Origin of the sequence: Tsukamurella sp. DT100, from assembly GCF_049844855.1 — a bacterium.
Lineage (GTDB): Bacteria > Actinomycetota > Actinomycetes > Mycobacteriales > Mycobacteriaceae > Tsukamurella.
Map to the genome: position 1 here is coordinate 230,937 of NZ_JBNCLV010000002.1, position 175,889 is coordinate 406,825.

At 72.4% G+C, this 175,889-nt stretch carries 141 protein-coding genes (1 of these 141 only partly in view); 83 read left to right on the forward strand and 58 right to left on the reverse strand.

Annotated features, from left to right (window positions below; all coding sequences use genetic code 11):
- Together ACLQ3K_RS04810 and ACLQ3K_RS04815 are read right to left on the reverse strand one after the other, a co-directional pair.
- A protein-coding gene (locus ACLQ3K_RS04810) for an NAD(P)H-binding protein (protein ID WP_425997441.1) crosses the window boundary here: on the reverse strand, positions 1-154 show its beginning. The gene continues 497 nt to the left of window position 1, outside the view; the window shows 154 of its 651 coding nt (coding positions 1-154); its start codon is at positions 152-154; its stop codon lies beyond the left edge, outside the window.
- 228 nt (positions 155-382) lie between these two features.
- Positions 383-994: a LysE/ArgO family amino acid transporter gene (locus ACLQ3K_RS04815; RefSeq protein ID WP_224648043.1), complete on the reverse strand. Its 612-nt coding sequence runs from the start codon at positions 992-994 to the stop codon at positions 383-385.
- A gap of 71 nt (positions 995-1,065) precedes the next feature.
- Between ACLQ3K_RS04815 and ACLQ3K_RS04820 the strand changes: the two genes are divergently transcribed.
- Positions 1,066-1,938 (forward strand): LysR family transcriptional regulator ArgP, encoded by an 873-nt coding sequence (locus tag ACLQ3K_RS04820; RefSeq protein ID WP_425997443.1) that lies wholly within the window; start codon positions 1,066-1,068, stop codon positions 1,936-1,938.
- 40 nt (positions 1,939-1,978) lie between these two features.
- Positions 1,979-3,466: a bifunctional phosphatase PAP2/diacylglycerol kinase family protein gene (locus ACLQ3K_RS04825; RefSeq protein ID WP_425997445.1), complete on the forward strand. Its 1,488-nt coding sequence runs from the start codon at positions 1,979-1,981 to the stop codon at positions 3,464-3,466.
- A gap of 7 nt (positions 3,467-3,473) precedes the next feature.
- Here ACLQ3K_RS04825 and ACLQ3K_RS04830 read toward each other — a convergent pair whose 3' ends face one another.
- Genes ACLQ3K_RS04830 through ACLQ3K_RS04850 form a run of 5 tightly spaced genes read right to left on the reverse strand, consistent with a single transcriptional unit; the run spans position 3,474 to position 8,529 of the window.
- Positions 3,474-4,298 carry a hypothetical protein gene (locus ACLQ3K_RS04830; RefSeq protein ID WP_425997447.1) on the reverse strand — a complete coding sequence of 275 codons (825 nt, stop codon included), beginning with the start codon at positions 4,296-4,298 and terminating at the stop codon, positions 3,474-3,476.
- Between the two features lie 17 nt (positions 4,299-4,315).
- Positions 4,316-5,173, reverse strand: coding sequence for a P1 family peptidase (locus ACLQ3K_RS04835; RefSeq protein ID WP_425997449.1), 858 nt, complete (start codon positions 5,171-5,173; stop codon positions 4,316-4,318).
- A gap of 58 nt (positions 5,174-5,231) precedes the next feature.
- On the reverse strand, positions 5,232-5,618 hold the full coding sequence (locus ACLQ3K_RS04840; protein WP_224651714.1) for a DUF5313 family protein: 387 nt from the start codon (positions 5,616-5,618) through the stop codon (positions 5,232-5,234).
- A complete protein-coding gene (locus ACLQ3K_RS04845) occupies positions 5,615-6,073 on the reverse strand; it encodes a MarR family winged helix-turn-helix transcriptional regulator (protein WP_224651716.1) in 459 nt (152 codons plus the stop codon). The genes ACLQ3K_RS04840 and ACLQ3K_RS04845 overlap by 4 nt, the downstream gene beginning before the upstream one ends.
- Positions 6,074-6,120: 47 nt before the next feature.
- Entirely contained in the window at positions 6,121-8,529 is a 2,409-nt protein-coding gene (locus tag ACLQ3K_RS04850; RefSeq protein ID WP_425997452.1) for an ATP-dependent DNA ligase, read from the reverse strand.
- A gap of 358 nt (positions 8,530-8,887) precedes the next feature.
- Between ACLQ3K_RS04850 and ACLQ3K_RS04855 the strand changes: the two genes are divergently transcribed.
- Entirely contained in the window at positions 8,888-9,700 is an 813-nt protein-coding gene (locus tag ACLQ3K_RS04855; RefSeq protein WP_425997454.1) for a Ku protein, read from the forward strand.
- Between the two features lie 10 nt (positions 9,701-9,710).
- On the opposite strand, the gene ACLQ3K_RS04860 is transcribed toward ACLQ3K_RS04855, so the two are convergent.
- Positions 9,711-11,468, reverse strand: coding sequence for a GNAT family N-acetyltransferase (locus ACLQ3K_RS04860; protein ID WP_425997456.1), 1,758 nt, complete (start codon positions 11,466-11,468; stop codon positions 9,711-9,713).
- Positions 11,469-11,520: 52 nt separating this feature from the next.
- Between ACLQ3K_RS04860 and ACLQ3K_RS04865 the strand changes: the two genes are divergently transcribed.
- The gene (locus tag ACLQ3K_RS04865; protein WP_425997458.1) at positions 11,521-12,294 is read left to right on the forward strand and encodes an alpha/beta fold hydrolase; all 774 of its coding nucleotides are present in this window, start codon (positions 11,521-11,523) and stop codon (positions 12,292-12,294) included.
- Here ACLQ3K_RS04865 and ACLQ3K_RS04870 read toward each other — a convergent pair.
- Positions 12,197-13,153 (reverse strand): DMT family transporter, encoded by a 957-nt coding sequence (locus tag ACLQ3K_RS04870; protein ID WP_425997460.1) that lies wholly within the window; start codon positions 13,151-13,153, stop codon positions 12,197-12,199. The genes ACLQ3K_RS04865 and ACLQ3K_RS04870 overlap by 98 nt on opposite strands.
- 82 nt (positions 13,154-13,235) lie before the next feature.
- Between ACLQ3K_RS04870 and ACLQ3K_RS04875 the strand changes: the two genes are divergently transcribed.
- Positions 13,236-14,141: a LysR substrate-binding domain-containing protein gene (locus ACLQ3K_RS04875; RefSeq protein ID WP_425997462.1), complete on the forward strand. Its 906-nt coding sequence runs from the start codon at positions 13,236-13,238 to the stop codon at positions 14,139-14,141.
- Here ACLQ3K_RS04875 and ACLQ3K_RS04880 read toward each other — a convergent pair.
- Both ACLQ3K_RS04880 and ACLQ3K_RS04885 read right to left on the reverse strand, forming a co-directional pair.
- Positions 14,128-15,486, reverse strand: coding sequence for an MFS transporter (locus tag ACLQ3K_RS04880; protein WP_425997464.1), 1,359 nt, complete (start codon positions 15,484-15,486; stop codon positions 14,128-14,130). The genes ACLQ3K_RS04875 and ACLQ3K_RS04880 overlap by 14 nt on opposite strands.
- 65 nt (positions 15,487-15,551) lie before the next feature.
- A complete protein-coding gene (locus ACLQ3K_RS04885; RefSeq protein WP_425997466.1) occupies positions 15,552-15,923 on the reverse strand; it encodes an EthD domain-containing protein in 372 nt (123 codons plus the stop codon).
- A gap of 116 nt (positions 15,924-16,039) precedes the next feature.
- Here ACLQ3K_RS04885 and ACLQ3K_RS04890 point away from each other — a divergent pair, with 116 nt between their 5' ends.
- Both ACLQ3K_RS04890 and ACLQ3K_RS04895 read left to right on the forward strand, forming a co-directional pair.
- Entirely contained in the window at positions 16,040-17,440 is a 1,401-nt protein-coding gene (locus ACLQ3K_RS04890; RefSeq protein ID WP_425997468.1) for an MFS transporter, read from the forward strand.
- Positions 17,441-17,450: 10 nt separating this feature from the next.
- The gene (locus ACLQ3K_RS04895) at positions 17,451-17,768 is read left to right on the forward strand and encodes a helix-turn-helix domain-containing protein (protein WP_224651735.1); all 318 of its coding nucleotides are present in this window, start codon (positions 17,451-17,453) and stop codon (positions 17,766-17,768) included.
- A gap of 1 nt (position 17,769) precedes the next feature.
- Here the strand turns inward: ACLQ3K_RS04895 and ACLQ3K_RS04900 are convergent, their stop codons facing one another.
- Positions 17,770-18,846, reverse strand: coding sequence for an adenylate/guanylate cyclase domain-containing protein (locus ACLQ3K_RS04900; protein WP_425997470.1), 1,077 nt, complete (start codon positions 18,844-18,846; stop codon positions 17,770-17,772).
- Between the two features lie 31 nt (positions 18,847-18,877).
- Between ACLQ3K_RS04900 and ACLQ3K_RS04905 the strand changes: the two genes are divergently transcribed.
- From ACLQ3K_RS04905 to ACLQ3K_RS04915, 3 genes are read left to right on the forward strand one after another with little or no spacing between them, the layout of a single operon-like run.
- The gene (locus ACLQ3K_RS04905; protein WP_224651737.1) at positions 18,878-20,254 is read left to right on the forward strand and encodes an L-serine ammonia-lyase; all 1,377 of its coding nucleotides are present in this window, start codon (positions 18,878-18,880) and stop codon (positions 20,252-20,254) included.
- A 38-nt stretch (positions 20,255-20,292) separates the two neighbouring features.
- Positions 20,293-20,697 carry an NUDIX hydrolase gene (locus ACLQ3K_RS04910; protein WP_425997473.1) on the forward strand — a complete coding sequence of 135 codons (405 nt, stop codon included), beginning with the start codon at positions 20,293-20,295 and terminating at the stop codon, positions 20,695-20,697.
- Positions 20,694-21,851, forward strand: coding sequence for a winged helix-turn-helix domain-containing protein (locus ACLQ3K_RS04915; RefSeq protein ID WP_425997475.1), 1,158 nt, complete (start codon positions 20,694-20,696; stop codon positions 21,849-21,851). The genes ACLQ3K_RS04910 and ACLQ3K_RS04915 overlap by 4 nt, the downstream gene beginning before the upstream one ends.
- Here the strand turns inward: ACLQ3K_RS04915 and ACLQ3K_RS04920 are convergent.
- On the reverse strand, positions 21,839-22,663 hold the full coding sequence (locus ACLQ3K_RS04920) for a Fic family protein (RefSeq protein ID WP_425997477.1): 825 nt from the start codon (positions 22,661-22,663) through the stop codon (positions 21,839-21,841). The genes ACLQ3K_RS04915 and ACLQ3K_RS04920 overlap by 13 nt on opposite strands.
- 102 nt (positions 22,664-22,765) lie before the next feature.
- Entirely contained in the window at positions 22,766-24,301 is a 1,536-nt protein-coding gene (locus ACLQ3K_RS04925) for an ATP-binding cassette domain-containing protein (RefSeq protein ID WP_425997479.1), read from the reverse strand.
- Between the two features lie 531 nt (positions 24,302-24,832).
- On the opposite strand from ACLQ3K_RS04925, the gene ACLQ3K_RS04930 reads away from it, so the two are divergent.
- Positions 24,833-26,143, forward strand: a complete 1,311-nt coding sequence (locus ACLQ3K_RS04930; RefSeq protein ID WP_425997481.1) for an ROK family transcriptional regulator — start codon at positions 24,833-24,835, stop codon at positions 26,141-26,143.
- Positions 26,144-26,147: 4 nt separating this feature from the next.
- On the opposite strand, the gene ACLQ3K_RS04935 is transcribed toward ACLQ3K_RS04930, so the two are convergent.
- Positions 26,148-27,365 carry a DUF7373 family lipoprotein gene (locus ACLQ3K_RS04935; protein ID WP_425997483.1) on the reverse strand — a complete coding sequence of 406 codons (1,218 nt, stop codon included), beginning with the start codon at positions 27,363-27,365 and terminating at the stop codon, positions 26,148-26,150.
- 491 nt (positions 27,366-27,856) lie between these two features.
- Between ACLQ3K_RS04935 and ACLQ3K_RS04940 the strand changes: the two genes are divergently transcribed.
- The 17 genes from ACLQ3K_RS04940 to ACLQ3K_RS05020 all read left to right on the forward strand — a co-directional run bounded on the left by ACLQ3K_RS04940 (position 27,857) and on the right by ACLQ3K_RS05020 (position 53,457).
- Positions 27,857-28,180, forward strand: a complete 324-nt coding sequence (locus tag ACLQ3K_RS04940) for a hypothetical protein (protein ID WP_425997485.1) — start codon at positions 27,857-27,859, stop codon at positions 28,178-28,180.
- A gap of 55 nt (positions 28,181-28,235) precedes the next feature.
- On the forward strand, positions 28,236-31,820 hold the full coding sequence (locus ACLQ3K_RS04945; protein WP_425997487.1) for a hypothetical protein: 3,585 nt from the start codon (positions 28,236-28,238) through the stop codon (positions 31,818-31,820).
- Positions 31,817-33,751: an AAA family ATPase gene (locus ACLQ3K_RS04950; protein WP_425997489.1), complete on the forward strand. Its 1,935-nt coding sequence runs from the start codon at positions 31,817-31,819 to the stop codon at positions 33,749-33,751. The genes ACLQ3K_RS04945 and ACLQ3K_RS04950 overlap by 4 nt, the downstream gene beginning before the upstream one ends.
- The gene (eccB, locus tag ACLQ3K_RS04955; RefSeq protein WP_425997491.1) at positions 33,744-35,342 is read left to right on the forward strand and encodes a type VII secretion protein EccB; all 1,599 of its coding nucleotides are present in this window, start codon (positions 33,744-33,746) and stop codon (positions 35,340-35,342) included. The genes ACLQ3K_RS04950 and eccB overlap by 8 nt, the downstream gene beginning before the upstream one ends.
- The gene (eccCa, locus tag ACLQ3K_RS04960) at positions 35,342-39,562 is read left to right on the forward strand and encodes a type VII secretion protein EccCa (RefSeq protein WP_425997493.1); all 4,221 of its coding nucleotides are present in this window, start codon (positions 35,342-35,344) and stop codon (positions 39,560-39,562) included. The genes eccB and eccCa overlap by 1 nt, the downstream gene beginning before the upstream one ends.
- Positions 39,563-39,656: 94 nt before the next feature.
- On the forward strand, positions 39,657-39,932 hold the full coding sequence (locus ACLQ3K_RS04965; protein WP_336670128.1) for a PE domain-containing protein: 276 nt from the start codon (positions 39,657-39,659) through the stop codon (positions 39,930-39,932).
- A 13-nt stretch (positions 39,933-39,945) separates the two neighbouring features.
- Complete coding sequence (locus tag ACLQ3K_RS04970) at positions 39,946-41,322, forward strand: PPE family protein (protein WP_425997495.1); 1,377 nt, start codon at positions 39,946-39,948, stop codon at positions 41,320-41,322.
- Between the two features lie 53 nt (positions 41,323-41,375).
- A complete protein-coding gene (locus ACLQ3K_RS04975) occupies positions 41,376-41,681 on the forward strand; it encodes a hypothetical protein (RefSeq protein ID WP_415852079.1) in 306 nt (101 codons plus the stop codon).
- A gap of 29 nt (positions 41,682-41,710) precedes the next feature.
- Complete coding sequence (locus tag ACLQ3K_RS04980; RefSeq protein WP_425997497.1) at positions 41,711-42,013, forward strand: hypothetical protein; 303 nt, start codon at positions 41,711-41,713, stop codon at positions 42,011-42,013.
- 68 nt (positions 42,014-42,081) lie between these two features.
- Positions 42,082-42,951 carry an ESX secretion-associated protein EspG gene (locus tag ACLQ3K_RS04985; protein WP_425997499.1) on the forward strand — a complete coding sequence of 290 codons (870 nt, stop codon included), beginning with the start codon at positions 42,082-42,084 and terminating at the stop codon, positions 42,949-42,951.
- A gap of 183 nt (positions 42,952-43,134) precedes the next feature.
- Positions 43,135-44,832 carry a hypothetical protein gene (locus tag ACLQ3K_RS04990; protein WP_425997501.1) on the forward strand — a complete coding sequence of 566 codons (1,698 nt, stop codon included), beginning with the start codon at positions 43,135-43,137 and terminating at the stop codon, positions 44,830-44,832.
- 6 nt (positions 44,833-44,838) lie between these two features.
- Entirely contained in the window at positions 44,839-46,407 is a 1,569-nt protein-coding gene (eccD, locus tag ACLQ3K_RS04995) for a type VII secretion integral membrane protein EccD (protein WP_224651476.1), read from the forward strand.
- Positions 46,408-46,414: 7 nt separating this feature from the next.
- Positions 46,415-47,836: a type VII secretion-associated serine protease mycosin gene (mycP, locus tag ACLQ3K_RS05000; RefSeq protein ID WP_425997503.1), complete on the forward strand. Its 1,422-nt coding sequence runs from the start codon at positions 46,415-46,417 to the stop codon at positions 47,834-47,836.
- Positions 47,836-50,001: a type VII secretion protein EccE gene (eccE, locus tag ACLQ3K_RS05005; protein WP_425997505.1), complete on the forward strand. Its 2,166-nt coding sequence runs from the start codon at positions 47,836-47,838 to the stop codon at positions 49,999-50,001. Before mycP ends, eccE begins: the two co-directional genes overlap by 1 nt.
- 66 nt (positions 50,002-50,067) lie before the next feature.
- Complete coding sequence (locus ACLQ3K_RS05010; protein ID WP_425997507.1) at positions 50,068-52,149, forward strand: serine/threonine-protein kinase; 2,082 nt, start codon at positions 50,068-50,070, stop codon at positions 52,147-52,149.
- Positions 52,149-52,778: a DUF6319 family protein gene (locus tag ACLQ3K_RS05015; protein ID WP_425997509.1), complete on the forward strand. Its 630-nt coding sequence runs from the start codon at positions 52,149-52,151 to the stop codon at positions 52,776-52,778. The genes ACLQ3K_RS05010 and ACLQ3K_RS05015 overlap by 1 nt, the downstream gene beginning before the upstream one ends.
- 22 nt (positions 52,779-52,800) lie before the next feature.
- Positions 52,801-53,457 (forward strand): nitroreductase family protein, encoded by a 657-nt coding sequence (locus ACLQ3K_RS05020; protein ID WP_425997511.1) that lies wholly within the window; start codon positions 52,801-52,803, stop codon positions 53,455-53,457.
- 371 nt (positions 53,458-53,828) lie between these two features.
- Here the strand turns inward: ACLQ3K_RS05020 and ACLQ3K_RS05025 are convergent, their stop codons facing one another.
- On the reverse strand, positions 53,829-55,034 hold the full coding sequence (locus ACLQ3K_RS05025; RefSeq protein ID WP_425997513.1) for a TetR/AcrR family transcriptional regulator: 1,206 nt from the start codon (positions 55,032-55,034) through the stop codon (positions 53,829-53,831).
- Between the two features lie 156 nt (positions 55,035-55,190).
- On the opposite strand from ACLQ3K_RS05025, the gene ACLQ3K_RS05030 reads away from it, so the two are divergent.
- Together ACLQ3K_RS05030 and ACLQ3K_RS05035 are read left to right on the forward strand one after the other, a co-directional pair.
- Entirely contained in the window at positions 55,191-56,402 is a 1,212-nt protein-coding gene (locus ACLQ3K_RS05030) for an acetyl-CoA C-acetyltransferase (protein WP_336669643.1), read from the forward strand.
- A 32-nt stretch (positions 56,403-56,434) separates the two neighbouring features.
- A complete protein-coding gene (locus tag ACLQ3K_RS05035; protein ID WP_425997516.1) occupies positions 56,435-58,627 on the forward strand; it encodes a 3-hydroxyacyl-CoA dehydrogenase NAD-binding domain-containing protein in 2,193 nt (730 codons plus the stop codon).
- 110 nt (positions 58,628-58,737) lie between these two features.
- On the opposite strand, the gene ACLQ3K_RS05040 is transcribed toward ACLQ3K_RS05035, so the two are convergent.
- The 3 genes from ACLQ3K_RS05040 to ACLQ3K_RS05050 all read right to left on the reverse strand — a co-directional run bounded on the left by ACLQ3K_RS05040 (position 58,738) and on the right by ACLQ3K_RS05050 (position 60,414).
- Positions 58,738-59,385 (reverse strand): HdeD family acid-resistance protein, encoded by a 648-nt coding sequence (locus ACLQ3K_RS05040; RefSeq protein WP_224651403.1) that lies wholly within the window; start codon positions 59,383-59,385, stop codon positions 58,738-58,740.
- Positions 59,386-59,527: 142 nt separating this feature from the next.
- Positions 59,528-60,178, reverse strand: a complete 651-nt coding sequence (locus ACLQ3K_RS05045; protein ID WP_425997518.1) for a hypothetical protein — start codon at positions 60,176-60,178, stop codon at positions 59,528-59,530.
- A complete protein-coding gene (locus tag ACLQ3K_RS05050) occupies positions 60,178-60,414 on the reverse strand; it encodes a carboxylesterase family protein (RefSeq protein WP_425997520.1) in 237 nt (78 codons plus the stop codon). Before ACLQ3K_RS05050 ends, ACLQ3K_RS05045 begins: the two co-directional genes overlap by 1 nt.
- Here ACLQ3K_RS05050 and ACLQ3K_RS05055 point away from each other — a divergent pair.
- Positions 60,357-60,863 carry an FGGY-family carbohydrate kinase gene (locus ACLQ3K_RS05055; RefSeq protein ID WP_425997522.1) on the forward strand — a complete coding sequence of 169 codons (507 nt, stop codon included), beginning with the start codon at positions 60,357-60,359 and terminating at the stop codon, positions 60,861-60,863. The two genes, ACLQ3K_RS05050 and ACLQ3K_RS05055, sit on opposite strands and share 58 nt — an antisense overlap.
- Positions 60,853-61,950 (forward strand): aminopeptidase, encoded by a 1,098-nt coding sequence (locus ACLQ3K_RS05060; protein ID WP_425997524.1) that lies wholly within the window; start codon positions 60,853-60,855, stop codon positions 61,948-61,950. Before ACLQ3K_RS05055 ends, ACLQ3K_RS05060 begins: the two co-directional genes overlap by 11 nt.
- 133 nt (positions 61,951-62,083) lie before the next feature.
- On the opposite strand, the gene ACLQ3K_RS05065 is transcribed toward ACLQ3K_RS05060, so the two are convergent.
- Together ACLQ3K_RS05065 and ACLQ3K_RS05070 are read right to left on the reverse strand one after the other, a co-directional pair.
- Complete coding sequence (locus ACLQ3K_RS05065) at positions 62,084-62,848, reverse strand: GAF and ANTAR domain-containing protein (RefSeq protein WP_425997526.1); 765 nt, start codon at positions 62,846-62,848, stop codon at positions 62,084-62,086.
- A gap of 91 nt (positions 62,849-62,939) precedes the next feature.
- Positions 62,940-64,964 carry a M13 family metallopeptidase gene (locus tag ACLQ3K_RS05070; protein WP_425997528.1) on the reverse strand — a complete coding sequence of 675 codons (2,025 nt, stop codon included), beginning with the start codon at positions 64,962-64,964 and terminating at the stop codon, positions 62,940-62,942.
- A 158-nt stretch (positions 64,965-65,122) separates the two neighbouring features.
- On the opposite strand from ACLQ3K_RS05070, the gene ACLQ3K_RS05075 reads away from it, so the two are divergent.
- Complete coding sequence (locus tag ACLQ3K_RS05075; RefSeq protein ID WP_425997530.1) at positions 65,123-67,192, forward strand: CocE/NonD family hydrolase; 2,070 nt, start codon at positions 65,123-65,125, stop codon at positions 67,190-67,192.
- 19 nt (positions 67,193-67,211) lie between these two features.
- On the opposite strand, the gene ACLQ3K_RS05080 is transcribed toward ACLQ3K_RS05075, so the two are convergent.
- The gene (locus ACLQ3K_RS05080) at positions 67,212-67,946 is read right to left on the reverse strand and encodes a pirin family protein (RefSeq protein WP_425997532.1); all 735 of its coding nucleotides are present in this window, start codon (positions 67,944-67,946) and stop codon (positions 67,212-67,214) included.
- Positions 67,947-68,025: 79 nt separating this feature from the next.
- On the opposite strand from ACLQ3K_RS05080, the gene ACLQ3K_RS05085 reads away from it, so the two are divergent.
- On the forward strand, positions 68,026-69,657 hold the full coding sequence (locus ACLQ3K_RS05085) for an NTF2-like N-terminal transpeptidase domain-containing protein (protein ID WP_425997534.1): 1,632 nt from the start codon (positions 68,026-68,028) through the stop codon (positions 69,655-69,657).
- A gap of 8 nt (positions 69,658-69,665) precedes the next feature.
- On the opposite strand, the gene ACLQ3K_RS05090 is transcribed toward ACLQ3K_RS05085, so the two are convergent.
- Positions 69,666-70,088, reverse strand: coding sequence for a DUF3054 domain-containing protein (locus ACLQ3K_RS05090; RefSeq protein ID WP_425997536.1), 423 nt, complete (start codon positions 70,086-70,088; stop codon positions 69,666-69,668).
- Between the two features lie 209 nt (positions 70,089-70,297).
- Positions 70,298-71,536: a lysylphosphatidylglycerol synthase transmembrane domain-containing protein gene (locus ACLQ3K_RS05095; protein ID WP_425997538.1), complete on the reverse strand. Its 1,239-nt coding sequence runs from the start codon at positions 71,534-71,536 to the stop codon at positions 70,298-70,300.
- Positions 71,537-71,570: 34 nt separating this feature from the next.
- Between ACLQ3K_RS05095 and macS the strand changes: the two genes are divergently transcribed.
- Both macS and ACLQ3K_RS05105 read left to right on the forward strand, forming a co-directional pair.
- Positions 71,571-72,788, forward strand: coding sequence for a MacS family sensor histidine kinase (gene macS / locus ACLQ3K_RS05100; protein ID WP_425997540.1), 1,218 nt, complete (start codon positions 71,571-71,573; stop codon positions 72,786-72,788).
- A 28-nt stretch (positions 72,789-72,816) separates the two neighbouring features.
- Positions 72,817-73,467, forward strand: a complete 651-nt coding sequence (locus ACLQ3K_RS05105; RefSeq protein WP_224651931.1) for a response regulator — start codon at positions 72,817-72,819, stop codon at positions 73,465-73,467.
- Between the two features lie 114 nt (positions 73,468-73,581).
- On the opposite strand, the gene ACLQ3K_RS05110 is transcribed toward ACLQ3K_RS05105, so the two are convergent.
- The 7 genes from ACLQ3K_RS05110 to ACLQ3K_RS05140 all read right to left on the reverse strand — a co-directional run bounded on the left by ACLQ3K_RS05110 (position 73,582) and on the right by ACLQ3K_RS05140 (position 78,214).
- On the reverse strand, positions 73,582-73,836 hold the full coding sequence (locus ACLQ3K_RS05110; RefSeq protein ID WP_336669658.1) for a hypothetical protein: 255 nt from the start codon (positions 73,834-73,836) through the stop codon (positions 73,582-73,584).
- A gap of 37 nt (positions 73,837-73,873) precedes the next feature.
- Positions 73,874-74,179 carry a GlsB/YeaQ/YmgE family stress response membrane protein gene (locus ACLQ3K_RS05115; protein ID WP_224651935.1) on the reverse strand — a complete coding sequence of 102 codons (306 nt, stop codon included), beginning with the start codon at positions 74,177-74,179 and terminating at the stop codon, positions 73,874-73,876.
- Between the two features lie 266 nt (positions 74,180-74,445).
- Positions 74,446-75,147 carry a GAF and ANTAR domain-containing protein gene (locus tag ACLQ3K_RS05120; protein ID WP_425997543.1) on the reverse strand — a complete coding sequence of 234 codons (702 nt, stop codon included), beginning with the start codon at positions 75,145-75,147 and terminating at the stop codon, positions 74,446-74,448.
- A gap of 138 nt (positions 75,148-75,285) precedes the next feature.
- A complete protein-coding gene (locus ACLQ3K_RS05125) occupies positions 75,286-76,743 on the reverse strand; it encodes an aspartate ammonia-lyase (RefSeq protein ID WP_425997545.1) in 1,458 nt (485 codons plus the stop codon).
- Positions 76,744-76,790: 47 nt separating this feature from the next.
- Positions 76,791-77,096, reverse strand: a complete 306-nt coding sequence (locus tag ACLQ3K_RS05130) for a barstar family protein (protein ID WP_425997547.1) — start codon at positions 77,094-77,096, stop codon at positions 76,791-76,793.
- 2 nt (positions 77,097-77,098) lie between these two features.
- Complete coding sequence (locus ACLQ3K_RS05135) at positions 77,099-77,479, reverse strand: ribonuclease domain-containing protein (protein ID WP_425997549.1); 381 nt, start codon at positions 77,477-77,479, stop codon at positions 77,099-77,101.
- Between the two features lie 75 nt (positions 77,480-77,554).
- On the reverse strand, positions 77,555-78,214 hold the full coding sequence (locus tag ACLQ3K_RS05140; RefSeq protein ID WP_336669663.1) for a TetR family transcriptional regulator: 660 nt from the start codon (positions 78,212-78,214) through the stop codon (positions 77,555-77,557).
- 177 nt (positions 78,215-78,391) lie between these two features.
- Here ACLQ3K_RS05140 and ACLQ3K_RS05145 point away from each other — a divergent pair, with 177 nt between their 5' ends.
- The 4 genes from ACLQ3K_RS05145 (at position 78,392) to ACLQ3K_RS05160 (ending at position 81,614) form a co-directional block, all read left to right on the forward strand.
- Positions 78,392-79,444: a flavin reductase family protein gene (locus ACLQ3K_RS05145; RefSeq protein ID WP_425997551.1), complete on the forward strand. Its 1,053-nt coding sequence runs from the start codon at positions 78,392-78,394 to the stop codon at positions 79,442-79,444.
- A 26-nt stretch (positions 79,445-79,470) separates the two neighbouring features.
- The gene (locus tag ACLQ3K_RS05150; protein ID WP_255604303.1) at positions 79,471-80,643 is read left to right on the forward strand and encodes a fatty acid desaturase family protein; all 1,173 of its coding nucleotides are present in this window, start codon (positions 79,471-79,473) and stop codon (positions 80,641-80,643) included.
- Positions 80,644-80,667: 24 nt separating this feature from the next.
- Complete coding sequence (locus ACLQ3K_RS05155; RefSeq protein WP_425997554.1) at positions 80,668-81,036, forward strand: hypothetical protein; 369 nt, start codon at positions 80,668-80,670, stop codon at positions 81,034-81,036.
- A 95-nt stretch (positions 81,037-81,131) separates the two neighbouring features.
- Positions 81,132-81,614 (forward strand): hypothetical protein, encoded by a 483-nt coding sequence (locus ACLQ3K_RS05160; protein WP_425997556.1) that lies wholly within the window; start codon positions 81,132-81,134, stop codon positions 81,612-81,614.
- A gap of 77 nt (positions 81,615-81,691) precedes the next feature.
- Here ACLQ3K_RS05160 and ACLQ3K_RS05165 read toward each other — a convergent pair whose 3' ends face one another.
- From ACLQ3K_RS05165 to trmB, 4 genes are all read right to left on the reverse strand, one after another.
- On the reverse strand, positions 81,692-83,227 hold the full coding sequence (locus tag ACLQ3K_RS05165; protein WP_425997558.1) for a protein kinase domain-containing protein: 1,536 nt from the start codon (positions 83,225-83,227) through the stop codon (positions 81,692-81,694).
- An 87-nt stretch (positions 83,228-83,314) separates the two neighbouring features.
- Positions 83,315-86,353: an MMPL family transporter gene (locus ACLQ3K_RS05170; RefSeq protein ID WP_425997560.1), complete on the reverse strand. Its 3,039-nt coding sequence runs from the start codon at positions 86,351-86,353 to the stop codon at positions 83,315-83,317.
- 34 nt (positions 86,354-86,387) lie between these two features.
- The gene (locus ACLQ3K_RS05175) at positions 86,388-87,050 is read right to left on the reverse strand and encodes an NYN domain-containing protein (protein WP_224650456.1); all 663 of its coding nucleotides are present in this window, start codon (positions 87,048-87,050) and stop codon (positions 86,388-86,390) included.
- Positions 87,047-87,928, reverse strand: coding sequence for a tRNA (guanosine(46)-N7)-methyltransferase TrmB (gene trmB / locus ACLQ3K_RS05180; RefSeq protein WP_224650458.1), 882 nt, complete (start codon positions 87,926-87,928; stop codon positions 87,047-87,049). Before trmB ends, ACLQ3K_RS05175 begins: the two co-directional genes overlap by 4 nt.
- 37 nt (positions 87,929-87,965) lie before the next feature.
- Between trmB and ACLQ3K_RS05185 the strand changes: the two genes are divergently transcribed.
- The 7 genes from ACLQ3K_RS05185 (at position 87,966) to ACLQ3K_RS05215 (ending at position 104,874) form a co-directional block, all read left to right on the forward strand.
- Complete coding sequence (locus ACLQ3K_RS05185; protein WP_425997563.1) at positions 87,966-88,694, forward strand: LppX_LprAFG lipoprotein; 729 nt, start codon at positions 87,966-87,968, stop codon at positions 88,692-88,694.
- Positions 88,695-88,747: 53 nt separating this feature from the next.
- Positions 88,748-90,325: an MFS transporter gene (locus ACLQ3K_RS05190; RefSeq protein WP_425998127.1), complete on the forward strand. Its 1,578-nt coding sequence runs from the start codon at positions 88,748-88,750 to the stop codon at positions 90,323-90,325.
- 40 nt (positions 90,326-90,365) lie between these two features.
- Positions 90,366-91,085, forward strand: a complete 720-nt coding sequence (locus tag ACLQ3K_RS05195; protein ID WP_425997565.1) for a hypothetical protein — start codon at positions 90,366-90,368, stop codon at positions 91,083-91,085.
- Positions 91,082-92,179, forward strand: coding sequence for a hypothetical protein (locus ACLQ3K_RS05200; RefSeq protein ID WP_425997567.1), 1,098 nt, complete (start codon positions 91,082-91,084; stop codon positions 92,177-92,179). The genes ACLQ3K_RS05195 and ACLQ3K_RS05200 overlap by 4 nt, the downstream gene beginning before the upstream one ends.
- Complete coding sequence (locus tag ACLQ3K_RS05205) at positions 92,169-92,504, forward strand: DUF6802 family protein (protein WP_224650490.1); 336 nt, start codon at positions 92,169-92,171, stop codon at positions 92,502-92,504. Before ACLQ3K_RS05200 ends, ACLQ3K_RS05205 begins: the two co-directional genes overlap by 11 nt.
- Before the next feature lie 46 nt (positions 92,505-92,550).
- Complete coding sequence (locus ACLQ3K_RS05210; protein WP_425997569.1) at positions 92,551-102,936, forward strand: amino acid adenylation domain-containing protein; 10,386 nt, start codon at positions 92,551-92,553, stop codon at positions 102,934-102,936.
- 93 nt (positions 102,937-103,029) lie between these two features.
- Positions 103,030-104,874 carry a phosphoenolpyruvate carboxykinase (GTP) gene (locus ACLQ3K_RS05215; RefSeq protein WP_425997571.1) on the forward strand — a complete coding sequence of 615 codons (1,845 nt, stop codon included), beginning with the start codon at positions 103,030-103,032 and terminating at the stop codon, positions 104,872-104,874.
- A 76-nt stretch (positions 104,875-104,950) separates the two neighbouring features.
- On the opposite strand, the gene ACLQ3K_RS05220 is transcribed toward ACLQ3K_RS05215, so the two are convergent.
- On the reverse strand, positions 104,951-106,483 hold the full coding sequence (locus ACLQ3K_RS05220) for a long-chain-fatty-acid--CoA ligase (protein WP_425997573.1): 1,533 nt from the start codon (positions 106,481-106,483) through the stop codon (positions 104,951-104,953).
- Between the two features lie 119 nt (positions 106,484-106,602).
- Here ACLQ3K_RS05220 and ACLQ3K_RS05225 point away from each other — a divergent pair, with 119 nt between their 5' ends.
- Genes ACLQ3K_RS05225 through ACLQ3K_RS05245 form a run of 5 tightly spaced genes read left to right on the forward strand, consistent with a single transcriptional unit; the run spans position 106,603 to position 110,671 of the window.
- Positions 106,603-107,784, forward strand: coding sequence for a lipid-transfer protein (locus ACLQ3K_RS05225; RefSeq protein ID WP_425997575.1), 1,182 nt, complete (start codon positions 106,603-106,605; stop codon positions 107,782-107,784).
- Positions 107,781-108,239: a MaoC family dehydratase N-terminal domain-containing protein gene (locus tag ACLQ3K_RS05230; protein WP_425997577.1), complete on the forward strand. Its 459-nt coding sequence runs from the start codon at positions 107,781-107,783 to the stop codon at positions 108,237-108,239. Before ACLQ3K_RS05225 ends, ACLQ3K_RS05230 begins: the two co-directional genes overlap by 4 nt.
- Complete coding sequence (locus ACLQ3K_RS05235) at positions 108,236-108,634, forward strand: MaoC/PaaZ C-terminal domain-containing protein (RefSeq protein ID WP_425997579.1); 399 nt, start codon at positions 108,236-108,238, stop codon at positions 108,632-108,634. The genes ACLQ3K_RS05230 and ACLQ3K_RS05235 overlap by 4 nt, the downstream gene beginning before the upstream one ends.
- Positions 108,635-108,659: 25 nt before the next feature.
- Positions 108,660-109,490: an SDR family NAD(P)-dependent oxidoreductase gene (locus ACLQ3K_RS05240; RefSeq protein ID WP_425997581.1), complete on the forward strand. Its 831-nt coding sequence runs from the start codon at positions 108,660-108,662 to the stop codon at positions 109,488-109,490.
- Between the two features lie 20 nt (positions 109,491-109,510).
- Positions 109,511-110,671 (forward strand): TetR/AcrR family transcriptional regulator, encoded by a 1,161-nt coding sequence (locus ACLQ3K_RS05245; RefSeq protein WP_425997583.1) that lies wholly within the window; start codon positions 109,511-109,513, stop codon positions 110,669-110,671.
- A gap of 15 nt (positions 110,672-110,686) precedes the next feature.
- Here ACLQ3K_RS05245 and ACLQ3K_RS05250 read toward each other — a convergent pair whose 3' ends face one another.
- Positions 110,687-111,685 (reverse strand): phosphatidylglycerol lysyltransferase domain-containing protein, encoded by a 999-nt coding sequence (locus tag ACLQ3K_RS05250; RefSeq protein WP_425997585.1) that lies wholly within the window; start codon positions 111,683-111,685, stop codon positions 110,687-110,689.
- A 43-nt stretch (positions 111,686-111,728) separates the two neighbouring features.
- Positions 111,729-112,754: a LacI family DNA-binding transcriptional regulator gene (locus ACLQ3K_RS05255; RefSeq protein ID WP_425997587.1), complete on the reverse strand. Its 1,026-nt coding sequence runs from the start codon at positions 112,752-112,754 to the stop codon at positions 111,729-111,731.
- Positions 112,755-112,876: 122 nt separating this feature from the next.
- Here ACLQ3K_RS05255 and ACLQ3K_RS05260 point away from each other — a divergent pair, with 122 nt between their 5' ends.
- From ACLQ3K_RS05260 to ACLQ3K_RS05270, 3 genes are all read left to right on the forward strand, one after another.
- Entirely contained in the window at positions 112,877-113,938 is a 1,062-nt protein-coding gene (locus ACLQ3K_RS05260; protein ID WP_425997589.1) for a C45 family autoproteolytic acyltransferase/hydolase, read from the forward strand.
- A 13-nt stretch (positions 113,939-113,951) separates the two neighbouring features.
- The gene (locus ACLQ3K_RS05265) at positions 113,952-115,307 is read left to right on the forward strand and encodes an MFS transporter (protein ID WP_425997591.1); all 1,356 of its coding nucleotides are present in this window, start codon (positions 113,952-113,954) and stop codon (positions 115,305-115,307) included.
- A gap of 381 nt (positions 115,308-115,688) precedes the next feature.
- Positions 115,689-116,867 carry a hypothetical protein gene (locus tag ACLQ3K_RS05270; RefSeq protein WP_425997593.1) on the forward strand — a complete coding sequence of 393 codons (1,179 nt, stop codon included), beginning with the start codon at positions 115,689-115,691 and terminating at the stop codon, positions 116,865-116,867.
- A 54-nt stretch (positions 116,868-116,921) separates the two neighbouring features.
- Here ACLQ3K_RS05270 and ACLQ3K_RS05275 read toward each other — a convergent pair whose 3' ends face one another.
- A complete protein-coding gene (locus ACLQ3K_RS05275) occupies positions 116,922-118,073 on the reverse strand; it encodes an FAD-dependent monooxygenase (RefSeq protein WP_425997595.1) in 1,152 nt (383 codons plus the stop codon).
- 165 nt (positions 118,074-118,238) lie between these two features.
- Between ACLQ3K_RS05275 and ACLQ3K_RS05280 the strand changes: the two genes are divergently transcribed.
- The gene (locus ACLQ3K_RS05280; protein WP_224650532.1) at positions 118,239-118,769 is read left to right on the forward strand and encodes an FAS1-like dehydratase domain-containing protein; all 531 of its coding nucleotides are present in this window, start codon (positions 118,239-118,241) and stop codon (positions 118,767-118,769) included.
- 10 nt (positions 118,770-118,779) lie between these two features.
- Here the strand turns inward: ACLQ3K_RS05280 and eccA are convergent, their stop codons facing one another.
- Positions 118,780-120,450, reverse strand: coding sequence for a type VII secretion AAA-ATPase EccA (gene eccA / locus ACLQ3K_RS05285; RefSeq protein WP_425997597.1), 1,671 nt, complete (start codon positions 120,448-120,450; stop codon positions 118,780-118,782).
- Positions 120,451-120,557: 107 nt separating this feature from the next.
- Positions 120,558-121,040 (reverse strand): hypothetical protein, encoded by a 483-nt coding sequence (locus ACLQ3K_RS05290; RefSeq protein ID WP_336669689.1) that lies wholly within the window; start codon positions 121,038-121,040, stop codon positions 120,558-120,560.
- Positions 121,041-121,145: 105 nt separating this feature from the next.
- Between ACLQ3K_RS05290 and ACLQ3K_RS05295 the strand changes: the two genes are divergently transcribed.
- From ACLQ3K_RS05295 to ACLQ3K_RS05315, 5 genes are all read left to right on the forward strand, one after another.
- Positions 121,146-121,925 carry an ABC transporter ATP-binding protein gene (locus ACLQ3K_RS05295; RefSeq protein ID WP_224652021.1) on the forward strand — a complete coding sequence of 260 codons (780 nt, stop codon included), beginning with the start codon at positions 121,146-121,148 and terminating at the stop codon, positions 121,923-121,925.
- Complete coding sequence (locus ACLQ3K_RS05300; RefSeq protein WP_425997600.1) at positions 121,925-124,498, forward strand: ABC transporter permease; 2,574 nt, start codon at positions 121,925-121,927, stop codon at positions 124,496-124,498. Before ACLQ3K_RS05295 ends, ACLQ3K_RS05300 begins: the two co-directional genes overlap by 1 nt.
- 75 nt (positions 124,499-124,573) lie before the next feature.
- Positions 124,574-125,614, forward strand: a complete 1,041-nt coding sequence (locus tag ACLQ3K_RS05305; protein WP_425997602.1) for an NAD(P)/FAD-dependent oxidoreductase — start codon at positions 124,574-124,576, stop codon at positions 125,612-125,614.
- Positions 125,611-126,492 (forward strand): RNA polymerase sigma-70 factor, encoded by an 882-nt coding sequence (locus ACLQ3K_RS05310; protein ID WP_425997604.1) that lies wholly within the window; start codon positions 125,611-125,613, stop codon positions 126,490-126,492. Before ACLQ3K_RS05305 ends, ACLQ3K_RS05310 begins: the two co-directional genes overlap by 4 nt.
- Before the next feature lie 387 nt (positions 126,493-126,879).
- Positions 126,880-129,015, forward strand: coding sequence for a magnesium transporter MgtE N-terminal domain-containing protein (locus ACLQ3K_RS05315; protein ID WP_425997606.1), 2,136 nt, complete (start codon positions 126,880-126,882; stop codon positions 129,013-129,015).
- Positions 129,016-129,085: 70 nt separating this feature from the next.
- Here the strand turns inward: ACLQ3K_RS05315 and ACLQ3K_RS05320 are convergent, their stop codons facing one another.
- A complete protein-coding gene (locus ACLQ3K_RS05320; RefSeq protein WP_425997608.1) occupies positions 129,086-129,850 on the reverse strand; it encodes a class I SAM-dependent methyltransferase in 765 nt (254 codons plus the stop codon).
- A gap of 25 nt (positions 129,851-129,875) precedes the next feature.
- On the opposite strand from ACLQ3K_RS05320, the gene ACLQ3K_RS05325 reads away from it, so the two are divergent.
- The 10 genes from ACLQ3K_RS05325 to ACLQ3K_RS05370 all read left to right on the forward strand — a co-directional run bounded on the left by ACLQ3K_RS05325 (position 129,876) and on the right by ACLQ3K_RS05370 (position 139,282).
- Positions 129,876-131,018 (forward strand): glycosyltransferase family 4 protein, encoded by a 1,143-nt coding sequence (locus tag ACLQ3K_RS05325; RefSeq protein ID WP_425997610.1) that lies wholly within the window; start codon positions 129,876-129,878, stop codon positions 131,016-131,018.
- Between the two features lie 553 nt (positions 131,019-131,571).
- Entirely contained in the window at positions 131,572-131,772 is a 201-nt protein-coding gene (locus tag ACLQ3K_RS05330) for a hypothetical protein (RefSeq protein ID WP_425997612.1), read from the forward strand.
- Positions 131,769-132,404, forward strand: a complete 636-nt coding sequence (locus tag ACLQ3K_RS05335; RefSeq protein WP_425997613.1) for a DUF6968 family protein — start codon at positions 131,769-131,771, stop codon at positions 132,402-132,404. Before ACLQ3K_RS05330 ends, ACLQ3K_RS05335 begins: the two co-directional genes overlap by 4 nt.
- Positions 132,405-132,408: 4 nt before the next feature.
- Entirely contained in the window at positions 132,409-134,088 is a 1,680-nt protein-coding gene (locus tag ACLQ3K_RS05340; protein ID WP_425997615.1) for an FAD-dependent oxidoreductase, read from the forward strand.
- Positions 134,085-135,566 carry an ATP-binding protein gene (locus ACLQ3K_RS05345; RefSeq protein WP_425997617.1) on the forward strand — a complete coding sequence of 494 codons (1,482 nt, stop codon included), beginning with the start codon at positions 134,085-134,087 and terminating at the stop codon, positions 135,564-135,566. Before ACLQ3K_RS05340 ends, ACLQ3K_RS05345 begins: the two co-directional genes overlap by 4 nt.
- Positions 135,563-135,913: a UBP-type zinc finger domain-containing protein gene (locus ACLQ3K_RS05350; RefSeq protein WP_425997619.1), complete on the forward strand. Its 351-nt coding sequence runs from the start codon at positions 135,563-135,565 to the stop codon at positions 135,911-135,913. Before ACLQ3K_RS05345 ends, ACLQ3K_RS05350 begins: the two co-directional genes overlap by 4 nt.
- An 8-nt stretch (positions 135,914-135,921) precedes the next feature.
- Entirely contained in the window at positions 135,922-136,818 is an 897-nt protein-coding gene (locus ACLQ3K_RS05355; RefSeq protein ID WP_425997621.1) for a hypothetical protein, read from the forward strand.
- 25 nt (positions 136,819-136,843) lie between these two features.
- Positions 136,844-137,929 carry an S-(hydroxymethyl)mycothiol dehydrogenase gene (locus ACLQ3K_RS05360; RefSeq protein WP_425997623.1) on the forward strand — a complete coding sequence of 362 codons (1,086 nt, stop codon included), beginning with the start codon at positions 136,844-136,846 and terminating at the stop codon, positions 137,927-137,929.
- The gene (locus ACLQ3K_RS05365) at positions 137,926-138,552 is read left to right on the forward strand and encodes an MBL fold metallo-hydrolase (protein ID WP_425997626.1); all 627 of its coding nucleotides are present in this window, start codon (positions 137,926-137,928) and stop codon (positions 138,550-138,552) included. The genes ACLQ3K_RS05360 and ACLQ3K_RS05365 overlap by 4 nt, the downstream gene beginning before the upstream one ends.
- A 40-nt stretch (positions 138,553-138,592) precedes the next feature.
- Positions 138,593-139,282 (forward strand): hypothetical protein, encoded by a 690-nt coding sequence (locus tag ACLQ3K_RS05370; RefSeq protein WP_425997628.1) that lies wholly within the window; start codon positions 138,593-138,595, stop codon positions 139,280-139,282.
- Here the strand turns inward: ACLQ3K_RS05370 and ACLQ3K_RS05375 are convergent.
- Together ACLQ3K_RS05375 and ACLQ3K_RS05380 are read right to left on the reverse strand one after the other, a co-directional pair.
- The gene (locus ACLQ3K_RS05375) at positions 139,269-140,684 is read right to left on the reverse strand and encodes a condensation domain-containing protein (RefSeq protein WP_224647718.1); all 1,416 of its coding nucleotides are present in this window, start codon (positions 140,682-140,684) and stop codon (positions 139,269-139,271) included. The two genes, ACLQ3K_RS05370 and ACLQ3K_RS05375, sit on opposite strands and share 14 nt — an antisense overlap.
- Before the next feature lie 200 nt (positions 140,685-140,884).
- Positions 140,885-142,597 (reverse strand): hypothetical protein, encoded by a 1,713-nt coding sequence (locus ACLQ3K_RS05380; RefSeq protein ID WP_425997631.1) that lies wholly within the window; start codon positions 142,595-142,597, stop codon positions 140,885-140,887.
- Positions 142,598-142,626: 29 nt separating this feature from the next.
- On the opposite strand from ACLQ3K_RS05380, the gene ACLQ3K_RS05385 reads away from it, so the two are divergent.
- On the forward strand, positions 142,627-143,826 hold the full coding sequence (locus ACLQ3K_RS05385; RefSeq protein ID WP_224647716.1) for a polysaccharide biosynthesis protein: 1,200 nt from the start codon (positions 142,627-142,629) through the stop codon (positions 143,824-143,826).
- On the opposite strand, the gene ACLQ3K_RS05390 is transcribed toward ACLQ3K_RS05385, so the two are convergent.
- Positions 143,756-145,099, reverse strand: a complete 1,344-nt coding sequence (locus ACLQ3K_RS05390; RefSeq protein WP_224647715.1) for a DUF3068 domain-containing protein — start codon at positions 145,097-145,099, stop codon at positions 143,756-143,758. The genes ACLQ3K_RS05385 and ACLQ3K_RS05390 overlap by 71 nt on opposite strands.
- Before the next feature lie 165 nt (positions 145,100-145,264).
- On the opposite strand from ACLQ3K_RS05390, the gene ACLQ3K_RS05395 reads away from it, so the two are divergent.
- A complete protein-coding gene (locus ACLQ3K_RS05395) occupies positions 145,265-146,500 on the forward strand; it encodes an acyltransferase family protein (protein ID WP_224647714.1) in 1,236 nt (411 codons plus the stop codon).
- A gap of 592 nt (positions 146,501-147,092) precedes the next feature.
- On the opposite strand, the gene ACLQ3K_RS05400 is transcribed toward ACLQ3K_RS05395, so the two are convergent.
- From ACLQ3K_RS05400 to ACLQ3K_RS05410, 3 genes are read right to left on the reverse strand one after another with little or no spacing between them, the layout of a single operon-like run.
- Positions 147,093-151,373: an alpha-(1->3)-arabinofuranosyltransferase domain-containing protein gene (locus tag ACLQ3K_RS05400; RefSeq protein ID WP_425997634.1), complete on the reverse strand. Its 4,281-nt coding sequence runs from the start codon at positions 151,371-151,373 to the stop codon at positions 147,093-147,095.
- Complete coding sequence (locus tag ACLQ3K_RS05405) at positions 151,360-151,560, reverse strand: DUF2613 family protein (RefSeq protein WP_068523508.1); 201 nt, start codon at positions 151,558-151,560, stop codon at positions 151,360-151,362. The genes ACLQ3K_RS05400 and ACLQ3K_RS05405 overlap by 14 nt, the downstream gene beginning before the upstream one ends.
- A 10-nt stretch (positions 151,561-151,570) precedes the next feature.
- Complete coding sequence (locus tag ACLQ3K_RS05410; RefSeq protein WP_068524678.1) at positions 151,571-152,071, reverse strand: universal stress protein; 501 nt, start codon at positions 152,069-152,071, stop codon at positions 151,571-151,573.
- A gap of 143 nt (positions 152,072-152,214) precedes the next feature.
- Here ACLQ3K_RS05410 and ACLQ3K_RS05415 point away from each other — a divergent pair, with 143 nt between their 5' ends.
- From ACLQ3K_RS05415 to ACLQ3K_RS05425, 3 genes are all read left to right on the forward strand, one after another.
- A complete protein-coding gene (locus ACLQ3K_RS05415) occupies positions 152,215-153,138 on the forward strand; it encodes an SMP-30/gluconolactonase/LRE family protein (protein WP_425997637.1) in 924 nt (307 codons plus the stop codon).
- A 27-nt stretch (positions 153,139-153,165) separates the two neighbouring features.
- Positions 153,166-154,329 carry a glycoside hydrolase family 3 N-terminal domain-containing protein gene (locus tag ACLQ3K_RS05420; RefSeq protein WP_425997639.1) on the forward strand — a complete coding sequence of 388 codons (1,164 nt, stop codon included), beginning with the start codon at positions 153,166-153,168 and terminating at the stop codon, positions 154,327-154,329.
- 79 nt (positions 154,330-154,408) lie between these two features.
- On the forward strand, positions 154,409-155,005 hold the full coding sequence (locus ACLQ3K_RS05425) for a TetR/AcrR family transcriptional regulator (protein WP_224647710.1): 597 nt from the start codon (positions 154,409-154,411) through the stop codon (positions 155,003-155,005).
- A gap of 329 nt (positions 155,006-155,334) precedes the next feature.
- Here the strand turns inward: ACLQ3K_RS05425 and ACLQ3K_RS05430 are convergent, their stop codons facing one another.
- Positions 155,335-156,225, reverse strand: coding sequence for a MaoC family dehydratase (locus ACLQ3K_RS05430; RefSeq protein ID WP_425997641.1), 891 nt, complete (start codon positions 156,223-156,225; stop codon positions 155,335-155,337).
- Between the two features lie 2 nt (positions 156,226-156,227).
- The gene (locus ACLQ3K_RS05435; RefSeq protein ID WP_425997643.1) at positions 156,228-157,586 is read right to left on the reverse strand and encodes a 3-oxoacyl-ACP reductase; all 1,359 of its coding nucleotides are present in this window, start codon (positions 157,584-157,586) and stop codon (positions 156,228-156,230) included.
- A 105-nt stretch (positions 157,587-157,691) separates the two neighbouring features.
- On the opposite strand from ACLQ3K_RS05435, the gene ACLQ3K_RS05440 reads away from it, so the two are divergent.
- The 3 genes from ACLQ3K_RS05440 to ACLQ3K_RS05450 are packed head-to-tail and all read left to right on the forward strand — an operon-like array spanning position 157,692 to position 159,927.
- Positions 157,692-158,975 (forward strand): acetyl-CoA C-acetyltransferase, encoded by a 1,284-nt coding sequence (locus ACLQ3K_RS05440; RefSeq protein ID WP_224647706.1) that lies wholly within the window; start codon positions 157,692-157,694, stop codon positions 158,973-158,975.
- A gap of 32 nt (positions 158,976-159,007) precedes the next feature.
- Complete coding sequence (locus ACLQ3K_RS05445) at positions 159,008-159,430, forward strand: CoA-binding protein (RefSeq protein WP_425997645.1); 423 nt, start codon at positions 159,008-159,010, stop codon at positions 159,428-159,430.
- Positions 159,427-159,927, forward strand: coding sequence for a hypothetical protein (locus tag ACLQ3K_RS05450; protein ID WP_425997647.1), 501 nt, complete (start codon positions 159,427-159,429; stop codon positions 159,925-159,927). Before ACLQ3K_RS05445 ends, ACLQ3K_RS05450 begins: the two co-directional genes overlap by 4 nt.
- Before the next feature lie 331 nt (positions 159,928-160,258).
- On the opposite strand, the gene ACLQ3K_RS05455 is transcribed toward ACLQ3K_RS05450, so the two are convergent.
- From ACLQ3K_RS05455 to ACLQ3K_RS05480, 6 genes are all read right to left on the reverse strand, one after another.
- Positions 160,259-161,353, reverse strand: a complete 1,095-nt coding sequence (locus ACLQ3K_RS05455; RefSeq protein WP_425998129.1) for an acyltransferase family protein — start codon at positions 161,351-161,353, stop codon at positions 160,259-160,261.
- Positions 161,354-161,359: 6 nt separating this feature from the next.
- Positions 161,360-163,318 (reverse strand): YhgE/Pip domain-containing protein, encoded by a 1,959-nt coding sequence (locus ACLQ3K_RS05460; protein ID WP_336670131.1) that lies wholly within the window; start codon positions 163,316-163,318, stop codon positions 161,360-161,362.
- Between the two features lie 71 nt (positions 163,319-163,389).
- Positions 163,390-164,058 carry a hypothetical protein gene (locus ACLQ3K_RS05465; RefSeq protein WP_425997649.1) on the reverse strand — a complete coding sequence of 223 codons (669 nt, stop codon included), beginning with the start codon at positions 164,056-164,058 and terminating at the stop codon, positions 163,390-163,392.
- A 188-nt stretch (positions 164,059-164,246) separates the two neighbouring features.
- On the reverse strand, positions 164,247-166,079 hold the full coding sequence (locus ACLQ3K_RS05470) for an acyl-CoA dehydrogenase (RefSeq protein ID WP_336669711.1): 1,833 nt from the start codon (positions 166,077-166,079) through the stop codon (positions 164,247-164,249).
- 115 nt (positions 166,080-166,194) lie between these two features.
- A complete protein-coding gene (locus ACLQ3K_RS05475) occupies positions 166,195-166,908 on the reverse strand; it encodes a class I SAM-dependent methyltransferase (RefSeq protein ID WP_425997652.1) in 714 nt (237 codons plus the stop codon).
- On the reverse strand, positions 166,905-167,675 hold the full coding sequence (locus tag ACLQ3K_RS05480) for a deoxyribonuclease IV (RefSeq protein ID WP_425997654.1): 771 nt from the start codon (positions 167,673-167,675) through the stop codon (positions 166,905-166,907). The genes ACLQ3K_RS05475 and ACLQ3K_RS05480 overlap by 4 nt, the downstream gene beginning before the upstream one ends.
- A 450-nt stretch (positions 167,676-168,125) precedes the next feature.
- On the opposite strand from ACLQ3K_RS05480, the gene ACLQ3K_RS05485 reads away from it, so the two are divergent.
- Complete coding sequence (locus ACLQ3K_RS05485; protein ID WP_425997656.1) at positions 168,126-169,265, forward strand: alpha/beta hydrolase; 1,140 nt, start codon at positions 168,126-168,128, stop codon at positions 169,263-169,265.
- A 195-nt stretch (positions 169,266-169,460) separates the two neighbouring features.
- Here the strand turns inward: ACLQ3K_RS05485 and ACLQ3K_RS05490 are convergent, their stop codons facing one another.
- The gene (locus ACLQ3K_RS05490; RefSeq protein ID WP_425997658.1) at positions 169,461-171,005 is read right to left on the reverse strand and encodes an MFS transporter; all 1,545 of its coding nucleotides are present in this window, start codon (positions 171,003-171,005) and stop codon (positions 169,461-169,463) included.
- A gap of 93 nt (positions 171,006-171,098) precedes the next feature.
- Here ACLQ3K_RS05490 and ACLQ3K_RS05495 point away from each other — a divergent pair, with 93 nt between their 5' ends.
- Positions 171,099-171,650, forward strand: coding sequence for a TetR/AcrR family transcriptional regulator (locus ACLQ3K_RS05495; protein ID WP_425997660.1), 552 nt, complete (start codon positions 171,099-171,101; stop codon positions 171,648-171,650).
- 39 nt (positions 171,651-171,689) lie between these two features.
- On the opposite strand, the gene ACLQ3K_RS05500 is transcribed toward ACLQ3K_RS05495, so the two are convergent.
- Positions 171,690-173,150 (reverse strand): alanine/glycine:cation symporter family protein, encoded by a 1,461-nt coding sequence (locus tag ACLQ3K_RS05500; RefSeq protein WP_425997662.1) that lies wholly within the window; start codon positions 173,148-173,150, stop codon positions 171,690-171,692.
- A gap of 162 nt (positions 173,151-173,312) precedes the next feature.
- On the opposite strand from ACLQ3K_RS05500, the gene ACLQ3K_RS05505 reads away from it, so the two are divergent.
- Together ACLQ3K_RS05505 and ACLQ3K_RS05510 are read left to right on the forward strand one after the other, a co-directional pair.
- Complete coding sequence (locus ACLQ3K_RS05505; RefSeq protein ID WP_425997664.1) at positions 173,313-174,083, forward strand: SDR family oxidoreductase; 771 nt, start codon at positions 173,313-173,315, stop codon at positions 174,081-174,083.
- Positions 174,084-174,128: 45 nt separating this feature from the next.
- Entirely contained in the window at positions 174,129-175,772 is a 1,644-nt protein-coding gene (locus ACLQ3K_RS05510) for a long-chain fatty acid--CoA ligase (protein ID WP_336669713.1), read from the forward strand.
- Positions 175,773-175,889 lie beyond the last annotated feature (117 nt).

Genomic DNA, 175,889 nt, shown 5'->3' on the forward strand with positions numbered 1-175,889 from the left:
CGAGGACCAGGGGTTTCGCCCCGGTCGCGGCGACGTCCGCCGCGTGTTCCGGGTTGCGGATCCACGAGGTGACCGCGTCGCCCCGGGAACTCAGGACGCGCGCCAGGATGAGCGCGATCTTGCCGTGTCCACCGATGATCGTGACAGCTGCCATGCATCCCAACGTACGCGCTCCGGCGGCGTGCCCGATTCCGCCCGCCGCCACCACAGGATCGCTGCAATGAGGGCATGCGTGCGACGCATGCCCTCATCACGAGGACACGCCGCTGACCAGTGAAGGCAACAGCCATGCGTGCCACGCATGACTGTTCTGCGAGGACAGACCTCCGTTTCGGCCTGCGCGGCTCGCGACCACGCCCACCCTGTGCAGACTCGAGCGCTGTCAGCCGCCGAGGGGCATCGTCGCGAGCCGCAGGGCCAGGAGCAGCAGCAGGAGGCCGATCGCGGCGTTGATGGCCCGCCACACCCCGGGCCGGCCGAGCACGCCCGACATTCGGCGGGCGCCGAAGCCGAGCAGGCAGAACCACGCGACGCTGGCGACGACGGCGCCGAGCGCGAACCACCAGCGGTCGGCGCCGTAGCGGGTGGACGCGGAGCCGAGCAGCAGCACGGTGTCCAGGTAGACGTGCGGGTTCAGCCAGGTCAGCACCAGCACGCCGGTCACGACGGCCGCGACCGAGGCGGCGCCGTCGCCGCCCGCGACCAGTCCTTCCGACCGCCGCGCCGACCACAGCGACCGCAGGCCGTAGCCCACCAGCACCACGGCGCCCGCCCACTTGACCACCTCCATGAGCAGCGGCCGGCCGGAGACCGCGGCGCCGAGGCCGGCCACCCCGGCGAGGATCAGGGCAACGTCCGAGGCGATGCACACCGCCACCACCGCGCCGAGACCGCGCCCGCGCACGCCCACCTGCAGCACGTAGGCGTTCTGGGCGCCGATCGCGACGATCAGCGAGAGCCCGAGGCCGAGGCCGGCGAGGAGTGCGGAGGTCATGGCGTCGACGCTAGGGCCGTGGCGACCATTAGCGCCAATACGAAAAGGCGATCACCCATTAGAATCACTTCATGCTGAGCGGGCACCACCTGGAGACCCTCGTCGCGGTGGTCGAGGAGGAGAGCTTCGGCGCGGCCGCCTCCCGCCTGCGGATCACGCAGTCGGCGGTCAGCCAGCGGATCCGCGCCCTGGAGCAGCAGGTGGGCCACGTGGTCGTCACCCGCGAGGGCCCGTGCCGCCCCACCGCGCAGGGCGAGGTGCTGCTCGGCCTGGCCCGCGGCGTCGCCTCGCTCGAGGCCGACGCGCTGGGCCGGCTCGCGGGAGGAGCACCGTCGGCCGTGCTCGACGTGGGCGTCAACGCCGACTCGCTCGCCACGTGGTTCCGCGACGTGATCGCCGCGGTCGCCGCCCTGCCTGACGGTCCGTTGCTGCGCCTCGTCGTCGACGACGAGCACCACACGGCCGCTCTGCTCCGCGCGGGCACCGTGCTCGGCGCCGTCACCACCGACCCGGAACCGGTGCAGGGCTGCGCCGTCGAGTACCTCGGCACTATGCGCTACCTCCCGGTGTGCACCCCCGGCTACGCGGAGCGCTGGCGGTCCGGCGGGCGCTGGCGCTGGCGCGAGATGCCCGTCGTGCAGTTCGACCTGCGCAAGGACGAGCTGCAGAACAAGGTGCTGCAGCGCCGCGGCGTGAAGGAGTCGCCGCCGATGCACCGCATCCCGTCGTCGGAGGGCTTCACCTACGCGGTGCGTGCCGGTCTCGGCTGGGGCAGCCTGCCCGAGGCCGACATCGGCGACGCCATCGACCGTGGCGCGCTCATCCGGCTCACGGACGACACGGTCGACGTGAAGCTGTACTGGCAGTCCTGGCGGCTGCACACCCGCGCGACCGAGCACCTCGCCGACGCGATCCACGCCGCGGCCGCCGTCCACCTGCGCTGATCCCTCGCGGACTCCCCGGGGCGGGAGTACCTTGGCGCTCATGCCGGATCATCCAGCGCCGCACCCGCTCCGCACGCTCCACGAGGGGCTCAGCGACCTCGACCGCCGGCTGTTCGACGCGGTCGCCGTCTCGCCGAGTCCTTTGCTGGACCTGACGATGCGCCCGCTGTCGGCGGCGGCCGACCACTCGAAGCTGTGGATGGTGATCGCCGCGGGTCTCGGCGGCCTGGGCGGGCTGTCGTCGCGCCGCGGCGCCGTCCGCGGCGTCGCCACGCTGGCCGTCACCAGCCTCATCGTGAACCAGGGGCTCAAGCGGATCTATCCGCGCCGCCGCCCCGTGCACGACGGGGTGCCGGCCAAGCGGGCCCGCCGCCAGCCCACGTCGACCTCCTTCCCGTCCGGGCACTCCGCCGCCGCGGCCGCTTTCGCGATTGGGGTGGGGCTGGAGAACCGTACCGCGGGATACGCGCTCGCCTGCCTGGCCGGGGCGGTGGGCTTCTCCCGGGTCGCCACCGGCGCCCATTACCCGGGCGACGTGCTGGCCGGGTTCGCCGTCGGCGCGGGCGTCGCCGTCGCGGGCGCCCGCCTGGTGCCGCCCGTCGACGACAGCCGCACCATGACGCCGGAGCCCACCGTCGAGCGGATCGCGACGGACCAGGACGGCGCCGGCCTCGTGGTCGTGCTCAACCCCGCGTCCGGCGACGGCACCGGCACCCGGGTCGCGGAGGAGATCCGCAGCACGCTGCCGAAGGCCGAGATCATCGAGCTCGACGAGGATTCCGACATCGAGGCCGTCGCCACCGAGGCGGCGGAGCGCGCGGAGTTCCTCGGCGTCGCGGGCGGCGACGGCACCGTCGCGACGCTCGCCGCGCACGCCGTCGCGGCGGACAAGCCCCTGGCCGTCTTCCCCGCGGGCACCTTCAACCACTTCGCGAAGGACATCGGCGCCGAGACCGTCGCCGCCGTCGTGGAATCGATCCGGGCCGGGCGCCTCGCCCACGTCGACGTGGTGTGGCTCAACGACGAGAAGCTGCTGCTCAACACCGCGAGCATCGGCGCCTACCCGGAGTTCGTGCGCGCCCGCACGCGGTACCAGCGGCGGCGCATCGGCCGCGTCACCGCGACGGTGCGCGCGCTGCGCCGGGTGCTGCGGCACACCGCACCGGTGGAGGTGCGGATCGAGGGCCGCCCGGTCACCGTCTCCTTCTTCTTCCTCGGCAATTCCATGTACGGCGCACCGGGTTTTGTGCCGGGGCGGCGGACCCGGATCGACGACGGCGTGCTCGACGTCCGGTACCTCGAGGACGGCCACGGTAACGCGACGGCGCGCCTGTTCGGCTCCTGGATCAGCGGGCGGATCCGCAACTCCAAGGTCTACCGGGAGGTGCAGGCGCCCGTCGTCACCATCGAGGCCGACGAGCCCTTCCGCGTGGCCCACGACGGCGAGGCGGGCGAACTGCACACCCGCGCCCGGTTCCGGGTCGACTACCGGGCGCTGCGCGTCTTCGGCACCAGCCTCACGCGCTGACCCGTACTCACGAGACGCCCAGCAGCGTCATCTCGTTGGCGTTGATGTCCGCGGCGATGAGGGTGCCCGTGCCGCCGCCGGTCCCGGTCCCGTCGGGCCGGGTGTGCACGGTGTTGACCACGCCGACGGCGGTGAACGTCCCGTCGGGCCACCGGGCGTAGACGGGGCCGCCCGAATCCCCCTCGACGGCGGGGATTCCGGCCCAGGTGACGCGGGTTCCGGTCACGTCGTCGAGCACACCGCATTGCTTGCCGGTGCGCGCGCCGACGACGCAGATCTCCGGCCGCCCCGCGCGCAGGTCCTCGGTGCGGCTGACGCCCCGGACGGGGCCGATCGCCCGCGCGACCGGGGCGACGTCGCTCCCCGCGAGCTGGATGATCGCGATGTCCTGCCCGCGCGTGCTGCGGGTGGCCTTGATGTACTCGCCGAACGGGGTGCTGCCGCCGTCCGGGGTCAGGTAGCGGGCGACGGGATTGCGGCCCGGCCGGGCCTTCCCGGCCAGCTCGGCGCAGTGCCCGGCGGTGAAGGCCACGACCTGGCCGCCGGGGTAGCGGGCGAGGAAGCCCAGGGTGCAGACGCTCGCGTACACGCCGAACGGGTCGGCGTACGTGGTGATCCCGGACCCGGTGGTGGGTTTCGGCGCCGTCGCGGGCTTGAGGCCGGGCGCCACCACGTCGTAGGGCTGCACGACGGGCGTCGTGATCACGACGGTGGGGCTCGACGGTGCCTCGGGTGCGGCGACCTCGTCGCGCTGGACCACCGCGCACCCGCCGAGCAGGAGGAGCGACACCGCGCACGACACGGCCCGCAGCGGGCGGCGGGCGACGGTCATCGACTCAGCGTAGGTCGTCAGGCGCGCGAGCGGATGGCCTCGGAGACGGCGGAGATCGCCAGCGCCCGCACCACGTCGACCTTGGCGTCCACCTCGCCGGTCGCGGCGGAGATGAAGGCGTCGCCGTCGTACCGGGTGTGCGGCGGGTCGATCGCGCGGGCCAGCCCGTCGTGCGCGCCCTGCGCCAGGATGAGGCACTCGATCTTGGTGAGCTTCGCGTTGGTGATCACCACGCCGATGGTTGTGTTCTGCCGGTTGCCGCCGAAGGGCTCGTAGCCGCCGAAGTCGGGGGTCCCGGCCTTGCCGGTGAGGATGTCGCCGAAGGCGTTCACGGCGCACAGCGCGCCCACGACCACGTCGCCCGCGCGGACCTCGGCGTACGCGAGGCCGGCGTCGTGCAGGTTCTCCAGGCCGCGGGCCTTGCCGGTAGTGGCGCCGGTGCCGGCGCCGATCAGGCCGTGGAGCTCGGTGTCGGTGCTCGCGGAAGCCGCTGCCGCGTAGCCGTTCTCGGCGGTCGGGCGGACCGTCGGATCGCCGACCATGAGGTCGAACAGGCCCAGGGTGGGCACGATCGGCACGCGGCCCGCCACGGTCTCGACGCCCCGGCCCTCCTCCTCGAGGCGGCGCATCACCCCGTCGGCGGAGGCCAGGCCGAAGGCGGAGCCCCCGGTGAGGACTGCGGCGTGGATCTCCTCGACGGAGCGCTCGGGGGAGAGCAGGTCGAACTCGCGGGAGGCGGGGGCGCCGCCGCGGACCTCCCCGGAGCCGACGGTGCCGTCGGGGAAGGTCACGACGGTGCAGCCGGTGCGGGCCGCCGCGTCGGTGAAGTGGCCGACGCGGACGCCGGGGACGGTGACGCTCGGGACGACGGGCATGCTCCCAGGCTACGACGGTGCCGTCGCGCGCGGGTGGCGGCGGGTCCGGCGCGTGGTGTCAGGCGCGGGCGGGGGCGTACGCGGCCTCGTAGGCGGCGCGGGTCGCATCGCGGCGCTCGGCCACGGCGGGGTTCTCGAGCTCGGGATCGAGGCCGTTCTTCTCCAGCCGGCGCGCGCGGTTGGGGCGCATGTAGGCGGCGTTGTAGAAGACCGCGAGCAGCGCGCCGAGCAGCACCGTGGCGCCGCGCAGCGCCAGCGGGCCGGGCAGCAGCATGAGCAGCGCGTACACCGGGAGCACGGCGAGCTGGCCGCGGATCAGATGGCGGAACGCCCAGCTGCGGCGGGTGAGGTTGCGGCGCACCCACTCCCGGTTCCGCTCCGGCAGCGAGCCGGTGTAGACCCAGGCGAGGTAGTGCAGGGGATCGGGGCGGTGGACGGCGTTCATCGGGACTCCTTCAGTGCGCCCGCGGCGAGCGCTTTGGCGTTGACGGTGGTGAGCACGCGGTGCAGGTCCTCGAGCTCGGCGAGGCTGGCGCCCAGGGCGTCGATCACGGCGGGCGGCACCGCGAGGGCCTGCTCGCGCAGCGCGTGGCCGGCCTCGGTGAGCTCGACGTCGATCCGGCGCTCGTCGTCCGCGGAGCGGCCGCGGGTGAGCAGGCCCTGCGCCTCGAGCCGCTTGAGCAGCGGGCTCAGGGTGGGCGAATCCAGCTGCAGCGCCTCGGCGATCTCCTTCACCGACCGCGGCGACGCCTCCCACAGCGCGAGCATCACGAGGTACTGGGGGTGGGTGAGCCCCATCGGCGCCAGGATCGGCCGATACACCGAGAGCACCGCGCGGTTGGCGACGGCCAGCGCGAAGCACACCTGGCGTTCCAGGGCGAGAGGGTCGGGATCTGTCATGTCCCGACGGTAGCAGAAGAGTAGTGCACGAATCAATAGTGCACTAACTATTCCTCGGGGCCCTCCCACGGCGCCTCGTCGGCGGAGGGCAGGTCGCCGGGGAGCAGGTCACGACGGAAGCCCCGCCAGCTGGGTTGCCGCAGGTGACCGCCCCGGCGCAGCGACGAGTACCGCACGTCGCCGATCACCTTCGGCAGCACCCAGACCGCGTCGCGGGCCTCCGGATCGTCGATCGGGGCCGTGAACGGGGAGCGGCGCATGCGCAGCGGCTCCAGCTCCTCGGCGAGCGCCGCCAGGTCGCGGTCGCTGAACCCCGACCCCACCGACCCCAGGTAGACGAGCCCCGTCTCCGCGGGCAGGCCCACCAGCACCGAGCCGATCCCGTTCGCCCGCGAGCCCTTCCCCGGCTTCCAGCCGCCGATCGCGACCTGCAGATCGCGCCAGTTCTTGTGCTTGAGCCACGCGCGCACCCGCTGCCCGGGCAGGTACGGCGAGTCCCGCCGCTTCGCGATGATCCCCTCCCAGCCGAGCTCCGCGCTGAGCGCCGCGGCCTCCGCGCCGGTCGCCGCGTCGACGAGCGGCGGCACGCTCACCGCCGTGTCGTGCTCGAGCAGCGGCGCAAGGCCTTCCAGTACCTGGCGGCGCACCGTCCACGGGCGCTTCGTCAGGTCGACGCCGTTCAGGGACAGGACGTCGAAGAGGTACAGCTGCACCGCGCCGGCCCGGGTGTCGCCGCCCGCCATCAGGTGGAACGACGGGACGCCGTCCGGGTCGAGCACGACCGCCTCGCCGTCGAGCACCACGTCCATCCCGTCGAGATCGGCCGCCAGCGACTCGAACTCGGGGAACTCGCCGGTCACGGTGCGGCCCGACCGGGTGCGCAGGGAGACGGTGCCGCCGCGCACCGTCGCGATCATGCGGTAGCCGTCCCACTTGCCCTCGAAGGCCCAGTCCGCGGCGGCGAGCCCGTCGATCGCGGAGTCCGTGGGCAGCATCGGATCCGGTGCGAGCGCGGCCGTCGGCTTGGCGGGCGCGGACTTGTCCTTGGTGAGGTGCGCGAGCCAGTTCTTCTCGCCAGTGCGGATCAGCGCGTACCGCTTGCCCTGCAGGCGATTCCCGTGCAGTGTCACGATCACCTCGCTCGAGCGCCACTTCTCCAGCTCGTAGGTGCCGTGGTCCCAGATGCTCACGTCGCCACCGCCGTACTCGCCCTTGGGGATGCTGCCCTCGAAGGCCGCGTAGTCCATCGGGTGGTCCTCGGTGCGGACGGCGAGGTGGTTGATCTCCGGGTCGTCGGGCAGGTTCTTCGGCACGGCCCAGGAAGCGAGCACGCCGTCGTGCTCCAGTCGGAAGTCGTAGTGCAGGCGCCGCGCGTGGTGCTCCTGGATGACGAAGATCGGATCGCCGGTCGACGGTGCGCCGCCGAAGGGCTCGGGCGTATTGCGTGCGTCGCGCTTGGCGCGGTACTCGCCGAGGTCGACGGGTTCCGGCGGCGGCGCCGACGGTCCCGACGGCGCGGCCCCGGCACCGTCGGAACCGGAGACGTCGGCACCGTCGAGGCCGGCGAGGAGGTCGCCCTCGGCCAGTGCCCGCGCGAGTACCTCCCCGAACTCCAGCTGGCGCAGGCCGGGCCGGGCGAGCTCGTCCCAGGTGCGCGGCGCGGCGACCCACGGATGGTCCCGCCCCCGCAGGGAGTAGGGCGCGACGGTGGTCTTGGACGCGCTGTTCTGCGACCAGTCGACGAAGACGCGGCCGCCGCGCTGGTCCTTCGCCATCGACGCGGTGACCAGCCCGGGCGACTCGGCCTCCAGCTGCGACGCGATCGCGTGCGCGACCTTGCGGGCGCCCTGCGCGGAGATGCCGCCGGGCAGGGGCGCGTAGATGTGCAGCCCCTTGGACCCGCTCGTCACCGGGTAGCCTTCCATGCCCATCGCGGCGAGCAGCTCGCGGATGCGCAGCGCGAGGGCGGCGCACTCGTCGAGGGTGACGTCGGGGCCGGGGTCCAGGTCCAGCACGAGGCGGTTCGGCGGCCCGGGCACCTCCGGGCGGTCGGGGTCGGCACCGTCGGAAGCGGCACCGTCGGGCACGAAAGCCCACTGCGGGACGTGCAGTTCCAGCGCCGCCTGCTGGCCGAGCCAGACCATGCCGGCGGCGTTCTCGATGATCGGGTACTGGGACTCGCCGTCGGAGTGGAACTGGCTGCCGCGGCGGATCCAGGCGGGCGCGTGGCTCGGCAGCCGCTTCTCGAAGAAGGCGGTCTTGTCCACCCCGTTGGGCCAGCGCTTGCGGGTGAGCGGGCGATCGCGGAGGTGCGGCAGCGCGAACGGCGCGATGGCCTGGAAGTAGTCGATGACCTCGGCCTTCGTGGTGCCCGTGGCGGGATAGAGCACCTTGTCGAGGTTGGTCAGCTGCACGCCGACGCCGTCGACCTCGCGGTTCTCCCGGATCTGCGCCACGGCCCCATTATCGAACCCGCCGCGCCGAAACGGGGGAGCTGTGTCGCTGAAACGGTGATGCGCCGGACGCATCGCCTCTGACCTGGGGCGATAACGTCCGGTGATGCGGCCGGTGCATCGCCCCCTCGCCGCGGGAAGCGGGCGGCCGAAGTCCGATCGGTAGGGCGCCGGAGAGGCAAACGCGACCGGCGATGCGCCACCCGCATCGCCCCGCCCGCCGAAGGGCGCTCGACCTGCAGGGTCTCGGTGATGCGCAGCGCGCATCACCTTCTCGGGCGAGAAGCGACCCGTTCGGAGCCCGGAGACGGCTGCGGGATCTCCCCTCGCCATATGACTCCTCACCAGTCACAATGGTCACATGCGCGCGATATGGACGGGTGAGCTGTCGTTCGGGCTCGTGAACGTGCCCGTGAAGGTGTACTCCGCGATCGAGAGCCACGATGCGAAGTCGCACCAGGTGGACTCGAAGGACGGGGTCCGCATCCGGTACAAGCGTGTGCGCGAGGGCACCGACGAGGAGATCGAGTTCGCGAACATCGCGAACGCCTACGAGTCCGACGGCGGCGACACGGTGGTGCTGTCCAAGGAGGACATCAAGTCGATGCCGGTGGAGAAGCACCGGGAGATCGCGGTGACGGAGTTCGTGCCGCGCGAGGACGTCGACCCGATCATGTTCGACAAGCCCTACTTCCTCGAGCCCTCGTCGAAGTCGCCCAAGGCGTACGTGCTGCTGCGGCAGGCGCTGCAGGAGACGGACCGGCTCGCGATCTGCACCTTCACGCTCCGCAACCGCACGCGGCTGTGCGCGCTGCGCGTGGTCGGCAACGTGATGGTGCTGCAGACGCTGCTCTGGCCCGACGAGGTGCGCACGCCCGAGTTCCCGGCCCTCACCGAGGACGTGAAGATCCGCCCGCAGGAGCTGGCGATGGCCGCCTCGCTCATCGACTCGATGGCGACGGAGTTCGACCCGGAGCAGTACGAGGACGACTACCAGGTGCAGCTGCGCCAGCTGATCGAGGCCAAGGCCACCGGCGGCACCGCGTTCCCCGAGGCGCCCGAGGAGGAGGCCGAGGACGACGAGGTCGCCGACCTGCTCGCCGCCCTCAAGGCGTCGGTGAAGAACCGGGAGGCGCAGCCGGAGCGGCCGGCCCGCAAGCGCGCCGCGGGCTGAGGCGCTCGGGTCAGAGCGTGCGCTTGAGTCCCACGTGCTCGGAGCGATACCCGAGCCGGGTGTAGAAGGCGCGGGCCCGGTCGCGGGAGACGTCGGTGGTGAGCTGCGAGAGCACGGCGCCGTGGGTCCGGCCGTGGTGGTGCGCCCACTCGATCATCGCGGTGCCCAGCCCCTGCGATCGGTGTTCGCGGGCCACCCGGACGCCCTCGATCTGCAGCCGCGTCGCGCCGCTGCGGGACAGGCCCGGGATCACCGTGAGGTGCATCGTCCCCACGACGTCGCCGGCGGCGTCGCGGATCACGGCGAGGTACTGCGAGCGGTCGCGCGTCACCAGCTCGAAGGCGCTGTCGTACTCGGCGGCGTCGCCCACCTCGCGGGTCGCGCCGAGCTCGTCGTCGGCGAGCAGCGCGACGATCGCGGGGACGTCGTCGCGGCGCGCGCGCTCGATCCGGTAGGTGCCGCCGACGCCGCGGAGCACCCCGCCGACGGAGGCGCGGGCCTGCAGCTCGCGGACCACCCCGTCGAGCCAGGCCCCGACGTTCGCGCGCGCCTCGAGGGTGTCGGGGTAGCGGCAGCGCAGGTGCAGCCCCGCCTCGTCGAGGATGAACCAGAGCATCACCCCGTCGGTGCGGATGGTGGCGCCGACGTACTGTGCGTCGAGCCGGGTCGCGTCCACCCGGACCGGCAGCCGTCGCAGGTCCAGCCACGAGATCGCGAACATGCCCGGCGTCTCGGGCATCCCGCCCCACTGCTCGAGCACGTCGGCGAGCGGCCACGACCCGAGCCGCACCGCCTCCTTCACCGCCTCGGCCGCCGCGGCCGGCTCCGCGGAGGGGGAGTCGAGCACCGAGTTCGTGATGAACCAGCCCACCGAGTCGTGCCACGTCTCGTCGTACCGGCTGTGCACGGGGAACACGGCGCGCAACGGAGCCCCGGCGAGGTCCAGTGTCACGCGGGTCAGCGCCGCCACCGTGGCCGAGAGGGTGGAGACGCCCGCCTCCCGCGCCGCCGCGGCGAACGCGGCGACCTCGTCGGTGCCGAAGACGTCGCGGACCTCGACGCGCTCGCGGTGCGCCTCGGGGGTGCCCAGCGGCAGGGGGAACAGGGGCATGACTCCGCCGCTGGCGGTGATGATCTCGGCCCAGCGACGCCGCACGTCGTCGGGCGCGGACGGGCGGTCCGCCAGGGCCCGGGTGTGGTCGACGAAGGGCGGCACGGCCTCCGTCGACGGTGCCCGCCCCGCCCGGACGTCCTCGAGCGCGGCGAGCAGATCGCGCGCGATCACGAGCATCGACCACATGTCGGTGTGCGAGTGGTCGGCGGCCACGATCACCGTCGGACCGGCGGCGGTCTCGAGGACGCAGAGCCGGTGTGCCGGACGACGATACGGGGAACAGGCGTCGTCGAGCACGTCGCGCAGGGCGTCGTTGACGGCCTGACCCGGGCCGATCGCGTGCTCCACCCAGTTCCCCGGCCGGACCGAGATCTCGTGCAGGGTGGGCCCGTCGGGTCCGGGGAGGAAGGCGGTCCGCAGCGTGCCGTGCCGGGCGATCACCGCCAGCCAGGCGGCGGCCAGCTGCTCGCGCGGCACCGGGTCGGGGAGCCGGAAGGACAGCGCCATCCACGACCCGGGCCGGTCCCCGCCGCCCACGTGCCGTGCCTGGTCGAAGGACACCGGCAGCGTCGCGCCCGGCTCCGACACCGCGACGTCGTAGCCGTACAGCCGGCCGAAGGGCAGGCGCAGGTGGGCGACGTTGGTCAGGCGCATGGGCGGTACCCTAGCCCTCCGACGACCCCTTTGCGCGGCGAGAGAAGGCCGGATGACCAGCTTCGACGTCCCCGGGGCGCGGCTCGCCGCCGAGTACAGCGACGAGCACGGCCGCCCCGTCGTGCAGCTGCACGGCCTCACCTCCAGCCGCGCCCGCGACCGGGTGCTGGACCTCGACCTCGGCCGCGGCCTCAGCGGCACGCGCCTGCTGCGTTACGACGCGCGCGGCCACGGCTTCTCCACGGGCCGCGCCGTTCCCGACGACTACCGCTGGCCGAACCTCGCCGACGACCTGCTGCGGCTCCTGGACCACTGGTTCCCCGGGGAACAGGTGCACGGCGTCGGCCCGTCGATGGGGACCGGCACGCTGCTGCACGCCGCGGTCCGCGAACCGGAGAGGTTCAGCGGGCTCACGCTCATGGTGCCGCCCACCGCCTGGGCGACGCGTGTCGCGAAGGCCGCCGAGTACCGCGCCGCCGCAACGCTGATCGAGGAGCGCGGGCTGGAGGAGTTCCTCGCCGCGGGCGAGGGTGCGGTCGCGCCGCCGGCCACCGTCGAACATCCGCCGACGCGACCCGACGTCCCCGAGGCGCTCCTGCCGTCGCTCTTCCGGGGCGCCGCGGCGAGCGATCTCCCCGCGGTCGGGGAGATCGCCCGCATCGACGTGCCGGTCACCGTCCTGGCCTGGATCGACGATCCGTCGCACCCGGTCTCGACCGCCGAGGAGCTCAGCAGGACGCTCCCGCGGGCGACGCTGTCGGTCGCTCGGACTCCGCGGGACGTGCAGGAGTGGCCGTCGGTCCTGCTCCGGGACGTCGCGGGCTGAGCCGGGACACCGCGACGCCGACCAGGCAAAGGACCCCGCCCAGCAGGCCCCACGCGGTGGGCGTCTCCGCCAGGAACGCCCAGCTCAGCAGGATCGACAGGCCCGGCACCGCGTAGGACGACGAGGCCGTGACCCCGGCGGGGGTGTGCGCCAGCGCGTAGGCCCACAACAGGAAGGCGAGCGCCGTGGGCACGAGGCCCAGGTAGATCACGCCGACGGTGCTCGACATCGGGGCGGCCGCGAGCTCGTCGAAGAGTCGGGGCGCCCAGGGCAGCAGCACGATCGCGCCGACGCCCGCGCCCAGCGCGGTCGCGGTGAGCGGGTCGACGGTGCGCAGCACCAGCTTCTGCGCCACCACGCTGATGCCGTAGAGCAGGGCGGCCGCGACCGCGAGGGCGACGCCGGCACCGTCGCGCCGGCCGTCGCCGGTGAACGCGATGACCGCGGCCCCGGCGAAGCTGATCGCGATGCCCACCACGAGCAGCGGCGGGAAGCCCTCCTGCAGGAAGGCGCCGGCCAGCACCGCGACGATGATCGGCGCGATGTTCACCAGCAGCGCCGTGGTGCCGGCGTCGAGGTGCTGCTCCGCCGCGTTGACCAGCACGGTGTACAGCGCGAACCACAGCGCGCCGTATCCGATCGTGAGCGCGAGCGTCCGGCCGCGCGGCAGCCGGACACCGCCGTTGTACAGGGCGTTCATCCCCCAGATCACGCCGAGCACGGCGGCGCCCACCAGCAGGCGGCCCTCCGCCATGGCGATGGGGGAGACGTGCGGGCCGATCCCGCGGATCACCACGAAGGCCGAGGCCCACGCGAACATCACGGCCACCAGGGCCAGGGCGGGGAGTCGTTTCGTCATGACTTCACTCTGCGACCGCACCCGAGTAAGCACAAGCGCATATTTCTGCATTATCATTCAGTAGGACTGAATGGAGGGCGCCATGCTCGACGCACACCGGCTCATGATCTTCCGCTCCGTGGCGGCCACGGGCTCCGTGGCCGCCGCCGCGGCCAGCCTCGGCTACACACCGTCGGCCGTCTCGCAGCACGTCGCCGCCCTGCAGCGCGAGACGGGGCTCAAGCTGCTGGAACGGGTCGGACGGGGCGTCGAGCTCACCCCCGCCGGACGGGTGCTGGCCACCGAGGCCGACGGGGTGCTCAGCAGCCTCAACGACCTCGGCGCCACCGTCGACGACCTGCGGGCCGGCAAGGCCAACCGGATCACCATGAACGTCTTCGCCACCGCGGGCACGCACTGGATGCCCTCGGTGGTGCAGACGCTCAGCGCCGAGTTCCCCGACACCCGGCTGCGCCTGCGCATCGAGGACGAGGTCACCGAGATCGCAGCCCGTCGACCGGATCTCGCCGTCGCGGTCCGGCAGGAGCACGGGCAGACCACCGCGGTGCAGGGCTTCTCGCACGAGGACCTCGTGGTGGAGTCCTACGTCGCCGTCGTGCCCGAGCAGCACGAGTTCGCGGGCCGCGAGCTGGTGGACATGGCCGAGCTCGAGCACGAGCGCTGGATCGACAACGACGTGCGGCGCGGCGCCTGCCGTCAGGCCGTGCTCGACGCCTGCGCCGCAGCGGGATTCACGCCGCGGTTCGTGGTCGAGACCACCGACTACCCGTCCGCGCTGCGGTTCGTCGCGCGGGGCGTCGGCGTCACCGTCCTGCCGCGGCTGGGCGCCACCGAGCTGCCGCCCGGCACCGTCGCCGTCGACGTCTGCAACCCCGCGCCGCGACGCACCATCGTCGCCTACGTCAAGGACTCCGAGTGCCGGAACCCCGTGGTGCGCAGGGCCATGCACCTGCTCCGCGAGGCCGCGGCCACCGCTAGTCGGCCGTGAGCCGCGAGGCGACCGCCACCATCGCGAGGCCGGAGGCGAGCGGCACCAGCAGGGTGACTGCGAACCCGGTGTGGCCCCACGCCAGCACCTGCGCGAAGACCGCACCGGCGCAGGCGATCGCGAGCGCGGTGCCCACGGCGTCGGAGAGCTTGAGCGCACTGGAGTTGGTGCCCTGCTCGTCGTCGGCGCTGCGCGCGAGCATGAGGATCGACAGCGTCGGGTAGGTCAGGCCCATGCCGAACCCGCCGATCGCCCAGGTCGCGAAGATCACCGGCCACGGGGCGTCGAGCGCGAAGGACGCGGCGACCGCCGTGAGCGCGACGACCAGCAGGCTCGACCCGATGAGCGGCAGCCGGTCGCGCACCGGGCCCGTCGCGGGGATGCGCGCCTGGACCTGCGAGGCGAGTGCCCACAGCAGGGCGGCGCCCGTCATCACCGAGCCCGCGGCGAAGGGGGAGAGCCGGTCGATGTGCACGAGGTACAGCGGCACGTAGATCTCCGCGGCGAAGAAGGCACCGGCCATGAGCAGGTTCGCGAGCATGAGGCGCGGGATGCCCGGCCGCGCCGTCAGCGCGCCCGCGGGCAGCATCCGCCGGGTGGCGAGGAGCCCGATCGCGAGCCCGGCCGCCGCGATCGCGAGGAAGACCGCTCCGCCCTTCGGCGCCGCGAACTGCGCGACCGCCGTGCCCGCGCCCGCCGCCAGCGCGGCCAGCAGCAGCCCGCGGTCCGGCGGATCGTCGTTCCGGTAGGGAGATTCGTCGAGGCCGACGGTGGCCCGCAGCGTCGCCACCAGGGCCAGCAGGGACGGACCGGCCAGCCCGAGGAACACCCAGCGCCAGCCGACCGTGTCGGCCGCGAGGCCCGCAATGGCCGGGCCGATGAGCGACGGGACCACCCACGCCGTCGAGTACGCGGCGAAGACCCGTGGCCGCCCCTCCGGCGGCACCAGTCGGCCGACCATCGCGTAGAGCACCACGCTGATCAGGCCGGACCCCAGGCCCTGCACGCCGCGGCCCAGCGCGAGCACGCTCATGCCCGGCGCGGCGCCCACGATCACCAGGCCCGCCGCGAAGAGCAGGGCGCCCGCGATCAGCGGCGGCTTCACGCCGCTGCGGTCCACCCACGGCCCCACCCAGGCGATCGCGACGATCATCGCGGCGAAGGCGGCGCCGAACGCCACGGAGTACTCGGCGGTGGCGCCGAACTCCTCCGCGGCGCGCGGCAGCACGGTGCCCACGGCCAGGGACTCGAAGGCGGAGAAGGAGATCAGCGCGACGGACCCGATCAGGAACCAGCGGAGCCGGCCCCGATCGGAGACGGTCCGCACGCTCTCGTCGATGGTCATTGCTGGGACGCTAATACGTCGACCATGGTTGAGGTCAACCGAGAATCCGCGCACGGCCCGCGATGTCAGGGAAGGACGATCCGCTCCTCGGTGTAGAAGATCGGGGACTCGGCGAGGTCGATGAACCGTCGCTCGTCCTCCAGTAGCGCGCGCCCCGCGTCGCGCCCCTCGTTCGAAGCGCCTACCGCGACCAGGTCGTCGATGCTGTCCCAGTACAGTTCGGCGACGCCGTCGTACGGCGCGACGGTGCTCCCGCGCGCCTGGAGGGTGGCGGCGATCCGCGGATCCGAGAACGGCGCGCTCTGCGTGTACCTCCGAATCCGGAGGGCCGCGCTGTGCCGCCGCACGAGGGCCGCATGGTCCTCACGCCAGTAGCGGTCGAACTCCTCGGGCGACAACGACGAGACCCGTCGCAGGCAGAACACCAGCTTGATCATCGGCCGCGGCTCCTTTCGCTCGTGGTTCCCCCGACGTTTAGCACCCGCGGGCGCCGAGCGCGGCCGGCCGGGCAAAACCGGTTGATCGCCAAGGCTCGGAGCGGCATCGTAGAAAGGTGCATACCGACCCCGGCCCCCGCAGCCGCATGCCCCGCATGCTGCGGCCGCTGCTGCGCCGGGACTACCGCCTCCTCTTCGTCACCCTGCTCTGCGCGCTGACCACCGACGGCATGTGGCTGGTCTCCGTGGTGTGGCAGGTGATCGACATGGGCGGCTCCGCCACCAGCGTCTCGCTGGTCTCCGGCGCCGCCTCCATCGGCCTGCTCGTTTCCACCCTCGCAGGCGGCGTGCTCGCGGACCGGGTGTCGCAGCAGCGGATCCTGTTCGTGCTGGAGCTGCTCAAGGTCGCGGTGATCGGCGGCGTCGGCGCGCTGATCGTCGCCGACGCGATCACCGTGCCGATCCTCATGGCCGGCTCCCTCGCCCTGGGCCTGGTGTCCGGCTTCTACTTCCCCGCCTACTCCGCGCTGGTGCCCCGGCTCGTGCCGGCCGCCGAGCTGCTGGCCGTCAACGGCTACGAGTCCGCGGTCCGTCCCGCCGCGGCGATGGCGGTCGGCCCGGCGGTCGCGGCGTGGATCATCGCCGTCGCCGACCCCGGCGCGGCGCTGCTGGTCGCCGGCGCGATCTGCCTGTTCGCCGCGCTCTGGGTGGTCCGCATCCGGGTGCCGGAGCCCGACGGTGCCGACGAGGCCGAGGAGCCCGGCTCGCCGCTGCGCGATCTGTGGGAGGGCATCCAGTATGTGCGGCGGACCCCCTGGCTGCTCGCGACCCTGCTCTTCGCGAGCCTGATGGTGCTGGTCACCGTCGGCCCGATCGACGTGCTGCTGCCCTTCGCGATCAAGGACCAGGCGCACGGCGCCGCGAGCGAGCACTCGATGATCCTGGCCGCCTACGGCTTCGGCGGCGTGGCCGGCGCGTTGCTCATGGCGGCGCGGAGGATGCCCCGCCGCTATCTGACGGTGATGATGGGTTTCTGGGGCGTCGCCTCACTGCCGATGCTGGTCTTCGGCATCGCCGAGAGCGTGTGGCCCATGGTGATCGCCGGCTTCGTGCTGGGCGTGCTGTTCGAGGCGCCGGTGGTGATCTGGGGGACCCTGCTGCAGCGGCGGGTGCCGCGGCGGCTACTGGGGCGCGTCTCCAGCCTGGACTTCTTCGTCTCGCTGGTGTTCATGCCGCTGTCCTTCGCGCTGGCGGGCCCGGTGAGCCAGGCGATCGGCCTGACCGCCACCTTCACGCTGGCGGCGCTGATCCCGGTGCCGCTCGCCGTGATCGCGATCCTCGCCGCCCGGATGCCGAGCGACGAGCTGGAGCACCCGCTGCGCGACGACGACGCCGACGACCTCGACGAGGATGCCGACGGGGCGGAGCCTGCGCTCGCCGCCGACGCGGGGGCACACGGCGACGCGCCGGTTTCGCCGACCGTGAACGCTCCGCCCGGCGGGCGCACCATCGGATAGGGTCGGACGTATGACGAGTGGGGTGACGAGCATCGAGACGCACGACTCGGCGGAGGCCGAGCGCCCCCCGCTGCTGCGCGAGGTGTTCGGTCGCGTGCTGCGGCAGGAGCGCACCCGCCAGGGGCGCACGCTCGCCGAGGTCGCGCGCGACGCCGGCGTCTCCACGCAGTACCTCTCCGAGGTCGAGCGCGGGCGCAAGGAGGCCTCGTCGGAGGTCCTCGCCAGCGTCTGCGATGCGCTCGGCGGCTCCATGATCGAGTTCGTCGGGGGCGTGCACCGCGAGCTGCTCGGCGCCCGCTCGCGCCCCGTGGCGCTCGCCGCCGCCTGAGCTACTTCTTCTCGGCCGGCTGGTCCGCCGCGTCGGTCTCGGTGGGCTCGGCCTGGGCCGCGGCTTCGGCCGCCTCGGCCTCCATCGTGGCGACGGCGTCCTTGCTGTAGCGCAGCAGGTGCGGGTGCACGGCCCGGAAGCCGCGGGCGCGGTAGGCGCGCAGGCTGCGGGTGTCGAGGTCCGGATCGTCGGCGATGGCCTGGGTGAAGTTGTCGTCGATGAGCACGGTGCCGGGCCGGGCGGCGCTGGTGAGCCGGGCGGCCAGGTTGACCACGCTGCCGAAGAGGTCGCCGTAGCGCTGCAGCACCTCGCCGTACGCCAGGCCCACCCGCAGCTGGGGGAACTCGATCTCGATCACGTCGAGCTCGGGGTACTCGTGCGGGGCCTGCAGCTCCAGCGCGATGCGTGCGGCGGCCGACGGGTCGTCGGCCGCGAACATGACCTCGTCGCCGACGCCTTTGATGATGTGCCCGCCGCCGCCGTAGATCACCGCCTGCATCCGCGCCTCGAACGTCGAGACCAGCGTGTTCAGCTCCTCGACGGCGAGGCCGCGGCTCAGCCGGGTGTAGCCGACCATGTCGGCGAAGCCGACCGCCATCCGCGCGGTCAGCGCGTCCGCGTCCTCCAGGGTCACGAGCCGCTGCGTCGCGGTGGACAGGTGCCGCCGCCACACGTGCGACTGCAGGTTCTCCATCTTGTCGATGACCTGCGCGACCCCCGCCGACGGATCCTTCACGCCCGCGTCGTGGGCGCTGTCGAGGTACATCTTCACGATGCCCGCCTGCCACTCGGCGAGGCGGTACATCGCCTGGCCGAGCGACTGCGCGCCGGGCAGCACGGCCTCGCGGTCGATAACGTCGAGGGTGAACAGGTCGGACAGGTCTTGGACGATGGCCACGTCGTCCTGCGTGAAGGCCTTCTGGTCGTCGTCGCGCAGGTCCGCGAAGCCCGCGGAGGTCCACCAGACCCGCAGGTCCTCCACGTCGATGCCGCCCTGCTCGGCGAGCTCACGGAAGGTGTACTTGCGTTCGCCCGGGAGGAGCAGACCGTCGATGTCCAGATCTTCGGCGTCGCCCATGAGTCCACTGTATGGGGCATAGGGTGGAAGGGTGACGATCAGTGTGTTCGAGCTGTTCTCGGTGGGCATCGGCCCGTCGAGTTCCCACACCGTGGGCCCCATGCGGGCGGGCGCGGACTTCGCGGACGAGCTGCGGTCCGCCCCGTCGACGGTGCGCGCCGTCCACGTCGATCTGTACGGCTCACTGGCCGCGACCGGGCGCGGGCACGGGACCTTCGCCGCGGTGCTGCTGGGGCTCGAGGGCAACCGCCCCGAGACCGTGGACCCCGACTACGTGGAGAAGCGCGGCGCCGAGATCGAGGCCACCCGCCGGATCGCCTTCGGCGGGCGCGACGAGGTGTCGCTGTGCGCCGAGGAGATCGTGCTGCACCCGCTCACCGTGCTGCCGCGGCACACCAACGGCATCCGGTTCCGGGCCGAGCTCGCCGACGGGATGGAGCACGAGGCCGTCTACTACTCCGTGGGCGGCGGCTTCGTCGAGCGCGAGTCCGGCGCCGACACTGTGAACCCGCTCGCCGGGACCCCCGGCGTGCCCCACGACTTCGACACCGCCGCCGCTCTGCTCGAGACCTGCCCGCGCACCGGCCGCACTGTGCCGCAGCTGATGCTGGAGAACGAGATCGCGCTGCACGGCGGACCGTCGGACGTGGCGGAACGCGAGGTGCGCGCCGGGCTGCTGCACATCTGGGAGGTCATGGAGGCCTGCATCGAGCGGGGCTTCCGCGCCGAGGGCATGCTGCCCGGCGGGCTCGGGGTCAAGCGGCGCGCGCCGGGGCTGTACCGCCGGCTCGTCGATTCCGACGGTGCCGACGCCATGGACTGGCTCAACGTCGCGGCCATGGCCGTCAACGAGGAGAACGCCTGCGGCGGCCGCATCGTCACGGCGCCGACGAACGGCGCGGCGGGAATCGTGCCGTCGGTGCTGTACTACGCGCTGAAGTTCCGCTCGTCGCTGGCCGCCCGACGGGAGCAGGTGGTGTGCGACTACCTGCTGACCGCTGCCGCGATCGCGGTGCTCTACAAGCGGCGCGCCTCGATCTCCGGCGCCGAGGTGGGCTGCCAGGGCGAGGTCGGCTCCGCCTGCTCCATGGCCGCCGGCGCGCTCGCGCAGGTCATGGGCGCGACGCCCGCGCAGGTGGAGAACGCCGCCGAGATCGGCATCGAGCACAACCTGGGCCTGACCTGCGACCCCATCGGCGGACTCGTGCAGATCCCGTGCATCGAGCGCAACGCCATCGCCTCCGTGAAGGCCGTGAACGCCGCCCGCATCGCCCTGCACGGCGACGGGACGCACCGCGTCTCGCTCGATCAGGCCATCGAGACCATGCGCCAGACCGGCGCCGACATGCTGTCGAAGTACAAGGAGACCTCCCTCGGCGGCCTCGCCGTCAACGTGCCGGAGTGCTGAACGAAGAACCTGTCGGTGGCCGTCGCTAGGGTGGCGGCATGGACGTGCTGACGGTGGCGGCGGTGTGTTTCCGGGACGAGGCCGGGCGGGTGCTCACGGTGCGCAAACGGGGCACCGACGCCTTCATGCTGCCCGGCGGCAAGCTGGAGCCGGGGGAGGCCGCGATCGATTGTGCGGTCCGCGAGATCGACGAGGAGCTGGGCGTCGCGCTGACGACGGAGGACCTCACCCACCTGGTCTCGTGGCGCGGCCCCGCCGCGAACGAGGCGAACACCGACATCGAGTCCACCGTCTTCGCCACGGAGCTGAGGGTGGAGCCGCGGGCCGCGGCGGAGATCGCCGAGGCGCGCTGGCTGGACCCGGCCGACCACGGCGACGTGACCATCGCGCCCATGCTGGAGCAGTACCTCTTCCCGCGGCTGGCGGGCACGCCGGGCGCATGAGGGTCACCCAGCCGCAGGCCCGCCGGATCGCCCTCGCCGCCCAGGGCTTCGAACCCGGCTTCGCCGGCACGTCCGCGCCCACGATGCGGCAGGTCCAGAAGACCATCGACCGCCTCAAGCTGATCCAGATCGACAGCGTCAACGTGGTCGCGCGCAGCCAGTACCTGCCGGTCTTCGCTCGCCTCGGCGACTACGACACCACCCTGCTCGACCGCGCCCGCGACAAGAACCCGCGGCGGCTCGTCGAGGCGTGGGCGCACGAGGCCTCGCTCGTCCCGCCCGCGACCTGGCCGCTGCTGCGGCACCGTCGGACCGCGGACCGGGTATCGCAGCGGTTCGCGAGCTACGACGCGCGGCACCCCGGCCAGCTGGACCGCCTTCGCGGCGCGCTCGCCGAGCTGCCGCCGCTGACCGCCCGTGCGCTCGAGGCGCACCTGGAGCACGAGCAGGTGGTCGAGAAGACGCACTGGGGCTGGAACTGGTCGTCGGTGAAGGAGGGGCTGGAGGTGCTCTTCCACGCCGGCGAGGTCACCAGCGCGGGCCGCACCAGCCAGTTCGAGCGGCTGTACGCCCCCACGTCGACGGTGCTCGGCCCGCTCGCGGAGCACGACGTCTCCGACGAGGAGGCCTTCGTGGAGCTCCTGCGGCAGTCGGCGAAGGCCCACGGCATCGGGACGCTGCGCTGCCTGCGCGACTACTTCCGGCTGTCCACGGCGCAGGCCGCGCCCGCCGTCGAGAAGCTCGTGGAGACGGGCGAACTCCTGCCGGTGGAGGCCGACTGGTGGCCCGGCACCGTCTACCTGCACGCGGAGGCCAAGCGGCCCCGTGCGATGGCGGCGCGGGCGCTGCTCTCGCCCTTCGACCCCGTCGTGTGGCAGCGCGAGCGGGCCGAGGCGCTGTTCGACTTCTTCTACCGGATCGAGATCTACACGCCCAAGGAGAAGCGGGTGCACGGCTATTACGTGCTGCCCTTCCTGTTCGGCGACCGGATCGTCGCACGGTGTGACGTCAAGGCCGACCGTGCGGCGGGGGAGCTGCTGATCCACGCGACCACCTGGGAGCCCGGCGGCCGCGACGCCGCGTCCGAGGCCGCGCTGGAACAGACCGTCGCCGAGATGGCCGGCTGGCTGGGGCTGGAGTCCTACCGCCTCTGATCCGCGCGCACCGTGATCGTGGTGAAGACGCGGTAGAGGGCGTGTGCGTCGGGCCGGTAGTGGCCCGGGTCGGGCGCCGACCGGCGGGAGGCGCCGTCCCACATCTTCTTCGTGACGGCGGCGTAGTCGAACCGGTACCCGGCCCGCGCGGCGACGAGCTGCAGCAGAGTCTTCGCGGCGCGGCCGTTGCCCTCGCGGAAGGGGTGCGCGCAGTTGAGGTAGGCGTACGCGGTGGCGGCGCGATGCGCGTAGGCCCGTCGGTCGCGCTCGCGCGGCGTCGCCGCCGCGGCGAACGCCTCGGAGGGGAGCTGCAGGATCACGGTCGCGTCCGCGAGGTAGCGGTCGATCAGCGCCGCCCCGAAGGTCTGGTCCCGCAGCCCCATGTCGTAGCGGCGGAACTCGCCCGCCCACGGGTAGATCGCGCCGAACAGGGCGCGGTGGATCGCGACCAGATGCGCACCGTCGAAGGTGGCGGGCACCGCGACGAGCCCGGTCTCGATGCCGTACTGCCGGGCGGTCCCGACCTCGAACTCCAGCTGCCGCAGCACGTGCGGATCGCGGATCCCGAAGCGGTTGCGCAGGATCCGCGTGTCCGGGTAGAAGGTGTCCGGGAAATCGAGCGGCACGTCGATGCAGTCCGGCGGGCCGATCTCGGCGCCGGCGAGTGCGCGGTCGATCGCGGCGGCGACGTACCCGTCGAGGGTGACGGCGCCGTCCGCCAGCGCGAGCAGCCGTTCGGTGTCCAGGGGCGTCGGCGCCCAGCCCTCGAGCACGCTGTTGGCGATCGCCCCCATCATCGTCGCCCGATCCATCCCCGCAGCTTATCGAGCCTCGGTCGTCGAGGATTCCGCCGATTTCGGCGCGGCGCCGCTATATGTGAGTGCCACGCCGAAATCGACCGATTCTCCGAGCGATCAGCGGGTGATCTCGACCTCGCGGGTCAACCCCAGCAGGTCGAGGAAGGCGCGGTCGTGCGAGACGACGACCAGCGCCCCCTCCCACGACTTCAGGGCCTCCACCAGCAGCTCCACCGACGGGACGTCGAGGTTGTTGGTCGGCTCGTCGAGCGCCAGTAGCGACGGTGCCGGGTCCCCGAGCAGGGCGATCGCCAGGGCGAGCCGCAGGCGTTCGCCGCCGCTGAGCGTGCCGACGATCCGCTCCGACTGCCGCCCCCGGAACAGCATCCGCGCGAGCGCGGCGTGGGCGTGCTGCGCGTCGAGGTCGGGATGGGCGTCCCGCACCGCGTCGAGCAGCGAGCCCTCCTCGGCGGGCCCGAAGCGCACGTCCTGCGGGACGTAGCCGATCACCGTCGGCGGCTCCGCGGCCCGGGCGGCCGCGATGGCGCGGCGCAGCACCGTCGTCTTGCCCGCCCCGTTGGGGCCGACGAGCGCGATCCGCTCCGGGCCCACGACCTGCAGCGGGCCGTCATCGAGCTGGAGTCGGTGCAGGCCAGGGCCGGGCTCGGGCATGGCGATGCGGACGGAGCGGTCGTCGCGGACGCCCTCCCGCGCCTGGTCGAGCGCGTCCCTCGCGGAGTCGACGCGGTCCTCGTGCAGCCCTCGGTGCTTGCCGGCGGAGACCTCGGCGGCGTTCTTCCGCAGGCCCGCGATGATCTTCGGCACCCGCTTCTCGGCCTCGGCCTTCGCGGCGAACCGCGCGCGACGATCCAGCTTGATCTGCGCCTCCACCAGGTCGCGACGCTGGGCCTTGAGGTCGACCTTCGCCGACGTCACGGCCTGCTCCGCCGCCGCCTGCTCGGCGTCGAGCACCTCGCGGTAGTGCGAGTACGGCCCGCCGAAGACGCGGGCGGACCCGCGGTAGAGCTCCACCGTCGAATCCATGTGCTCGAGCAGCGTCAGGTCGTGGCTGACCACCACGGCGGTGCCGCCGAACCGCTCCAGCGCGTCGGTGAGCAGGCCGCGGGCACGCTCGTCGAGGTTGTTGGTCGGCTCGTCGAGCAGCAGGGTGTCGGGCCGCAGCAGTAGCTGGCCGGCGATGGCGAGCAGGGTGGCCTCGCCGCCGGACAGCGTCCCGACCGCGCGGTCCAGGGCACCGAGCCGCAGGCCCAGGCCGTCGAGAACCGCCGTCGCGCGCTCCTCGACGTCCCAGTCGTCGCCGACGGCCTCGAAGTCCTCGGGTTCGGCCGAGCCGCCCTCGATGCGCCGCAGCGCGGCGACGGCGCCGCCGATGCCGAGCGCGTCGGCGAGGGTGTCCTCGGGCCGCGCCTGCGGGTGCTGCGGCACGTAGCCGACGACGCCCGCGCCGCTCACAGAGCCCGCCGTGGGGGCGATCCGACCTGCGAGGATGCGAAGCAGGGTGCTCTTGCCGGCGCCGTTGGCGCCGACCAGGGCGGCACGCCCGGCGGGGATGGTGAAGCTCAGGTCGTCGAAGACGACGGTGCCGTCGGGCCAGCGGAGGGAGAGTGCGGAGACAGCGAGAGAGGTAGCCATGAATGCTCCTTGAGGTCGTCAGGGGCCGCGACGGGTGGAGTGGTCACACCAGGGCGTGCGGCAGGGCCGAGGACGTCTCAGGACAGCATGGCGCCGAGTATAGGAGCCGCCGAGTCGGCGCGCCACCGGTTTTCCGCGGGACGTGTTCTGAACCGGCGTCGTGGCTGGTCTCGACGCGAATACATCGCCGAGACCCCGGAATGGGACGGTTTCGGACGAAGACGGGCGCCCGGGGTGTGACGTGCGTCGCAGTTCGGCTCGTTGCGCTTGTGCGGTCGGCGGTGCGTGGTGCTACTTTCAACACATGTCCGGGAGTCTTGAGGCCCATCTGCGCGTCGGTTATGAGACCGTCGCGCTGGGTTGCCGTCTCCCCATGGTTCGCGTGCACTGTCGAATGTGTTGCTGCTGAGCGTTCCCGCTCGCATTCCGTAGGCCCCGTCATCGGGCCGATGCCATTCGACAACTCCATCTCCACGTCTGCGCCCGGGATCACCCCGGAGGTCGCGGCGTACGCACACTCTTCGAGGAACCATGACCGTCGTTGATCTCCCCGCCGTTTCCGCCAACCGCGCCCCGCAGGCCCGCCCCGCACAGGCCCGCGTCGCCCGACCGCGCAACCCCCTCGCCAGGCCCGCCGCCGGCGAGCGCCAGGTCCGCTCCGCCGCTCCCGCCCGCGTCTTCGCCCCGCAGCTGCGGGTCTCGGAGAAGCCCGCGGCAGCCGTGCTGCGCGTCATCCGCCGCGGCGGCCTCGTGCTCCGCGACGAGATCGTCCGCGAGACGCAGCTGTCGGCCGCCACCGTGAACCGCCAGGTCACGGCCCTGATCGAAGCCGGTCTGGTGCGCGAACGCGCCGACCGCGCGGCCAGCGGCGTCGTCGGCCGGCCGCGGCTGCCGCTCGAAGTGGATCCGAACGGCCCCGTCGCCCTGGGCATCCACATCGGCTTCCGGGTGAGCACGGTGACCATGCACGACGTCGCCGGCAAGGTCATCGGTGCCATCCAGATCCCCACCCCCGAGAGCGGCGAGCCCGGCGAGGTGCTGTCGGTGATCGCCACCAGCGCGCGGCGGTTCCTCGCTCGCTGGGACGGCCGTACCGTTCTGGGCGCCGGCGTCGCCATCGGCGGCCGCGTGGACGACCGCGGTGTGGTCGCCGACCATCCGCGCCTCGGCTGGAAGGACGTCGCTCTGGGCGAACGCCTTTCGGGCGCTATCGGCCTGCCCGTGACGGTGGCCCCGCACGTCGAGGCGATGGCCGCCGCTGAGCTGCACCTCTCGGAGGAGTACGAGTCGCAGGGCTCCACGCTGTACTTCTACGGTCGCGAGACCGTGGGCGTCGCGCTGGCGCTGCACGGCGCCGTGCACTCGCCGAAGTCGGGCCCGCACACCATCGGCCACCTGCCCACCCGCAACGTCGAGCTGCTCGATCCGAAGCGCACGGGCCGCCTCGAGGACGCCGTCACCGACACCGCCGTCGTGGATGCCGCACGCGCGCAGAAGCTGCAGGTCCGGACCATCGCCGATCTGCACAAGCTGGCCGACGGCGGCAACGAGACCGCACGGGCCATCGTCGCCGAGCGCGGCCGGGTGCTGGGCGAGGCCGCCGCGCTGGTCGCCGACATCTTCAACCCGGACCGGCTGATCCTGGGCGGCCAGGCCTTCACCGACCACACCGCGATCCTCCCGCACGTCTCCGCCGCGCTGAAGGCCACTTCGGCCGAGCCCGGCCGGGCCGTCCGGGTGAGCGGTGCGGGTGGGCGCGTGCAGCAGCAGGCCGCCGGCGCCGCCGCGCTCGACGGTGTCTACACCGATCCGCTCGGCGCCGTCTCCCGCGCGATCGCCTGATCGCTCACTTCGCGTCCTTGACCAGCAGGTAGCTCGCGGCCGCCTGTTGCTGGGCCTGGGTGAGTGTGCTCACCAGGTCTGTCTGGATGTAGTAGCGGCCCACGATCAACGCGCACGAGTAGGCCTTCCTGGGATCGCCCGTCACGCGGGTCGTGCTCGACGAGCACCGCGCGTCCGGTACGCCCGACGGTGCCGCGGCCACCACTTGGTCGTCGGTCTCGTTGCTCAGTTCGATGCCGGGTTGCGGGGTGTTCAAGGCATCGCTCAGGTAGCGCGCGCCTGCGGCGTCCCGGGTGCGGTAGACGATCGATGCCGCGCTGCCGATGAGGTCGACCCCGGCGCGCTCGAACAGCGCAGCCTTCGTGCTCCAGCGACCGTTGGCGGAATTGCCCCAGGCACGAGGCGTCAGGTATCCGAGCGTGAGTTGTGTGCCGTCCTGGAATCGCGTGGTCCCGGGCACGGTCAGGCTCATGACCCCGTCCCGGTCGGGAGGGAGCTCCAGCAGCTGCTGGGCGGACTCGGTGATCTTCGCCAGTTCCGGCACCTGACGGTCCATCCAGCGGGTCGCGAGGCCGCGGGCGTCGGCGTCGGGCACCGAGGCGAAACCGACCCCCAGGAGGTAGTCGCCCACGGCCGCCCACCACACCGTCGTCAGTCCGACGGTGTCGATCGCCGGCCCGATGAACGACTCCGGGGGCCCGACCAGAGGGCTGCCGGTCCCTGCGGGCAGCGACTTCAGCCCGCGGACGGCGCCGGCAGCGTTCTCCGCGGAGCGATAGCGGAACAGCATCGTCGACATCCGGGGGGTGTCGGCCTTCGCCGTGCCGTGCGCCTCCGTCTGGCGGGCGGAGATCGCGCCCCCGACGAAGGTGTCCCCGGCGGAGAGCGCCGTAGCGGGGAAGTCCCCGAACTGGAGGGTCAACCCGATCAGGGACGGGAAGACCGGGGTGCGCGCGTCGGAGGCCAGCCAGTCGTAGGCCGCGTCGATCTCCGTCGGTGCGATGAGGTGTCCGGACAGCTCGTAGCTCGCCTGCACGCGCCGGTCGTTGGGATCAGTCCGCTCCGGGACCTGGCGCGGGGCCGTCGGGTAGCCGCCGGTGTCGAGGCGGACGGCCGCACTCGGGTCCGGCTGTGCGGTGCCGTCGACGACGGTCGCGCAGCCGGTCACGGTCAGGGCGGTGGTCAGTAGCACCGCGAGGCGGCTCCCCCGGAATCTCCTCATGTGGACAGCTTCGCACAGCCCCGGGGTAGCGGAGCCCGTGGTGGAGTCGCCGCCTTCCCGCCCGGCGCTGCACCCGACGAAAATTGCCGAAACTGAATTCTCGGGGTCGGTGTAAATGCTCACGAAGCATTCGCGCGACGGGGCCGGGTGGCGTCACGCTCGACGGCGGCCGAGGGGCTGACTCCCCCTCGGACCAGGTCGCTCCTCGCAAACCCGATTCCGGTGCAACGCGTTCTAGTCGATTCGTGCGGCGGCGCCCCGACGAAACGCGAAGGCGCGGGATCGCGCCGCACGGCGGCGACTCGTGACCATGCACAACGTGATCGACAACCGGAATTGTCGATCACGATCCTGTGGGGCCTGACCTGGTCGTCTTGTGACAGAACAAGGGCGACTTCAAAGAAGTGCAGTTGCAATACGGGTGGTACATTCTTTTGCGACAACGAAATCAGTCGGTACGTGTGTGCCGTCTGGCTGGGCAGGACGGGAGGGTGGCATTGAGTTCCGACAAGGACGCCGGTGCGAACCTCGGCCAGAGCGCCGGTTCGCGGGCCATCGAGGCACGCGCAGCTATCGCGACGGCGCAGTTGCGATCGACCGTGACATCGATCAGTTCCTCGGTGGGCTGCACCAGCTCGCACGGCGAACGGATCGTCGAGACGATCGAAGACCTCGTCGACGACGTCATGCCCGAGCTCGAGGCCGCCGAGGCCCTCACCGCGGCCGGGAGGTCCGGCCGGGGGGCCGCGAGCGGCTCCGCGCCTCGCTCGTCGCTGTGGGTCGAGAACCCGTCGACAGTGAGTGCTTCGTCGTGAGCACGTCGTTCGCCGCGGCCGCTGCGCCGCGCCCGGCATGAAGTGAGGTGTCGAAGTGATCGATCGCCCTGATACCCCCCACGCCGACGTCCTCCTGGAAGGAATCTGGGAGGACGAGGTGACGCCCGACGACCTCGCGTCGCGGGCGCTGTCCGCCGCTCAGGCGTCGTCCTACGCCTTCCGCGTCGCCAGCGAGGGCACCACCGCCACCGCGCAGCTGGAAGAGGTCGACGTCTCCGAGTTCCTCGAGTCCGAGACCGGTAAATGGGCGCAGAGCTTCATCGGCATCGTCCGCGTGGGCGAGTCGCTGGTCCACGTCTCGCACGCGCTCGGCGAGCTCGCCCGGAGCCTGCAACAGGTGAACCTCGAGCAGTCGGAGATCGTGTACCAGGTCGAGGCCGAGATCGAGGCCGCGCAGCTCCAGTCCGCGCAGGCGGGCGTCGACCCCGCCGACCGGATCGCCGAGCTGATCGCCAGTGCCCGGGCTCGCGCCGCCGAGGTGGCGGAGAAGATGGTCACGCCGGAGACCGCGAGTTCGGCGAAGAAGCCCGCGGCCGGGTTGGTCAGCGGGTTCATGGCCTTCGGTCGAGTGCCCGGCGCCAGCGCCGAGGCCACGGAGCGCAACGGCCGGGTGGCCCGGAACGGGCACGCGCGCAACGGATACTCGATCCGCAACACCCGAGCCGACCAGAACGGTCATGCCGTCGCGAACGGCCACGACGCCGCCCACGGTCACGAGGTCGCGAACGGCCACGATGCGGTCAACGGCCGTGACGCCGTCGAGGGTCCTTCGGGAACGAACGGCCACGACTCCGCCAATGCGTCCGCCGGCCGTGCTGTCCCGGGCTGGAAGGAGGCCGCCGCCGCGGCACAGGACGCGTTCGCCGACTCGGGCGATGAGACCACGATGGACCTCGGTTTCATGGCCTTCGGCCGCACCCCCGCGAGCGCGGTTCCCCACGCCGGGGAGACCGCGCCCGCCGCAGACGAGGCCGTCGCAGACGAGGCCGTCACGGACGAGCCCGTCGAGGACGCCACCCCCGTGGCGGAGCCGGTCGCCGAGGTGACCGAGGAGCACGCCGACGTCGATGCGCCGGTGATCGCGAACGGCTTCCTCGGCCTGGGGCGCGCACCGTCGATGAGCATGCCCGCCGAAGACGCCGCGGTCCCCGTGGTGCCGCAGCCCCTCGTCAACGGTTTCCTCGCGCTCGGGCGGACGCCCGGCGCGGGCGAGGCCGCCGCGGTGCAGGGGCCCAGTAGCGGTCCGATTCCCGTCGCCGCGCCGACCCAGTTCCTACCCCTCCCCACGACGCCCGCCGAGATCGTGGCCGGCGAATCGGGCGAGGCCCCGGGCGCCGAGTTCGGCGCCCCGATGACGCTGTCCGGGGCGGTCGACGGCCCGGTGCCCGATCGTGAGGACACCCGTGCGGATGCGATGGACGACGGCTTCCTCTCCTTCGGGCGCGTACCCGGTAGTGGGTGGGGCGGCTCAGGCGTCCTGCCGACGGTGCCCACCGCGTCCGAGGTCGCTCCGGTGACGGCGAGCAGCCACGAGCCCGTCGATGACGAGCCCGTCGCCGAGCTGGAGGACTCCGCGGAGGTCGAGACCGCGGAGGCCTTCGATCCCGCCGACGTCGGTGACGACGCGACCGGCGAGGCCGAGGACGCGGCGGACGAGCGCGGCGATGCCGACGTGCCCTCGGCGACAGACGATGTCGACGGCGTCGAGGATGCAGCGACGGACGATCTAGATGATTCCGTCGAGCTCGTCGCGGACGAGCTCGACGAGCTCGCCGTCGATGAACTCGACGAGCTCGCGGTCGACGAACTCGGCGATGCCGACGACGGGGACCTGGCGGGCGACGACGAGACGGCCGACGCCGAGGTCGACTTCGCCGACGAGCTGGACGCCGAGGCGGACGAGCTCCTGGCCCCGGACGAGCAGGACGAGGACGTGATCGCCGACGCCGAGACCGACGACCTCTCCGACGAGACGCCTGCGGGCGAGGGGCCCGTCGACGAGACCCCTGCCGGCGAGCCCTCCTCCGACGAGAGCCCGACCGCCGTGGACGCGGAGGACGCGACCGAGGAGCCCGCCGCCGCGGACCCCACCGCGGACGAGTCCGCGGCGCAGGAGCCCGCGGGCGTCGACGAGCCGGACGCGGACGCCGCGGCAGGCGTGACCGCCGGCCGGCAACCCGCCGCCGACGACCTCGCAGTCGAGGTACCCGAGGACGTCGACGAGGCCGACGACGAGGACACCGACGAGGCCGTCGACGAGGCCGTCGACGACGCGCCGGAGGCGGAATCCGTCGCGACGGACGACGCGGTCGGCGAGAACCCCGTCGCCGCATCGGCCGAGGCTGCGCAGGACGAGTCCGCACCGGCGGAGGCCGCGGACGCGGCGGAGCCCGCAGCGGAGCCCGCCGAGCCGGTCAGGACACTCGCTGCTGCGGCGGCGCGGCCGGTGCGGAAGTCCGGCCCCGTCAAGTTCTCTGACCTGCTCAAGGCCGCGAACGCCGCCAAGGTGGAACCCGCCCACATGGCGCCCGCCGCGGTCGTCGCGGCGGCGGAGATCCCCGCCGTGGCATCGGAGGGCGGGTCCGTCGCGGACGCGCCGGCCGCGCTCGCGGACGAGTCCCCGACGTCCGCGGAGCCCGCGGAGGCCGCCGCGCCGCAGGGCGCGGAGCAGGCGGACGAGCCCGCGGCCCCCGCCAGGCCCGCGCCGGTGCTCGCCACCGGACCGGCCATTCTCGGCCGCACGGAGCCGCTGGTGCTGCGGAAGAAGGTGTCGCCCGTCGTGCAGCAGGTGCACGACGCGGTGGCGTCCATCCTCGGGTCGCTGCGCGGCGGCCCGCACGGTCCCGAGTCGGGACTGCACTGGGCAGCCGGCCTTCTGGTCAACGACGCGGAGACGATCATGGCCGTCACCACGTCGGACGCCGGCTGGCTGCCGCCCGGAGTCGTGATCCCCGCCGGGGTCCGCGTGCTCTGGAACGTGCCCACGGGCTACCGCTGGGCGTCGATCGACGACCCGGTGCGCCAGCTCATCGAGTACGCCGAGCAGGACGGGTACACGCTCACCGCGGTCGCGACCACGCACCCGAGCCGCGCGTACGCCTCCGTCGTGGGCGAGGAGAACGTCGTCGGCGTGCTCCGGCCCGGCGCGGTCCTCCCCGGAGGCCGCAGCCGGTTCGAGGCCACGGTCTCGCCCGCACGCCTGCAGCACATCAGGTCGCTCGATCGCGAGCAGGCCGAGCGGCAGGCACGGGCGCTGATCCGCGACCTGGAGACGCAGCCGATCGCGCCCGAGCACGCGATCGGGATCGAGGCCGCGCGCATCGACGCCCGCTGCTTCCTCGACGAGCGCGACGACGTGCCGCCCGCGGTCCTCGAGCAGCTGCACGCCGACGAGCGTGCGCTCGGCGATGCGCTCACCCTGGACCGCACTCCCGCCTCCGCCGAGGACCTCGCGGCGCCCGCACCGGACGCGGCCCGCCTGCGCGATCGGATGCTGGAGCGGGCGATCCTCGTCGCCACCCTCGCCGCGGCGTACCACGACATCGAGTCGGCCGTGTACGCCTGGACCTACGCACGGTTCCTCTCGAGCCAGGATCAGGACACCGAGCAAGCACGATGACGACCTCGAATCCCACTGCCCAGCGGTACTTCTCGCTCGGGCTGCGATCGCTCGCGGCCCGAACCGACACCCGCGAACCGGCCCAGGCCTTCCGCCTGGCCGTCGAAGCCGATCCCACGATGTGCGATGCGTGGATCGGCCTGATGGCCGTCGACCGATCGCAGCTCAGCGACCCCGCCGCGGCCCGCGGCCTCCTCAACTCGGCCCGCAACTTCGGCGCCGAACTCCGCCGCAACGGCATGGTCGTCGACCCCGCCGAAGGCGCTCTCGGACTGAAGATCCCCGTGCAGATGGGGGTCGTCGAGCTCGGCATGCCCGTCACCGACGTGACCTATGCGCGCGCGGGCGCCGCCGTGATCCTCGCGCAGGCCGGCCTGCTCAGCGAGGCCGCCGACGAGCTGACCAGGCTGCAGCGCGAGGTGAGCGCGGACTCGCCCGCGCAGCGGAACTACCTGCGGTACCTGTGGATCTGCCTGCTCGGGCTGGCGCATCGCTGGCCCGAGGTGCTCTCGACGGTGGCCGACAGCCGCGAGCCTCTCTGGGTGTCCGCCGAATCCGACGGTGCCGTCCGCTTCTGGCAGCTGGGCGTCACGGCGCTGACCGCGCGCGCCCTCGTCGGCACCGGCGACGCCCACCAGGCGCTCTCCGCGACCAAGACCGCGCTCGCGTCGGAGGACTTCAAGCTGGTGCAGGCCAGCCTCCTGGTGACCCAGGCCTACGCGCTGCGGGCGACGGGCGACGAGGACGGCGCGGCCAAGCTGCTGCGCGACGCCCGCGCCTGGATCTCCTCGCGCCCGGACCTCGACCACGCCGCCGCGGGCGGCTCGCTCGAGGTGGTCACCGCGCAGTCGATGAACACCCGCACCGACCCGTGGGACCCGACGTCGGGCACCACCGCGCAGGAGATCGAGCAGGAGAGCCTCGACCGGCAGCGCGACGTTGTGCTCGCCGACGCGTGGCGCGAGCTCGACGCCCTCGTCGGCAGCCCGGACGTGAAGTCGCAGATCCGCCGCCTCGCCTCGAAGGTGGAGATGGACCGCGAGCGCCAGGAACTCAGCGAGGAGCTCGGTGAGGAGTACAGCGAGGAGGAGATGCGCCTCTCCGCGATCATCACCGGCCCGCCCGGCACCGGTAAGACGACCGGCGTGCGGATCCTCGCGAAGCTGTACTACGGCCTGGGCGTGATCGCCAAGCCCGAGGTCTACGAGCACCAGCCCAGCGACATGATGACCGGCTACGTGGGCCAGGCGGGCATCCGCACCAACAAGCTCGTCGACGAGTCCCGCGGCGGCCTGTTCTTCCTCGACGAGGCGTACGGCCTCGTCGCCGGCGACGGCGAGGACCAGGCCTCCCGGTTCGGCCGCGAGGCGCTCGAGGCGCTGCTGGCCCGGATCGAGAACGAGGGCGACAAGCCCCTGCGCGACAAGGTGGTCGTGGTGCTCGCGGGCTACGACGACGACATGAACCGCCTGCTGCAGGTGAACGCCGGCCTCCCGCTGCGCTTCCCGACGCGGATCTCGTTCAGCTCGTTCACGGCGGAGGAGTTGGTGGAGATCGCCGAGTCCGTCGCCGCCAAGAGCCGGGAGAACCTCGGCGTGGGGGTGCGCGGATATCTGGAGGAGCACAACAAGCGGCTCGCCGAGGTCAGCGCCCTCGACCTCAAGGGCCGCCTGTGTTCCGGCATCGACCTGATGTCGAACGCCCGCTTCATGCGCACCGTGATCTCCTCCGCGCGGGGCTTCCGCGACTTCCGGGTCAGCGCCATCGACCGGTCGTCGCTCTCGTCGGAGGAGAAGCGGACGCTGCTGCGCACCCTCGAGTTCGAGGACGTGCGCCTGGCCTACGAGGAGACCCTGCGGGTGTCGCCGAACTTCCCGTGGTCGCAATGGCATCTCCTGGAGACGAGTTGGCACGAGGAATCGAATGGCTGAGATGACTCCGGATCCGTCGAACCCGAAATCGGGCCTGCAGGAGCGGGTCCGAGGGTTCCGGCTGACCTCGAAGTACCAGAAGTCGGGTGAGGCCTACCTGCAGCGGCGCAACGAGGAGGCGCTGGTGCGCCGCGATACGCGCTGGATCGACGACGTCAAGAAGTTCCAGGGCTCGCCCCTGTACATGGCGCTCGCCGTCGGCCTGGTCGTCGTCCTCGGCTGCGTGATCGGCGCCGTCATCTTCCCCGCGGGCAAGGTCGGCGACGGCGACATCATCCAGGACAGCCAGACCGGCGCCCTTTACGTCAAGGTCGGCGACGCGCTGAGCCCGATCCCCAACGTGGTCTCCGGCCAGCTCATCATCGGCTCGCCCGCCAAGCCGGTGCTGGCGAAGTCCGGGGAGATCGAGAAGCTGCCGCGCGGCCCGATGGTGGGTATCCCATACGCCCCCACAGTGATCCGCAACTCCACCAGCCGGATGTCGCAGTGGGCCGTGTGCGACAGCACGGCCACCGGCTCGGCCGTTCCGCTCGACCCGTCGACGGGGCTGCCGACCACTGCCACCGCCGCGGTGAAGGTCACGGTCATCGGCGGCGCCGTGACGCCCGCCGACGGCACGGACGAGCTGACCGGTGACCGCGCCCGCGTCGTCGCCTTCGACAACCAGACCTGGCTCGTCTACTCCGACGACGGGGTCGTGGCCCGCTCGCGGTTGGACCTGGGCAATTCCGCGATCCGCGAGGCCCTGGGCATCGGCATCGACCAGCGGGTCATCCCGATGTCGTCGGGCCTGTTCAACGCGCTCGCCGCCCGGGAACCGATCGACGTCCCGCAGATCACGGATCTCGGTAAGCCCGTGCGCTTCCCGAACACCGAGAAGCTGCTCGTCGGCACCACGCTGCGCGTCGCCACCGTCGACGGCGGCTGGACCTACTACGTGGTCGCGGCCGACGGCATCCAGCAGGTGAGCCAGACCGCCGCGGCGGTCCTGCAGACCGTCTCGCCCGTCAAGAGCGGCGTGGTCGAGACCGAGGCGTCGAAGGCGAACCAGTGGCCCAAGGTGGGTGGGCGAATCGCCGTCGACCACTTCCCGACGGGCAAGATGCGGATCGAGGACGCGACGAGCGACCCCGTGACCTGCATGACCTGGTCGCACGACGGGGACGCGCCGACCGCCGAGCAGAAGGTCCTGGTCGCCGGCACCCTGCCGTTGACCGCTCAGCAGAGCGCGGCCCGGATCCCGTTGATCGGCGCGACCGGTTCGGCCGGCACCATCGCCGACGACGTGTACCTCCCGGCGAACAGCGGGCGGTACGTCTACGCCACCGGCTCCGCGAAGGACTCGCGCGAGCACAGCGGCGAGTTCTGGATCGCCGACACCGGCATCAGGTACGGCATCGACGACCAGGGCTCGAACGAGCCGGGCTCGTCCGCGAAGGCCCTGGGCCTGAGCAACCCGGTGCCCGCGCCGTGGACGATCATCAGCCTGTTCGCGCAGGGCCCCACGCTCTCGCAGGCGAGCGCGTCCATCAAGCACGACGGTGGCGCGCAGGACCCCGTCGTCGCGAAGTTCGACCCGAAGGGGAAGTAGTGAGTAGGCAGGTCTTCGAGCCCCCGCTCCACCCGAAGAAGGAGCCCCGGGTCGTCAAGAAGGAGGTGGAGGTCCGCACCCCGGACACCATCGACGAGGTCGACCCGCCCGGCAAGTGGCGCACCGTGATGATGCCGGTCATCATGGTGGTCGCCGTGCTCGGCATGCTGTTCATGATGATCCGCATGAACCGCGGCTTCAACCCGGTCATGCTGCTCATGCCGATGATGCTGCTGTTCGGCATGTTCGCGTACATGGGCGGGGGCCCCGGCGGCAGCGGCAACAAGTCGAAGGCGCAGCTGCTGCACGACCGCAAGCAGGCCAGCCGCTCGATCGGGACCTCGCGCGAGAAGGCGCTCTCCCGCGGCCGCAACTACTTCGACGCCCTCGCCCACGCCTACCCCGATCCGTCGGTCGTGGCGTCGCTCATCGGTACCGAGCGGATGTGGGAGGTGAACGGCGGCGACGCCGAGCGCAAGAGCCGGTTCACCGCGGCCCGCTACGGCCGCGGCCGCATCGTGCCGAAGGCCAAGCTGCTCACGCCCGAGGCGCCCGACGGGGAGTTCCTCGACCCCGTGCAGTGGACCGAGACCGTGAAGTTCCTGCACACCCACTCCACCATCGCCGACATGCCGCTGGCCTTCACCCTGCGCACCGTGCCCGTGCTGGGCGTGGGCGGCGATCCGGAGCGCTCCGCGGGCATGGTGCGCGCGATGCTGAACCACCTCGCCATCACGCACGGTCCGGACCGGCTGCGCTTCGCCGTGGTGGCCGACACCCCCGACGGCGGACGGTGGGAGTACCTGAAATGGCTTCCGCAGGTGCAGCATCCGTCGCTGATCGACGCGCTGGGATCGCGCCGGATGATCTACGGCAACTGGACCGACTTCCTCGAGGAGCTCGCCGGCGGCGACGAGCAGCCGGCCGCCGAGGCCGACCGCATCGTCGACTACTCCCGGCCCTTCACCACCGAGTCCGAGGCGACCGGACGCAGCCGGCACACCGTCGTGATCGTGGATTCCGCCGAGCGCGCGCGGATGACCGACCAGGCGATCGCCTCGCTGGCCGACGTCACGTGGATCCTGATGTCGCCGCCCGACGGCGTGATCGACTCGTTCCCGCACGCGGTGCTGCTCGACGTGGACTCGGCGGGCATCGTGACCAGGTGGGACTCGGACCTCCCGCTGGAGGCGCCCAAGGAGATCGCGCGCGCCGACCACCTCGACGTCATCGACGCGCACACCAATGCGCGCAAGCTGGCCCGGTGGGAGCTCGAGACCACGGCCTCGCTGCTGTCGAAGGAACGCCAGGACACCGGCCGGGACTGGGCCAACCTGGTGCAGGTCGACGATCCCGGCGCGATCGAGGTGGTCGACTTCTGGCAGCGGATCAAGCGGTTCGACGATCCGCGGCGCCTCAACTTCCCGATCGGCTTCGGGCCGGACGGCACGCGCATCTTCCTCAACATGCGCGAGGCCAGCCAGGGCGGCACCGGCCCGCACGGCGAGATGATCGGGACCTCGGGCTCCGGCAAGTCGGAGTTCCTGCGCTGCCTGGTCCTCGACGCCTGCCTCTTCCATCCGCCGTCGATGCTCAACCTGCTGCTCGTCGACTTCAAGGGCGGCGCGACCTATCAGGGCATGGAGGACATCCCGCACGTCGCCGCGGTGGTCACCAACCTCGAGAAGTCCGAGAGCATGGTCGACCGCATGATGGAGGTCATCACCGGCGAGCTCAAGCGGCGCCAGCAGCTCTTCGACAGCGCCGCGGCCCGCTACCCCTCCTTCAACATCATCGGCCTGACCGAGTACGAGAAGGCCCGCGAGTCCGGACACTGCCCGGACCTCGAGCCCATGCCGGCGCTGCTCGTGCTCATCGACGAGTACACCGAGCTCCTCGAGGCCAAGCCCGAGTTCGTGAACATCTTCAGCCAGATCGGCCGCGTCGGCCGGTCCGTGGGCGTGCACCTGCTGCTCGCCTCGCAGAACGCGGAGATGGCGCGTTCGCGCGGCCTCGAGTCGAACATCCACTACCACATCGCTCTTCGCACCGGCACCGCCGGCGACTCGCGCGCGGTGATCGGCGTCCCGGACGCCAAGAACCTGCCCGGCAAGCCCGGCAACGGCCTCATCAAGACGCTCCACGAGGACGACCTGATCCGGTTCTACGCCGGATTCACGGGCAAGCCCTACTTCGCGCCCGAGGCGGCGCCGGAGCCCGTCGTGCGGGAGATCGTGCAGCCCACCGCCGACGACCTCTCCTCCCGCGGCTTCACCGCGCGCCGGGTGGACATCCCGGACCTCGAGGCCGAGATCGTCGAGGACGACGAGATCGTCCGCAGCGAGGAGGAACTGCTCGCCGCGCCGACCGTCTTCACCGTCGTCAAGGAACTGCTCACCAAGGCTCCGGCGCGCCCCGCGTACAAGCCGTGGCTCCCCGAGCTCACCTCCACCACCCTGGACATCCTGGCACCGTCGCTGGGGGCCGAGGAGTGGGTGGCGCCCGCGGTGACCACCCCCGCGACCCTGAAGACGCCCTTCGGCGTCTTCGACGACCCGGCCAAGCACCAGCAGCCGGTGTGGGAGCTGGACCTCTCGGGCGGCCAGGGCAACGTGCTCATCTACGGCGCGCCGCAGAAGGGCAAGACGACCGCGGCGATGACCCTGGTGACCTCCCTCGCGCTCACCCACTCGCCCGAGCAGGTGCAGTTCTTCGTCGTGGACTACACGGGCGGCGGCTGGATGCGTCTCGAGGACCTGCCGCACGTTTCCCGGATCGCGACGCGGTCCGAGGAGGACGCGATCAACCGGATCGTCTCCCAGATGTCAGACCTGATCGACCAGCGCGTCAAGCTGTTCCGCAAGTACCGCGTCAACTCGATGGCGGAGTACCGGCGGCTGCGCAGCGACCCCGGGGCCGAGGTGATCACCGAGGACGCCTTCGGCGACGTCTTCATCGTGATCGACGGCTTCGACGCCGCCGTCACCGAGGGCGGGGTCTTCGAGGACAAGGTGGCCGTGCTCGAGGCGCTCGCGTCGGGCGCCCTGAACTACGGCATCCACTTCGTGATCACCACCGCCCGCAACACCGTGCTCCGCGGTCTCGCGAGCCACATGCACACGATCATCGAGGGCCGCGTCTCCACCGCCAGCTACGACATGTCCGTGGTGAACTCGCAGCGGAACAAGGCGGTCCCCGACAAGGCCGGCCACGTCATCACCACCGACCGGGAGCTGCTGGCCCTCGTCGCGCTGCCCCGCGCCGACGGGGACGCCTCGCCGGCGACCCTCAGCGACGGCATCGAGGAGGTCGTGGACCGGATCCGTCGGGCCAACACCTCCGGCGCGGAGGCGCCGAAGCTGCTGGCACTGCCCGAGGTGGTGCTCCAGAGCGACCTGTTCTCGGTGCTGCCCGCGGAGGCGAGCGCGCGCGAGCGCGTCCGGCTGCCCTTCGGCGTCCGCGAGACCGACGCGGGCCCCGCGGTCGCGGACTTCGGCCGCGAGGCGCACATGTACGTGGTCGGCGAGAGCGGATCCGGACGGTCCGCCTTCGTGCACACCCTCATCGAGGCGATCAGCCGCCGGTACCCGACGATCGACGACGGTGCCATCGCCCTGCTCGACCCCAAGCGCGTGCACCGCGGCGCCTTCGCGCCCAACCCGAAGAACCTCGGGCTGCACGGCTCGGACCTCTACGACTTCCTGCGCCGCTGGCAGGACAAGCTCGTGGACTGGATGGGCGAGGGCGAGACGGACCCCGAGAAGGTGACCTACCGCAAGGTGCCGGACGCCGCCGACAGCTCGGCGCTCGCGCGCCGCGACTGGTGGACCGGCCCCGAGGTCTTCCTCATCATCGACGACTACGACGCGGTCGTCGCGCGCGGGGACCGCACCAACCCGATCACCCAGACCGCGAAGCTGATGAACGACGGTGTCATTCGCGGCTTCCACGTCATCGTGATCCTCAACGACGCCGAGTACCTCTACAAGGCCAGCTCGGACCCGCTGATCCAGTACCTCGACACCCACAGCTCCATGGCACTGGCCCTGTCCGCGGACAAGTTCAACGTGAACATCGCAGGTGAGCGCGGACAGCGCTTCGGCATCCCCGGCCGCGGCCGATTCCATCCCGGACGCGGGGCACCGTCGGACATCGTCCAGGTGGCCTGGAACGGCGTGCGCAGGGACGAAGCGGAGGCCGACGACGAGGTTTGGGGCTGAGAATTTCGGACAACCAGGGATTGACGAAATTTGACAATTCTGTTTTAGTTGCAACTTGAAAATCAAGTAAAGGGGATAGCAGGTGGGCCTTAACGTGGCGCCTATACAACTCTTGGCGGGAACCAACGAGGTCATGGCGAATGTCGCCACCACCTCGGGCTTGATCGGGGGCGCAGCCGGCGCCATCGGAGCGATCGTGCCGGCAGGCGCCGATGACGTATCGCTGCTGGTCTCGGCCAGTTCTGCGGCGCACGCGGCGAACTTCCTGGCGACGTCCATCGTCGATCACGCCGAGGTCGCGCAGTACGCGGTGAGCCTCTCGGCGGTCGCCTCCACGTACATCATGGCCGACAACGCCGTGCAGTTCTGACGAGCGTGACGTCGTGACTTTCCCAGCGCTTCCCCCCGAGGTCAACGTGGGGCGCCTCATGTCGGGAGCGGGCCCCGCGCCGGCGACCGCTGCGGCCGCGGCCTGGGCCTCGGTCGCGGCCTCCGTCAGCGCACGGTCGTTCTTCCTGCAGTCGCTGCTCCCGCGGCTCGCGGCGTCGTGGCAGGCGCCGGAGACGGCGCTGATGACGCGCAACGTCGCGATCTACCTCGCCCACAACGAGGCGCTGCGCACGCAGGCGCTCCTCGCCTCGACCCGGCACACGAAGCAGGCGGCCGACTACTCGGCGGCCCTGGCGGGCATGGCCCAGTTGCCCGAGATCGCGCTGAACCACATCACCAACGCGGTGCTCAATGCCACCAACTTCCTCGGGGTGAACACCGGCGCGATCGCGGCCAACGAGGCGCAGTACGCGGCGATGTGGGCGCAGAACGCCGGAATGATGTTGACCTACCTCGCGAACTCCACGGCCAACATGACCTTCGAGCCCTTCGTCCCGCCGAAGCCCATGGCCACCTCCATCGGCGTGCCGATCCCCGCGGCCGCCGCGGGCGCCGCCTCGGTCGGCGACGCCGTGGTCACCAAGATGACCCTCGCCGCGCAGGGTGCGCAGGCCGTCGCCAGCATGCTGTGGATGCGCACCGCCGGCGGCGTGCTCTCCACCACGAAGCTCGGCCAGACCCTGCTCGTCAACGCCCAGCGGTTCGAGCAGGCCGCCTCGAACGCGGCGACCGCCGGATCCCAGTCGCGCGAGAACAGCCTCATCCGCCCCACCACCGGGCAGCAGCTCGGCGCGAGCCTGGTGCAGCAGCTCGGCGGGGCGGGCGGCGCGGCGGCCGGTGTCGCCGGTGGCGCGGTCGGCGTCGCCCTGTCCGGCGGCGGGCAAGCGCTGCAGACCGGCGTCAGCGCGGGAACCGTCGCCACCGGCGGCGGCGTGGTCTACCAGCCGATGAGCGCACTGCTCTCCGGCGTCGACCCCGAGAACCGGACCGGCTCCGTCGGCTACTTCGGCGCGCGCCCCGGTTCGCCCAACCTGGAGCGGATGTCGCGCGGCGAGCAGGCGGTGCGGTCGGCTTCGGCGCTCCGGGTCGAGCCCGGCACGGCTGCGCTGCCGCAGGTGGTCGCGCCCGCGAACTGGTCGACCGACGGCCTCGCGGTGGCGCCCCCGCCCCCGCCGGTTCCGCGCGTCGCGGCCGAGCCGCTGCGGCCGATCCTCCCGACCGGGACCAGCGCGCCCGTCGCGCGGTCGAAGGGCAAGCAGCGCGAGCGCATCGTCGTGCCCGACACCGCAGCGATGCCCATCTACCAGGACTCGGTGCCCGAGTACGAGTCCGTTCCCGTCGACGTCCCGTCGAGTGGGGAGGGGCGCTGATCCCCACCACCCGCTCGGCCCACCACGACCACCACTGAACTGGAGGAACACTCATGCCCCCGCAGATCTACGAACTCAACACCGGTGCGCACGCCGCCGGTACCGCGAAGACCCACGACGTGGCCGCGACGACCCTCGCCAACATCAAGTTCGTCCGCACCACGGCCGAGGCCTACCGCGCCGCGAACGCCGGTGACACGACGAACAAGGCGAGCGCCCACATGGAGGAGCTCATCGCCGTGTGCAACGCCGAGCAGCAGAAGCTCGAGGCCGTCGCCGAGGCACTGGGCCGCAACGGCGGACTCATCACCAGCACCGACGGCGACGCCGGCGGCCTGTTCACCGGCTACGTCGTCTAGACCGCCGCCATCTACGAAGGGTCACGAACATGACTTCCCCGCTGATCAAGGTCGACTACGCGAGCTACGACATCACGTCGGCGAGCCTGGGCAAGGCCTCCGCCGTCGCGGACGCGAACATCGCCGAGCTGACGGCCAACAACACCGCGAACCTCAACGCCGGCAACTGGGTGGGCGTCGATCAGGAGAGCTACCAGCACGTCCACGAGATCTGTCTCAAGGCCAACGAGAACCTGTCCATGGCGATCCGCAAGACCGGCGTGAACCTGCAGACGGCCGCCACGATCCACCAGGCCGGCCAGGCGCAGGCCGCGGGTCTCTACGGAGTCTGACAACGACGAGGACGAGGCCCGGCCACCGCACGCGCGGGGGCCGGGCCGCGTCGGAAGAGGAGGGGCGCATGGCGGTGCTGCGCGAGGAATCGGTGGCGAAGCTGTCCGCCTTCGCCGCGGACGTCGACGAGCTGCTGCTGCTGATGCGGCTCTCGGACGTCAGCGAGCTGGCGCCCGTGGTGCTGGCCGTGCACCCCAACGTGTACCGGCCCGACGATCAGCTGGTGGTGGACCTGGCGGTCCTGCCCGGGCTGGTCGACGCCGGGCTGGTCGACGCGAACGGATCGGTCGATCCGCAGGTCAAACAGTGGCTGCGCGCACTCCAGGATCCGGCCGCGGAGGTCGCGATCCGCGTCTTCGACGGTGACGCCGTGCTCCGCGGGGCGATCGTGCGCCGCGACGACCTGGTCGCCGTCGCCTTCCGCAACGACGACCAGTTCACGGTCCAGGGCTTCCGCACCGATCGCGAGGATTTCGAATCGACCGTGGTCGAACCCCTCTGGCGGGTCCTCGGCGCCCGCGATCCCGCGGATTTCGAGTCCCTCACCCTGGAGGCCGGCGAGCTGGCGGAGATCGTCGCGAGCTTCGATCCGCAGGTCAGCGGGGCCCGCGGTGAGCGGGAGGTGCGCAGCCGGCTGCGCGAGCACGATCTGTCCCAGCAGACCGTCGACGTTCTGCTCGACGCCGCGCGGTACACCGGTCGGCGCGCCGAAATCGTCTATCACCGTTCGGATTCCGGCAGTGTTCGGATGCAGGCCGCGTGGGCGGTCGGCGTCATGGACACCGCCGCCGGCCGCGTGCTGTCGACCACTGACCGCGGCTCGCGGGGCGTGGTGGACGTGACCCTCAGTCCCGGTACCCGGCGGCGATTCTCCGAGGGGATCACCGCGCTCGTCGAGCGAGGCGGTTGCCGCGGATGGTTCGATACAACAAACTGATAGCTCACCCCCACTGGTCGTCTGACCTGGGTGTGTATTAGTCTGCAAAAGATTCTTCCAGCAAGAGAGGTGCAGTCCATGAGCGACGCAGCTACTAACGTTCGGGTGCCTTTCGTACCGCAAAACAGTCACGAGAGTGACCCCGCGGCGGCGATCCTGCCCTCGACCGACTCTGCCGTCCCGGTGGTCCGACCGTCCGTCCCCACGGGTGGCCCGCTGTCCGAGCCCGTGAGCGGCGAATGGGAGGAGCCGGAGCTCCCCGGGGTCGACGACCTCGACGCATCCGCCGCGGTGCCGACGGCCCCCGTCACCCCGCCCGTGGTCGTCGCCGCGGACGAGCGCCCCACCGCTGAGCAGCCCGCCATCGTCGACGACGCGGCCGACACCGCGAAGGCGGACGGCCCCAAGTCCGGCCTGCCGAAGGTCGACGCGTCGAAGGCGGACGCACCGAAGGGCGAGGCGCCGAAGACGGACGCCCCGACCAACGGCACGCCCAAGGCCGACACACCCAAGGTCGACGGCCCGAAGGCGGATGCCGCCAAGGGCGACGCGCCGAAGACGGACGCCCCGAAGGCCGAGCCCGCCGCACCGTCGACCCCGCAGGCGGCCAAGCCCGTGCCCGCTCCGGCGCCCGTGCCGCAGCCGCAGCAGACGCAGCAGCAGTGGCAGGGCGGCCAGAACGGCTTCGTCCCCGCCGCCGCGCAAGCCGGCCAGGCCCAGCAGGCCCCGTTCCAGGGAGTCCCGCCGACCGGCCAGTTCCAGTCGGCGCAAGCCTCCGGCCAGATCCACCGCCCCGCCTCCCCCCAGCCCTTCGGCCAGGCGCCCGCACCCGTGCAGGGTGCGCCCGCGCCGATGGTGCCGCAGCACCAGCAGGCCCCGATGCGCCCGATGGGCGAGTCGCTGTCGGCGCCGATGTCGACCGCCTCGTCGTCCTTCAACCAGCAGATCCGGTTCTCGGACGCCGCGGTGCGGGTCTCGGGCTGGCGCGCCTGGCTGCGCAAGATGGGCCTCGACGTGGGCCCCAGCGCGAACGATCAGGAGCACGCGGAGCTGGTGCACCGCATCCGCGTCCCGAAGAACAAGTTCCACGTGACCAGCGTGTTCGCCGACAACGCCGGCGGCACCCTGCTCGTGGGCGTGCTCGGCCAGATCCTCGAGCGCACCCGCGCCGACAACGTGGTCGCGCTCGACCTCGACCCCGACGGTGGCGATCTCGACCAGGTGACCGCGTGGCACCAGGGCGGCTCGACCGCGCGCACGCTGATCCAGCAGAGCGACCTCTCGGACCGCAACCAGGTGGACAAGCACCTCGCGGTGACGCCCACCAACCTGCACGTGCTGCCCACGCCGTGGCGCTTCAACGGCCGCGACGTCACCGACTACGACGACGTGCTGGACCTGTACTCGATCTTCCGCCCGCACTACAGCCTCGCGCTGGTCGACGCCGGCCGAGGCCTGCAGACCCAGACGGGCACCGGCGTGCTGGAGATCTCCTCCGCGCTGATCCTGCCCGCCTCGGCCACCACCCGCGGCGTGCGCAAGGTGGCCGCGACCATCGACTGGCTGCGGCATCACGGCTGGCACGGCCTGCTGGCGAACACGATCGTGGTCATCAACCACACCAAGCGCCGGGGCAGCGTCTCCGTGGAGCAGTTCGACGAGCTCTTCCGCGCCGGGCAGAAGCTGCGCGTGCACGAGATCCCGTACGACCCGCACCTCGACTCGGACCAGCCGATCGACATCGATCTGCTCCGCCGACGCACCGTGCGTGCGTTCGAGGAGCTGGCGGCGGACCTGGCGGACGGCTTCAACTCCGGTTACGAGCCGCCGGCCGCCCAGAAGCTCGCCGAGCTGCAGGTGCGCACGACAGAGGGACGCTGACGCAAGATGGTCTTCCCGATCACCCCGGAGCCCGCCGGAACCGACAACGCGGGCCCCGGGCGATCCGCCGTCCCCGAACAGGTGCGCGTCCTGGTCGAGGTCGGCGAGAACTCCGTCGAGCGGAGCCTGCTGGCCCGCCGGCGGCTGTCCGTCGTGATGGACTCCGTGGTCCCAGGGCTGGAGCAGATCTTCCCGGACCACGACTTCTCGACCACCGGAGCCTGGACCTTCGCCCGGGAGGGCGGCACGCCGCTGGCCCGCGACAAGTCGCTCGCCGACGCGGGGGTGCTCGACGGTGACCGCCTGATCCTGGCCGAGACCTTTTCGACCCAGACCTTCCGGCCGCTCATCGAGAGCACCGCCGACGCGATCCAGGAGTTCTGCCGCCAGCGCTTCCGCCGGTTCGAATCGGCGACGGCGCGGGCGCTGGGACTGCTCGCGCTGGTGCTCGGCGCGACGGTCTTCGCCGCGCTCGTGCTCATCGCCTGGTTCGCGCACTCCAGCGTGCTGTGGTGGTTCCCGGTGGCGGCCCTGGCCTCGATCGCCGTGGTGCTCGCCGCGCTCTCCGCGGACCGGCAGTACGGCGCCCCGCAGGTGGCGTACGCGCTGCAGCTCGCGGCCTTCCCGGTGCTCTTCTCGGCCGGGTTCGTGCTCATCCCCCCGGACGGCGGGGTCGACGGTGCGTTCACCGCCGCGAACGTCCTCACGGGATCGATCTTCGCCCTCATCGGCGTGGTCGTGCTCGGCCGCGCGAGCGGCCTGGGCGCGACGGTGCTCGCCGCGCTGGGGCTCACCGCGGCCGCGGTCGTCGTCGCGAGCGCGCTGTTCGCGTACACCCCGCTCGGCCGGCCCGCGATCCCCGCGATCGGCGTGATCGGCGGCCTGTTGCTGGCGAACTGGGCGCAGGGCTGGGCCCTCATGCTCGCCCGCGTCCGGCCGGACCCGCTCCCGCCGCCCGGCGAGGACATCGACCGCACCGAGCTCGACGCGGCGTACCACGTCGACACCTTCGACGACGAGATGACCACCGAGCTGGCGCGCGCCGAGGAGAACACCGGCCTCGAGCGCAAGGCCCGTACCGCGGCCAAGCTGCTCACCGGCTTCTACGTCGCGATCGCCGGGATCCTCGTGGTCTCCGCGCTCACCGTGATCGTCCCGCACAGCCACTACTTCTGGGGCGAGGTGGCGATCGCCGCCCTGACCTCCGTGATCTGCGTGCTGCGTGGCCGCACCCTCGACGACCGGGTGCACGCCACGGTCTTCTTCGTGGCGGGCTTCGTCATCGCGGCGGGCCTCGCGATCGTCCTCGTCGGGGCGCTCGACTCGGACCTCGGCCGGCTCGTCGTGATCGTGCTCAGCGCCGCCGTGCTGGCGGGCTTCGGCGCGGGCGGCGTGCTGCTCGCGGACCGCGTCTCCACCGACCGCGGCGGCCACGGCCGCCCGCTCTCGGCGCGACTCCTCGGCCGCATCGAGGCCGGCGAGAAGCTGGCGATCTTCGCTGTCGTCCTGCTCGCTCTCTGGTGCACCCGCCTGTTCGCCGCGATGCGCGAACTCGACCTGTCGTTCCTGAAGTAGAGGGACCGTGCGCCGATTCCCGAAGACGGTCGCTGCGGCGGCCGCGACCGTCACCGTCGTCGTCGCCGGAAGTTGGGCTCCGGCCGTCTCCGGCGCCGTGGTGCCGCCCGTCGCAGACATCGGCGGCGCGCCGCCCGACACCGACGGCCCGGAGCGCCCGCTGCGCAACAACAATCCGCGCTGCGTCGAGCCCGGCGTCCTGCCGAACTCCAACCTGGCCGCGGCCCCCGCGCCGGCCACCACCCTGCGGATCGACGAGGCGCACAAGTTCTCGACGGGCGCCGGCGTCACCGTCGCGGTGCTGAGCACCGGCGTCCGGCCCCAGGCCCGCCTCCGCGGCCTCGACGGCGCCGGCGACAACATGGTGGCGGGCGACCGCGGCCTGCTGGACTGCGACTCCACCGGCACGTTGGTCGCGGGCGTCATCGGCGCGCAGCCCGCGGCGGGCGACGGCGTCGTGGGCGTGGCCCCGGACGCGCGGATCCTGTCGATCCGCGTCGACTCCGCCGGCTTCTCCCTGCAGAACACCCCCGCGGACGACGCGGACCCCAACCTCGGCCGCGCCGCGGTGAACGCGCGCAGCATCGCCCGCGCCATCGTGCGCGCCGCCAACCGCGGCGCCAAGGTGATCGTCGTGCCCGAGCCCGTCTGCATGGCGGCCGACAACCAGTTCCGCCAGCGCGAGATCGGCGGCGCCGTCGCCTACGCCCTGCGCGCCAAGGACGCGCTGGTCGTGGCCGGCGCGGGCGCGACGGACCGCCAGGGCGGCACCGTCGGGACCAACGACTGCAAGGACAATCCCGACCCGGACCCCGGCCAGCCCGACGACCCGCGCGGCTGGCGGCAGGTGACCACCGTCGCGACCCCGAACTGGTTCGACGGGCAGGTCCTGTCGGTGGGCGCCACCACCGCGGAGGGCACGCCCCTGCCCGGATCGCTCAACGGCCCCTGGCTCGACGTGGCCGCGCCGGGCGCGGGCATCGTCTCGCTGAACTCGCGCGGCGGCGACGGCGTGGTCAACGGCGCCCCCGTCGAGCGCAACCTGGTGCCCTTCGCCGGGCCCGAGTTCGCGGCGGCCTACGCCGCGGGCGCGGCGGCCCTGGTCCGCGCGCGGTACCCGCAGCTCTCGGCGACCCAGGCGGCCGCGCGGCTCGTGGCCACGGCGCACGCGCCCGGCCGCGGCACGGACAACAAGGTGGGCCGCGGGCTCATCGATCCGGTGGCGGCCCTCACTGCGAAGGTGCCCGACATCGACGCGGACATCGACCCGCAGTCGGTGGAGAAGTTGCTGGTCCCGCCGCCCCCGCCCGACCCCGATACGCGGCCGCGGCGGACCGCGGCGATCGTGGCGGGCGCCGGGGCGGTGGCGCTGCTGGTGATCGGCGGCGTGGTCGCGCTGACGCGCCCCGGCCGGAAGCGGAGGTCGTGATGACCGAGACCGTGACGACGGGGGCGTCGGCGGCGGCCGCCGAGGTCCCCACGCACCCCGAGGTCGCGCGCCTGCGGCGGCCCGTCGGCATCCGGATCTCGCTGCGCCGCGCGCTGGTCTGGGCCGTCCTCTCGGTGAGCCTGTTCGCGCTCGTCGGCGGCGTCTGGCCGCTGTGGTCGGTGATCGCGCTCATCGTGCTGGGCGCCCTGATCGCCTTCGTCTCGGTGCACGGCACCGTGCTCAGCGAGAAGATCGGCGCCCGCGCGCGGTACCTGCGTCGTCGGCGCCGCGCGACCGGGGGCATCCCCGGCCGGGTCATCGACGTCGACGGCGTCGGCGTGCGGCAGGGCGACGGCTTCGAGCTGGTCTCGGCGATCGAGCTCACCGCCGACCCGGCGGAGACCCGGCTGCGCGAGGGCCGCGCCTTCGCTGCGGAGACGGTGCCGCTGGACCTGCTCGCGACGATGATGACGCAGTACGGCCTCGACGTGGACATCGACGTGGCCTCCGTCGGCCGCCGCGTGCCGCCCGGCCCGGCCTACCGCGCCTCCTACTCGCAGGGCGTCCGGTTCTACGCGGCGATGGCCGAGCGCTCCACCTGGCTCATCCTGCGCGTCAACACCCGCCGCAACCTGGCGGGGATCGTGCGCCGCGGACCGTCGCGCACGGCGGGCCCCAAGGCCCTCATGGCCGCGACCCGGCGGCTCGAGCAGCGGCTGCAGGAGCGCCTGATCCGCGCCCGCGTGCTGCCGGCCGCGGAGCTCGCCGGCCTGGACGCCCGCATGACCTTCGGCGCGGATCCCCTCGGCGGCACCGAGACCTGGCAGAACATCGAGCACGGCGCCGAGTTCGCCACCACCTACCTGATCGACCCGGTCCGCACCTCCACCGAGAAGCTCGACCGCTGGTGGGGCCTCGACAGCGACAGCACCTCCGTCGTGCTGCGGATGCGCAAGGCCGACGCGCAGGCGCCCGTGGAGATCAGCGGACTCGTCCGCTACGACACCGCCGTGCCGATCGTCGACAACCTCGACGACGCGCTCGTCCCGATGCCGGGCCGCCAGATGGAGCTCGCCCGCGGCACGCTGCCGGGCGGCGGGTCCAGCGTCGTCGACCTGCCCTCCGCGCCCCTGGACGGCCTCGGCGCCGTGGAGATCCCCGTCGGCCCAGCGGGTCCCGTGTGGGGCGTCTCCGGGACCGACGCGGTGGCACTGCCCCTGTTCGACGGTTCGCCCGTCCCCGAGACGCTCGTCGTGGAGTTCGCGACCGAGCTGATCCCGCTGCAACTCGTGCTGCTCCGCTCCGTCGGCGCCGGCGCGTCCGTCGCGGTGCACACCGACCGGCCGACCCAGTGGGCCACCCTCGCCGCGACCCTGGCGGACCCGGCGCGCTTCCGGATCGCCGACGGTCCCGGGGGCCGCCCGGCCGACATCACCGTCTTCGACGGTGCCCCCGCCGACGCGGTACCCGAGCGCACCATGCTCACCCTGCGCGCGCCCGGCAGCGCCCCGCAGCGGGCGAACGCCGACCTCGTCGTCGCGCAGGTCTCGCCGTCGGTGGTGGGGGTGCGCATCGGTCGTCGCGCGCCGTTCGAGGTGGTCCTCAACCCGACCGACGAGGAGCTGCGCTACTGCGACATGCAGGCGCAGCCGATCGCGGCCGTCGCGCCGCAGCAGCCGGCGCAGCGCCAGCCGCGCCAGGTGCCCGCGCCGCCGCGCCTGGCGCCGGGGGCGGCCGCGCCGGTGCCGCCCGTGGCGCCGCAGGCACCGGTTCCGCCGCGCGTCCCCGCGCCGCCGGCCGGGCGGCACGCGCAGCCCGCGGTCCCGCCGCAGGGCGTGCCCTACCCGGCCCCCGCGGCGCAGGCCCCGGGCGCCCCGGCGCCCGGTGCCCCGGTTCCGCCGCGGCAGCCCGTCCCGCAGTACCAGGCGCCTCCGCCGCCCGTGCCGCCGCAGCGGTCGCCGCGCCCGGTGCGGCCGCTGCCCCCGCCGCCCTACGAGCGGGGCACCGGCGCCCAGCGCAAGCAGGGCGGGGACCGCTGGGTGCGGCCCTCGCAGGGCCACGACGAGCACGGCCCGCGCCGCCGCCCGGTGCAGCCGCCGAGCGCGCCCCGGTGGGGCAAGACGGGCGAGCGCGGCCCCTCCGACGAGCCGCCAACCTCGCGTTAAGCAGCGGACAACCTCCGTCGCGGTAGATTCTTACCGCTGTACACGTACAGGAGCGGAGGTGTGTTCGTGGCGTCGGAACCCGGTGAATCGATCGCGGGGTACGTGATCGAGTCGATCCTCGGTACCGGAGGCATGGGCACGGTGTACCGCGTGCGGCACCGCACGCTGCCCCGGTCCGTCGCGCTCAAGGTGCTGCAGACCCAGCTCTCCGCCGATCCGTCGGTGCGCGCGCGGTTCGACCGCGAGGCCGACCTGATCGCCGGGCTCAAGCACCCGCACATCGTGGACGTCTACGACCGCGGCGAGTCCGACGGGCACCTGTGGATCGCGATGGAGCTGGTCGAGGGCGGCAACCTCGCCTCGACGGTGCAGCGGGAGGGCCCGTTCAGCCTGGACCGCACCGTCGCCGTGATCGAGCAGGTCGCGGACGCGCTGGACTACGCGCATCAGCACGGCATCCTCCACCGGGACGTCAAGCCCGCCAACTTCCTCGTCGACCGCGGCCGCCGCGGCGAACAGGTCAAGCTCGCGGACTTCGGGATCGGCGCCGCCCAGACCGAGGTCGGGCAGAACACGCAGGCGGGCACCGTCGTCGGCACCCTGGCGTACACCGCCCCCGAGGCGCTGCTCGGGCACCCCGTCGACCACCGCGCCGACGTCTACTCCCTGGCCTGCGCGACGGTGGTCCTGCTCACCGGCGCGCCGCCCTTCACCACCACCATCTCGGGCCAGCTGATGCTGGCGCACATCAGCCAGAATCCGCCGAGCATCCGGCTCAAGCGGCCCGACCTCTCGCCGGAGGTCGACCACGTGCTCGGCCGCGCCATGGCGAAGAACCCCGCGGACCGGTTCAACACCGCCGGCGAGTTCTCCGACGCCCTAGCCGCCGCGTCGCGCCGCATGTCGGGCGCCGCGGGCATGGCGCCGCCCACCGCGCCGCAGGGCGTGAATTGGCAGGGGACGCCGTCGAACCCGGCGCTCGCGACCGGCTACAACCAGCCGGGCCCGATGTCGCCGGTCCCCGGCGGGCCGGGCCTGCCCCCGGGCGCGCCGACGGGGCTGCTCGGCCCCGTCGGGCCGCGGGGACCGGGCGGTCCGATGGGACAGGGCGGCCCGATGGGGCCGAGCTCGCCGTCGATGCCCGTGCTCGGCGGGGCGGGATCGCCGTCGTCGAATCGGAAGAAGCTGCTGATCGGCGGCGCGGCCGCGCTCGTCGTGGTGCTGGCGGTGGTGCTCGGCATCGTCCTCGTCGGCGGCGGTGGCGACGACGACGGCCAGCCGGCCCTGGACGCGTGGAGCGCCCGCACGGTGACGGACGTCAACGGCACGACGGAGCTGAGCGACCGGCCGCAGCGGATCGTCGCGCTGGGAGCCGGCGACGCGGAACTGGTCTCCGCCTTGGGCTTCGAGGTGGTCGCCGGGGCGAACGGCCCGAAGTCGGAGCTGCCCGCGTGGGTCTCGGCGCTGTCCGGCGTGCCGAGCGCCGGCACCTCGACCAACCCCGACACGTCCGTGATCGAGAAGGCGAAACCGGACCTGATCCTGGACACCGACCCGGATGCGTCCGACAAGGTCAAGGACCTCAAGTCGCTCGCGGGCGGCCGCGCGATCGCGGTCTCCGCGGAGGGCAAGGCCGGGTGGACCTGGCAGCAGCAGCTGGCCTTCATCGCGGAGGCGCTCGGTGCCAAGGACCGCGCGGATGCCGTGACGAAGACGTATGAGGGTCGGATCACCGCGCTGCGCTCCGCGCACCCCGAGTTCTCGGGGAAGAAGGTGGACGTCGTGCACTTCGACGGCAAGGCGACGAAGCTCGCTTCGCGGTCGGCGAACGCCCTCCAGCTGTTGGGCCTGCTGGGTTTCTCCACGCAGACCCCGGTCGACGGGGCCGGATCCTGGCTGACCCTGGCGTCGGGCGACATCTACAAGGCCGTGAACTCGAGCGAGGTGGACCGCACCGTCGTGGCGCGCACCGACGCCGCGGGCGGCAACGGCGGCTTCGACGGCGTCCCGTCGTCGTTGACCTACGGCGTGCCGATCATCATCCTGGACAAGACGAACGGCGTGGACGCGCTCCTGTACGGGGGGCCGCTCGCCATCGACACGATCGAGCAGTCGGTGGTGCCCGCACTGGTGAAGGGAGTCAAGTGATGGCCGAGCAGACCCTGACCGCCGAGGACCTCGGGCGGTACGCCACGGCGCTCGCCGAGGGCAAGAAGCCGCTGGTCTACCTCGTCGAGGGGGTGCCGAGCCTCGGGCTCGCCGCCGGCGCATCCGCCCGGGTGGTCGCGGTCGACGGCGTCGTCGTCACCGTCAAGCCGACCGGCGTCGACGACCAGTTGCCCTACGAGGCAAGGGAACTGCGGGCCACCAAGCAGCCGAAGGCGGTGAAGCGCGCGCCCAAGTCCGCGACCGCCAAGGCCGCGACCACCAAGCCCGCACCGTCGAAGCCGGCGGGTGCCGCGGCGCCCGCGCGGGCCGCCCGGTCCGTCGCGATCACGGTGTACGTGGGCGCCGACAACACCGCTTCGCTCAAGGTGACGCGAAACGCGCAGAAACCCGCGGGCGCGCAGGAGTTCCCGCTGCCCGCGCTGCACAAGGCGCTGGCCGGGCTGGGCGACAAGGAGGCGCAGGCCGCCGTTGACGAGGTGCTCTCCGCGGCCCGTGACGCCGCCGCCGACCGCGTCGCGGCGCTGCAGGAGGAGCTCTCCGCGGCCAAGAAGTCCCTCGCGACGTTGGATCGGGCCAAGCGGGGGAGCGGCTCGGCCCGCGCGCGCTAGGTTCTCTGGCTAGGGTCGAGGCATGGCACTCGACTTCCCCCACCTGGACCTCTCCGCCGATGAGGTGTTGACCACCACGCGATCGGTGCGCAAGCGCCTCGACCTCGAGCGGCCCGTGCCGCTCGAGGTGATCACCGACGCGCTCGAGGTGGCGCTGCAGGCCCCGTCGGGCAGCAACGCCCAGGGCTGGCACTGGATCGTGCTCACCGCCCCGGAGCCCAAGAAGATCGTCGCCGAGTACTACCGCAAGTCCTACTTCGCGTACGCCGAGGCGGGCGCGGCGGCGCGGGCCGCGAAGCCGCCGGCGGACCTCGAGACCGCCGAGAAGGTGGCCTCCAGCGCCACCTACCTCGCCGAGGTCATGGAGCAGGTGCCCGCGCTGGTCATCGGCGCGATCCACGTGCCCGGCGGCGAGCTGCCGGAGGGCAATCAGGCCGGGCTGTGGGGCTCGCTGCTGCCCGCGGCGTGGAGCCTGGCCCTCGCGCTCCGCGAGCGCGGCCTCGGCTCCGCGTGGACGACGCTGCACCTCGGGTACGAGCGCGAGGTCGCCGAGGCGCTCGGCATCCCCGCCACCGTTCGCCAGGGCGTGCTGCTGCCCGTCGCCTACACCAAGGGCACCGACTTCAAGCTCGCCAAGCGCGCCCCGCTCGACACGGTGCTGCACGTCAACGGCTGGTAGCCCGACGGTCCGCCGCGCGGACGCCGGGCGGTTGCTCACTCTGCGGAGTCATGCGTGCCACGCATGACATGAAAGCCGCAGGCTGCAGCACCGGCCGGACCCGCCGCAGCGTCGCGGCGTGGGGGACGTCGACGCCGCGTGTGGGGGACGGCTGGTCCCCCACGAGGGGAGCGGCTTCCGGTGGGGGAGGAAACGTCCCCCGCGCCCCGTCGACGCCGCGTGGGGGAAGTCGTGCGTGGGATGCATGCGGCGCGCGTTGGGACCCGCGACAAATGTGACTGACCTGGGGGTTCATGGGCCATGCGTGGCACGCATGACTCCGCGGAGCGATAGCCCCACCGCCCGCCGGCGCTCGGGCTGAACGCCGGGATTCAGATGCCCAGCGCGGCGTCGACGAGGTGGACCAGCTCGTCGTGGAAGCGCGGACGGCCGCGGAGGCGGCGGGTGCGGGCGAAGTCGTTGGCGATGGTCATGGCGGCGCCGACGGCGATGCGGGCCCCGGCCGCGTCGAGCGCCGCCCCGGACTCGGGCGTGTCGCCGTCGGATCCCGCGGCGAGCAGGGCCACCCAGCGCGCGACGTAGGCCTTCTGCGCGGCGAGCAGCGCCTCGCCGCCCGACTCGATGACCACCTCGCGGCCGACGGTGAAGGCCACGGCGAGGTCGGTCGACGAGACGAGGTTGGCCGCGTAGGAGCGCACCAGCGCGCGCAGCTCGGCGAGGGGGTCACCGTCGGACAGACTGGCCGCGCCGACGACGCCGATCTCGAGCGCGGCGCGCGCCCGGGCGACGATGCCCACCAGGATCGACCCCTTCGAGGGGAAATGCCCGTAGACGCTGGGGCCCGAGATGCCCACGGCCGCACCGATGTCGTCCATGCTGACGGCGCTGTAGCCGCGGGAGAAGAAGAGCTCCGACGCGGCGTCGAGGATCTCGTCGCTGCGCACCACGGGGGCGCGGTGCGGTGGGGGCGCCGGCAGCTCCGGCGCGGTCGACGGTGCCGCGCGCAGCACCCGCCGGGCGATCACCTCGAGGTCGGCGCGGTACCGGCGGATGCCGATGCGGCCGCGGCTGGGTGGCACGGAACCGCCGACGGCGAGCACGGCCCAGGTGAGGACGCGGGCGTCGTCGTCGGTGAGCTCGGGGTGGTCCCGACGGAGCACCTCGGTCCACGAGCCGAGCACGCCCTCGCTGGCGGCGATCATCTCCCGGGCCTGCTCTGCCGTGAGGTGCCGCCGGTTCCACCGCCACAGGGCGAGCGGGCCGGGGCGGGAGACGGCCATGGCGAAGACGGCGGAGGAGAGGTCCTCGAAGGTGGCGCCGGGGCGGGCGAGCACCCGCGCGGTGGTCTCCGCCATCTCGTCGACGGCGGACCGCATGGCCGCCGCGAGGATGGCCTCCTTGTCCGGGAAGTGCCGGTAGACGCTGGGGCCGCTGATGCCGGCGGCGCGCGCGATGTCGGAGACCGAGACCTTGCCGTAGCCCTGCTCGAGGAACAGTGCGGTCGCGGCGTCGACCAGCTGTCGACGCCGCTCGGCGGGGCGCAGGCGCGTGCCCGTGGTGCGTGGTGCTGCTGCCATGATGAACATCACAATAGCCCATACTGGGCGTAGTAGACGAGCCCTCACCTGGAGGTCTTTCCAAATAAGCTACAGACGGTTAGCCTGTAGCTGTGCCGGTCTTCGTGGTATCCGCGAGGGCCGGGAACACCTTCTTCGAAAGGACGGGAAGACCAAGTGTCTGACGCATTCATCTACGAGGCGATCCGCACGCCCCGTGGCAAGCTCAAGAACGGCTCGCTGACCGCGATCAAGCCCACCGACCTGGTGGTCGGCCTGATCGACGAGATCAAGGACCGGAACGAGAACCTCGACCCGGCTGCCATCGACGACATCGTGCTCGGTGTGGTTTCGCCCGTGGGTGAGCAGGGTGCCGACATCGCCCGCACCGCCTCCATCGTGGCCGGCCTGCCGGACACCGTCGCGGGTGTGCAGATCAACCGCTTCTGCGCCTCGGGCCTCGAGGCCACCAACATGGCCGCGCAGAAGGTCGGCTCGGCCCTCGGCGACGACCTGGTCCTCGCCGGCGGCGTGGAGTCGATGTCCCGCGTGCCCATGGGCTCGGACTTCGGCGCGCTCTTCTACGACCCGCAGTACAGCTACGACAACTACATCGCGCCCCAGGGCATCGGTGCCGACCTCATCGCCACCATCGAGGGCTTCTCGCGCGACGACGTCGACGAGTACTCCGCGCAGTCGCAGGACCTCGCCGCGAAGGCGTGGGACGAGGGCCGGTTCGCCAAGTCCGTCGTGCCCGTCAAGGACCAGAACGGCCTCGTCGTGCTCGACAACGACGAGCACCGCCGCCCCGGCACCAGCGCCGCCGACCTCGGCAAGCTGCGCCCCGCGTTCACCGTGATCGGCGAGATGGGCGGCTTCGACGCCGTGGCGCTGCAGAAGTACACCACCGTCGAGAAGATCAACCACGTCCACACGGGCGGCAACAGCTCGGGCATCGTCGACGGTGCCGCGCTGGTCCTGGTGGGCAACGAGGCCGGCGGCAAGAAGGCCGGCCTGACCCCCCGCGGCCGCATCGTCGCCACCGCGTCGACCGGCGCCGACCCCACGATCATGCTGACCGGCCCGACGCCGGCCACCGAGAAGGTGCTCGCCAAGGCCGGCCTGACCAAGGACGACATCGACGTCTGGGAGCTCAACGAGGCGTTCGCCTCCGTCGTGCTCAAGTGGATGAAGGACTTCAAGCTCGATCGCGAGCAGGTCAACGTCAACGGCGGCGCCATCGCGCTGGGCCACCCCCTCGGCGCCACCGGCGCCATGCTGGTGGGCACCGTGCTCGACGAGCTCGAGCGCACCGGGGGCCGCTACGGCCTCATCACGCTCTGCATCGCCGGCGGCATGGGCTCGGCCACCATCATCGAGCGCGTCTGACGCCCGCCGGAACAACAGGAGACTGAAGAAACATGTCTGACAACATGATCCGCTGGGAGCAGGACGCCGACGGCATCGTCACCCTGACGATGGACGACCCGACCAGCTCCGCGAACACCATGAACGAGCTGTACGGCACGTCCATGCGCGCCACCGTCGACCGCCTCGAGGCCGAGGTCGAGTCCATCACCGGTGTCGTCATCACCTCCGCGAAGAAGACCTTCTTCGCGGGCGGCAACCTGACCGAGATCCGCAAGGCCACCCCGGCCGAGGCGCAGCAGGTCTTCGACAACGTCCAGGAGATCAAGAAGGACCTCCGTCGTATCGAGAAGCTGCCCAAGCCCGTCGTGGCCGCCATCAACGGCGCCGCGCTCGGCGGCGGCCTCGAGATCGCCCTCGCCGCCAACCACCGCATCGCGGCGGACGCGCGCGGCAGCAAGATCGGCCTCCCCGAGGTCTCGCTCGGCCTGCTCCCCGGCGGCGGCGGCGTGACCCGCACCGTCCGGATGCTCGGCCTGCAGGGCGCGCTCATGGGCGTCCTGCTCCAGGGCACCCAGATGAACCCGACCAAGGCTCAGAAGACCGGCCTGGTCAACGACGTCGTCGCCACCGTCGACGAGCTGCTCCCCGCCGCCAAGGCGTGGATCAAGGCCAACCCCGAGGGCGGCGTGCAGCCCTGGGACGTCAAGGGGCACCGCATCCCCGGCGGCTCGCCGATCGACAAGACCCTGGCCCCGAACGCCCCGGCGTTCCCGGCCAACCTGCGCAAGCAGCTCAAGGGCGCGCCCATGCCGGCGCCGGAGGCCATCATGGCCGCCGCGTTCGAGGGCACCTACGTCGACTTCGACACCGCCCTCGAGATCGAGTCGCGCTACTTCACCAAGCTGGCCACGGGCAGCGTCTCGAAGAACATGATCAAGGCGTTCTTCTTCGACCTGCAGCACATCAACGGCGGCGGCTCGCGCCCCGACGGCTTCGAGAAGTACCAGGCCAAGAAGGTCGGCGTCATCGGCGCCGGCATGATGGGCGCGGCGATCGCGTACGTCTCGGCGAAGGCCGGCATCGAGGTCGTCCTCAAGGACATCGACCTCGACGCCGCCAAGCGGGGCAAGGCGTACTCGGAGCAGCTCGAGGCGAAGGCGCTGGCCAAGGGCCGCACCACGCAGGAGAAGTCCGACGAGCTGCTCGGCCGCATCACGCCGACCATCGACCCGCAGGACTTCGCGGGCGTCGACCTCGTCATCGAGGCCGCGTTCGAGTCGGTCGAGGTGAAGAACAAGGTGTTCCAGGAGATCGAGGACATCGTCGAGCCCGACGCCATCCTCGGCTCCAACACGTCGACCCTGCCGATCACCATCCTCGCCGAGGGCGTCAAGCGCTCCGAGGACTTCATCGGCATCCACTTCTTCAGCCCCGTCGACAAGATGCCGCTGGTGGAGATCATCAAGGGCGAGAAGACCTCCGACGCCGTCCTGGCGAAGGTGATCGACTACACCCTGCAGATCAAGAAGACCCCGATCGTCGTCCACGACAGCCGCGGCTTCTTCACCTCCCGCGTCATCGGCACGTTCATCAACGAGGCCCTCGCGGCCATCGGCGAGGGCGTCGACCCGGTGTACCTGGAGCAGGCGGGCCAGCAGGCCGGCTACCCGGCCGCGCCGCTGCAGCTGACGGATGAGCTCACGCTCACCCTGATGCAGAAGATCCGCCTCGCGACCGAGACCGCCCTCAAGGCGGAGGGCAAGGACGTGCCGCAGCACGGCGCCTTCGCCGTGGTCGACTGGATGGTCGAGAACGGCCGCACCTCCAAGAAGGACGGCGCCGGCTTCTACGACTACGCCGACGGCAAGCGCACCGGCCTGTGGCAGGGCTTCCAGGAGCACTTCAAGTCGGGCAGCGTCACGCCGGACTTCCACGAGCTCCAGGAGCGCATGCTCTTCATCGAGTCCATCGAGACCGTCCGCTGCTTCGACGAGGGCGTGCTCACCTCGGTGGCCGACGCCAACATCGGCTCGATCTTCGGCATCGGCTTCCCCGCCTGGACCGGTGGCGTGCTGCAGTACATCAACACCTACGAGGGCCGCCCGGGCACGCCCGCCGAGGGCCTCGCGGGTCCGAAGGCGTTCATCGCGCAGGCGAACTTCCTGGCCGGCAAGTACGGCGAGCAGTTCACCCCGCCCGCCTCGCTGGTCGCCAAGGCCGAGGCCGGCGAGACCTACGAGTAGGACTCACCGCCGCACGGTCTGAACGACGAAAGGGGCCGGCACCGTCGAGAAGACGGTGCCGGCCCCTTGTCGGTCTGCCGGGGTGAGGCCGGCAGTTCCGCGGGTGCGGACTAGACCTGCGGGCGGATGCGGTTGATGTTCGACCGGATCTGGATGCCGTGGAAGATCTCGACCAGGCCGAGCACGATCAGGACGATGCCGGTGGCCAGCACCAGCGACGGGATCGAGTCGTACGGGTAGATCACGACGAAGGCACCGGCGGCGATGGAGATGATGGCCAGGATGATGCCCCACACCTTGCCGGGCGCGCCCTTCGGGAAGTCGGCGTAGAGCGACAGGCCCGCGATGCCGCGGAAGATCCAGCCCACGCCGATCCAGATGGCGAGCATCACCAGCGACTCGACGACGTTGCGGAATGCGACGACGGCCAGCACGATCGAGACCGCACCGGTCAGGAAGGTGAGCAGGCGCCACCAGAAGCTCTGCGAGGAGAGCACGCCGAAGGTCGCGACGATCTGGAGCACGCCGGTGATGAGCAGGTAGAGCGCGAACAGGATCGCCACGACGTGCAGCGTCGGCTGCGGCCAGGCGAGCAGCACGATGCCGAGGATCGCGGCGATGGCGCCGATGGCGATGGCCGTCTGCCAGGTGCGCTTGGCGACATCCGCGGCGAACCCGCGCACCTCGTTGACGAACTGCTGGCCGGCACCGAGCGGGTTGCTCGGGGGGTTCGGGTTGTTCGTGGGACTAGCGGTCATGATCTCCCTCTTCTCGTGAGACGTTCCCGGCGATGAATCGAGGTGAACCCGTGTTCGTCTCTCGCCGACGACAGACAATCACACCAGAGGACCTTTTGCGATACGAACAGCGGGTGGGAATCGTCGCAGTTCGAACCCGTGACTACACTCGTCGTCCCCAGGCCGTCAGAAGATCGAGGTCACGGTGCCCGGGCGGGCCGAGGATCGCGATGTCGCCCTCGCCGGTGAAGGGCGCCCAGCCAGGGGAGCCCGTGGCACAGAATCGGACCCAGGCGCCGTGCACGGCCGCGGCGAGTTCCCGCGGGGGCCGCGGCCCGGCGTGCCGGGCGAAGGCGGGATCGTCGAGGTTGTCCAGCGCGAAGCCGACGTCGAGGGCGTGGAACGCGGTGCGGGTCAGGAGCGGCGACGGCCAGGTGAACAGGTACGCGTGGCAGTTGCGCCCCTGCCCCCGCTGCGCCCGTAGTGACGGCGCGCAGAACAGGCCGTCCGAGACGAGCTCGACGAAGGCGTCGGCACCGTCGAACCGCTGCCGGTAGGCGCGCACGACGGCCTCGTCGGCCCCGAGCAGGGCCAGTTCGGCGGCGACCCGCGCGTCCGGCGCGGCGCCGGCCCACGCGGGCGGGAAGACCCCGGGCGTGCGCCACAGGTCGGCCTCGGCGGCGTTGTGCCCGATGATCATCGGCACGGCGGCCGGGCCGCGGGACAGGACGTCGACGGGGCTCTCGGGCACCAGATCGCCGTCCCGCGCGAGGGTGAACATCGTGGCCTGCCGGTGCGGGGGCAGTCCCGCCATCACGTCCGCGACCGCCCGCCCGACTGTCCGCGGGGCGACGGTGCGCAGGTCGGCGGCGGTCGGGGTGAGGTGAGCCGCTCCGCGGCGATCCGCGCGGGCCTGGCGGCGGTCTCGGCGTCGTACGCGAGCGCGATGCCGGACTGGCAGATCGCGCCCGCGAACAGGCGCCCGGCGTGCGGTGACGCGGCCAGCGCCGAGGCGCTCATCGCGCCCGCGGACTCGCCCGCGATCGTCACCGGGCGCGCGCGGCGGCTTCCTCGGGCTCTCGCTCGAGCACGACCGCGGCGACATGGCCCGTGCGGTGCTCGAGGGCATCGCCCAATCCGCCGCCGAGGCGCTGCGCGCCTACGAGGCGGAGTCCCTGGCGCCCAGCCGGATCCGCGCGGTGGGCGGCGGCACCAAGAACGCCGTCTGGCTGCAGGCGATCTCCGACATCAGCGGCTACCCGCAGGAGGTCGTCGGCGGATCGGGCGCCGCGCAGGGCGACGCCATGCTCGCGGCGTGCGCCGTCGGGATGACCCGGCCGGACCTGCTCGACGACTGGGTCGACGTGCAGCGGTCCGTGGCGCCCCGCACCGAACTCGCCCCGCTCTACGCCCGGCAGAGCGCCGCCTACCGGGCCTTCTACCGCGCCACGCGCGACATCGTCAGCGACCTGAACGAACTGAGGAGCCATGACCAGTGACGACCCCCGGTGGGCCCGCCTCGCCGAGCACATCGCCCACCGCCTGGAGATCGCCGCCGATTCGCGCGTGAGCGTCTTCCTCAACGATGCGGCCGCCACCCCCGCGGCGCACGCCCTGATCCGCGAGGCCACGCGCCGCGGCGCCGCGGTGCAGACGGTCTACACCAGCGAGTTCGCCGACGCGGACGCGCTCGCCACGCGGACCGTCGACGAGCTGCGGGAGCCCGCGCCGGTGGAGGTCGCGGCGATGGAGTGGTCGACCGTGCACGTCTCCTTCCGCGCGATGCTGTGGCCGGAGCACGAGTCGGAGCTGCCCGACCTGCCGGCGAAGCTCGCGGCGCAGCGCACCGCCAAGGGCGTCGTGTCGTCGCTGCGCTGGCGCGGCACCCGCTGGGCCGTGGTGCGGATCCCCACCGCGGATTGGGCGGAGCGCATCGCGGTGCCCTTCCCGACGCTGCTCGACGAGTTCTTCGCGGGCGCGCTCGACGACTGGGACGCGCACCGTCGCCGCTGGCAGCCGCTCGCCGACGCCGTGAGCGCCGCCGACACCATCACCGTGATCTCACCCGACACCCACCTCACGATGCGCGTCGCCGGCCGGCTCGGGGTGCTCTTCGCCGGCGAGGCGAACCTCCCCGATGGCGAGGTCGCCACGGCGCCGCTCGACGACGGGGTGAACGGGCACATCACCTTCCCCGGCGTCTTCGTCTTCGCCGGCCGTTCCTTCGAGGACCTGCGGCTCGAGTTCCGCGACGGGCTCGTCACCGGGGTCTCCGCGACGCGCGGCGCGGAGGTGGCGCGCGCGCTCATCGCCACCGACGGCGGCTCCGCCCGGATCGGTGAGCTCGGGATCGGCACCAGCGACAAGGTGCAGACCTGGACCGGCGACCTGTTCATCGACGAGAAGATCCTCGGCAGCGTGCACATCGCCTTGGGCCGGGCGTACGCGGAGTGCAACGGCACCAACGACTCCTCGCTGCACTGGGACATCGTCAAGGACCTCCGCACCGGCGCTCCCGGCGGCGCGGGCAGCCTGATCATCGACGGCAGGCCCCTCATCGCCGACGGGGTTGTGCTCGAGCCGTAGGGCTGCCGGTGGGTGGGGCCGTGGTCGCTCGGAGAATCCATGCGCCCCACACATGTCTGCATCCGCGCTGGTCAGTGGGTATGTCTGCGACAAAGGGGTATGCGCATCGCGCATACCCCTCCACACCGTCGGGCTACTCCGGCCCGGCGTCGATGACCTGCTCGGCGACCTCGGCGAGGCGGATGTTGCTGTCCTGGGAGAGGCGCGCGAGGAGCCGGAAGGCGGCGTCGGAGTCCAGCTTGTAGCGCTCCATGATCATGCCCTTGGCCTGCCCGATCACGTCGCGCGTGGTGAGCGCCGCGCGGATCTGCTCCTTCTCGCGCACCGCGGAGAAGGCGACGGCCGCGTGCACGGCGTACAGCGAGCCGATCGAGATGGATTCGGCGTCGAAGGCGTGCGGCTCGCGGGCCATGAGGTCGAGCGTGCCGTAGGCCTCGTTCTGCACGTACAGGCAGAACGAGAGGATCGAACCGACGCCGGCCTCGTGTGCGGCGGCGGCGAAGCGGGGCCACCGCTCGTCGGTGGCCGTGTCCTCCAGCAGCAGGATCGTGGTCGACTCGAAGGTCGCCCCGACGCTGGGGCCCTCCTCCAGGTCGCGCTGCACGTCGGCGACGCGCTGCGCCTCCTCGCCGATCACCACGGGGTGCGAGATGCCGCCCTTGGGGTCGACGAGGGTGACGCACGCGAAGTCGGCGCCGGGGACCTGATCGACGGCGAACTGCGTGGCCGCCGTCAGGAGGGACTCGGAATCCCCGGACTGCTCGCGCAGCAGCCTCGCGATCTCGCCCATCCGCTCGCCGAGGGTCAGTTCCTCGAGCGGGACCTCGGGTGATTCGTGGACGACACCGAGGACGGAGGGGAGTTGTTCGCTGGTCTGTTTGCGTGAGTGCACGGCCACCCGTTCTCCGTGCCGGTTCGGCACGGGGTCACTGCATGGGTATCCGCCGGTTGCTGGACGGGTCGTTCGAAAAGTCGCTACTGATCGGTTCTCACCATATCGAGACGCGGCGGTCGCGGTCCAAAAACAGGCGATCCCCGGCATCGACGCCGAACGCGGCGTAGAACTCGTCGAGGTTCGAGACGATGGCATTGCAACGGAATTCGGCCGGCGAATGCGGGTCGATCGCGAGCCTCCGGATCGCCTCCTCGGGGCGGGACTTCCCGCGCCAGACGACGCCCCAGCTGTAGAACATCCGCTGCAGGCCGGTCAGGCCGTCGACGCGCGTGGACTCGTCGTCGACGGTGCCGCCCGCGCGCTCCCGGGCGATCGCGTAGGCGACCAGGGCGATGCCGAGGCCCCCGAGGTCGCCGATGTTCTCGCCCACGGTGAAGCCGCCGTTGACGTGGTGCTCGGAGCCGCCGGGCTCGCCGGCCAGCTCGCGCGGCACGAGCGCGTCGTACTGCGCGATGAGGGCCGTGGTGCGCTTGCCGAACTCCTCGCGGTCGGCGTCGGTCCACCAGTCCTCGAGGTTGCCGTCGCCGTCGTACTTGGCGCCCTGGTCGTCGAAGCCGTGGCCGATCTCGTGCCCGATCACGGCGCCGATGCCGCCGTAGTTCACGGCGTCGTCGGCCGTGGGCGAGAAGAACGGCGGCTGCAGGATCGCCGCGGGGAAGACGATCTCGTTCATGCCGGGGTTGTAGTAGGCGTTGACCGTCTGCGGCGTCATGAACCACTCGTCGCGGTCGACGGGCGCGCCGATCTTCGCGAACTCGCGGTCGTGCTCGAAGGCCTCGCCGCGGCGCAGGTTCCCGATCAGGTCGTCCCGGCGGATCTCCAGCGCGGAGTAGTCGCGGGAGACGTCCGGGTAGCCGATCTTCGGGGTGAACTTGCCCAGCTTCTCCAGCGCGCGCTCGCGCGTCGCGGGGGTCATCCAGGGCAGCTCGGTGATCCGGCGGCGGTAGGCCTCCACCAGGTCGGCGACGAGCGCCTGCATGCGCTCCTTGGAATCGGCGGGGAAGTGCTGCGCGGTGTACAGCTCGCCCACCGCGAAGCCCAGGTACTGCTCGACCAGGGTGACGCCGCGCTTCCAGCGGTCCCGGATCTCCGGCGTGCCGGTGAGCGCCGTGCCGTAGAAGGCGAAGTGCTCGTCGACGAGGGCATCGGTGAGGAAGGGGCTGCGCGCGTGCAGCACCCGCCAGGCGAGCCACGTGCGCCACTGCGCGAGCGGACGGTCGGTGAGCAGGTCGGCGGCGTGCGTTGCGAACGACGGCTGCCGCACGTTCACCTCGGCGAACGCCGGGCTCGCCTCCGTGCCGGTGACGGCGGCGACCCAGGCGGCGGGGGCGAGCCCCGGCGCCTCGGCGGAGAACTCGGCGAAGGTGCGCAGGTTGTAGCCCTTGTCGGCGTCGCGCCGGGCGACCACGTCCCAGTGTCCGGCCGCGATCGCGGTCTCCAGCTCGAGGACCTGCGCGGCGGCCGCGTCCTCCTCGCCCGGCGCCACGACGCCCTCGAGCACCTCCGCGGCCAGGCGGAAGGTCGCGGCGACGTGCGCCACGAACTTCTCCCGGATCGGCGCGTACTGCTCCTCGCGGTAGTAGGCCTCGTCTGGCAGGGAGATCCCGCTCTGCACCACGTTCACCAGGTAGCGGTCCGAGCGCTTGGCGTCGGTGTCCACGTAGTAGCCGAGCAGCCCGCTCACGCCCGTCCGCTGCAGCCGGCCGAGGACCGTCACCAGGTCCGACGGCGACTGCGCCCGCCGGACCTCCGTCAGCTCGTCGGCCAGGGGCGCGAGGCCCGCGGCGGCGATGGCGCCGGTGTCCATGAAGCTCGCGTACAGGTCGCCGATCCGCGCGGCGTCGCCGGTCGCCCCGGCGTCGGCGGCACAGGCCTCGATGATCGTGCGGACGGTCTCCTCAGCGGCGTCGCGGAGGGCGTAGAAAGCGCCGTCGGTCGAGCGGTCGGCGGGGATCTCGTGCGTGTCCAGCCAGGCGCCGTTGACGTGCCCGAACAGGTCGTCCTGCACGCGGATGCCGGCGTCGACGTGGCTGAGGTCAAGAGCGGGAGAAGTCGTCACCCGTCCATCCTGCCAGCCGACCTCAGGAATCTCACATGGTGGGAGAAGTGACTCGTCAGTATTCCCTATGGCGCAGCACACCGTTAGCGTGCGGTGTGACGCAAACCGCTATCAGGGTTGGCCTGGGGCGGGGTGGAGAAGTTAAAGGGGATTCTTCGATGAGGCTGATACGTCCGCGACTGCGGCTGACTCTGGCCGCCCTGCTCACGGCGTTCGTGCTGATCGGAACGTCGATCACCGTGCCCGGACTCGTCGCGCGGGCAGGCGCGGAGCCGTGGAAGCCGGGGCCGGGTGTCGCGGGCATGATCAACCCCGAGTGGATCGCCTCCCACGACGGCCCGACGCAGTACCCGAAGATGGCCACGGAGTGGGACGTTCCGATCCGCATGTCGGACGGCACCGTCCTGCGGGCCAACATCTTCCGGCCCGCGGACGCGTCCGGCAGGGCGATCGAGACCAAGACCCCGACGATCGTCAACGTCACGCCCTACACCAAGTTCGTCAGCACCATCGCCACCGTGATGACCAACGTCCCCGTGCTCTTCCCGACGCTCGTGGGCGTGCTCAACATGTTCAACTTCTCCGGCACGCCGATCGGCGGCGTCGACGACCTCCGCAACGTGCTCAACGGTGGCCTGATCAACACCTTCACGGTCGACCAGAAGCTGGTGCAGAGCGGGTACACGCAGGTCGTCGTCGATGTGCGCGGCACCGGCAACTCGCAGGGCGTCTGGGACGTCTTCGGTGCGCGCGAGCAGACGGACACCGTCGAGGTGCTGGACTGGGTGCGTCAGCAGAACTGGACGAACGGCCGCCTCGGCATGTCCGGCGTCTCGTACTCCGCGATCAATCAGCTCCAGGCGGCGTCGAAGAACCCCGCCGGCCTGCAGGCCCTGTTCCCCGTCGTCCCCGGTGCCGACATCGCCGCCGACATCGTCGCCCCCGGCGGCGGCCTCGGCGTCGGCTTCCTCGGTCCCTGGCTCGCCATCGTCAACATCCTCAAGTTCATCCCCGACCTGCGCTCGCTGCTCAACGGCACCTTCGACTGGAAGTGGTTGCAGGACCGGCTGCAGAACCCGGCGGTGTTCTTCCCGGAGCTGCTCTCCGGCGTCTTCTCGCCGACGGTCGAGGGGCTCACCCCCACTACCAAGCAGCTCATCGATAAGAACTCGCCGCTGCGCGCCGCCTACCGCACGGCGCTGGACAAGATCACCACGCCGACCTTCGCGCTCGGCGCCTGGAACGACCTGTTCACCAACACCGAGTGGCGCCTTCCCAAGGACCTGAGCGCCCTGCCCACGAGCAAGAAGAAGCTCATCATGGGCGACGCGGCGCACGCCACCGTCACCAACGACCTGGGCGGGGTGAACCAGCCGACGCGCGCCGACGTGCTGCAGAAGGCGTGGTTCGACAAGTGGCTCAAGGACGCCGACAACGGCATCGACAACTACGCACCGGTCACCGTGCACCGCATGGGCGGCGGCTGGTGGCAAGGTGACACCTTCCCCGAGCCCGGCCAGAAGTACCAGCGCATGTACCTCTCCAGCCTGCCCTCGGGCACCGCGCCGACCGCGCTGTCGGACAACAGCCTCCAGACCGCGCCGCCGAAGATCGCGGCGCGGCGCACCGTCGGCCCCGGCCTCTCGACGCTGTGCTCGAACGACACCGGGCAGGCGATGTTCGGGCTCCTCGTCTTCACCGGCTGCACCAAGGACACCCGGGTCGCGGAGATGAACGCGCTCACCTTCACGTCCAAACCGGTGGGGAAGCCGACGGTGATCTCGGGCCCGATCAACCTGCGTCTCAACACCACACAGGACGCCCGCGACGCGTACTGGAGCGTGATCGTGACCGACGTCGGTCCCGACGGACGGTCCGAGAAGATCAGCTCCGGCCAGCTCACCACGTCGCTGCGGCAGATCGACGAGTCCCGCAGCATCCGCACGGCGAGCGGCGATCTCGCGTCCCCGTACTACCAGCTCAACATCGACGACCGCGAGCTGGTCAAGCCCGGCCAGGTAGTGCCGCTCGACATCGGTACCCACGCCGTGAGCGCCGTCCTCAAGCCCGGGCACCGGCTGCGGGTCGACGTCTTCGCGCTCAACCTGATCAAGTCGATGACCGTCGGGCCCGTCACCGCGGAGACGCAGTTCCGGCCGCAGCACGTGCTGATCGACCCGAAACAGCCGAGCTACCTCGTCGTCCCCTCCGACCGGCCGCTGCCGTAGCCGGACTCCGGCGTGCCGTTCAGCCGCCCAGGCGGTTCCGCATGCGCCAGAACAGGAGCTCGGCACCGTCGGGCCCGGCGGTCACGCGCCGCCCGTCCGCGACGGTGCGCAGCGAGTCGCCGTCGGACAGACCGACCGGACCGCCGGACGACTCGGCGACCACCGCACCGTCGGCCAGGTAGAGGTGCCCGAAGGGCGCGTCCGGCAGGTCGAGGGCGCGGCCGGGCGCCAGGCGCGCCGCGAACAGGGTGGCGCCGCGGTTGCCGATCCGGATCGCCGCGTCCTGCGCGGGGTCGCCCGACGCGACGGCGACCAGGCCGCCCGCCGCGAGATCGGCGTCGACCTCCCGCTGCTCGTACGACGGTGCGCCGCCCGGCTCGTCGGGCAGCACCCACATCTGGACGAACCGGACGTCGGCGCCCGCGGGGTCGGGGCGATCGTTGCGCTCGGAGTGCAGGACGCCGGTGCCCGCGCTCATCCGCTGGGCGAGGCCCGGATGGACCAGCCCGGCGTGTCCCTCGCTGTCCTGGTGGACGAGGGAACCGGACAGCACCCAGGTGACGATCTCGACGGCGCGGTGCGGGTGCGTGTCGAAGCCCGTACCCGCTGCGACCTGCTCCGCGTTGCACGCGAGCAGGACGCCGTGGTGCGTATTGTCCGGATCGTAGTGGTCCCCGAAGGAGAAGCAGTGGCGCGACTGCACGCCCGGCATCGACGACGCGGCGCGGTCGTCTGAGCGCAGCAACCGTTCCATATCCCAAGGATGCCATGTGAGGACCGGTAAACTCCGCGGCCAGGGGTGCCGAACGCACCATGAGCAGCGAGGAGACCACGTGAGACGCAGCGGCCGGGCACGGTACGGCGCCGCCGCGGTGGTCTCCGCACTCCTCCTCACGCTGGGCTCCGGGCTGGCCGCGTGCGGCGACAGCGCCGTTGCCGAGGTGCAGAAGATGCTCGACGGCTACGGCTCGGCGCTGGGCGAGGGCAAGGCCGTCGCGGCCGCCGCCTTCACCTCCTCGCCCGACGCGGCGGGCGGTGTCATCGGCCGCACGCTGCGCGACATGAACGCGAAGTCCGTCGAGGTCACGGCGTCCAACGTGCAGCGCTACTCCGGCGGCAACGCCACCTTCGACGTGAAGACGCACTGGAACTTCGGCGACGGCCGCGACTGGGACTACACCACCAAGGGCAGCGCCTCGCAGCTGTCGATCGGCTGGCGCATCTCCTGGGACCCCGCGGTGCTCGCGCCGGGCCTCACGCCCGACACCGCGATCCGGCAGATCCGCACCGACGCGAAGCCGCCGAAGGTCTTCGCCGCGGACAAGTCGGAACTGATGTTCGCCGGCACCGTGCACCGGCTCACCGTCGATCCGAACAAGACCAAGAACCTGACCGACAGCCTGAACCGGGTCGCGAAGATCGTCTCCCCGGTCGCGCCGCTGGTCACGCCCGAATCCCTCGCCGCGAAGGCGAAGGCGGACCCCGGCAAACCGGTCCCCGTCGTGGACCTGCGGGACGACGACTACGGGGTCCTCGGCGACGCGCTGACGGCCGTCCCGGGCCTGCAGGACACCACGGCGGGCGATCTGCTCATCGCCAACCGGCAGCTGTTCTCGCCCCTCTTCGACGGCATCAAGGGCGCCTGGCAGGCCAACCGCGACGCCACCGCCGGCTGGGAGGTGCAGCTGCTCACGAACGGGAAGCCGCCCACCAAGATCGTCGGCTTCCAGGGCCCGCCCGGGCCCGACCTGCGGACCGCGATGGATCCCAAGGTGCAGCTCGACGTCGAGAACGCCGTGGTCCAGCTGGGGCAGCCCGCCGCCATGGTCGTACTGTCCGTCTCCACCGGCGCCGTGCTGGCCGCCGCGCAGAACACGCAGGCCAGCGGCATCTCCATCGATTGGGCGCTCACCGGGCTCGCCACCACCGGCCCCGTGCTGGAGCCGCTCTACAGCGAGGTCAACGCCGCCGCGGGGAACGACGCAGGCAAGCAGGCGAAGCTGCTCGCCCCGCTCGGCGTGGGCACCGACTTCGCCATGCCGGGCGTGACGACGAAGACCGCGGAGCTGCCCGGCACCGGCGGCCGGGGCGCCGCCGAGCTCGGCGCCGACACCGTCAAGGCCAGCCCCTTCGGCATGGCCGTCTTCGCCTCCGCGATCGCCAAGGGTAGGACCACGGCGCCGTACGTGGTGCAGGGGCAGACCGCGAAGCCCAGCGCGCCGCTCGGCGACGTCGATGAGAAGATCCTCAAGGCGGTGCGGGCGAAGATGGACTCGACCGTGTCCCCGTCGGGCGACGGCAGCGACCTCGCCTCGACCAAGGCCAAGGGGCTCGTGGGCACCAACGGCCCCGAGGGACCGGGCTGGTTCATCGGCTACCGCGGCGACCAGGCCTTCGCGATCCTGGTCAGCGGCGAGCGTTCCGGCGCCGGGTCACTGCAGGTCGCGGGCGCGTATCTGAAGTAGCGCGCGGCTCAGGCGCCGGTCGCGGTGGTCGCCTTCGCGCGACGCGACAGGACCGCGCGGGCGATGGCGCGCCAGCCCAGGAGGAACACGCCGAGCGCGATGGTCGCGACGATGACGAAGCTGACCTCGACGCCCTTCGAGGTGAGCAGCCCGCGGGCCGTCATGCCGAAGGCCACCGTCGAGACCCAGATGATGACGCCGGCGGGAAAGACGCGCCCCGGGGCGAAGGTGGCGGCGCGGCCGGGCTCGTGACCGCGCAGGGCGGCCAGCACGTAGGTGAACGCCCAGCCCACCGCCAGCGCGAGCAGGAAGGGCCACGCGGTCTCGGCGAACCCGGCAGGCGAGAAGGCCTCGTTGTGATTGAACCGGCCGATCACCACGAACAGCAGGACGAAGACCACGTCGAGGGCGGCGATGACCGGGATGCGCATACGGCAACGGTAAATGATCTGCGGCTCCTGCCGGGAATCGGATCGCGGGGCCGTGACGGCACGCGGCCGGGGCGCGGTCCTCCCAACCGCGGCCCCGACCGGGCCTGACCCCCTCGCCCCCCTCCACTCCGGGGCGCCGTGAGCGTTGCGGGTCTCTCGCTCACAGGAACGACGATGCCCGCCGGCCCTTCACCGGCGGTTGGGGCGCGCTAAATTCGCTGGTCGGGGCCGGTTCCGGTCGACGGTGCGCCGTCGTCAGGCGGACCGTCGGGCTCCGGAGGGTCGGCGTGCGCGCCCTCGGTGGCGGCCTCCGCCGCCTTCGCGGCCTTCTCGGACGGCTTCTCGCCGTTCCTGTCCGGGGCGTCGGGATCGACGTCCATGGTGCTGCGGTACGAGACGAAGAACACGACCCAGCCGACCACGACCACGAGGACGTAGCTGACCAGGCGGTACAGCAGGGTCGCGGTGAGGGCCTGGCTCAGCGGCATCCCGGAGAGCGCGAGGGCCGGGACCAGTGCGCCCTCCACGAGACCGAGGCCGCCGGGGATCGGGCTGATGGTGTTGACCACCTTCGACGCCGCGTACGCGCCGGCGAGCGCGGCGAGGCCGGGCGCCTCGCCGACGGCGTAGCAGGCGAAGGCGAGGCAGGCCACGTCGGCGATCCAGTTGAACAGCGACCAGCCGAACGCCTCGGCGCCGTAGCGGCGGCCCATCTTCACGGATTGGAGCTGCTCGATCACCTCGCGCAAGCGGGCCAGCCCGGTGTCCTCGGGCTTGTTGCGCAGGTCGTTGGTCCAGCGGATCAGTCGGGCGCCCACCACGTACAGGCCGTCGGGGTGCGAGGCCACGTACTGCACGAGGACGATGAAGACGACGAGCATGCCGACCGAGAAGAGCACCGAGTACGGGCTCGTCTTCGCGCCGGCCAGCAGCGCGCCCGCGAGGCCGAGCACGGCGAGGCCCGCCGACATGAGCAGGCCGCTCATCACGATCTGCCAGGCCGCGACCACCCGCGACGCGCCCCACAGGCGGGTGCGCCGGTAGACGAGGGTCGGAGCGAGCACCTGCCCCCCGGGCATCGTCTGCGAGACGGAGTTGGAAGCGAGCTGCAGGCCCAGCGCCTGCCGCTGCGTGACCTTCACGCCCGCCGAGCGGAGCAGGACGCGGGTCACCTGGGCGAAGGAGTCCATGGAGAAGAAGACGGCGATCACGCAGGCCAGGACCCATTCCCAGCGGATGTGCTCGAGGTCCCGGATGGACTTCGACACCGTCGGGCCGAACAGGTACACCTCGACGCCGAGGACGATCGCGATGACGAGGAGCAGCGCCCGACGGACCCACCTCAGCCGCCGCCGGGTCACGGCGGTGTCCTTGGAGGGCGTGTCCTCGGGCGGCGGGCCGCCGGAGGGCTCGGCGCCGGGGGAGGGCGCGTCGTCGTCTGCCTGCATCGGCGCCAGCCTACTCAGCGGTTAACGTGGGCACATGGAAGGCCTCGCATCGCGGCTGCGGCGCGTCGAGCCCGCCGGCGACGCCGCCGGGGTGCGCGCGTCCGACGGCGACCCCCGCGCGCCGCTGTGGCGCGGTGCGCAGTGGTTCCGCGCGCTGTCCGTCGTGTACGCGGTGGGGCGGCAGATCGACGAGGCCGACCGGTACCAGCGGATCGGCTGGAGCTGGGTGATGATCGGCGCGGTGGTGGCGGTCAGCCTGATCGCCGGGATCGGCTACGTGCGCGGCTTTGGCCGCAACCGGTGGTTCGTGATCGGCGAGTTCGTGGGGGCCGCTGTGCTGGCCCTGGGCACCGTCTGGGTGGCCTCGCCCGAGTTCACCGCCCACAACCAGGCCCTGCCCACCACGTTGTGGTTGACCAATCCGGTGGTCTCGGCCGCGATCCTCGGCGGTCCCGTCGCGGGCATGGCCGGCGGCATCGCCATCGCCGTCGTCAACGCGATCTACCGCGGCACGTTCCCCGAGACCATCGTCCGCGACGCCAACTACCCCGTCTTCATGGCGGTCGGCCTGGGGCTCGGCGTCGCGGCGCGGGTCGCGATCCGCTCGCAGGAGCAGCTCCGCGAGGCCGAGCGCGTCGCCGCCGAGGCCCGGGCTCGGGAGCGCCTCGCCCGGGAGGTGCACGACGGGGTGCTGCAGGCCCTGGCCTTCCTCGCCCGACGGTGCGCCGCGCTCGGCGGGCCCGGCACGGAGCTGGGCGCGCTCGGCGAGCTGGCCGCGCAGCAGGAGCGGGCGCTGCGCCACCTGATCGCGGAGACGCCGTCGGCGGGCCCTACCGGGCCGGAGGACGAGGGCACCGTCGACCTGCGGGACCTGCTGCGGCCCCTCGCCTCGTCGACGGTGACGCTCGCGGAGCCGGGCGGCGCCGTGCTGCTCCCGGCCGGGCCCGCCGCCGAGGTGGCCGCGGCGGTGCGGAACGCGCTCGACAACACCGCGCTGCACGCCGGTCCCGGGGCGCGCTCGTACCTGCTGCTCGAGGACCTCGACGACGCCGTGCTGGTCACCGTGCGCGACGACGGCGCGGGAATCGCGCCGGGACGGCTCGACGCCGCACGCGCGGAGGGCAGACTGGGGGTGTCGGAGTCCATCGTCGGGCGGATGCGGGCGCTGGGCGGCCGCGCCGAACTGACGACGGGCGTCGGCGACGGGGTGGAATGGGAGTTGTCGGTGCCGCGGTCGACGCACGAGTCGTGACCGCCCTGGTGATGAGGAGACGAGTGCTGTGAACGTTGACCCGGCGGGTATTTCCGTGCTGGTGGTGGACGACCACCCGATGTGGCGCGAGGCGGTGGCCCGCGATCTCGAGGCGCGCGGTTTCGCCGTGGCCGGCACCGCCGATTCGGTGGCAGCGGCGGGGCGGATCGCCGGCGCGGTGCAGCCGTCGGTAGTGCTGATGGACATGTCGCTGCCCGACGGGAACGGCGCCGCCGGAACCGCGCTGGTGCTCGAGGCCGCGCCGAAGGCGCAGGTGCTGATCCTCTCCGCCTCCGACGAGCGCGACGACGTGGTCGAGGCCGTCAAGGCGGGCGCCTGCGGCTACCTGGTCAAGAGTGCCTCCGCGGAGGAGCTGGTGGCCGCCGTGCACGCCACCGCCGCGGGGCAGCCGGTGTTCACGCCGGGCCTCGCCGGGCTGGTGCTGGGCGAGTTCCGGCGCATGGCGTCGGCGCCCGAGCCCGCCGGTCCGGGGCTGACCGCGCGCGAGACCGAGGTGCTGCGGCTGGTGGCGAAGGGCCTGTCCGCCAAGCAGATCGCCACCCGCCTGCACCTGAGCCACCGCACCGTCGAGAACCACGTGCAGGCCACGCTGCGGAAGCTGCAGCTCGGCAACCGCGTCGAGCTGGCGCGCTACGCGTTGGAGAACGGGCTGGATTAGTGGCGCCCGGTTCCGGTCCCGGCGGGGCCGATCGGGAGCCGCGCCGTCGCGCCGGCGAACGGGGTCGCCCCCGCACGCCGGCGCCCCGGCACCGTGCTCGCCGGGCGCGGTGGATCAGGAGATCGGGACCTCCTTGATCTTGGTGTCCTCCTTGCCCGCGGTCTTGCAGTAGGCGATCGCCTCCGCTCGCAGTGCGGTCGCCGCACCAGCTGCCGGCTCCTCGCCGTGCTTGTCCTTGTACATCTTCTGGACCTGCTCGGTCTGGTCGGCCTCGGACATCGCCACGAAGTCCTTACAGGTGGTGTCGGCGCCGGCTTTCGCGCACCCGCCCAGCGCGAGTGCCGCTGCGAGAGCGGCGATCACTGCCACGGAATGAGTCGATTCCAGTCCTCTCATCGTCGCCCCCTCAGCCACGTCGTCCGGTGACCAGGCCCACGACGAACAGCAGGACGCACGACCCCGCGAGCGCGGTGAGCAGAGTGAGGATCCACCCGGCGCCGGCCGTGGAAACGCCGAGGAGCCTGAGGATGATCCCGCCGACGACACCGCCGACGATGCCCACCGCGATGTTGAGGAACAGGCCCTGCTGCGCATCGGTTCCCATGATCTTGCTCGCGAGCCACCCCGCGATGCCACCGATGATGATCCAGGCGATCCAGCCTATGCCGTCGAATCCGAGGTTCGCCTCGATCACCGTTGTCGAGAGTTGCATTGTCTCCTCCTTCTGTGCGGAAACCTCGTGGAGGCCACTCGCTGGGAGGACACGCAGGGAGACCGGCGATCCGTGATGCTCTGCGGGAGAAGCCGACGGCGCGCGTCCATACCGACGGGCGTCGACGACGCCGATCGGTTGAGCGGCCGCACCGTGGTCTCAATGCGAATGCACTCGAAGCGATCATCGCTTCGGTACGGCGGAAGACTAGCACGGATGCCGTACCGGGAGAGGCGTTCCCAGAGGCGGTGGAGGACCGGGCGGGATCACGCGGGCTCGCGGCTCGCGGACCCCTTCTCCACCACGCGTTCTGCGATCGTTGCCAGGGGAACGTTGCTGTCGCTGGAAACGCGGGACAGAAGTTCGAACGCCCGCACGGCGTCCACGTCGAAACGCTCCATGAGCATTCCCTTGGCCTGCCCGATGATGTCTCGGCTGGCCAGGGCGGAGCGGAATTGCAAAGCGCGATCGTTGGCGATGAGGGCCGTCGCGGCCTGCGTCGCCAACATCCCGCCGACGGTCTCGGATTCGTCGCCGAATGCATCGACCTTCTCGGAGAACAGGTTCAACGCGCCGACCCGGGAATCGAAGGTGAACAGCCGGAACGAGAGCATGCTGAGGATTCCCGCTTCCACCGCGGCGGGCGCGAATTCAGGCCAGCGGTCGTCGCCGCGGAGGTCGGGTGCGCGGGTGGCGGGGTTGGTGGTCGCCGCGTCCCAGCACGGGCCCTGCTGGAACCGGTGCTGGAGTGCGTCGAGCTTCTCGGTCAGTTCCGAGGTCGGCGCGAGGGAACCGTACTTCTCGGGCCCCTCGACGATCAGGATCGAGGCGCCCGCCACATCGGGAATCAGCTGGACGCATGCGGATGTGACGCTCTCGAGTGTGCTGTCGAGAGAACTCGTCTGCGCGATGTTGCGGGACATCTCCGCCATCGTCGTCAGCAGGCTTTCGAATCCCTCGTCAGTCATGCTCGTCCTCCGGTACCGGCAGTATTCGGTGTACCGCGAGAAAAGTAGCACGGTCGCCCGGGCTCTCCGCGCAGCCGACGAGGACCACCCGGATGCTCTAGTACGGAGCCGTATTCGGGTGGTCCTACGGTCGGCGTCCTACTCGCCGAGTCCGGCCGCCGGCGCGTCATCGGGCCGGGGCTGCAGAGCGTGGGGCGGATGCCCGGTGAGGTATTCGGGGCTGAGCAGGGAGTCGAGCACGGCATCGTCGAGTAGGGCGCGCTCGCGAACGATCTCGACGACCCCGCGCCCCGACTCCAGCGCCTCGGCGGCGACGGAGGTCGCGGCGGCGTAGCCGATGGTGGGGCTCAGCGCGGTCACGACGCCGATGGACTCGGCCACCATCTGCTCCAGGCGTTCCCGGTTCGCGGTGATCCCGGCGACGCAGCGCTCGCCGAGTACGCGGGCGCCGCGGGTGAGGTGCGCGATGGACTCGACCAGCGAGCGGGCGATGATCGGCTCGAAGGCGTTGAGCTGCAGCTGCCCGCCCTCGGCGGCCATGGTGATGGTGACGTCGTGGCCGATCACCTCGTAGGCGATCTGGTTCACCACCTCGGGGATGACGGGGTTGACCTTGCCCGGCATGATCGACGACCCCGCCTGCACCGCGGGCAGGTGGATCTCCGCGAGGCCGGCGCGCGGGCCCGAGGACAGCAGCCGCAGGTCGTTGCAGGTCTTCGACAGCTTCACCGCGATCCGCTTGAGCACGCCGGAGAGCTGGACGAAGACGCCGACGTCGGCGGTGGCCTCGATCAGGTCCGTCGCGCCGACCAGCTCGTGGATGCCCGTGACCTCGCGCAGCTGCTCGATGACCTTGCGCCGGTAGCCAGGGTGGGCGTTGAGGGCGGTGCCGATCGCGGTGCCGCCGATGTTGAGCTCGTGCAGCAGGCGCGTCGCCTCCTGCAGCCGCACGATGTCCTCGCCGAGCGTCGTGGCGAAGGCGCCGAACTCCTGCCCGAGTGTCATCGGGACCGCGTCCTGCAGCTGGGTGCGGCCCATCTTGAGGATGCCGGCGAACTCGTCGGACTTCGCGGCGAAGGTGCCGCGCAGCTCCGTGAGCACCTCGGCCAGCTCGGCGAGCTGGGTGATGAGGGCGATCTTGATCGCCGTCGGGTAGACGTCGTTCGTGCTCTGCCCCAGGTTCACGTGGTCGAGCGGGTGCAGCGCGGCGTAGTCGCCCTTGGGCCGGTCCAGGTGCTCCAGCGCGGCGTTGGCGATCACCTCGTTGGCGTTCATGTTCGTCGAGGTGCCCGCGCCGCCCGCGATGGTGTCGACGACGAACCACTCGTGCAGCCCACCGTCGCGGATCCGCTCGCACGCCGCGACGATCGCCGCTGACCGCTCCTCGTCGAGCAGGCCGAGCTGCCGGTTCGCCGACGCCGCGGCCTGTTTCACCGCTGCCAGCGCGTTCACCAGGTGGGTGTGGATCGCGATGGGGACGCCGGTGATCGGGAAGTTCAACAGCGCCCGGGCGGTGTGGGCGCCGTAGTAGGCGTCGGCGGGGACGTCGATGTCGCCGAGCAGGTCGTGCTCGCTGCGCGTCTGGGATGTGGTCATCGCACAATCGTTGCGCACCGCCGCCGCTCGCTCGGCGGTTCGGCGGATCAGATTGTGCGCCCGGCCTGTCCGGAGTCGGCCTCCGCGGTGAGGGGGACGCCCGACGTGGCGAAGACGTCGAGCACCTCGGCGTAGAGCTTCGGGCCGAGCGCGGCGCGGACCTCGTCGGCGTGGGTGAGGCGGAAGCCGAAGGGCTCCTCCTCGGGGGTGCCGAAGCCGCCGCGCAGGCAGTCGACGAGGGCGTCGAGGTTGCTGCCGAAGTAGCCGTCGGGGCCGTTCACGGCCCGGCCGAGCTCGGTGTAGAAGTCGGCCGCCCCGGTCACCCGGCGCCCGTCCACGGTGTAGGTCTTCACGATCAGGCTCCCGTCACGATGCAGAACGAGGCGTAGTGGTCGCCGGTGTAGTACCAGTTGGGCGGCGAGGTGAGCGGCGCTCCGCCGGTGACGATCCGGCGCGCGCCGCGCGTCGACGAGCCGGGCGTGGGCACCGTGTACTCGTGGTAGTAGCCCGAAGCCTGCGCGGGCAGGATGCCCTCGCGGTTCTGGAACACCACCCCGTCGTTCTTGGGATACGGGAAGGGCCCGCCCTGGTGGATGAGGTTCGCGGTGTCGGTCGCCTGTGCCGGGAGCGAGGAGAGGGCACAGGTCGGCAGGGCGGCGGAGGCGGGGGAGACGGTCGCGACGGTGACGCCGAGCGCCACGACGACCGATCCCGCGAGGCGGGTTGCGGTACGCATGCTCAGAAGTTAGCCGAACTAGATGATCGCGTGGTGGCGGCGGGGTGAACGTCCGGGCCGGGGTGCGGCGCAGCCCTACCGCTCGCGCGGGGTGTACGTCGCCAGGCCCAGGGCCACGACCGTGAGCTGGCGAGTGGTGCGGTCGATGAGCTCGTCCTCGTCGCGGGTGTTGCGGGCGTCGATGCGCACCAGCTCGGCGACGAAGCCCAGCATGATCGTGACGTAGAGGTCGGCGATCATGTCGAGGTCCTCGACGCTCCACTCGCCGAGCGCGGGGATCCGCGACAGGTCGTGCGTGAGCTCCTTGGCGAACAGCCGCAGTTCCACGTCGATCGCGCGCTGCAGCTCAGGGGAGCCGCCGTAGCGCTCGCGCACGAGGAACTGGAACTCCGCGTCGTTGGTGCGGGCCTGCTTGGCGACGACGCGGATCGCCTCCGCGCCGCTCGGCGCCACGCCCTCGCGCCGACCCTCGCGGAGCATGCGGCGCAGGACGCGCATCGCGTCCTCGACGAGGGTGACGCCGAGGTCGTCCATCGAGGCGAAGTGGCGGTAGAAGGCGGTGGGCACGACGCCCGCCGCCTTGGCGACCTCGCGCAGCGACAGGCTCGCGAACGAGCGTTCACCGGCCAGGGCCAGCGCCTCGTCGAGCAGGGTCTGCCGCGTGCGCTCCTTGGCCTCCGCCCGCGACGGCCCCGGGGTGTGCCGTTCGACGGCGCGCGGGGTCGGTCTGGGCATGGATCCGAGTCTATCCCGCCGGGGCGAACGCGCTGCGTGCGCGGCTCGCGCCGGGGTGGAGGTCGAACCCGGCGCGGGCTCTGTGGTGGACGTCACGGAACTGCTCCTTGACGGGGAGGCGACGACTGCGTGCATACTGTGAGTGTACAAGCGTGCACTGAACGGAGAAACACAGCCATGAGCCGCTTCACCCGATTCGCCGGATCCGTCATCGAGGCGGTGCTGACCCCCCACGCGGTGGACCGCTACCTCGAGCTCGTCGACCCGATGGTCACCTGGACCGACATCCGTGGCCGCGTCACCGCCGTCAGCCGGCGCAGCGACCGCACCGTGACCTTCAGTGTGACGCCCACCCGCCAGTTCGAGGGTTTCCAGGCGGGCCAGTTCATCCAGGTCAGCGTGGTGATCGACGGCGTCCGTCAGACCCGCTGCTTCTCGCCCGCCGGCTCGCAGCATCAGCCCGGCGACCTCGAGTTCACCGTGACCGCGGACGCCGACGGCCACGTCAGCAAGCACCTCCGCGAGAACCTCGCGGTGGGCGACGTGCTGGGCCTGACCCCGGCGGCCGGTACCTTCACCCTGCCCGGAACGCCCGGCGATCGCCCCGCGCGGATCCGCCTCATCAGCGGCGGCAGTGGCATCACACCCGTACTCTCGATCGTGCGCACGCTCGTGGACGAGGAGCACGACGGGGCGATCGACGTCCTGCACTTCTGCCGCGACTCCGGCGACAACCCGTACCGCGAGGAGCTCGACCGCCTCGCCCGCCGGCAGAACGTCTCGGTGACCTATGTGTACACCCGCGCCGGCGGCCGCCACCTCGGCCCCGAGCACCTCGAGGACCTCGGCGACATCGGCTTCGCCTGCGGGCCCGCCCCGCTCCTCGACACCGCGAAACAGCTGTACTCCGACGCCGGCGTCGAGCTCCGCGTCGAGGAGTTCACCCCGCCCGTGGTGGCGGCACCGTCGGGCGAGGCGACCGGCACCCTGCGCTTCACCGAGGCCGGCACCGAGGTCGACAACGACGGCCGCAGCATCCTCGACCAGGCCGAGTCGTCCGGCCTCTTCCCCGAGAGCGGCTGCCGCATGGGCATCTGCTTCTCCTGCACCGCGGTCCGCAAGACGGGCTGCACCACCAACATCCTCACGGGCGAGACGAACGACGAGCCCGACCAGCACATCCAGCTCTGCATCAGCGCGCCCGTCGGCGACGTCGTGATCGCGCTCTAGCCACCATCTTCGAAGGGGAGTCCATCATGACCGAGCACATCACCCTCACCGCCGAGCAGGTCGAGGCCATCGGCGAGCGCTTCGACGCCATCCGCACCCGCGTGGTGAACGACCTGGGCGCCAAGGACCGCGAGTACATCTACAAGATCGTGCGCGCGCAGCGCGGCTTCGAGATCGCCGGTCGCGCCATGATGTACCTGCCGCCGCTGTGGCCGCTGGCCGTGGGCTCCCTGGGCGTGTCGAAGATCCTCGACAACATGGAGATCGGCCACAACGTGATGCACGGCCAGTACGACTGGATGCGTGAGCCGGGCCTGAACTCCCGCGAGTTCGAGTGGGACACCGTGTGCCCCGCCGACCAGTGGAAGCACAGCCACAACTACCTGCACCACACGTTCACCAACGTGCTCGACATGGACCGCGACATCGGCTACGGCATCCTGCGCATGGCCCCCGAGCAGAAGTGGCACCCGTACTACCTGGGCAACCTCGCCTACGCGGGCGCGCTCATGGTGCTCTTCGAGTGGGGCGTCATGCTGCACGACCTCGAGGCCGAGCGGATCGTCAAGGGCGAGCGCAAGTGGGGCGACATCAAGGAGCTCGTCGCCGGGATGCGGAAGAAGGCGGGCAAGCAGGTCCTCAAGGACTACGTCATCTTCCCGGCGCTCACCGGGCCCCTGTTCCCGCTGACCTTCCTGGGCAACATGTCCGCGAACCTGATGCGCAACCTGTGGACCTTCTCCATCATCTTCTGCGGGCACTTCCCGTCGGGCGTGCAGACCTTCACCAAGGAGGAGACGGCCGACGAGACCCGCGGCGAGTGGTACGTCCGGCAGATGCTGGGCTCGGCGAACATCGACGGCGGCCGCCTCTTCCACATCCTCAGCGGCAACCTGAGCTTCCAGATCGAGCACCACCTGTTCCCCGACATCCCCGCCAACCGCTATCCGGAGATCGCCGCCGAGGTCCGTGCGACGTGCGAGGAGTTCGGCCTGCCCTACAACACGGGCTCGCTGCGCGCCCAGCTCGGCTCGACGTGGAAGAAGATCGCGAAGCTCTCGCTGCCGAACCGCTGGACCAAGCAGGAGCCCGAGCTCGCCGTCACCATCGAGCGTGCCCGGCACGAGGACGCCGCGTCGAAGGCCCTCGCCAAGGCGGGCTGGCAGCGCGCCGCAGAGCGTGAGATGGTGTCGGTCTAAGCCGGACTGCAGGAGGGCGCGGACGTGGGCAAACTGGAGCGGCGCAAGGACGCGGCGCAGGAGGCCGTCGAGTCGACGGCCATCCGCGTCGGCCGGATCGCGACGATCATCACCACCGCCGTCGCCGATGTCGCGCGGGAGGTCGGCGACGCCGTGAGCGATGCCCTGGAGATGCGGCAGGCGGCCAAGGCCGCCGCCGCGGACGAGGCCCGCACGGAGCAGCGGTCGGCGCCGGCCGCCCCCGCCGACCTGCCGGACCCGCCCACCGCCGGGCACGAGACCGCCTCCGACGCGGCCGCGTCCGAGGAGTCGTCATCCGACGCGAACGACTCCGGCGTGGCGTCACCCGACGCGACGGAATCCGACGCGACCGGGCCGGCCACGGACTCCTGACCCGCGCGATGGAGCCACCGTGAAGAGAACGGTGGCAGCGCGCCCCCGGCCGTGAGAAGGTTGCAATCCAACAGTCTTTCGGGAGAGGTGTGGTCGTGAGCGCAGTAGAGCAGGGCAAGGCCGTGGTGAAGACGATCCGCGGCATCATCGGCGGCCTGACGCAGGCGCGCGGCGCGGCCGGTCGCGCCGCGGACGAGAAGTCCGAGATCACCTCCGACGTCGCCGCCGTGAAGTCGGCCGGCAAGGAGGTCACCGAGGGCGTGACCAACCTCAAGTCCGCGGGCTCGAAGCTGGACGCGGACGTGAAGTCCACCGCGGCGAACGTCTCCGCCGACATCGCCGCCGTCAAGGGCGTCAAGACTCCCGCCGCGAAGCCCGGCGCCGCGGACAAGGGTGCCGCCGCGGCCGCGGCGAAGGCCGACGCGAAGCCGGCACCGAAGGCCGACACCAAGGCCGGGGAGAAGCCGGCGCCGAAGACCGAGGCCAAGCCGGCACCGAAGGCCGAGGCCCCCAAGGTCGAGGCCCCCAAAGCCGCTGCGCCGAAGCCGGCCCCGTCGGCCCCGAAGGCGAAGCCCTGATCGACGAAACGGCCGATTCTGGCCCGGGAATCCCCTGAGCGGATCGCCGGGCCGGAATCGGCCGATTTCTCGACGGATCAGGTCTCGTCGACCTCGACGCCGTAGGCGCTGACGAGGGCGGCGACGCCGTCGGTCCAGCCCTGCGCGACCGCGCGCAGCCGCAGCACCGGGCCCTCCGCGGTGTCGCGGTGGTACACCTCGCACAGCGCGGCTGCGCGCAGGCCCGGCTCGGGGGCCGTCGGGACCGCCCAGGCGCCGTCCGCGCACTCGACGACCACGGCCGGCACCGTCGGGCGGGTGGGCTCCGGGGCGTCGGAGGCGACCGCGACCACGACCCGCGCGCCCGGCGGCAGCAGGTGCGGCGCGAGGACCAGGCCGGTGGCCGCGAGCTCGGCGATGCCGTCAGGGTCGCGCGGGTTGTTGTAGAAGACCAGGTGCTGCTCGCTGAGCACCCGCCGATCGCCGTCCACGACCAGCGCGAACAGGTCGCTGTCGGACCGGATCCCGGGCGGCGTCACCAGCAGCCGCTGCTCCGCCGACGCCGGCAGGTCCACGGTCTCGCCGCGGCGGAGCTCGACCGTTGCGCCGGGGGCGGGCGCGCTCGGGGGAAGCACGGTGGTCGCGCCGTCGCCGGCGGGGTCGTCGACGGGGCCGTCGACGGCCGGGCGGATCGTGGTCGAGGCGTAGTGCGGATCGTCGCCGGCCCCGTCGCTCTCGCCCGACGGTGCCGACGGTGCCGGCGGTGCCGCCGCGCAGGCGTCGGGGGCGGACGCGGCGATCGCGGCCAGGGCAGCCGCGAACTCGCCGCTCGTCGCGAACCGGGCCGCCGGGTCCTTGGCGAGGGCGCGCTCGAAGACGGCGTCGAGCTCCGCGGGCAGGCCCGGCCCGCGGAGGTGCAGCGACGGGATCGGCTGGTAGAGATGCGCGCCCATGATCGCCGCGATCGTCGTGCCGGCGAAGGGTGGCGCGCCGGTGAGCAGCTCGAACGCGGCGGTCGCCAGGGAGTAGAGGTCGGTCCGGTTGTCCAGCTCGAGCCCGTTGATCGCCTCGGGGGAGAGGTAGCCCAGGGTGCCGACGGTCGTGCCCGTCACCGTCAGCGAGCTCGCCTCCGTCGAGGCCTTCGCGATGCCGAAGTCGACGAGCTTCACCGCGCCCACCCGGCCGTTCCGCATCCGGACCAGCACGTTCGCGGGCTTCACGTCGCGGTGGGTGATGGAGAAGTCCTCGTAGGCGTAGTCCAGCGCCGCGGCCACGCCGCTCACGATCTGCGCGACCAGCCCCAGCGGCAGCGGGCCGCGCTCGCGCAGGAGCTGCTTGGCGTCGGTGCCCTGCAGGTACTCCATCGTCAGCCACAGCCGGCCGTCGTCGAGCCGCCCGCGGTCGTAGAGGTGCACGATGTTCGGGTGCGAGAGCGGCGCCAGCAGATCCGCCTCGTGGATGAACCGCGCCTGGAACTCCTCGCTGGAGGAGACGGCACCGTCGAGCAGCTTGAGCGCGTCACTGCGCGGCAGCCTGGGATGCGCGACGAGGAAGACCTGCCCCATCCCGCCCGCGCCCAACCGATCGAGCACCCGGTACCCGGCGATCTCCAGGTCCTGGTCGTTCCCCGCCACGGTCACCGAGCCTACTGCGCGGCGACCCGCACCGGAATACGGAACGAGCCCCGATCCGTGGGGATCGGGGCTCGCTCGTCGTGCGGATCAGTCCTGGTGCGGGGGACGCTGCTGGGGGCGCGGTCCCTCACCCGTCGGGCCCTGCGGGCGCGGACCCTGCGGCCCGCCCGGGCCCTGGGGACCCTGCGGACGCGGCGGGTACGGCTGGCGCGGTCCCTGCGGTCCGCCCTGCGGCCCACCCGGGCGCTGCTGCCGCGGCATCGGGCCGCTCGGACCCGGGCCGATCGGACCGCTCGGACGCTGGCCCTGCGGGCCGCCGGGGCCCTGCGGGCCGGGCGGCGGGCCCTGACGGTGCCGCGAGGGCTGTCCCGGCCCCTGCGGGCCGCCCTGCTGCGGGCCGCGGCCCGGAACCGGCTGCTGGTAGCTGCGCGGATCCTGCGGCGGGCGCTGCGTGGGCGCCGACGGGCGCGGCGGCAGCTCCAGCCGGCCCGAGAAGCCGGGCGGCGGGCCGGGGCGGCGCGGGCCGGGGCCGACCGGGGTCGGCCGGGCCGGACGCACGTCGGGCAGGTTCGACGGCGGATGGAGCCTGCCGTCCTCGGGCGCCGCGGCGGTCCGCGTGGCGGAGACCGGCGCACCCGCCCCGACCAGCTCCGGCGCGGCCTTGCCCGGCGCCGCGGTCGCGGGCTTGACCGACGACAGCGGGCGGCCGTCGCGGGTCTCGGCCGGCAGCGAGGTCTCGCCGAGGCCGACGGCCTCCTGGATCTTGCGCATCCAGAGCGGCGCCCACCAGGAGTCGTCGCCGAGCAGCTTCATCACGGCGGGCACGAGCACCATGCGGACGACGGTCGCGTCGATGAGCAGCGCGAACATCAGGCCGAAGGAGACGTACTTCAGCATCACCAGGTCGGAGGTCGCGAACGCCGCCGCGACGCACGCGAGCAGCACGGCCGCCGCGGTGATGATCCGGCCGGTGTTGGCCGTACCGGCGCGGATCGCCTGGTTCGTGGTCGCGCCGCCCGCGCGTTCCTCGATCATGCGGGAGATCACGAAGACCTCGTAGTCCGTACTGAGGCCGAAGACCACCGCGATCACCAGCACCAGGACGGGCGCCATCATCGGGCCGCCGGTGAAGTTGAACAGGTCGCCACCGTGGCCGTCGACGAACATCCAGGTGAGGAAGCCGAGGGTGGAGCCGAGCGACAGGAGCGACATGAGCACGGCCTTGATCGGCAGCGTCAGCGAGCCGAAGGCCAGGAACATCATCAGCGTGGTGACCACGACCAGCAGCAGCAGGAGCATGGGCAGCAGGCTCAGCATCGAGTCGATGGAGTCGTACTGCAGCACCGGCATACCGCCGACCAGGAAGCCGACGCCCTTGCCCGGGTCTGCACCGTCCATCCGGATGCCGCGCAGCGCGGTCACCGCCTCGCCGACGGCCTTGGTGTCGTTCGGGTCCTGCATGCTGCCGTTGGACACCCGCACCGTGACCTCCTGGCCGCGGACCTCGAGCTTGTCCGTCGTGCCCTTGGCGGTGGAGACGGCGTCGGTCGCCGCGCTGAACCGCGCGGAGTTCGGGTCCGCGGGGTTCGAGTGCGTGAAGCCGGGGATCTTGTTCGCCTCGTCGAGCACCTGCTTGATCTGCTCGTCGCTGGCGTTGGTGAAGACGATCTTGACCGGCTGCCCGGTGTTGTCCGGGAACAGCTCCTGGAACTGGTCCTGCGCCTGGCGGGTCTCGTTGGTCGGCGGCAGATAGGTCTGCGAGATGCCGCCGAACTGCAGGCCGACGATCGGGATGCAGATCGCGAGCAGCAGCGTCACGACGCCGACGATCGCGGTCTTCGGGCGCTTCATGACCGCGTCGGTCACCTTGCCCCACATGCCGGCCTCGATGTTGGCCTTGGTCTTCGCCCGGCCCGTCTTCTCGGCGGCCCAGTGGATGACGCCGCCGATGAGCGGCAGGTTCCACTTGTCGAAGATGGTGAGGAACCAGTGGAAGCTGAGCGCGAAGACCCGCGGGCCGAGCACCGCGAGCATCGCGGGCAGCAGGGTCAGCGACAGGATCGCGGCGATGAAGACGCCGAGCAGCGCGCCCGTGGCCATCGACGTGAGCAGGCCCAGCGGGGAGATGTAGAGACAGGCCAGCGCGGCGACGATGAGCAGCGACGACATGATGATCGTTCTGCCGGCGGTCATGACCGTGCGTCTGACCGCCGTTGGTGTGTCGTACCCCTCGTCCAGTTCCTCTCTGAACCGGGACACCATGAACAGGCCGTAGTCGTGGGCGATGCCCAGGCCGATCAGGGAGATGATCGGCCCGACGAAGAGGTTGACGTCCGTGAAATCGGCCATCACCGAGGCGACCGCCATGGCGGCGCCGATCGTCATGACGCCGATGATCATCGGCAGCACCGCGGCGACGATGCCGCCGTAGACGAAGAACAGCACGATCGCGACCAGCGGCAGCGCGATGATCTCGGCCTTCTTCTGGTCCTTCTGCACGCCCTCGGTGACCTCCGAGGTCACGGGGACGAGGCCGGCCACCTGAGCTTCGAAGACCGGCTTGTTCGCCTCCGACCGCAGGATCTCCATCAGCGACGGCTGGATCGACACCCAGTCCTTGCCGCGCTGCGTGTCGTCCGCCGACTTCATCGGCAGCGTGAAGAAGCCCCAGGTGCCGCCGGCGGCGTCCGTGCGGGTGAACTTCTTGTACAACCCGTCGTTCGCCTGGGGCGCGCCCGGCGCGAACATCGTGTAGCTGAGGGAGCTCTCCTGCGGGTCCTTCTCGTTGAGCGGGTTCAGCTTCGCGTCCTCACCGGTCGCGAACTTCGCCAGGACGTCCTGGCGCGTCTTCTCGACGGCCTTCTCGACGTCCTCGTCGGAGATCTTCTTGCCCTCCGCCGGCTTGATCAGCACCAGGATGTCGGGCTGCATCTCGCGGCCGTTGGCCTTGTCGGTGACGACGGCGGACGCGACCGAGTCGCTGGCCTCGTCGTAGAGGCCGTTCATCTTGGTCTTGGCGCCGAGCCCGAGGAAGCCCCAGACGCCGGTCGCGGCGATGGACACGAAGAGGACCGCGATGATCGTGTATCGGAACGCGTACGTGAAGCGTCCTATAGCTGCGAACAAGCGAAAATTCCTTTCCGGTGAACCGGTTCTAGGGCTAGGCCCGGCTCGAAAGTAGCGAGGACAGGGGACGGAACGGCTGCAGCCACGCACCCTCGTCGGGCAGCGAATCGAGGCTCACCCGTGGCAGCGGCTCGCGGAACACCCCGGCGATGTCCTCGAGATCGACGAACTCCAGAGTAGGGGACGCCAGCGCCCAGGCGGCGTGCTCGCGGAACCCGAGGACGGTAACCGGTACGCCGCTTGCGGAGATCTCCTCCAGCGGCTCACGGAAGGCCTGGCCGTCCGCGGAGGCGACGACGAGCCCGCCGAGGCCCGGCGAGTACCGCCGGACGTCGATGTGGTCGAGCATGTCCTCGTCCACGTCGCTGTCGTCGTCGACCTTGGGCTTGGCGAACACCGCGTAGCCCACGTTGCGCAGGGCCTCGACCCAGGGGCGGACCACGTCGGCGGTGCCGGGCGCGATGTTGGTGAAGACGGTGGCCTCGGGCTCGAGCCGGGTGTCCGTGTCCGATTCCAGGCCGGCCGTGTACTCGAGGAGCCAGCGGCCCAGCGCGTCGAAACGCGGGCGGTGCGCGGCCGTCGGGCGGCCGCCGAGGATCGAGCCGAGCCCCATGTCGAGGTTGGGCGCGTCCCAGACGAGCAGGACGCGCGCGGCCACGTCGGGCTGCGGGTCGGTGGGTGCGTCGAGCGGAGTCACCGCACCTCTCCTTCCTCCACGCGCTCCCATACGAACTCGTGGATCTCGCGGCCCACCTGCGCGGCCTTGTCCTGGAACTTGGTCACCGGGCGGTCGACGGAGATCGGCAGCCCGGCGTCGGCGAGCCGCGGCGGCAGCACCACGGGCCGCAGCAGCGGCTCCGAGGGTGCGGTCTCCGCAATCGCCTCTGCATAGTCTGCATGATCAGTGGCCACGTGCAGAATCCCTCCGACCCGCAGACGGTCCGCGATCAGCGAGAACATGCGCGGCTGGAGCAGCCGGCGCTTGTGGTGGCGGGCCTTCGGCCACGGGTCCGGGAAGTAGACGCGCACGCCGGTGAGCGTGCCCGGCGCGATCATGTCCTCCAGCATCGCGACCCCGTCGCCCCGCACCACCCGCACGTTCGTCAGCTCCGCGCGCTGCACCGCCCCCACGAGCTGGGCGATGCCGGGCAGGTAGACCTCCACGGCCACGACGTCGTTCTCCGGCTCGGCCTGCGCCATCGCCCACGTCGACGTGCCGGTGCCGGAGCCGATCTCCACGATGAGCGGGGCGGACCGTCCGAACCAGGCCTCCGCGTCCAGCGGATGCGCCGGCGCCGGGAAGCTCTCGCGCGCGCCCCCGGGCGTGCCGTCGGGCGCACCGTCGTCCGGGGGCGAGGCATGGGATGACGCCGGGCCGGAGCCCGGGGCTGCGACCGGGTCCACCGCGACGGGCCGGGCAGGGGGTATGTCCCGGCCGAGGGTCTCCCAGCCCGTGTCCATCGCCAACTGCTGGGCGGGGGTGAGGGCGGCGCGGCGGGACCGGAAACTGGTCACGCGGGGGTACAGCCGACGGTGCTCGGCGCGGGGATCCTGGGACTGGGGCACGCTCTCCATCGTCCCAGCTTCTCGCTTGTGACTTAGCATTGGCCACATGATCGTGCGTAACTCTCGCCACACGGCGCTCCGCCTCGCCTCCACGGTGGTGGCCCTGCTCGCCGTCTTCGGCGTCCTGGCCGCCTGCTCGAAGAGCGAAGGACAGAAGGTGAACGACGCGCCGCTGCCCGACGCGAAGACCCTGATCGACGCCTCGTCGAAGGCCGCACGGGACCTGCACGACGTGCAGCTGGACCTCTCCGTCGACGGCACCGTGCCCAACCTGCCCGTCAAGAGCGTCTCCGCCTACCTCACCAATCAGCCGAAGGTCTCCGGCCAGGGCGACGCCGAGGTCACGTTCAACGGCACCCAGGTCAAGGCCAAGTTCGTGGTGGTCGACGCGCACCTGTGGGCGCAGTTCAGCGCGGGGCAGACCTACCAGGACATGGGCCTCGCGGCCGACATCTACGACGCCTCCGCCATCCTCGACCCGGACAAGGGCATCGCCAACCTCATCTCCTCCGTCCGCGACCCGAAGGTCGAGGGCCGCGAGCAGATCGGCGGCGTCGAGGCCGTCCGCGTCTCCGGGATCATCCCGGGCAGCGCGCTGGCCGGCATCGTCCCCAAGGCCTCGCTCGGCGACCGCCCGCTCACCTTCTGGGTGCAGGAGGCCGCGCCGAACAACCTGGTCCGCGCGAACGTCGGCTTCGACGCCGGAACCCTGACGGTGACGCTGACGGACTGGGGCAAGAAGGTCACCCTGCTCGACCCGAAGACCGCGAAGTGACGATCACCGCGGCGCCGCAGGCTCCGGGGCCCGTGCGCGGCCGCGGTGTCGCGATGGGCGCCGCGGGACTCGCGGTCCTGCTCGGCGCGCTCGACACCTACGTGGTGGTCTCGGTCCTCGAGGACATCATGCGCAGCGTCGAGATCCCCATCAACCGGATCCAGCTCGCGACCCCGATCATCACCTGGTACCTGCTCGGCTACATCGCGGCGATGCCGCTGCTGGGCCGCCTGTCCGACCGGTTCGGCCGCCGCCTCGTGCTGCAGGCCAGCCTCGCGCTGTTCATCGTCGGATCGGTACTGACGGCGCTCGCGGGCACGCTGACGATCGCCTTCCACCTCCCGCTGACCGGGATCGACATCGACGTCACGGCCCTCGACCAGGTGCTCGTGGGCCGCGTCGTCCAGGGCGTCGCGAGCGGCGCGCTGCTGCCGGTGACCCTCGCCCTCGCCGCCGACCTCTGGTCCGCGCGCCGACGGGCCGCCGTGCTCGGCTGGGTCGGCGCGGCGCAGGAGCTGGGCAGCGTGCTCGGCCCCGTCGTGGGCGTGGGCGTGGTGACGCTGGTGCACAACCACTTCTCCTCGGTGCCCCGCGACGACGCCTGGCGGGTCGTCTTCTGGATCAACGTGCCGCTCGCGCTCGTCGCGATGGTGCTGCTGCAACTGACCGTCCCGAAACGCGCGGTGTCGAAGCAGAAGGTCGACGTGGTCGGCGGGCTGCTCCTGGCCGTCGCCCTGGGGCTGTCGGTGATCGGCCTCTACAACCCGGAGCCCGACGGGGAGAACATCCTGCCGCCGAACGGGGCGTGGCTGCTCCTCGCCGCTGCCGTCGCCTTCGTCCTCTTCGCCGTCTGGGAGCGGTTCGCCCGCACCAAGCTCATCGACACCGCGGGCATGCGGGTGCGTCCCTTCCTCGCCGCCTGTGCCGCCTCGGTGTGCGCCGGCGCTGCGCTCATGGTGACGCTGGTCGACGTCGAGATCTACGCGCGGCTGGTGCTGCAGCGCGACGGTGTGGCCGCGGTGCTCACGCTTGTCCGGTTCCTGCTCGCGCTGCCCGTCGGCGCGATCCTCGGCGGCTTCCTGGCCACGCGCTTCGGCGACCGGATCGTGTCGGTCGTCGGGCTCGTCGTCGCGGCGGGCGGCTACGTGCTCATCGCGCAGTGGCCGACCGACGTGCTCTCGGCCCACTACCTCGGTTTCCTGCCCGCGCTCGACACGTCACTCGCGATCGCCGGTTTCGGGCTCGGCGTGGTGATCGGCCCGCTGTCGTCGGCGGCGCTGCGCGCGGTGCCGCTCTCGCAGGCGGGCATCGCCTCGGCGCTGCTCGTCGTGGCCCGGATGAGCGGCATGCTGATCGGCGTGGCCGCGCTGACCACCTTCGGCTTCTACCGCCTCAACTCGATCATGGACTCGATGCCGCGGATCGCCCCGACGGGCGACTTCATGAAGACGGCCATGGAGGTGGCCCGCCAGACGCAGGAGGCCTACGGCCGGATGTTCGGCGAGGTCTTCGGGGTGACCGCGGTGATCTGCCTGGTCGGCGCCGTGCTCGCGAGCTTCGTGGCCGGGGGCCGGCACGAATCGGAGCAATCGCCCACCGTCGACGACGAGGCGCTCGTACCCTCCCGGTAGGCGATCGGCGCGGGGGCGCCGATCGGGAGCGGGGGCTCTCATGGGGGATCTGTCCGTGCGCCGCGGCGCGCCACGGGTGCGGCTGCTCGGCCGCGCCGGGGTCGGGACGACGGTGCTGGGCGCGGCCCTGCGCTCGCGCTCCGTCGAGACGGCCGAGGACGACGGCGGCGCCGACGCACTGCTCTACTGCTTCGCGGGTGGCCTGCGCGCCACCGACCGCGCGGCGATCGCGGCGCTGGACGCCGATCCCACGGGCCCGCCGGTCATCGCGTGGACCAAGGCCGACGCGGCGGGCTCCTGGCGTGCCGCCGACGACTACGCCGCGCGCCTGGGGGAGGTTCTCGGCCGCCCGGTCGTCGCGGTCATGGCGCTGCTCGACGGGGTGGACGCCGCCGACCTGCCCACGATCCGCCGCCTCGCGGAGTCCGGGCTCGCGCTGCCCGAATCGGCGCTCGCGGCCGCGGAGGCGCTGGGCGAGGACGCCCCGTTGCTGCGCCGGTTCGGCGGCTACGGGCTGGCGTGCGCGCTCGGCGCGCTGCGCGAGACCCCGTCGATCCCCGACGAGGTGTTGCTGGCCAGCCTGCGCGAGCTGAGCGGCGTGGACGCGCTGCTCCCGCCGCTCGCCGCGGCCCTGCAGGGGTACGAGGAGCGCCGGGAGGCCGAGTTCGACGGTGCGCTGCGCGCCGTCGCCGCCACGGACTGCGCGCGCCGCGATGAGGCCGAGCAGCTGCTGCTGGACCGGCTGGGGCGGGCGTCGTGACCGTGCTCGTGGCCGGGCAGGACCCGGCCGGTGCGGTGGCCGTCGCGGACCGCCTGGGCGGGGACGCCGCGGCCGTCGGCGTCGACGGGGTGCCGGTGCCGCTCGGCGAGCACCGCGGCGACCACGACGCCCTCGTCTACGTGCTCGACGCCTGCGTCCCCGCCGACGCGGTCGACGCCGCCGCGCTCTGCCGGCTCCGCGCCGGCCTCCCGACGGTGCTCGCCGCCACCGGTGCCGACGTCTACCCGCACGCCGCGGACACCCTGGCGGAGTCCGGGCGGCGCCTCGGCGGCGACGTGGTGAGCGTTCAGCCCGACTCGGGCGGCGGCTTCGCCGCGCTCCGCGCCGCGCTCGCCGACCCGCCGCCGCTGCGGCCCCCGTCGGTCCCGTTGGCCCCGGACACCCACGGCACCGGCCCGGAGACGCCGGGCGGGGTGGGCGGTGCGCCGCCGAGCCCGGCGCTGGAACGGGCCGACCGCTCCGCGTACCTGCGCTCCACCGTCGCGCGGATCCGGGCCGCGTTGCTCGCGGACTCCGCCGAGGGCTTCCGGCGCCACGAGGACGAGCCGGGGCCCGACGTGCGGCCCCGGCTCACCGCGGTCGCGGTCGCGCTGGAACGGTCGCTGCACGCGCAGCTGTGCGCCGCCTACCGCGGCACCTTCGCGGGCTGGCCCGACCCGCCGGAGCCCGCCGTGCCCGTGCTGCCCCGGCCCGACCCGCCGGAGGCACCCGCGCACCGTCGCCGGCCCGAGGACCTGGCGGTGCTGATCCTGGGCGCCTCCGCCGGGCTCGGCATCGGCCGGGCCGTCGCCGCGCCCCTCGAGGCTCTCGGCGCCCTGCGCTGGCTGGCCCTGCCGATCAGCCTCGCCGTGGGGCTCGGCGCGGCGGTCTGGCTGCTGCGGGTGCGGCGCCGCTCGACCGCGCGGGCGGACCGGCGGAACTGGGCCGACGCCGCCGCGGCCGGGTTCCGGCAGCGGGTGGAGGTGGAGCTGGCCGCGGCGCTCGTGGCCGCGGAGGCCGACGCCGCGCTGCGGCTCGCCCGCGGACCGGGAACCGATCGGGAGGCCGGTGCGTCCAATGAATATGGACCCTGAATTCGGGCTGTTCGGATCGCCGGACTCCGACGCCTTCGGCTCCGGCCTGTTCGACGGGGCCGTTCCCGCCGCCGAGCCCGCGCCCGGCGGGCTCTGGGTGCACGCCGACGGCGGCTGGTACGACGTGCACGCCCTCGACACCGACGGTGACGGCATGGTCGACACGGGCACTCTCACGGACGCCGACGGCACCGCCGTCTTCACGGACCTCGACGCCGACGGAGTGGCCGACGTCTACCACCGGGTGCGCGAGAACGGCACCTTCGAGACGTGGCGGTTCGCCGCCGGCCGCTGGCGACTGATGGATAGCGGCGACATTGCTTGACACCGTTCGATAGGGTTGCGATCGCAAACCTGATTGAAGGGGAACAATGGCGAACCGGTTCAAGACGAGGCGCGCCGCGCGCGCCGGTGTGGCGCTGACCCGGGCGCAGGAGTACATCCTCGCCGCCCACCGCGCCGACGGCGCGGGCCCGGTGTGGACGATCAGCGAGTACGTCGTCCTCGACGGGGACATCGACGACGCCGTGCTGCGCCGCGCCGCCGCCTACGTGGCGACCGCCGCCGAGCCCCTCGTGACGCGGATCGACGAGAAGGCGCACACCCAGCACGTCGGTGCCGGAACCACCGTTGTCGTGGAGGAGGTCGACCTCCGCCGCGAGGCCGACCCCGAGGAGGCGGCCCGGCGGTTCGCCGCGGACCGTCTGGCCTCGCCACCGCGGGAGCCCCGCGTCCGACTGGCGCTCGTCCGCACCTCCGAGCGCCGGGTGCGGCTGCTCCTCGAATGCGATCTCGCCGTCGCCGACGGCTACACCGCCGCCCGCGTCCGCGCCGCGATCGCCGCCGCGTACACGGCCCTCGTCGAGGGCCGCTCGCTCGACGCGGACCCCATCCGGCCGCTGCGGGCGCTGCTCGCCGCCGAGTCCGGCTACCTCTCCTCCCAGGACCGCGGGGAGGACGCCGCCTACTGGCGCGGCGCCGGCCTCCCGGGGCCCGCCGTCCTGCCGGGCGGCGCACCGTCGGGCGGGGCGAGCGGCCAGGTCCGCGCGCCCCTGCTGTCCGTCCCCGCGGACCTGGTCCGCAGCCTCGACGCCGAGGCCCGCGCTGTGGGCGTGCGGAACTTCACCGTCGCCGTCGTGGCCGCCGCGCTCGTCGCCGCGCGACGCACCGGCGCCGAGCGCGTGCGGGTGGACCTGCCCGTCTCGGGACGCATCGACGAGACCGGCCTCGACACCGACGGTGCCGCCGGGACCACCATCGCGGTGCGCGTCGACCTGCCCCGGGAGGGCACGGTGCGCGCGTGCCTGCGGGCCGTCGACGCCGGGATCCGCCAGGCCTTCCTGCACCAGCGCGGCCGCCCCCTCGACGGCGAGCACGGCTCGACCGGCGTGGTCGTCAACTACCTGCAGCCCGTGCCCGAGGACTTCGCGGGCGTGCCCGGCGGCACCGAGGTGGTCAACGCCGGGCCCGTCCGGCACCTCGCCTTCGTCGCCCTCGCCGTGGACGGTGGGCTCACCCTCGACGTCCGCGGCCGGGCCGGGGTCTTCGACGCCCCGCAGGTCGCGGCGCTCGCGGCCGAGTGGCGCGGCGCCATCGCGGCGCTCGTCGCCGACCCCGACGCGCTCCTCGGGCCGTTGCTCGAGGCCGTGCCCGAGGACGTCGCGCCCGAGGCGCCCACGACCCCGGCCGCCGCGACGACCGGTGGGGACGACGTCGCGCTCGTCGCCGAGATGCTCGGCGGGATCCTCGGCGTTCCCGAGGTGGGCCCGGACGACTCGCTGTTCGACCTGGGCGGCACCTCGCTGGTCGCGGTCCGGGTCACCGACCGGATCGCCGAGCTGAGGGGTGTGCAGGTCCCCGTGGTGGAGGTCTTCGACAACCCCACGCCCCGCGGCATCGCCGCGCTGATCGCGACCGCGCCGCCCGTCGCCGCCCCGGCCGTGCGGCCGTTGAGCGGCCTCGCGCTGGGCACCGTGGACGAGACGGCACCGTCGACCTCCCGCCCGGCCGGCCCGTCGATCCCCGCGCTGGGCGACGTGACGGAGGCCCCCGCCTCGCACGCGCAGGCGGGGCTGTTCCGCGACTTCCAACTGGGCGGGCCCTCGCCGGTCTACAACATGCCGCTGGTCCTGGACTTCGACGAGCCGATCGACGCCGCCGCGATGGCCCGCGCCGTGCGCGACGTGGTGGTGGGGCACCGGGCGCTGCGCACCGTGCTGCGGCTGCGCGACGACGACGTGGTGCAGGACCTCGCCGTCCCCGTCGACGAGGACCGGCTGCTGGAGCGGCGCACCGTCCCCGCCGAGGAACGCGACGCCGTCGCCCGGGAGTGCGCGGCGTACGCCTTCGACCTCGCCGCCGAGCCGCCCTTCCGCGGCTGGCTGCTCGAGGATCCCGATCCCGACGAGCCGCCCCGCATGGTCCTCGTGCTGCACCACACCGCCGGCGACGGCGCCTCCGTGGGACCGCTGCTGCGCGACCTCGTCGCCGCCTACGCCGCCCGCCGCTCCGGCGTCGCGCCGGACCTCGGCGCCCCGGCCGTGCAGTACGCGGACTTCGCGGCCTGGCAGCTCGAGCGCCTGCGGGACCCCGACGGTCCCGTCGTCGCGCAGCGCGACTTCTGGCGCCGCACGCTCGACGGTGCGCCGGCCGAGACCGTGCTGCCCGTGGATCGCCCGTACCCCGCCGACAACGGATTCGACGGCGGCACCGTCGATTTCGCGTGGCCCGCGGAGCTCGCCGAGCCCCTGCGGAAGCTCGCGCGCGCGCACGGCGCGAGCCTGTTCATGGTCCACTACGCCGCCCTCGCGGCGCTGCTGTCCAAGCTCGGCGCCGGCGACGACGTGGTGATCGGCACCGCCGCGTCCGGCCGCCCCGCGTCGTGCGACGACGTGGTCGGCATGTTCGTCAACCTGCTGCCGCTGCGCGCCACCGTCGACTGGTCGGCGGAGTTCGGCGACTACCTGCGGGGCACCCGGGAGACGGTGCTCGACGCCTACGCGAACCAGGACGTCCCCTTCGGTGAGATGGTGGCGATGCAGCCGCGCGGCTCCGCCGACCGGCACCCGATCTTCCAGGTGATCCTCGGCTGGAACGAGGATCCCGGCTGGGGCGACCTGCGCGACGTGCTCGGCGCCGAGGTGGCGCCGATGGCCGCCGGGACCTCCCGCGCCGACCTGCTGTTCAGCGTCACCGAGTCCGCCGACGGCCTCACCGGCGGCGTCGAGTACCGCACCGACGTCTTCGACCGCGCCACCGTGGAGGCCCTCGTCGCGCGCTGGCGGCGGCTGCTCGAGCAGGTCGCCGCGGACCCGCGGACCCGCGTGGCCGCCCTCGACGTGCTGCTCGACCCCGAGCCCGCGACCCTCGAAGCGTGGGGCGCACCGTCGGGCCCGGAGCGCACCGCGACCGTCCCCGACCTGATCGACGAGTGGATCGCGGCGACGCCCGACGCGCTCGCGCTGGCCGACGACGACGAGTCCCTGACCTACGCCGATCTCGACCGCGCGGCGAACCGCTGGGCGCGGTACCTGCGCGGCGAGGGTGTCCGGCCGGGCGACGTGGTCGCGCTGACCGTGCCGCGCTCGGCGCGCCTGATCGTGGCGGAGCTGGCCGTACTGCGCGCCGGCGCCGCCTACCTGCCGATCGATCCCGCGTACCCCGCCGAGCGCATCGCGTTCCTGCTGGAGGACGCGGCGCCGCGCCTCGTGATCGGCGCCGACACCGCCCCCGACCTGCACGAATTCGACGATTCCCCGCTCGCCGACGCCGAGCGCGGCGGGCCGCTGCGGCCGGACGACGCCGCGTACGTCGTCTACACCTCCGGCACCACCGGCACCCCCAAGGGCGTCGTCGTGCCGCACGCCGGCGCCGCCGGCCTGGCCGCGGCGATCGCCGCCGGGACCGGCGCGGGCCCCGGCGCGCAGGTGCTGTCGAACTTCTCCGTCGGCTTCGACATCTCCTTCTGGGACCTGCTCAGCGCCCTCGCCACCGGCGGCACGCTGCGGATCTCCGGCGAGACCCGCGTGGGCGACGAGCTCGCCGACTTCGTGGAGGAGCACGGCGTCACGCACGCGCTCATCACCCCGTCGGTGCTGGCGTCGATCACGCCGGGCCGGATGCCCGGCCTCACCTCGCTCACCGTCGGCGCCGAGGCCGTCACGCGCGCGCTCGTCGAGACCTGGGCGCCGGGCCGGCGGCTGATCAACGCCTACGGCCCCACCGAGCTCACCGTCGCCGCGACCGTCGGGCCGCTGACCCCGGGGGAGGGCGCCGTCTCCATCGGCAAGCCCATCGGCGGCTCCCGCGCCTACGTCCTCGACGCCGGGCTGCGGCGCGTGCCGCCGGGCGTCGTGGGCGAGCTGTACGTCGGCGGGCCCGGCGTGGCCCGCGGCTACGCGGGCCTGCCCGCGCTCACCGCGTCGCGCTTCGTCGCCGATCCCCTCGGCGCCGACGGCGCGCGCGTCTACCGCACCGGCGACCTGGTGCGCTGGCTGCCCGGCGGCGAGCTGGAGTACGTGGGCCGCGCCGACGACCAGGTGAAGCTCCGCGGCTTCCGGATCGAGCCCGGCGAGGTCGAGGCGGCGCTCGCGGCGTGCCCCGGCGTCGGCGGCGCGGCCGTCGTCGTGCAGGGCGACGGTGCCGCCCGGCGCCTCGTCGGGTACGTCACCGGCACTGCGTCCGAGGCGGACGTCCGGGCGCACGCCGCCCGGCGGCTGCCCGCGCACATGGTGCCCGCCCGGGTGCTCGTGCTCGACGCGCTGCCGCTCACCGCGAACGGCAAGGTCGACCGCGCGGCGCTGCCCGTGCCGGACGCCGGCGACGACGCCCCGTACCGGGCGCCCGGCACCTCCGCCGAGGAGATCCTCGCCGGGGTCTTCGCCGAGGTGCTCGGCCGCGAGCAGGTCGGCGTCGACGACTCCTTCTTCGAGCTGGGCGGCGACTCCATCACGTCGATCCAGCTGGTCGGCCGCGCCCGCGCCGCGGGCCTCACCATCACCGCGCACGACGTCTTCGCGCACCGCACCGTCGCGGGCCTCGCGGCGGTGGCCCGCCGGGCCGACCCCGCCGACGCGGTGCCCGACGACGGCGTCGGCGAGATCGCGCCCACACCGGTCCTGTCCTGGTTCGCCGCGCACGGCGGCACCCCCGAGGGCTTCCACCAGTCGGTGCTGGTCCGCACCCCGTCGGCCGTGGGCACGGAGACGCTGCACGCCCTGACGCAGGCGATCCTCGACCGGCACGACGCCCTCCGCGCGGAGATCGGCACGGCGCCCGGGGGCGGCTCGTCGCTCGTGGTGCGGCCCGTCGGTGCCGTCGCCGCGGCCGACGTCGTGGACCGCGTCGACGCCACCGGTCTGTCGATCGACGAGGTCGGCGCGATGATCGCCGCCGAGCACCGCCGCGTGACGTCCCTGCTGCGGCCCGGCGCACCGTCGCTGCTGCGGGTCGTGTGGTTCGACCTGGGCCCGGAGCGGGAGGGCGCGCTGCTGGTCGCGGCCCACCACTTCGTGGTCGACGGGGTCTCGTGGCGCATCCTGCTCACCGACCTCGCGACGGGCTGGCACGCCGCCTCGACGGGCCGGCCCGTGGTGACGGCCCCGGTGGGCAGTTCCTTCCGCCGCTGGTCGACGGTGCTCGCGGACCGTGCCGCGCAGGTGGGACCGGAGGACGTCGAGCACTGGCGGTCGGTGCTCGACGGTGCGCCGTCGCTGGTCGACGGTGCCCTCGACCCCGCCCGCGACACCCACGGTGCCGCCGGCCGCGCCGAGCTGACGCTGCCCGCCGAGATCGCCGGGCCGCTGCTGGGCGCGGTGCCGGAGTCCTTCCACGCGGGCGTGCAGGACGTGCTGCTCGCGGCCTTCGCGACCGCGGTCACCGCGTGGGCGGGCGAGCGCGGCCGCGGCGCCGACTCCGCGCTCGTCGAGGTGGAGACCCACGGCCGCGACGAGTCCCTGGCGCCCGGGCTGGACCTCTCGCGCACCGTCGGGTGGTTCACGAACGTCCACCCCGTGCGGCTGCGGCCGGGCACGGACGGTCCCGCCACGGCGGTCAAGCGCATCAAGGAGCAGCTGCGGGCCGTGCCCGGCGGCGGCCTCGGCTACGGCCTCGCGCGGTACGGCGGCGCCGGGAGCCGAGCGAGCGGGCCGGATCAGCACGGCCACGGCACGGCGGCGGAGCTCGCCGCGCTGCCGCAGCCGGAGATCGGCTTCAACTACCTGGGCCGCACGACCGGCGCGGGCGATCAGGCGTGGGCGCCCGACCGCCGCTTCCCCGACCTCTCCCCGGCGCCCGACGCGCTCGCGCTGATGCACGCCGTCGAGGTGAACGCCGTCGCCCGCGACGGCGCGGACGGGCCCGAGCTGGTCGCGGCCTGGACGTGGGCACCGGCGCTGATCGACGAGGACGCGGTCCGCCGGCTCGGCGCCCTGTGGTTCGACGCGCTGCGTGACGTGGTGGCCGCGGCGGGCAGCGGCGGCGGGCACACCCCGTCGGACTTCCCGCTGGTCGCGCTCACGGGCGAGCAGGTCGAGCGCCTCGACGAGCGGTACCCGGGCCTGGAGGACGTGCTGCCGCTGACGCTGCTGCAGCAGGGATTCCGCTACCACGCCGAACTCGGCGACGCGGCGGGCGACGCCGCCGATCCGTACGTCGTGCAGACGGTGATCGACTTCGAGGGCGTCCTCGACGAGGACCGCTTCGCCGAATCGGTGCGCGCGCTGCTGGCCCGCCGCGAGGCGCTGCGCGCCCGGTTCGTCGCCGACGGGCTGGACGCCCCCGTCCAGGTCATCGCGGCGCCCGGGCCGGTGCCCTTCCGCCACGAGGACGTGCGCGCGGAGGACGACCCGGACGCCCGGTTCGTCGAGCTGGCCGCCGCCGAGCGGCGCCGCGGCTTCCGCCTCGACCGCGAACCCGGCATGCGGTTCCTGCTGGTCCGGGTGGGCGAGCGCGACGTGCGGCTGGTGGTGACGAACCATCACATCCTGTGGGACGGCTGGTCGGCGCCGGTGATCTTCCGCGATCTCCTGGCGGGGTACGCGGGCATCGATCCCGACGCCCTCGGCGGGCCGCGGGCGGGCCTGCGCGACTACTTCACCTGGCTGCAGGGGCGCGACCGGGAGGCCGCGCGCGCCGTCTGGGCGGCGGAGCTGGACGGCCTCGACGAGCCGACGCTCGTCGCGCGCGACCGCCCGCTGCGGTCCGGGGCCGACGGCGGACCGTCGGGCGAGGGACACGACGAGGTGCGTGCGATCGTCCCCGACAACCTCAACGCGGCCGTCACCCGCCTCGCGGGCACGCTCGGCACCACGCCCGGCGCGGTGCTGCAGGCGACGTGGGCGATCGCGCTGGGCGGCGCGACCGGCCGCGGCGACGTGGTCTTCGGGTCCGTGCAGTCGGGCCGCCCCGCGCAGCTCGACGGCGTCGAGGACCTGGTGGGCCTGCTCATCACCACCTCCCCGGTGCGGGTCCCCCTCGACCCGCGCGCGACGGTCCGCGAGGTCGCCCTCGGCGTGCAGGAGCAGTACGTGCGCCTGCTCGACCACCAGCACCTCGGCCTCACCGAGATCGCCCGCGCCACCGGCCGGGACGAGCTCTTCGACTCGCTCTTCGTGGTGGAGAACTACCCGTCGACGGCGGGCGCGACGATCCCCGGCACCGACGTCGAGGTCGTCGACGTGCACGGCGACGAGGCCACCCACTACCCGCTCTCCGTCGCCGTGGTCCCGGGGCGGACCATGCACGTCCGCGCGGGTTTCCGCACCGACGCGCTGGACCGCGGCCGGGTCGAGGACCTGATCGACCGGTGGCGCCGCGTGCTGACCACCGCGGTCACCCGGCCCGACGCCCGCCTCGCCGACGTCGACGGCACCGGCGAGACCGAACGGCTGCTCGTGCGCCGCTGGGGCGGCGCCATCGGCGGCGTCCCGGCCCGCACGCTCCCGGAGCTCTTCGCCCGACGCGCCGCGGCCCGCCCCCGCTCCCGCGCCGTCGCCGGCGACGGCGCCCCGCTCAGCTACGCCGAGCTCGACGCGCTGTCGAACCGGTGGGCGCGACGCTTCCTCGCCGAGGGCGTGGGCCCGGGCGACGTGGTCGCCGTGACCGCGCCGCGCTCGATCGGCTTCGTCGCCGTGGTGCTCGGCGTCGCGAAGGCGGGCGCTGCCTTCCTGCCCATCGACGCCGCGACGCCGCGCGAGCGCATCGAGGCCATGTTCGCCGACGCGCACCCCGTCCTCGAGGTCGACGGTGCGCTGCTCGACGCCGGCCCGGGTGACGCCGGGGACGAGCCCGTCACGGACGCCGACCGGCGGTCGCCGCTGACCGCGCAGGACGCCGCCTACGTCATCTTCACCTCCGGCTCGACGGGCACGCCCAAGGGCGTCGCGGTCACCCACGCCGGCCTCGCCGACCTGGTGCGGACCTTCGACGAGCTGGACCTGGGCCCGGGGACGCGGATGCTGCACAACGCCTCCGTCGGCTTCGACGCGGCGGTGTGGGAGCTGCTGTGCGCCCTCGGCACGGGCGGCACGCTCGTCGTCTCGGCGACGGTGCGCGCGGGCCGCGAGCTCGCCGACTTCGTCGAGAAGCACCGGGTCACCAACGCGGTGCTCACCCCGTCCGTGCTGGCGTCGGTGCCCGCCGGGCGGATGCGGGGCCTCACGTCGCTGGTGGTGGCCGCCGAGGCGGTGCCGCGCGCGCTCGTCGACCGCTGGGGCCGCGGCCGCCGGCTGGTCAACGCCTACGGCCCCACCGAGGCGACGATCGCCGTCTCCTTCGCGCGGATCCGCCCCGGGGGCGCCGGCCCGGTGCCCATCGGCCGGCCCGTCCGCGGCATGGCGGTCCGGGTGCTCGACGGTGCCCTCCGGCGCGTCGCGCCGGGCGTCGTGGGCGAGCTGTACGTCGCCGGTGCCGCGGTCGCCCGCGGCTACGTGGGCCGTCCGGGCCTCACGGCGTCGCGGTTCGTCGCCGACCCGTACGGCGGGGCCGGGGCGCGCATGTACCGGACGGGCGATCTGGTGCGGTGGCTGCCCGACGGTGCCCTGGAGTACGTGGGCCGCGCCGACGACCAGGTGAAGATCCGCGGCGTGCGGATCGAGCTGGGCGAGGTCGAGGCGGCGCTGACCTCGGTCCCCGGCGTGAGCGCCGCGGTCGCCCTCGTGCGCGACGGCGCCCGCGGCGGCCGGCTCGTCGGCTACGTCGTCGCGCCCGGCCTCGCGCCGGACGAGGTGACCGCGGTCGTCGCGCGGCGGCTGCCCGCCGCGATGGTCCCGTTCGTCGTGGTGCTCGACGCCCTGCCGCTCACCCCGAGCGGCAAGCTCGACCGGGCGGCGCTGCCGGAGCCGGTGTTCGCCGCGGCCGCCGGGTACCGCGCGCCGGAGACCGACGAGGAGCGGGCCATGGTCGCGCTGTTCGAGTCGGTCCTCGACGCCGAGGACGTGGGGCTCGACGATTCCTTCTTCGAGCTCGGCGGCGATTCGCTGTCGCTGATGCGGCTGGTGGACCGCGTGGACGTCGACTTCGGGGTGCGGGTGCCGATCGCGGGGCTCTTCGAGAGCGCCACGCCGGCGTCGGTGCTGGCGTCGCTGTCGGAGGCCGGCCGGCCCCGGGCGGTGGAGGTCCCCGTCGACGACGTGCGGTTCGCGCCGTCGGCGCCCGACGTGACGCCCACCGGCCACGAGGTCCTGGTCACCGGCGCGACCGGCCTGCTGGGCGGGCACCTGATCCGCGCCGTGCTCGAGGCCGATCCGACGGCCCGCGTGCAGGCCCTGGTCCGCGCCCGCGACGAGGCGTCGGGGCTCGAGCGCATCCGCACGACCATGCGGGGTTACGGCTCCTGGTCGGACGGCTACGAGGACCGCATCACCGCGCTCCCCGGCGACCTCGCGTTGCCCGCCCTGGGGGTCGAGGCCGCCGTCTGGGACCGCGTGATCGAGCAGGTCGACGCGATCATCCACTGCGGCGCGCGGGTCAACCACGTCGAGCCGTACGCGCGGCTGCGGGCGGCCAACGTGGACTCGACGCGGTTCCTGCTGGAGCTGGCCTCGCGCCGGCCGGGGACGGTCTTCCAGTTCGTCTCCACCATCTCGGCGGCGGGCGCGTTCGAGGAGATCCCCGACGCCGGGTACACGCACTCCAAGTGGGTGGCCGAGCGGGTCGTGGAGCTCGCGGCGGCGAGCGGCGTGCGGTCGACGATCCTGCGGCCCGGCCTGCTGACCGGGTCCCTGGACTCGGGCGCCACCAACACCGACGACGCCTTCTGGAACCTCGTCCGGTCGATCGCGACGGTGGGGGCGGCACCGTCGGAGCTGCTGGACCAGACGATCGAGATGACCCCCGTCGACCGGGCGGCCGAGGCGATGGTCGACGTCCTGCGCGTCGGCGCCGAGCCGCTGCGCACGCTCGAGGTGGGCAGCGGATCCCGGGTGAGCTGGGCCGAGATCGTCGGTGCGCTGCGCCGCGGCGGCTACCCCGTCGAGGCCGTGCCGGGGCACGTCTTCCTGGAGCGGCAGACCGCCGCCTTCCGGGACCGGCCCGAGGTGGCGGAGGCGCTCGCCCGCGCCATCCTGCTCATCCGCGCAGGTCTGGAGCGCGAGACCGTCGGCGAGGGCGGGGGCTGGACCCCGACGAGTGCCGCCGACGGGCGCATCGGGCTCGACGGTGAGCGGGGCCCCGTCGGGGACGCCGGGCTCGACGTCTACGTCGACTACTTGGTGCGCGTCGGCTTCCTGCCGGGCGCGGCGGAAGTGGCCGATGTGTGATGTGAGATGTTGCACGTCACCCTCGGTTCTGTGACCTTGCCCGATGTGTGACACTGGTTCAAAGGTTCGGTACGACTTTCGGAGATGACACACATGACGTCAGCCACCATTCCCGGCCTCGAGGGGGATTCGGTCCCCACGAAGCACGCGCAGCTCATCGCATGGGTGCGCGAGGTCGCCGAGCTCACGCAGCCCGATCGCGTGGTGTGGGCGGACGGGTCCGACGAGGAGTGGGATCGCCTGACCTCGGAGATGGTCGCAGCGGGCACGTTCACCAAGCTCAACGACGCGAAGAAGCCCAACTCCTTCCTGGCTCTCTCGGACCCGGCGGACGTGGCGCGCGTGGAGTCGCGCACCTACATCTGTTCGGAGACCAAGGAGGGCGCGGGCCCGACGAACAACTGGGTCCGTCCCGCCGAGATGCGCGCGACGATGACCGACCTGTACCGCGGCTCGATGCAGGGCCGCACCATGTACGTGGTGCCCTTCTGCATGGGCCCGCTGGGCGCCGACGACCCGAAGCTGGGCGTCGAGCTGACCGACAGCCCGTACGTCGTGGTCTCGATGAAGATCATGACCCGCATGGGCACCGCGGTGCTGGAGAAGCTGGGCGACGAGGGCTTCTTCGTCAAGGCCATCCACTCCGTGGGCAAGCCGCTCGCCCCGGGCGAGGCCGACGTGGCGTGGCCGTGCAGCGAGACCAAGTACATCACCCACTTCCCGGAGACCCGCGAGATCTGGTCGTACGGCTCGGGCTACGGCGGCAACGCCCTGCTGGGCAAGAAGTGCTACGCGCTGCGGATCGCCTCGGCCATGGCGCACGACGAGGGCTGGCTCGCCGAGCACATGCTGATCCTCAAGCTGATCTCGCCCGAGGAGAAGGTCTACTACATCGCCGCGGCGTTCCCGTCGGCCTGCGGCAAGACCAACCTCGCGATGATCCAGCCGACCCTGCCGGGCTGGCGCGCCGAGACCGTCGGCGACGACATCGCCTGGATGCGCTTCGGCAAGGACGGCCGCCTCTACGCGGTGAACCCCGAGTTCGGCTTCTTCGGCGTCGCCCCCGGCACGTCGATGGACTCGAACCCGAACGCGATGAAGACCATCGACGCCGGCAACACCATCTTCACCAACGTCGCCAAGACCGACGACGGCGACGTCTGGTGGGAGGGCATGTCGGCCGCGCCGCAGCACCTCACCGACTGGCGCGGCGACGACTGGGAGAGCTCCTCGGCCGAGAACGAGGACGGCGTCGTCACCGTGGCCGCGCACCCGAACTCGCGCTACACCACCCCGATGTCGCAGTGCCCGTCGATCGCCCCCGAGTGGGACGACCCGCAGGGCGTGCCGATCTCGGCCATCCTGTTCGGCGGCCGCCGCAAGACGACGGTGCCGCTGGTCACGCAGGCGCGCGACTGGAAGCACGGCGTCTTCATGGGCGCGACCGTCGGCTCCGAGCAGACCGCCGCCGCCGAGGGCAAGGTGGGCACCGTCCGCCGCGACCCGATGGCGATGCTGCCCTTCCTGGGCTACAACGTGGGCGACTACTTCGATCACTGGCTCAACATCGGCAAGCAGGCCGACGAGTCCAAGCTGCCGGCCGTGTTCTACGTGAACTGGTTCCGCCGCGGCGAGGACAAGCGCTTCCTGTGGCCCGGATTCGGCGAGAACAGCCGCGTGCTCAAGTGGATCGTCGACCGCATCGAGGGCAACGTCACCGGCCAGGAGACGCCGGTCGGCATCGTCGCCACCCCGGAGGAGCTGGACCTCACCGGCCTGGACACCCCGGTCGCCGACGTCGCCGAGGCGCTGGCCGTGAACGTCGACGAGTGGCGCGGCGAGCTGCCGTCGATCGACGAGTGGTTCGAGTTCGTGGGCGACAAGCTGCCCACCGGCCTCAAGGACGAGCTGGACGCGCTCAAGCAGCGCCTGGGCTGATCCCCTGACACGTCCTGCGCCCCCGCCGTTTTCGGCGGGGGCGCAGTGCTGTCCGGGGACGCCTGCCGGCGGCGCGTCAGGCGCGTGACCAGTCCTGCTGTCGCAGGTCGCGCTTGAGGATCTTCCCCGCGCCGGAGACGGGGAGCGCCTCGACGAAGGCGACGGACCGCGGCAGCTTGTAGTTCGCGATGTACTCCCGGGCGAAGCCGCGGAGCTCGTCGCCGGTGACGGCGGCGCCGGCGGCCAGCACGACGACGGCGTGCACCCGCTCGCCCCACTCCTCGTCGGGCACGCCGATCACGGCGACCTGCGCGACGGCGGGGTGCTTGGCGAGCGCGTTCTCCACCTCCACCGAGTAGACGTTCTCGCCGCCGGTGATCACCATGTCCTTGATCCGGTCGGCCACGAAGACGTACCCGTCGTCGTTCATGTAGCCCGCGTCGCCGGTGTGCATCCAGCCGCCGCGCAACGCGTCGGCGGTCTCGGCCTCCTTGTTCCAGTAGCCCGTCATCAGGTGATCGCCGCGGGCGACGATCTCGCCGACCTCGCCGCGGGGCAGCTCGACGTCGTCGGGACCCACGATCCGCACCTCGGAGTGCACGGCGGGGCGTCCGCAGCTGCGCCGTAGCGCGGGGTCGTCGTGGTCCTCGGCGGTGAGGAGCGTGGCGACGGGCGCCAGTTCGGTCATGCCGTAGGCCTGCGTGAGCCGGGCGGCCGGGACCAGGGCGTGCGTCCGCTCGAGCACCGCCTCGGAGATCGGGGAGGCGCCGTACATGATCCGGGTCAGGCTCGACAGGTCCGCCGCGCGGCCCTCGGGGGAGTCGATGAGCAGCTGGATCATGGTGGGCACGAGCAGGGCGTCGGTGACGCGGTGCTCCTCGATCGCGGCGGCGACGCCCGCCGGCGTGAACGACGGGACCATGACGTGGGTGGCCCGGGTCAGGCACCCGATCGTCCACGCGGCGAGGTCGGCGAGGTGGAACATGGGGGCGGCGTGCAGGAGCACGCCGCCGCGGTTGAGCATGCCGGTGGTGACCAGCGAGCCCATCGCCGACGTGAGGCACGCGCGGTGGGAGAGCATCACGCCCTTCGGGGTGCCGGTGGTGCCGCCGGTGTAGAAGATCCCGTACAGGTCGTCGCCGCCGCGCCGGGCGTCCTCGATCGGCGCTGAGGAGGCGATCAGCTCCTCGTAGCCGAGCATGCCGGCGGGGACGGTGCCCTCGCCCGCGTGGATCACGGAGGTCACGTTCGGCGCGAGCGCGCGGAGCTCCGGGACCAGCGGCGCGAAGGCGTCGTCGACGACCAGGACGTTCGTCTCGCAGTCGGCGAGGGAGTAGGCGATCTCGGCGGCCCTCCAGCGCACGTTGACGGGGTTGACGACGCACCCCGCCCAGGGCGTCGCGAGCAGGAACTCGTGGTAGCGGTCGCTGTTGAGCGACAGGATGCCGATCCGGTCACCCTCGCGCGCGCCGAGGTCGCGGAACGCGCCGGCGAGCCGGGCCACCCGGTCGGCGACCTCGGCGGCCGTGCGCCGGCGGTCGCGGTACACCGTCACGACGTGGTGTGGCACGGCCTGGGCGGTCTGGGACAGCGATTGGGTGATCTGCACTTCAATCCTCCGGAGAGTGAACGACTACCAGTGTGACGGCGGCTACAACGAGATCGACTATTGCATGTCAGGGTGGAGTCGTGCAATAAATGTGAATATCCAATCGTACGGAGGTAGAAATGAGTTGGACATACGTCGCCGGCGTCGGGATGATCCCCTTCGCCACCCCGCGCACCGCCGAGCCCTACGACGTGATGGCGCCTGCCGCGGTCCGGGCCGCCCTCGCCGACGCGGGCGTCGAGCTCGCGGACGTGCAGCAGGCGTACGCCGGGTACGTCTACGGCGATTCGACCAGCGGCCAGCGCGCGCTGTACCGGGTCGGAACGACGGGGATCCCCGTCGTCAACGTGAACAACAACTGCTCGACCGGCTCGTCCGCGCTCTTCCTCGCCCGCCAGGCCGTCGCGTCCGGCGCCGCGGACTGCGTGCTCGCCTTCGGCTTCGAGCAGATGGAGCGCGGCGCGCTCGCCATCAAGTGGCCCGACCGGCCGAGCCCGTTCGTCGACTTCATGGCGATCGCGGAGGAGCGGAACGGTGTAAGTGAAGCGCCGTTCGCCGCCCAGCTCTTCGGCGGCGCGGGCGCCGAGTACGCCGAGCGCTACGGCGTCGCACCGGAGACCTTCGCCAAGGTGGCGGTCAAGGCCCGCAACCACGCCGCGAACAACCCGTTCGCAGTGTTCCGGGACCCGGTCACCGTCGAGCAGGTGCTGACCTCTCCCCAGATCTTCGGTCCGCTCACGCGCCTGCAGTGCTGCCCGCCCACCTGCGGGGCCGCCGCCGCGATCATCGTGAGCGAGGAGTTCGCCCGCGCCCGCGGCCTGCGCACGACGGTCGCGATCGCCGCGCAGGCGATGACCACGGACGGCGCCGCGACATTCGACGGCTCGCTGATGAACCTCGTGGGCGCGGACATGAGCCGCCGCGCCGCTGATCAGGTGTACGAGGCCGCGGGCGTCGCCCCGGGAGACGTGCGGGTCGTGGAACTGCACGACTGTTTCACGGCGAACGAGATCCTCTCCTACGAATCCCTGCGGCTCACCCCGGACGGCACCGCGGAGAAGTTCATCGAGGACGGCGACAACACCTACGGCGGCGCGGTGGTCACCAACCCGTCGGGTGGCCTCCTGTCCAAGGGACATCCCCTCGGCGCGACGGGCCTCGCCCAGTGCGCGGAGCTGTCCTGGCAGCTGCGCGGCGAGGCCGGCGCCCGCCAGGTCGACGGTGCGACCCTCGCCCTGCAGCACAACATCGGGCTCGGCGGGGCGGCCGTGGTGACGCTGTACGAGCGGGGTGACCGGTGATCGACCGCGACGCCGCCCTGGCCCTGGCGCTGCCCGAGTTCGCCGTCGACGTCGAGCGCGGCCGGCTGCGCTTCTTCGCGCAGGCGATCGGCGAGACCGACCCCGTGTTCACCGATCTCGACGCGGCCCGGGCCGCAGGCCATCGCGACCTGCCCGCGCCGCCGACCTTCGTCTTCAGCCTGGCGCTCGAGGCACCGGAGCCCTTCGGCTACCTCGGCGCGCTCGGGATCGACCTGCGCCACATCCTGCACGGCGAGCAGCGCTTCGACCACCACTCCGTCGTGTGCGCCGGAGACCGGATCACCGTGCGGGAGAACATCGTCGACGTCTACGTCAAGAGCGGCGGTGCCCTCGAGTTCCTGGTCAAGCAGTCCGAGTTCCTTCGCGACGGCGAGCCCGTCGCCACCGCCACCTCGACGATCGTCGTCCGTCGCCCGCAGGAGGCCGCCGCATGAGCACGACCATCGAGGTGGGTACGGAGCTGCCCCCGCTCGCCGTCGGCGAGATCACCCGCACCACCCTCGCCCTGTTCGCGGGCGCGAGCGGCGACCACAACCCCATGCACATCGACCTCGACGTCGCCCGCTCCGCCGGACTCGACGACGTCTTCGCCCACGGCATGCTCGGCATGGCGCACCTGGGCCGATTGCTGACGGATTGGGTCGGCGTGGAGCGCATCCGCAGCTTCGCGGTGCGGTTCGTCGCCATCACGCCCGTGCATGCGGAGCCCGTCTGCCGGGGCACGGTCGTCGCGGTCGACGGGGCCGCGAGCACCGCCACCCTGGACCTCACCGTCTCCCTCGCCGACGGCACCACGACCCTCACGGGCACCGCCGTCGTCGATCTCTGACCCCCACCCCGAAGGAGTACCACCTATGTCCGCACTGACCGGCAAGGTCGCCGTCGTCACCGGCTCCGGCCGCGGCATCGGCCGCGAGATCGCCCTCAAGCTCGCCGCCGACGGCGCCGCCGTCGTGGTCAACGACCTCGACGAGGCTCCGGCCGCGCAGACCGTCGCCGACATCGAGGCCGCCGGTGGCCGCGCCGTGGCCTGCGCCGGCAGCGTCACCGAGGAGGGCTTCGCCGAGCGCTTCGTCGGCACGGCCGTCGACGAGCTCGGCGGGCTCGACATCATCGTCAACAACGCCGGGTACACGTGGGACTCGGTCGTGCAGAAGATGACCGACGAGCAGTGGGACGCGATCCTCGACGTGCACCTCAAGGCCCCGTTCCGGATCCTGCGCGCCGCCCAGCCGGTGATCTCGGGCCTCGTCAAGGCCGCCCGCGCGGAGGGCCGTGAGGTGCCCTGCCGCAAGGTCGTCAACATCTCCTCGATCGCCGGGCTCGGCGGCAACGCGGGGCAGGCCAACTACGCCGCGGCGAAGGCGGGCGTGACGGGTCTGACCAAGACGATCGCCAAGGAGTGGGGCAGGTACAACGTCACCGTCAACACCGTCGCCTTCGGACTCATCACCACGCGCCTGACCGAGGCCCCGGCCGGCGGCGACGGCAGCATCGACGTCGCGGGACGCGAGATCAAGGTGGGCGTCAATCCCCAGCTGCTCGACGCGATGGCGGCCCAGATCCCGCTCGGCCGCGCGGGCACTCCCCAGGAGGCCGCCGGCGCCGTGTACCTGCTGTGCCGGCCGGAGTCCGACTACGTCAGCGCGCAGACTCTGGTGTGCGGGGGCGGGTACATGATCTAGGCGCCCTAGTCTTGTACGCCATGGAGACGACATCGGTGGTGCGCTCGCGGCCGGCCAACCGGCGCGAGCTGATCATCGATGCCGCCGCCGCGGCGTTCGCGGCCCGCGGCTACGAGAACGTCGCGATGAGCACCGTCGCCGAGGCCGTGGGCGTGCGCCCGTCCGCCCTGTACCGGCACTTCGCCAACAAGGAGGCGATGCTCGCGGCGGCCTTCGAGGGCTACGTCCAGGGCCTGCGGGAGGCGCTCGCTGCGGGGTCGGAGGCGGACCGGTTCGGACCCCTGATCGACCGGATGCTCGCGCACCGCGCCGCGGGCCGGCTCTGGATCCGGGAGGCCCGCTACCTCCCGGCGGACGCCGTCGCTGCGGTCCGCGAGTCCCTCCTGGCGGACCTCGACGCGGCGGTCGCGGCGCCGGGCGGCGGTGCCGGGGCGAGGGCCCGATCGATCGCGGTGCTCGGCGTCCTGCTCAGCACGGCGATGCACGCCACGGAGTCGACCGAGCCGCCGATGCGCTCGCTCCTGTCCGCCTTGGTGTCCCGCGCCGCGACGGGCCCGCTCGCTGCCGACTCGCCGTCCGTCGCCGCGCCGCGAGGCCTCGCCCGGATCGCCAAGCGTGAGCAGATCCTCGCTGCCGCGGTCGAGCTGTTCGCGGCCCGGACTTACGACGGGGTCGCGCTGGAGGACATCGCCGCCGCGGTCGACCTCGCGCCGTCGAGCCTCTACAACCACTTCGCCAGTAAGGAGGAGATCCTCTCCTCGGCCCTGCATCGCGCCAACGGTTTCGTCCAGGTGGATCTCGACGAGGTACTCGCCGCCACCGACGACCCCGGTGTTGCGCTCCACGCGATCGTGGGGCGGTACGCGGGCTTCGCGGTGCGCCACCCCGGGATGACGCAGGCGATCGTCTCCGAGATCGGCGAGCTCGCCGAGCGGGAGAGCGCAGTCCTCATCGAGCCTCAGCGGGCCTACGTCGGCGAATGGGTCCACCTGTACGGCAGCGTCGATGACGCCGATCCCGCCGCGCGGCGCGTCGCGGTGATGGCGGCGATCACCGCGGTCAACCAGCTCGCGTGCACGCCGGGCGCCCCGCGCGGAGCCGAACGCGCCGCGCTGGTGACGACCTACGGTCGCAGAATCCTCGGTGTCGACGGCGCGCAGGACCGCCTTCCACGGGCCTGACGGCGCGGCGCCGGTTCAGAGTCGGCCGCCCTGGCCGTAGCGGCCGAACTCGAGCAGGATCAGCGCGGCCGCGACCCGGACGACCTGGCGCGGCCGCAGCAGGACCGCGCGCTCCTGGTCGAAGGAGCGGTACTTGCGCAGGTAGCGGTACAGCCGCTCGACGTGCAGCAGCGGGTCGAAGGCGTGCACGGCCCGCCGGGCCGCGGCGCGGGCCCACGGATGCCGCAGGGCCGTCGCGTCGTCGGCGAACAGGTCGGGGAAGGGTGCGAAGGCGAGGGAGACGCGCTTGTAGCCGTGGTCGCGCGCCCACACGATGGTCTCCAGCGTGAGCCGCTCGTCCACGCCGTTGGGCGCCCGGCGCGCGCGGAGCGGCAGGTCGAGCGAGAGGTCCTCGGGTCCGGCGGGCAGGTACCGGTGCGCGGCGCAGACGGTGCCGTCGGCCGTCCTGGCGAGGGCGAAGACCCCGTCGGGCGTGGCGCCGTCGAGCATGCGCCCCAGGATCATCGAGAAGCCGCGGGTGGGATCGTGCCCCGCGAGGGTCTCCATCCGGCGGACGGCCTGCCGCTCCAGGTCGGTGACGTCGCCCTCTCGCACGATCTCGACGGTGACGCCCGCGTTGCGGGTGCGGGAGACCGCCTGCCGCAGGTTGCGGAACCGTCGGCCCACGAGGTCGAAGGATCCGGTGTCGATCACGACGTCGCGGCCGATCGGCACGGCCCGCAGGCCGTGCGCCTCCCAGAGCGGGCGGTACGCCTCGCCCGCGCCGAGGACCGCGATCGGCCGGCGCCCGGCGCGCCGCACGATCTCCGCGATCGCCGCGGCGCGGGCCTCGCCGGTGAGGCCGACGGGGTCGCCGCTCGCGACCACCACGCCGAGCCGCATCGCGTAGCCCACCACCGCGTCCCCGCCGGGAGCGATGACGTGCTGCTTCTCGGGCCGGAGCGCGAACGGCGCGAGCGGATCGCCGACCGCCTGGCCGACCAGCTCCGAAACGCTTCGATGAGCGAAGGACATGAACGAATTATGCGCCTTCCCCTGCGATCCCGCGCGCCGGGGGTCAGTCGTCCGGTGGCCGCGGCGGCACCGTCGACGCCCGGACCACGACCTCGGTGTGGATCTGCGCCGGCTCTCCGGGCGGGGCTCCCGCCAGGATCGCGAGCAGCATCGCGACGGTCGCGCGCACCTCGTCCTTCACCGCCCCGGTCATGCAGGTGATCGACGGGGTCGCGGTGCGGGAGTGCTCGGAATCGGACATGGTGGCGACGAGCAGCGCGTCGGGAACGCGGATCCCGCGCTCGGCGAGCGCGGCGACGGTGCCCGCGGCGTGCCGGCCCGTCATGCAGACGATCGCGTCGGGGAGGCGGCCGTGCGCGCCGTCGGCCAGGGCGCCGGCGAAGGCGCGGCCCCCGTCGACCCCGGCCCGTTCCGGCACGGTGACGACCACCGGATCGGCGCGGCCGGTCTCGGCGCACCAGCGTCGGAAGGCGTTCTCGCTGTCGATGTTCCATGCGTTCGGGTCGGTGCCGCGGACGAGCAGGATGCGCCGGGCGCCGGTGTCCGCGAGGTGGTCGAGCATCCGCGTCATCCCAGCGTCGTCGTCCGTGGAGACCCAGTCGACCCGGTCGGGGCGGCCCGGGTCGCGCCCGATGGTGACGTAGGACAGGCCGCGCTCGTCGAGTCGCCGGAGCACCGGGTCGTCGTGGTGCGGGTTCACCACGATGTAGCCGTCCATCGAATAGGCGAGCGGCGGGGCGGCATGCGTGACGAGGTCGCGCAGCAGCATGACGCCCCTGCCGCGCTCGAGCAGCTCGACGCTGAGCATCCCGGCGATGCGGGAGAAGACGTCCACGCCCTCGGGGTTGTAGTCCTCGAGCGCGTCCAGCGAGCGGAGGACCAGGCCGACCGTGCCGAGCCGGGCGCCCTGCAGGCCGCGGGCGATGGCGTCGGCCTGGTAGCCCATCTCCTCCGCGACCTCGACGATCCGCGCCCGCGTCGCCGCCGACAGTGTGCCGGTGCCGTTGAGCGCCTGGGAGACCGCGGCGGTCGAGACGCCGGCGCGGGCCGCCACGTCCCTGATGGTCAAGCCCCGTCGCCGCATCCTCGGAATCCTACGGGCGCAACCCGTTGTATTAAACGTTTAACTTTTTTATGGTCTGGATCACAGTCGCGGCGCCGGGCGCCGCGCATGATCGAGAAGAGGACCGGGTGCAGCTCCACACCGACATCACGACGACCCCGACCGGCGCCGCGGCCGGCCGTGCTAGGGGCGCCCGCTTCGCGCCGCGGATCCGGCGCATCAGTGCGCTCTACGCGGCCCACTTCGCGGAACTCGGGATCGCCCCGGGCGTGGTCGCCGAGGTCGCGGCCGCGAGCCACGACGAACTGGCCGCCTGGGCTCCGCACCTCGCCGCCGAGGTCGACGGACTCGCCGCCGGCGCGGGGACGCCCCTCGCCGCGGTCGCCCTCCTCGACGCCCGCACCGAGATCCTCGCCCGCACCGCGCCGTCTCGCGAGGGGGAGTGCTCGACGATGGTGCGGGCCCTCCCCGGCGCGGCGCCCGAGACCCTCCAGACCTGGGACTGGCACGACCACCTCGCGCCGGACGGGCTCCTGCTGGCGGGGGTCGGGAACACCGGCCTGCGGTTCAAACTGTTCACCGAGTTCGGCGTGTCCGGCAAGATCGGCCTCAACGACGCCGGTGTCGGCGTCCACTTCAACATCCTCAACCACCGCTCGGACGGGGGCGCCCCGGGCGTGCCGGTGCACGCGGTCGCACGCCGCGTCATCGAGGAGGCGACGGGCGTCGACCACGCCGTCGACCTCGTCCGGAGCGCGCGGGTCAGCGCGTCGACGGTGTTGACCGTCGCCGACCGGCACGGCCGGGCCGCGAGCATCGAGATGTCCCCCGCGGGAACGGCGGTCGTCCGTCCGGGCGAGGACGGCTGGCTGTTCCACACCAACCACTTCCTCGACCCGGAACTGGCGGCGGGGGACACGATCCCGCGTGTGGAATCGTCGACCGACCTGCGGATGGACGACATGACCGCCCGGCGGGCGGACCTGTGCTCCGGCACCGGCCAGGCGCGCGCGAAGGCCCTCGCGGCCGACGGTACGGCGCCCCAGATCATGCGCCCCGACGTCTCGCTCCCGCTCGTCGAGCAGTGGAGCACCCTCCTCACCGTCGCCCTGGACCTGGACGCCTTCGCGCTGTCCTACCGGGCCGGAACCCCCTTCGAGGCCGCAGAACTCGGCCTCTTCACCTTCTGATCGGACTTCGACCATGGCAACCCACCAGCACTCCGCGCGCCCGTCCGCGCGGCAGATCTTCACCGTCTCCGGCTTCGGCACCGCGATGGAGTACTACGACTTCTCGATCTACGGGCTCGCCGCGGCGCTCGTCTTCCCGAAGATCTTCTTCCCCGACCTCAGCCCCATGGTGGGCACCCTGGTCTCCTTCCTCACGTTCGGGGCGGGCTTCCTCGCCCGGCCCCTCGGCGGCCTCGTGATCGGCCACTTCGGCGACAAGGTGGGCCGGCGCCCGATGCTCATCCTGACCCTGCTGGTCATGGGCCTGTCGACCTTCGTCCTGGGCTGCCTGCCGACGGCGGACAGCGTCGGGATGCTCGCCCCGGTGCTGCTCGTGCTGGTGCGCATCGTGCAGGGCTTCGCGGCGGGCGGCGAATGGGGCGGTGCGGCCCTGATCGGGATCGAGAGCGCGCCCGACGACCGGCGCGGTCTCTGGGGCAGCTTCACCAGCGTGGGGATCGGGATCGGGACGGTGCTCGGCATCGCCGTGTTCACCTTGGTCAGTGCGCTCTCGGGCGATGCGATCTCCGGGGCCGGGCTGGCCGGTGGTGCCTGGCGGATCCCGTTCCTACTCGGCGGCGTGCTCGTGGTCTTCGGCCTCGTGATGCGTTTGCGCGCCCCGCAGGAGTCGGCGCCCCATCCCGGCGAAGACCGGAAGGCGCAGCCGCTGCCCATCTTCACCGTGCTGCGCCGGTTCCCCGCGGTGGTGCTGTGCGCGGTGGGCATCTCCTTCGGGTACATCACGCTGGCCTACGTGACCTCGGTGTTCATGCTCACCTACATGACCGAGATCGGCTACGGCGACACCGACAATCTCCTGATCAGCCTGGCCGGCGCGATCGCCCTGATCCCCGGGGCGGCGTTCTTCGCGCTGCTGTCGGACCGGATCGGCCGCAAGAAGGTGATGATCGGGGGAGCAGGTCTCATCCTGGCCGTCTACGTCGCGTACTTCGCGATCGTTCCGCTGCACCACCTGGCCGCGACCTACGCGATCAGCGTCGTGTCCGGGTTCGTGGTCGGCGCGGCCCAGGGGCCGATCCCGGCGTTCCTCGGCGAGCAGTTCCCGCGGGAGGTCCGCTACACCGCCATCTCGGCCACCTACCAGGTGGGATCCGCGATCGGCGGGGCGACCGCCGCCGGTACCGCCACGTGGCTGCTGATCGCCTTCGACGGTCACTGGATCGGCGTCGTCGGATACCTCGCCGTCACTCTCGGTGTTCTCGCTCTCTGCTCGTCCCGCTTGCGCGAGACCGCGTTCGAGCCGTTGCCGGAGAACCGGGACACCGAGGGCTCGCGGTCGGCCGACGCGGACGTGACCGCGCGACCGTGAGCCGGCGTCCCGGCCGGCGGCGCCCGGGCTCGTGAAAGGCGCGGTTGCCGGGTGTGATCGGAAAAATTACCACCGCGAAACACCCTGTTCTTCACGCTGGGGAAGAGAGTTGCCGAAGTCGCTTTCCGTGCATTGTGGTCGCGTTCACATCGTGTTGTTTTCGTTACCCGTGTTTCCTGGAATCCGCTCGCCCGGTCGTGTTTGCTCAGAGGTGGGTCGAATCGGTAGCCATAGCAACCACCTCTGAAATCTTTTTCACTCCAATGCTTCTCATCCGTGTGTCGCGGCCGTGTCGCAGGCGCACGGTGATCGGTGCTGCGCTGTGGACGCCCGTTCGCCCGCTCGAAGGAATGGTCGTGCGCGATGGGAGAAGGAGAATTCATGTCCAGGTATCAGGGGCGGCACCGTAAGAACACCGGGACGGCCGCATCGGTGACGCGGATGACCGCATCGGCGGCCGCCGCCGTCGCGGTGGGTTCGATCTGGCTCGGCGCGGGCACAGCCCAGGCGGGTGGCGACCCGTCGAAGCCGCCCGCCCCGGTGCAGCCGGCGGGCCCGGGCAAGCCCGGCGCCCCCGCGAAGCCCGCGGGCACGACGAAACCGGGCGGTCCGGCATCGACCGCCGGGACGGCGGGCACGGCGGGCACGGCGAAACCCGGTGCGCCGGGGAGTGCCCCGGGTGCCGTCGAGCCCGGGGGCTCGGCGAGGCCCGCGGGGCCTGCCGCGGGTGCGCCTGCGGCCGCGGGCGGGCAGAGCTCCAACGGTGCCGGAGCCGGCTCCGGCGCGGGCGGGAACGGTGCGGGTGCTGCAGCTCCCGGCGCCTCGGGCCGCACGAGCGGCGCGGGCGGAGCGGGCGGCGGCGGTGCGCAGGCCGCCACGGCCCAGGGCGGCGGTGCCCAGGGTGGCGCCGGGCAGCAGGGCGCCGCGGGGCAGCCCGTCGGCGCGGCCCAGCAGGGCGGCGGATCGGGTACCGGCGCGAACACGGGCTCCGGAGGCGGCACGGGCCGCACCGCCCCCCAGGGCTCCACCGCCCCGCAGGGCGTGGCACCGCAGGGCACCGCTCCGCAGGGTGCGGCACCGCAGGGGCCCCCCGCCGCGGGTGGTGGTCGCGCGGTCCCCGCCGCCACCGGCGGAGCGGGCGCCCCGGGCGCCTCCGGCGGAGCGGGCGCCCCGGACGCCTCCGGCGGCGCGGGCTCGGGCGCGACGGGAGCCGGCTCACTCGACGCGGATTCGACCGCCCAGGTCGCGGGCTCAGGCGCGGCCGGGAGTGCGTCATCGGCCGGTTCGGAGCGCGACACCGCCGCGTCGCTCGCGGGGACCGGATCCACCGGCGCGAGCGCCGAGGGCGCCACCGGCACCGCCGGCGGAGTGACGTCGACCGGGTCGGGCGGGTCCGCATCCACCGGGACGAGCGGCGCGGGCGGATCGAGTGCGGGCGGCGGGGCTTCGTCCGCGGACGCGGGTGTCTCGGCCTCCGTCCCGGGCGCGTCCACCTCGTCGGGCTCGGACTCCGGCGGCGGACTGCTCAGCGGCGTCCTCGACGCGATCCCCCTGCTCTAGCGGCGAGCGCCGCGTCCCCGAACCGGGGCGCGGCGCGTCGTCGGGCGAGGGCCCTCAGTCGGGCGGCGACCAGCGCTGCGCGCTGCGGAAGACCCGGTCCATCATCCGGTTCGGGGCGGCACGCATCGCCAGGTCGCGCCCGCGGGCGAGGAGCGGCGTGGGCGCCTGCAGCGCGGCGCCCAGCAGGTGCCCCTGCCGCGCGATGGACTGCGTGCGCGGCCTGCGGGCCTTGTCGTAGGCGGCGAGCTTGGTCGGGATGTCGCGCGGATCGTGATCGCGCGCGATCGGCCGGAGCAGCGAGACCAGCACGGCCGCGTCCTCCAGCGCCAGGTTCGCGCCCTGCCCCAGGGTGGGCGGCATGGCGTGCGCCGCGTCGCCGACCAGCGCCGCCGGGCCGCGCGCGTAGGTGCGCAGCGGGTGCGCGAGCCGTTCGATGGGCTGGTAGCCGATGCGCTCCGGGGCGGTCGCGGCGAGCAGATCGGGGATCGGGTCGTGCCAGTCCCGGTAGCGCTCGAGGAGTTGTCCGGGTTCGGGCAGGTCGTCGTCGGCGGCGGGCCGCACCGCGAACCAGTAGACGCGGCCGTCGGCGAGCGGGACGTAACCGAACCGCTCGCCCCGGCCGAAGCTCTCCCCGCTGTCGGTCAGCGCGACGGGACCGTCGGTGATGCCCCGCCAGGCGCCGTATCCGCAGTACGCCGCGCCCGGGTCGCCGGCGTGGCTGCCGCGCACCCGGCTGCGGATGCCGTCGGCGCCGATCAGGACGTGCCAGTCCTCGAGCAGGCCGCTCGGACCCAGGTCCAGCGTCTCCCGGCTGAGGCCCTCCACCCGGATGCCCGGCCGGACGGTGTCCGGGGCCAGGTCCCGGAGCAGGGCGCGATGCAGGTCGGTGCGGTCCACCACGCGCAGCTCGGCGAGGGTGGCGGGAGAGAAGACGCTGAGCCGGGTGCCGTCCGCGCGGCGGGTGCCGTACGGGACGGACGGCGGACCGTCGGCCACGACCGCCCGCACCCGCTCCTCCAGGCCGAGCGAGCGGAGCGCGGCGAAACCGTTGGACAACAACGAGAGTCCCGAACCGCGGGGCAGGAAACGGGCGGCCTGTTCCAGGACGATCACCTCGGCGCCGGCGCGCTGCAGGCCGGAGGCCACCGCCAGCCCGCCGATCCCGGCGCCGACGACGGCGACGCGCAGTGAGTTCGTCCTCCACATACCCTCGACGCTAGTGCCGAACGAGCGCCGTGTCACCGAGGCGGGCGCCACGTGACACGTCGTGTTGTCAGAGGGCTGTGTTGGGTTTGGGATCGCACCCGACCTGTGGTTATCCTTGTGCGTCCCTCCACCGCTGAACGAGGGCAGAGCCCTCGAGGAGTGACCGTGGCCGTCGCCGACGAATGGGAACTGTGGTTCCCCGATGCCTACGAGATCGGCGCGGAAACGGTGCGGTCCTTCGCCCGCGCCACCCGCAGCTGGGACGTCCCCTACGCGGTCAGCCGCCGCCTCCCCGACGACGTGGCGGTGCCGGCCACCATGCTCGGCGCCCCGATGCTGCAGGCCGCGTCCGGGGTGGTCGGGAAGGCCATCCCGGGCTGCAACCTTTCCGCGATCCTTCACGCCGGCCAGGCCTTCACCTACCTGCGCCCGCTGCACGTCGGCGACGTCCTCAGCCTGGGGGTGCGGTTGACGTCGCACGTCGTCAAGGCGGAGACCGACCTCATCGTCGTCGAGTGCATGGTCTACGCGGGCGACGAGCCCTCGCTCGGCGGAGAGATCTTCCTGGTGCACAGCCAGCGGGAGACCGGGATCGACTTGGAGGCCGCCGACCGGCTCGCCGACGAGGTGATGATGACCGGGACCGGGCCGTCGAACAGCGACGCCTACGCCGCTAACGTCGCCGAGTCCCGCTGAGCGAGTCGGGTCAGACCGCGGCGCCGAGCACCCCGTCGAGGGCCCGCGCCATGTCGGCCGCCTCGATCCGCATGAGCACGGCCTCGTCGACGCCGGTGAGGTCCACGCCGGAGTCGGCGAGCCGCAGCTCCCGCTCCTCCTCGGCCGCCTCGATGACGTTCCGTACGAAGCGGCCGTTCCCGAGGCGGTCCAGCCGGTCGGCGACGCCGGCGCAGCAGACCTCCAGCACTTCCGCGGCTTCGCCGGTGAGCAGCGCGTCGCGCGAGCGGGCCATCGCGGCGCCGATCTCGGCGAGCTCGCCGGGGCTGTAGCCGGGGAACCGGATGCGCCGCGCGAACCGCGAGGCCAGGCCCTCGTTCGAGCCCAGGAACCGGTCGATCTCGGCGTCGTAGCCCGCCACGATCACCACCAGCCGGTCGCGGTCGTTCTCCATCCGCGCCAGCAGCGTGTCGATCGCCTCCTGGCCGAAGGCATCGCCGCCGGTCAGGCCCTCCTGGACGAGCGTGTAGGCCTCGTCGATGAAGAGCACGCCGTCCAGCGCGGAGTCGATCACCGCGGAGGTCTTCTGGGCGGTGGCGCCGAGGTACTGGCCCACCAGGTCGCGCCGGGAGCACTCGACCACGGTGTCGGTCGCCAGCAGCCCGAGCCCGCGGTACATCCGCGCGACGATGCGCGCCACCGTCGTCTTGCCCGTGCCGGGCGGGCCGGTGAAGGCGAGGTGCAGCGAGCGACTCCCGCTCGACAGGCCGCGGTCGGCGCGCACCTTCGCCAGCTGCATCGTGGTGCGCAGGCGGGTGACCTGCTCCTTCACCTCGCGCAGCCCCACCTGCCGCTCCAACTCGTCGGCGGCCGCGGCCAGCAGCTCGTCGCCGGCGCCGGCCGCCTCCGCGGCAGGGCCGGGGGCCTCCGGCGCGTCGAGCACCAGGCGGTGGCCCGGGTCGCGCAGCGCCGCCTCCGCCGGCGGGTACGACGGTGCCGCCCGCTCCAGCAGCTCTCGGGCCCGGTCCTCGTCGCCCTGCTCGCGCAGCACGAGGGCGTGGCAGTAGCGGGCCGCCGCCGCGGCGCCGGGCACCGGCCCCTCGGCCGCGACCGTCAGCAGCCGGGCGGCCTCGGCGAACCGCCCGAGCTGCGCGGCCGCCGAGCCGGCGACGGTGGCCGCCGCCGCCGAGAGCACGGTGTCGTCCCAGTCTGCGTGGCCGTCGAGCGCGGTCAGGGCGTCCGGCCACCGTCGGGACCGGGCGGCGACGACCGCGCGCTGGTACCGCGCGATGGGGCACGACGGGGCGGCGTCGAGGACGCGCTCGGCCTCCTCGGGCGCACCGTCGGCGAGCAGGCGCGCGGCGTAGGCGACGTGCGCGGTGGCGGCGTCGCGCAGCGGGTAGTCGACGTAGAGGCCGGTGGCGAAGGTGCCGGTCAGCGCGCCCGGCGCGAGCCCGACGCGACGGGCGGCGGCGCCGAGCGACTCGGCGGTGCGGTGCAGTGCGGCGAGCACCTCGGCGGTGTTCTCCGCAGCGGCGACGCGGCCCAGCCAGGCGTCGGCCATGCCCGGATCGGCGGTGGTGGCGGCCTCGAAGGCGCGGCGCGCGAGCGCGGCGTCGCGCGGGACCGCCTCGAACTCGCCGATCCCGATCCCCAGCGACGCGATGCCCGCCTGGAACGCGCGGAGCGCAGATGTACCCATGTGGTCCCCCCGAACCCCGATGTTGCGATCACAGTAGCGGGGCGCGTCGCGCGGCGGGCGCATTCGGCCAACCCGCGGGCGGCGAGGGCGGTGGTGGGGCGCCGCGGTCAGCGGGCGAGGAGGGCGATCTCGCGGATCTCGGCGAGGTCCGGGCCGTACTCCGGGGAGGACCAGAACCGCAGCCGCCAGTGATCGGCGCCCTCGCCGGCGTGCCGCGCCGCGGCCTCGACCTCGTAGAAGCCGCGGGCCATGGGGAACTCCAGCACCTCGCCGGGGCCGTCCGCGGTGGGCGAGAACCACTCGACCGTGCCGGACGTGTCCACGCACAGCTGGGTGTGCAGGACCGTGTCCCACTCGCCGTCCGCCGGCGGCACGTCGTCCCAGTGCTCGAGCTCGACGGGCATCGCCGCCTGCGCCCGCGACGGGGACGCGAAGCCGGCGGTGGCACGGTTGGTCGCGGCGCCGTGCACCGTCACGGCGGCCAGCAGGTCGTCGGGCACGCGGTGCCCGAAGCAGCTGCCGAAGAACTTGCCGTCGCGCAGGTCGAGCACGCCGGAGAGCTGCGTGAGGATCCGAGGTTCGAGGCGCATCGGTCCATCATGACGGATGCCGCCGGGCGCCACCCGCGGTGTCCGGTTCGGTGTGGGGGATCGCCCCGATGTCGCAGGTGACGAGATTCTGGCATTCTCGTTGACATGTCACAGACTCCGTTCGCGCCGGCGACGCTCCCCACGCCCGAGACGGTGGCCGCGCGGGCCGTCGGCGTCACCAAGGTCTACGGCGAGGGCGACAACGTCGTGCACGCCCTCGCCGGGGTCTCGGTCGACTTCCGGGCGGGGGAGTTCACGGCGATCATGGGGCCGTCGGGCTCGGGTAAGTCGACGCTCATGCACTGCCTCGCGGGCCTCGACGCGGCGTCGGGCGGCTCGGTGCAGGTGGGCGGTACGGAACTGACCTCACTCAACGACAAGCAGATCACGCAGTTGCGGCGCGACCGGATCGGCTTCGTCTTCCAGAGCTTCAACCTGGTGCCCACCCTCACCGCGATCGAGAACATCACGCTGCCGCTGGACATCGCGGGCCGCAAGCCCGATCAGCAGTGGCTCGACGCGGTGATCGACCGGCTCGGGCTGCGCGACCGCCTGGGCCACCGCCCCACCGAGCTGTCCGGCGGCCAGCAGCAGCGCGTCGCCTGCGCCCGCGCGCTTGTCGGCCGGCCGGAGATCATCTTCGGCGACGAGCCCACGGGCAACCTGGATTCGCGCTCCGGCGCCGAGGTGCTGTCCATCCTGCGCGCCGCCGTCGACGACTACCGGCAGACCGTCGTCATCGTCACCCACGACCCGCGCGCCGCGTCCTACGCCGACCGCGTGGTCTTCCTCGCCGACGGTCGCATCGTCGACGAGATGCGCAGCCCCACCGCGGAACGGGTGCTTGAGAAGATGATCCACCTCGACGAGCTCGTCGCCCGCTGATGGCCAACCCGATGCGCCGGGTGGCGCTGCGGAACCTCTTGGCGCACAAGGGGCGCCTCGTCCTGACGGTGCTCTCCGTGCTGCTCGGCACGTCCTTCATCGCCGGCTCCATGGTCTTCACCGGCACCCTGTCGAAGGCCTTCGACGGGATCTCCGACAAGATCGCCGTCGGCGTCGACGCCCGGATCTCCCCCGAGAACGCCCAGGGACAGGGCGGATTCGGCCCGCCGGGACCGGGAGTGCCCTTGTCCGTCGTGGACCAGGTGAAGACGGTGCCGGGCGTGCGCGTCGTGGTCCCCGCCGTCACCGGCACCATCGCCCTGCGCGACGGCAACGGCGACGTGGTCTCGCCCACCGGCGCGCCCCAGGTCGGCGGCGCCTACCTGCCGCCCGGGGAGAACCTCGACCCCGACGGCCTGAAGATCACCTCCGGCCGGGCACCGTCGGCCCCGAACGAGATGGTGCTCAACGAGTCCGCCTCCGAACGGCTGAAGCTGCCGGTGGGGTCGAAGACCACCATCGTCGCGCCGCACTCGCCCGGCCCGACCGACGTCACGATCGTCGGGCTGTACACCATCTCCACCGATTCCGGTGGCTACCTCGGCGCGCTGTTCGCGAAGGACGAGGCGCAGAAGCTGTTCGGCGACGGCGCGACCGCCCCGTACATCGAGGTGGGCGCCGCCCAGGGCACCTCGCCCGAGCAGCTGCGGGACGCGCTCGCCGAGCGCCTGCCCGACCTGAACGTGCAGACCGGCGCGCAGGTGCGGCAGGAGTTCGAGGACACGATCAACCAGGGGCTGAGCTTCCTCAACTACTTCCTGGTGGCGTTCGGCCTCATCGGCCTCCTCGTGGGCGTCTTCATCATCTACAACACCTTCTCGATGCTCGTCGCGCAGCGCCTCTCCGAGCTCGCCCTGCTGCGTGCGATCGGCGCCGGCCGGGAGCAGGTGCGCAACTCGGTCGTGCTGGAGGCGCTCGTCGTGGGCGTGGTCGGCAGCGCGCTGGGGCTCGCCGTCGGCATCGGCCTCGCGGTGCTGCTGCGCGCCGGCGTCACCGCCGCGGGCGCGGGATTCCCCGACGGCGGCCTCGCCGTCAGCCCGTCGGTGGTGATCACGGTGATGGTGGTCGGCACCGTCGTCACGGTGATCTCCGCACTGATCCCCGCCGTGCGGGCCTCCCGGGTGCCGCCCGTCGCCGCGATGCGCGCGCAGGACGGCGGCTCGCCGCAGTCGCTGCTCGTGCGCGGGGCGGTCGGCGCGGCGCTGCTGCTGTGCTCCCTGGCGCTGCTCTTCGTGGCGACCACCGAGGTCGGTTCGACGGCCGCGATCGAGGTCGGCATCGCCGGCTTCGGCCTGATCCTGGCCATCGTCATCGGCGGGCCCGCCCTCGTCGGGCCGCTGCTCGGCGGTATCGGCAAGGTCATCGCCGCGCCCTTCGGCCCTGCGGGCAGGCTGGGCCGCACCAACGTGATGCGGAACCCGCAGCGCACCACCGCCACCGCGTTCGCGCTGGTGATCGGCGTGGCGCTGGTCGGCGTCATCGGCACGCTCGGCGCGTCCATGCAGAAGTCGATCGACGCCCAGGTCGACCAGGGCATCCGCTCCGACCTCATGCTGCAGGCCCCGTCGCTCGGCATGCCGCCCGCCGCGCTCACCGCCATCAAGGACGTGCCCGGCGTCGGCGCGAAGACGATCCTCTACGGCGTGCCCGTGCGACTCGGGGGCGATCGGCTCAGCGCGCTCGGGATCGACGGTGACATCACCAGCGCCTTCAACCTCACCCGGACCTCGGGCGAGCTGGCGCTGAAGCCGGGCGGGCTGCTCGTGGACGACCGCACCGCGCGCGAGCGCGGTTGGGACGTGGGCTCCGTCGTCGAGCCGATGTCGGCCGTCGGCGCCGCGAAGACGAAGCTCACGGTGACCGGGATCTACGCCGGCACCGGCGGTTCCCTGTCCGGCCCCGTGATCACCGCGGCCGACATGAACACCCTCTACCCGCCCGCGAGCGGCGCATCGACGCCCCTCGTCACCCCGCAGTCGGTGTTCGTCGACGCCGCCGAGGGCACGTCGGTGAGCGACCTCAAGGAGCGCCTGCGGGAGGCCGTGAAGCCGCTGCTGGTGGTCAACGTCGACGATCAGGACGACCTCAAGGAGCAGGCGGGACAGGCGATCACGGCGCTCATGGGCGTGCTGTACGGGCTGCTCGGTCTCGCGGTGGTGATCGCGATCCTCGGCATCGTCAACACCCTCGCGCTGTCGGTGGTGGAGCGGCGCCGCGAGATCGGCATGCTCCGTGCGATCGGCCTGATCCGGTCGCAGGTGCGCCGCTCGATCTACCTGGAGTCCATGCTCATCGCCGTCTTCGGCGCCGCGCTCGGCCTGGTGCTCGGCGTGCTGCTGGGCGTCTCGCTCGTGCACGCGCTGCGCGACGAGGGCCTCGGTTCCGTGGTGGTGCCCTGGTCCACCGTGATCGTGATGCTGGTGGCGTCCGCGTTCGTCGGCGTCGGCGCGGCGATCCTGCCCGCCATCCGTGCCGCCCGCACGCCGCCGTTGGCCGCCATCGCGGAGGGCTGAGGCGGCGGCTGTCACAGATCACGCGCGGCCGGTGTCCCATGTGCGGAAGACTCGAATTCGCATGAGGAGGCAATCATGAAGGTCGTCGTGATCGGCGCGGGCTACGCCGGAACCATCGCCGCGAACCGGCTGGTGAAGAAGGCGGACGCGGACGTGACCGTCGTCAACCCGCGGCCCGGGTTCGTCGAGCGGGTGCGGCTGCACGAGCACATCGCGGGCAGCGGCTCCGCGGTCACTCCGCTCACCGAGATGCTGGACCCGCGGATCCGGCTGGTCGTGGGCACCGTCGACAAGATCGGCGACGGCACGCTGCTGCTCGCCGACGGGACGTCCCTGCCCTTCGACCGCGCGATCTACGCCGCGGGCGGGGCGCCGACGGCACCGTCGGGCACCCACGTGGTGGGCACGCTCGAAACCGCGGAGGAGGCGCACCGCGCGCTCGCCGCCCTGCCCGACGGTGCCGCCGTCACCGTCGTCGGCGGGGGCCTGACCGGCATCGAGACCGCGGCCGAGGTGGCCGAGGCCCGCCCGGCGCTGCGGGTGCGGCTGCTCAGCGAGGGCGAGGTCGGGGCATCGCTCGGGCCCGGCGCCCGGGCCCGGGTCCGCCGCGAGCTGGACCGGCTCGGCGTGACGGTCGAGCGCGGGCGGTACGACGGTGCCGGCGACGCCGACCTGGTGCTGTGGGCCGTCGCGACGCAGGTCAGCGACCTGGCCGCGCGCAGCGGCCTGGAGGTGGACGACGCCGGCCGGGTGGTCGTGGACGAGTTCCTGCGGAGCGTCTCCGACCCGCGGATCGTCGCGGTGGGCGACGGCGCCGCCGTCCCCGGCGCGCGGCTGAGCTGCCAGACCGCGCTGCCCCAGGGCGCGCACGGCGCGGACAACCTCGCGCGGGAGCTGGCGGGGAAGCAGGCGAAGGCGTTCTCGATGGGCTACACCGGCCAGAACGTCTCGATCGGCCGGCGCAGCGCGGTGATCCAGGCAGCACGCCGCGACGACACGCCGACCCGCATCCAGTTCGGGGGCCGGTCCGCCGCGCTGGTCAAGGAGCAGGTCTGCCGCATGGCCAAGGGGGCGGCGAAGACGGCGCGCTACGCCTGGCTGCCGGCGCCGCGATGAGCCCGGCGCCGTCGGCCGAGGACCTGTTCGCCGAGCACCGCCCGCTGCTGTTCTCCGTGGCGTACGAGATCCTGGGCAGCGTCGCGGATGCCGAGGACGTGCTGCAGGAGAGCTACCTGCGCTGGCGGGACGTGGACCTCGGGTCGGTCGAGAATCCGCGGGCGTACCTGGCGCGGATCGTGACCCGGCAGGCGCTCAACGCGTTGCGCACCGCGTCGCGGCGGCGCGAGGAGTACGTCGGGCCGTGGCTGCCGGAGCCGTTGGCGGCACCGTCGGGCGACGGGCCGGCCGAGCACGTGCTCACCGGCGAGGCGGTGACCACCGCGATGCTGCTGGTCCTGGAATCGCTGACGCCCACGGAGCGCGCGGTCTTCGTGCTGCGCGAGGTCTTCGACTTCGGCTACCCCGAGATCGCCGCGGCGGTGGGCAAGAGCGAGGCGACGGTGCGGCAGACCGCGCACCGCGCCCGCGGGCACGTGCGGGCGCGGCGGCCGCGCGAGGTCGTGGACCCCGTCGCCGCGCAGGGCGTCGCCGAGCGGTTCGTCCTCGCGGCGGCGACCGGCGACGTGCAGGCGCTCATGGACGTCCTCGCGCCCGACGTGGTCTACCTCGGCGACGGTGGCGGCGTCGTCTCGGCCGCGCGGCGGCCGGTGCAGGGCGCGGATCGCGTGGCCCGGTTCGTCGCGGGTCTGTTCCGCAAGAGCGCGACGATGGGCGAGCTCGGGCTGCGCTTCGCCGTCTACAACGGCATGCCGGCGATGGTCGTGACGTTCGACGGGGTGGTCGACCAGGTCACGTGCATCGAGGTCGGCGGTGCGGAGGTCACGGGTGTGTACTCGGTGCGGAATCCGGACAAGTTGCACCGAGTCATCGGATGACTGGCCTTCAGGGCGTCGAGCTGTGGATCTGCACCCAAAGGTATGGAACGGTTCATTAACTTCGCGATTCGGTAGCGCTCCGGAGGGGCGACCAGGGCGGAAAGTGCTGCTAACGAATTGTGAAATTGCAAAGATGAGACTGACGCGCAACTCAGCTATTCAGCTCTGACCTGCGCGTATCGCGCACTCGCAAGCAAATATCACGAAATGGTAACGGTTGCATTTCGAAAAGGATTTGCTACTGCCGGGTAGCGAATCCTGTGATTAATCTTCGCGGTGATCGAGCGCACTCACAGCTTCTCTTGTGACGACACACACGCTCAATCATCCGATCGCCGCCATCCGCAGGGCGTGCTGATCGTCACGTGAAGACATCAGGAGAGACCCATGCGTGCTGCCACCCTGCCCACGAACGCCGACCTCGGCCGACGCACCACGTTCAGCTGGAGCCGCACGGGGGTGATCACCCAGGCGATGGCGGCCACCGTCCTCACCGGATCGTTGACCCTCGCCGCGCTGCCGCCGTCGAGCCTCACGGTGCCGACGCCGGCGCAGGTGCTCGCCGTGCCGGCCGCCGCCGCGCCGCTGCGTATCGAGGTCAACACCGTCGGCCTGATCGACCTGCTGCCCGACGCGCTGCTCGTCGCCGAGCTCTCCAGCGCGAATCCCGACAAGTTGGCCCGCGTCCTGGCCCAGGTCCCGCCGGACAAGGTCGCCGCGATCATGGAGAAGATCCCGGCCGACAAGACCGCGAAGATCCTCGAGGCGATGCCGCCCGAGAGCGTCGTCGCCATCATGAACGCGCTCGACGAGAGCAAGCTGACCGCCATCGTCAACGGCCTGCCGCAGAACAAGCTCAACACGATCGTCGCCGGGCTCTCCCAGGAGAAGCTCAACGCCGTGGTCAAGAGCATCCCCGAGGCCAAGCTCATCGAGGTCGTCAAGAGCCTCGACGACAAGACCCTCGGCAAGATCGTCGGCGCGCTGCCGACCGATCGCCTCGTGACCATCGTCTCCGGCCTGGACCAGCAGAAGCTCAAGGACCTGGTCGGCGGCATTCCCACCGATGTCCTCGGCCCCGTCGTCGGCAGCCTGCCCAACGACAAGCTCGCCGCGCTCGTGGCGCAGATCCCCGTCGACAAGCTCGGCGCGGTGGTCGCGACCCTGCCTCCCGCCACGATCGCCAAGCTGGTCGAGGGCCTGCCGACATCCGTGCTCACCGAGGTGATCGGCACCGTCGACCCCGCGAAGATCGGCCCCGCGGTCGCGGCGCTGCCCACCGACAAGCTCAGCGCCCTCGTCGGCTACATCCCCACGGACAAGCTGGCCGCCGTGGTCTCCGGCTTCGACGAGAAGAAGCTCGGCGACATCGTCGGCCTCATCCCGGTCGAGAAGCTCGGCCCCGTGGTCGCCGGCCTGCCCGCCAACAAGCTCACCGCGCTGGTCAAGCAGATCCCCACCGAGAAGCTCATCACCGTGGTCTCGGGCCTCGACGACAAGGTCCTGGCCGACCTCGTCAACGGGATCCCGGTCGAGAAGCTCGGTCCCATCGTCGCGGGCCTGCCCACCGAGAAGCTCATTCAGCTCGTCGGGTCCATCCCCACCGACAAGCTCAAGGACATCGTCGGCGGGCTGCCCGACGACAAGCTGCTCGGCATCATGGACGGCCAGCTCATCGGCCGCGTCGTCTCGCTGGTCGTCGCGAGCCTCGGCACTCCGGGCGGCATCGCGAAGCTCCCCGAGCTGCTGACGGGCGTGGTCGGTGGCGCGGTCGCCGGTGGCGCCCAGCTCATTCCGAACCTCGTCGCGAACATTCCGCTGGTCGGCCCGATCGTCGCCGGCCCGATCGAGTTCGTGGCGAACAACGTCGTGGTGCCCGCGGTGAACCTCGGCCTCAGCCTGCTGCAGCCGGTCTTCTCGCTGATCTCGACCGTGATCTCCCTGCCGGTGTCGCTGGCGACCTCCGTCATCAACGGCGGGGGACTGACGAACCTGTTCGGCGAGGTGACGAAGGGCCTCGCCGGCCTCGGCGGCGCGACCAAGGACCTCACCGGACTGGCGCAGGGCACGTCGGCGCTCGCCGGGGCGGACGCCAGCGGTGCCCGGACGCAGTCGGCCCTGTCGTCGCTGTTCTCGGCGCCGAACGACACGGAGACGGAGGACGCCGCGGCGGGCGACTACGTCGGCAAGCACCGGGTCGCGGAGACGGAGGGCGCCGAGCCGACGACGACGGTCGACGCTCCGACCACCGCGGTCGAGCCGACGAAGACAGTCGAGCCGACGAAGACGGTCGAGCCGACGACGGTGGATCCGACGAAGACCGCCGACCCGACGACGGTCGAGCCGACGGGCACCGTCACCCCCGAGACGGACGAGCAGGCGCCCGCCGACGAGACCTCGGAGGCGCAGACGCCCGCCGCGGACTCGACCGAGAAGCCCGCAGCGGACTCGACCGAGACGCCGGCTGCCGACGCGGGCTCGGACGCCGACGACGCTCCGACGGTCGCGGACTCCGCGGCCTGATCGACCCACCCTCCGGCCCCCTCCGCGATCCGCGGCGGGGGCCGGAGCCGTGTGCGGCACCGTCGGGCGGCTAGCGCTTGCGGAATACCAGCACCAGGTTGGAGACGAGCAGCTCCCGCAGGCCCGGCACGCGGACCAGCCACCACGCCCACGCCGGGTGGTAGCGCGGGAACGCGGCCACGAGCTCCGCGTCGTCGACGGTGGCGGCCCACCGCAGCCCGTCCGCCGCGCCCACCTTGAACAGCGACGTGCCGTAGAGGTTCTTCGGCGGATGCCCGTGCTTGCGCGTGTACATCCGGGCGGCGCGCTCGCCGCCGAGATAGTGCGTCTGACCCATCTCGTGGCCGCCGAACGGGCCGTACCAGAGCGTGTAGCTCAGGATCACCATGCCGCCGGGCCGGGTGACGCGCAGCATCTCGTCGCCCATGGTGCGCCAGTCGCGCACGTGCTCGGCGACGTTGGACGAGAGGCAGACGTCGACGGCACCGTCGGCGACGGGGAGCGCGAGGCCCGAGCCCCGCAGGCCCCGCGAGGACGTGATGCCGGCGGCGTGCGCCTCCGACGGATCGGGCTCGACGGGGATGTAGACCGCGCCGTGTTCGGCGAAGGCGTCCTCGAAGTAGCCGGGCCCGCCGCCCACGTCGAGGACCAGGGCGCCGTCGAGATCCCCGAACAGGTCGCCGGTCAACTCGACGGTGTCGCGCGCGAGCGAGCCGTAGAACCGGGCCGGCTCGGACTGCTCGAACCGGAAGTCGGACAGCAGCCCCACCGACCGGCGCAGCGTGGCGCGGCGGCGGAGGCGTTCAGTGGCCTTCTTCCAGGTCGCGGGGTACACGCAGACGGACGGTACCCTAGGAACCGTGCGTGAAGTCCTCCTGCTGTGTTGGCGTGACACCCGCCACCCGCAGGGCGGCGGCAGTGAGCTGTACCTCGAGCGCGTGGGCGAGGAGCTGGCCGCTCGCGGCGTGCGGGTCACGCTGCGGACCGCGGTGTACCCCGGTGCGGCGCGGGCCGAGACGGTGCGCGGCGTGCGCATCTCCCGTGGCGGCGGCCGCTTCACCGTCTACCCCTTGGCACTGCTCGCGATCGTCCTCGCGCGGTTCGGCCGCGGCCCGCTGCGCGGCATCCGCCCCGACGCGGTGATCGATACGCAGAACGGCATCCCCTTCTTCGCGCGGCTCGTCGCCGGCGTGCCCGTGACGGTGCTCGTGCACCACTGCCACCGCGAGCAGTGGCCCGTCGCGGGCCGGCTCGTGGCGCGGATCGGCTGGTTCATCGAGTCGCGGCTCTCGCCGTGGCTGCACCGGCGCTCGCAGTACCTCACCGTCTCGCTGCCGTCGGCCGAGGAGCTGGCGCTGCTCGGCGTCGGTCCGGAGCGGGTGGCCGTGGTGCGCAACGGGATCGACTCCGTGGCACCCGGGATCGCGGACGTGCGGTCCGCGTCGCCGCGGATGGTCGTGCTCTCGCGGCTCGTGCCGCACAAGCAGATCGAGGACGCACTCGATGTGCTCGCCCGCCTGCGGCGCCGCGTCCCCGACCTGCACCTCGACGTCATCGGCAGCGGCTGGTGGGACTCCGAGTTGTACGCGCACGCCGCGAAGCTCGGCGTCCTCGACCGGGTGACCTTCCACGGCCACGTCACCGAGCAGCGCAAGCACCGCCTGCTCTCGCGGGCCTGGGTGCACGTCATGCCGTCGCGCAAGGAGGGCTGGGGCATCACGGTGATCGAGGCGGCCCAGCACGCGGTGCCGACTGTCGGGTACGTCTCGTCGCGCGGGCTCACGGACTCCGTCGTCGACGGTGCCACCGGCCTGCTGGTCCGCGACCTCTCCGGGCTCACCGAATCGGTGTACACGCTGCTGAGTGACGCTCTGCTGCGGGAGGAGCTCGGCGCGAAGGCGCAGGAGCGGGCGGGGGAGTTCTCCTGGCCCGCGACCGCCGATGGCGTCTCCCGCGTGCTGGCCGCGTCTGTCGCCGGGGAGCGCGTCGGCGGGCTGGTCTGATTCGGCGGGTCACCTGGGTCCGACCGGGGCATGTGTTGCTCCGAGAAGGTGATGCATGCGATGCATCACCGTGTCTGCGCAGGTCGCGGCGTCCGGTGGGGGAGCGAATGTCGCGCGTGGGTCAGTCGGTCCCTCGCCGCAAGCACGGCGTCTGGTGGGGGTTCGACCGTGGGGCGGGCGGATCGGCGTCGCGCGGGGGACGACACCGAGTGAGGGCCAACGCCCAGCGGGTCAAGGCGCGGACTCCGCCGCGACGGCGAGCCCGGCGGGACGCGGTGCGGTGGATTCTTGCCGCTGAGCGGGCACTATCCACCGCACGGTGCCCGACGGAGGCGGCGGCACGGGGAGACGGTCGGTTCGGCAGGGCGCCTTTGCGAGATCGTGCCCGCTGAGCGACCACAATCCCGCACACGTCGTCGGCCGCGGCGGGCGTGCCCTGCGACCCGCGCGGGCTGAGTTTCGGTGGGAATCTGCGGCGGACCATCGGGCGTGTCCTCGACGACTCGCACCGAAGCTCGTCGAGGCACCGACCGGTATCCGTTACCGTGAACACATGATGAGGCAACGTGAGGTAGCGCCGCGAATCGCATGGATCATGATGCTGGTCGGCGGGCTGCTCGGCGTTGCGACGATGCTTCTCGTGGACTGGTCGCAATGGCCGAGCCTCCGGACCGTTCTTGCCATTGTCATGATCGCCGGCTACCTGATCATCGCGGCATCGGGTGCGGTGGGACTCATGAAGTCCCGGCGATGAAGCGCGCTGACGTCGAGACCCGGACCGTGCCGGTCGCGGCGCTCAAGGCGTTCGCCGGGGTGGTGTTCCTGCTGTGGCTCGTGCTGTTCGCGGCGTTCACGCTCCTCGATTGGCCGTTCGACGGCCCGCCGAGTCAGCGGATCGCGCACGGCTTGTTACTCGCGATCGGCCTGACCCTCGCGACGGTAGCGGGCCAACTGTGGCGGACCGCGATCGGGATGGAACCCGCGACGAGCGCGAGCGACGCCCGCTACCTGCTCGGGGGCGTCGCGCTCCTGATCCCGGCGATAGCACTCATGTGGATGGACTACGGCGGCTGGGCGCCCTGGCGCATCGCGGCGGTCATCCTCCTCTTCGCGGCGATGATCGCGCTGGCCGTCCTCAACCTCCGCGACAGGCGGCGACACAAGGGCGAGATCGTGGCACCGATCGCGGCGATGACGGTGCGCACCGCCCGCGGCGACCGCGAGGTCCGCATCGGGCAACCGGAGGGCCTGCACGACCGCTGGGCCACCCGCTGGTCGATCGGGACGCCGGCGGGCACGCTCGAGCGGGTCTCCTACGGCCCGGACCCGCTGCGTTCGCTCACAGCTGCACTCGCCGACGCGGAGGCCGCGACCGCCGTAATCTGAAACGGTGGCTGAATCCGAGAAACGGCGCCCCGCGATCCTGACCGTCGACGACGATCCGAGCGTGTCCCGCGCGGTCGCCCGCGACCTGCGGCGCAAGTACGGCGATGAGTACCGGATCGTCCGCGCGGAGAGCGGCGAGCAGGCCCTCGAGGCGCTCAAGGAGCTCAAGCTCCGCGGCGACCTGGTGGCCGTGATCCTGGCCGACTACCGCATGCCGGGCATGACGGGGCTCGAGTTCCTCGAGGCGGCGATGGACGTCTACCCGGGCGCGCGCCGGCTCCTGCTCACCGCCTACGCGGACACGGGCGCGGCGATCGAGGCGATCAACGTGGTCGACCTGGACCACTACCTGCTCAAGCCCTGGGACCCGCCGGAGGAGAAGCTCTACCCCGTCATCGACGCGCAGCTGGAGGCCTGGCTGTGCAGCGACCACCGGCCCGTGCCGGAGACGAAGGTCGTCGGCCACCGCTGGTCCGCCCGTTCGTCCGAGGTGCGGGAGTTCCTGGCCCGCAACCAGATCCCGTACCGCTGGTACACCGCCGAGTCGCCCGAGGGGCAGCGGCTCCTCGCCGCGGCGGGCAGCGACGGGCAGCAGCTCCCGCTCGTCGCCGCGGCCGACGGAACCGCGCTGAGCGCACCGTCGGACAGCGAGCTCGCGGCGCACGTGGGCCTGAACACCACCCCGTCGGAGGAGTTCTACGACCTGGTGGTCGTCGGCGCCGGACCGGCCGGCCTCGGCGCCGCGGTGTACGGCGCGTCCGAGGGGCTGCGGACGGTGCTCGTCGAGCGGTCCGCGACCGGCGGCCAGGCGGGGCAGAGCTCACGCATCGAGAACTACCTCGGCTTCCCCGACGGGGTCTCGGGTACGCAGCTCACCGACAGGGCGCGGCGGCAGGCCACCAAGTTCGGCGCCGAGATGATCACGGCCGCCGACGTCGTCGCCCTCGAAGTGACGGGCGCCGGGCGGCGCGTGCGCTTCTCCGACGGCACCGTCGTGGGCGCGCACACCGTCATCCTCGCGACGGGCGTCGCCTACCGGCAGCTCGACGCCCCGGGCTTGGAACGGCTCACCGGCGCGGGCATCTTCTACGGCTCGGCGATGACCGAGGCGCCGGCCTGCGCGGGGCAGAACGTCTACATCGTGGGCGGGGCGAACTCCGCGGGCCAGGCCGGCGCCTACCTGTCGAAGGGCGCCCGCTCGGTCACCCTGCTGGTGCGCGGCCCGTCGCTGGAGGCGTCGATGTCCTACTACCTCATCCAGCAGCTGAACGCGATCGAGAACGTGCACGTCAAGCCGCACACCCAGGTGATCGAGGCGCACGGCGACGACCACCTGACGCAGCTCACGCTGCGCGACACCCAGTCGGGCGAGACGGAGCAGGTCCCGGCCGACTTCCTGTTCGTCTTCATCGGTGCGGAGCCGCGCACGGACTGGCTCGACGGCGTCGTCGAGCGCGACGGGCGGGGCTTCCTGCTGACCGGCCCGGACCTCACGCCCGACGGTGCCGCCCCGCCGGGATGGGAACTGGACCGTCCGCCGTTCCACCTGGAGTCGAACGTGCCCGGCATCTTCGTGGCCGGCGACGTCCGATCCGAATCGGCGAAGCGCGTCGCCTCCGCGGTGGGCGAGGGCGCGATGGCCGTGATGTTCGTCCACCGCTATCTGGAAGGAGTCGACTCGTGAGCACTCATGACCCGTGCTTCGTCGACGAACTGCGCACCCTGTTCCTGTTCGAGAAGCTCAGCGACGAGCAACTGGAATGGCTGTGCGAACGCGGCCACGTGGAGACCTTCCCGGCCGGCCCCGTCTACTCGACCGGCGACCCCGCGGACTGGCTGTACGTCCTGCTCAAGGGGACGATCGCGCTGTCGCAGAAGGTGGGCGACGCGGAGGTCGAGACCACCCGCTCCGACCAGCGCGGCGCCTACTCCGGCGCGTGGTCGGCGTTCCTCGGCAAGGGCGGCCCGGCGCAGACGCAGTACAACTCGTCCATGCGTGCGGTGACGGAGGCGCAGTTCTTCATGCTGCCCGCCGCCGACTTCAACGAGGCGATGCACGACTGGTTCCCGATGGCGGTGCATCTGCTGGAGGGCGTCTTCTACGGCGGCCAGCGCAGCCGCCAGATGATCGAGCAGCGGGAGCGCCTGCTGGCGCTGGGGTCGCTGTCCGCCGGCCTCACCCACGAACTGAACAACCCCGCCGGCGCCGCCACCCGCGCGGCGGCGGAGCTGCGCACCCGCGTCGGCGGCATGCGGCACAAGCTGGCCGGCATCGCCAGCGGGAAGCTCGACCGGACGCGCCTGGTGGACCTCGTGAAGTTCCAGGAGGAGGCCGTCGAGGCGGTCGCGGTCGCCCCCGATCTCGGCCCGCTGGAGGCCTCCGACCGCGAGGACGAGCTCATGGACTGGCTCGACGACCACGACATCGGCGACGGGCACGTGCTCGCCCCCGTCTTCGTGGCCGCGGGCCTGCAGACGGACTTCCTCGACCGCGTCGCGGGCTCGCTCGACGACGTCCAGACGCTGTCGGGCGCGCTGCGCTGGCTGTACTACACGGTCGAAACCGAGCTGCTCATGAACGAGATCACCGACTCCACCAACCGGATCTCCACCCTGCTGCAGGCGGCCAAGCAGTACTCGCAGATGGACCGCGCGCCCTTCCAGGTGCTCGACGTCCGCGAGCTGCTCGACAGCACCGTCGTCATGCTCAGCCGCAAACTGGGGCAGGGCGACGTTACGGTGGTCCGGGACTACGACCCCGACCTGCCGGACATCCAGGGCTACGGCGCCGAGCTGAACCAGGTGTGGACCAACCTGATCGACAACGCCGTGCAGGCGATGGACGGCAGCGGCACCCTCACGCTGCGGGCGCACCGCAAGGACGATTCGGTGGTGGTCGAGGTGGCCGACACCGGCAGCGGCATCCCCGCCGACGTGGTGCCCCGCATCTTCGAGCCCTTCTTCACGACCAAGGACGTCGGCCAGGGAACCGGTCTGGGACTGGACATCTCGTGGCGCATCGTGGTGAACAAGCACCAGGGTGACCTGTCGGTGCGCTCGGTTCCGGGGAACACGGTGTTCACCGTGGAACTGCCCATCGCCGGCCCGCAGCGGGACGAGATCGCCGACCCCGGCGACCCGGGAGAAGGGATTCAAGCATGAGCGCACCGACCGATCCGATCGATCCCGCCGTGCCGCCCAGCGGCGCCGGCTGCGTGGAGTGCGACGCCGCGGGTGGCTGGTGGGTTCACCTGCGCCGCTGCGCGAAATGCGGCCACATCGGCTGCTGCGACTCGTCGCCGTCGCAGCACGCCAGCGCCCACGCCCGCGCGAGCGGACACCCCATCGTGCAGAGCTTCGAGCCGGGGGAGGACTGGTTCTGGGACTACGTTTCCGAGGACTACTACGACGGTCCGCGCCTCGCCGACCCGCAGAACCGCCCCGTCGACCAGGCCGTGCCCGGCCCCGCGGGCCGCGTGCCCGCCGACTGGAGGACCCACGTGCATTGAGCGGCGTGATGACGACCGCTGAGATGACGGCCGCCGACCTGCGCCGCTACGGCGAGGACGAGGCCGCCGCGTGGGTGCTGCGGTGCTCCGACGAGGAACTCGAGCGGGTGTTCCAGGTGGCCGGGTACCTGTACGGCCGGGTGAACCCGCTGGCGCGGGCGTGCGCGACCGCCGCCGTCTACGTCTGCGAGGGCGTCCCGCGCGAGCTCCGGCGCACGCGCCGCAAGCCGCAGACCGAGCCCGAGGGGCCGCTCCTGCGTAACGGCAGGTACAGCTCGCTCGCCGTGCGGCGGCAGATCGACGCCCTGCCCCGGTACGGGATCGGGCCGGACCTGGTCGCCTTCTTCGACGACGGTGCCGCAGGCCCGCCCGTCGCGGAGCCCGAGCCCGCGCGCGCCGTGGGAGCGTCCTGGCGGCGCCCCGACTTCGCGGAGCGCGACGACCGCCGTGCCCAGTGGACCACGTGGATCCCCGATGACCTCGAGGAGCGCGTCCGCTGGTCGGTGCGGCGCATCGGCGCCGAGGACGCGATCCTGCCGCACACCTTCTACTCGGTGTTCCCGCTGGCGCCGGACGCCGCGGTGACGGAGGAGCCCACGTCGCTGGAGTTCCTCCAGGCCGCGGGAACGGACGACCGCCTCGTGGTCGAGATCAAGCGCCGCGAGCCCGACGGTGCCCTCCGCCAGTACGTGATCGGCCGCCTGGCGGCGGCCGCCGAGACGGAGACGGAGACCGTCGTCCAGGGCGAGTTCGAGCACCGGGTCCGGCCCGCGGAGGTGCACGCCACGGCGGACGCGGAGGAGCTGTTCGTCCACTACTTGCGGCACCGGGACGCCCCCGCCGGATCGCACCTGCGCGAGCTGTCCGAGTTCTCGTCGCCGCGATCAATGCGAGGATGGCAATAGCCGTATCCGGACCAGGAGGAGAACCGTGCCGCAGACCGTCAGAGGAATCGTCGCCCGCGCGAAGGGGGAGCCCGTCGAAGTCCTCCCGATCGTGATCCCCGACCCGGGGCCCGGTGAGGTGGTGGTCGCGGTGCAGGCGTGCGGCGTCTGCCACACCGACCTGCACTACCGCGAGGGCGGCATCAACGACGAGTTCCCGTTCCTGCTGGGACACGAGGCCGCCGGCGTCGTCGAAACCGTGGGCGAGGGAGTCGATCACGTCGCGCCCGGCGACTTCGTGGTGCTCAACTGGCGGGCCGTGTGCGGGCAGTGCCGCGCCTGCAAGCGCGGCAAGCCGCAGTACTGCTTCGACACGTTCAACGCCACGCAGAAGATGACCCTCGAGGACGGCACCGAGCTCTCGCCCGCCCTCGGCATCGGCGCCTTCGCGGAGAAGACCCTCGTGCACCAGGGCCAGTGCACCAAGGTCGATCCCGAGGCCGACCCCGCCGTCGTGGGGCTCCTCGGCTGCGGCGTGATGGCCGGCCTGGGTGCCGCCGTGAACACCGGCGGCGTCTCCCGCGGCGACACCGTGGCCGTGATCGGTTGCGGCGGTGTGGGAGACGCGGCCATCGCGGGCTCGCGCCTCGTGGGTGCGCGCACCATCATCGCCGTCGACCGGGACCCGAAGAAGCTGGAGTGGGCCCGCGAGCTGGGCGCCACGCACACCGTCGACGCCGCGGAAACCGATGCGGTGGAGGCGATCCAGGAGCTCACCGACGGCTTCGGCGCCGACGTCGTGATCGACGCCGTCGGCCGCCCCGAGACGTGGAAGCAGGCCTTCTACGCCCGCGACCTGGCGGGCACCGTCGTCCTGGTGGGTGTGCCCACCCCGGACCTGACCCTCGACATGCCGCTCATCGACTTCTTCTCGCGCGGTGGCGCTCTCAAGTCGTCCTGGTACGGCGACTGCCTGCCCGAGCGGGACTTCCCGCAGCTCGTCGACCTCTACCGGCAGGGCCGCCTGCCGCTGGAGAAGTTCGTCACCGAGCGGATCGGCCTCGACGAGGTGGAGCAGGCCTTCGCGACCATGCACCGCGGAGAGGTGCTGCGCTCGGTGGTGGTCCTGTGACGCTGCGCGTGGAACGCGTTGTCACCTCAGGTGTATTCAGCCTCGACGGCGGCACCTGGGACGTCGACAACAACGTCTGGCTCGTCGGCGACGACAGCGAGGTCGTGGTGATCGACGCCGCGCACTCCGCCGATCCGATCGTCGACGCCGTCGGTGGGCGCACGGTGCGCGGAATCGTCTGCACCCATGGGCACAACGACCACGTGACCGTCGCGCCGGAGCTGTCCGAACGGCTCGACGCCCCGATCCTGCTGCACCCGGGAGACGACGTGCTCTGGGACATGACCCACCCGGGTGTCGGACACGAGGACCTCGCAGACGACAGCCGGATCGCGGTCGGCGGCACCGAGATCCGCGTGATCCACGCGCCCGGTCACTCGCCGGGATCGGTGTGCCTGTACCTCCCGGAGGCGGGGCAGCTGTTCAGCGGCGACACACTCTTCGCCGGCGGGCCCGGCGCCACCGGCCGCTCGTACAGCGACTTCTCCGTGATCATCGAGTCGATCCGCGACCGGCTGTTCGCGCTGCCGCCGGAGACCGTGGTGAACACCGGCCACGGCGACGGGACGACGCTGGGCACCGAATCGCCTCACCTCGAGGAGTGGATCCGCCGGGGGCACTGATCCCCCGCCCGAATCCGAACCCGGGTTGTATCTTCTTTGCATGACCAGGGTGCAGATGGGGCCGCGGGCGAGCAGGTGGTGGATCGCCTACCTGCTCGTCTTCGGCGCCGCACTGCTCGGCGCGCTGCTGGACCGGCGGTGGGGCACCGCCGCGCTGGTCACGGCGATCCTGATCGCGGGCCTCGTCACGACGGCCGGCTCCCTGCTGATGCAGCTCGCCGTGCACATCGTGGCCTGCGCCTTCGCGGCGCTGTCCGCGGAGATCGCCTTCGCCGCGGGCGACGTCTTCTGGGGCGTCTTCGGCCTGGTGGCGGCCCTCGTACTGGCCGCCCTGGTGCCGCTCGCGCTCCGGGAGGGGTCGGGCGGCCGAATCCGCACCGAGGAACTCGTCGGCCGCACGGTGCCACAGGCCGAGCGGCTGCTCGGCTACCCGCGCGACCGCCAGCCGGGCGATCTCGGTGCGCCCGTCCTCGTGCCCGTCCCCTTCGGTCCGCTGCCCGACGGTGCCGACCGCCGCGCCCGGCTCGTGGTGACGTCGGTGGCCGTCGATCCCGCCGGCCCGTGGATCGCCTTCGGCGTCGCGCCCGCCGCCTACGCGCCCGCTCTCGACAGCCGCGCTCGGGGCACCCTGCAGGCCGAGCTGCACGCCCGCGTCGGCGGCTTCCCCGCCGATCTCCGCCCCGCCCGCACCGTCGCGCCCGCGCGGGCGGAGACCGCTACGCCGAGATGAGGGCGGGGGAGTGGTCGGCCACCTCGACGATGCGGTCGCGGAGGAGGCGGAACACCGTGTCCACCGAGCGGGTCGCCTGCGTCGTGTCCGGATGCATCGCGTTGAAGTCCAGGCCCGACTCGTCGCGGTTGATCCAGGTGAACACCTCGCGCGAGGGCGTAGCGTTGGCGAACACTGAGAAGTCGTGCTGCCGAGCCAGTTCCGCGCCCGGAACCCGCGTGACGTCGATGTAGGAGAGCATCGGCGCGGTGAAGCCGTGCTGCACGGGGAAGCCCGGATCGTCGGCCAGCAGGTCGATGACCGGGTAGACCGGGGTGCGGTCCAGCTGCTTCGCCGTCGCGACCGCCTCGTGCGCGTTGCGTGCGACCTCGTCGAACGTCCCCGAGGCCGAGAACTGCACCGGCACCAGCGTGACGTACCAGCCGACGGCCATCGCGTCGCCCGTCGCGGACCGGTCGGCGCGCGGGATGAGCATGGTGAACAGCTCGTCGCCCGTGAGGTTGTTGTGGACCTGCCCGAGCACCGCGAGGAGTGCGCTGCTCATGTTCGCGCCGGCCCGCTTCGCCGCCGCGCTGAAGCGGGCGGTGCGGTCGGCGTCGATGAACGAGGCGTGCACGGCGATACGGCCCGGTGCCGCCTCGCCGTCGGCGAGCCCCAGCGGCAGGGGGAAGCGCGGCATGCCGCCCGCGCGCCTGAGCGTCTCGCGCCACTGCACCACGTCGGGATGCGTGGGCGTGAGGGTGGCGGCCAGCGTGCGCTGCTCGCGGGTGAACTCGCGGTGCGGGCGCACCGGCACCGGCACGTACGGGGTGCCGCTGCGGGCCGCGGTGTACCGCGAGACGAGCTCGAAGAAGCTCACGGCCTGCGAGACCCCGTCGGTGTACAGGTGGTCCGAGCAGACCACCACCTGGAAGTGCGGGTCGGCTGTGCCGGGGCGCGCGTGCTCGACGCCGGTCACGGCGAAGGCGAAGGCCGCCCACTCGTGCAGCTCCGGCACCGACGACATGAGGTAGTCCTTGACTGTCGCGCCGGGATGCGTTTCCGACGAGGCCTCGACGGCGAGAGCGATCTGCTCCGGAGAAAGCGTGCGTCCGCGCGGATTCGGATCCGTCGACACCGGAAATGCGGTGTGGAAGACGCCGTGCCCGCGCACGAATTCGGTGAAGACCGATTCGACGGTTCTTTCATCGAAAACATCGTGGATCGTGAATGTGGTGAAGACGAGACGCCGGGTGCAGGCCTCGCCGTCGATGCCGCTGCGCAGGTGGTCGGCCTGCACGTAGGACGTGCAGACGTCCAGGTCAGGGGCGGTGCGCATCGCCTCCTTGGTGGTCGCGTCCGGAGCCCAGACGGTCCACTCTCCCGCCGGGCACTGCCACTGCTCTGAGAAACCCGAGATCATGAAGAACATGATGACTAAGTCCATAGCGCGGCAAAAGACGTACGAACAGTGAGAAACCCGACAATTGTCGGGGGTTCACATTTCGTCGTGCATGACGCATCATGTGCATCGCTAATTACAGAACGAAGTAATGGGGGGTGTCGTGCCATGCGGAATGCAAATGAACAGCAGATTTCCTACACGCCGTACGGGAATTCGGGTCACTGCGAGGGGGTCGGCGCGCCGGCACCGTCGGCCCCCGAGATCCGCCGCGCGCGGCCCGTCGCGGCCACCGTCGCCCCGCCCAGCAGCACCGTCGCCCACAGCAGGTGCGCGGTCCACGCCCCGGCCCGCTCCGCCGCTGACGCGGAGACGGTCGCGATCTCGCCGGGCACCCGGTAGAGCCGCAGGTCGGGGGTGTCGATGGCGAGCGTGAGACCGGGGAGCGGCACCGCCGGGAACACCGTCTCGCCGTCCACGAGCACGGCCTCCACGAGAACCCAGCCGACGCCCAGCTCCGCCAGGCGGCCCGCCAGGGCGTCGCCGCCGGCGGCCAGCGCGTCCTCCGCGTCGGACGCCGCGCCAGGCACGCGGTCGACGGAGCGCCCGCCGACCCGGAGTTCACCCGTCTGCAGGACGGGCGCCCGCAGCATCCGCGGCGCGGGGTCGAGGACCGGCGCGCCGGGCCCGTACGCGTACGTCCGGAACATGCCCGGCGGCAGCACCGCGACCGATCCGCGGTCCGCGGGCACCGCCTCGGCGACGGTCCGCCACGACTCCAGGTAGGTCACCGGGGCGAGCGCCCCGCCCACGCCCCACGCCAGGCCCGGCAACACCGCGATCGGCACCGCCACCGCCACCACGGCGCCCGCGGCCCGCGCGGCTGCGGGCACCGCGGCGACCAGTGCCGCGGTGCAGGTCGCGTACAGCGGAAGGGGCAGCGCCACCCACTTCTGCCCGTCGCGCAGCAGCCCGCTACCGGGGATCGCCTGCACCACGGCCTCGAGCAGCGCCGTCCCCGGGCCCGTCGCCGCCAGCGCGGGCAGCACCACCGCGCACAGCGCGAGCAGCGCGAACCGGCCCAGGGGCGGGGAGAACACCCGCGCGCGGAGCACGAGCAGCCCGCCGACCACCAGCGCGAGGGCGAGCGCGGTCCAGAGCCAGGGGGCACCGTCGGGCACGGCCTGCCGGTTCCAGATGCCCCCGAGCCCCAGCAGGGACCCGAGCGTGCCGAGCCCCGGCTCGGCGCGGGCGGCGAAGACCGCGACGCTCGCCGGGTCGGCGCGCACCCCGCTGCCCGAGACCAGCGAGGGATACAGCCACGGCGCGGCCGCGCACACGAACAGTCCGAGCTGCCAGGCCCACCGCCGGGGCGCCGCGACCACGCCCGCGATCAGCGCGAGCACCGCACCCGTCGGCGTCAGGCCGCCCGCCGCGAGGCACGCCGCGAAGCCGCCGAGCTGTGCCCGGCCCTCCAGCCGCAATCCCACGACGACCGCCCAGCCGATCGCCGCGTACCCGGCCAGCAGGCTCCAATGTCCCTGCAGCAGCCGCTCGGCGACGAACGGATTCCACAGGCCCACCGTCGCCGCGGCCAGGCCCGCCCCGAGGCCCGCCTCGCGCCCGACGGCCGCCAGGATCGCGAGCGCGCAGCGCCCGAAGCCCCAGCCGGCCGCGACCAGCGCGACGAACAGCAGCGCCGTCACCAGGAGGCCACCGTCGACCACCTGCGAGCCGACGGCCAGGAGCCAGTCCTGCGGCGTCGCGCGGGCGGCGTTGTCGCCGAGGCCGAGTGCGGTGTCGGTGAGGTACGAGCGGGGCGTGGAGACCGCGTCGCGCAGCAGGAGGTAGCGGCCGCCGACGGCCAGCGGGCCCAGGATCACGGCGGCGAGCACGGCGGACCAGGCGGCGAGGGCCAGGTCGCGCGATCTCATCGACCCGAGCCTACTGACACAATGGCCGGGTGCGAGGTTTGGCGTGGGTCACGATCGGCTCGATGCTGGCCAACCTCTGTTCGTACCTGGTGCACCTGCCCGCGAGCCGCTGGCTCGGGCCCGCCGGATACGGCGAGTTCGCCTCCCTCCTGCAGCTGACGCTGATCCTCGCCGTGCCCGCGCTCGCGCTGCAGACCGTCGTCGCGCGCCAGGTGGTCCGCGGCGCCGGGGCCGCCCAGATGCGGGCGCTGGGCTACCGGATCGCGCTGGGCGCGGGCGTGCTCGCCGCGATCGCGGTGCCGCTGGCCGCCGCCGGCCTGCACACCCGGGCGATCACGGCCGCAGCCGCGCTGGCCGCCGCGCCCGCGCTCGTGCTGCTGGCCGTCGAGCAGGGCCTGCTGCAGGGCGAGCGGCGCTTCGGCCGGCTCGCGGCGCTGCTCGGTTTGGCCGGCCTGGGCAAGCTGATCTTCACCGTGCCCGGACTGCTGCTGGGCCCGGGGCCGGCGCTCCTCGGTACGACGGTGGGCGCGCTCGTCGCCGCCGCGGTCGGCCGGGCGCTGGCCGGGGCCCCGGCGGGGCACGAGGCCGGGCCCGACGCGGGGGTGCGCGCGGTGCTCGGCGCCAGCTCCGTGCAGCTGGTGCTCGTCGTCTTCGCCTCGCTCGACCTGCTGCTCTCGCGGCCCGTCCTCGGCGCGGCCGCGGCCGGCACCTACGCCCTCGGCGCCGTGGCGTCGAAGGTCGCGTTCTGGCTGCCGCAGGCCGTCGGCGTCGTCTTCTACCCGCAGCTCGCGACCCCGGGCCGGGCCCGTGGCGCGCTGCGCACCGTCGTGGGGCTGCTGACGGCCCTGGGCCTGGCGTGCGTCGCCGGGGCGGCGGTGTGCGCCCCGCTCGCGACGCTGCTCGCCGGCGAGGACTACCGGCCCGTGCAGGGGCTGCTGTGGCTGTTCGCGGCGCAGGGTGCGCTCCTGGCGCTGCTGCAGGGCCTGCTGCTCTACGCCATCGCGATCGAACGCACCCGCATGGCGCTGTTCGCGTGGGCGGTGGTCGCGGCCGAGGCGGCGATCCTGCTCACCTTGCCGCGCACCCCCGCCGAAATGATCACCGCCGCGGCGCTGTGTGCGCTCGCGGCGGTGATGGTGATCGGTGCGGTCGTGACCGTCAGCGCTCGTCGCGCTTCCGGAAGTCGATCGCCTCGGTCTGCGACTCGTCCGGCCGGGGCTGGGCGCTGAACGCCTCCGTCGCCGGATCGCCGCCCACGTCGGGCGTGGTGATCGGGTCCTCGTCGAGCGGTGCGGTGGGAGCGGCATCGCCGGAACCGGCGGCGGCCGCCCGGCCCGTGCCCGGTCCGCCCGCGGTGGCCGGGTTGCGGCCCAGGAACAGGGCGAAGACGCCGAGGCCCAGGGCGATCAGGCCGAGGACGCCGCCCGCGACGGGCGCCACGTACTTGGCGACAGCGATCTTGTTCTGCGCCGACTTCGCGACCTCCGCCTGCGAGCGGACCGTCGCATCGACCCAGCGCTGCTTGGCGTCGAAGACGTCGAGCTTGAAGTCGCGGACCTGCTTCGGCGTGTTCGGGGCGACCTGGCCGGGGAGGCGGAACTGCTGCGTGTAGTGCAGCGACTGGTCGACGATGACGCCCGAGGTCGGGTCGACCCACAGGTCCACGTCGGTCTTCGCCCAGCGGTTCAGCGTGATGTCGTCCTTGGGATCGACGCCGCCGATGCCCCACCAGCTCGCGGGCATGGTGAGCACGGTGCCCAGCGTCGGGTCGTTGCTGTCGCGGATCGTGGAGAGGTCCACCCAGCTCTGCTGGCCCTGGAAGTGCAGCGTCTTGGTGCCGCTGACCTCCTTCTCCTCGACGAACTTCAGGCCCACGTTGCTGCGCGTGATGAGGTCGAAGAACTCGTACTTGCCGTCCTGCGTGGTGCCGGCGGGGAAGCGGTACTGCAGGCCCTTGCGGTCGGCGATCTTCACGGCCGGGGTGCTCTCGCCGGGCTGGTAGGTCGCCTCCGAGGTCTTGCCGGTGGGCTCACCCGTCTCGCGGTCGAGGGAGACACGGTCGAGCCAGGCCTGCACCAGGCCGTCGTCGCAGGGACGCTTGTCCTGCACGGCGCCGGTCAGCTGCGGGTGCCGCGGCTCGCCCTTGGTCTTGATCGACGGGACGACCATCGAGCTGCCGGACTGCACCGTCATCGTCGACTCGTCCGACGGAGTGGTCACCAGCGTGCGGGTCTGGGTCGTCACCGAGACGTCGTTGACGACGGCCTTGTCCCGGTTGATCGAGCACATGTCCAGCGACTTCGCGGGGAAGTCGGCATCCGCCTGGGAGTCCGCGACCTTCTCGGACTTCGCCACCGTCGTGGTGTCGATGTCCAGCGGGATCGTCGTCAGCTTGCCCGCGACGTACGCCGGTCCGGCGATCGCGGCCGTGATCAGCAGCGCGCCCAAGAAGATCAGGATCGGACCGATAACGCGCGCCAGCCGGCTACGGCCTACCGCCATCGAAGTGTCTCCTCACAGCTCTCGTGGAGCGCGTACGGGGTTCGCACACGCCGTCGGGGCACGCGGTCGCGCTCCCTTACAAGTACCCGAGCCTACAGGTGGTGCCGGGGTGGCATGGGCCACGCGCGCGGGCGGCGCCCGGATCCCGGGTAGATTCGGTGGACGATGAGCACCGTCGGGACCAGCGAATTCGCATCTGCAAAGCCTGCGGGTGCGGCCGGTTTCGTGCCCGCACTCGAGGGCATGCGCGCGTGCGCGGCGATCGCCGTGATGCTCACCCACACCGCCTTCCAGACCGGTCAGGTGGGTCATTCGGTGATGGGCCGGGTGTGGGGCCGGTTCGACATGGCGGTCGCCCTGTTCTTCGGGCTGTCCGGGTTCCTGCTGTGGCGCGCGCACGCCCGGGCCGCCTGGACGTCCTCCGACGGCCCGCCGACGGGGCGGTACTACCGGTCGCGATTCGTGCGGATCATGCCCGCGTATCTCCTGGTCGCCGTGGTCGCGCTGGCCCTGCTCCCGCGGTCGACGGCCCCGTCGGGCTCCACCTGGCTCGCCAACCTCTCGCTGACCCAGGTCTTCGTGCCCTACTCCCTCACCGACGGGCTGACCCAGATGTGGTCGCTCTCCGTGGAGATGCTCTTCTACCTGCTGCTGCCGTTGGCCGCGCTGGCACTCGTGCGGCTGCGCGGTTCGGCCGCGCGGTGGCGGGTGCCGGCGCTGCTCGCCGTGGCGGCGGTGTCGCTGAGCTGGGCGTGGGTCGGCGCGGCGCTGCCCCTGCCGCCGGGGGTGAACCACCACAACTGGCTGCCCTCGTACGTGCCGTGGTTCGTCGCGGGCATCGTCCTCGCCGAGATCGTGAGCGCTCCGGTCGCCTGGTTCGCTCCGGTGCGGCGCCTGGCGCGCCGTCGCGTGTGCTGGCCGGCGGCGCTCGTGGTGTTCGCCGTGATCTGCACGCCGCTGGGCGGGCCCGTCACGCTCGACACCCCCGAGGCCTGGCAGTTCGCCCTGCGCATGGGACTCGGCGGGGTGCTGGGCTTCCTGCTGCTGGCGCCGCTCGTGTTGGCGCCCGCCTCGGAGCCCTCGCGGTGGCTCGGCTCGGGGTTCATGCTGGCGCTCGGCCGCTGGTCGTACGGCATCTTCATCTGGCACCTCGTGGTGCTCACCGCGATCTTCCCGCTGTTCGCGATCGTGCCCTTCAACGGCGCCTTCCTGAAGGTGACCCTGCTGACGCTGGTCTTCTCGGTCGCCGTCGCGGCCCTGAGCTACGCCTGGGTGGAGGAGCCGGCCCGTCGCTGGCTGGCTCGCCGCGAGGCCCGACGGTCCGCCGCCTCCTCGCCCGCCGAGGCCGCGCAGGCGCGGATCGAGCCGCCGGCCGCGGAGCCCGTCGCGCCGGTGGGGTAGTTCTGCACGGAAGCGATGCGTGCCACGCATACCCCTCGTCGTCGCAGTTCATCGACGTGTTTCAGCAGTCGGGTGATGCGTGGGGCGCATCGCCTTCGGCTGCGCGGGGCGGGACACCACGTGACGGCCTGGCGAGTCGGTCCCGAGGCCGCGCCGGGAGCTGCGAACAGCGCATCGAGCCGGGCCGCCGAAGCCGCGACGTTGCGCGAGGGATCGGGTGCCCAAGGGGACTCTGCGTTCGGTGGGGGAATCGGCGTAGCGCGGGGGGCGACCGAGTGCGGCTGCGGCTGACGCGTCGCGGGGGAATCGGCGTCTCGTGGGGGGAGAGCCGGCGTCTGATGGGGGATTCGGTGCGGCGTGGGGGACGGCCCGTCCCCCACGCAGCGAGCGGCTTCCGATGGGGGACCGAACGGATCGCCCGCGGATCGGTGCCGCGTGGGGGACGTCGAACGAGCGCTACGGCGTCGTGGCGAGCTGCGGGGTATGCGCCGGACGCATCGCTCGAACAGCAAAATGAGCCACTGACCTGCAGGTTCATGGGGTATGCGTGGCGCGCATCGCTTCTCTGCGAGACAACACCCAGCCCGCAGGCCTACTTCGCGCCGCCGGCCTCGCGCTCGTCCTCGCCGGACGCGCCGCCGCGCCCCCGCAGGAAGCGGGTGGGCGGCACCGTCGACCAGGCCATCAGCAGCACGCCGGCCAGGGCCAGGCCCTGCGGCCAGGGGCCGTGGCCCACGTAACCGGCCTCGGCGTGCCACGGGCCGGTCGCGAGCAGCAGCATCCCCGCCAGTACGAAGCCGGAGGCGCCGAACACCCGGATCGCCGCCCGACGGTCCGCTGACACGTGCAGCCCGGAGACCACCCACGTCGCGAGGCCGGCGGCCGCCCACAGCGCGAGCCCCGGCCAGCCGCTCAGCACGAAGGCGACCGCGCCGATCCCCAGGCCCGCCGCGACCCCCGGCTGCCAGGCGCGCACCGGCCCGCCGTCGGCACGCGGCCGCGAGCCCGGGACCAGGGCCAGCGCCGCGAGGATCACCAGCAGGACGAGCCCGCCGAAGAGCCCGATCCGGTACGGCGCGTTGAGCGCGAACCGCAGGGTCACGGCACCGTCGGTCCCGGCGGGCACCACCCAACCCTGCTGCCAGCCGTTCACCGTCACGGCGCGCAGCGGCGTGCCGTCCGGCCCCGTCGCGGCCCAGCCGGAGTTGCGGCTCTCGGGGACGACGAGCACCTGATCGGCATCGGGCCGGCTGACCGTGACCACCCGGCGGTCCGGGGTCCAGCTCTGCACCTTCACGCTCTCGTCCCGGGGCGATGCCTCGGCGGCGGCCGGCGTGTCCAGCGACAGCGAGTCCACGCTGAAGGCGAGCCCCGGCGACGCCACGACCTGCGCCTTCCCGGCCGGCAGCGGCACCGGCGCGGGGTCGCAGGCCACCGCGCGGACGGGCGCACTGTCGCGCAGCTCCCGCGCTCCCGCCTCGATCCGGAAGCGCAGCAGCCGGTCGCCGATCCGCACCGTCGGGCCGGTCTCGCACGGCACCACGACCGGACGGTCCGCGGGCGCGGGATCGGATCCGGGGACGGGCGCCCCGTCGGGGCCGACGGCCCGCACCTCGGCGAGCCCGGGCGCCATCTTCTCCGGGAAGCCGAAGTCGTTGATGTTGATCCGCTCGTCCCAGTCGAGCAGCGAGATCGAGATCGAATCCGTCACGGCCGGTTCGAGTTTCACGGTGACGGAATCGCCCGACGGCAGCTCGCGTACCTGCCGACCCGTGCCCAGGTCGACGCCGATTCGCATGGGCCGAGCGGGCGCCTCGCCGCCGGGCAGCCGCAGCGTCAGGCCGCCGACGACCTGCGGCGACGGCAGCCGCAGCCGCAGCACCGGCTTCGGCGACGTGGGCTCGGTGACCGACTGCGGCGCCGACCAGACCGTGTTCGGGTCCCCGTCGACGGCCGCGGCGGAGCTCGCCCGGCCGTCGCCGACCGCCGACTCCGCGAACGCCGACGGCGCGCCCGGCGCCCCGAGCAGCGCCGACAGCGCCTGGCCGGGGCGCGCGCGGACCGTCAGCGACGGCGTCACCGCAGCTGCCCCGGGACCATCGACGGTGCGCCGCAGCGGCCCCGGCTCCTCCGGCCCGATGGCGATGTCGGCGCACTGGACCGGTCCCGGCGCGCCGTTCTCGCCGGGCGTGACGACGCAGCCGGAGCGGCCCATCGTGTCCTGACCGAAGACCCAGCGCTGCGCCGGCCCGGACGCGGGCAGCGCGACGTCGTGCCGCGCGGGGATCGACTGCTTCGACCGGGTGTCCGTGAGCTCGGCCTCGGTGATGGCGAACTGGTTGCCCCAGGTGCGGTCCGCGGTCTCGGCGGCGGTGATCCGCACCCAGCGCGTCGGCTCCGACGGGGCGACCAGCGTGATGGGCGTGCCCGCCGTGACGGGATCGGAGTAGACGGTGCCCGCCTCGGTGGTGATGAGCAGGCGCGTGACCGCGGGGCCCAGTGCGCGCCCGACGGTGACCGTCACCGACAGGTCCGCGCGGGGCTCGGGCAGCGTGAACTGCAGCCACTGGTTGATCGCGTGGTCCAGCCCGGAGGAGACCCACGCGGTGTTCTTGTCGCCGTCCACCGCGGCGGCGGTCCCCGCGCCGGGGAGCACGGTGCCGAGCTGCGTGGCGTCGGCGGCCGAGCTGGACGCGGATACCGTCGCGCCCTGCCACGTCCCGTCGACCAGTCCCGCCGCCGGGTAGTCGGGGAGCCGGTTCAGCGTTCGACGGGGATCGGAGGCGGTGCGGATCGCGGAGCTGTGGTCGTCGACGCGGCCGTAGTCGGTCTCGCGCCGCTTGGGCGTGTCGGTGACGGTCAGCGGACCGTCGGGCAGGCCCGCGTCCTTCGCGTCCGAGGCGAGCAGCGCCGCGCCCAGCTCGCGCCGGCCCGACGCGGCGGCGTCGGCCTGCAGCCCCAGCAGCGCCTCCGGCCCGCCCGCGACGCGCGGCATCGTCGCCAGGTCGGCCACGTACGGGCCGGTGGGGGCGCCGCCGTCGACCCGGTAGATCGTGATGGCCGGCAGCGGTGGCCGCAACCCGGAGTCGACGACCACTTTCTCGACGGTCGGCGGCGCGATGTCCGCGCCGAAGCGCGCGACCTCGCTGATCCCGGGCGAGCCCTCGATCGCGGCGCGGGCCAGCGCGGGCCGGGCGGAGCGCGACGTGCCGGGGTCGAGGTCGGCCCGCAGCACGAGGTAGGAGATGCCCTGGCGGCGCAGCGTCGCGGCCAGCCCGGCCGACGGGGTGCCCGCGCTGAACAGGCGCTGCACCGAGTCGAGGGCGCGGATCGCACCGGGCGGGTTCAGCGGGATCGCGTCGCGCACGGCCCACGGCGTCTCGGCCAGGGGCTGGATCGGCTCGTCGCGGGTGAGGCCCCACAGCTGCGCGCCGAAGGGCGCGCCGGGCACGACGAGGGCGCGCTCGGCGCGGGCCTGGCCGGGCGCGGTCCCGGCGGCGTGCGCCGACAGCCAGTCGGCGGCCTGGGACCAGTAGTCGGGGATCTTGTCGTACGGCCCGCGCGGCGCGAGCTTGCCCGTCCACGCCATGCCGCCCGCGAGCGCGAGCACTACGACCACGGCCAGGGCGCCCGCGGCGAGGCGGTCCTGCTCGGGGTGCGCCAGGGCCCGCCGCACCTTCGCCAGGCCGACGGTGCCGGGCAGCGGCGCCCGGGCCAGCAGGTGCGCCATGCCCAGGACCAGCGGCAACCGCAGGAAGGGCTCGAGCTTGTAGACGTTGCGCAGGGGCGCGCCGACGCTGTCGAGGAAGACCCGCACCGGCTCGGCGAACGGGGAGCCCAGGCCGCTGGCGTAGCCCGCGCCGATCCCCGCCAGCCCGACGAGCAGCACCGTCGCCCAGACCCCGCGCTTGGGCATGCGCCGCATGGTGAGCCCGGCGATGCCGGCGCACGCGACCAGGCCGGTGACGACGACGGCCGCGGGGGAGGTGGTGAGCATCGCGCCGGCGCCGCGCTCGTCGGAGATGAACGGGCTCCACGACGTGGTGCCGCGCAGCACCTCCGGCACCGACGCCCACTGCGTGGTCGCGCGGGAGGACTCGATGAACTCGAGGAACGGCGGGCTGACGCGGCCCATGATGAGCAGCGGCACGATCCACCAGGTGGTCGCCAGCGCCACGCACACCGCCCACCAGGCGCTGAAGCGCCAGAAGCGGCCGGTCCCGGCGCCGAAGCGCACGTGCAGCAGCCACCACAGTGCGGCCACCGCGCACGCGAAGCCCGTGGCGACGGCGTTCACCGCGCCCATCAGCGCGACCGCGACCGCCGAGCGGGCGGCCAGGTTCCGCAGCGGCACGTCCGCGCCCTGCAACAACAGGACCAGGGGGAGCAGCACCCACGGCGCGAGCATCACCGGCGCGGTCTCGGAACTGATCGCGCCCAGCGTCGTGAGCACCTGCGGGGCCAGCACGAACGCGGCCGCGGCCACGACGCGGCTGCCGCGCGAGCCGGTGCCCAGCGCCTCGGCGAGCCGGACGATGCCCCAGAAGCCCGCGAACAGCAGCATCGCCCACCACAGGCGCTGCGTGATCCACGGCGGGACGTGCAGGAACTGGCCCAGCGCGAAGAACGCGCCGTGCGGGAAGAAGTAGCCGTAGGCCTGGTTCTGCACCTGGCCGAGCGGGGACTGGCTGGACCAGACGTTGGCCGCGCGCGCGAGGAAGCCGATGGGGTTGGCCGTGAGGTCGAGCTTGGTGTCGGCGACGACCTTCCCGGGCGCGCTGAGGAAGCTCAGCGCGAGCAGGGCGACGAACGCCCACGCGCCTGCGCGGCGGGTCAGGGGCTCGTCGGAGAAGTGGGGGCTACTTGTTGGCACCCGAGTCGTCGCGCTCGCCGTACGCCGACGAGCCCTGCAGGAAGCCCTTGTCCTTCGACACGGCGGCGGGGTCGGTGGTCGGCGACGTCTGTGCGACGGCCGCGCCGCTCACCAGTGCGAGGGCCACGGCGACGACGATGCCGGCGAGCGCTGCGGTGGCGCTGGCGATGATCGAGGTGCGGTCCATGCGGGAAAGTCTACAGGTCCAGCTCCGCGCAGCCCGACGGCACGATCATGACCGGCCGCTTGCATCCGCGCAGCACGTGCTCGGAAACGGACGAATGCCACAGCGAACGGATGCCCGAGACGCCGCGACTGCCGGAGACGATGACGTCGACGTCGAAGGTGTCCGACGCGGCGATGAGCGCGGTCCACACGGTGGTGGAGACCTCGATGAGCTCGCCGTGCGCCGTGAAGCCGGCCGCGGCCGCCAGGTCGACGCCCTGCTGGTTCGTCTTCTTCGCCTCGGCGTGCACCACGTCGCTCTCGCGGGTGAGCGCGGTCTCGGCGGCTCCGGCCCCCGCGACGCCCGACATGGCGGACAGCCGGGCGGCCTGGTGGATGGTGGACTCCCACGCGGTGACGACGATCGCCTCGGCGTCGCGGCCCTGCGCGAGCACCTTGCTGGCGTACTTGACGGCGCGCTGGGAGGACTCGGAGCCGTCGTACGCGATCAGAACCTTGACGGGGACACTCATGCGGATCACCTCGATCTTCACGGTTACCTGATGCCTCCAGGCTACGCCGAAACGCCTCGGTTGCAAGATGCAAGTCCGGGCGAGTCCGGCGCGTCGCGGACGCGCCCCCGGGCTGGTTTTCCCCCGCCTGCCAGACTGCGCGCATGCGAAGAAGCCGCACCCCGCTCCGCGCCGCCGCCCTCGCCTCCGCCGCGCTCGCCGCGCTCGCGGTGACTCCCGCGACGGCGGGAGCGGCACCGTCGAACCAGGCCTGCGGAGGCTGGCGCACGACGGTCCTGCGGTCCGGGATGGGCACGCTCGAGAACCTCGCCTTCGACGGCGCTGGCACCGTCTACCTGGCCCGGCAGAACGTGGTCACCGGGAAGGGGAGCCTGCTCGCGGGCACCGCGCCCGGCGCGCTGCGCACCGTCGTCGACCTGCCGAACCCCGGCGGGATCGTGGTGCGCGACGGCGCGGTGCACGTCGCGACGGCGAACAGCGCACCGTCGGGGCTGCTGGGGAGGACGGACGGCACGGTGACCGTCGTGGACCCGGCCACCGGCGCGGCTCGCGTCGTCGCGTCCGGGCTGACCATGCCCAACGGCCTCGCGCTCCTGCCCGACGGCCGCGCCGTGACCAGCACCGTCCTCGGCCCGCGGCAGGGGATCGTCGCCACCGCGCCCGGCGGCGCGCCCGTGCCCTTCGCGCTGCGCGGCGAGCCCGTCAACGGCCTCTGGTTCGACGGTGCCTCCGGCCGCCTGTGGGCCTCGACGGCCACCACCGTGACCACGCGGCTCTACGCCATCGATCCCGCGCGGCCCGACCGGCCGCGCCGCTACGAGGTGCCCGGGTTCGGGCCGGGGCACTTCGCCGACGACCTCACCGTGGGGCCCGACGGTGCCGTCTACGTCGCGCTCGACCTGCCCGGGACCGTCGTGCGGCTCGATCCGGCGACCGGCGCGCAGTGCACGATCGCGACCGGCCACCGCGGCGTGACGTCGGTGCGGTTCGGTCGCGGCCCGGGATGGGACGGCGCCGCGCTGTACGCGACGACCCTCACCGGCAAGCTGCTTCGACTGTCCCGATAGCCGACCCGATCTGACAGACTGGCGCTGATGCAGAAGTTTCGGAACCTCACGATCCTGGTGATCGCCGCGGCCGGCGTCGCGGCGTGCGGCCCGTCCACTCCCGACGCCCCGCCGTCCGCGACGACCGCGGCGCAGGCACCGTCGGCGACCATGTCGGCGGCACCGTCGTCGGGTGCGGGACGCCCGGCGACGTGCGGTGCGGACTTCCTCGCGAAGCTCTCGGTGCGCGAGAAGGTCGGGCAGCTGCTCATGGTCGGCGTGCGCGACGCCGCCGACGCCCGGCGCGCCGTGCAGCAGGGCGTGGGCGGCGTGTTCATCGGTAGCTGGACCGATCGCGCGGTGTTCTCGGGCGGGACCCTGCAGGCGGTCGCGAAGGCCGGGAAGGTGCCGGCGATGGTCTCCGTCGACGAGGAGGGCGGCCGCGTCTCGCGTGTTCCCGGTGCGAACCTCGTCTCGGCGCGCGAGCTGGCGAAGACGATGACGGTGCCGCAGGCGCGCGCCGAGGGCGCACGGATCGGGAAGCTGCTCAAGTCCAAGGGGATCACGGTGGACTTCGCGCCCGACGCCGACGTCTCCGCGCAGCCCGACGACTCGGTGATCGGCGACCGCTCCTACTCGGCGGATCCCGCTGCGGTGGTGCAGTACTCGCAGGCCTTCGCCGCGGGCCTGCGCGACGGCGGCGTGTACCCGGTGTTCAAGCACTTCCCGGGCCACGGCAGCTCGTCGGGCGACTCGCACCAGGGCGGCGTGAGCGTGCCGCCGCTGAGCCGCCTCAAGCAGAAGGACCTGGTGCCGTTCCGCGCCGCCGTCGACACCGGTGACGCGGGCGTCATGGTCGGCCACCTGACGGTGCCGGGGCTCACCGAGCCGGGCCTGCCGACCAGCCTCAGCCCCGCGACGATGCGGCTCCTGCGCGACGGTGTCGGGTACGGGGCGAAGCGCTTCGACGGCCCGATCTTCACCGACGACCTGTCCGGCATGAAGGCGATCACCGACCGGTTCAGCGTGCCGCAGGCCGTCGCGAAGTCGCTCGAGGCCGGCGCCGACGTGGCGCTGTGGATCTCGACCGACCAGCTGACCGCGGCCATCGACGCCGTCGAGGCGTCGGTGAAGGCGAAGCGGATCACGGCGAAGCAGCTCGACGATTCGGTGCTGCGAGTGGCGCGCGCGAAGCACGCCGTACGCTGCTGATTCCGAACGGATTTCACCGGAACTTACTTGCGAGTAACCTCGTGGGCTAGTATCTGACTCGAGAGTAAGGAGGACGCCGATGGCCGGTGGGACGAAGCGTTTGCCGCGCGCGGTGCGCGAGCAGCAGATGCTGGACGCCGCCATCAAGGTGTTCTCGCGCAACGGCTTCTACGAGACGTCGATGGACGCGGTGGCCCGCGAGGCGCAGATCAGCAAGCCGATGCTGTACCTGTATTACGGGTCGAAGGACGAGCTCTTCGCCGCCTGCGTCACGCGCGAGGCGGGCCGGTTCATGCGCAGCATCGAGTTCGACGCCAGCCCCACGCTGCCGCCCCTGCAGCGCCTGCGCTCGGTGATCGCCGGCTTCCTCAAGTACGTTGACGAGAACCGCGACGCCTGGCGCGTGATCTACCGCGAGGCGACCGGCCAGGCGGCGTTCGCCGCGCTCACCGAGGTGAACCGCGAGCGGGTGGTCGAGATGACCGCGGTGCTGCTCCGCGAGGCCGCCAAGTACGCGCCGGAGGACACCGACTTCGAGCTCTACGCCGTCGCCCTCGTCGGCTCCGGCGAGGCGATCGCGGACCGTCTGGCCACCGGCAAGGTCGAGCTCGACCGCGCCGTCGAGATCATGACCTCGTTCCTCTGGGGCGGCATCCGCGGCGAGCGCCCGGAGTAGTCGCCCGACGGTGCCCGGCCCGCCCGGCCCCACCCGGCCCGGTGGGCGGGTGCGCGGGCACGGCGGGTGTGTAGTCGCTCCGCGAAGCGATGCGTCCGACGCATACCCCGGTAGTGCCAGGTCAGAAGCTGTTTCTGGGCGCTGGTAATGCGCCCGGCGCATCGCCTCGGGTGCTGAAAGTGGCACTGACCTGGTGCGATGAGGGGTATGCGTGGCGCGCATCGCTCTTCTGAACGACTACTGCCCCCGCCCCCGGCGCGCACGACCGCACCCGGAGACGACGATGCCCGCCGCGGCCGAGGCCGGGCGGGCACGTCGGAGAACAGGGCTTACAGCGGCGTGACGGTGGCCGTCACGTGCGGGAAGCCCTTCTTCAGGTCCTTCGCGACGATCTCGGTGCCGCCGGTGGCCTCGTCGCGCGAGACGTACAGGCCGACCTTCGCGGGCAGGATCACCGGGCGCCCGAACCGCACGTGGTAGACGAGCGCGTCGGGCACGTGGCCCTCGACGACGCGCAGCATCGCCGCGGCCGTCCAGCCGCCGTGCGCGATCGACGACGGGAAGCCGAACGCCTTGCCGCCCAACGGCGACATGTGGATCGGGTTCCGATCGCCGCCGACGGACGCGTAGTGCCGGATCAGCGCACCGTCGGCCGAGAGCAGCGCGTCGGGGGCGCCGGGGCGACCCTCCTTCGGCGCGGGGCCGGACGGCTCGCCCGACAGCGAGGTCCGCTGCTGGATGAGCATCGTCGACACCTCGGACGCCACCGACGCGCCGGACGCGTCCGTGAACTCCGTCGTGAAGTCGATCAGCATGCCCTTGCGGTGCTCGCGCAGGTTGCCGACGGACGTGCGCAGCGTCAGCTTCTCGCCCGGCTCCACCCGGCGGCGGCGCGTGATCGTGTTCTCCACGTGCACCGACCCCACCGCCGCGGCGGGGAAGTCGTCCGAGAGGAACAGGTCCATGATCAGTGGGAAGGAGAGCACGTAGAGGTACATCACGGGCACCTCGCCGGTGTTCTTCAGCCCGACGACCTCGCAGTACTCGCCGACCCGCGCAGGATCCACGTCGACGGTGAGCTCGACGGCTCGATCCGGCAGCGGGGTCTCCGGCGTGAGCTTGCCCTGCTTGCCGACGACCGGCAGGATGCCGCGCAGCCCGCGCGTGAGCACGGACAGGCTCGACGGCGGCGCCTGCAGCACGGTGGTCTTGGTCGCCATGATCAGGCCCCCAGCAGGCTCTGACCGCAGACGCGCACGACGTTGCCGGTCACGGCGGCCGAGGCGGGCGCGGCGAAGTAGGCGATGGTCTCCGCGACGTCGACGGTCTGGCCGCCCTGCTGCAGCGAGTTCATGAGGCGGCCGGCCTGGCGCGTGGCCAGCGGGATCGCGGCGGTCATGGCGGTCTCGATGAAGCCGGGCGCCACGGCGTTGATGGTGATGTTCTTCTTCGCCAGGACCGGGGTGTAGGCGTCGACGATGCCGATGACGCCGGCCTTGGTCGCGCCGTAGTTGGTCTGGCCGCGGTTGCCCGCGATGCCGGCGATCGACGAGACGTCGACGACGGAGCCGCCCTCGTTCAGCGCGCCGGCGGCGAGCAGGTCGTCGACCAGCTGCTTCGGGGCCTTGAGGTTGACAGCCATGACCGAGTTCCACTTGCCCTCGTCCATGTTGGCGAGCAGCTTGTCGCGGGTGATGCCGGCGTTGTTGACGACGATGTCGAGGCCGCTGTGGCGCGACTTCACCAGCTCGGCGATCTTCGCGCCGGCGTCCGGCGCGGTCACGTCGAGCGGCAGCGCGGTGCCGCCGACCTTGTTCGCGACCTCGGACAGGGCCTCGCCGGCGGCGGGGATGTCGGCGGCGATGACGTGGGCACCGTCGCGCGCGAGGACCTCGGCGATGGTGGCGCCGATGCCGCGGGCGGCGCCGGTGACCAGCGCGACCTTGCCGGCGAGCGGCTTGTCCCAGTCGGCGGGCGCGGCGGCGTCCTTGTCGGTGATGCGGATGACCTGCGCGTCGACGTACGCCGACTTGCCCGAGAGGAGGAAGCGCAGCGTCGACGCGAGGCCCGAGGCGCCGGTGGCGGCGTCCGGGTGCACGTAGACGAGCTGGGCGGTGGCGCCGTCGCGCAGCTCCTTGGCGACGGAGCGGGTGAAGCCCTCGAGGGAGCGCTGGACGATGTGCTCGTCGAGGTCCTGGATCAGCTCGGGGGTGGTGCCGAGCACCACGAGGCGGGCGCTGTTGCCCAGGGAGCGGATCTGCGGGCCGAAGAACTCGTACAGGCCCTTGAGGTCGTCGATGTTGGTGATGCCGGTGGCGTCGAAGACCGCGCCGCCGAGCTTCTCGGCGCCGCGGGCGCCGCCGTTGTTGACGACGAGGTCGTAGTCGGCGAGCAGCTCGCGGACGGGCTCGACGAGGCGGCCCTTGCCGCCGAGGAGGACGGGGCCGGCGAGCGCGGGCTTGCCGGCCTGGTAGCGGCGCAGGACGGGCGGCTGCGGCAGGCCGAGGCGGCTGGCCAGGAAGGAGCCGGGGCCCGACTTCACGAAGGCCGCGTAGAAGTCCGTGCTGGGTGCATCAGGCATGTGAGGTACCTCATCCGTGTGGGGTTCCGATAGGCTATCGACAAGCAACTTACTCCAGAGTAAGAATACTCGGTAGTAGCAACCCTCGATCACTGGGAGAAACCCGTGGCAAACATCGAAACCCGTCCGGTCGCCATCCTCGGTGGAAACCGGATCCCCTTCGCGCGTTCGGACCGTGCGTACGCGAAGGCCAGCAACCAGGACATGTTCACCGCTGCCCTCAATGGTCTCGTGAGCCGCTTCAACCTGCAGGGCGAGCAGCTGGGCGCCGTGGTCGGCGGCGCCGTGCTCAAGCACAGCCGTGACTTCAACCTGATCCGCGAGTCGGTGCTCGGCAGCCCCCTGAGCCCGTACACGCCCGCCTTCGACGTGCAGCAGGCCTGTGCCACCGGCCTGCAGGCGATCAACGCCGCAGCCCAGGGCATCCAGCTCGGCCGCTACGAGGCGGCCGTCGGCGGCGGCGTCGACACCACCTCCGACGCCCCGATCGGCGTCTCCGAGGGCATGCGCAAGGTGATGCTCGAGCTCAACCGCACCGGCAGCACCGTCGACCGCCTCAAGCTGCTCGGGAAGCTCCCCGCGAACCTCGGCATCGACATCCCGCGCAACGGCGAGCCCCGCACCGGCATGTCGATGGGCGAGCACGCCGCCATCACCGCCAAGGAGATGGGCGTCTCCCGCGCCGAGCAGGACGAGCTGGCCTACCTCAGCCACACCAACATGGCCGCCGCCTACGACCGCGGCTTCTTCGAGGACCTGGTCACCCCGTACCTCGGCCTCACCCGCGACGACAACCTGCGCCCGGGCAGCACCGTCGAGAAGCTCTCGACCCTCAAGCCCGTCTTCGGCGTCTCGCTGGGCGACGCGACCATGACGGCCGGCAACTCCACGCCGCTCACCGACGGCGCGTCGACGGTGCTGCTGTCCTCCGACGAGTGGGCGGCCGAGCGCGGCCTGCCCGTGCTCGCGTACCTCAAGGACGTCGAGTACTCGGCCGTGGACTACGTCGGCGGCAAGGACGGCCTGCTCATGGCGCCGACCTACGCGGTGCCGAAGCTGCTGGCCCGCAACGGCCTCACGCTGCAGGACTTCGACTTCTACGAGATCCACGAGGCCTTCGCCTCCGTGGTGCTGGCGACGCTGCAGGCCTGGGAGTCGCCCGAGTACTGCAAGGACCGCCTCGGCCTCGACAAGCCGCTCGGCTCCATCGACCGCAGCAAGCTCAACGTCAACGGCTCGTCGCTGGCGGCCGGCCACCCGTTCGCCGCGACCGGCGGTCGCATCGTGGCCTCGGCCGCGAAGCAGATCAAGGAGAACGGCGGCGGTCGCGCGCTGATCTCGATCTGTGCCGCCGGCGGTCAGGGCATCACCGCCATCATCGAGGGCTGATGCAGTCGGCCCCGGCCGCCTAAGCTGGTGTCATGACCGCGACGGACGATCTGATCGAGAGGATCCTGCGCGACTACGACACCATCACGGTGGTCGGGGCCAGCGTCGATCCGGCGAAGGCGGCGCACGACGTGCCCGCCTACATGCAGCACCGGGGCTGGCGCATCATCCCGGTGAACCCGCACGCCGACGAGATCCTCGGCGAGCCGGTGTATCGCACGCTCGCCGACGTGCCCGAGCAGGTCGGGCTGGTCGACGTCTTCCGGCCCGCGGAGTTCACGCCCGACATCGCCCGGCAGGCCGTCGCCGCCGGGGCGACGGCGCTCTGGTTGCAGCTGGGGATCCGCTCCGCGGAGGCGCGCGAGATCGCCGAGGCCGCCGGGCTGCTCTACGTCGAGGACCGCTGCCTCATCATCGAACAGCGCCGCACCCGCATCTCGAGGAGGACCGCATGAGTTTCGGCATCGTGATCGTCATCGGGATCGCGGTGGTGGCGATTCTCCTGCTGGTCGGCGTGATCTGGTTCCTCCGCGACTCCAACAAGCGCATCCAGGACTTCGCCAACTCCGGCGACCTCATCCCCGGGCGGCCCGGCCGCGCGCCCGCCGAGTGGGCCAGCGCCACCTCCACCGAGGCGCTGCTGCATCAGCGCACCCGCTACGCCATCGCCGACGTGCACCGCGGCGCCTTCGCGCCCGCCGTCCCGCCGCCCGCGGACTCCGCGATCGACGGCCCCGAGTCCGATCTCGCCGCCCTCGACGACGCCGTCTTCGCCCTTGACGACCGCATCATCGCCGCCGCCCAGCTGTCGGGAGAGGAGCGCACGAAGGCCCTCGGCGAGCTCGAGCCCAAGGTCGTGGCCCTGGAGGTCCTGACCGGCAAGCTCTGGGACGCCCCGTCCGCCCAGCGCCGCCCGATCCTCGACGCCACCACCGCCACGCTCCTCCGCTGAGCCCGTCGCCCGCGCGGGGCGGGGTGTTGTTCGGAGCAGCTATGCGTCCCACGCATACCCCCGAAACCCGCAGGTAGACGCTATCTTCTTCGGGCCGGGCAATGCGTCTGGCGCATACCCCCGTCTTCCAGCTCCACGGTCCGCCGCCCCGTCGCCGTGTACGTCCTGGCAGGGGTATGCGTCCAGCGCATCACCTGATCGTGGAAAAGTGCCTCTGACCTGGAGGTTTAGAGGGTATGCGCGGGACGCATCGCTTCCGTGGAACAACACGGACCCGGTGCGAGGATCGCCTACGGCGCGAGCCGTGCCCTCGGTGCCGCCGTTCCGGGAATCAGCGCCCGCCCGCGACCGCCGCCGCCCGCGGGCGGCTCACCGCCGCACGGACGCGTTCCGCCCCGACTTGCAGCCCCCACGACAGCACGATCGTGATCACGGTGGTCACGACGACGATCGGCCACGTCGATCCGGCGAACAGTGACCAGCCGAAGAGGTCGAGCACCACGAACTCCATGACGATCACGTGGATGAGGAAGAACTCGTAGCTGATGGAGCCGAGCCACACCATCGGCCGCGAACCCAGCACGCGCGACGGCCCGGTCGCGAACGCCGCCACCAGAAGCCCGCCGATCAGTGCCTCGAGCAGGAACTTCGTGACCCCCTGCGCCGGCGTGGGCAGCCGCAGGTCGATCGGCCCGGCGAGCGGCGTCAGCAGCACGGCGTAGGCCACCGCCGCAGCGAGGAGCAGTGGCAGCCGCGGGAGCCGCACCCGATCCACGAGCAGCGCCACCACGATCCCCGCGGCGAAGGCGGCCGCGAACGCCGGCGGCCACGAGCGTGCCGTCTTCCCGAAGACCTCCGTCGCCGTGGCCACCAGCAGCCAACCGACCGAGAGCGCGACCATCGTCGCCGGCACCGCCCACGCCCGACGGGCGCGCACCAGCCACAGTCCCAGCAGTGGAAGCGCCAGGTAGAAGACGACTTCCACGCACATCGACCACATCTGCGTCAGCCCCGTGTGCACGTACCCCACGCTGTAGATCTGCGTGAAGGTCAGGTGCCGCAGGTATCCGAACCACCCGTGCCCGTGCGGCGAACCGTCGGGCCGCCACAGGTAGATCGCGTAGACGACGGTGACCACCACCCAGTACGCCGGCAGGATCCGCCAGGTCCGCGCGACGAGGTACCGCCGCACGTCCGGCGACGCGCCTCCGGCCCGCGCGCGAAGCCACGGCCGCACCAACAGGAACCCCGACAGTGCGAAGAACACGGGCACCGCGGTCTCGAGCCGCGCGTAGGCGGCGCCGAGCGCGTCCGGGGTGAAATCGCCGCCCCAGAACGCGGCGTGCGTGACGCACACCCCGAACGCCGCCAGCGCCCGCAGCCCGGTGAGGGCGGGGACGTGGCCGGAGCGCGGGGCGGTGTCGATGGCGGCTCAGATCTTGATCGCGGGGATGAGCCGGTCGAGGTTCCACAGCCGGTTCCGCCGGGCGGACAGGCACGACACCGTGACCGACGCGACCCACAGGAACACCAGCACCGCGATCGCCTGCCACAGGCGGTTGTCGATGCCGCCCAGGATCAGCTGCCGCAATCCGTTGACGCCGTAGGTCATCGGGTCGTACTTGTGCAGGATCTGGAAGGGTCTCGCGGTGGTCTCGACGGGGTACATGCCGCCGGAGCTCACCAGCTGCAGCATCAGCAGCGCCATGATGAGCACGCGGCCGACGGCGGGCCCGACGAAGGCGTTCACCGCCTGGGTGAACGCGATGAAGGACAGCGACACCCCCATCATGAAGAAGACCATCGCGATGGGATGGGCCACCTCGAGGCCCAATCCGAAGCGCACCACGCAGTACAGGATCGCGGCCTGGAACAGGCCGATCGCGGCCGCGGGCAGGTAGCTCGCCATGACCACGCGGATCGCCAGCACCTCGGCGGCGATGGCGCGGTTCTGCAACGGCCGGAACACCATCCACAGCACCAGCGCGCCGAAGAACAGCGCCAGCGTGAGGAAGAACGGCGCCATGCCGGTGCCGAAGTTCGGGGCGCGGTTCTCGTGTTGCGCGTCCAGCTGGACGGGCCCGCCGATGGTCTGCGCGACCTGCGAGGTCTGCTCCTGCGACCACTTGGGCACGGCGCCCGCGCCCTCGCGCAGCTTGGTGGACAGCTCCTGGCTGCCGTCGCGCAGCTGCACCGTGCCGGCGGAGAGCCGGGTGGCACCGTCGGACAACTGCGTGATGCCGTCGTCGAGGGTGGCGTTGCCCGCGGCGAGTTGCTGCGCGCCCGACCGCAGTTCGGTGAGCTTGGCGGTGAGATCGCCGCCGGTGGCGCCGACCTGGGCGAGGACGGTCTGCAGCGGGCTGCCTGGCGTGCGGAGCTGCTCGGTCAGGGTGGCCGCGGCGTCGGTCGCGGCGATGATCTGCTGCTTCGCGGCGGGCGTCACGGACGCCTGGGCGAGCTGTGCCCGCACGGCGCGCAGGCCCTCGGCGGACTGTCGCGCCGCGGGATCGGGGCTGACGGCGAGCTGCCTGATCGCGGCGTCGATCCCGGCCAGCGCGGTGTCCTGCGTCTTGACGAAGACGCCGGCCTTGTCGGCGGCCTCGACCAGCGCGGCCGCGCTCTGCTGCAGCTGCGCGGTGTTCCCGCCCAGCCCGGACAGCGCCTTCGTCACGGCGAGAAGGGGATCGGTGGCCTGGGTGATGCCGTCGGAGAGCTGCTGCGAGCCGGCGCGCAGCTGAGCCGAGCCGGTCTTCGCGGTCCCGAGGCCGGTGGCGAGCTGGGCGGCACCGTCGTTCGCGGTGACCAGGCCGTCGTGGAGCTTCCCGGCCCCGTCGGCGGCCTGTTCGATCCCGGACCCGGCGGTGATCATCATCGACAGCACCTGGTTCACGGCCTGCCCCGAGATGCGGGTGGAGACGGCGTTGAGCACCTGCGACATCGCGGTCTGGCCGATGGTGGAGCTGATGTAGTTGTTGGCGTCGTTGTAGACGGCGCGCAGCTGCGCCTTCTCGGGCTTGCCGGTCATGGGGGAGGCGATGGCGGAGGAGAAGTTCTCCGGCAGCTCCAGCATGAAGTAGTAGGTGCCGTCCTTGACGCCCTGCTGCGCCTCGGCGGGGGAGACGATGTTCCAGTCGAGACTCTTGTCGTCAGCAAGGGACTTCTCCACCTCGGCGCCGGCGTTGATCTTCTGGCCCTTGACCTCGGTCCCCTTGTCCGCGTTGACCAGCGCGACCGGCATCTTGTTGACGTGGCCGAACGGATCCCAGAAGGCCCACAGGTAGAGAGCGCCGTAGACCAGCGGAAGCAGCATCATCACGACGATCGCGGCGCGCGTGAGCCGACTGCGCCCGAAGCGCTTGATCTCGGAGCCGAAGGCGAGGCCGGCGGCGATGGGGACCAGGCCGCCCTTCGAGGAGCCCTTCTTCGCGGACGTGTCGTCGGAGTTCTTCTCGGACATGGGGATCAGTCCTTCCGGGTCAGGGCGCGGCGGTCGTGCAGGGTGTGCTCCGGGGCGGTGCCGCCGAGGGGGTTGGTGACCCCGACGATCACGGTGTAGCGGGTGGAGATCGCGCCGAGCCGCTGTACGGCCTCGGCGCGTCCCGGGTTGTCGCGGACCTGCTCCAGGTCGCCGACGATGAGGATCGGCCGGTTCCCCAGCAGGGCCAGGGTGATCCGCAGCAGGAACAGCTGCAGATCGCTCAGCTCGACGATGCGGGTCTTCGCCCCGGGTCGGTCCAGATCGCCGAAGACCTGATCCATCTCGAGGCTGCCCGCGCTGAGCGGCACCATCGAGTACCAGGGCGCCAGCCAGCGCCGCTGCTCGGCGAGCACGGTCTCGACGGTGACCGACTCGTCCAGGTCGTCGATGTCCTCGAAGGCGGCGATGGCGCACTTCTTCCGGATCGCGCCCGGGGTGGTCGCCCCGAGCGCGTCGACGGTGCCGTGGTTCGGCTTGAGTCGCCCGGCGAGGGTGAGCAGCAGGGCGTCCTGGTCGCGGCCGGCGGGCATCTGCACGGCGTGCAGGCCGGGGCCGAACTGCAGGTCGATGCCGTGGAACAGGGGACCGTGCTCCCCGTCGACGCCGATGTTCACCGCCGTGAGCTGTACGTCGTTCGGCTGGTCGTCATCCATGCGGGGCTCTCCGGAGGTCGTCGGCGCAGGTCGGTAGCAATCCTACGGTGGCTGCCCGACGGTGCCGCGCCCACCGTCGGGCGCGCGGTGGCCGCACGGTCGGGCGCACCGTCGACCCCGGGAACGGGCGAGGGCGCCCCGACCGGTGGTCGGAGCGCCCTCGGGTGCTCGTTGCTACGGAGCGACGATCAGAACGCGGCCTCGTCGAGGTCCATCGCCTGGTTGTCGACGGCCGCGACGACGTCCTTGACGGAGGTCAGCAGCGGCAGCATGTTGGCGGCGAAGAACTTCGCGACGCCGACCTTGCCCTCGTAGAAGGACTTGTCGGCACCGGCGGCGCCACCGTCGATCGCGGCCTGCGCGATGACGGCCTGGTGCAGCAGACGCCAGCCGATCATGAGGTCGCCGAACGCCATGAGGAAGCGCACCGAGCCGAGGCCCACCTTGTACAGCTCCTTGGGCTCCTGCTGCGAGGCGAGCGCGAAACCGGTGAGCGTGGCGGCCATGGCCTGCACGTCCTCGGCGGCGGTCTTCAGCAGCGCGACGTCGGCGGCGAAGGCGCCACCGGCGTTGGCCTCGATGAACGCGGTGATCTGGCCGGCGATGTGGCCGAGCGCGGCGCCGCGGTCGCGGAGGATCTTGCGGAAGAAGAAGTCCTGCGCCTGGATGGCGGTGGTGCCCTCGTACAGCGAGTCGATCTTCGAGTCGCGGACGTACTGCTCGATCGGGTAGTCCTGCAGGAAGCCGGAGCCGCCGAAGGTCTGGAGCGACTCGGTGCCGAGCAGCGTGAACGCGCGCTCGGAGCCGACGCCCTTGACGATCGGGAGCAGCAGGTCGTTGACCTTGAACGCCATCTCCTCGTCGGCACCCGAGACGGGGGTCGCGGTGCGGACGTCCTGGTGCGCGGCGGTGTACAGGTACACGGCGCGCAGGCCCTCGGCGTACGCCTTCTGCGTGAGCAGCGAGCGGCGCACGTCCGGGTGGTGCGTGATGGTCACGCGCGGCGCGGTCTTGTCGGCCATCTGGGTCAGGTCGGCGCCCTGGACGCGCTGCTTGGCGTAGTCGAGCGCGTTGAGGTAGCCGGTCGAGAGGGTGCCGATGGCCTTGGTGCCGACCATCATGCGGGCGTGCTCGATGACCTTGAACATCTGCGCGATGCCCTTGATCTCCTCGCCCACGAGCCAGCCCTTGGCGGGCTTGCCGTGGCCGCCGAAGGTGACCTCACAGGTGGTGGAGGTCTTGATGCCCATCTTGTGCTCGACGCCGGTGACGTAGACGCCGTTCTCCTCGCCGAGGTTGCCCTGCTCGTCGAAGTGGTGCTTCGGCACGAAGTACAGGCCCAGGCCCTTGGTACCCGGGGCGCCGCCCTCGGGGCGCGCGAGCACGAGGTGGAAGGTCGACTCGAACATGCCGTCCATCACCGCGGACGTGATGAAGCGCTTCACGCCCTCGATGTGCCAGGAGCCGTCCTCCTGCTTGATGGCCTTGGTGCGGCCGGCGCCCACGTCCGAGCCGGCGTCCGGCTCGGTGAGCACCATGGTGGCGTTCCAGTTGCGCTCGGCGGCGATCTTCGCCCACTTCTTCTGCTCGTCGGTGCCCTCGTCGAAGAGGATCTGCGCGAAGCCGGGGCCCGCGGCGAACATGAAGACGGGCGGGTTGGCGCCGAGGAAGAGCTCGCCGATGCCCCAGTACAGGTTGCGGGGGACGTCGGTGCCGCCCAGCTCGTCGTTCAGGCCCAGGTAGGCCCAGCCGCCATCGGCGAAGATCGCCTGCGACTTCTTGAAGGCCTCGTTGATCTTGACCTCGTGGGTCTCCGGGTTGAAGACCGGCGGGTTACGGTCGGCCTCGGCGAAGGACTCCGCGATGGGGCCCTCGGCCTGACGGGCCGCCTCGCGCAGCATCTCCTTGGCGGTGTCCTCATCGAGGTCGCCGTACGCACCGGAAGCCAGCACCTCGCCGACGCCGAGATCCTCGAAGAGGTTGAACTCGATGTCGCGGACGTTGCTCTTGTAATGGCCCATGGGGCTGTTCCACCTTCTCAGATCAGGCTGTCGGACTGTTACCTCTCGGTAAGTTACCGCTCGGTAATATGGATAGGATATCGCGCTCGCCGCGTGCGAACAAGTGCAAGCACCCCTAGGGCTCGATCGCCTCCCCGCGGCGGCGACGTGCGCGAACGGCCAGGTCAGTACCTGTGCCGTGGTACGGATCACTCTCGCGCCATTCCACGTGCTCCACCACCATGTCCTCCGGGAGTGCCTCCGACAGCTCGGCGGCGCCGAAGGTCGGCAGGCCGGGGTGCGAGTCCGCCTTCTCGTGGGCCAGCAGAAGCAGCAGCCCGCCCGGTGCCAGTGACTGCGCGACCTTCGCGATCGCCGCCGCCCGGTCCTCCGGATCGGGGTGCAGGTACGCCCAGACAGCCAGGTCGTAGGGCTGATCGGGGATCTCGTCCGTGGTGATGTCGAGCGGGGTCCAGTGCAGCCGGGCGCGGACGGTGCGCGGCGAGCGCGCGGCCACCGTCGCCGCCTTGTCGAGACCGACGCGCGAGAAGTCGACCGCGGTCACGTCCCACGCGCGGGTCGCGAGCCACAGCGCGTGCCGCCCCTCGCCGGCGCCCACATCGAGGGCGCGGCCGGGCGGCAGCACGGTCACCTGCTCGACGATCCACGGGTCGGGTGGCGTTCCCCACACCAGCTCGGTGGCGCGGTACCGGTCGTCCCACTCCTGCGCGCCGCGGACCTGCTTCTCCTCCCGCGCCAGCGCGGCGGGGGAGAGCGGCCCGATGCCGCCCTCCTCCCGCTCCTGATCGGTCCGGTCGATGCCGTCCGGGGTGGAGTCGGGGGTGCTCACAGCAGGGCCTCCTTGAGGTAGGCCACGTCATCGGCGAGGCCCTCGGACGGGGTCTCGAGGATGATCGGCGCTCCGGCCGCGCGGGCGACGTCGGCCAGCAGATCGGGGTCGATGGTGCCGTCCTGCAGGTTGGCGTGCCGGTCGCGGGCGGAGTCGAACTCGTCGCGCGAGTTGTTCAGGTGCACGAGGTCGATGCGGCCGGTGATCGCCTTGACCCGCTCGACGATGCCCATCAGCTCCTCGCCGCCCGCCCAGGCGTGGCAGGTGTCGAGGCAGAAGCCCGCGCCCTGGTCGCCGACCGCGTCCCACAGCCGGTCGATGGTCTCCAGCTGCCGCGCGATCGCCCCGTCGCCGCCCGCGGTGTTCTCGATGAGGATCGGCACGCCGAAGCCGCCCTTCTCCTCCTGGCGGGTGAACAGCTTGCGCCAGTTGTCGATTCCGGCCTGCAGGTCCTCGCCGTCGCGCAGGTGCCCGCCGTGCACCACGAGCCCGAAGGCGCCGAGGTCGGCCGCCGCCGCGGCCTGCTGCTCGACGGCCTTGCGGCTCGGCATGCGCAGGCGGTTGTTCAGGCTCGCGACGTTGATGACGTACGCCGAGTGCACCACGATCTCCAGCGGCGAATCCCTGAGCGCCTGCGTCTGCGGATGCGGCTCCGGCTTCTTCCAGCTCTGGGGGTCGGAGACGAACATCTGGATCACGTCCACCCCCAGCTGCTCGGCCGTCTCGACGGGATGGGTGTCACTGCGGACATGGGCTCCGATGCGCATGCGTCCAGCGTAGTTGTTCGCCCGCCCGCGGGTCGGCGGGTCGGTGTCTCTCCTGCGGGAGCCATGCGTGCGACGCATGGCCCGGTCTTCGCAGGTAGAAGGCGAATCCGTGAGGCAGGCCATGCGTCGCACGCATGTCCCGGTCTCGGTGGTCCGCCGTCGTGCCCGGTTGTGCGCGACCCGGCGACGGAGATCGCCTCCGGGGAGCGACCACGAGCGCCGCGCGGGGGACGTCGACGCCGCGTGGGGGACAACCGCTCCCCCACGGGAGGAGCGGCGTCCGGTGGGGGAGGAACCGTCCCCCACGCCCCGTCGACGCGGCGCGGGGGATGATCGCTGTGGCCGCGCTGCCTCGGCGTGCCTGTGGAGGACCGCGGTCCTGTGGATGACGGTGCCCGCGCACCCGGTTCGCGGCCCGAGCGCGGGAGGGCGGCGGCTTAGCGTGACGCCATGATGGTCGTGCGGACGACGGCGTGGCGGGGCGAACCCGCGGACGCGTACGAGCGCTGGGCGGGACTCGAGGCACGCGCCGCGGAGGAGCTCGACGCGGCGCTCGACCGCGCGGCGGCGGAAATCCGCAGTGGAGGTGGCGAACTCGCGGCCCGTCTCGCCGCGATCGAGCTCCCCGCCGCCGTGCCCCTCGGCGGCGGGGTGCCGGCACCGTCGACTCCGGTGCGCGCGCAGCGCCGCCCGGCGTCCGCCGCGCAGCGGGACCGGGAGAACCGCGCCCGCCTCGCCGCGGATCTGGCAGCCGCACCGCCCGGTCCGCGGCGCCGGTTGCTCGAGACGATCGACGCGCGGCTGCGCGAACTGGGCCGCGGCGGCGAGACGGTGCAGCTGTTCGAGTACGGCCCGGACGCCTTCGGCGGCGACGGCGCGGTGGCGGTCGCGATCGGCGATCTCGACACCGCCCGCACCATCGGCGTCGTGGTCCCGGGCATGGGCACGACGGCGGCATCGATCGGGGCGGTCACCCGCAACGCCGCGAACCTGCAGGTCGCCGCCCGTCGCGCGGACCCGGCGACCGCGACGGCGACCCTGGCCTGGATCGGGTACGACGCCCCGTCGGGCCGGGCGGCCGTCGCGCAGGTCCTCACCGGCGCCCATGCCCGACGGGGCGCCGCCGAGCTGCGGGCCGACCTCGACGACCTCGCGCGGATGCGGCCCGACGATCCGCGGGTCGTGGTCTTCGGGCACAGCTACGGGGCGACGACGGTGGCGACGGCGGGCGCGGGCGGGGCGCTGGCGGGCACCGTCGACGCGATGGTGCTGCTCGGCTCCCCGGGTGCCGGCCCGGTGCGGTCCGCGTCGGAGCTGGGGATGCCGGTCTTCGTGGCCCGCGATTCCGACGATCCGATCCCTCGGGTCGGCGCGACGGACGGCGCCGCGCAGGGGCTTCGCCGGTGGTTCGGCGTGGAGCTGGGGCTCGGGATGGACCCGGCGGCACCGTCGTTCGGGGCGACGGCGGTGGACGCCGAGGGGCCCACCGGATTCGGCATGGGGGCGCACTCGGGGTACTTCGATGAGGGCTCGCGGGCGCTTGACGCGTTCGCGACGATCCTGACGGGAGGGGGAGCGGATGTCCGGTGACGAGGTGGACATCGGGGAGCTGGAACGCGTCGCCGCGGGGTGGGAGGACGCGGCCGAGGGGTTCGCCGAGCAGGCCGCGCGGTGGCGGGCGGCGACGGGGCCGCCCGAGGTGCTGGCCTTCGCGGCCCGCGCGGCCGCGACGCTCACCGCCCATGGGGAGGCGGCGAGCGCCGCGGCGCGGCGGCTGCGGGACTACTACGCGACGGTCGTGGCGACGGACGAGGACGGCGCCCGCAGCGTGCGGTGCGCGATCCAGGCCGCGGCCAGCATGAGCACCACGCCGATCGCGGAGGTCACCGAGACGCCGGCGTCGAAGGCCTGACCGGCGGCCCGGACCAGGCCGTCGGCGGCCTCGGCGGGCAGCTGCGTGGCGACGTGGTGCGCCCCGGCGAGGGTCTCGCCGGCGTCGGCCGCCTGCTCGGCGGTGAGGCCCGCGGGCAGCGCGAGCTTCGCGGCGTAGGCCCCGGCGAGGATCGAGCCGAGGACGGCGGTGCCGAGCACGGAGCCGAGCTCGTACGCGGTCTCCGAGACGGCCGAGGCCGCGCCCGCCTTCTCGGCGGGCACCGACGAGACGATGAGGTCGTTCGACAGGGTCTCGGCGGCGCCGATGCCCACGCCGAGCATCGCGAAGGCGATGAGCACGGCGAGCGTGGACTCCGGCGAGGCGAAGGCCATCACCACGGCGTACGCGGCGGCGGAGACGAGCATGCCGCCCACCACCACGGTCGACGGGGCGATCCACCGCACGACCCGCACCACGTACAGGCCTGCGACCATCATCGTGATCAGACCGGGGACCAGCGCCCAGCCGGCGTCCATCGGGCTCATCCCCACCACCAGCTGGAGGTGCTGCGAGACGAAGAACATGAAGCCGACCAGCGAGAAGACGCTGAGCAGGTTCACCGCGACGGCGCCCGAGAAGCGACGGTCCGCGAACAGCCGCACGTCCAGCATCGGGTCCGGGCGGCGCAGCTGACGGCGCAGGAACAGGCCGGTGGACACCACGCCGACGACCAGCGCCACCGCGACGACCGCGAGGTCGCCGCCCTTGGCGAGGGTCTTCACGGCGTAGACGATCGGGGTCAGCGCGAGCAGCGAGAGCACGATCGACACCGGGTCGATGCGGCCCGGGTTCGGGTCGCGCGACTCGGGGACGAAGATGGGCGCCAGCACCAGGAGCGGGATCAGCACGGGCACGGCCATGAGGAAGACCGAGCCCCACCAGTAGTGCTCCAGCAGGAAGCCGCCCACGATGGGGCCGAGCGCGGCGCCGCCGGCGAAGCACGACGCCCACACGGCGATCGCGAGCCGACGCTGCTGCGGATCGGTGAAGATGTTGCGCAGCAACGAGAGCGTCGACGGCATCAGCATCGCGCCGAAGAAGCCGAGGCCCGCGCGGGCGGCGATGAGCGCGCCCGCGGTGGGGGCGTAGGCCGCGACCACCGACATCGCGGCGAAGCCCGTCGCGCCCAGCAGAAGCAGGCGGCGCCGGCCCAGCCGGTCGCCCAGGCTGCCCATGGAGACGAGCAGGCCGGCGAGCACCAGCGGGTAGACGTCGATGATCCACAGCTGCTGCGCCGCGGTCGGGCCGAGCGTGGCGGCGATCGAGGGCAGCGCGAAGCCGAGCACGGTCCCGTCGATCGAGACCAGGAGGACGGGGAGCATCAGGACCGCGAGCGCACCCCAGTCGCGCACCGTGGCGCGCGGGGACGCGGTCGTGGTGGGGAGCGTGGTGGTCATGGCGGCACTTCCTGAGGTGTCGTGGCTTTCCGAATTCGTCGTTACTGTACCAGCTGGACGGTACAGAAACGAGAGACCGCGATCATCCCTACGATGCGAGGTGTGCCACCCCCTCCCGCCGCCCGCGCCAAACTGCTCGACGCCTTCGTGAAGATCCTCATCGAGCACGGCGAACGCGCCGCGACGCTCGAGGCCGTCGCCGCGGAGGCCGGCGTCAGCAAGGGCGGGCTGCTCTACCACTTCGGGTCGAAGAAGGCCCTGGTCGACGGGCTGTGCGACTGGCTCGACGAGCTCGTCGCCGCCGATGTGGAGCTGATGGCCGCCGCGCCCGAAGGGGCTGTCGAGTACTACGTGCGCACGTCGAACTACGACGACTCGCAGCTCGACCGCGCGATCGTCGCGGTTCTGCGGCTGAGTCAGGCCGCCAACGACCGCGCCGAGGGGGCGATCCGGTCGATGCAGGACCGTTTCCTGGCGACGGTGCAGGAGCAGGTGCCCGACGAGGCCACCGCCCGCGCGGTCCTCCTCCTCGGCGACGGCCTCTACTACGACGCCGCCCTCAGTGGCGGCCGGCGTCGCGCCACGGACGAGCAGATGGCCGGGCTGCTCGCCGTCGTCGCCCGCATGGTCGACGGGGCGCCCTGACGGCGGACCGCTCGGGCGTGCCAGCCGCCTTCGGGCGCGTCAGCGCGCCGAGACCGCCCCGTCGTCGATCGGATCCCAGACGTCGCCCGGCAGGTCGCCGGGGAGGTTCGGGTTGCCGCGCCCGACGAACCGGTCGTCGACGCCGCGCTTGGTCATCGCGTCGTAGTCGCGGAGCGCACCGAAGGCCCACTTGCCGAGCAGGGCGATCGCGATCAGGTTCACCGTCGCCATGAGCGCCATCGCGACGTCGGCGAGCATCCAGACGGTGTCGAGCTCGGCGAGGGTGCCGACGCCGACGGCGGCGAGGACGAGGGTCTGCAGGACGCGCAGCCGCTGTCCCTCCAGGCCGAGGAAGTTGAGGTTGATCTCGGCGTAGGAGTAGTTGCCGATGATCGACGAGAACGCGAAGACGAAGACCAGCAGGGCCATCGGCACCGTCGTCCAGGTTCCGAGGACGGCCGAGATCGAGTCCTGCGTGAGCACGGCGCCGCCGGACTCGGGCTCGCTGCCCGGCGTGTAGACGCCGGAGACCAGCACGATGAACGCGGTCGCGGTGCACACGACGATGGTGTCGACGAAGACGCCGAAGGACTGGATGAGTCCCTGCTTCACCGGGTGCGAGACGGTGGCGGTGGCTGCGGTGTTGGGTGCGCTGCCCATGCCCGCCTCGTTGGAGAACAGGCCGCGCTTCACGCCGTTGAGCAGGGCGGCCAGGATGCCGCCGGCGGTGCCGGCGAGGGCCTCGTCGAGCCCGAACGCCCCGGCCACGATCTGCCGGATCACCTCGGGGAAGGCCGTGATGTTGAGGGCCACGATCACCAGCGCGATGGCGACGTAGATCAGCGCCATGACGGGCAGGATCACCTCGGCGACCCTCGCGATGCGTCGCACCCCGCCGTAGAGGATCGGCGCCGTGATCACCATGAGGCCGACGGCGATCCACGCGGTGTCGACGTGGAACGTGGCGGCGAGGGAGCCGCCGATCGTGTTGGCCTGCACCATGTTGAAGGCGAAGCCGAAGGCGAAGATCAGCAGCACGGCGAAGACCATGCCCCAGCGTCGCGAGCCGAGTCCGCGCTGGATGTAGTACGCCGGCCCGCCCCGGAAGCTGCCGTCCGCGTTGCGCACCTTGAACATCTGCGCGAGCGTCGCCTCGACGAACGCCGTCGCCATGCCGACGAGCGCCACGACCCACATCCAGAAGACCGCGCCGGGCCCGCCGAGGACGAGCGCAACGCTCACGCCCGCGATGTTGCCAGTGCCCACGCGCGAGGCGAGGCCCACGCAGAACGCCTGGAACGACGAGATGCCGCCCTCGGCGTCCGAGCGGGACGAGCCGATCGCGCGGATCATCTTGGGCAGCAGGCGGACCTGGACGAACCGGGTGCGGATCGTCATGTAGGCGCCGACGCCCAGCAGCAGGTAGATCAGCACGTAGTTGTACAGGTTCGTGCTGAGCCAACCGATGCCGGTGTTGACGTGGTCGAAGAGCGAGGTCATCCGTTCCTCTCGTGAAGCGTGCGGTGAAACGATGGTTTCACGCGCGCGTCGACGCCCCCGTCGGGCCTCCCGTGCGCGGGCCGGGCGCCGGTACGCACTGCTAATTGAGTGACCCTCAGTAGGGTCTTTACCCCGGCCTGACCAGCGGGTAGGTTGGACGCCATGCCATCGATCTTCATCTCCGGCGGTGCCTCGGGCATCGGCCGGGCCACTGCCCTGCGCTTCCTGTCCGAGGGGTGGACGGTGGGCGTCTACGACGTCAACGCCGCCGCGCTGGAGGAGTTGAAGGCCGAGCACCCCGCGATCGTGACCGGCACGCTCGACGTGACCGACTACGACCAGTGGGAGGCCGCGCTCGCCGATTTCACGCAGCACACCGGCGGCGGCCTGACGGTGCTCGACAACAACGCGGGTGTGCTCTTCGGCGGCGACCTCGACGAGATCACGCCGCAGCAGATCAAGCTGCAGATCGACATCGACGCGCTCGGCGTCACCTACGGCGCGAAGGCGGCGCTGCCCTACCTGAAGGGGCAGCCGGGCGCGCACCTGGTGAACATCAGCTCGGCGTCGGCGATCTACGGCCAGCCCGGCATCGCGACCTACAGCGCCGCGAAGTTCTACGTCTCCGGCTTCACCGAGGCGCTGGAGCTGGAGTGGGAGAAGCACGGCATCCGCGTCGTCGCGATCTGGCCGCTGTGGGCGAAGACGGCGCTCGCCGAGACCGACGCCAAGAGCACGCGCACCCTCGGCGTGAACATCACGCCCGAAGAGGTCGCAGAGCAGGTGTGGAACTCCGTGCACCCCGGAATCCGGGTGCCCTTCCTGCCCCGGGTCCACTATTCCGTCGGAACCCTGACCACGCTGCTGTCCAATTCAAGTAAATTCGCCCCGAGGTCGGTCGTGCGGCTGATCAACCAGATCACCAGCCAGTAGTACCCGCCGGCTGCATTTCCCATCCGAGAAGGAGTCTCCACCACCGTGATTCAGACCACGATGCAGGACGGCGAGCTGACTATCGCCCGTCTCGTCGAGTACAGCCGCCGCGTCTTCCCCGAGGCCAAGATCACCACGTGGACCGGTGAGGGCCTGCGCGATCTGTCCTTCGCCGAGGTCGGCGACAAGGCCGCGCAGCTGGCCCACGCCCTGACCAAGCTGGGCGTGCAGCGGGGCGACCGTGTGGCGACGTTCATGTGGAACAACAACGAGCACCAGGTGGCCTACGCCGGCGTGCCCGCGATGGGGGCCGTGCTCCACACCCTGAACCTGCGCCTCTCGCCCGAGCAGGCCGTGTTCATCATCAACCAGGCCGACGACAAGGTGATCCTCGTCGACGCCTCCGTCGCGCCGCTGCTCGGCAAGTACCTGGCCGCGACCCCGAACGTGCAGCACGTCATCGTCGCGAACGGCCCGAAGGAGGCGCTCGAGGCGCCCGAGGGCATCACGGTGCACTCCTTCGACGAGCTCATCGCGGGCGAGCCGACCACGTTCGCGTGGCCCGAGATCTCGGAGCGCGACGCGGCCGTCATGTGTTACACCTCCGGCACCACGGGCGACCCCAAGGGCGTCGTCTACAGCCACCGCAGCATCTGGTTGCACTCGATGCAGGTGAACTCGTCGTCGGGCATGGCGCTCGGCAATGCCGACTCCGTGCTCGCGATCGTGCCGATGTTCCACGTCATGTCGTGGGGCCTGCCCTTCGCGGCGATGATGGGCGGCATCACGCTGATCATGCCCGACCGCTTCCTGCAGCCCGAGCCGCTGCTGCAGATCCTCGACGCCACGAAGGCCACCTTCGCCGCGGCCGTGCCCACCATCTGGGCCGGCGTCGCCGCGCAGCTCGCCGTGAAGCCGCAGGACATCTCGCACCTGCGCGAGGTCGTCGTCGGCGGCGCGGCCGTGCCCCCGTCGATGATCCGCGCCTTCGACAAGCTCGGCACCCGCATCGTGCACGCCTGGGGCATGACGGAGACCTCGCCGCTCGGCTCGGTCTCGCGCCCTCCCTTCGGTATCGAGGACGAGACCGAGGAGTTCGCCTACCGCGTCACGCAGGGCCGCTTCCCCGCGTCGGTGCAGGCCCGCCTCATCGACGACGAGGGCAACGAGCAGCCCTGGGACGGCGAGGCGGCCGGCGAGCTCGAGGTGCGCGGCCCCTGGATCACGGGTGCCTACTACTCGCCCGAGGGCAACGTCGTGGACGAGTCGAAGTTCCACGACGGCTGGCTCCGCACCGGCGACGTCGCGTCGATCAGCCCGGACGGCTTCATGACCATCCGCGACCGCACCAAGGACATGATCAAGACCGGCGGCGAGTGGATCAGCTCCGTCGAGCTCGAGAACACGGTCATGAGCAACCCCACCATCGCCGAGGCCGCCGTCGTCGGCGTGCCCGACGAGAAGTGGGACGAGCGTCCCTTCGTGCTGGCCGTGGTCAAGGACGCCGCCGACGCGGACGCCGAGGCGCAGCGCGCTTTCCTCACCGATCTGCTGCCCAAGTGGCAGGTCCCCGAGCGCTGGGCCTTCGTCACCGAGGTGCCCAAGACCTCTGTCGGCAAGTTCGACAAGAAGCTCATCCGCGCCGAGTACGCCGACGGGACCTACACCGTCGTGGAGTCGCGCGGCTGACGCAGCACTGACGACGGGGCCGCCGCCGCCGGCACGCGGCCGGGGGCCGGGGGGGTTTCCGCGCGTGTTTCCCTTGCGGGCGGGCTGGGGGGGGGGTAGACACAACGCGCCGGGGGG

Bases quoted from the DNA above. Each gene is read 5' to 3' on its own strand.
- ACLQ3K_RS04860 (WP_425997456.1), bottom strand. From the start codon at position 11,468: ATGCGCCTGACCAACGTCGCCCACCTGCGCCTGCCCTTCGGCCGGCTG.
- ACLQ3K_RS05330 (WP_425997612.1), top strand. From the start codon at position 131,572: ATGATGAGGCAACGTGAGGTAGCGCCGCGAATCGCATGGATCATGATG.
- ACLQ3K_RS04825 (WP_425997445.1), top strand. From the start codon at position 1,979: ATGCCGGATCATCCAGCGCCGCACCCGCTCCGCACGCTCCACGAGGGG.
- ACLQ3K_RS05295 (WP_224652021.1), top strand. From the start codon at position 121,146: ATGTCACAGACTCCGTTCGCGCCGGCGACGCTCCCCACGCCCGAGACG.
- ACLQ3K_RS05375 (WP_224647718.1), bottom strand. From the start codon at position 140,684: ATGATCTCGGGTTTCTCAGAGCAGTGGCAGTGCCCGGCGGGAGAGTGG.
- ACLQ3K_RS05205 (WP_224650490.1), top strand. From the start codon at position 92,169: ATGGACCCTGAATTCGGGCTGTTCGGATCGCCGGACTCCGACGCCTTC.
- ACLQ3K_RS04830 (WP_425997447.1), bottom strand. From the start codon at position 4,298: ATGACCGTCGCCCGCCGCCCGCTGCGGGCCGTGTCGTGCGCGGTGTCG.
- ACLQ3K_RS04885 (WP_425997466.1), bottom strand. From the start codon at position 15,923: ATGATCAAGCTGGTGTTCTGCCTGCGACGGGTCTCGTCGTTGTCGCCC.
- ACLQ3K_RS05430 (WP_425997641.1), bottom strand. From the start codon at position 156,225: ATGGCGACCAAGACCACCGTGCTGCAGGCGCCGCCGTCGAGCCTGTCC.
- eccB (WP_425997491.1), top strand. From the start codon at position 33,744: ATGGCTGAGATGACTCCGGATCCGTCGAACCCGAAATCGGGCCTGCAG.
- ACLQ3K_RS05450 (WP_425997647.1), top strand. From the start codon at position 159,427: ATGAGTTTCGGCATCGTGATCGTCATCGGGATCGCGGTGGTGGCGATT.
- ACLQ3K_RS05035 (WP_425997516.1), top strand. From the start codon at position 56,435: ATGTCTGACAACATGATCCGCTGGGAGCAGGACGCCGACGGCATCGTC.
- eccA (WP_425997597.1), bottom strand. From the start codon at position 120,450: ATGGGTACATCTGCGCTCCGCGCGTTCCAGGCGGGCATCGCGTCGCTG.
- ACLQ3K_RS05465 (WP_425997649.1), bottom strand. From the start codon at position 164,058: ATGGATGACGACCAGCCGAACGACGTACAGCTCACGGCGGTGAACATC.
- ACLQ3K_RS05120 (WP_425997543.1), bottom strand. From the start codon at position 75,147: ATGACTGACGAGGGATTCGAAAGCCTGCTGACGACGATGGCGGAGATG.
- ACLQ3K_RS05480 (WP_425997654.1), bottom strand. From the start codon at position 167,675: ATGCGCATCGGAGCCCATGTCCGCAGTGACACCCATCCCGTCGAGACG.
- ACLQ3K_RS05140 (WP_336669663.1), bottom strand. From the start codon at position 78,214: ATGCCCAGACCGACCCCGCGCGCCGTCGAACGGCACACCCCGGGGCCG.
- ACLQ3K_RS05245 (WP_425997583.1), top strand. From the start codon at position 109,511: ATGGAGACGACATCGGTGGTGCGCTCGCGGCCGGCCAACCGGCGCGAG.
- ACLQ3K_RS04900 (WP_425997470.1), bottom strand. From the start codon at position 18,846: ATGGGCGACGCCGAAGATCTGGACATCGACGGTCTGCTCCTCCCGGGC.
- ACLQ3K_RS04815 (WP_224648043.1), bottom strand. From the start codon at position 994: ATGACCTCCGCACTCCTCGCCGGCCTCGGCCTCGGGCTCTCGCTGATC.
- ACLQ3K_RS05240 (WP_425997581.1), top strand. From the start codon at position 108,660: ATGTCCGCACTGACCGGCAAGGTCGCCGTCGTCACCGGCTCCGGCCGC.
- ACLQ3K_RS05115 (WP_224651935.1), bottom strand. From the start codon at position 74,179: ATGCAACTCTCGACAACGGTGATCGAGGCGAACCTCGGATTCGACGGC.
- ACLQ3K_RS05125 (WP_425997545.1), bottom strand. From the start codon at position 76,743: ATGACCACATCCCAGACGCGCAGCGAGCACGACCTGCTCGGCGACATC.
- ACLQ3K_RS05505 (WP_425997664.1), top strand. From the start codon at position 173,313: ATGCCATCGATCTTCATCTCCGGCGGTGCCTCGGGCATCGGCCGGGCC.
- ACLQ3K_RS04840 (WP_224651714.1), bottom strand. From the start codon at position 5,618: ATGAACGCCGTCCACCGCCCCGATCCCCTGCACTACCTCGCCTGGGTC.
- ACLQ3K_RS05060 (WP_425997524.1), top strand. From the start codon at position 60,853: ATGACCAGTGACGACCCCCGGTGGGCCCGCCTCGCCGAGCACATCGCC.
- ACLQ3K_RS04865 (WP_425997458.1), top strand. From the start codon at position 11,521: ATGACCAGCTTCGACGTCCCCGGGGCGCGGCTCGCCGCCGAGTACAGC.
- ACLQ3K_RS05420 (WP_425997639.1), top strand. From the start codon at position 153,166: ATGCAGAAGTTTCGGAACCTCACGATCCTGGTGATCGCCGCGGCCGGC.
- ACLQ3K_RS05395 (WP_224647714.1), top strand. From the start codon at position 145,265: ATGAGCACCGTCGGGACCAGCGAATTCGCATCTGCAAAGCCTGCGGGT.
- ACLQ3K_RS05020 (WP_425997511.1), top strand. From the start codon at position 52,801: ATGGCACTCGACTTCCCCCACCTGGACCTCTCCGCCGATGAGGTGTTG.
- ACLQ3K_RS05290 (WP_336669689.1), bottom strand. From the start codon at position 121,040: ATGCGCCTCGAACCTCGGATCCTCACGCAGCTCTCCGGCGTGCTCGAC.
- ACLQ3K_RS05145 (WP_425997551.1), top strand. From the start codon at position 78,392: ATGAGCCGCTTCACCCGATTCGCCGGATCCGTCATCGAGGCGGTGCTG.
- ACLQ3K_RS05500 (WP_425997662.1), bottom strand. From the start codon at position 173,150: ATGACCTCGCTCTTCGACCACGTCAACACCGGCATCGGTTGGCTCAGC.
- macS (WP_425997540.1), top strand. From the start codon at position 71,571: ATGGAAGGCCTCGCATCGCGGCTGCGGCGCGTCGAGCCCGCCGGCGAC.
- ACLQ3K_RS05090 (WP_425997536.1), bottom strand. From the start codon at position 70,088: ATGCGCATCCCGGTCATCGCCGCCCTCGACGTGGTCTTCGTCCTGCTG.
- ACLQ3K_RS05270 (WP_425997593.1), top strand. From the start codon at position 115,689: ATGTCCAGGTATCAGGGGCGGCACCGTAAGAACACCGGGACGGCCGCA.
- ACLQ3K_RS05305 (WP_425997602.1), top strand. From the start codon at position 124,574: ATGAAGGTCGTCGTGATCGGCGCGGGCTACGCCGGAACCATCGCCGCG.
- ACLQ3K_RS05410 (WP_068524678.1), bottom strand. From the start codon at position 152,071: ATGAGTGTCCCCGTCAAGGTTCTGATCGCGTACGACGGCTCCGAGTCC.
- ACLQ3K_RS05015 (WP_425997509.1), top strand. From the start codon at position 52,149: ATGGCCGAGCAGACCCTGACCGCCGAGGACCTCGGGCGGTACGCCACG.
- ACLQ3K_RS04910 (WP_425997473.1), top strand. From the start codon at position 20,293: ATGGACGTGCTGACGGTGGCGGCGGTGTGTTTCCGGGACGAGGCCGGG.
- ACLQ3K_RS05075 (WP_425997530.1), top strand. From the start codon at position 65,123: ATGAGGCTGATACGTCCGCGACTGCGGCTGACTCTGGCCGCCCTGCTC.
- trmB (WP_224650458.1), bottom strand. From the start codon at position 87,928: ATGGAGAGCGTGCCCCAGTCCCAGGATCCCCGCGCCGAGCACCGTCGG.
- ACLQ3K_RS04845 (WP_224651716.1), bottom strand. From the start codon at position 6,073: ATGACAGATCCCGACCCTCTCGCCCTGGAACGCCAGGTGTGCTTCGCG.
- ACLQ3K_RS05300 (WP_425997600.1), top strand. From the start codon at position 121,925: ATGGCCAACCCGATGCGCCGGGTGGCGCTGCGGAACCTCTTGGCGCAC.
- ACLQ3K_RS05445 (WP_425997645.1), top strand. From the start codon at position 159,008: ATGACCGCGACGGACGATCTGATCGAGAGGATCCTGCGCGACTACGAC.
- ACLQ3K_RS05195 (WP_425997565.1), top strand. From the start codon at position 90,366: ATGGGGGATCTGTCCGTGCGCCGCGGCGCGCCACGGGTGCGGCTGCTC.
- ACLQ3K_RS05025 (WP_425997513.1), bottom strand. From the start codon at position 55,034: ATGGCAGCAGCACCACGCACCACGGGCACGCGCCTGCGCCCCGCCGAG.
- eccD (WP_224651476.1), top strand. From the start codon at position 44,839: ATGGTCTTCCCGATCACCCCGGAGCCCGCCGGAACCGACAACGCGGGC.
- ACLQ3K_RS05355 (WP_425997621.1), top strand. From the start codon at position 135,922: ATGACGACCGCTGAGATGACGGCCGCCGACCTGCGCCGCTACGGCGAG.
- ACLQ3K_RS05415 (WP_425997637.1), top strand. From the start codon at position 152,215: ATGCGAAGAAGCCGCACCCCGCTCCGCGCCGCCGCCCTCGCCTCCGCC.
- ACLQ3K_RS05045 (WP_425997518.1), bottom strand. From the start codon at position 60,178: ATGGCGGGACTGCCCCCGCACCGGCAGGCCACGATGTTCACCCTCGCG.
- ACLQ3K_RS04855 (WP_425997454.1), top strand. From the start codon at position 8,888: ATGCGCGCGATATGGACGGGTGAGCTGTCGTTCGGGCTCGTGAACGTG.
- ACLQ3K_RS05370 (WP_425997628.1), top strand. From the start codon at position 138,593: ATGACCAGGGTGCAGATGGGGCCGCGGGCGAGCAGGTGGTGGATCGCC.
- ACLQ3K_RS05080 (WP_425997532.1), bottom strand. From the start codon at position 67,946: ATGGAACGGTTGCTGCGCTCAGACGACCGCGCCGCGTCGTCGATGCCG.
- ACLQ3K_RS04950 (WP_425997489.1), top strand. From the start codon at position 31,817: ATGACGACCTCGAATCCCACTGCCCAGCGGTACTTCTCGCTCGGGCTG.
- ACLQ3K_RS04985 (WP_425997499.1), top strand. From the start codon at position 42,082: ATGGCGGTGCTGCGCGAGGAATCGGTGGCGAAGCTGTCCGCCTTCGCC.
- ACLQ3K_RS04870 (WP_425997460.1), bottom strand. From the start codon at position 13,153: ATGACGAAACGACTCCCCGCCCTGGCCCTGGTGGCCGTGATGTTCGCG.
- ACLQ3K_RS05185 (WP_425997563.1), top strand. From the start codon at position 87,966: ATGATCGTGCGTAACTCTCGCCACACGGCGCTCCGCCTCGCCTCCACG.
- ACLQ3K_RS04880 (WP_425997464.1), bottom strand. From the start codon at position 15,486: ATGACCATCGACGAGAGCGTGCGGACCGTCTCCGATCGGGGCCGGCTC.
- ACLQ3K_RS04915 (WP_425997475.1), top strand. From the start codon at position 20,694: ATGAGGGTCACCCAGCCGCAGGCCCGCCGGATCGCCCTCGCCGCCCAG.
- ACLQ3K_RS04930 (WP_425997481.1), top strand. From the start codon at position 24,833: ATGACCGTCGTTGATCTCCCCGCCGTTTCCGCCAACCGCGCCCCGCAG.
- ACLQ3K_RS05390 (WP_224647715.1), bottom strand. From the start codon at position 145,099: ATGGCGGTAGGCCGTAGCCGGCTGGCGCGCGTTATCGGTCCGATCCTG.
- ACLQ3K_RS05095 (WP_425997538.1), bottom strand. From the start codon at position 71,536: ATGCAGGCAGACGACGACGCGCCCTCCCCCGGCGCCGAGCCCTCCGGC.
- ACLQ3K_RS05495 (WP_425997660.1), top strand. From the start codon at position 171,099: ATGCGAGGTGTGCCACCCCCTCCCGCCGCCCGCGCCAAACTGCTCGAC.
- ACLQ3K_RS05310 (WP_425997604.1), top strand. From the start codon at position 125,611: ATGAGCCCGGCGCCGTCGGCCGAGGACCTGTTCGCCGAGCACCGCCCG.
- ACLQ3K_RS05235 (WP_425997579.1), top strand. From the start codon at position 108,236: ATGAGCACGACCATCGAGGTGGGTACGGAGCTGCCCCCGCTCGCCGTC.
- ACLQ3K_RS04920 (WP_425997477.1), bottom strand. From the start codon at position 22,663: ATGGATCGGGCGACGATGATGGGGGCGATCGCCAACAGCGTGCTCGAG.
- ACLQ3K_RS05150 (WP_255604303.1), top strand. From the start codon at position 79,471: ATGACCGAGCACATCACCCTCACCGCCGAGCAGGTCGAGGCCATCGGC.
- ACLQ3K_RS05350 (WP_425997619.1), top strand. From the start codon at position 135,563: ATGAGCGCACCGACCGATCCGATCGATCCCGCCGTGCCGCCCAGCGGC.
- eccE (WP_425997505.1), top strand. From the start codon at position 47,836: ATGACCGAGACCGTGACGACGGGGGCGTCGGCGGCGGCCGCCGAGGTC.
- ACLQ3K_RS05485 (WP_425997656.1), top strand. From the start codon at position 168,126: ATGATGGTCGTGCGGACGACGGCGTGGCGGGGCGAACCCGCGGACGCG.
- ACLQ3K_RS05040 (WP_224651403.1), bottom strand. From the start codon at position 59,385: ATGACCGCTAGTCCCACGAACAACCCGAACCCCCCGAGCAACCCGCTC.
- ACLQ3K_RS05215 (WP_425997571.1), top strand. From the start codon at position 103,030: ATGACGTCAGCCACCATTCCCGGCCTCGAGGGGGATTCGGTCCCCACG.
- ACLQ3K_RS05225 (WP_425997575.1), top strand. From the start codon at position 106,603: ATGAGTTGGACATACGTCGCCGGCGTCGGGATGATCCCCTTCGCCACC.
- ACLQ3K_RS05265 (WP_425997591.1), top strand. From the start codon at position 113,952: ATGGCAACCCACCAGCACTCCGCGCGCCCGTCCGCGCGGCAGATCTTC.
- ACLQ3K_RS04820 (WP_425997443.1), top strand. From the start codon at position 1,066: ATGCTGAGCGGGCACCACCTGGAGACCCTCGTCGCGGTGGTCGAGGAG.
- ACLQ3K_RS05190 (WP_425998127.1), top strand. From the start codon at position 88,748: ATGGGCGCCGCGGGACTCGCGGTCCTGCTCGGCGCGCTCGACACCTAC.
- ACLQ3K_RS05135 (WP_425997549.1), bottom strand. From the start codon at position 77,479: ATGCGTACCGCAACCCGCCTCGCGGGATCGGTCGTCGTGGCGCTCGGC.
- ACLQ3K_RS04875 (WP_425997462.1), top strand. From the start codon at position 13,236: ATGCTCGACGCACACCGGCTCATGATCTTCCGCTCCGTGGCGGCCACG.
- ACLQ3K_RS05425 (WP_224647710.1), top strand. From the start codon at position 154,409: ATGGCCGGTGGGACGAAGCGTTTGCCGCGCGCGGTGCGCGAGCAGCAG.
- ACLQ3K_RS05435 (WP_425997643.1), bottom strand. From the start codon at position 157,586: ATGCCTGATGCACCCAGCACGGACTTCTACGCGGCCTTCGTGAAGTCG.
- ACLQ3K_RS04835 (WP_425997449.1), bottom strand. From the start codon at position 5,173: ATGCCCGTCGTCCCGAGCGTCACCGTCCCCGGCGTCCGCGTCGGCCAC.
- ACLQ3K_RS05315 (WP_425997606.1), top strand. From the start codon at position 126,880: ATGCGTGCTGCCACCCTGCCCACGAACGCCGACCTCGGCCGACGCACC.
- ACLQ3K_RS05470 (WP_336669711.1), bottom strand. From the start codon at position 166,079: ATGGGCCATTACAAGAGCAACGTCCGCGACATCGAGTTCAACCTCTTC.
- ACLQ3K_RS05210 (WP_425997569.1), top strand. From the start codon at position 92,551: ATGGCGAACCGGTTCAAGACGAGGCGCGCCGCGCGCGCCGGTGTGGCG.
- ACLQ3K_RS05335 (WP_425997613.1), top strand. From the start codon at position 131,769: ATGAAGCGCGCTGACGTCGAGACCCGGACCGTGCCGGTCGCGGCGCTC.
- ACLQ3K_RS05380 (WP_425997631.1), bottom strand. From the start codon at position 142,597: ATGAGATCGCGCGACCTGGCCCTCGCCGCCTGGTCCGCCGTGCTCGCC.
- ACLQ3K_RS04975 (WP_415852079.1), top strand. From the start codon at position 41,376: ATGCCCCCGCAGATCTACGAACTCAACACCGGTGCGCACGCCGCCGGT.
- ACLQ3K_RS05275 (WP_425997595.1), bottom strand. From the start codon at position 118,073: ATGTGGAGGACGAACTCACTGCGCGTCGCCGTCGTCGGCGCCGGGATC.
- ACLQ3K_RS04895 (WP_224651735.1), top strand. From the start codon at position 17,451: ATGACGAGTGGGGTGACGAGCATCGAGACGCACGACTCGGCGGAGGCC.
- ACLQ3K_RS05405 (WP_068523508.1), bottom strand. From the start codon at position 151,560: ATGGACCGCACCTCGATCATCGCCAGCGCCACCGCAGCGCTCGCCGGC.
- ACLQ3K_RS04935 (WP_425997483.1), bottom strand. From the start codon at position 27,365: ATGAGGAGATTCCGGGGGAGCCGCCTCGCGGTGCTACTGACCACCGCC.
- ACLQ3K_RS05490 (WP_425997658.1), bottom strand. From the start codon at position 171,005: ATGACCACCACGCTCCCCACCACGACCGCGTCCCCGCGCGCCACGGTG.
- ACLQ3K_RS05250 (WP_425997585.1), bottom strand. From the start codon at position 111,685: ATGTCCTTCGCTCATCGAAGCGTTTCGGAGCTGGTCGGCCAGGCGGTC.
- ACLQ3K_RS04925 (WP_425997479.1), bottom strand. From the start codon at position 24,301: ATGGCTACCTCTCTCGCTGTCTCCGCACTCTCCCTCCGCTGGCCCGAC.
- ACLQ3K_RS04980 (WP_425997497.1), top strand. From the start codon at position 41,711: ATGACTTCCCCGCTGATCAAGGTCGACTACGCGAGCTACGACATCACG.